The organism is Bacillus sp. SIMBA_074 (genome assembly GCF_046534555.1).
GTDB classification, from domain to species: domain Bacteria; phylum Bacillota; class Bacilli; order Bacillales; family Bacillaceae_G; genus Bacillus_A; species Bacillus_A mycoides.
Genome location: NZ_JAWRYM010000009.1, coordinates 1 through 167,155, shown reverse-complemented (window position 1 = coordinate 167,155; position 167,155 = coordinate 1). Strand labels below are relative to the sequence as shown.

Annotated in this window: 160 protein-coding genes, 6 pseudogenes, 1 riboswitch and 2 other annotated features; of the genes and pseudogenes, 38 read left to right on the top strand and 128 right to left on the bottom strand. The window is 34.2% G+C overall.

From position 1 onward, the window contains the following. Positions 1 to 225: 225 nt before the first annotated feature. The 4 genes from SB773_RS13045 to catA all read right to left on the bottom strand — a co-directional run bounded on the left by SB773_RS13045 (position 226) and on the right by catA (position 3,306). Entirely contained in the window at positions 226 to 738 is a 513-nt protein-coding gene (locus SB773_RS13045) for a GNAT family N-acetyltransferase (protein WP_410590281.1), read from the bottom strand. 186 nt (positions 739 to 924) lie between these two features. After that, on the bottom strand, positions 925 to 1,869 hold the full coding sequence (locus SB773_RS13040) for a GNAT family N-acetyltransferase (RefSeq protein WP_410590279.1): 945 nt from the start codon (positions 1,867 to 1,869) through the stop codon (positions 925 to 927). Between the two features lie 37 nt (positions 1,870 to 1,906). Continuing rightward, the gene (locus SB773_RS13035; protein ID WP_410590277.1) at positions 1,907 to 2,431 is read right to left on the bottom strand and encodes a GNAT family N-acetyltransferase; all 525 of its coding nucleotides are present in this window, start codon (positions 2,429 to 2,431) and stop codon (positions 1,907 to 1,909) included. A gap of 224 nt (positions 2,432 to 2,655) precedes the next feature. Further along, positions 2,656 to 3,306, bottom strand: a complete 651-nt coding sequence (gene catA / locus SB773_RS13030; protein WP_002085665.1) for a type A chloramphenicol O-acetyltransferase — start codon at positions 3,304 to 3,306, stop codon at positions 2,656 to 2,658. A 201-nt stretch (positions 3,307 to 3,507) separates the two neighbouring features. Between catA and SB773_RS13025 the strand changes: the two genes are divergently transcribed. Continuing rightward, a complete protein-coding gene (locus SB773_RS13025) occupies positions 3,508 to 3,690 on the top strand; it encodes a DUF4021 domain-containing protein (protein ID WP_002012828.1) in 183 nt (60 codons plus the stop codon). Between the two features lie 48 nt (positions 3,691 to 3,738). Here SB773_RS13025 and SB773_RS13020 read toward each other — a convergent pair whose 3' ends face one another. Then, a complete protein-coding gene (locus tag SB773_RS13020; protein WP_410590274.1) occupies positions 3,739 to 5,970 on the bottom strand; it encodes an MMPL family transporter in 2,232 nt (743 codons plus the stop codon). Positions 5,971 to 6,092: 122 nt separating this feature from the next. Between SB773_RS13020 and SB773_RS13015 the strand changes: the two genes are divergently transcribed. Further along, positions 6,093 to 6,716 carry a TetR/AcrR family transcriptional regulator gene (locus SB773_RS13015; RefSeq protein ID WP_410590272.1) on the top strand — a complete coding sequence of 208 codons (624 nt, stop codon included), beginning with the start codon at positions 6,093 to 6,095 and terminating at the stop codon, positions 6,714 to 6,716. 126 nt (positions 6,717 to 6,842) lie between these two features. On the opposite strand, the gene SB773_RS13010 is transcribed toward SB773_RS13015, so the two are convergent. Next, positions 6,843 to 7,496 carry an MBL fold metallo-hydrolase gene (locus SB773_RS13010; protein ID WP_002031870.1) on the bottom strand — a complete coding sequence of 218 codons (654 nt, stop codon included), beginning with the start codon at positions 7,494 to 7,496 and terminating at the stop codon, positions 6,843 to 6,845. An 82-nt stretch (positions 7,497 to 7,578) separates the two neighbouring features. Continuing rightward, the gene (locus SB773_RS13005; protein WP_113734476.1) at positions 7,579 to 7,986 is read right to left on the bottom strand and encodes a GNAT family N-acetyltransferase; all 408 of its coding nucleotides are present in this window, start codon (positions 7,984 to 7,986) and stop codon (positions 7,579 to 7,581) included. 672 nt (positions 7,987 to 8,658) lie between these two features. Here SB773_RS13005 and SB773_RS13000 point away from each other — a divergent pair. Together SB773_RS13000 and SB773_RS12995 are read left to right on the top strand one after the other, a co-directional pair. Continuing rightward, positions 8,659 to 9,099, top strand: a complete 441-nt coding sequence (locus tag SB773_RS13000) for a MarR family winged helix-turn-helix transcriptional regulator (protein ID WP_410590269.1) — start codon at positions 8,659 to 8,661, stop codon at positions 9,097 to 9,099. Positions 9,100 to 9,144: 45 nt separating this feature from the next. Continuing rightward, positions 9,145 to 9,966 (top strand): class I SAM-dependent methyltransferase, encoded by an 822-nt coding sequence (locus SB773_RS12995; protein WP_410590267.1) that lies wholly within the window; start codon positions 9,145 to 9,147, stop codon positions 9,964 to 9,966. A 376-nt stretch (positions 9,967 to 10,342) separates the two neighbouring features. Here the strand turns inward: SB773_RS12995 and SB773_RS12990 are convergent, their stop codons facing one another. The 5 genes and pseudogenes from SB773_RS12990 to SB773_RS12970 all read right to left on the bottom strand — a co-directional run bounded on the left by SB773_RS12990 (position 10,343) and on the right by SB773_RS12970 (position 13,293). Beyond that, on the bottom strand, positions 10,343 to 10,846 hold the full coding sequence (locus tag SB773_RS12990; RefSeq protein WP_107887506.1) for a GNAT family N-acetyltransferase: 504 nt from the start codon (positions 10,844 to 10,846) through the stop codon (positions 10,343 to 10,345). 154 nt (positions 10,847 to 11,000) lie between these two features. Continuing rightward, the gene (locus SB773_RS12985) at positions 11,001 to 11,471 is read right to left on the bottom strand and encodes a DMT family transporter (protein ID WP_410590265.1); all 471 of its coding nucleotides are present in this window, start codon (positions 11,469 to 11,471) and stop codon (positions 11,001 to 11,003) included. 19 nt (positions 11,472 to 11,490) lie between these two features. Then, a complete protein-coding gene (locus SB773_RS12980; RefSeq protein ID WP_410590263.1) occupies positions 11,491 to 12,183 on the bottom strand; it encodes a Crp/Fnr family transcriptional regulator in 693 nt (230 codons plus the stop codon). Positions 12,184 to 12,201: 18 nt separating this feature from the next. After that, positions 12,202 to 12,626, bottom strand: a pseudogene (locus tag SB773_RS12975) (DMT family transporter). Positions 12,627 to 12,807: 181 nt separating this feature from the next. Next, positions 12,808 to 13,293, bottom strand: a complete 486-nt coding sequence (locus tag SB773_RS12970; RefSeq protein WP_107887503.1) for a DUF2798 domain-containing protein — start codon at positions 13,291 to 13,293, stop codon at positions 12,808 to 12,810. A 229-nt stretch (positions 13,294 to 13,522) separates the two neighbouring features. Here SB773_RS12970 and SB773_RS12965 point away from each other — a divergent pair, with 229 nt between their 5' ends. Next, a complete protein-coding gene (locus SB773_RS12965; protein WP_088045569.1) occupies positions 13,523 to 14,125 on the top strand; it encodes a DUF2441 domain-containing protein in 603 nt (200 codons plus the stop codon). Between the two features lie 33 nt (positions 14,126 to 14,158). Then, on the top strand, positions 14,159 to 15,100 hold the full coding sequence (locus tag SB773_RS12960) for a nucleoside hydrolase (RefSeq protein ID WP_410590260.1): 942 nt from the start codon (positions 14,159 to 14,161) through the stop codon (positions 15,098 to 15,100). Between the two features lie 188 nt (positions 15,101 to 15,288). On the opposite strand, the gene SB773_RS12955 is transcribed toward SB773_RS12960, so the two are convergent. After that, on the bottom strand, positions 15,289 to 16,155 hold the full coding sequence (locus SB773_RS12955; protein ID WP_410590258.1) for an MBL fold metallo-hydrolase: 867 nt from the start codon (positions 16,153 to 16,155) through the stop codon (positions 15,289 to 15,291). Between the two features lie 391 nt (positions 16,156 to 16,546). Then, positions 16,547 to 17,860, bottom strand: a complete 1,314-nt coding sequence (locus SB773_RS12950; RefSeq protein ID WP_060751751.1) for a hemolysin family protein — start codon at positions 17,858 to 17,860, stop codon at positions 16,547 to 16,549. Positions 17,861 to 18,333: 473 nt separating this feature from the next. On the opposite strand from SB773_RS12950, the pseudogene SB773_RS12945 reads away from it, so the two are divergent. Further along, positions 18,334 to 18,435: pseudogene (locus tag SB773_RS12945) on the top strand (ArsR/SmtB family transcription factor); the annotation flags it as partial. An 11-nt stretch (positions 18,436 to 18,446) separates the two neighbouring features. Here the strand turns inward: SB773_RS12945 and SB773_RS12940 are convergent. Both SB773_RS12940 and SB773_RS12935 read right to left on the bottom strand, forming a co-directional pair. Beyond that, positions 18,447 to 19,145: a DUF7003 family protein gene (locus SB773_RS12940; protein ID WP_410590255.1), complete on the bottom strand. Its 699-nt coding sequence runs from the start codon at positions 19,143 to 19,145 to the stop codon at positions 18,447 to 18,449. Positions 19,146 to 19,571: 426 nt separating this feature from the next. Beyond that, a complete protein-coding gene (locus SB773_RS12935) occupies positions 19,572 to 20,342 on the bottom strand; it encodes a class I SAM-dependent methyltransferase (RefSeq protein WP_410590253.1) in 771 nt (256 codons plus the stop codon). A 140-nt stretch (positions 20,343 to 20,482) separates the two neighbouring features. Here SB773_RS12935 and SB773_RS12930 point away from each other — a divergent pair, with 140 nt between their 5' ends. Beyond that, positions 20,483 to 21,220: a ZIP family metal transporter gene (locus SB773_RS12930; protein ID WP_088032930.1), complete on the top strand. Its 738-nt coding sequence runs from the start codon at positions 20,483 to 20,485 to the stop codon at positions 21,218 to 21,220. Positions 21,221 to 21,302: 82 nt separating this feature from the next. After that, a complete protein-coding gene (locus SB773_RS12925; RefSeq protein ID WP_410590251.1) occupies positions 21,303 to 23,003 on the top strand; it encodes a pyruvate oxidase in 1,701 nt (566 codons plus the stop codon). 44 nt (positions 23,004 to 23,047) lie between these two features. Here the strand turns inward: SB773_RS12925 and SB773_RS12920 are convergent, their stop codons facing one another. From SB773_RS12920 to SB773_RS12900, 5 genes are all read right to left on the bottom strand, one after another. Beyond that, positions 23,048 to 24,052, bottom strand: a complete 1,005-nt coding sequence (locus SB773_RS12920; protein WP_410590249.1) for an ABC transporter permease — start codon at positions 24,050 to 24,052, stop codon at positions 23,048 to 23,050. A 1-nt stretch (position 24,053) separates the two neighbouring features. After that, on the bottom strand, positions 24,054 to 24,920 hold the full coding sequence (locus SB773_RS12915) for an ABC transporter permease subunit (RefSeq protein ID WP_410590247.1): 867 nt from the start codon (positions 24,918 to 24,920) through the stop codon (positions 24,054 to 24,056). Between the two features lie 223 nt (positions 24,921 to 25,143). Further along, positions 25,144 to 26,175, bottom strand: coding sequence for an alpha/beta hydrolase (locus SB773_RS12910; RefSeq protein ID WP_410590245.1), 1,032 nt, complete (start codon positions 26,173 to 26,175; stop codon positions 25,144 to 25,146). Positions 26,176 to 26,447: 272 nt separating this feature from the next. Then, entirely contained in the window at positions 26,448 to 28,331 is a 1,884-nt protein-coding gene (locus SB773_RS12905; RefSeq protein ID WP_289403840.1) for an ABC transporter permease, read from the bottom strand. A 13-nt stretch (positions 28,332 to 28,344) separates the two neighbouring features. Next, a complete protein-coding gene (locus SB773_RS12900; RefSeq protein WP_131247210.1) occupies positions 28,345 to 29,112 on the bottom strand; it encodes an ABC transporter ATP-binding protein in 768 nt (255 codons plus the stop codon). Between the two features lie 388 nt (positions 29,113 to 29,500). Here SB773_RS12900 and SB773_RS12895 point away from each other — a divergent pair, with 388 nt between their 5' ends. Together SB773_RS12895 and SB773_RS12890 are read left to right on the top strand one after the other, a co-directional pair. Continuing rightward, positions 29,501 to 29,983, top strand: a complete 483-nt coding sequence (locus SB773_RS12895) for a DUF2975 domain-containing protein (protein WP_016102056.1) — start codon at positions 29,501 to 29,503, stop codon at positions 29,981 to 29,983. Positions 29,984 to 29,993: 10 nt separating this feature from the next. Beyond that, positions 29,994 to 30,212, top strand: a complete 219-nt coding sequence (locus SB773_RS12890) for a helix-turn-helix domain-containing protein (RefSeq protein ID WP_060751745.1) — start codon at positions 29,994 to 29,996, stop codon at positions 30,210 to 30,212. A gap of 171 nt (positions 30,213 to 30,383) precedes the next feature. Here SB773_RS12890 and thrS read toward each other — a convergent pair whose 3' ends face one another. The 6 genes from thrS to SB773_RS12855 all read right to left on the bottom strand — a co-directional run bounded on the left by thrS (position 30,384) and on the right by SB773_RS12855 (position 36,456). Continuing rightward, positions 30,384 to 32,303: a threonine--tRNA ligase gene (gene thrS / locus SB773_RS12885; RefSeq protein WP_410590241.1), complete on the bottom strand. Its 1,920-nt coding sequence runs from the start codon at positions 32,301 to 32,303 to the stop codon at positions 30,384 to 30,386. Positions 32,304 to 32,347: 44 nt separating this feature from the next. Beyond that, positions 32,348 to 32,570: a binding site (T-box leader), on the bottom strand. A 37-nt stretch (positions 32,571 to 32,607) separates the two neighbouring features. Beyond that, positions 32,608 to 32,831, bottom strand: a binding site (T-box leader). A 121-nt stretch (positions 32,832 to 32,952) separates the two neighbouring features. Continuing rightward, positions 32,953 to 33,660, bottom strand: coding sequence for a pseudouridine synthase (locus SB773_RS12880; RefSeq protein WP_002085707.1), 708 nt, complete (start codon positions 33,658 to 33,660; stop codon positions 32,953 to 32,955). Between the two features lie 444 nt (positions 33,661 to 34,104). Then, complete coding sequence (locus tag SB773_RS12870; RefSeq protein ID WP_131247216.1) at positions 34,105 to 34,470, bottom strand: VOC family protein; 366 nt, start codon at positions 34,468 to 34,470, stop codon at positions 34,105 to 34,107. Between the two features lie 99 nt (positions 34,471 to 34,569). Beyond that, entirely contained in the window at positions 34,570 to 35,199 is a 630-nt protein-coding gene (locus SB773_RS12865) for a YdbC family protein (protein WP_002127296.1), read from the bottom strand. 12 nt (positions 35,200 to 35,211) lie between these two features. Beyond that, positions 35,212 to 35,481, bottom strand: a complete 270-nt coding sequence (locus SB773_RS12860; RefSeq protein ID WP_078176586.1) for a PhzF family phenazine biosynthesis protein — start codon at positions 35,479 to 35,481, stop codon at positions 35,212 to 35,214. Positions 35,482 to 35,637: 156 nt separating this feature from the next. Continuing rightward, positions 35,638 to 36,456 (bottom strand): hypothetical protein, encoded by an 819-nt coding sequence (locus tag SB773_RS12855; protein ID WP_002085716.1) that lies wholly within the window; start codon positions 36,454 to 36,456, stop codon positions 35,638 to 35,640. 434 nt (positions 36,457 to 36,890) lie between these two features. Next, positions 36,891 to 37,010, top strand: a riboswitch (glycine riboswitch). Between the two features lie 107 nt (positions 37,011 to 37,117). Between SB773_RS12855 and SB773_RS12850 the strand changes: the two genes are divergently transcribed. After that, positions 37,118 to 38,485: an alanine/glycine:cation symporter family protein gene (locus tag SB773_RS12850; protein WP_002012784.1), complete on the top strand. Its 1,368-nt coding sequence runs from the start codon at positions 37,118 to 37,120 to the stop codon at positions 38,483 to 38,485. A gap of 49 nt (positions 38,486 to 38,534) precedes the next feature. Here SB773_RS12850 and SB773_RS12845 read toward each other — a convergent pair whose 3' ends face one another. Together SB773_RS12845 and SB773_RS12840 are read right to left on the bottom strand one after the other, a co-directional pair. Continuing rightward, the gene (locus tag SB773_RS12845) at positions 38,535 to 39,065 is read right to left on the bottom strand and encodes a DinB family protein (RefSeq protein ID WP_002085719.1); all 531 of its coding nucleotides are present in this window, start codon (positions 39,063 to 39,065) and stop codon (positions 38,535 to 38,537) included. 14 nt (positions 39,066 to 39,079) lie between these two features. Further along, positions 39,080 to 39,847, bottom strand: coding sequence for a DUF3891 family protein (locus tag SB773_RS12840; protein WP_193664641.1), 768 nt, complete (start codon positions 39,845 to 39,847; stop codon positions 39,080 to 39,082). Between the two features lie 204 nt (positions 39,848 to 40,051). Here SB773_RS12840 and SB773_RS12835 point away from each other — a divergent pair, with 204 nt between their 5' ends. Next, on the top strand, positions 40,052 to 40,324 hold the full coding sequence (locus tag SB773_RS12835) for an HU family DNA-binding protein (RefSeq protein WP_002012780.1): 273 nt from the start codon (positions 40,052 to 40,054) through the stop codon (positions 40,322 to 40,324). 50 nt (positions 40,325 to 40,374) lie between these two features. Here the strand turns inward: SB773_RS12835 and SB773_RS12830 are convergent, their stop codons facing one another. The 10 genes from SB773_RS12830 to SB773_RS12785 form a co-directional block, all read right to left on the bottom strand. Further along, a complete protein-coding gene (locus SB773_RS12830; protein WP_410590236.1) occupies positions 40,375 to 40,917 on the bottom strand; it encodes a cold-shock protein in 543 nt (180 codons plus the stop codon). A gap of 36 nt (positions 40,918 to 40,953) precedes the next feature. Next, complete coding sequence (sfp, locus tag SB773_RS12825; RefSeq protein WP_410590234.1) at positions 40,954 to 41,703, bottom strand: 4'-phosphopantetheinyl transferase Sfp; 750 nt, start codon at positions 41,701 to 41,703, stop codon at positions 40,954 to 40,956. 64 nt (positions 41,704 to 41,767) lie between these two features. Then, entirely contained in the window at positions 41,768 to 43,210 is a 1,443-nt protein-coding gene (locus tag SB773_RS12820; RefSeq protein ID WP_410590232.1) for an MDR family MFS transporter, read from the bottom strand. Next, a complete protein-coding gene (locus SB773_RS12815) occupies positions 43,210 to 43,434 on the bottom strand; it encodes an MbtH family protein (RefSeq protein ID WP_000184075.1) in 225 nt (74 codons plus the stop codon). Before SB773_RS12815 ends, SB773_RS12820 begins: the two co-directional genes overlap by 1 nt. Continuing rightward, on the bottom strand, positions 43,431 to 50,591 hold the full coding sequence (locus SB773_RS12810; protein ID WP_410590229.1) for an amino acid adenylation domain-containing protein: 7,161 nt from the start codon (positions 50,589 to 50,591) through the stop codon (positions 43,431 to 43,433). The genes SB773_RS12815 and SB773_RS12810 overlap by 4 nt, the downstream gene beginning before the upstream one ends. A 33-nt stretch (positions 50,592 to 50,624) precedes the next feature. After that, positions 50,625 to 51,518, bottom strand: a complete 894-nt coding sequence (locus SB773_RS12805; protein WP_002012770.1) for an isochorismatase family protein — start codon at positions 51,516 to 51,518, stop codon at positions 50,625 to 50,627. Positions 51,519 to 51,542: 24 nt separating this feature from the next. Beyond that, entirely contained in the window at positions 51,543 to 53,159 is a 1,617-nt protein-coding gene (locus SB773_RS12800) for a (2,3-dihydroxybenzoyl)adenylate synthase (protein WP_060751736.1), read from the bottom strand. 12 nt (positions 53,160 to 53,171) lie between these two features. Further along, positions 53,172 to 54,371 carry an isochorismate synthase DhbC gene (gene dhbC / locus SB773_RS12795; protein ID WP_016094091.1) on the bottom strand — a complete coding sequence of 400 codons (1,200 nt, stop codon included), beginning with the start codon at positions 54,369 to 54,371 and terminating at the stop codon, positions 53,172 to 53,174. Between the two features lie 26 nt (positions 54,372 to 54,397). After that, positions 54,398 to 55,183 carry a 2,3-dihydro-2,3-dihydroxybenzoate dehydrogenase gene (gene dhbA / locus SB773_RS12790; protein WP_002012767.1) on the bottom strand — a complete coding sequence of 262 codons (786 nt, stop codon included), beginning with the start codon at positions 55,181 to 55,183 and terminating at the stop codon, positions 54,398 to 54,400. 629 nt (positions 55,184 to 55,812) lie between these two features. Beyond that, positions 55,813 to 57,015: an L-lactate MFS transporter gene (locus SB773_RS12785; RefSeq protein WP_002085734.1), complete on the bottom strand. Its 1,203-nt coding sequence runs from the start codon at positions 57,013 to 57,015 to the stop codon at positions 55,813 to 55,815. Positions 57,016 to 57,695: 680 nt separating this feature from the next. Between SB773_RS12785 and SB773_RS12780 the strand changes: the two genes are divergently transcribed. Next, positions 57,696 to 57,881 (top strand): YkvS family protein, encoded by a 186-nt coding sequence (locus SB773_RS12780; protein ID WP_002012762.1) that lies wholly within the window; start codon positions 57,696 to 57,698, stop codon positions 57,879 to 57,881. A gap of 63 nt (positions 57,882 to 57,944) precedes the next feature. On the opposite strand, the gene SB773_RS12775 is transcribed toward SB773_RS12780, so the two are convergent. Together SB773_RS12775 and alr are read right to left on the bottom strand one after the other, a co-directional pair. After that, a complete protein-coding gene (locus tag SB773_RS12775; protein ID WP_002012759.1) occupies positions 57,945 to 58,244 on the bottom strand; it encodes an ArsR/SmtB family transcription factor in 300 nt (99 codons plus the stop codon). 220 nt (positions 58,245 to 58,464) lie between these two features. Beyond that, positions 58,465 to 59,661 (bottom strand): alanine racemase, encoded by a 1,197-nt coding sequence (alr, locus tag SB773_RS12770; RefSeq protein ID WP_410590225.1) that lies wholly within the window; start codon positions 59,659 to 59,661, stop codon positions 58,465 to 58,467. Positions 59,662 to 60,144: 483 nt separating this feature from the next. Between alr and SB773_RS12765 the strand changes: the two genes are divergently transcribed. Continuing rightward, positions 60,145 to 60,282, top strand: coding sequence for a hypothetical protein (locus SB773_RS12765; RefSeq protein WP_410590223.1), 138 nt, complete (start codon positions 60,145 to 60,147; stop codon positions 60,280 to 60,282). A 125-nt stretch (positions 60,283 to 60,407) separates the two neighbouring features. Here the strand turns inward: SB773_RS12765 and SB773_RS12760 are convergent, their stop codons facing one another. Continuing rightward, a complete protein-coding gene (locus tag SB773_RS12760; RefSeq protein WP_410590221.1) occupies positions 60,408 to 61,775 on the bottom strand; it encodes a lytic polysaccharide monooxygenase in 1,368 nt (455 codons plus the stop codon). Positions 61,776 to 62,118: 343 nt separating this feature from the next. Here SB773_RS12760 and SB773_RS12755 point away from each other — a divergent pair, with 343 nt between their 5' ends. Continuing rightward, complete coding sequence (locus tag SB773_RS12755; protein ID WP_193665821.1) at positions 62,119 to 62,292, top strand: hypothetical protein; 174 nt, start codon at positions 62,119 to 62,121, stop codon at positions 62,290 to 62,292. Between the two features lie 126 nt (positions 62,293 to 62,418). Here SB773_RS12755 and SB773_RS12750 read toward each other — a convergent pair whose 3' ends face one another. The 4 genes from SB773_RS12750 to SB773_RS12735 form a co-directional block, all read right to left on the bottom strand. Continuing rightward, the gene (locus SB773_RS12750) at positions 62,419 to 65,508 is read right to left on the bottom strand and encodes an AAA family ATPase (RefSeq protein ID WP_410590219.1); all 3,090 of its coding nucleotides are present in this window, start codon (positions 65,506 to 65,508) and stop codon (positions 62,419 to 62,421) included. Continuing rightward, positions 65,505 to 66,662, bottom strand: coding sequence for an exonuclease SbcCD subunit D (locus tag SB773_RS12745; RefSeq protein WP_410590217.1), 1,158 nt, complete (start codon positions 66,660 to 66,662; stop codon positions 65,505 to 65,507). Before SB773_RS12745 ends, SB773_RS12750 begins: the two co-directional genes overlap by 4 nt. A 15-nt stretch (positions 66,663 to 66,677) precedes the next feature. Beyond that, positions 66,678 to 66,917, bottom strand: coding sequence for a DUF2584 family protein (locus tag SB773_RS12740; RefSeq protein WP_002085739.1), 240 nt, complete (start codon positions 66,915 to 66,917; stop codon positions 66,678 to 66,680). Positions 66,918 to 67,101: 184 nt separating this feature from the next. Then, entirely contained in the window at positions 67,102 to 67,359 is a 258-nt protein-coding gene (locus tag SB773_RS12735; protein WP_002012747.1) for a hypothetical protein, read from the bottom strand. A 350-nt stretch (positions 67,360 to 67,709) separates the two neighbouring features. On the opposite strand from SB773_RS12735, the gene SB773_RS12730 reads away from it, so the two are divergent. Continuing rightward, positions 67,710 to 68,762 carry an enoyl-CoA hydratase/isomerase family protein gene (locus SB773_RS12730; RefSeq protein WP_410590214.1) on the top strand — a complete coding sequence of 351 codons (1,053 nt, stop codon included), beginning with the start codon at positions 67,710 to 67,712 and terminating at the stop codon, positions 68,760 to 68,762. Between the two features lie 159 nt (positions 68,763 to 68,921). Next, entirely contained in the window at positions 68,922 to 69,554 is a 633-nt protein-coding gene (locus tag SB773_RS12725) for a LysE family translocator (protein ID WP_085960726.1), read from the top strand. Positions 69,555 to 69,660: 106 nt separating this feature from the next. On the opposite strand, the gene SB773_RS12720 is transcribed toward SB773_RS12725, so the two are convergent. From SB773_RS12720 to SB773_RS12685, 8 genes and pseudogenes are all read right to left on the bottom strand, one after another. After that, positions 69,661 to 71,121 carry a CoA-acylating methylmalonate-semialdehyde dehydrogenase gene (locus SB773_RS12720; RefSeq protein ID WP_098634974.1) on the bottom strand — a complete coding sequence of 487 codons (1,461 nt, stop codon included), beginning with the start codon at positions 71,119 to 71,121 and terminating at the stop codon, positions 69,661 to 69,663. Between the two features lie 39 nt (positions 71,122 to 71,160). Beyond that, on the bottom strand, positions 71,161 to 72,051 hold the full coding sequence (locus tag SB773_RS12715) for an NAD(P)-dependent oxidoreductase (protein ID WP_002012741.1): 891 nt from the start codon (positions 72,049 to 72,051) through the stop codon (positions 71,161 to 71,163). 16 nt (positions 72,052 to 72,067) lie between these two features. Then, positions 72,068 to 73,777 (bottom strand): acyl-CoA dehydrogenase family protein, encoded by a 1,710-nt coding sequence (locus SB773_RS12710; protein WP_044439787.1) that lies wholly within the window; start codon positions 73,775 to 73,777, stop codon positions 72,068 to 72,070. Between the two features lie 155 nt (positions 73,778 to 73,932). Then, entirely contained in the window at positions 73,933 to 74,841 is a 909-nt protein-coding gene (gene prpB, locus SB773_RS12705) for a methylisocitrate lyase (protein ID WP_410590211.1), read from the bottom strand. A gap of 18 nt (positions 74,842 to 74,859) precedes the next feature. Beyond that, positions 74,860 to 76,296, bottom strand: coding sequence for a 2-methylcitrate dehydratase (gene prpD / locus SB773_RS12700; RefSeq protein ID WP_002085755.1), 1,437 nt, complete (start codon positions 76,294 to 76,296; stop codon positions 74,860 to 74,862). 98 nt (positions 76,297 to 76,394) lie between these two features. Beyond that, entirely contained in the window at positions 76,395 to 77,516 is a 1,122-nt protein-coding gene (gene mmgD, locus SB773_RS12695) for a citrate synthase (RefSeq protein WP_410590208.1), read from the bottom strand. 415 nt (positions 77,517 to 77,931) lie between these two features. Next, positions 77,932 to 78,203: pseudogene (locus SB773_RS12690) on the bottom strand (HesB/YadR/YfhF family protein). A 15-nt stretch (positions 78,204 to 78,218) separates the two neighbouring features. Next, positions 78,219 to 79,364, bottom strand: coding sequence for an MFS transporter (locus tag SB773_RS12685; protein WP_016094095.1), 1,146 nt, complete (start codon positions 79,362 to 79,364; stop codon positions 78,219 to 78,221). Between the two features lie 235 nt (positions 79,365 to 79,599). Here SB773_RS12685 and SB773_RS12680 point away from each other — a divergent pair, with 235 nt between their 5' ends. Next, positions 79,600 to 79,878, top strand: a complete 279-nt coding sequence (locus SB773_RS12680; RefSeq protein WP_002085760.1) for a hypothetical protein — start codon at positions 79,600 to 79,602, stop codon at positions 79,876 to 79,878. 82 nt (positions 79,879 to 79,960) lie between these two features. On the opposite strand, the gene SB773_RS12675 is transcribed toward SB773_RS12680, so the two are convergent. Further along, positions 79,961 to 82,462 carry a PBP1A family penicillin-binding protein gene (locus SB773_RS12675; RefSeq protein ID WP_410590205.1) on the bottom strand — a complete coding sequence of 834 codons (2,502 nt, stop codon included), beginning with the start codon at positions 82,460 to 82,462 and terminating at the stop codon, positions 79,961 to 79,963. Positions 82,463 to 82,928: 466 nt separating this feature from the next. Here SB773_RS12675 and SB773_RS12670 point away from each other — a divergent pair, with 466 nt between their 5' ends. Then, on the top strand, positions 82,929 to 83,138 hold the full coding sequence (locus SB773_RS12670) for a KTSC domain-containing protein (RefSeq protein WP_002035375.1): 210 nt from the start codon (positions 82,929 to 82,931) through the stop codon (positions 83,136 to 83,138). Between the two features lie 67 nt (positions 83,139 to 83,205). Here the strand turns inward: SB773_RS12670 and SB773_RS12665 are convergent, their stop codons facing one another. From SB773_RS12665 to SB773_RS12650, 4 genes are all read right to left on the bottom strand, one after another. Next, positions 83,206 to 83,418 (bottom strand): YqaE/Pmp3 family membrane protein, encoded by a 213-nt coding sequence (locus SB773_RS12665; protein ID WP_002085763.1) that lies wholly within the window; start codon positions 83,416 to 83,418, stop codon positions 83,206 to 83,208. A 300-nt stretch (positions 83,419 to 83,718) separates the two neighbouring features. After that, a complete protein-coding gene (locus tag SB773_RS12660) occupies positions 83,719 to 84,378 on the bottom strand; it encodes a DUF6944 family repetitive protein (RefSeq protein WP_256485198.1) in 660 nt (219 codons plus the stop codon). Positions 84,379 to 84,536: 158 nt separating this feature from the next. Beyond that, positions 84,537 to 85,247, bottom strand: a complete 711-nt coding sequence (locus SB773_RS12655) for an SDR family oxidoreductase (RefSeq protein ID WP_002085764.1) — start codon at positions 85,245 to 85,247, stop codon at positions 84,537 to 84,539. 325 nt (positions 85,248 to 85,572) lie between these two features. Beyond that, positions 85,573 to 85,911 carry a hypothetical protein gene (locus SB773_RS12650; RefSeq protein WP_002127270.1) on the bottom strand — a complete coding sequence of 113 codons (339 nt, stop codon included), beginning with the start codon at positions 85,909 to 85,911 and terminating at the stop codon, positions 85,573 to 85,575. A 212-nt stretch (positions 85,912 to 86,123) separates the two neighbouring features. On the opposite strand from SB773_RS12650, the gene gerPF reads away from it, so the two are divergent. Then, positions 86,124 to 86,339, top strand: coding sequence for a spore germination protein GerPF (gene gerPF, locus SB773_RS12645; RefSeq protein ID WP_001141569.1), 216 nt, complete (start codon positions 86,124 to 86,126; stop codon positions 86,337 to 86,339). A gap of 285 nt (positions 86,340 to 86,624) precedes the next feature. On the opposite strand, the gene SB773_RS12640 is transcribed toward gerPF, so the two are convergent. From SB773_RS12640 to SB773_RS12625, 4 genes are all read right to left on the bottom strand, one after another. After that, positions 86,625 to 86,960 (bottom strand): YolD-like family protein, encoded by a 336-nt coding sequence (locus SB773_RS12640; RefSeq protein WP_002085766.1) that lies wholly within the window; start codon positions 86,958 to 86,960, stop codon positions 86,625 to 86,627. Positions 86,961 to 87,667: 707 nt separating this feature from the next. Then, a complete protein-coding gene (locus SB773_RS12635) occupies positions 87,668 to 87,889 on the bottom strand; it encodes a hypothetical protein (RefSeq protein ID WP_002031836.1) in 222 nt (73 codons plus the stop codon). A gap of 575 nt (positions 87,890 to 88,464) precedes the next feature. Next, positions 88,465 to 89,316 (bottom strand): peptidylprolyl isomerase PrsA, encoded by an 852-nt coding sequence (locus SB773_RS12630; protein WP_002031835.1) that lies wholly within the window; start codon positions 89,314 to 89,316, stop codon positions 88,465 to 88,467. 144 nt (positions 89,317 to 89,460) lie between these two features. Next, positions 89,461 to 90,456: a glycoside hydrolase family 25 protein gene (locus tag SB773_RS12625; RefSeq protein WP_002136170.1), complete on the bottom strand. Its 996-nt coding sequence runs from the start codon at positions 90,454 to 90,456 to the stop codon at positions 89,461 to 89,463. Positions 90,457 to 91,021: 565 nt separating this feature from the next. Between SB773_RS12625 and SB773_RS12620 the strand changes: the two genes are divergently transcribed. Further along, complete coding sequence (locus tag SB773_RS12620; protein WP_131246627.1) at positions 91,022 to 91,216, top strand: hypothetical protein; 195 nt, start codon at positions 91,022 to 91,024, stop codon at positions 91,214 to 91,216. A gap of 352 nt (positions 91,217 to 91,568) precedes the next feature. Here the strand turns inward: SB773_RS12620 and SB773_RS12615 are convergent, their stop codons facing one another. Then, complete coding sequence (locus SB773_RS12615) at positions 91,569 to 92,072, bottom strand: MepB family protein (protein ID WP_002012628.1); 504 nt, start codon at positions 92,070 to 92,072, stop codon at positions 91,569 to 91,571. Positions 92,073 to 92,292: 220 nt separating this feature from the next. On the opposite strand from SB773_RS12615, the gene SB773_RS12610 reads away from it, so the two are divergent. Beyond that, positions 92,293 to 92,505 carry a hypothetical protein gene (locus SB773_RS12610; protein WP_002012629.1) on the top strand — a complete coding sequence of 71 codons (213 nt, stop codon included), beginning with the start codon at positions 92,293 to 92,295 and terminating at the stop codon, positions 92,503 to 92,505. A gap of 92 nt (positions 92,506 to 92,597) precedes the next feature. On the opposite strand, the gene SB773_RS12605 is transcribed toward SB773_RS12610, so the two are convergent. The 4 genes and pseudogenes from SB773_RS12605 to SB773_RS12590 form a co-directional block, all read right to left on the bottom strand. Next, a complete protein-coding gene (locus tag SB773_RS12605) occupies positions 92,598 to 93,155 on the bottom strand; it encodes a C1q-like domain-containing protein (protein ID WP_410590198.1) in 558 nt (185 codons plus the stop codon). 137 nt (positions 93,156 to 93,292) lie between these two features. Then, complete coding sequence (locus tag SB773_RS12600) at positions 93,293 to 93,868, bottom strand: C1q-like domain-containing protein (RefSeq protein WP_002012631.1); 576 nt, start codon at positions 93,866 to 93,868, stop codon at positions 93,293 to 93,295. A gap of 821 nt (positions 93,869 to 94,689) precedes the next feature. After that, positions 94,690 to 94,875, bottom strand: a pseudogene (locus SB773_RS12595) (hypothetical protein); the annotation flags it as partial. Between the two features lie 516 nt (positions 94,876 to 95,391). After that, on the bottom strand, positions 95,392 to 95,613 hold the full coding sequence (locus tag SB773_RS12590) for a hypothetical protein (protein WP_002141667.1): 222 nt from the start codon (positions 95,611 to 95,613) through the stop codon (positions 95,392 to 95,394). A gap of 76 nt (positions 95,614 to 95,689) precedes the next feature. Between SB773_RS12590 and SB773_RS12585 the strand changes: the two genes are divergently transcribed. After that, entirely contained in the window at positions 95,690 to 96,298 is a 609-nt protein-coding gene (locus SB773_RS12585; RefSeq protein WP_002012636.1) for a hypothetical protein, read from the top strand. 6 nt (positions 96,299 to 96,304) lie between these two features. On the opposite strand, the gene SB773_RS12580 is transcribed toward SB773_RS12585, so the two are convergent. Continuing rightward, positions 96,305 to 96,460, bottom strand: coding sequence for a hypothetical protein (locus tag SB773_RS12580; protein ID WP_410590195.1), 156 nt, complete (start codon positions 96,458 to 96,460; stop codon positions 96,305 to 96,307). Between the two features lie 380 nt (positions 96,461 to 96,840). Here SB773_RS12580 and SB773_RS12575 point away from each other — a divergent pair, with 380 nt between their 5' ends. The 3 genes from SB773_RS12575 to SB773_RS12565 all read left to right on the top strand — a co-directional run bounded on the left by SB773_RS12575 (position 96,841) and on the right by SB773_RS12565 (position 98,882). Further along, a complete protein-coding gene (locus tag SB773_RS12575; protein WP_410590193.1) occupies positions 96,841 to 97,038 on the top strand; it encodes a site-specific integrase in 198 nt (65 codons plus the stop codon). Between the two features lie 73 nt (positions 97,039 to 97,111). Next, positions 97,112 to 97,426, top strand: a complete 315-nt coding sequence (locus SB773_RS12570) for a thioredoxin family protein (RefSeq protein ID WP_001206934.1) — start codon at positions 97,112 to 97,114, stop codon at positions 97,424 to 97,426. Positions 97,427 to 98,000: 574 nt separating this feature from the next. Then, on the top strand, positions 98,001 to 98,882 hold the full coding sequence (locus tag SB773_RS12565) for a cation diffusion facilitator family transporter (RefSeq protein ID WP_002085782.1): 882 nt from the start codon (positions 98,001 to 98,003) through the stop codon (positions 98,880 to 98,882). On the opposite strand, the gene SB773_RS12560 is transcribed toward SB773_RS12565, so the two are convergent. The 5 genes from SB773_RS12560 to SB773_RS12540 all read right to left on the bottom strand — a co-directional run bounded on the left by SB773_RS12560 (position 98,872) and on the right by SB773_RS12540 (position 101,615). Next, complete coding sequence (locus tag SB773_RS12560) at positions 98,872 to 99,507, bottom strand: phosphatase PAP2 family protein (protein WP_002127255.1); 636 nt, start codon at positions 99,505 to 99,507, stop codon at positions 98,872 to 98,874. The genes SB773_RS12565 and SB773_RS12560 overlap by 11 nt on opposite strands. Before the next feature lie 77 nt (positions 99,508 to 99,584). Continuing rightward, positions 99,585 to 100,340 carry a sporulation protein gene (locus tag SB773_RS12555; protein WP_044441857.1) on the bottom strand — a complete coding sequence of 252 codons (756 nt, stop codon included), beginning with the start codon at positions 100,338 to 100,340 and terminating at the stop codon, positions 99,585 to 99,587. After that, the gene (locus SB773_RS12550) at positions 100,322 to 101,143 is read right to left on the bottom strand and encodes a serine/threonine protein kinase (protein ID WP_410590190.1); all 822 of its coding nucleotides are present in this window, start codon (positions 101,141 to 101,143) and stop codon (positions 100,322 to 100,324) included. Before SB773_RS12550 ends, SB773_RS12555 begins: the two co-directional genes overlap by 19 nt. Beyond that, on the bottom strand, positions 101,143 to 101,325 hold the full coding sequence (locus SB773_RS12545) for a hypothetical protein (protein ID WP_000473368.1): 183 nt from the start codon (positions 101,323 to 101,325) through the stop codon (positions 101,143 to 101,145). Before SB773_RS12545 ends, SB773_RS12550 begins: the two co-directional genes overlap by 1 nt. A 110-nt stretch (positions 101,326 to 101,435) precedes the next feature. After that, positions 101,436 to 101,615: a YozD family protein gene (locus SB773_RS12540; RefSeq protein ID WP_002012644.1), complete on the bottom strand. Its 180-nt coding sequence runs from the start codon at positions 101,613 to 101,615 to the stop codon at positions 101,436 to 101,438. A gap of 149 nt (positions 101,616 to 101,764) precedes the next feature. Between SB773_RS12540 and SB773_RS12535 the strand changes: the two genes are divergently transcribed. Beyond that, entirely contained in the window at positions 101,765 to 101,920 is a 156-nt protein-coding gene (locus SB773_RS12535; protein ID WP_002018281.1) for a DUF3930 family protein, read from the top strand. Positions 101,921 to 101,924: 4 nt separating this feature from the next. Here SB773_RS12535 and SB773_RS12530 read toward each other — a convergent pair whose 3' ends face one another. From SB773_RS12530 to SB773_RS12485, 10 genes are all read right to left on the bottom strand, one after another. After that, complete coding sequence (locus tag SB773_RS12530) at positions 101,925 to 102,587, bottom strand: hypothetical protein (RefSeq protein ID WP_044441863.1); 663 nt, start codon at positions 102,585 to 102,587, stop codon at positions 101,925 to 101,927. A gap of 273 nt (positions 102,588 to 102,860) precedes the next feature. Then, the gene (locus tag SB773_RS12525; RefSeq protein WP_002085796.1) at positions 102,861 to 103,076 is read right to left on the bottom strand and encodes a YozE family protein; all 216 of its coding nucleotides are present in this window, start codon (positions 103,074 to 103,076) and stop codon (positions 102,861 to 102,863) included. A gap of 72 nt (positions 103,077 to 103,148) precedes the next feature. Continuing rightward, a complete protein-coding gene (locus tag SB773_RS12520; protein WP_002085797.1) occupies positions 103,149 to 103,421 on the bottom strand; it encodes a YokU family protein in 273 nt (90 codons plus the stop codon). Next, positions 103,418 to 104,836, bottom strand: coding sequence for a lysine 2,3-aminomutase (gene kamA, locus SB773_RS12515; RefSeq protein ID WP_002012651.1), 1,419 nt, complete (start codon positions 104,834 to 104,836; stop codon positions 103,418 to 103,420). The genes SB773_RS12520 and kamA overlap by 4 nt, the downstream gene beginning before the upstream one ends. A gap of 210 nt (positions 104,837 to 105,046) precedes the next feature. Continuing rightward, a complete protein-coding gene (rocR, locus tag SB773_RS12510) occupies positions 105,047 to 106,432 on the bottom strand; it encodes an arginine utilization transcriptional regulator RocR (RefSeq protein WP_002012652.1) in 1,386 nt (461 codons plus the stop codon). Positions 106,433 to 106,610: 178 nt separating this feature from the next. After that, positions 106,611 to 107,510 carry a putative beta-lysine N-acetyltransferase gene (gene ablB / locus SB773_RS12505; protein WP_241875538.1) on the bottom strand — a complete coding sequence of 300 codons (900 nt, stop codon included), beginning with the start codon at positions 107,508 to 107,510 and terminating at the stop codon, positions 106,611 to 106,613. Further along, positions 107,507 to 108,775, bottom strand: coding sequence for a peptidase (locus SB773_RS12500; protein ID WP_410590185.1), 1,269 nt, complete (start codon positions 108,773 to 108,775; stop codon positions 107,507 to 107,509). The genes ablB and SB773_RS12500 overlap by 4 nt, the downstream gene beginning before the upstream one ends. 15 nt (positions 108,776 to 108,790) lie before the next feature. Continuing rightward, entirely contained in the window at positions 108,791 to 109,453 is a 663-nt protein-coding gene (locus SB773_RS12495) for a CoA transferase subunit B (protein ID WP_410590183.1), read from the bottom strand. Then, complete coding sequence (gene atoD, locus SB773_RS12490) at positions 109,438 to 110,136, bottom strand: acetate CoA-transferase subunit alpha (RefSeq protein WP_002085805.1); 699 nt, start codon at positions 110,134 to 110,136, stop codon at positions 109,438 to 109,440. Before atoD ends, SB773_RS12495 begins: the two co-directional genes overlap by 16 nt. Further along, on the bottom strand, positions 110,133 to 111,443 hold the full coding sequence (locus tag SB773_RS12485; RefSeq protein WP_033708325.1) for an aspartate aminotransferase family protein: 1,311 nt from the start codon (positions 111,441 to 111,443) through the stop codon (positions 110,133 to 110,135). The genes atoD and SB773_RS12485 overlap by 4 nt, the downstream gene beginning before the upstream one ends. Positions 111,444 to 112,244: 801 nt before the next feature. Between SB773_RS12485 and SB773_RS12480 the strand changes: the two genes are divergently transcribed. After that, complete coding sequence (locus tag SB773_RS12480; protein ID WP_410590180.1) at positions 112,245 to 112,994, top strand: DUF4397 domain-containing protein; 750 nt, start codon at positions 112,245 to 112,247, stop codon at positions 112,992 to 112,994. 33 nt (positions 112,995 to 113,027) lie between these two features. Here SB773_RS12480 and SB773_RS12475 read toward each other — a convergent pair whose 3' ends face one another. After that, positions 113,028 to 114,161, bottom strand: a complete 1,134-nt coding sequence (locus tag SB773_RS12475) for a BA2291 family sporulation histidine kinase (RefSeq protein WP_002031784.1) — start codon at positions 114,159 to 114,161, stop codon at positions 113,028 to 113,030. 240 nt (positions 114,162 to 114,401) lie between these two features. On the opposite strand from SB773_RS12475, the gene SB773_RS12470 reads away from it, so the two are divergent. Then, positions 114,402 to 114,794, top strand: coding sequence for a YueI family protein (locus SB773_RS12470; RefSeq protein ID WP_002085811.1), 393 nt, complete (start codon positions 114,402 to 114,404; stop codon positions 114,792 to 114,794). Positions 114,795 to 114,914: 120 nt separating this feature from the next. Here the strand turns inward: SB773_RS12470 and SB773_RS12465 are convergent, their stop codons facing one another. Further along, positions 114,915 to 116,339, bottom strand: a complete 1,425-nt coding sequence (locus tag SB773_RS12465; protein WP_410590177.1) for an aldehyde dehydrogenase family protein — start codon at positions 116,337 to 116,339, stop codon at positions 114,915 to 114,917. 143 nt (positions 116,340 to 116,482) lie between these two features. Next, complete coding sequence (locus SB773_RS12460; RefSeq protein WP_410590175.1) at positions 116,483 to 117,838, bottom strand: hemolysin family protein; 1,356 nt, start codon at positions 117,836 to 117,838, stop codon at positions 116,483 to 116,485. A gap of 363 nt (positions 117,839 to 118,201) precedes the next feature. On the opposite strand from SB773_RS12460, the gene racA reads away from it, so the two are divergent. After that, entirely contained in the window at positions 118,202 to 118,744 is a 543-nt protein-coding gene (gene racA, locus SB773_RS12455; protein WP_002012665.1) for a chromosome-anchoring protein RacA, read from the top strand. A 101-nt stretch (positions 118,745 to 118,845) separates the two neighbouring features. On the opposite strand, the gene SB773_RS12450 is transcribed toward racA, so the two are convergent. From SB773_RS12450 to gntK, 13 genes are all read right to left on the bottom strand, one after another. Then, positions 118,846 to 119,442, bottom strand: a complete 597-nt coding sequence (locus SB773_RS12450; RefSeq protein ID WP_002085820.1) for a hypothetical protein — start codon at positions 119,440 to 119,442, stop codon at positions 118,846 to 118,848. A 317-nt stretch (positions 119,443 to 119,759) separates the two neighbouring features. Next, entirely contained in the window at positions 119,760 to 121,610 is a 1,851-nt protein-coding gene (locus tag SB773_RS12445; protein ID WP_002165879.1) for a hypothetical protein, read from the bottom strand. Next, on the bottom strand, positions 121,600 to 123,417 hold the full coding sequence (locus SB773_RS12440) for an AAA family ATPase (RefSeq protein WP_410590172.1): 1,818 nt from the start codon (positions 123,415 to 123,417) through the stop codon (positions 121,600 to 121,602). Before SB773_RS12440 ends, SB773_RS12445 begins: the two co-directional genes overlap by 11 nt. Before the next feature lie 107 nt (positions 123,418 to 123,524). Continuing rightward, positions 123,525 to 123,785 carry a hypothetical protein gene (locus SB773_RS12435; RefSeq protein ID WP_002085825.1) on the bottom strand — a complete coding sequence of 87 codons (261 nt, stop codon included), beginning with the start codon at positions 123,783 to 123,785 and terminating at the stop codon, positions 123,525 to 123,527. A 76-nt stretch (positions 123,786 to 123,861) separates the two neighbouring features. Then, complete coding sequence (locus SB773_RS12430) at positions 123,862 to 125,289, bottom strand: basic amino acid/polyamine antiporter (RefSeq protein ID WP_002085826.1); 1,428 nt, start codon at positions 125,287 to 125,289, stop codon at positions 123,862 to 123,864. Positions 125,290 to 125,502: 213 nt separating this feature from the next. Then, positions 125,503 to 127,014: an ABC transporter permease/substrate-binding protein gene (locus SB773_RS12425; RefSeq protein ID WP_002085827.1), complete on the bottom strand. Its 1,512-nt coding sequence runs from the start codon at positions 127,012 to 127,014 to the stop codon at positions 125,503 to 125,505. Positions 127,015 to 127,017: 3 nt separating this feature from the next. Further along, positions 127,018 to 127,965 (bottom strand): ABC transporter ATP-binding protein, encoded by a 948-nt coding sequence (locus SB773_RS12420; RefSeq protein ID WP_410590169.1) that lies wholly within the window; start codon positions 127,963 to 127,965, stop codon positions 127,018 to 127,020. Between the two features lie 102 nt (positions 127,966 to 128,067). Next, positions 128,068 to 128,625, bottom strand: a complete 558-nt coding sequence (locus tag SB773_RS12415) for a YdcF family protein (RefSeq protein WP_002165881.1) — start codon at positions 128,623 to 128,625, stop codon at positions 128,068 to 128,070. 63 nt (positions 128,626 to 128,688) lie between these two features. Beyond that, on the bottom strand, positions 128,689 to 129,918 hold the full coding sequence (locus SB773_RS12410; protein ID WP_016102081.1) for an MFS transporter: 1,230 nt from the start codon (positions 129,916 to 129,918) through the stop codon (positions 128,689 to 128,691). A 1-nt stretch (position 129,919) separates the two neighbouring features. Then, entirely contained in the window at positions 129,920 to 130,456 is a 537-nt protein-coding gene (locus SB773_RS12405) for an NADPH-dependent FMN reductase (protein ID WP_002031805.1), read from the bottom strand. 145 nt (positions 130,457 to 130,601) lie between these two features. Then, on the bottom strand, positions 130,602 to 131,498 hold the full coding sequence (gene gnd, locus SB773_RS12400; protein ID WP_410590166.1) for a phosphogluconate dehydrogenase (NAD(+)-dependent, decarboxylating): 897 nt from the start codon (positions 131,496 to 131,498) through the stop codon (positions 130,602 to 130,604). An 18-nt stretch (positions 131,499 to 131,516) separates the two neighbouring features. Continuing rightward, positions 131,517 to 132,866, bottom strand: coding sequence for a GntP family permease (locus SB773_RS12395; protein WP_410590164.1), 1,350 nt, complete (start codon positions 132,864 to 132,866; stop codon positions 131,517 to 131,519). A gap of 14 nt (positions 132,867 to 132,880) precedes the next feature. Further along, positions 132,881 to 134,419 carry a gluconokinase gene (gene gntK / locus SB773_RS12390; RefSeq protein WP_410590162.1) on the bottom strand — a complete coding sequence of 513 codons (1,539 nt, stop codon included), beginning with the start codon at positions 134,417 to 134,419 and terminating at the stop codon, positions 132,881 to 132,883. A 394-nt stretch (positions 134,420 to 134,813) separates the two neighbouring features. Here gntK and SB773_RS12385 point away from each other — a divergent pair, with 394 nt between their 5' ends. Together SB773_RS12385 and SB773_RS12380 are read left to right on the top strand one after the other, a co-directional pair. After that, positions 134,814 to 135,716, top strand: a complete 903-nt coding sequence (locus tag SB773_RS12385) for an ABC transporter permease subunit (protein WP_410590160.1) — start codon at positions 134,814 to 134,816, stop codon at positions 135,714 to 135,716. After that, on the top strand, positions 135,713 to 136,732 hold the full coding sequence (locus tag SB773_RS12380; RefSeq protein WP_241875537.1) for an ABC transporter permease: 1,020 nt from the start codon (positions 135,713 to 135,715) through the stop codon (positions 136,730 to 136,732). The genes SB773_RS12385 and SB773_RS12380 overlap by 4 nt, the downstream gene beginning before the upstream one ends. 152 nt (positions 136,733 to 136,884) lie before the next feature. Here SB773_RS12380 and adhP read toward each other — a convergent pair whose 3' ends face one another. The 5 genes from adhP to SB773_RS12355 all read right to left on the bottom strand — a co-directional run bounded on the left by adhP (position 136,885) and on the right by SB773_RS12355 (position 142,271). Beyond that, positions 136,885 to 137,922 (bottom strand): alcohol dehydrogenase AdhP, encoded by a 1,038-nt coding sequence (adhP, locus tag SB773_RS12375; protein WP_410590158.1) that lies wholly within the window; start codon positions 137,920 to 137,922, stop codon positions 136,885 to 136,887. A gap of 380 nt (positions 137,923 to 138,302) precedes the next feature. Next, positions 138,303 to 139,157 carry a MurR/RpiR family transcriptional regulator gene (locus SB773_RS12370; RefSeq protein ID WP_002012688.1) on the bottom strand — a complete coding sequence of 285 codons (855 nt, stop codon included), beginning with the start codon at positions 139,155 to 139,157 and terminating at the stop codon, positions 138,303 to 138,305. Positions 139,158 to 139,441: 284 nt separating this feature from the next. Continuing rightward, positions 139,442 to 140,077 carry a response regulator gene (locus SB773_RS12365; RefSeq protein WP_410590156.1) on the bottom strand — a complete coding sequence of 212 codons (636 nt, stop codon included), beginning with the start codon at positions 140,075 to 140,077 and terminating at the stop codon, positions 139,442 to 139,444. 14 nt (positions 140,078 to 140,091) lie between these two features. After that, positions 140,092 to 141,210, bottom strand: coding sequence for a GAF domain-containing sensor histidine kinase (locus tag SB773_RS12360; protein WP_002031724.1), 1,119 nt, complete (start codon positions 141,208 to 141,210; stop codon positions 140,092 to 140,094). A 167-nt stretch (positions 141,211 to 141,377) separates the two neighbouring features. Further along, a complete protein-coding gene (locus SB773_RS12355) occupies positions 141,378 to 142,271 on the bottom strand; it encodes a mechanosensitive ion channel family protein (protein WP_044441895.1) in 894 nt (297 codons plus the stop codon). 362 nt (positions 142,272 to 142,633) lie between these two features. Here SB773_RS12355 and SB773_RS12350 point away from each other — a divergent pair, with 362 nt between their 5' ends. Further along, a complete protein-coding gene (locus tag SB773_RS12350) occupies positions 142,634 to 143,083 on the top strand; it encodes an NUDIX hydrolase (RefSeq protein WP_410590154.1) in 450 nt (149 codons plus the stop codon). Between the two features lie 33 nt (positions 143,084 to 143,116). Here SB773_RS12350 and SB773_RS12345 read toward each other — a convergent pair whose 3' ends face one another. The 10 genes from SB773_RS12345 to asnB all read right to left on the bottom strand — a co-directional run bounded on the left by SB773_RS12345 (position 143,117) and on the right by asnB (position 151,740). Then, positions 143,117 to 143,665: a cysteine hydrolase family protein gene (locus tag SB773_RS12345; protein WP_060750311.1), complete on the bottom strand. Its 549-nt coding sequence runs from the start codon at positions 143,663 to 143,665 to the stop codon at positions 143,117 to 143,119. Between the two features lie 235 nt (positions 143,666 to 143,900). Continuing rightward, positions 143,901 to 144,083: a hypothetical protein gene (locus SB773_RS12340; RefSeq protein ID WP_012260876.1), complete on the bottom strand. Its 183-nt coding sequence runs from the start codon at positions 144,081 to 144,083 to the stop codon at positions 143,901 to 143,903. Between the two features lie 147 nt (positions 144,084 to 144,230). Continuing rightward, the gene (locus SB773_RS12335) at positions 144,231 to 144,719 is read right to left on the bottom strand and encodes a putative periplasmic lipoprotein (RefSeq protein WP_002065200.1); all 489 of its coding nucleotides are present in this window, start codon (positions 144,717 to 144,719) and stop codon (positions 144,231 to 144,233) included. 260 nt (positions 144,720 to 144,979) lie between these two features. Next, entirely contained in the window at positions 144,980 to 145,627 is a 648-nt protein-coding gene (locus SB773_RS12330; protein ID WP_060750310.1) for a nitroreductase family protein, read from the bottom strand. Between the two features lie 98 nt (positions 145,628 to 145,725). Next, positions 145,726 to 146,601 carry a D-amino-acid transaminase gene (gene dat, locus SB773_RS12325; protein WP_060750309.1) on the bottom strand — a complete coding sequence of 292 codons (876 nt, stop codon included), beginning with the start codon at positions 146,599 to 146,601 and terminating at the stop codon, positions 145,726 to 145,728. Between the two features lie 131 nt (positions 146,602 to 146,732). After that, positions 146,733 to 147,695 carry an ABC transporter substrate-binding protein gene (locus tag SB773_RS12320; RefSeq protein ID WP_002127211.1) on the bottom strand — a complete coding sequence of 321 codons (963 nt, stop codon included), beginning with the start codon at positions 147,693 to 147,695 and terminating at the stop codon, positions 146,733 to 146,735. 218 nt (positions 147,696 to 147,913) lie between these two features. Continuing rightward, complete coding sequence (locus tag SB773_RS12315) at positions 147,914 to 148,900, bottom strand: N-acetylmuramoyl-L-alanine amidase (protein ID WP_410590150.1); 987 nt, start codon at positions 148,898 to 148,900, stop codon at positions 147,914 to 147,916. A gap of 106 nt (positions 148,901 to 149,006) precedes the next feature. Next, entirely contained in the window at positions 149,007 to 149,342 is a 336-nt protein-coding gene (locus SB773_RS12310; RefSeq protein ID WP_081085969.1) for a hypothetical protein, read from the bottom strand. Positions 149,343 to 149,387: 45 nt separating this feature from the next. Further along, entirely contained in the window at positions 149,388 to 149,747 is a 360-nt protein-coding gene (locus SB773_RS12305) for a GNAT family N-acetyltransferase (RefSeq protein ID WP_410590148.1), read from the bottom strand. A gap of 91 nt (positions 149,748 to 149,838) precedes the next feature. After that, the gene (asnB, locus tag SB773_RS12300; protein WP_002012706.1) at positions 149,839 to 151,740 is read right to left on the bottom strand and encodes an asparagine synthase (glutamine-hydrolyzing); all 1,902 of its coding nucleotides are present in this window, start codon (positions 151,738 to 151,740) and stop codon (positions 149,839 to 149,841) included. Positions 151,741 to 151,957: 217 nt separating this feature from the next. Here asnB and SB773_RS12295 point away from each other — a divergent pair, with 217 nt between their 5' ends. Continuing rightward, the gene (locus SB773_RS12295) at positions 151,958 to 152,425 is read left to right on the top strand and encodes an Hsp20/alpha crystallin family protein (protein WP_002012708.1); all 468 of its coding nucleotides are present in this window, start codon (positions 151,958 to 151,960) and stop codon (positions 152,423 to 152,425) included. A gap of 36 nt (positions 152,426 to 152,461) precedes the next feature. Here SB773_RS12295 and SB773_RS12290 read toward each other — a convergent pair whose 3' ends face one another. Continuing rightward, positions 152,462 to 153,049: an SCO family protein gene (locus SB773_RS12290; RefSeq protein WP_002141632.1), complete on the bottom strand. Its 588-nt coding sequence runs from the start codon at positions 153,047 to 153,049 to the stop codon at positions 152,462 to 152,464. A gap of 335 nt (positions 153,050 to 153,384) precedes the next feature. On the opposite strand from SB773_RS12290, the gene SB773_RS12285 reads away from it, so the two are divergent. Then, positions 153,385 to 154,359 carry an MBL fold metallo-hydrolase gene (locus tag SB773_RS12285; protein ID WP_060750307.1) on the top strand — a complete coding sequence of 325 codons (975 nt, stop codon included), beginning with the start codon at positions 153,385 to 153,387 and terminating at the stop codon, positions 154,357 to 154,359. 182 nt (positions 154,360 to 154,541) lie between these two features. Here the strand turns inward: SB773_RS12285 and SB773_RS12280 are convergent, their stop codons facing one another. The 4 genes from SB773_RS12280 to SB773_RS12265 form a co-directional block, all read right to left on the bottom strand. Continuing rightward, complete coding sequence (locus tag SB773_RS12280) at positions 154,542 to 155,384, bottom strand: DegV family protein (RefSeq protein WP_060750483.1); 843 nt, start codon at positions 155,382 to 155,384, stop codon at positions 154,542 to 154,544. A gap of 153 nt (positions 155,385 to 155,537) precedes the next feature. After that, positions 155,538 to 155,789 carry a DUF2535 family protein gene (locus SB773_RS12275; protein ID WP_002012715.1) on the bottom strand — a complete coding sequence of 84 codons (252 nt, stop codon included), beginning with the start codon at positions 155,787 to 155,789 and terminating at the stop codon, positions 155,538 to 155,540. A gap of 328 nt (positions 155,790 to 156,117) precedes the next feature. Beyond that, positions 156,118 to 156,861: a twin-arginine translocase subunit TatC gene (gene tatC / locus SB773_RS12270; protein WP_012260868.1), complete on the bottom strand. Its 744-nt coding sequence runs from the start codon at positions 156,859 to 156,861 to the stop codon at positions 156,118 to 156,120. A gap of 53 nt (positions 156,862 to 156,914) precedes the next feature. Further along, positions 156,915 to 157,094, bottom strand: coding sequence for a twin-arginine translocase TatA/TatE family subunit (locus SB773_RS12265; protein WP_002012719.1), 180 nt, complete (start codon positions 157,092 to 157,094; stop codon positions 156,915 to 156,917). A gap of 213 nt (positions 157,095 to 157,307) precedes the next feature. Here SB773_RS12265 and trhA point away from each other — a divergent pair, with 213 nt between their 5' ends. Beyond that, positions 157,308 to 157,964 (top strand): PAQR family membrane homeostasis protein TrhA, encoded by a 657-nt coding sequence (gene trhA, locus SB773_RS12260; protein WP_410590142.1) that lies wholly within the window; start codon positions 157,308 to 157,310, stop codon positions 157,962 to 157,964. Between the two features lie 37 nt (positions 157,965 to 158,001). On the opposite strand, the gene SB773_RS12255 is transcribed toward trhA, so the two are convergent. The 5 genes from SB773_RS12255 to SB773_RS12235 all read right to left on the bottom strand — a co-directional run bounded on the left by SB773_RS12255 (position 158,002) and on the right by SB773_RS12235 (position 163,314). After that, positions 158,002 to 158,721: a lysophospholipid acyltransferase family protein gene (locus tag SB773_RS12255; RefSeq protein WP_060750306.1), complete on the bottom strand. Its 720-nt coding sequence runs from the start codon at positions 158,719 to 158,721 to the stop codon at positions 158,002 to 158,004. Between the two features lie 111 nt (positions 158,722 to 158,832). Next, complete coding sequence (locus SB773_RS12250; protein WP_410590139.1) at positions 158,833 to 159,468, bottom strand: FMN-dependent NADH-azoreductase; 636 nt, start codon at positions 159,466 to 159,468, stop codon at positions 158,833 to 158,835. 239 nt (positions 159,469 to 159,707) lie between these two features. After that, on the bottom strand, positions 159,708 to 161,693 hold the full coding sequence (pbpC, locus tag SB773_RS12245) for a penicillin-binding protein 3 (RefSeq protein WP_410590137.1): 1,986 nt from the start codon (positions 161,691 to 161,693) through the stop codon (positions 159,708 to 159,710). Positions 161,694 to 161,849: 156 nt separating this feature from the next. Further along, positions 161,850 to 162,338, bottom strand: coding sequence for a dihydrofolate reductase (locus tag SB773_RS12240; protein WP_410590135.1), 489 nt, complete (start codon positions 162,336 to 162,338; stop codon positions 161,850 to 161,852). A gap of 19 nt (positions 162,339 to 162,357) precedes the next feature. Further along, positions 162,358 to 163,314: a thymidylate synthase gene (locus SB773_RS12235; RefSeq protein WP_410590133.1), complete on the bottom strand. Its 957-nt coding sequence runs from the start codon at positions 163,312 to 163,314 to the stop codon at positions 162,358 to 162,360. Between the two features lie 198 nt (positions 163,315 to 163,512). Between SB773_RS12235 and SB773_RS12230 the strand changes: the two genes are divergently transcribed. Next, complete coding sequence (locus SB773_RS12230) at positions 163,513 to 164,970, top strand: serine hydrolase (RefSeq protein ID WP_410590131.1); 1,458 nt, start codon at positions 163,513 to 163,515, stop codon at positions 164,968 to 164,970. A gap of 48 nt (positions 164,971 to 165,018) precedes the next feature. Here SB773_RS12230 and SB773_RS12225 read toward each other — a convergent pair. The 3 genes and pseudogenes from SB773_RS12225 to SB773_RS12215 form a co-directional block, all read right to left on the bottom strand. Further along, positions 165,019 to 165,951, bottom strand: a pseudogene (locus SB773_RS12225) (aminoglycoside phosphotransferase family protein). Positions 165,952 to 165,962: 11 nt separating this feature from the next. Continuing rightward, positions 165,963 to 166,347 (bottom strand): annotated as a pseudogene (locus SB773_RS12220) (VOC family protein). Position 166,348: 1 nt separating this feature from the next. Further along, complete coding sequence (locus SB773_RS12215) at positions 166,349 to 166,984, bottom strand: HAD family hydrolase (RefSeq protein WP_081085972.1); 636 nt, start codon at positions 166,982 to 166,984, stop codon at positions 166,349 to 166,351. Positions 166,985 to 167,155 lie beyond the last annotated feature (171 nt).

The window sequence follows — 167,155 nt, the reverse complement described above, 5'->3', positions numbered from 1 at the left end:
TCTCCGATTCCAATTTTCTCTCATTATACAAGAAATACCCTATAGAATAGACTTTTTTTCAGTGTCTATTCTATAGGGTACATTTTATTATATATCATGCTTTTTATTATGTATTATTTTCTCTTAACTTCACAATAAGTCTACAACTTTGTTTTGAATTGTATAATTTTATTTTGAATTGTACTACTTTCTTTTAACGTGTACAACTTTCTTTTAAGTTCTCACCTATTTATTATGTACAATCAAACCATTTGGTCTAAAACGACTCATCATGATTTCGTTAACAAAATTCCCATGAGCCTTCAAATTCCCAACCTTTACACCCTCTTCGATAAATCCAAATTTTTCATATAATACTTTGGCTCTAGGATTCGTTTCTAATACACCAAGTTCCACTCGTTCTAACATTAGCCAATTATCAGCTAAATCAAGCATTTTTGTAAGAAGTGCTTTTCCAATTCCTTTATTGTGATACTCACTATCTACTCCGATGAATAAATCACCCAAGTGAGATCTTCGCCCTGGACTTTGGGTTAAACCGACAAATCCAACAACTTCTCCATCATATTCTGCTACAAATTCAAATTGATTCTGTGCTAAATTTCGAATTCTATTCTCCATTGCATCTACACGCATACTAGGTAAGAAAACCATATAAGGTAAAACATCATCTTGTATGCATATACGATGAATTGCTCTAGCATCTTGTATTTCTACTGCTCTAACGTTAATCTCCATCTTTCTCCCCTCCATTCAAATATTCATATTCTAATATCTCATATTAAAATCCTGCCAACCCTTATTTCTTTGTGTTATTTTTATATAATTATTTCGATATAATATTCGCTTTTTGAACATCATCTCTTATATTCCCTCTCGTTCAAAATGAAAAAATCACTTAGAATATGCTAAGTGATTTTTTATTTAATTTTTCACCCTATTATACAACTCAAGCAGTTCTTCTACTGAAATACCATTTATTTTCATACCGGTAATATCACAATTTTCTATTTCAATATTTTTCAGATTACTACTACGTATTGTAGTACTTTCCAAATCACATCTATCAAATGAAATAGGATCTTTATCCTCTCCAAGGCTTGTATCTCTAAATTGAACTCCACCTAAAGTCACAAAATTAAATTTACTGCCAGAAATATTTAAATCTGCATATGAGGAATTTCTAAAATTAATATTTCTAAAGGTTGATTGACTTATATTACAATTACTCATATTCATATGCATTATATTACTACCAACAAATGCACTATTTTTTAAATTTACTTGATAATATTCTGTATTAACCAAATTACAGTTTTCGTATTGACCATTTTTCATATCTTTATTTTTAATTAGGTTCTCTCCAACTGCATCTACATTTTTTCTTTTTACATAGCAATACTCATCTTCAGATTTAAAAATTATTTCATAGCCCATTTTTTTATAAAAATGATGATTACTAATTTGTCTACTAGATGTTTCAAGATCCCAAATCCTTATGTTCGGAAATTTTTCTTCTATTAACTTAATAACCCGCGATCCAATTCCTTTTCCTTGAAGAAAAGGCTCTACAAAAATACGATCAGTTCTTCCGTACGATTTACCAGAGATCGTAACTATAATTCCCCCGATTACTTTTTCATCCATTATCACTTTGTAAGTATCCAATTCTTCAATTGAATATTTCATCATTTCAACTGAAGAATATCCTGGCGGTTGAATGTTATAATCAATTACATCACCTTGGCCGTATAACCATCGCTTTGCTTCTTCATCAAATGTTCTTTTCATTATTTCTGTTAACTTTTCAGCATCTAAAATTGTAGCTTTTTCTATAGATATTATTGTCATTTTTGTTTTCCCCTTCATTGTTATAAACCGATAACTTTTGTGAACGATATAGTTATTAATTTACTTTTATCTTTAATATTTTTCCCATTATTACATATGGGGCATCACTTTTACTTGGGTGAAATGGCTCTAATACATCCACCCAATCCAATCTTTTATATAAAGAACGCGCTTTTTCATTGTTTATTTGTGTTGTTAAAATACTCGTTCTATTTGAAATCCCTTCTAATAATTCATTATGTAATTTCATTCCAAGACCTTCATTTCGATATTGTGGGTGAACTGCTAACTCTACAAATTCAAAACAATCTTGTAACCATTCGTCTGCTTGTTCTAGATTTAACGCTTCTCTCATTAATTGATTATAGTACTGCCCTTCTAATGAGCGATAACCATAAGTAAAACCAACTACCTCATTTTCATCATTTATTGCTACTATACCTTTAAAATCTGCATATTCTATATGTCTTTTTATTCTCTCAATCATTTCAGTAAAAATTGTTTTCTCAAATGCTTTACAATACAATTTTGCCATATTATTAATTAGGATTTCATCTTTTTCAATACGTATGAATTTCACTTTACCTTCCCCCTATTAAAACATTTGAACCCTTAAATAATTATAAAATAAAGAAATTTAGAACTAATCACTCTATTCACTATTAAACTACAAATCAACCTATATTTTCCACTGTTACTTAGTATGAATGAATAAAAAGAAGAGAACATGTAATATACATATGTTCTCTTCTTTTTATTTTAACGCTTATTCATTTTCAATTTTATATAATTAATAATTAGATATTACTTAAGCCACTCGTTACAAGTATTAGCTAGCTCCTGTAAATCCTCTATAAATCGACTCGCATGATATCCATCACAAACCGCATGATGTACTTGCAATGAAACAGGTAGCATAACCCTGCTTCCATCATTGAAATATTTCCCACAAGTAATAATTGGTAATAAAAAATCACCATCATTATTAATATTTAAATTAAATCCTGTAAAACTAGTCCAGGGTATACCAGAAATCGGAAAAATATTTGGCGGAATATTTTCTTTCGTAAAGAAACCATGAACATTAGCATAACATCTCATATCCTCTTCATAGTTTTTATAGAAAATGTGGAAATCGCTAGAATAATCCGTCCATATACTTGAAAAAGATTTATCATCTTTATGAAAGATTGTATAACTAGGTATCATTTCCTCCCAATACCCTAAAACTCCTTCATCATTAAAACATGTTCGAAATTCTGTATGTTTATTTATCACTCTAGAAATTACATAAATAAAAGTCGGATAAAATTTAATTTCCTTTTGATGTATTTCCTCTAGCATCATCGTAATATCAACATTCGCTGTCATACTAAACGAACACTTTAATTTTAAATAATGTTCAAAATACTGCTCTCTATTCCAATTTTCTCTGTCAATTACATGAAACTTCATTTTAATAGCCTCCTAAAATTTTATTTTTATTTTAGAAGGCTAACTTTCTTGTTTTCACCACACTTGTTCACTCCTTACAGTTTAAATTTAATACTAAGCTTTTTATTTAACTATATAACATCTGCAGAAATTCGTTCACATATTTCTGGAAATCCATCCACATACTATTAATAAATCAAATGACGTTTGGAGGATTCAAACATGAATGACAAAAATGTAAATAAAAAAGAAAATGTTATCGAAAACACTACATCTATTCAAAATAATAATACTGCAAATCTTAACATCGAAGAGCAAGCAATGAACGGCTTATATGGAATGCCCGAAACAACCATTGAAGATGCTGATCACGTTGTAACTGATGATTTGACTTCAAAAAATTAATGAACTACATAGAAAAGAGCCAAGGAAAATATCCTTGGCTCTTCTCTATTATATATCCAATTTTTGTACTTCTTCTCTCTTTTTAGAAAGTTTCCCTGGCCAAAAAGCAAAGCGGCCTAAAACAACTGTAATCGCAGGTACAAGCAGTGGTCTTACAATAAATGTATCTAGCAATACACCGATTGCTGTCACAATACCGAATTGAACAAGAACTTGAATTGGCAATGTACCTAATACTGCAAATGTTCCTGCTAAAATTAAACCTGCGGATGTAATTACACTACCTGTTTGTATAACACCATTTTTTACTGCATCCAAGTGATTTTGTTTCTTTCTGTTTTTCCATATTTCTGAAACCATAAAGATATTATAATCTTCACCTAAAGCAACTAAAAATACGAATGCATATAACGGGATTGCCCCTTGTATCGCCGGAGTTCCCATTCCGAAATGAAGTAATATCCACCCCGCTCCTAATGCAGAGAAGAATGATAAAACGACAGTTACAATTAAGTAAATCATCGCAACGATAGAACGTAAGTAAACGAGTAAAAGTAAAGCTATGATACCAATCATAACAGGAATGATAACCGATTCATCACGTTCAGTAATTTGTTTTGTATCATATAATGAAGCTGTTTCTCCTCCAATCCACAATTGATTTTCAGCATTACTAATCCCAGCATCTTTCAATACTTTTTCTACACTACTTTCCAATTTAGGGATTTGATCTAATGCTTCAATAGAGTAAGGATTTTCCGCTAAAGAAACTTCATACATTTGTATTTGATTATTTTCTTTTCCCTTCATTGGCTCTTTCACTTTATTAACAAAAGATAATTTCTCTATTTCTTGTTTAATAGGTAAATCTTTCCCCTTTGAATCAACTACAATCTTTACTGGCGCTAATTCTCCAGCTGAAAAATGATCCGTAATTAATGTAAATCCTTCGCGTGATGGCATATCTTTCGGGAATGATTCTAATAAGTCGTACGTGTATTGAATACGCGGTACAAATGAAGCCAAGCCTCCTAATAAAAATACGGTTAGCATAATAATTGTCCACGGTTTACGTACAACAATATCCCCAAGTTTTTTACTAAAGAACCCTTTAGTATTTTTTACTTTTACTACTTTCTTTTTCTTTCTTGCAAACTCTTCATTCATTTCAGCTGTTCTCGGTATGAACGGGAAAAATGCAACTCTATCGAAAATTAATAATAATGCTGGAAGAATCGTTAAAGCAGCGATTCCCATAATGAAAACAGCCACACTAAATGGAACTGCGAATCGATGAAAAGCTCCATAATGAGCAAGTAATAACGTTCCTAACCCTAATACTACAGTAAGTGCACTCATTATAATTGCTCCACCTGATGCTTTTATCGCAAGTTGCAATGCTTTATACTTACTTTCTTCTTCTAGCAAGTACTCTTTATATCTTGAAATAAGAAATAAACAATAGTCCGTTCCTGCTCCAAACAGTAAGACAGTCATAATCGATATAGCCTGTGCATCTACTTTAATCCATCCATTGTCTGCTAAAAAGCCCAGTGTCGGACTGATAATTCCGTATGCAAAACCAACAACGAGTAAAGGTAAAATTGCTAAAATTGGTGAACGGTACAGTAAAATTAATAAAACCAATACTAGTAGTACAGTAGCAACTAATAATTTCACATCAGCTTGACTAAATAAACTTACCGCATCCGTTTGAATACCTACAGGTCCAGATAATCGAACATGTAAACCAGAGTCGGTAATTTTTTGTTTGAACGGATCTTCATCCACTTTACTATTCACTATTTTTCGTAACTCTTCTAAATTACCTTTTAATATATCCGTTCCAGCAGATTTATTAAAAAATATTGGTGTGACAAATGATGTACCATCTTTGGATGCACTTTTTGATAATACTTGCTCTGGAATTGTATCAAATGGTGGTAACAATGATTGTTCTTTTAAAGGGTCCGTTTTTAACTCTTTATAAACGTCCTGTATTAATTTGTAGTCTTTTGACTCTAATCCACCATCCCGATGCCATACAACTAACAACGGGTTTCCTGCATTATTAGGAAATTCTTTTTTCATAAGTGCTTCAGCTTGCTGTGACATAGCTGTTTCAGGTAAATTTTTCGGATTCGGTTCTTTCGTACTGTTTACTTGTGGTAACGTAAATGAAAGTACTAATGTAATAAGAATCCATACCGATAAAGTTATCCATTGCGTATTCTTCCCTGCTACAAGCCTCCCTAACATATGTAACGGGTGCTTTTTCATAAAACCCCACCTTCCTTTTTCCCTCCAATATTAATTATATATACTGGTCGGTTAATTAATCAAGAATGATTAAAAAATTATGTTATAATTATCTCAATAATAAATGTCAGGAGCGAATGTATTTGGATCAAAAACAACGTCCTCTCGGAAGGCCTCGTCAAAATAAAAATACAAAGTCTACAAAAGAAATCATTTTAGAAGTTGCAACTAGGTTATTTCTCACTCAAAATTATCAAGTTGTTTCAATGGATGAGGTCGCGAAAGAATGTGGGGTTACAAAAGCAACTGTCTACTATTACTATTCAACAAAAGCTGATCTATTTACCGCTACTATGATTCAAATGATGGTGCGCATAAGAGAAAATATGGATCAAATACTCTCTACGAATAAAACTTTGGAAGAAAGATTATTGAACTTTGCTACAGTATACTTACACGCAACGATGGATATTGATATGAATAATTTTATGAAAGATGCAAAACTTTCTTTATCTGAAGAGCAATTAAAGGAATTAAAAAATGCCGAGAATAACATGTATGAAGTGTTGGGAAAAGCGCTAGATAACTCAATTCTCCTTGGAGAAATTCCTAAAGGAAATCCTAAATTTGCTGCCCATGCTTTCGTCGCTTTATTATCAATCGGGAATTTTAAAGATGAGAATCACAATCCTACTCTTGCAAATATAGATGAATTAGCAAAAGAAATCGTTTCGTTTTATTGGAATGGATTAAGTCATCAAAATTAAATTGATTATATTTAATAAAGAGCACATTTGAAATTCCTTCAAACATGCTCTTTATTAATTTAAGGGTTTTATTTATATACTAGCAATTAAATTATACTTTAGCACTGATTAACAAAAAATTCTTATCTATAGCTCTTGAATTTGTGCATTTATATTCCCCTTACTTAATCCACCATGGTAACAAACTACAGAATCAATTTCTAGATTTAAATACTTCTTCAAAGAATTTTGCGCTTCTTTTATATCCAAAGTAGTTGGGGCATGAATTCCCCCTAAAATTCCGTTTACACTATACATTGAATCCCCAGCGATAAGAGTTTTACTTTGTCTCAAATATAAACTAATATGACCAGGAGTGTGCCCTGGGGTATGAATAATAAGAATACCACCGCAATATGGAAGTTCTTGGCCTTCAACCAAAGTATCATCCACTTTTCCTTTTGGTGGATTCTGTACTTGTGCATCCTTCAACAAAGGTAACTCCCCCTCGATATATGGCTTATCTAGATCGTGAGCATAGACTTTTATATTACTTCCACAGTTTTGTAATAGTTCAGGAAGGCTACCTATATGATCTATATCTTGATGCGTCAAAATCACGGCTTTTAGTTTATCAAACGATACTCCAACCTTACCCATTTCTATTCGTATATCTTCAATTTGTCCAGGAAATCCAGTATCTATTAAAACTGCCATTTCATCATCCCATAAAAGAATTGGGTGAATAATATACTCTTGAAATTCAAGATGTAACATCTCTACCCCTTTAGCAATCTCCATAACATTATTCTCCTTTATAACGAAATTTTTGAAATCTAAAAATTGGCCTGATAAACAAGTAATTCTAAATTAAAAAGCCCCGCTATCGTTTAATATGTTTCGTCATACCAATCGAAAATTCCTCAAATCCAATTGATTCATAGTAAGATTTTAAATCTTCAACACACATAAGTTGTGGAATAACTCGTTTTTGTTCACAGTGCCGGATTAATCGTTCCACTATTTCCTTTCCAATGCCCATAGACTGATACTCTGGCATTACACATACACCGCAAATAATGCCCGTTATTACACCATCTGATATTACTCGTCCCATCCCAATTAATTGTTGCTCTTTAAAAGCATATATCACATACCAACTTTGTTTACACATTTGCTCTAACTCATTAACCGATAATTCAAGAGAATTCCATCCTAAAGATTCATACATAGTTAATAATTCATTGAAATCTTTAGGGGGTTCAATCGTGTAATTTAAAATAGTTTTCATGTAAATACTCCCTATCATCCTTTTTGTTTTATTCCAAAAAAATTTTGACCGTCGTTAAACTGACTAGAACAATACTTCAATAAGAAAAAATGAAACTCCTTCTCTTTAAAAACATAAGGAACTTAATAAGATTGGTACCATATATATTTCTCTATTTAATATTTGTTTAATATATCAACTAATGGTTAGTATAAAATATATACATTTCAACCATCACCAAATACTGAATCTAAATTACAATTATAAGAAAAAGAAGGTATCTCATCTTTGTGAGATACCTTCTTTTATATCAATCTATCATTATATTATCAACCGAAAATCATACAGCTACATACGATAAGAACAAACAAAACTAATAAACTATTTGAGAAATAACCCATAGAATACTACCCCTTTATTTCATTATGTAAAAGATTTTACCATAAAATTATTTACAGCATAATATCTGAAAAAGACATTAGCTTCATTAGTTTTTTATATATAAAGTAATATTTTATAATATTTCTATTCTCCTCTCATAAAAAAACTTTAACTTTTCCTCTACTGTATCTCTCACGACTTAAATAACGTCGTATTAGTAAATAAATAATTACTAATATCAATGTTATTATTTGTTTTTAAGTGAAAATAGTAATAAAATAATTACTAAATTGATAAAGGACACGAAAAATAATGACTAATAAAGAATTAATAAACGAATACATGAATTTATTATTAAATATGTCAGGTACTTTCAAATTATTATCAGATAAATCCACTGAATTTACACATTTAGAGCAACACATAGTTGAGTATATTGCCCAGCAAAAAGTCGCTGTAAATTTAAAAATGATTGCTAGTTATTTAAACATACCTAAACAACAATTAAGTGTAACCGTTCGTAATTTAGAGCAAAACGGATACATTGTAAAAAAACAAGATACAGTAGATAAACGAGCTGTTTTAATTTCCTTAACAGATAAAGCTGAAAAAGTACATTATGAAAGATGGAAACAAATTTATAATAATTTCACTAGTAATCTTGAAAAACTCAGTGAAGAAGATCAACGTGATTTAACTTATGGACTGTATAAATCAAATAAAATGCTATCAAAAATGCTAAATAACGACTAATCATATATATATGATATTTTTTTATTATTAAATGGAGGACGTTTCATGGTTAAAGAAATAGATTTACAATCAGTTCAAGGCACTATGCTTATTCCACTATGGGGACGAGCATATGGTAGTGAGAAAAACAAGGATATTTTAGATGATACGGAAGCTATTCGGATTATTAAAGAATGCGACTTTGATTTCTCTAAAATAGCAGATACATTTGGCGAATATGGATGTATCACTTACATTACCCGTGCAAGAAAAATAGACGATACTATTAAACAATTTATTAGAAAACATCCGAATGCTACTATAGTAAATATCGGTTCTGGACTAGACACTACTTTTTCAAGAATTGATAACGGTACTATACAGTGGTATAACCTTGATTTGCCTGATGCGATCGCTTTCCGCAAAACATTAATTGAAGATACACCACGAAATATAAGCATTGCCAAACCATTTTTTGACACTTCTTGGTTCAACGATATAAAATATGATCCAAAAGACGGTATTCTTTTTATATCAGCAGGTGTGTTTTATTACTTTAAAGAAGAAGAACTGAAGGAGATATTTGTCGCTATGGCAAAACGTTTTCCTGGAGGAGAGTTATATTTTGATGCCGAATCAAAGTTCGCACTGACACTTTCGAATGCTACTGTAAAAAAATCTGGTAATAACGGCGCTATGATGTATTTTTACGTAAATAATCCAAAGACAATAGAAAAGTGGTCTTCTAACATAAAAATATTAAGCTGCTCCCCTTTCTTTAAACATATACCTACAAATAAAGATTGGGATGGAAGTACACGAATTATGATGCGAATTGTAAATTTAATAAAGATGTTAAAGTTCGTTCATATACGGTTTGAAAAATGATAAATCTATAGCTTATATATTAATCATATATAAAAGAAGACCTCGATTTTATTAAATTCATATAATAATCTATAGGATAGTTAGTCCATTATGAGGGCTAATTATCCTTTTTTATTTACATAATGAATGAAATAAGTAAACAATAAATATTTAGTTTAATCAGTATAATAAAGATATATAACTTGAAACGTTCGATTGGTTTTTGGGGGAGGGCATAGCCTCGGTGCGAAGGCAACACTCCGCTTTCGAGGACATGCTTCAGTTATAGTTTGTCACTATTTGAATTATAAATCAGTTATTTTATCTTTATCTGGATTCTTGCCCGAACTAATGACCCCTTCTCCTTTTCAATAGTTTCGAGTTAGGTCCGGGATTTCTAAAGGTCGCGTACGTTCCAAACAATCTCACCGCGCTCGTCCCACGTACTGTGATGCCTCTTAAATCCTATCTTTTCTAACACCCGGAAGGACGCAACATTCCAAGCGCCTACAGTCGACCAAAGTCTGTGGCGCCCCGTAGCAATCGCAGCGTCCAGCACAACAGATGCTGCCTCAGTCGCATAGCCTTTGCCATGAGCACTGCGAAACAACTCGTATGCGATCTCCGGCTCTTCAAGTGTGGAACGACCGATAATCAAGCCACAGTATCCGATGAAATCACCTTCGTCTCGTCGGCGAATAGTGAGAAGGGAAATGCCATTTTCGCCTGCTCTCTTACGCATCTCGATAAGCTTGCTACGAACGGCGTCAAGGGGTGGCATATCCACACCACGTTCGCCAATTAATTTTCTCATCCAGACTGAATCGGATTCCTCCCACATACTCAGATCAAGTCGTTCAGTTTTCAGCTGGAACTCCATAGCTTTAAATAAAGCTGTCATAGTGGAAACCTCCTAGTTATGTCACTGTACTCATAATATAATGTACACCATCTTCCAACATGTACTGAATCATTTATTTTCTCTCCTTATCGCTCATTTACTACCACCTAAATGTATATGTTCTAATTATTAACACCTTTTTCCTTTAAATTCTTTAGGCCCTATCCTCATTTATAGTAATAGATTTCTTATTCGAAAAAAGATTTTTAAAAATTCCTACCCCTACAATTAATAGACCTATACCAATTAATTTATTTATTTGTATAGGTACTCTCTCCATTCCAAACAATCCAAATGTATCAACACATAATGCAACAACTAATTGAGTAATAAGGCTAATGAGCACCGTATAAGCTGGACCTAAACTCTTTATTGCACCCATTATACAAATAATTAATCCGATACCAAACAATCCACTTATATAAAATAAATAATTTGCAGTATAAAAGTTAACGCTTATACTTTTCTCTGTAATGATATGAAATAAAACAGAACTTATGAGACCTATTCCAAGAACACATGCAGTTGTTAACCACTGTCCTACAATTTCATTCACTTTCGTATTAAAAACAGATTGTAAGCTAATTAATATTCCAGCTAATATAGCTAAACTAAATCCAATCATAACCCTTCTCTCCCTTTCATTACTCATATATATTATCTTTAGCAACTTCCTTCATTCTAGAAAAATCTTTAATTACAATAACTCCATTATTTTTTTCAATTAATTTTTCACTATAAAATTTTTGTAAAACTCGAATTACATGCCTATAACTTACACCTATAAAATCTGTAATACTTGATACAGAAGTTGAATCTAAATCCTCTTTATACATATTCCCATTACTATCCGTTGAAATCGAAAGTAAATAACTAGCTACACGTACTTCTACCGGATAAAGTAAATTTAGAGCTGTAAAACGAGTCGATATTTTTAACGTGTTCGCAATGTTTTCAAGCAAGAACTTCATAAATATAGGATCATGTAATAACTTATTTCTAATAACTGTATTAGAAATGGAGATTGCTACAACATCTGAACAAGCTTCAACAACATTATGTGCTTTGCTATTTTGTATTAATTCAATATCACCAACAATTGCTAATGGATTGATAAAGCGAAGGATTAGTTTCTTTCCTTCTGGTGTAATCGTGTAAACTTTTACTTTTCCTTTAATAACAAAATATAAACGATGAATTTCATCATCTTTATCGCAAATAAGCTTGCCTTTTTCAAAATGATTTACTTGAAAATTTTCAGTACTTATTCCTGAAAAAATTCCAAGTATATTATAAGCTTTCAAATATTGAATAATTAAGTCTGATTTATTATCCACTTACAGTCCCTTCTTTCCTTACATATTAAACACAAAAATACCTAAAATCATTACTATTGTCCCCACAATATGGTATCTCTCCATTTGTATCTTTTTTATATGAAATAATCCTTTCATTTCAATAACAGTAGCTGTTAATAATTGAGCAACCATAAGTGTTCCAGCTGTTAATGTAACTCCCATTGAATATATCGCCATTGTTTCCGCACAAATAATCAACCACCAAGTGCGCCAGCTGCTAAATATACTTTTTTTACACCCTTCAAATCCGTTACTTTCTCTTCTTTCTTTAACAAAAATATAGTTGTTGCAATAAGAAACCCAATTAAATGCATCATAATACTCGTCGACCATATACCGATATCTGAACTAAGTTTCGCATTAAACGTACCTTGAAGTGTAATGAATACTCCTCCAAAAACTGAAAGTAAAATACCTTTCAAAAAAATCATCTCCTAATCTTCTATCTATGATTTAATTAAAAGCTACAATACTACAACGACAAAAGGACAAATGTCACATCAATATGAAAATAATTTGTAATGTACACGAAAAAACACACCTCAAAATATGTGAGATGTGTTTAAAACATTTCATCCATATATAATATTTTAGTAATTAAAACTACGCTACATTAACAGCTTTATTCTTCAAAACAAACTTTCCAAATAAGAAACGTACAAGAGGTCCCATTATTATTAATTGAAGTGGGTACGCCATAATGAAATTTTTAATGAAAATCGAGAAATACATTGAAGCGAATGAGTCACCATGTAACCCATTATGTAAATACATCATAGCCATTCCGTAAAATGACATAAAGAATACCATTCCGATTACCATTGTTGTTGCCATCGCAATAATCATGTTTACTTTTTTTGATTTATCAAATGGTAATGCAAATACAATCTTTTTCGCACACGGTCCAACGATACATATTTCAATTAATAGCGCAATAATAAATCCAATTATTAGTTCTAATGCGATCTCCTTAATATGAATTGGCCCTCCTGCTCCATTCATTAATAAATTGTAAAACGTCATAACGATAACCATCCCGAGGCACATCATCATACCAAATTGGAGGTTTTCCTTTCTTGTTGTTGGCAATTTTCATCATCCCTTCTCTTTGAGTCTTTATCATTATATCGATATTGGAAACTCCTTCGTAAGTGAACATTTTGTGAACATTTTTAAAGCGTTTACGTGCATTTCTTCCACTCTTCACTCCAATCCTCCCACTCTATAACTTTTTACTTACAAAGGTTTTATATATTTTGATGTTGAATTATTAAATTTAATATTGAATTATATGATAATTACTACTAGGAGGATAACCATGAATAAAGCAGAATTTTACGCATATCACATCGTTACAAGGAAAACAATGAGTATCGGAAAAATCATTCACTTTGACAAAAATCAAACTAATACCCTCTATCACTTCTTTTTTGAAAGAGAACAATTAAATTCTAATGATGAAGACTCCATTCAAATTTTAAAAAGGCATTATATCAATGAAGAATTACATATAAATAATGAAAATGCTAAAGTAGTTCTGAATTATATAGATCAAACAATTAGAGCAGTTAGAGAAACGATTGTGGAAATGGTTAGGCTGCAAGAATTTCCTGAATACCCGTCAAGGTTGTCTTGCTTATATGCTGCCAAAAGCTATGAAGATGCTTTGAAATGGAAAGCTTTATTTGATTCTTATAATCGAGATGTTTTACAGATTGTTAAACTACGAGTGATCGGTAGTTCTTTTGAAGGTGACGGAAATCTTTTACCGAAAGAAGATGGTATTCCTTTCGCTCAAAAAATGGAACAAGCTAGAGAGTATTGGAAAGGAAACGTTAGAAATGAACTTCCTGAGTTACTGATTAATGGGAGAATTGAAGTTGTGGAAATTATTGATGATTTTTCATCAATTAAAATTTAATTCCTGGTTAAATATTAAAGAATGGAGATTAAAATGATGAAAAAAGTGTACTTCAATCATGATGGTGGTGTAGATGATTTAATATCACTATTTTTACTACTCCAGATGGAAAATGTAGAACTTACAGGTGTTTCAGTTATTCCTGCAGATTGTTATTTAGAACCAGCAATGTCTGCCAGTCGTAAAATTATAGATCGCTTCGGCAAAAATAATATTGAGGTAGCAGCGTCCAACTCTCGTGGAAAAAACCCATTTCCAAAAGAATGGCGGATGCATGCATTTTATGTAGATGCTTTACCAATTTTAAATGAGTTTGGGAAAGTTGTTACACCTGCATCAAAAAAAACTGCACATCATCATTTAATAGAGACTCTCCTAAAAACTGAGGAGAAAACTACTTTGTTATTTACCGGCCCTCTTACCGACCTTGCCCGCGCATTATATGAAGCACCTGTAATCGAAGAAAAAATTGAACGTCTCGTTTGGATGGGCGGCACATTTCTTACTGCAGGAAATGTTCATGAACCTGAACACGATGGAACAGCCGAATGGAATTCATTTTGGGATCCCGAGGCAGTAGCTCGTGTATGGGCAGCAAAAATAAAAGTTGATTTAGTTACGCTAGAAAGCACAAATCAGGTTCCGCTGACATTAGACGTACGCAAACGCTGGGCAAAAGACCGTAAATTTATTGGTGTCGATTTCCTTGGTCAATGTTATGCGATGGTCCCCCCTCTCGTTCACTTTTCAACTAACTCTACCTACTATTTGTGGGATGTATTAACCGCTGCGTTTGTTGGGAAAGCTGATCTTGCAAAGGTACAAGTGATTAAAAGTATTGTTCATACATACGGACCTAGTCAAGGACGTACAGTGGCAACTGATGATGGGCGACCTATAAATGTCGTTTATGATGTAAAACGTGATGTATTTTTCAACTATATAACTGAATTAGCAAAGAAAGCTTCTACTTGAAATTCTATCTATACGAAAAATAAATAAAGTCGTATAACTTCAGATGATGAGCCTGCAAAAAAAATTCAAATTGGTTGCGACTTAATATTTACTTATTAAAAGGAGTATTGAATTAACTTTCAATACTCTTTTTGTGCAATTATATTATATTTGATCAAAATAAGCGTTAATTTGATTAGAGTTGTATTTTACAGATTAACCATTTCATAACCATTTACAAAATACGCTATTGTTTCTAGCTCATCTTCATTTAATTCTCTATCTAGCTCTTGCTTATACGCTACCTTTATCTTCTCTTCATCGCCTTTATGAGTTTCCGTATAAGTTCCTACTGTTTTTAGCAAATGAATTTCTTGTAAAAACTCATCCCTATTTATAGCTGTCCCATGGGAAAGAATATATGTCTCAGCATCAAATGCCTCTAACTCTTCTACTAATTTAAACGTTCGCTTCGTCGTATAGTTCCACTTAGAAGAAAAAATATTTGCATAAATACAATCTCCTAAAAACAATACCTTTTCTTCTTTAATATAAATGACAACAGAGTCATGTGAATGGTCTCCGCCCACATGCTTTAACACACATGTCACATCACCAAGGTCTAATTCAAGTTGCTTCTGAAAGGTTAAGGTCGGCGGAATAATTTGAATATTTCTTGGTTGTTCACTGAACTCTTTTTTTATACAGTCCGCACAAAATTCAATTTCTGTGCCTTCTTTTACTCGTGTGTCCAACGCGTCATCTGTCCATTTATAAGAAACTAGTTTCTCCATCTCTCTTTTCGTTTCAGAATGCGCAATAGATAATGCACCTTGTAGTACAGGTAATCCAAAAATATGATCCCAGTGCCAATGCGTTAATGCTACAAAATCAGGATTTGAGATATTTTGCTCTTTTAGCATTTCTAAAAACAATTGTGCATGTGCTTCTGAATTACCTGCATCTATCATCAAAGTCTTTTCTTTTCCAACTACCATTCCTAAGATAGGTCTATCAGTCTCGGAAACAGGTGTCATATACCAAAATGAGTTTCCTATTTTTTTAATTTGCTGCATAACTATTGCCTCCATTTTATGAATGTGTAACAATTTCCAGCCGAGAAAATTCTTTATTTTGTATTTTGATTACTATTAAATAACAATGTCAGAAATGAAATCATTCTACATTTTTTATTATCTAGTGAAATACAAATACTAATTTTAACAAGGGAATCCTTTCTCAACATTTGTTACTTTTAATCTATTTTACGCTACGAATTTACATTTAAATTATATTACAATTTGTATAAATGAGATACATTTTACAATATCGAAGGGGTGTTGAACCTGGAATGCAAAGGAAACAATCATTCCCTATTTCGGTAATGTGTTAACAGGTAAAGAGTTGATCAATCAATGAATTTAATGAGGATGGCTACCATGTTATCAGCTGAATAAAAAGCAGCAACTATACAGTTGCTGCTTCCAACATTTCTTTTTGTATTTCAACACGTTTGATTTGGTGAGGGTCTTTAGAAAGAATTTTAAATACATATCCTTCGCTATTTACTGTTTGCCCTTCTTGGATATCATAATTCTGCATCAGAATCCAACCACCAATCGTGTCAACATCACTATCATTCATATGTAATCCTAGTAAATCATTTAATTCGCTAATTAATACTTTACCTTCTACGACAATATGTCCTTCATTCATTTGCTGGATGGGCGGACGCTCATCTTCATCGTATTCATCACGTATTTCTCCTACAATCTCTTCCAGTATATCCTCAATGGTTACAATACCAGCCGTACCACCGTATTCATCATATAACACAGCCAACGGAATACGTTTCTTTTGCATTTGTAGTAAAAGATTATGTATTGGTATGGTCTCAATTACTTCAATTACTGGACGCGTATACGATTGAATAGAACTGAATTCTTTTGTTTCCTTATTCATATAACGAATAAAGAAGTCTTTCACATTCACCATGCCAATGATTTCATCTTTATCTTCCCCAAATACTGGGTAACGTGTATACTTTTCATCACGGATTATTTTCATATGGTCTGCTAAAGAATTATCTACATGTAGCCCTATAATTTCTGTACGAGGGACCATGATTTCTTTCGCAATACGATTATCAAATTCAAAAATATTATTTACATATTTGTATTCAGCTTGATTAATTTCTCCACGTTCATAACTTTCAGAAAGAATCAATCGTAATTCTTCTTCTGTATGTGCTACATCATGCTCTGATGCAGGTTTTAAGCCGAACATTCCTGTTATCATCCTTGCAGAGCCATTTAACAAGCGAATAAACGGATACATGATTTTGTAGAACCAGATAAGCGGAGCCGAAAGTAATAAAGTAACCTTCTCAGCCTTTTGAATCGCGAATGTTTTTGGTGCTAATTCACCAACTACAACATGTAAGTACGTCATAATAGTAAAAGCAATTCCTAAAGATAATACACCTGCAATGGAAGGATTGATGTTCCACTTATCAAATAAAGGATGTAAAAGTCTCTCAATCGTTGGTTCACCTAGTGCCCCGAGTCCCATTGCTGTAACTGTAATCCCTAATTGACAAGCTGACAAATACTCATCCAAGTTTGATGTCACTTTCTTAGCTGCCAGCGCACCTTTCTTTCCTTCTAATACAAATTGATCAATCTTTGATCCTCTTACTTTTACAATAGCAAACTCAATTGCTACGAAAAATGCAGTACATGCGATTAAAACTACTACCATGATTAAATTAAATATGTCCAACTAATTCCCTTAGCTTCCTTGAAACTAAAGGATTCACCTCCTGATATATTTTCTCTTTCCAGACCTACTTCATACACATTGACATGAGATTGTATAAAATCTACATTCTCAAAATGATGAGGGGTACTCTGAGAAAATCGAGGTCATTTAGCCACCTATCCGAGTCAACATCTGAGTCCAATACATTTCCACCGCCTTGATTAAATTATCTATATGTTAGCATGAGAAATAAATCCCAGTCAACGTTTACATTTTGTATACCCTGAAATTCAAACAAAAAGCTTCTCTTTCCTGTTACATAAAACCTCTTAATGTGTGCATCAAACACTATAACATTTCCTTCGCTTCCACTAACTATATTATTTTTTTGTTCATTATTTACATTCCTTCTCACATTAAAAATAAAGCGAAGAAACATTTATCAATCTTTTTTAAAAATATTTTGACACACATATTAGTAATAACTAATACGATTGTTCAACTCAAATGATTTAGATGTGAAAGCGAAGTTCATACATGGCTTTACCGATAAAATAATGTTACAAATGCTTCAATGTATCATAGGTGGGGAAAAACAGTTTCTTATTTAAATGTCATCCTCTTCTTGTTTTTCAAAATCACTCCATGTCCACTTGGTCCAATCATTATTTACTTTCCCTACAGTTATCAAATTCACATTATTTAATTCAATCGCTTTGGCTAAACTTTGAAAGAATATGCTCTCACTCGGTTTTTGATCATCACTTATATCAGGATGTTCCCATTCTTCTGTTTGATAAAATAGATTTGGTTTAAATTCTGCATTGGTTTCATCTAATATGTCCGAGGGATTTACCCAGAATTTCTCCTTATATTTAGAAGTTAAAAAACGAATAAGTTTGGTAGGATGAAATGAATCAGTTTCAATTCCTAAACGCTTATACTCTTCTACAGTTGGTGTTAAAGTGATACGTTCTCCTTTCAAAAGTAACTCCATATGAAAAGGATCTACAAGGAAATGATCTTCATCATCGTACCAATATTCTTCATTTACAAGCGTTAAGATTTCATCGAAACATGAAAAGAATCCTTGCTGTCTCATGCTATTACTATACACATAGAAGTTATTCGATATCTCAAGGTTTGCATCAACGCCCACAATCTCAAATACAATGAGCCACTTGTCTTCCTCTCGAAAAACAGATATTCTGGATTGTGCTAAGTCAAAATTATAGTTATCAAGTACTGGAAAATCAAACTCCTCCGCGTACCTATCTAGTGTTTCAAGTGTTTTTTCTGCTTTCATAACATTACTCTCCATAAAGTTAGTATAGTAAATTTTTATTACATTCGTTTTTCTTTATTTAACTCATAAACATTATCTAAATACCAGGACATTTTTTTATGTCCCTCTAAACTGGCAACCATCCAGTTTTGTTTATTTGTATATTATATAAAACTCTAATGGCTCAGTAAACAACATTTGATTATGACCTTACCCTTCATTTTCTTTATACACAGTCCCCACCATAGCACTCCACTGCAGCTCCTCTTATTCTTCCTTACAATTAAAACAAAGACACATAGTCTATTGTTAATGTGAATACAGTTTGATCATTTTTTCTAATAACTTACTATATAACAATCGGACGCATTTCTATATAAACGCGTCCGATTGTTATATTCTTAGGAACACTTCTTTATGTCACTTATCAAATAATAATCAACATCCCTATCTTTTCTTCTGGCAAACTACCACCATAGAATAACAATCCTCCTGCAACTCATTCCCCTCCCAATCATTGTATACCTGTAACAATTCAAACCCATTCGCTACAAGTAATCTTTCTAATTCTTGCGGATACGTATACCGAAGATCTATTGTTGTTTTCAGTTCCTCTACTAGCGTATCCTCCTCATAAAACCTTCTTGTTGTTATGTAGTGCTGTATTTGTTGAATTGAATCATAATTCATCTCAGTATATAAATCACATCTTCTTCCCTTTTCATCTGTAATAGTTGTCCAATATTCTTCTGTAGATAGTTGTATTAATTCTTCCTTTGACGGAAAACGTGTATCAAATATGAATATACCATTATCAGTTATTACATTATGAATCGATGCTAATAATTGATTTTGATGTGTATTAGTAAGAAAATGTTGGAATCCATGTCCTACCATAAATGCTAACGGAATTGTTTCTTCGACGCTCAATTGCAAGCAGTCTTGCTGTAACCACTTTATATTCTTTAAACTCGCAGATTTACTCTTCGCTTCAGCAAGCATTCCTTCATGTATATCTATACCAATCATTTGATACCCTTTTTCGATAAAAGGAATAGTGACTCTCCCTGTTCCACATGCAATATCTAAAATCCATTCATTTTGTATATTTAATTTTTGCGCCCATGATAGTAAAAACGGAAAATCTGAAAAACTTTTATTTTCTATATCATATCGTTTTGGATTTTCATATTCAGATAAGTTCCATTTTGTTTGCACTTACATTCCCATTTCATTTTAATATATAATTTATAATGAATTTACAGTTTTTTCTCTATAATTAGTCATAATAATTTGGACTAATCTCCTTCCCCCATTAGTAAGCTGAAAACAAGGGGATAGAATTGGAGTGTGATGATATGGAACGTTTATGGATTCCTATAATCGTTACGTTTTTTTCGTTCGGTGGATTACTATTAGGAGGTGCTGTTGGAGTAGCAACACGCCAACTAATTGAAGAAAAGATGCATCGCTTATACGCATTATGTGGTGGGATTTTGCTTGGGCTTTTATCACTTGAAATTATTCCTGAAACATTTTCAAGCTATGAAATAATTGGGCCTATGCTCGGTATAGCTATCGGTATTTTAGTTATGAGCTTATTAGATAACTATTGTCATCATCCGATTATACATAAGAAAGATCAACAAGCATGGCAAACCTTCCTTTTTCTTTCTTTTGCTATATTCATTCATAATATGCCGAGTGGGTTTGCGTTAGGTACAGCTTTTATAAATCATAATGACTCTGCCATTCCTTTCTTACTTGCGATTGTCATTCACCATATTCCAGAAGGGTTAGCTTTAATTATTCCATTTCTTTTTACAAAACATAAATACATTTCATTTTTATTAACAACTTTATTACTTTCTCTTATCCTAGGGACCGGTACTGTTTTTGGCATTATGATGGACGGGAAAGCTCTCCATTTACAAGGACTTATTATGGGAAGCGCAATTGGTTCTCTTGGCTATGTCACAATTCACGAAATGCTTTGGAAAGCAAAAAAACAGCTACCTTTCCTTCCGTTTCTATCGTGGTCTATTAGTGGATTTTTACTAATAACAGCCTTCACTTTATTCACTGGACATCATTAAAACAAATAAGTTATATCATTTGTATATTTTCCCTTTTTCTCCAAAACATAATAGTATCTACCTATTATAAGGAGGAACGATTATGTTTGGAAAAACAGCCGGTGAAGCATTAGTGGATCTTTTAATTGACTGGGGTGTAGAACACATATATGGTATGCCTGGAGATTCCATTAATTCTATTATTGAAGCTTTAAGAAAAAAACAAGAGAAAATTAAATTTATTCAAGTTCGCCATGAAGAAGCTGGTGCGTTAGCAGCGGCAGCCTATGCGAAATTAACAGGAAAACTTGGTGTTTGTATGGCTATTGCAGGACCTGGAGCGATTCATTTATTAAATGGTTTATACGATGCAAAACTCGATCAAGCTCCTGTACTAGCAATTTCAGGACAAGTAGAAAGCGATTTACTCGGAACGGATTTTTTCCAAGAAGTAAACTTAGAAAGAATGTTTGATGATGTTGCGGTTTATAACCAACGAATAATGTCAGCTGAACAGTTACCTGCTGTAGTGAATCAAGCGATTCGAATGGCATATACAAAAAAAGGTGTCTCTGTTCTTACAATTCCAGATGATGTTCCAAAATTTGAAGTGAAAAATGGTGCGCGCATTACAAACTCTTCCTTTACATTACCAGAAATATTTCCGCAAGAAGAAGATTTAGCTGTAGCGAAACTCGCACTTAATGAAGCGAAAAAACCTGTTATTTTAGCCGGGAAAGGAGCTAAACATGCGAGAGAGTCTTTACTTGCATTTGCAGAACATATCGGTGCTCCAATCGTACTTACATTACCAGCTAAAGGGATTGTTCCTGATGAACACCCTCTTTGTATCGGTGGATTAGGATTAATCGGGACGAAACCTTCTTATGAAGCAATGAAGCATGCAGATACTTTAATTATGGTCGGTACTTCTTATCCGTTCACTGGTTTCTTACCCGAAAAAGCAAAAACACTTCATATTGATACAGACCCTGCACAAATCGGGAAACGTTATACGACAGATATCGGCTTAGCTGGTGATGCTGATAAAACATTAAAATGGTTAATTGAAAATGTAGAAAAACACGAGGATCATTCCTTCTTAGAGCATCATCAAGAAATGATGAAAAAGTGGGAAGAAAAATTACACACTCAAGAAGAAGATTCTTCTACTCCAATTAAACCACAACGAGTTATGCATGCACTGCAGAAAGTAGCAGAAGATGACGCAATTCTTTCAGTCGATGTCGGAAATGTAACAGTATGGACTGCAAGGCACTTCCGTATGACAAACCAGAAATTTATCATTTCTAGTTGGCTTGCAACACTTGGCTGTGGTTTACCTGGTGCACTTGCTGGACAAATTGCTTTCCCGGATAAACAAGTGTTTGCAGTTTGTGGTGACGGCGGATTTGGAATGACAATGAATGATTTCGTAACAGCTGTTAAATATAAACTGCCAATCGTTGTTGTTGTATTAAACAATAATAAAATTGCTATGATTAAATTTGAACAAGAAGTTATGGGAAATATCGAATTCGGTACAGACTTAACGAATCCTGATTTCGCAAAATACGCAGAGGCGTGCGGTGGTATTGGATACCGCGTCGAACAGTTAGATGACTTACTTCCTGCCTTTGAAAATGCGGTAAAACAAAGTAAACCATGCATTATTGATGTAGTTGTAGATGTAAATGAAGCACCAATGCCAGCAAAAATCACATTTGGTCAAGCAGCTGGTTATACGAAACATATGATAAAAGAATTATTTGAAGAAGGTAAGATTGATTTACCACCACTTTAAACAAAAAAGATAGCTGAAAACAATTTGTCTTCAGCTATCTTTTTTTATTTTTGCACCTCACTATGAAATGAAAAATCATTCATGGTAGGCTGTATTTGTTTCTCTACTTTCACTTCTTCCTTCTTCCGATTCGCTCTTCTAACATTTCCTAGCTTAATCGCATCTTGCATACTATTACTAATCAGATTTCCTGACAAAATTGTCATACTATAAAAAGAAATCGAAATGAGTACAATCCATGTATGAGTAGTTAAGTGACGGAAGTTTTGACCAATTAACCCTGTCCATTCTTTTGTTACACTATCTGCATCTATACCGCCAAAAATTATTGTTCCGCCAAAAAATAATTCCAACAAACCAAGATGCAAGAGGAGTAATAAAGTACTTACAAATTGCTGGGCTACTAATAAAAGAAATGATGGTAACATATGCGGCCATACATGGCGTTTCAACCTCTGCCACTTACTTCCGCCGAGCACAGTGGCCGCCAACATAACTTCTTCATTCTTAATACGTTTTACTTCTTGCGCCACATACAACATAACAGTCGGTACAGCAAGGCACGCAAGAACTATAATTTGAAACGCAACCCGTAAATGAAACGGAGCAGCAGCCTCTCCACTTTCGAACATTAAAACTGCATTTAACATAAAATAGGAAATCATAATCATTGGTACAATACTAAACGGATCAAAAAAAGATGAGATAACTGGAAATGAGCGTTTACTGTACATACCAAGTAATAAACCAATAGCTCCTCCAATTACTACACGTAAAACTGCGATAACGATACTTGCACCAACTGTCCATTTCGCTCCTTCTATTATTAACTGGAACAGGTCACGGCCTTTCTCATCAGTTCCAAACCAAAATTTACTCGACGGTGAAAACGGAGCAGCCTCTAATTCTCCTTTTTCGTTATACATCATCGTTAGTTCACGAATATTCCCATCGAAAAACAGCGTATTTCCAATACTAACAATCATTAGTACACTCAAAAAAGTAACACCTAGCCAAAATCTCACATCTCTTTTTACAACTTGCCACATGTTACACACTTCCCTTTATAACATTTTGTAAAAGCGTATGTAATAAACGAAATAGTATAAAAAGCGGTACGTATAATAAAACTAAACTCACTGTAAATATTTCTAATTTTGAATTTTCTTTCACGAAAACGAACATACCGTACGTATTAAACAGCCATTCAATAATATATAAGTTTGATAGCATAAATAAAATATTCGTTTTTGCATAATAGACTGTTGTTAACAGGACATTTCTTGAAATATGGTGCGTCAAAATATGTCTTAAACTTAGCCCTTTAATCTTAGCAAATATACTATAATCTTTCTCTAATTCTTCTCTGAAACGTAATAGTAGTAACTTAATAAATAATAATGTTGTAGGTAAAGTAAGGCATATTATTGGTAACAGGCGAGCCCTTTCCTCTCCAAGTCCTGCAAATTTCACTGGCATAAAACCTGTCTTTTGAAAGATTATTACTACTAGAAGTTGAGATAATAAAATTAATAAAATGTCCGGAATACTTTCAAGTGCGACGAAAATCCCATTCCACATACGTTGCTTTGATTGAGAGCGCTGTAATACCCACACAACGATAAGATACGCAGTGAGTAAAGATAGTATAAATGCCGAAATAAATACAAACATTGTCTCTACATAATGAATCCATATTTGTGGAAATAACTTTCTTGAATTCCGAAATCCATACGTAATTTCACCTGGTTGAAGTAACTTCTCTCCAAGAAACACAACTGTGTTCCAAAAACCGATTAGATCAATTTGTAATCCCTTAAATAAACGCGGTAGTGCCCCTAAAAATAGAATACAAATAAGCGCCGCAAATAATTGTAAACATGTAACCCCACACCACTTACCAATTCGAATGAACATAACTATTACCCCTTCTGTTTAAATGAATATTCAGAAATTAAAACTATGTATAGTACCTATACCTTTTAATAAAATAACTCCTCTCTCGACAAAACATATCGATTCTCGTCATTTCTCTGAAGTTGTATTATATCTTTCGACTATTATCCAATATTTTCCTTCTCGCTCGATTATATACTATAAAAAAGCACTTATTTTTAAAATAAGTGCTTTTTATTTAATTTCATTTTACGAATGTATCACACAACCACTCATAAAACTTTTCCTTCTCTTCAAATTGAGGGTAATGTGCTGAGTTTTCAAAAGCTATAAATTCTTTTTGATTCGCCTCAATTCTATCAAAATACTGTTTTGCTGCATGAAATGAAGTATTATAGTCATATTTACCCATAAGAAAATAAAGCGGTAGATTCAGCTTAGTTACTTTAGTAGATAATGGATTCTTTAAATCTTTTTCTAATAAGACAGTTTGAGAATGTGATAATCCAACGTTATAACGAATTACGTCTAACAAGTTATATTCATTACTAAATAGCATCCTCATGTTATCACCATCTGGATTTTCAATGAGTCTTGATGTTCCACCATATTTCGCAACATAATTTCGCGGAGTGTATGTATCGCCATTTTTAATTTTTTCGGTTAACCCTTTTAAATAGGAAACCTCATCTTTATTCCCCGCATTTTGTGCCTGTTCAATAACATAGTTTAAGCTATCCATTTCACTTTCTACTGTATCACTCATCTGCCCTATTCCAACATATGCATCATATTTTTCAGGGGCTTTATTGGCAGCTTGCATTCCAATATATGTACCGTAAGAATGACCAACCAATATTACTTTTTCTTTGCCAAGACGTTTTGAAATATAATCTGTCATAGCTAATAAATCTTCTACAAGTAGGTCTGATGATAGATTCGAATAGTCTTCAAAGAAATGATACGATTTCCCGCTTGCCCTTTGATCGTAATTAACAACTGTGAATTTCTCTTCCAATAAGTCTTGATATTTTTGAGCATATGGTATTTCTGAAGAACCTGGTCCACCATGGATAAAGAGAATAACTGGATTCTTCTTATCTTTTCCGCGTATCATAATTTCATGACCACTTCCATTTATCTCTACTTGCTCTAATGTACTTATACTGTTTTTCCCCTTTATTTGCGAGGTCCATGTAGGAAATACTAACGCCATAATTATTAATAGTATAATAGTGACTGCAATACGTTTTACTAATTTTTTTATCTTCTTCATAAGACGTTTCCTTTCTTATAAATTTGTAAAAATAACAATTTAGTTCTGTAAAACTACCTCAAAAAAATATGAATGTACAACAATTGTACTTTCCAATTTCATCTCAATCTTTTTTACATTATTAATATCCCATATACTTCTTAACTTTCCGCTATATAAACTCTTAATATTTTCTTAATTTTCAATACATTATTCGTAGAAAGACTTGATCACAATGTATTACAAATATAGAAAAGAGTCCTTGTTGTCAAAACAAGGACTCTTTTCTCAAACTATTTCGCTACTTCCTCTTTCGGCATTACCATACCTTTATAAAGTTGAACAGTAATCCAATAATAAATGAAATAAATTACTATGAAGATTCCTATTGGCATCCACACTTTTACAAATGGGTCAACTAATATGAAACTGAATAAGTTAAGCCCTACTAAAACGTGGGAGATTCCAATAATTGCTGGGAAGATAAATAAATATGAAATCTCTTTATATATACTTTTTGTTAACATACTACGTCTCACACCAATTTTTCGTAGCATTTCATAACGGCGTACATCACGAGAAGCTCCTGTTAATATTTTGAACATAAGAGAACTTGCCATCATTGCTAAAAACGCAATTCCAAGGAAAAATCCCATAAACATTGTTCCACTCATGAAACTGTTCATAAATTGATAAATTGTCATTTTCGTAAATAAGTCTACTTTTGTACCTGTTGTTTTTTCAATTTGTTCTTTTTGTCTCTTGTCTATTTCAATTAACAACGATTTATATTTTTTCATATCATCTACTTTTGCTAATGTTACAGTATGTTCTGTTCCTTGAATTCCTTTATAATGCTCTTCATCTGCAATTCTTACAGGTTTTCCGTTAAATTGATTATGTGTAATTTGTATCTCTCTTACAACCGCATCTTCCCAATCTTTTGGCATACGAGGAAGCTTATTCGCTACTTCAGGAGCTTCCAAAGCAGAATAGACAGGTTCAGTTAAAGGTGTAGCCACACGTTTACGAGCAGGTTCTTTTAAAGTCTTTGTATCAAAATGATCTGAAATAAGTGGTGGTTTTTCAGTTAAGTCGTTACGTAAATAATAAACCGCTTCTCCATCTACTTTATACTTATACTTGCTTTCTTCAACAATTTCCATTTCTTTTAATGCCGCTTTATCTTGTTCATTTGGATCATGAATTACGACATCATATACACGTGAGAAGTCTGTCATAATGCCTACATTCTTTTGAAACGCCATACCTGCTGTCATTGCACCTGCACCTAATGCAATTAACATCGCTACAGTGCCTAGTACCCTCGATAAACTAGTTACTCGAAAACGTAACTGTGCATAAGTAAAACTATTTAATCCCGTTTCATTTCGTTTTTTATTTCCCTTAATTTTCATTACAAAAAGTGGGAGCAACGAGCTAAAAATGAAATACGTTCCTACTGTCGTAACAATTGTCGCTATTATAAATCCTAGTTCAGCAAACATTTTTATATTCACCATAAAATAGTATCCTGTACTTACTAGCAATACACCTAGTACTGTCATAATAACAGTGCGAGTCTTACTTTTCTTCACCTCATCTTGCGTTTCATCTTCACGTATTAACTCTAATTCTGTTTTACGTAATAATCGGAAACTATTCATTAAACCAGTAATGAAAAATAATATTAAGAAGAAAATAGATGTAACTAATATAGCTGGTGTGTACACAGATGCGTAATTACCTTTTGCTGAAATTTCCATTCCATTCATTAAAAAATTTCCTGCTACACTAGCAAGTACTATTCCTACTAAAATACCGATAATAATACTGACAATCCCCATACCAAAAGTCTCAATAAATAATAATTGCGCTACTTTTTTCTTTTTCGCTCCAAGCATCATGTACATACCGAGTTCTTTTCTTCTTAGTGTAAGTAAAAAAGAATTGGCATATATAATATAAAATACAGTTATGAAAGAAAGTAATATTGCACCGACCCAGAAGACAAGTCTGATACTACTAATGAGACTATTATCTTTTGTAAATTCACTATTCATCGCCATCGTTTGAAACATGTAAAAAATACTAATACTAATGACTAGACCAATAAGTAAAACCATATAATCCTTTAACATTTTTTTCATACTATGACGTGATAATTTGAATAACATAGTCTCGCCCCCCTTACTTCGACTCAGTTGCTGAGCCCATTTGGGCAAGCACACCTAAAATATCTTGATAGAAATTTTCTCGTGTTCCTCGACGTTTTAACTCTTTATAAAGAAGTCCATCCTGTATAAATAAAATACGTTCACAATAGCTCGCACTAAATGCATCGTGTGTTACCATCAAAATACTTACATTGTGATTTTCATGTAAATCTTGCATCGCTTCTAATAAACTTTTTGCATTTTTACTATCAAGTGCTCCTGTCGGTTCATCTGCTAATACGATTGCCGGATTATGTACTAAAGCTCGTGCTGCCGCTGTTCTTTGTTTTTGTCCACCAGAAACAGCAGTCGGATATTTTGTTAAAATTTCAGTGATCCCTAATTTCGTCGCAACCCCATTTACTTTTCCAGTAATCTCACTTGACGGTACGCCTTGCAAGGAAAGTGGTAAAGCGATATTTTCATAAATTGATAAATTTTCTAGTAGATTAAAGTCTTGAAAAATAAATCCTAGTTTTTGAGAACGAAAATCTGATAATGCATTCCCCTTCATAGAAGTAATATTTGTGCCAGCTATTGTTACACTACCACCTGTCGCTTGATCAAGTGTACTAATCACATTTAATAATGTCGTTTTACCAGATCCAGAAGGACCCATAATCCCTACAAACTCTCCTTCTTTAATACTTAATGAAACACCCCTTAATGCTTTTGACTGATTCTCATTTCTTTTCCCATACGTTTTTTCTACACTTTCTACAGTAACTACATTTGTTGACATCTCTTTCACTCCATCCCTTTTGTATAGTATAAATTTCCCATATATTTCTTATATTTTTCTCATAAAAATTCTTAAGAATTTTTAAATTTTCCAAATGCAGATTGAGATACATAAGAAATACAAACGATTTCTCTGCTTAATATTCTCACTTTTCTAAAATCCTTTCATTCGATTTCCCTTACATTTACCTTACATTTTTGTAAGGTTAAAAAAACAAACCACTTCATAAGAGCATTTCTTTGGAATGAGAAATGCTTTTTATTGTTATCAAAATTTAAAAGATATTTCAATAAAAATAATAACACGATAAAAAACAATACATTTTTATTGCAAAACGATAAATCGCATGATAAAATCATGTTGTTATTACATAAGTGAGGTGCTTTTTATGAAACAAGTTACGACACTCTTTTTAAAGCTAGCTATTACTTTTATAGGATTCCCAGTTCTTGCATTGTGCATATTTTTGGTGCCTAAGATTGGGAATTTTGCTGGAGAATTGTATCCAGATATTGCTTATATGAAATCTCTCGTTTTAATCGATATGTACGCGGCAGTGATACCTTTTTACTTTGCTCTGTATCAAGCTTTTAAACTTTTAAGCTATATTGATAAGAACCAAGCGTTCTCGGAATTATCGGTAAAGGCTTTAAAGAATATAAAATACTGTGCCATCACGATCAGTACCTTGTACTTGCTAGGTATGCCACTCTACTATCTCATGGCAAAAAAAATTGATCCTCCAAGTTTCATACCAATCGGATTGACCATCATTTTCGCCTCTATGGTGATCGCCGTTTTTGCTGCTGTTCTCCAAAGGCTTTTACAAGAAGCTATTAATATAAAATCAGAAAATGATTTAACGGTCTGAGGTGGAGAATATGACAATTATTATTAATATTGATGTGATGTTAGCAAAACGAAAAATGAGCGTAACGGAGCTTTCGGAGAGGGTTGGGATTACGATGGCGAATCTTTCCATTCTGAAAAATGGGAAAGCAAAAGCGGCTCGTTTTTCAACATTGGAAGCGATATGTAAGACTTTAGATTGTCAACCAGGTGATATTTTGGAGTACAAAAGCGACGAATACACTCAATAAAAACAAATAACAACTTTCTTCAACCAATGGGATTAGATTGTGAAATTAAGATGAAGGGATAGGGATAGCAATTAAGCTATCCCTTCTCTGCGTTTATTATTGTTATTTAATATATCTTTAATTACTTTAACTTCAGTATTACATATTAATGGTGTGTTTTATTATCAATCTCTATTTCCTATTTTTAATTTCCTCTTTCATACTTTCCACAAACGCATCTAGTTCAACAACTTCTGACTTCTCTTCACCATATTTCCGTACATTTACAGCTTCGCTTTCCATTTCCTTATCCCCAATAACAAGAACATACGGAACTTTTTGCATTTGCGCTTCTCTAATTTTATATCCTAACTTTTCATCTCGCATATCTCGTTCGACACGAATTCCGGCTTGTGCTAATTTATCTGCAATCCTATTTGCATATTTTTCATGCACTGCATTTGAAACTGGAATTACTTTCACTTGAACCGGTGCCACCCACGCTGGGAACGCGCCTCCAAAGTGTTCAATTAATATCGCTAAAAAGCGATCTAAAGATCCTAATACAGCGCGGTGGATTACAACCGGTCTTCTTTTTTCATTATTTTCATCTATATAATTTAAATCAAATTTTTCTGGCATTTGGAAATCAAGTTGGACTGTTCCGCACTGATGACTTCTATTTAAAGCATCTTTAATATGGAAATCAATTTTCGGACCGTAAAATGCACCGTCACCTTCATTTAATCTATATTTATAATTTAATGACTGTAATACATTTTCTAATGCCAATTCTGCTTGCTCCCATAATTTATCATCACCCATTGAATCTTCTGGACGAGTAGAAAGCTCTACTTCATACTCGAAACCAAAAGTTTTATACACATAGTCAATTTGCGCCAACACTGATTTGATTTCATCTTCAATTTGTTCTGGTGTTACAAATAAATGAGCATCATCTTGGCAGAAAGTACGAACTCTTAATAATCCGTTTAAAGCGCCACTAAATTCATGTCGATGCACTTGACCGAACTCACACATACGAATCGGTAATTCACGATAAGAATGTAATTTATTTTTAAACATAAGCATATGGCCTGGGCAATTCATCGGTTTTAACGCAAAACTTTTATGATCTACTTCTGAGAAATACATATTGTCTTTGTAATGTCCCCAGTGTCCTGACTTCTCCCATAATTCTTGATTCATCATAAATGGAGTACGCACTTCTTGATAATTGTACTCATTTTGAATTTCTCTTAAAAATGCTTCTAATTCATTGCGAATAATCTGTCCTTTTGGCAAGTAAAAGGGCATTCCCGGAGCCTCTTCCGAAAACATAAACAATTCAAGTTCACTACCTAATTTCCGATGATTTCTCTTTGCGGCCTCCTCAACAAAATGTAAATACTCTTCTAATTTTTGTTGAGAAGAGAAAGCAACACCATATATACGCTGAAGCACTTGATTGTTACTATCGCCTCGCCAATATGCACCAGAAACATGAGTTAATTGAAATGCTTTCAAATAACCAGTAGATGGCAAATGTGGTCCTCTACATAAATCTACAAATTCACCTTGTTTATACAGTGTTACACTTTCCCCATTAGGAATTGCTTCTAAAAGCTCTAATTTCAAACTATCATTCATTTCTTGAAACAATTCTTTTGCTTCTTCTCGAGAAACCTCAACTCGCTCTATCTTTACATTTTCATTTATAATATTTTTCATTTCTTTTTCTATTTTCGGTAAATCTTCTACGTTTACACTACTTTGAAGATCCATGTCATAATAGAATCCATTTTCAATGACTGGCCCTACACCAAGGTTTACATCACCATAAATTCTTTTTACAGCTTGCGCTAATATATGTGCCGCAGAGTGTCTTGCAATTTTTACCCCTTCATCTGAATCCATAGTAATGATTTCAACTTTCGCACTTTCTTCAATGTTTCGTCGTAAATCAAAAGACTTATCATTAACTTTTCCTGCGACTGCTTTCTTTTTCAAGCTACTACTAATTGCCCCAGCAATTTCTTCTAAAGTAATGCCTTTCACAAATTCTTTAACGCTACCATCTGGAAATTTAATTTCGATCATCTGTTCTTTCATTTTTCATCTCTCCATTTCATAATAAAAAGCACACTCATCCCTAAAATAGGGACGAGTGTGCTTTTACCCGTGGTTCCACCCAGATTCCCATCGCAAATATACAATGGCTTCTTTTACGGTAACGTCGTTTACACGGCACTAGATACTTGATTTCCCCAGTGCAGCTCTAAGGTGGTAAGTTATTTTACTGCGTTAGGAAGTTCTCAGCTTTTCTTCCTTCTCTGTATAACCGTTTAAAATAACTCGTGTCCTTTTCTTCGCTTATTATGAAATAAAATATAAAAAAGCATATTCATCCCTAGTAAATAGGGACGAATATGCTTATATTCGTGGTTCCACCCAGATTCCCATCACAAAAAACATAATGGCTTCTTTTGCGATAACGTCGCTTACACGGCACTAGATACTTGATTTCCCCAGTGCAGCTCTAAGGTGGTAAGTTATTTTACTGCGTTAGGAAGTTCTCAGCTTTCCTTCCTTCTCTGTATAACCGTTTAAAATAACTCGTGTCCTTTTCTTTGCTTTTGTAACAATTACATTTATTGTTATTTAATATATCCTATTCATTTTATTTTTACAAGTGTTAAAAATATATTTTTTATTCAAAAAAAAGAAACCAAAAACATTTTTTGGTCTCCCCTTCTCTTTTTTACCAATCTTGTGGTTCGTAATTTAAGTCTGAAAATAGGCGTTTTTTCTCTTTTTTCGATAAATCTCTCCACTGTCCGACTGGTAAATTATTCAACTCAATATTCATAATTCTCGTACGTTTTAACGTGTATACTTGATAACCCAAAGCTTCACACATACGGCGAATTTGACGATTTAGCCCCTGTGTTAAAATAATTTGGAACTCATATTTTGATAACTGTGTTACTTCACAAGGAAGTGTTTTTGTATCTAAAATTTTAACACCTGCTGCCATTTTTTCTAAAAACTCCGGTGTAATCGGCTTATCTACTGAAACGATATATTCTTTCTCATGTTTGTTTTCAGCACGTAAAATCTCATTAACGATATCGCCATCATTCGTTAACAAAATTAAACCGTCTGAGTCTTTGTCGAGACGTCCGATGTGATTAATTCGTAAAGGATGATTCACTAAATCGATAATATTACCTTTTACTGCTTTTTCACTTGTACATGTAATACCTACTGGTTTATTTAAAGCGATATACACATGGTCTCGAGCAATACGAAGTTGCTCTCCATTTACTCGTACGTCATCACCTGGATTTACTTGGTCACCAATTTTTGCAACCTTACCGTTAATAATTACTTTTCTCTCGTTAATTAACTTATCTGCTCCACGTCGAGACGCTTTTCCAGCTTCACTAATAAATTTATTGATACGCAAGTTAGGCACATCCTTTTCATAAAAAATTTCAAGCTCACACTGCTTCTACCGTACAATACAAAAGGGTAAGCCTCCTATTATAACTTAAATATATTAACATGAAAGGGTATATGACGTCTTCACTTAATTACATGTTTACACGAAAATAATTGGTCCTCTTTTCCTTTTCACCTCAAACTGTTTAGCAGTCAATAGATTAACCCTTGAATATAACATCATTTATTTACTTTTTTCATAGATAATATACCGATATAAGTTTGATTAATCATGCCTAAATAACTCACAATATGTGAAAAATAAAAAAGAACCCTTTTGAAAATAATCAAAATGGATCCTTCTTCCACTAAACGAATACTAGTTTTTATACAAAAGTGTTCAATAATTATAATCTTTGATAGAAAACATCGTTCAACAAACAAAATAATCTCGAACTCCCCTAATTTTTTACGCTTCACTATTTTCTTCACATACTCCAAAAAGAAGCCCTTGATTATCTATACAATAAGCAAAGTAACCCATATTAGGAATAGCAGTTTTATGTACAACTACTTGTCCACCATTTTCAATAACTTTATTTATGTACTCATCAACTGAAGGTACTTCAATCGAATTAGTTGTCCTAGTAGCACCATCAGGTGATTTCATTAATCCACCATCGATACCAGGTCTATCACTCTCACCTGTAATTATGAACCAATAGTCATGTGGCCCAGGCATTTTTTCAAACTTCCATCCAAAACTATTTGTATAAAATTGAATAGCTTCTTCAGGGTTTGGGACTTGCAATTCAAATCTTAAAACTCTGCTCATTTAAATATCTCCCCTCTTATTCTTGTACAAAGTAATTGCACAAGGACTAATGTTCTGTATTGAATTTTTCGAAACTAGCTACTTTAATAAGTTCTAACTTTATTTAGAAGCGGCAACAGACCATTCTTCCTTCCGAATAACTCTCTTCCCATTTATATTTTCAACATACTCATTTACATTTGCTGACTGATATAACTCTGGGAAAATTTCTTTCATATAGAGTTCGTGCGCTATTTCATCTTGCCAATACGTTAATACTATGTAACGATTTTCAGTCTTTAAAGACTTCCCAACAACTCCACCTAACATTCCTTTTGCATTTTCCATTCCTTTATTCCAAATTGTTTCTTGCGTATGTAAAAAATACTTTTCTTTTCCTTCTTTCACATCGCAAATTGCAACTCTTACAAATGACCCTTGTGCAGTTACGTCTTTCAAAGGAGTTTCTGTTATATCATACAACGTTTGAAACATTTCAATATTACAGGAAATATATGTGCCTTCTTGATTACTATTTAAAAAAATTGTATCATGAGCATCATTCATGAATGATTGATATGCATTTCTATCTTCCCATAAAGTATATACACACGCTTCCCCTTCATTCCACCCACCAAATTGTCCATAGAATCCGTCTAAATACTGTAAATCACGCCATTTTTCTTGCGCATCAGAAAACAATTCCCTTTTCTCTTCTTCCACCTTGCAAAATATTGTTTTTAATAGCATTTCTAATCCCCCTTATGATACGGTCCATTTCCCACTTGCAATACTTTCTATTTTTCCACCAATGCAAACATTAATTTTACTCTCAATCACCTCTGCTTGTATGTGTATTAGAGAATGGCGATTTATCTCATACCCTTGTTCAACATGCATATTTATCTTTTCCGTTCCAAGATAACGATATTTTATAAGATACGCCGCTAAACATCCATTTGAGCTTCCTGTTGCCATATCCTCTGTGATTCCATAATAATCTGCAAAATCACGGACATTAAGATCATTGATTCCCTAACTATAAAATTCCTAATTTTCCATAAATAACGCAAGTTGATTACCTGAATACTTGCCTTGCGAGAATACATCCACAATGTAAAAATCCCAATATCTCTCCTCTCTTCTATTCTTCAATACAATCTGTTTACATAATGAAATTATAGTTTATTAAATTTGTATATTTTTCAAAGAATCCTCTGCTTTTTCTATCAACCAATCACCAAACGTATCTAAAAATGATAAGATTTCTTCTATATCTTTTATCGGTTCAATTACATATTGTAGTGCTTTCCTCATATTTTTTTCTTGTTCGGGAAAATGCTTACTAAATAACTCATATGCTGGATATAAGTCCCTGGAATACAGCCCTTCTCTATCAATTGTTAATGCTAGACCTGCCCTGACTACAATCTTCATGATCCAACGACAACAATCCTCTATATCATCTACGTCCTTATTATGAATTAACTCTTCGTGTGTTTGTTCAATTTGTTTCCGCAAATGAATGAGATGTTCATACACTATCTCCTGACTTACTTTATATTTAGGTAAATATAATTTTACGTCTTCACCTAATATACATACACTATGTGTCTGAATCATAAATCCTATAAAAGAAAAATCCTCTGAGTTTATTACTTCTTTTTCACTATAAAAACTTAACTCCACTCCTGATATACAATTAAACTGCTGTGTAATTTGGACTTCTAGCTCCTTTCTCCAGCTTAAGTCAATTACTTGAGGATTCTTTCGAACTAATATAATCATATCTACATCTGCAACCCCTTCTATCCCAATCCCTCTTGGAATAGAACCCCTTATATAAACACTGTGCAAATCATCCCGCAAAAATTGACAACAAGTATCCTTTATTTCTTGTATTACCTCCAAAAACACAGGCTGAATTTTATTAAAATGTGCATCGTTTATAATAAATCCTTCATCATCCACAGGACAAAAACGCCCTATTTTTTTTATTCTTGGCAATTTATCAACTCATTTCCCTATAAAATATTAGTTTATTCCACACATACAACAATTATAATTCAAATAATTCAGAATTGAAAATCTGAAAGTAAGACATAAATAATCCTACATTGTTACGTCCTATCTCTTTTATCACCATTCATTTTTCGAATATATAATAAGTAATCTCTCCTGAGATCATAAAATAGAAGATAAATTAGGAATACCAAAAAATAAGTTTATTTACTATTTCAAAATAAAAAATGATTGCATTTCACTAATTGTATATCTATAATGTTTTTATTGATTCTATACAGAATCAATGCGTTTAAGTTTTTAATTTTATAATTCGGATGAACCATTCAGGAGAAGGTCTATTGATCTACCGACGGGGCAAAAAGTTGCTGAACCAACTTTGAAACTCTCAGGTCTTGTTTACAAGTAGAACTGCATGGGGACGAATCTCTGGAGAGACTCCCTCTCGCTTAATATAGCGCGGAGGAAAACGAGCACCGAAGGAGCAAATCCGCTAATCTAGCGGATAATCTCTCAGGTAAAAGGACAGAGACAAGCGAAAGAAAATGCCGATTTGTATCGGTTTATTTTTCTATCCCTTGTTTCTCCAGAGACCATTTCATTTCCTTGAAGTGGTTTTTCTTTTTTCTAAAAAAGGAGAATACAGATGGAGACAGTAAGTAAAGTATTAGAACAAATTAATCAGTATGTGTGGGGGTTACCAACTTTGTTGCTACTCGTTGGAACTGGTATCATTCTCACAGTGCGCTTAAAAGGTTTACAGTTTAGTAAACTAATATACGCTCACAAGCTAGCTTTTAAAAAATCAGAGGATACATCATCTTCTGGAGATATTAGTCACTTCCAAGCACTGATGACAGCTATGGCTGCAACGATTGGTATGGGAAATATAGCAGGTGTCGCAACTGCTGTGACAATCGGTGGACCTGGCGCAATCTTTTGGATGTGGATTACTGCTTTATTTGGAATGGCAACAAAGTATGCCGAAGCAATCCTTGCGGTGAAATACCGTGTTAGTAATGAAAATGGTGAATACTCCGGTGGACCAATGTATTATTTAGAACGTGGTTTAGGGAAAAAATGGCTGGCTGTTTTATTCGCTATATTCGGCACAGCTGCTTCTTTCGGTATCGGTAATATGGTTCAATCTAATTCAGTTGCAGAGGCAATGCGAATCAATTTTTCTTTCCCTCCTGCATTAACTGGTATACTCATGTCATTCTTAATCGCTATCGTTATTTTGGGCGGTGTAAAAAAGATTGGTAGAGTTACTGGATATATCGTTCCTATTAAAGCATTCTTTTATATAATCGCTGGCCTTATTATTATTTTCTATCACTTTGATCAAATTCCAGAAGCATTTTCACTTATTTTTTCTGGTGCATTTCAAGGTACTGCAGCCGCTGGTGGTTTTATCGGAGCAACAGTTGCATCTGCAATTCAAATAGGAATGGCACGTGGTGTATTTGCTAACGAGGCTGGTTTAGGGAGTGCTCCTATTGCTGCGGCTGCTGCCAAAACAGATTCACCTGCAAAACAAGCTTTAGTTTCTATGACTGGTACTTTTCTAGATACATTTATTGTATGTACAATTACGGGGCTAGTATTAATTACTACAGGCGCATGGAAATCAGGTAAAACTGGTGTTGAAGCTACAACATTAGCATTCCAATCCGTATTCGGTACTGCTGGTAGTATGATTCTCGGTATCGCCATTATATTATTCGCCTACTCTACTATTTTAGGTTGGTCGTATTACGGAGAGAAGTGTGTAGCTTATTTATTCGGACAAGGTGCTGTACGATATTATAAAGCAATCTTTATCGTTATGATTGCAATAGGTGCTAATTTAAAGCTAGGTGTCGTATGGACATTTGCCGATATTGCAAATGGACTTATGGCGATTCCAAACTTAATTGGTCTAATCGGATTAAGTGGTATTGTTGTCGCTGAAACGAATCGCTTTTTACAAGCAGAGAAATTGAAAGAAAGTCATAAAAAACAGGCAAGTTAATCACTAAAAAAAGGAATGGCTCATTTATAATAAGCCATTCCTTTTTTCTCTATTTCAATTCCTTTCCCTCCTGAACCATATGTAAATAAAGTACAAAATCCATCATTGTAGATGAATAACCAAGTTGACGGATCATTGCTGTTATATTCCCTCTATGATATGTACCATGATTTACGACGTGTTGCACTAACTCTAAAATGGAAGTGTCTAATGCACCTGCATATGGGTTCTCAATAACAAATACAGTATTTACGTCTTGTATTCTACTTAAAAATTCTTTATATTGATTTGCCATGTTTTCAAACATTTTTTCTAATTCATGTAACGATTTAGTTTCGATTTGTTTTCGTAATTTTTCTCGGTCTTGTATTACTTCACTCATACTTTTACCATGCAATATGTGTAACCACACTTGATCTGTAATATAAATATGTACAAAAGTATCCTTAATTGATGGGAATACACTCTGTATCTGTTCATTAAAAATTGTCTCATAGTTTGGTAACTCTTTTAGTCGGTTGAATAATCGTGTATTAGCCCAAGCATGGTAATCAAACTGTTTTAACATGTAATCTTTCAATCTAAATCTCCTCCTTATTGTATGAAACGAATGTTTTGCTTCTTCATTTCCGCTTCTCTATCAGCTTTTACAATCCCTTTTTCTTTAACTTCATGTTTATTTATAGTTTTATATTTTACATATGTATAAAATTCCGTTTTAAATGGAAACGATGTAATTTGAATTGTTTCTTCATCCACCCATTCAGCTTGAATAGGCTTCTCCCCCTTACTATTAAACATTTCTGTTCCTTCAAAACCCTCTTTAAATAAATCAATTTCATCTTTCTTTTTTACACCAGGTTTATTCATACATACATATAAAGAAAGTTCATCACAAAACTTTAATAATCTATAATGTTTATCAAACATCGCATATTGTTCTTTTGTTAACGTTTTCAAAATTCTTTTTTGTCGTTCCAATTCATTTTTATAAAAAGACATCATCTCTTCATCTTCCTCATTTAATGAAAATGATAAAAAGTGCTTACTACAAAGTAGCGCCCCGTATGGATTTGACTCTTCAATTGCATTCAAACCAATCGTATAAAAAACAAAGCGTAATGAACTTGGACAATCCATAAATGTATATGGAATATTTTTAGTATCATTCAAAATTGGTACTTTATCAAGCTCTATCCATCCTCTATCATGCTCATATATAGCATCAATTGTCTCTTTTAAGTATATTTTATCTTCAAAAAAATCTTCTATTATATGTCTTGCAATTTCACCAGCTAAAAAACCATGATCATGTTGACGAATTAATATACTTTCTTTCTCATTCTTTTCACGAAAAATCATCCGTATATTCCCCCTCATCCTCATATTACAGCTTGTTGTATGCATCAATTCTTAATTAATCCCTAAATATTAGCAGGGATTCAGTTTCTTTCAACGAAATTAACATAAATATACAGCATTCTTTCTAATCACAAAGTTAGCTTTATCTTTACTAACCATTATACTAAAACATTCATTCTAAAAAATTTTTTATGAGGTGAAAACATGAACAAAACAGAATTAGTTAAAAATGTAGCACAATCAGCTGATATTTCTCAAAAGGATGCTTCTGCAGCTGTACAATCCGTATTTGACACAATTGCTAATGCATTACAATCTGGCGATAAAGTGCAACTAATCGGCTTTGGAACTTTTGAAGTGCGTGAAAGATCTGCTCGTACAGGGCGTAATCCGCAAACTGGAGAAGAAATTCAGATTGCTGCTGGTAAAGTTCCAGCATTTAAAGCAGGAAAAGAATTAAAAGAAGCTGTTAAATAAACAAGAAACCAGCCATTTTATAGGCTGGTTTCTTGTTTATTGTTTAGTTCTTATTTAAGCAGTTCCTTTATATTCTCTGCATGATACACTTCACAAATATAAAATACACATTTGCAGTTATTTACAATTTGATATTTTCTAGTTGGATAAACATTCGCCGCAACAGAACATCCATCAAACAATTCGATAATATTTCCAGATGGCTGATATCCTTCATATAATACGTTTCTTCTTACTTCCATCTTTTCTATAAGGTTTTCAACAGGAATATTTCCACTCTCTAATTCACTCTTTATTGTATCCGGTAAAAACGAAGTGTCTGCAAAAATTAGATTTTCAGATAACACCTTACCTTTATAACTAACATTAGATACGCGATAAAGAAATGTTCCGTTTTTATCAAAGAAATTCTTTGCTTCTTTCGGAATGTATTGTCTATCAAGCGCTTCCTGTTCAAGTACATCAAACTGAACTGTATCTTTTAGAAGTTTTTCTAAAGCTAGAATAGATGACGTATTTCTAGAAAACAACATATCTTTAATTGCCTGTACATTATAAGTTAATTCAGTTTTTCTATTTTCTGCTACTAACATGAGGAACACCTCTTCTATAAGAAATTTTATTAAAAATTAACGATGATTTAATAGCAATCCCGCGTCTAACTGCGTAATTTCAGTTACTTCTTTACTAAATATTGCAATGGAAGCCATATAATCTAAACTAGGTCTTACATCTTCCATCATTGTATTTTCTGCTAACTCTTGTTTTTCTTTAAAAATCAACAATTTTGGAGGGTCATTTGGAGCTGATACTGTAATTTCTACTGGTGGAATCAATAGTCCTTCACCTGTCGCTTTCAGCACTGCTTCTTTTCGAGTCCAATATGTTAAAAATCCTTCTAGTCGCTGCTCATCAGGTAATTTCATAACTTGTGCTATTTCAATGTCTGTTAATACGCCCTCTGCCATTTTCATAACATCTATATTTAGATTCATTTGCTCAACATCAACACCCACAGGTGCAGATTTAGTAAATGCAACAACAACCCACTCACCCGAATGTGAGACTGATATTTGCGGCATCCCTTCTGGTAATTGAGGTCTACCGTGTTGTAACTTACATACTGGGCACATCCGATCAATTGGTACTTGAACTGGCGACATAGAAAGTACCTTTCCAAGTACTAATCTACTAATTACACAACCTATTATAAAACGCGCACGGTCTGCCGAATGATGATATGAATTTGCTTTCTCTCGCTCTACATCATTTAGGAAATTGTAATGCCATGATTGTAAATCTGAAATTCTTGCCCACCATATTTGACAACTATTCTCATTAAGGGTTGGTACAGAATCTACAACTTTACTCTCTATCATGTAAACTCTCTCCTTTTAAATGCCAATATTACTTTATTTCAAAAGAGTATTAGCATGCTGCAACTCATTCATTTACAACTTCTTTCTCTTTTTGTAATACAGATAACGGCTTTTTATTCTTCTTTGACATTACCTCTTTATCAGAAATACGTAAAGAAAATAGTAATGCTATGAGTAAAAATATTGCTGATCCAATTAATGCTGCTTGATATGGTAAGAAATCTGACTGTACATTATTCTGTACGTTATTACTTCCAAAACCAGATAGTATACTAGCTAAAACAGCAACTCCTATTGCAGATCCTAGTCGGTTTTGTACATTGAATATAGTAGTTGCTCTACCCATAGAAGGTGGCGTGATATTGTTAAAAGCAGAAAATTGAACAGCACCGACAGACTGCCCTAAGAAAATACCTATACCAAACAATAACGCTCGTATTTGCCATGGATTCGTATCATGATTTACAAAACTTAATAAAATAAATATAACCGCGGTACTTATTAATCCAATAGAGATTACTTTTCGAGCCCCTAATTTCTTATACGTCCATGGTACAATTTGCGAAGAAATCATTAATCCAATCGCCTCTGGGAATGTCGTAAGACCTGATTCCAGCGCAGAAACTCCGATTACATTTTGATACATAAGCGGAAAAACAAATAGCATTCCAAGTAAACCAGCAGATGAAAACAAGGATATGAGACTCATTTTTCTAAAAACGGGTTCTTTTAATAAGCGTAAATCTAACATCGGTTGCTTTACTTTCAATTCTACAATTATAAACAGTGAAATGAATACAATCCCAGCTATCCCAGTACTTATTATTTCTGGAGAAACCCAACCTTTTGACGGCCCTTGACTGAGTGCATAGATGAGCATCGCAAAACCTGGTGCTGAAAGAACAAAACCGAGAGAATCAAAACGACCAGCTGATTTTTCAATATGCTCTGCTAAAAATAGAAGTCCAAATAGCAACGCAATGATACCAAACGGCAGATTAATATAAAATGCCCAGCGCCAAGACATTTGATCTACAAAGAAACCACCAATAATTGGTCCGATCGCTGGTGCTACAGCAATTGGAAGTACAATAAATCGAGAAATTTTTGGTCTTTCCTCTGGTGAAAATGTTCGGAATAACATCGCCATCCCGACTGGTGTTAAAAGCCCGCCACCAGCACCTTGAATGATACGAAAAATGTTTAATGAAGTAATATCATTCGCAATTCCACATAATGCAGATGCAATTGTAAAAACGAAAAGGGCAGTTAAAAATACTTTTTTCGTACCAAAACGATCGCCTAACCAACCAGAAATCGGAAGAAAAACAGCTAAGCTAACTAAATACCCAACATTTACTGTCCCCATTGCAGATGGGGGTACTTGCAGTTCTTTGCTTATCATTTGCAGTGCTACATTCACAATCGTTGCATCCATCGCAGCCATAAACATCGCTGTTATATAAACGATGCTTACAACTACTTTTGGATTTATTTTTACTTTCATTATTGTTTTCCTACTAATATTTTTTCGCTAATTTGATTTTTTTTCGGCTCTAAATCATTCCAGTTAACTTCAACGTATTCTAAGCAAACTTGTCTGCTAGCTTCTTCATGTACGACATTCCATCCAATTGGTACATCGAGAAAGGCAGGCCAGAGAGAATACTGGCCCTCCTCATTCATTAATACTTTATATGTGTAATTATCATTTTCAAATGGATTCGTCATACTTTACTTACCCCTTTCTTATTCTGCAAATATTTCGCTAGCACTTGTCCAATTTCTGTAAGTGGACCTGGCTGACATAAATCTTTATGTCTACAATCAATGTCATGCTGCACGATTTCCCCGTCTAAATAATTTAGCCACGTATTTGGAGAAATAGGATTAAACCAGTCTGGTATAACAGTAGATCTAAAGAATAAAATATCCCCGTTATAAACTTTTGGCACGTATTTCCCTAACAACCCTACTGAATTTACATATGTTTCTTTCAAGTTTAAAATAGTCTCTTCCTCAAGACTTGCTAATGCACTTCCATCTTTGCGAAGTATTGCAACCGCACTTTCCATAGTAAGTGGTTTACCATCCATGTTATCTGGATCATATCCACCTAAAGCAAGTAATGCGATTAACGCTTCTTCTTCAGTAGGTGCTTCCGTATTCGGTAAGAAGTGACCAGGATACGAATCCAGCATAACGAGTAATTCTACTTCTTCCCCTTCATTTTGAAGTTGCGCCGCCATAGCATGAACAACATTTCCTCCAAGCGACCATCCGAGTAAACGATATGGTCCGTGAGGCTGTATTCCACGAACGTGTTTTAAATAATCCGCCGCCATCTCCTCTAAGCTTTTTGGAAGTTCTTCATTTTCAGCGATACCACGTGCTTGTACACCATAGATTGGATAATCTGTTCCTAAAGATTTCATAAGTCCTGCATAGCACCAACTTAATCCACCTGCTGGATGTACACAAAATAGTGGTAATTGATCTCCGCTTGCTCGTAATGGAAGCAACACATCAAGTGCACTTTGACCATTCCCCATTTCAAGTCTTTCAGCAAGCCCTGCAACAGTAGGTGCTGCAAATAAAGTTCCGATATTTAGTTCAACTCCAAGTGCCTCTTTAATGCGACTCATCAGCTGCACTGCAAGAAGTGAATGACCACCAAGATCAAAGAATCCATCATCAATTCCAATTTGAGACACACTTAAAACTTCTGTAAACAAGTCACATAACATTTCTTCTTGCGGTGTTCTCGGTCCGCGGCTAGAAGATGATGCAATAAATTCTGGAGCTGGCAATGCCTTTCTATCTAATTTACCGTTTGGAGTTAAAGGTAACTCATTTACTACTACAAAAGCGTATGGAACCATATAATCTGGCAAACTACCTCCAACATACTGACGCATTTCATTCGTATCGATCGTTTCATTATTTGATGCGACGATATAAGAAACTAATCGTTTATCCCCTGGTTGATCTTCCCGTACAATAACAGCTACTTGTTCAACTTTAGGATGTTTCATTATTACCGCTTCTATTTCCCCTAACTCAATTCGGAATCCACGAATTTTAATTTGATGATCTGCACGTCCTATATAATCTAACGTCCCATCTTGACGCCAGCGCGCTAGGTCTCCTGTACGATACATTCTTGTACCTGGCTTACCAAATGGATCTGCGATAAAACGTTCAGCAGTTAATCCTGCTCTTCCTAAATATCCACGAGCGAGCCCTGCACCTGCAACATATATTTCTCCAACTACTCCAGGTGGCATCGGTTGTAAATAGTTATCTAATACGTATACTTTAAGATCCGGTATACTGCACCCGATTAAACTATTTGCTCGTAAAGATACGATACTTTCATCTAATTCAATATAACTAACATGTACCGTCGTCTCCGTTATTCCGTACATATTAATAAGCTTCGGTGCGTTATAAGGATGGCGACTATACCAATCTTCTAATCGACTTAGTTCAAGTGCTTCTCCGCCAAAAACAACATATCGTAAAGATAATTTTTGACCAACCTCTTCATTTTCACGATCTGCTTGCATCAATTGATAGAACGCTGATGGAGTTTGGTTTAAAACAGTAACCTTTTCCTTAACAAGAAGCTGTAAAAATTCTTTCGGCGAGCGACTTACAGTATGTGGTACTACAACTAAACGCCCTCCATATAATAAAGGCCCCCAAATTTCCCAAACCGAGAAATCAAAAGCGTATGAATGAAACATCGTCCACACATCGTCTGCGTCAAATTGGAACCAATGATCAGTTGCTCCTAAAAGTCTTACTACATTTTGATGAGGTATCATAACCCCTTTCGGTCTACCTGTTGAGCCTGACGTATAAATAACGTAAGCAATATGTGAAGGAGATAACGGCTTCATGCGCTCCATTTCATCTATATTGTCTTCACTATATTTCTCAATTTCTTCTATTACGTTCACATCATCAACTAAAACCTTTAGTGCCTCATCACATTCAATTTCCACATCTGAATTTGTTAAAACACATGATGGTTTCGCATCGTGTAGCATAAATGAGATACGATCTGACGGATAATCCGGATCTAACGGAAGGTATCCCGCACCAGCTTTAAGAACAGCAAGTAAGCTTACAACCATATTTAAAGATCTCGGCATCGCTAAAGCAACAAGTTGATCAGGACCGATTCCTTTCGCTATTAACAAACGAGCTATTTTATTCGCTTTTCTATTTAACTCTTCATAAGTTAGCTTTTCATCTTCAAAGACGACAGCAATAGAATTTTGATTTACATGAGCCTGCTTTTCAAATAATTGTGGCAATGTCATTTCAGGTACAATTTGAAAACCACCATTCCACTTTTCTAAAACTGTATTTCGCTCTGCTAAAGTTAATATTTCTAATCTACCAATTGATTGATCCGGATGTTTCTCTGCATCATCTAATAATAGAATGAATCGTTCTATTAGTTTTTGAACCGTTTCACGTTTATATAAATCGGTACTAAACTCTAACAATCCATGTAAGCCGTTTGGAGTACCATCAACTCTGTTACTCTCGCTAATTTCAAATGTTAAATCAAATTTTGCAGAACCAACACTTTGAATTTCAAGGCTCGCTTCTAAATCCGGTACATTAAACGTTGCTTCTGGCGTATTTTGGAAAGCTAACATAACTTGAAACAGCGGATGACTATTTCGAGTTCGTACTGGGTTTAACACTTCAACAAGTCGTTCAAATGGAACATCTTGATTTTCATAAGCTGCAAGGTTTACCTGTTTCACTCTATTTAATAATTCTTTAAAACTTGGATCTCCTGATGTATTTGTGCGTAACACTAATGTATTTACAAATAAACCAACTATATCCGTGAGTACATCGTCGTTTCTTCCAGCAATCGGACTACCTAATGGTATATCAGTTCCAGCACCTAATCTTGTAAATAAGGCACTTAGTCCTGCTTGCAACACCATAAACAAACTAACTCCATTTTTACGAGCGAGCTCCACTAACCTACTATGCATACCTTCATCTAAATGAAAATGAATTGTTTCCCCGCGATAACTAGTTTCAATTGGGCGCTGGTAATCTGTAGGTAACTCCATTTGATCTGGTAAACCTTTTAACTCTTCTTTCCAAAAATCTAATTGTGTTGAAATAATACTGTCTGGTTTTGTTTCATCACCTAATAGCTGTTGTTGCCATAGTGAATAATCTGCGTATTGAACTGGAAGGGTTTCTAGTTGAACACTATCACCTTGACATCGTGCTTTATAAGCCGCTGTAAAGTCTCTCGTTAACGCTTGTAATGACCATCCATCTCCTACAATATGATGCAAAAGAATTAGTAAAACATGTTCGTTTTCACTCACTTTAAAAAGTTGCAAACGAATTGCTGGTTCGATATCAAGATTAAAGCTATATCTTACAGCTTCAGACAGTGTACTTTCTAATTCATCCTTACATGTATTTGTTATAATCATTTTTAAATTCAATTTATCCATTTCTAGAATTCTTTGATATGAACTGCCAAGTGAATTCGGGAAAATCGTTCTAAGTGTTTCATGTTTCTCAACTACATCATAAAAGGCACCTTGCAGTGCTTCCTCATTCAATTTTCCAGACATACGAATGACTAACGGAATATTATAAGTAGGACTTGGACCTTCTAAACAATTTAAGAACCATAACCTGCGCTGTGCAAATGAAAGTGGAACTTCATTTGGCCTACTTACTTTCTTAATAGCTGGTCTTGCGCTTTTTGCACGATCCAACTGGTTCGCTAATTCAGCAACAGTTGGTGATTCAAATAGCTTTCCGATTCCTAATTCTACACTTAACGTTTCACGAATTCTTGCCATTAAACGAGATGCAAGAAGCGAATGGCCACCCATTTCAAAGAAATTATCATCTATACTAATTCGCGAAACACTAAGTACTTCTGCAAATAAATCACATAGTATTTCTTCTTTCGGATTTCTAGCAACTCTCTCATTGTTCATTCCATTAAAATCAGGAGCAGGTAATTTCTTTCTATCAACCTTACCATTTGGTGTTAATGGTAATTCTTCTAGCACAACAAATGCTGATGGTACCATATAATTCGCTAAACTTTCTGAAACATAAGAGCGAATTTCTGAAAGATGAATCATTTCCTTCTCTTCGGCAACGATATACGCAATGATTCGTTTATCATTTGGACGATCTTCTCGTACCATTACCACTGCTTGTTGTATATTTTCATGTCGTTGTAATACCGTTTCAATTTCAGCTAATTCAATTCGGAAACCGCGAATTTTAATTTGATGATCTGCGCGATTAATGTACTCTAACACACCATCCTTACGCCATTTCACAAGATCACCTGTGCGGTACATACGTGTTCCAGCTTTTCCATAAGGGTTTGCAACAAACCGTTCAGCCGTTAACGCTGGTTTTCCTAAATATCCGTTCGCAAGTCCTTCTCCTGCAATATATAATTCACCGATAACTCCAGGTGGAACAGGCTGTAACCCTGCATCCAAAACGTACACTTCTGTATTCCAAATTGGTCTTCCAATAGGAGGTATACCATTTTCACTGTCATCAATATTTATGAAAGTAGACCAAATAGTCGTTTCAGTTGGTCCATATAAGTTAGTTATAGAGCAACCTAATTCTTTTAATTTATTTGCTAAATGTGCCGGAAGAGCTTCACCGCCAACGAGTACGTTTAGCCTTTGTAACCTCTCTGGATATTCAGTTATTAACGCCTGCCAGAGCGTCGGTGTAGCTTGCATAATTGTCGCTCTTTCTTCTTGTAACAATGTCGTTAACGCAGAAGGCTCTTGGATTACCTCTTTTTGTGCAATTGTTAAACTTGCACCACTAATAAGAGGTAAATAAATTTCTAGAGCAGAAATATCAAACGCAAACGTTGTAACTGCTAATAAATGATCGTTTTCATTTAATGAAAACATATCTTTCATAGCTAATAAGAAGTTACTTAAACCTTTCATAGGAACAATTACACCTTTTGGATTTCCAGTTGATCCTGAAGTGTAAATTGTATAAGCTTGGTTTAAAAGTGATTCATCATTTTTAAATGATATATTCATATGAGAATATGTTTTTAACGCTATTTTCGTTTCTTCGCTATCTAATATGATTTTTTTAATATCATTTTCTATAACTAAAGTAGATGAAACAGATGAATGTGTTATGATACAAACCGGATTTGCATCATTTACTATATAATGAATTCGCTCGGCTGGGTATTCTGGATCTATCGGTAAATACGCTGCACCAGCCTTTAGAACTGCTAGCATACTAACTACCATTTCTATTGATCTTGGAAATACTAAGGCTACAAACTGATTTACTTCTATTCCTTCTTCTAATAAATAGTGTGCTAGTTCATTCGCTCGTTCATTTAGCTCTTTATACGTAAGTTTTATCCCGTTACAAGTAACTGCTATTTTATTTGGATTTTTTTGTACTTGTTTTTCAAATAATATAGGTAGATTAATTAGCTCTTCAGCTTTCTTCGTTTCATTCCATTCCAATAAAACTTTATGATTTTCTTCAGGAAGAGTAATGTTTATTTTTCCAATCGGCTCGTCTTTATGATAATTATTTATCATAAATTCTAATAGATTCATAAATCTTTCTTTATGCAATGCTAGTTCCGTATCGCTATATACTTCCGGATTCGCATCAAAATGAATCATTAACTCATTTTCATCGAAGCGCTTATATACATTAATCGATAAGTCATCGACAGGTCCTGCTGATAAATTATGTGTAATACCACGATTTCCAGCAAAGTTAAGCCCGTAATCAAAAGGCATAACATTCACTAACGGCCCAAACAACCTTTGATTTTCACCTAGTAACTTTAAGTCTCTTCTTAATTCCTCATGACGATATTTATGATGACGACGTACGTCTCGAATTTCTTTAGAAACTTGCTGTATTAATTCTGCAAAAGTTATATTTGGAGTTAACTTTAGACGAAGTGGAACTAAATTCATTACCATGCTAGGTGTATGAATAGATACAGAACCAAGACGCCCCATCATCGGTAAACCTAAAACAATATCATTTGCACCTGTTAATTTATGCATATAAATACTTGTTACAGCTACAACAAATTCGGGCCAACTCGTTAACGAAATATTAATATCTTCTAGTAAAGTTTTCGTACTAGCATTTGATAGATAAGCAGTTTCTCGTAAAAATCCATTTGATGTTCTCGGTGCTCGTTCTGCTAAACTTATAACTTCCGGTTCATCTGCAAACTTTTCTAGCCAAAAAGTACGATCTTCCTGAATTTGTTTAGATTCACGATACTCATTATCTTCTTGTACAATTTTTGCAAGAGAACCAAATGGCTTTTCATTCTTATTTGTTTCTTCTATAAGTGAGGTATACTCATTCGCTACCTTTTGGCTAAGAAGTGAAAATCCATAGCCATCCATCACAATGTGATGGATGCGCTGATACCAAAAGAAACGATTATTTTCAACTTGAATAAGTGCTTCAGTAAATAATTTATCTTCTTTTAAATCTATCGGTACAGATAAATCATTTTTCATCCATACTTTAGCAGCTTCTTCAGGATTTCCCTCTTTACGAACGTCAATAAAATGCATATGAAACGTTGACGATTCCTCAATAACTTGCCATGGGCCAATTTCATCCTCTTCGAAACGAACATGAAGTGCTTCTGCTTCTTTTACCACTTTACGTACAGCTAACTCGAAAATTTCATGATTAATATTTCCGTTTATTTCTATATATTCCCCAGTATTATAAATCGGATTAAGCGGATCTAATTGTTGCGCAAACCACATACCAAACTGCGCAGATGATAACGAATGACGAATCTTTTGACTGTTAGGCATTCTTTACTACCCCTTTATTATGTAGTCTATTTGTTACAGCACTTGTGCTGCTTGTGAAGATAGTAAACGGTACCAATCATCAACAGTTGGACGTTCTGCTAAATCTGCAAAAGTGATTTCTTTCCCTTCGCGGCGCCACTTCTCTACTAAACTCATAATTCTGACCGAATCAAGTCCTCTATTTAATAAGTCTTCATCAACTTCAATACTCTCTACTGGCTCACGGAGTAGTTGTGCAACTAGTTCATGTACTTTCTGTAAAGTGATTCCTTCACTCTCATCGCTTTTTACACTTTGTAAATCTTTTAATAGTAAGTTTGTTGATGTCGTTACTGCACATCTATTTGATGCATACTGCAATGCTTGTTTATGATGCTCTAGTGAAAAATCAGCAACTGCATCTGCTACAAAAAATGGCTCTATACCATCCATAAATGCTTCACAAGCTGTTAAAAGGCAGCCAATATGCGCATAAATACCGCAAATAATAAGTTGATCTCTTCCCTGCTCATTTAAAATTTCTAATAGATTCGTCTTTTTAAATGCACTATATCTCCATTTGGTTAGGAATATATCATCCTCATCTGGAGTAAGCTCATCGACAATTTTCTTTTTATCTGGTCCAGCAGGAATACCGTCACCCCAAAAGTCTTGTAATAACCCTCGTTGTTCTAACGTTTGTCCACCAGGTTGTGCTGTATAAACAACTGGTATACCAAGTTCCTTGCATCTTTCTCTTATCACCTTAATATTTGAAATTAGTTCTACTTTTGGCGATTCTTTATCGCTATATGCATCAAGAAAATATTCTTGCATGTCATGGATTAGAAGAACCGCACGTTTCGGATCTGGCGTCCAATTCACTTTATTTTTTGGTAGTTCTGATTCAATTGGCATTTTATATACTGAAATAGATGGGATAGCCATCTAATCACTTCCTTCCGATTTTTATTATTGTTTTACTGTAATAAGTTTTTCAGCAATGACTTTACGTAATTCTTTTTTGCTTACTTTTCCAACACCTGTTTGTGGGAATGATTCAATAAATTCAATTCGATCTGGAATCTTATAAGCTGCTATACCACGTTCTCTTAAGAACATTTTTAATTCGTTTGCAGTTAGGACTTGTCCACGAGCGATAACAAAAGCACAAGTGCGTTCTCCTAAATAATCGTCAGGCATAGATACAATTGCTACATCATGTACTGCATCATGTGCTAATAGATGATTTTCAACCTCTTCCGCAGCAACCTTCTCACCGCCACGATTAATTTGATCTTTATCTCTTCCTTCTACAATGATGTAACCTTGTTCATTTACTTTCACAAGATCTCCTGTACGATAAAATCCATCCTTTGTAAATGATCGTGCATTATGCTCTTCCGCTTTATAATAACCACGAATTGTATATGGCCCTCTTGTTAATAAACTTCCTACTTCACCGGGTTTTACATCGTTATCATTTTCATCAACAACCCTTACTTCATCGAATGTAGACATCGGTCTACCTTGCGTATGAATAATGATTTCTTCAGGATCATTTAATCTTGTGTAATTTACTAACCCTTCTGCCATACCGAACACTTGCTGTAACGTACATCCGAATGTAGGGCGAATACGCTTCGCAACTTCGGCACTAAATTTCGCACCTCCTACTTGAATAACTTGCAGGCTCGATAAATCGTCGTTACGGGAAGATGCTGCATCAAGCCAAATCATTGCTAATGGTGGAACGAGCGCTGTAATCGTAACTTTTTCTTTTTCTATAAGAGCAAATGCCTCATCTGGACTACCTCCAGTTGCCAATACTACTTTTCCACCCGCATAAAAAGTTCCAAATGTCCCTGGAGAACTCATCGGGTAATTGTGTGCTACTGGAAGAACTGCCATATAGACACTTTCTGCATTTAAATTACAAATGTCAGCGCTAACACGTAAACTATAAATATAGTCATCATGTGTTCTAGGAATTAATTTAGAAAGTCCTGTCGTCCCTCCTGATAATTGGAGAAACGCAACATCACTTGGCTGAACTTCTGGTAATGGAACGGGATTCATGTAAAGTTCATTTATACTCACAAACTCTTCTTCTTCCCCTACTACGATTACATGTTGTAAAGTAGGCACTTTTTCTTTTACTTCTCTTGCTAGTTTTCGGTAATCAAAGCCGAGAGCCTTGTCTGAAATAACGTAAGCACTCGCCTCACCAAACTCACAAAAATAACTAATTTCACTGCTTCGATGTGAAGGTAGTGCAAAAACAGGAAGCGCTCCAATTCGAAATAGTGCAAAGCATATTTCGAAAAACTCTATAATGTTAGGTAACTGGATTACAACTCGATCCTCTTTCTTTATTCCTAAATTCAGTAAACCTGAAGCTAAGCGATCTACCTGTTTATCAAGTTCACTATATGTTATTTGTGAATTACCACTTACAATCGCAATTTGATCTCCATGTTTTTCAGCGCGTTCTTTTAACATCGAACCAAATGTTTCTCCAAGCCAACACCCTTCTTCTCGATAGCGATTGGCAAATTCTTTTGGCCATTCCGTATAACCTATTAACATTCTTTCTTCCCCCTATTTTTCATTCAGCGAATTATCTCTTAACCCTAAAGCCTTCAACATTGTTTGGAACTTAGCTGATGTTTCTGCTAACTCATCTTCTGGCTTTGATTCAGCAACAACTCCAGCACCTGCATATAAGCGAAGTGTATTCTCTTGCACTTCAGCACAACGAATTGTAACAATCCATTCGCCATCTCCATTTAAATCGCTCCACCCTAACATTCCTGTAAAGAATTCACGGTCAAATGGCTCAATTTTTTGAATAGCCTCTCTCGCTTCTTCCATTGGAGTTCCGCAAACTGCTGGCGTTGGATGAAGGGCAATTGCTAATTCTAAAGAAGACGTATTTGGGTCCTTTAGTTCACCTTTCACTTCCGTAGACAAATGCCACATTGCTTCACTATGAATAACTGAGGGTTTTTCTGGAACATGTAATATATGACAGTAAGGGCGAAGCGCAGCGGCAACCGATTCAACTACTACCGCATGTTCATGTAAATCTTTTGGAGAAGAAAGTAATTCTTCTGCCCTTCTTTTATCTTCTACTGGATCCTCACTTCGTGGTCTTGAGCCAGCCAACGGATTAGAAATTACTTGCATACCATGACGTGAAACAAGTAATTCAGGACTTGCTCCAATTAACGTCTTACTGTACTCGTTTTCATCTTTCGGCAAATTAACAGCAAATGTGTAGCCGTGCTTATTATGTTCCGCTAATTCACGGAGTAGTTTTTGTTGATCAATTTTCTCGGAAGACTTAACATCCAATGATCTGGATAGAACGATTTTTCTTAAATCTCCGTCCTGAATTTTTGCTATTCCTTGCTTCACACCATCCATATAAACTTCAGGAGCTGGAACCGGTGTCATTTCAAATGTCAGTTTCTCATTTCGTTTTATCTCATTTGTTGTCTCTAACTGTAAACGCTCAGTAATTCTACTATGTTCTGGTACGATAAGTTGAACTTCTTTTCTACGATCAAAAGGCAAAGCACCAACAACGATAGGATTCGGATTTCCGGCTTGTTTTGCATTACTTAATACCGCTTGTACAAGTTCTGGAAAGCTTTCAATTTCATGATGTTTTACTGTAGTAAACTCTCCTTCTGTCAATATCGTTCGAGTTGGTGAAGCGAAAAAGAACGAAGATTCAGTTTTATAATCTTCTAATAATTTTTCTGACAGTTCCTTTACGGCTATAAGTTCATTCATAGTATTAAAACCTCCTGAATTTTTTATTAAACTCCTAATGTAGCTCCGCCATCGACACATAAATTGTGCATTGTAATATGACTCGCTTTATCAGAAGCTAAAAACAATACTGCTTCAGCAATTTCTGAAGGTTGTGCAATTTTTTGTAACGGAATACCGAGTCTATATGTATTTTGAGAACCAGCAATTATATTTTCAGCTCCATTCTCATCGGCCCATAGTAATCTTTGCATTTCAGTTTCAGTAGAACCAGGAGAAACTAAGTTGCAGCGAATATTGTATGCTGCAAGCTCTAATCCTAAACACTTCATAAACATTGTCGTTGCGGCTTTTGATGCAGCATACGCAGCCATTTCCATTCTCGGAGTATTTGCCGCATTTGAACCAACTGTAACAATTGCCCCTGACCTTCTTTGCATCATATGTTTACTTACTGCTCGAGACATATAGAAAACTCCTGTAGAATTTACAGAGAAGGTTTTATTCCAATCTTCATCACTTAAAGAGTGAATTGGTCCCATACGTAATACCCCTGCAACATTTATTAATATATCTATTGGTGCTATATCATTTTCAATACCGTTTACCATATCTTCAACAGCGGTACTATCACTCACATCTAAATGAAATGTTTTCATACGTGTTTCATTTAATTCATTTTCATTTAAGAGTACGTTTAACCCCTCTTCATTTTGATCAACCGCAATAACTGTAGCTCCTCTTTCTAAAAACATTTTGGCAACAACACTGCCTATACCTTGAGCTGCACCTGTTACTAAAACCGTTTTCCCATCAAATTCCCCTAAGTTCATTTTCTCTATCCTCTCATTTGAAAATTGATCTAATTAAACAAATAGTGATAATGATAACGATTATCACTATCAATGTAAAAAATAATACACTTACTAAACTAATTGGTCAAGTGTACTTTTCATCAAAATATTATTCATTGATAATGTTTTTCATTTAATATTCTTACATCAAAATGATAATCTTTCTCAATAAACTTGTCAACCTATTTTTATTTTTCAGATAAAATATTTTAGTACTTCTCAATACAATTACATCTAAAAGCATTAATAAGTACTTACATTAAAAAATTTAATTCGTACTCCTCTTTTTAAAATTGAAGAAGATAAACTGTAGTTACCTTCATTTACAAAGCCTTACCAAAAACTCAAGTATATATTTTCTCAACATTTTTCTGAAAATATCGAGAAAGTATATCTTGCAATTACCGATGCATGTCGTGTTTATAATTTAAGATTTAATAAGTATTTCGAATATAATATATCAATTTATGATATTCCAATATAATCCAAACGGATACTTTACTCATTTTTTTGCCTCTATAAAATTCCACATGTTGTAATTCATAAAAAAGCACCCTATTAAATAGGGTGCTTTTTAGTAAACATAGTGTTAAAGAAGATTTATATACTTACGCTACACTGCGATACTCTTCTTCTTTTTCTTTTTTCTGCTTAGGCACTTGGATTAAAAGTGCGATAATAAATGATACGACACATAATACGCCGATCACCATGAAAGTTGGTTTGAATCCACCTAGAACTGCACCGATAAAGGAACCAGCGAGCGCTCCAAATCCAAATCCTTGATACACAATTCCGTAGTTCTTACTATGGTTTTTCATACCGTAGAAATCACCAACGATAGCTGGGAAAATAGTTATATTTCCACCAAAGCAAAACGCTACACTTGCTACACATACGAAGTAGATACCATAATTTAAATCTACGAAACTTAAAACCAAGACTGAAGCTGCCATAACAACAAATGTCCCAGTAACGATTTTTAAACGGCCGATTTTATCTGATAACGGTCCTAAAATAATACGACCTAATGTATTGAAGATTGCAACCATAGCCACCGCATTAGCTGCTGTCGCTGCGCTAAGCCCTACAAGTTGAACACCAATGTCTTTTACCATACCAATTAAATATAAGCCACTCATACATGATGTAAATAACATAATAAATAATAAGTATACTTGTTTTGTGCCTAACATTTCTTTCGTTGTATATTCCTGAGTTTTTGTTTCATGAACTGCTCCTTGATCTGCAGCTTGATGGATTAAACAAGCGCCAAGGACAATCATAGCTGTAACAATTAAACCCCAGTATATAAACGCTTGTGATACACCAACTGATTCAATTAACTGTGCGTTAATATATTTAAAAATTAAGCTACCCGAACCATATGCAGAGACAGAAATACCAGCAATTAAACCTTTACGCTTTGGAAACCACTTTATTAAATTGGATAATGAAGTGATATATGCTGTACCATCTGCATAACCTACAACAACCCCTGCTAGTACATAAAGCAATATTAATGAGGAAGCTTGTGAACTAAGTATTAATCCAATTCCTAATGCTAGTCCAGCTATCATAATAAGTTTACGAAGTCCCCATTTTTCTTGCAATTTACTCGCAAACAAAGTTGAAAACGCTAAAGACAGGCTAGTAATTGAGAAAGTTATAGCAACAGCGTTAAGACTCCAACCGTATTTACTCACTAAGGGCTGATTGAATAAACTCCATGTATATATCGTACCAAGCCCCATTTGTACTATGACTGTTCCAAGGACAACAAGCCATGGATTAACCGATGATTTTTTCATACCATCTCTCCTCCTCTTTCTATTTCAATGCTATTCGCTAAATATGCTTTTTTTATTTTTATTTTCGCCACCTCATTCGACTTAACAACTTCATTGTATAGGATGTTTCCGCTTATGTAAGCACTTACAAGATGGAGCGTCAAAAATATGGAATCAGTTACAGAAAACGAAGGGTGAAATACAAAAAACTACTTGTTAAATACGTAGCAGCTTTTACAATGTTTTGCATCAATACGAATTACGGAGCTTTCACATCCTCTTTTACCAAAAAAATTATCGAATTATCCATGGCTGGACTTCAATATTTTGCTTATCCTATTCTTATTTAACTCTTCAACGTTTATAACATGTTGCGTCTGTATTTCTTGATACAAATCATTTAATAGTCTTGTAATCTGGCTTCTCATTACAATGCTTGTAATCAAAAATTCCATCTTTTATACATTTTAACTTCCATATATCTTTTTTTTTTTACGAAACATACAGAATTACAACGTTTTTTCACAATTTTATACATAAAAAATAGAAAATATATAATTCATTTACATAATTTTGCACTTTAATTTTTACTAAACAACAAATATTTTATTGATAAATAAAACTAAACATTCACTAATATATCTATACGTGGTTTAATATATATAATAAACAAACATTTCTGACTTTTATAAGGAGGTACTATGAAAGCAAACGTAGGCGATACTATACTATTTCAACGAAATAACTTAAAGATCACAGCATCTGTACTAAAACTATACACTGAATCGGTCTTAGTTGAAGTCACAGATGTAAGCGGTGGTACTTTTGAATTTGACCGAACAATTGTAAATCATAAAAACTATAAAATTTTAAATGCAAATAAATAAAACAATACAATACAAAATAGCCCCTGCTTAACAGCGGAGGCTATTTTGTATAATAACAATTCATTAATTTACATATCCTAAAACACTAACAATCTTGCTTGCTTTTAAATTATTAATATAATAATAAATTTCTAACCCTCTTCTCTCAGCTCTTAGCACTTTACCTTTCATTTTTGATAAATGCTGCGAAACAGTCGATTGAGGAATATTCAATATTTCTGTTAATTGTGTTACATTACAAGTTTTGCGTGCACTTAATTCATTTACAATTTGTAATCGTATTGGATGCGCCATTATTTTTAAAATATCCACATCTTCTTCAGTTACTAAACTTTTTTTTATCTCGCTCGTATATGTTGTCATAAGACATTCCCCTTTTATTTGAATTCCTTTTTATTAAAATCTGCTTCTAAATAAAATATTATCTCTAAATATACAATTAAGACCCTTATATAGAAATAATAGGATTTTGATTATTTAAAAACAGCAATACTATACAATTTCATCTATTTGGTACATATACATAATACAATTTCAATTTGTGCTGTATGTGAAGTTAGCATAAATTTATGATGAAGATTCTTCATTCATTTATACATAAACTGATAGGACTTCTTCGTAGTTCATTTATTATTTCGATTGGCTTATTGTCTTTTATATAGATGCGAGGTATCCTTCTACTTAACATACAAGTAATCTCATAATTAATTGTACTTAATGTATCTGCAACGCAATCTACACTTATTGATTCCTCGCCTTGATTACCATAAAAGACCACCTCATCCCCAACATGTATTGGCATGATTTTTGTTACGTCCAACATTAACTGGTCCATACAAATACGTCCTATAATAGGAACTTTCACATCCTTTATTAATACAAACCCTTTATTCGAGAGTCGCCTGCTGACACCATCCGCATATCCAACCGGTATCGTCGCAATCCATTCTTCTCCTGTCGCTGTGTATGTTGCTCCATAGCTAACCCCATTTCCTTTTTTTACTTTTTTGATATGCGCAACTTTTGATTTAAATGTCAGGATAGGCTGTAACGAAATAGCTTCTTGATTGACATCTGCAGATGGATAGAGACCGTATAACGCGATTCCAAGGCGGACCATATTTCCTTTTGTTTCTCTCATATCAATTGTAGCAGCACTATTATTGGCATGAATCCATGGAATAACAATTTGTAACTCTTCTGCTTTGCTTACGGCTTTTTGGAATACCTCTTGTTGCATGAGAGTATATGCTTTATCCCTTTCATCTGCACAAGCGAAGTGCGTGTACATTCCTTCAACCTGAATATATTTTGTACACTTTAATGTTTGTAAAAACAATGTGACTTCATTAAGTTGTAAACCGATTCGGCTCATTCCAGTGTCAATTTTAATATGGATGTACGCATTCTTTTCCATTTGTGAAGCAACCTCTTCTATAGCATGCAAATCCTCAATTGTATATACTGTCATGCTTAAATCATACGTAATTGCATCTACTATCGCTTCATACGGTGTGTATCCAAAGATTAATATTGGTACAGTTATACCAGCTTCTCTAAGTTCAATTCCTTCATCTACAAACGCAACTGCCAAGTGACTTGTGCCTGCCTCTATTACCGCCTTCGCAATCGGAACTGCCCCGTGTCCATAGGCATTCGCTTTTACAACTGTCATAATCGCTGTACCAAATGGAATAGCTTGTTTGTACTGTTGGAAATTACGTTGCAGTGCATTTAAATCAACTTCAATAATAGTATGTCTACCGTAGTTAACGTTCATAATTTATTTACCTCCTATATTAAGCTATCAAAAATGCTCTTCCTGAAGAGCCAAGTTCATGAATCCATAAAAGTCATTAGTATTCAAACGAAAATCCGTCGGTTATTATTTTTTTAGTATTCCTTCAGTTATTTTTACCTCGTAACCTTCCGTGAGCTAAAATCGTTAAAAATCACATTCACTCTCACCCTCATATTTTTACATATCTTTACCTATCCAAAAAGGTACACACATTATGTATTTTTACAGTCTAGTGGTATGGTGGAGAGGTATAGAGATAACTCTTTGTAATACAATTGCTTTACGAAGTAATACTATATGAGTAATAAATATATCTACTGTATAAAAATATTCATAAGATGACGTCATGTCCTACAACTATATAATTTAACTATTCATTTTCACGGTAATTCCAATGTATATCAAGCATTTAAATATAGTGATATTTAGTTTACGAATTGATAATTAGGAGGCTGTTGTAAAGTGAATTACAAAAAGGGTATTTTAGTTGGTCTTATATGTATATTTGTATATTCATTAAGTGGTTGTAATTTTATTGATGGGTTTAAAAGTGGATTTGCTTCTAAAACGGAAAAGGTAGAAAACCAGGAGAAAAAATAAATCCGTACAAAAAAGACGACATTTTATATGTCGTCTTTTTTGTTTCAACTTTAAAGTGAACTCTCATTATTACCTTATTGCATCAAAGCCCGTCAGTCATTCCTTAGTTCAAAACCAGTAAAAGCTTACACTGTTTTCCATAATGATAAAGCATAAATCCAGTTTGGATCCCCATTTCCTTGATAATTTTGGACAGCTTCATACACCTTCCCTTCGTGTACGACTCTATCTCCCTTTTTATATGCCTTCTTTGAATCCCACGCTTCGTATGAAGCGCTTTCAGTTTTTGTAGTAACTGTGAATACATCGCTTTGTGCTGATTTATTTCCAGCCACATCAACAGCTTTCACCGTATATTTATATGTAGTATTAGCAAGCAAATTTTTGTCCATATGAGAAGTAGTGTTGGATATTCCAATTTTTTTCATTACGCCTGATATTTCTCTGTAGATATCGTAATGGTCTACACCGTCATTATCGTCAGACGGACTCCACATCAGATCAACGCTTGATGCTGTCGTTCCCATGCTGTGTAATCCTTTTGGCTGTGTAGGTGCTTCTGTATCAAGAGTCGCTACTGATATTTTCACTTTAACTGCCGTACTTACCTTCGATACATTTCCAGCTGCGTCAATCGCTTTTACAGTATAAGAGTATTCAGTACTTGGTTGTAATTGTTTATCAATAAAATGAGTGCCTGGTACTGTGTCAATAATCTCTCCATTGCGTAGGACCTGATAACCTTTTACCCCTACATTATCCGTAGAAGCGTTCCATGCTAGTTCTACACTATTTGCTGTAACTTTTGTTGCCTCAAGCCCATTTGGATTACTTGGTGCTTCTGTGTCTGGTTTTTCATTATTGACTAGATTTACATCAATTACATTATAGAATGCATTTGCTGTATCAGCTACATCCCATACCGCTAAAATAACATGGTATCCACTACGATCAGTAGGTACGTTAATTTTGTGATTTAAATTGTTTGAAGCTGCAGAACCATCATGTTGTACAGTTCCAATTGGCTCAAAGTCAGCTCTTGTTAGCGGTTTATTTGGATTCCAATTCTTTTTCGTAATGTAGTAATGCCATTGGCTAGTTAAGTGAGGAGCTGTATATTTCCATGTAAACGTATTCTCTCCACCAGTTATCGTATTTTTAAACCAACGATCTGCTGTTTGTTGATCTAGAATACCACCAAAATTACCACCTGCGGAAGCTATTTGTCCATCAACTGGGCCACCTTGTGGAAATCCTTTTGGAGCTTCTAAACTTTGTGGTTCATACATAACACTTCCGCAGTTCATGTTCAGTACGCCATAAGTTGGGCTACATAAAGCAGAACGACTTCCAGGTTTTTCAACAAAACCGTGCGCATATGCATTTTGAGGAATGAGAGTCGTGCCTATGATTCCAGCCGTTAATGCTACGGCTCCTAAACTTTTCTTATTCATTTTCATGTTTTGTAAGTGTTTTAAAATTCGATTATTCATGTTCGTATCCCCTTCTTGTTATACCTTGTAGTGTGATGAGGGCTTTGATGCAAAAGAATAACAATAAAGACACTTGTTTTTGGGAGTGCGTAAGAAACTCACACTTAATAATGAACGAATGTTTCATTCATTATTATTAAATATTTAACTTTACGGATATATCATGACATATAAACTACTGAAACTTGTGCAGAAGTTATGCAGAAACGTTGAACTTAATACTAACACTGGCTAAACATTAAATTCACTTAGATGCTTATACAGACAACTTCTTCATTTTTAACACATGTTAGGCATTTGTATATACTATTGCAAAACACATTCTTATTGAGGGGGAATTTATATGCCAACACCGTCACAAGAACAAGTTGAAGAAGCTCGTGAAACATATGTCAGTCGTATTATTTTACTTGGTGGTTCAGCTTTATTTTTAACAGGTGGTGTTATATCTGCAATTTCAGCCTTTAAAAGTTATAATCGTTTGGCAAATACGCCACCTTCTTCAAATGATTCATAATTCCATCGTTCATTCCTTTATATAATACAAATGCCGCCTCTACTATGGAGACGGCTTTATATAAAAACATTGTACCGATTTGGTACAATGTTCAAAGTAATGATAGATACTTTCAATTTGACAAGCTTATTTCACAACAAACCTCGTCTGACTACATCCATCCTTCTGCTTCGTTACTTCTAATACAGCTGGCATTGCGTTTTTCAGTTCTTGAACGTGTGAAATTACGCCGATAAAGCGACCTGATTTTTGCAAGTCGATTAGGGCGTCAACTGCTTTCGTTAATGACTCTTCATCTAATGAGCCGAATCCTTCATCGATAAACATCGTTTCGATGGAAATACCACCCTCATACGCTTGAATTACATCTGCCATTCCAAGTGCTAAGCAAAGTGATGCGTTAAATTTCTCACCGCCAGATAATGTTTTTACATCTCGGGTTTGACCTGTATATGCATCATATACATCTAATCCTAATCCACTTTGTCGATTCCTCTTTTCAACTCGTTCGCTTCGTTTTAAATAAAATTGTCCATTTGATAATTTACGTAGTCGTTCGTTCGCAATTTGAACAATTTGTTCTAAATACTCAATTAAGATGTAACGTTCAAAGGATATACGACTATCGTTATCCCCTTTCATTACTTCATATAAATCAACAAGTTCTTGGAATGCTTTTTCTTCCTCATGAATTTGTTCATCAATTCGTTTAATATTTTCATGTAAATCCGTAATATATGATACGGCGTTTTGAGCACGTTGTCGTTTTTCTTTAATAATATCAAGGCTAATTTCCAATTCTTTCACTTGCTCATCTAATGAAGAAATGTCCATATACTCTTTATCTTTTAAGTCTGCTTTTAATTCTTCAATTTGTTTTGTAAGTACTTCTAGAGATGAGTAATAACTTTGGATTTCTTGTTGTAACTTATCCATCTCAGCATCATTTAATTTGGATTCTTTATATGTTAATTGATCTGTAAATCCGCTTTGTTCTAGCTCTTTCATAAAGCGTGTGAACGTCTCTTCTTTCTTCTCTTTGGCACTATTAAATTGATTAGAAGCATTATCATGTTCTGCTTTAATACGTATATTTTCATTTTGCCAATGTTGATACGCCTCTTGTACTTTCTCCCATTCATCTTCCATTAACTTAAGTTCTTGCAGAGCTTGGTCAAACTGTACTTTCCAAGCTTGTACCGTTTGCAAGCTTTCCGGAATATTTTGCTTATCATGTTCATATGACGTACGAAGCTGCATACACTCCATTTCAGTATGGTGCTGCACAGTTTCTACTTCACGCTTTTGTTTCTGGAGTTCTTCTACTTTTTCTTCTACACTTTTTATATTCACAGCAATTTGCTTACGCGTTTCTTCACTTGCTTTTAACGCATTAACTTCTGCTGCTAATTGCTTTCCTTTTTGAACGAGCGCACTATATGTTTCTACTAATTCTTCTGAGCGATAGCCTCGCTTTAGCACTTCTTCTATCACTTGTTCATATTGAACTCGATAGAAATTCCACTTTTCTTCTAATTGAACATGTAATTTTTCCGCAATATTTTTCTTTTCTCTTAACTCATTTAACTCTTTTTCATCAATTGCATTGCTTTGCTCTGTAGCTTTTTTCGGGTGGTCCATACTACCACATACTGGACAAGATTCACCATCATGTAAATGAAGAGCTAATATACCAGCTTGTTCACTTAACCAGCGGCGTTCCATATTTTCATATGTACTAACTGCCTGTTGCATCTTATGAAACGCACTTTCTTTTTCTAGCTCGTATTTTTGTTTTTCTTGCCATACATCATATGCCTGCTTTAATACTTTTGCATCTTCTCGCATATTCGTTAGTTCTTCTACTTTAGCTACATATTGTTCAAGCGCTGCTTCTAATTGCTGTAATTCGCCAGACATTCTTTGTTTTTCATTTTTATGCGCTTCTAGTTGTTCATCTAACTTTTGCATACCTTCTTTTAATTTTCCTATTTGAATTTCAGCATTTTGCAAATTTAACTTTTTCTCAGCTAATGATGCAATAATTGGCTGTAACTCTTCTAGTCTTTGAACTTGTTTTTTAGCATTTTCTCGCTCGGATGCCTTATTCTTTAATGCTTCATATTTCTCCTGAGCAAGTGCAAAACTGTTCATTATATGCTCTTTTTTTGCGATTATCTGTTTTAACAAACTTTCAGACTGCTGTTCATATTGTATCGCTTCCTCATACCATTGCTCAAATGGTAATAATCGCTTCGCCTGTTCCGCATGTTTAAAAGATTTTTCTTTCATTTCGATTACGGCACGGTTTTCTTGTAAAATACTGTACTTCTCATTCTTTTGTTCTAAATCTTTGAATTTCTCATTTACAGCTTTTGCTGCATGAAAACGTGCCTCTGCTTCTTTTAATTGTTTCGTTTTGTCATTTTGTTCTAAGTGTAATTGCTCAACCTCTGCATTGTACCAAACTGTTTCTTGTTCTAATGCCTCTACTACTTGATGTGTATTTACATGCTCTTGCTCCACTAATGTCTCTAATAATGCTCCATCACGTATTGGTAATTTAAATACATTACGGAAATATAGCTCACGTTCTTTTTGTTTTTCTTGTAAGACGTCTTTCCATTGTTTACGCTTTTGATCTAATATCTCACGCATTAATTTATAACGATCTGTTTTAAAAATGCGGCGTAGTATTTCTTCTTTATTTTCCGTTTCAGATGTTAATAATTTTCGGAACTCTCCTTGCGGTAACATGACAATTTGGCTAAATTGATGTTTACTTAATCCAATTAAATCTTCAACTTTTTTATTTACATCCGTTACATGAAAACGATCGACACATGGAACTTTTTCCTCATCAATTACTTCATATAATTCGACTGCATGTCCTGTAATTGTTTTATTTCCTTGTTTTTTATGGCCCAGTTGTCGTTTAATTTCATAACTTTTTCCTTTTAATTGAAAAGTTAATTCCACACTTGTATAAACATCATCATCAGCAAATTGGCTACGAAGCATGTTTGTATCACTGCGCTCTTCTCCACTAGCCTCTCCATATAATACATAACAAATCGCATCAAAAATCGTTGTCTTTCCAGCTCCTGTATTTCCAGAAATAGCGAAAATACGATGCTCACCAAGATCTTTAAAATCGATTACTTCTTTCTGTTTATATGGACCAAACGCGGTCATTATAAGCTGAATCGGTCTCATCCTCGCTCACCTTCCCGTTCTTGCACTGTTTGCAAAACATCTAAAAATAGACGTTCTTTCTCTTCTGATAAATCTAGCCCTTTCATTTCTTTATAAAATGCTTTTAAAAGAGATAAATCATCCGTTTTATGTCTTGAAACAGTTACTTCATTTTCATCTGTGAACTCTCGTCTTTGAATAGATCTTTCAACATGCATTGCATTTGGGTATACAGAACGTATTTTTTCCATTGGCTGCAAGACAGGATTTTCATCTAATAATTTCACAAATACATAATCTTCACTCACTGGATGAAGCAATAAATCGTCTATTTTCGCTTCTACTGTACGCATTTTACGACGTGGTGTAAGTAAACGTTTTTCAATTGTTGTTTCACCTTTTTCATCCAGTTCCACAATATAATATCCTTTTTTATGCTTTTCTTCAGAAATAGAATATGCAAGTGGTGAACCTGAATAACGAATTGTCTCATTACGTACAAAATGCGCTTGATGTAAATGGCCAAGCGCCGTGTAATGAAACTTATCAAAATAATGGCTATTTACATATTCAGCACCACCAATTGAAAGTGGTCGTTCCGCATCACTCGTATTTTCCTCTGCCTCTCCTGAAGAAGTTACAAATGCATGTCCTACAAATATGTGTCTCGCTTCTTTATCCATCGTTTCAGAGAGTTCGTTCATAAAAATACGCATCGCATCATCATGAGAACGAACATCTTCATTTTTCAATACATGTCTAACAATACTTGGATCTGCATACGGAACGAGATGGAAATGAACCTCTCCGTATTCATCATTTAAAACAACAGGATTGTATGGAAACTGGAATTGTCCAACAATATGTAATCCTTGTTTTTTCATTAAATTACTACCAAAATGTATGCGGTCCGGACTATCGTGGTTTCCTGCAACTGCGATTATTGGTGTTTGTAAATCAATAACTATCTTTTGTAATACATCATTTAATAAGTCTACTGCTTCTGTAGGTGGAATTGCTCGGTCATATAAATCTCCTGCAATAATTACAGCATCCGGTTTTTCCTCTTCAACAGCTTGTACAAACTGATCTAACACAATTTTTTGATCTTCAGTCATATATACACCATGAACAAGCTTACCTAAATGCCAATCCGCTGTATGAAAAAACTTCATATTACCCTTCTCCTTTTAGTTTACTGATTGTAGTGAAACAAGCTGATAGTTTAGTGTAGTTTTTCCGTTCTCCCATTCTAACTTTTGGACAATTGCACTACCGATTCTTTCTTCGTTTGATTTATATAAAGGCAATATTTCTTGAATAGTAAATAGATGATAACCATCTAAAATTAATTGAAATAAATTATCTTCTATATGTAATCTTACTTCTTTTTCATTTGAAATAATTTTTGTATGCATCTCAAATTTCATGCTAGATACAACCCCTTTTTTCTAATCTCTACATTTTAATAGTATAGTGGTCATGCAAGATTGACAAGTAAATACACCGCGATGTACATACTTTTTTAATTATAAATATTTTATGTTTTTTTATATGAAATACGGTATGTGAAATTATTAATCTACAAAAATAAAAATGCCCTTTCAGGCATCCTTATTTTTGTAAGTACTCTTTCATAACGTAGTACAATACAGTTATTAATACAATCGCTACAAAAAACGCAAATACGGCCACAACATACCCATCTTTATTTAATAAAAAGCATATGGAAATAGATATTATAAAAATCGGAAACACGAGACGTACCTTAGCCTTCACTTCTTCTGTCGTATCTGTATGATGAAAATACTGTGTAATTCCTACCATAAGAGATGACAAAATAATAACCGACAATAGTAAAGGTCCTGGCATTCCGATCTCTCCTTTCTCTATTTCTAATTATATACAAACCCCGCGCTCTTTAAAAGTTAGATAATTCAGCCTTTTAACTTTTTCTACATCCACTCTTTAATTTACGCCACGTATACTAACTCAATATAAGTTATACATATAATAGCGCCTTCAACACGACATTTTCAAATAATAGCACTTACAGTAATGTTGTAATATTCCTCTTCATTCTCTGAAATCCTGCAAATATAACTCGTCAAAATATGCGATAAATACTAACACTAAGCACCTAATTTAGACAAAAATTATAGAGGACATTTCAGCATGTATCAAGAAATAAGAATAGAAAGATAAGTAAGGGAGGATTTATAATGACTGAACACGTTTTATTTTCTGTTAGCGAAAACGGCGTTGCATCTATTACTTTAAACCGTCCAAAAGCACTTAATTCTTTATCCTATGACATGTTACAACCAATTGGGCAAAAACTTAAAGAATGGGAGCAAGATGAGCGTATTGAACTCATCGTTTTAAAAGGAGCTGGGACGAAAGGTTTTTGTGCAGGTGGTGATATTAAAACGCTATACGAAGCACGTTCTAACGAAGTTGCATTACAACATGCAGAGCAGTTTTTTGAAGAAGAATATGAAATTGATACATTTATTTATCAATACAAAAAACCAATTATCGCTTGTTTAGATGGAATTGTAATGGGCGGTGGTGTCGGTCTGACAAATGGAGCGACGTATCGAATTGTAACAGAGCGTACGAAGTGGGCAATGCCTGAAATGAACATCGGTTTCTTCCCTGATGTCGGTGCTGCTTATTTCTTAAATAAAGCGCCTGGATATACTGGTCGATATGTTGCTTTAACGGCATCTATTTTAAAAGCTCCTGATGTATTATATATTAACGCTGCTGATTACTTTATGACATCAGATTCATTACCAAATTTCCTTACCGCACTTGAAAATGTAAATTGGAAAAAAGAAGATGTACATACTCATTTAAAAGAAGTTATTCGTACATTTGCAACTGCTCCAAACTTAGATGGCAATCTTTCTTCTTCAGTAGAAGAAATTAATTCGCATTTTGCATTCGATACAATTGAGGGAATCATTCAATCGTTAGAGAAAGATCAAAGTCCATTTGCCCAAACAACGAAAGAAAAGCTATTATCCAAATCCCCTGTTTCATTAAAGGTAACATTAAAACAGTTTATTGATGGCCAAGAAAAGTCAGTTGAAGAATGTTTCGCGACAGATCTTATACTCGCTAAAAACTTCATGCGACATGAAGATTTCTTTGAAGGAGTACGCTCCGTTGTAGTTGATAAAGACCAAAATCCAAATTATAAATATAAACAATTAAGTGATGTTTCAGAAGAAAATGTAAATCGATTCTTTAACTTACTTAACGCTTAAACAAAGAGGCCATATATTGTAGCACACTCTCAGCTACTCTATATGGCCTCTTCTTTTTAGTTAAATAATTTTAAATATAATTTAATTTTATTTAACTAAAATGTATGTTAAACTAACGTTAATCGAATTTTCTAAAAACAACAAAGGAAGGCGGATAACATTATGGAAAATTTTTTTCTGTTTATTATTATGTCTATATGTCTTATTATTCTACCCGGTCCTGATACAGCAATGGCTACGAAAAACACATTGATTGCCGGCAAAATCGGCGGCGTAAAAACTGTTTTTGGTACTTGTGTTGCGCTTTTAATTCACACTTTAGCTGCTGTAATTGGTCTTTCAGCACTTATTGTAAAGTCTGCTCTTTTATTTTCTATTTTTAAATATGTTGGTGCTGTATATTTAGTCTATATTGGTATTAAAGCCCTTTTAGCAGTAAGAAACACAGAAGACTTAAATACAAATGACGTTCCAATAAATAATGACAATAAACATACTTCTTGCTTTCGCCAAGGGTTTCTTACAAACTTACTAAACCCTAAGATTGCAGTCTTCTTTTTAACTTTTTTACCACAGTTTTTAAATCCAAATCATAATACATTTATACAACTTCTCGTTATGGGACTTACTTATCTCATTTTAACCGTCATTTGGTTTGCTTTTTATATATTTTTAATTGATAAAATTAGTGCTTTTATGAAAAAACCGAAGACACAGCGTTATATTCAAGGGATTACAGGAATCGTCTTAATTGGGTTTGGTATTAAATTAGCCTTTGAAAGAAATAGTTAACACAATACAAACGAAAATACACTACTCCATTATGAGTAGTGTATTTTCGTTTGTATTATTTTTATAATGAGTGGGAATGCACCCCACTCATTATCATTTCACTTTATTAAAACCAGCGCTCAGTTACAACTTTTTTACGTGTATAAAATTGAACGCCATCCGTACCATTTGTACCAAGATCTCCAAAGAATGAAGCTTTGTTTCCTGCAAATGCGAAGAATGCCATTGGTGCTGGAACATTAACGTTTACACCAATCATACCAGCATCAATATTGTCTCGGAATGTTTGTGCATGTTTTCCATTTGATGTATAAATAACAGCACCATTCGCAAATTTCGATTGATTTGTCAGCTTAATACCTTCTTCTAAATCTTTTACTCTTACAATACTTAATACTGGAGCGAAAATTTCATCTTGCCAAATTTTCATTTCTTGATTTACACCATCAAAGATTGTTGCACCAACAAAGTAACCTTCTCCAACTTCTTCATTGATTTTACGGCCATCTACTAGTAAAGTTGCTCCATCTGTTACACCACTATTAATATAGCCTAAAACACGTTCTTTATGAGATTCACGGATTAATGGTCCAACATAATTATCTTCGTTGAAACCGTCACCTACTTTTAACTTCTTCGTTTCCGCTACTAATACATCAATGAATTCATCAGCAATTTCATCAACTACTGCTACTACTGAACATGCCATGCAGCGCTCTCCACTACTTGCAAACGCAGATCCAATTACACCTTGTACTGTTTTTTCAAGATTGCAATCTGGCATTACAATCGCATGGTTTTTCGCACCTGCTAACGCTTGTACACGTTTACCATTTTTTGTACCAGTTTCATATACGTAGCGTGCCACTGGCTCAGAGCCAACAAACGAAACTGCTTGAATATCTTTATTTTCTAAAATACTATTTACAACATCTTTTCCGCCTTGTACTAAATTTAATACCCCTTTTGGAAAACCAGCTTCATAGAATAACTCTACAAGTCGCTCAGCTAAAAGTGGCGTTCTTTCAGATGTTTTTAATACGAATGTATTACCGCAAGCAATTGCAAGTGGGAACATCCATAATGGAATCATCATCGGGAAGTTAAACGGTGTAATACCAGCAACAACTCCGATTGGGTAGCGCCAAATCGATCCATCAATTCCACTAGCAATATTCGGAAGAGCTTGTCCCATCATTAAATTTGGTGCTGATGTTGCAAGTTCTACCGCTTCAATACCACGCTGTACTTCACCAGTTGCATCCGTTAGCGTTTTACCGTTTTCTAGCGTAATGATTTTTGCAAGCTCATCTTTATTTTCTTGTAACAGTTGTAGATATTTGTATAGTTGTCTTGAACGATTTGGAACTGGCACTTTAGACCATGTTTTGTATGCCGCTTTTGCCGCTTCAACAGCTTTTTCAACATCTTCTTTTGGAGAAAGTGGAACGTAAGCGATGATTTTTCCAGTTGCCGGATTCGGAACCGCTTCTACTTCCGTACCAGTAGATTCTACCCATTCGCCATTTATATGATTTTTCACTCGTTTAATTTCAGTTGTAATCATTATATTCTCTCCTTTTTTATCATGGTTTTTATAAGTGCACTATTTTTGATTAGAAATTAATTGTTCGCTAACTTTCTTATATAAAGCAGCCATATCGTTTTCACCATATCCTGCCTCACTCGCTTCTTCATATACGTTTAATAGCATCTCACTTACTGGTAAGTGAAGTTCACTTTCTTTAGCTAACTCTATCGCAAATCCTAAATCTTTCTTTAATAAATTTACAGTAAAGCCTGGCTCATAATTTTCTGATGCAATGAAACTTTTATAATTACGCTCATAAATTCTACTTTGACCGTAACTTACATTTAAAATATCAAACATTTTATCTAAATCCATATTGTTCTTTTTCGCTAATGTTAAAGCTTCACTCACACCAGCTGTATAAAAACCAATTAATAGATTATTAATTAATTTAACAGTTGTACCACTATCAATCTGCTCACTAACATGGAAAACATTCGCTCCAAGTACTTCCATGACAGATTCAGTTTTCTCATATACTTCTTTCGATCCACCAACCATAAACGTTAATGTACGGTTTTCTGCACCAATTACCCCACCGCTAACAGGTGCTGCTAAAAAGTCTACTTTCTTTTCCTTCGCCGATTCCTCTAATTGTTTGTTTAATTGTGGAGATACTGTACTTGTATCAATTAAAGCTACATTCGAGTGGCTATTTTCAAATAATCCTTCTTCCCCAAAATATACCGCTTCCACAGCACGAGGTGAAGGCAAACTTGTAAAAATCACATCGCATGTCTCTGCTAGTTTTGAGATTGATAGGCCGATAATTCCTCCTTCTTTTTCAAAGGAAGCTTCCGCCTCTTTATTCAAGTCCACTCCATATACTGTGTAGCTAGATTTAACTAAATTTTTAGACATTGGAAGACCCATGTTACCTAAACCGATAAAACCAATCTTTTTCATATCGCTTTCCTCCTATTTACACAATATATTTCCCGCGATTTATAATAACTTTCGCAATATCTCTCTTTTTCGTAAATAAGTTTGAGTATAAAGGCACTAATAATTGACGGATTTCAGCTAATATTTCTTGTCTATTTTGTTCTTCTGTGACAGCTGCTGAAAGAATGGAAATCGCAGCTTCTTCTACTTTACGATATCCTTCTTCACAAATAACACCTGTTATCATTTGCTTCGTACGCTCTTTTTCCTCACCATTTTTACTAACTGCTTTCCTCGTACGTAAAAATGCTGATTCCATGACGTACACGTCCGTCAACATATTTGATAATACGCGTGAATATTCTTGCTCTTGCTCAATTTTTAAACCTGGAGTTTTAGAGAGCGTTTTCAAAGATTGTTTCAACAATTTTTTCGCTAATAAAATGTAACGATGGTTTCTTTCTACATTTGCTACATCAATTTCTACTTCAGCATCTTCTATTTGCTCGATTTGCTTCATTAACATTTTTGCAACTGTTAATCTATTAATTTCATTCGTTCCTTCAAAAATACGACTAATCCTAGCATCACGATATAATCGTTCTACTTCGTATTCTTGCATATAACCGTAACCACCATGAATTTGTACAGCTTCATCTACGATATAAGCAAGTGTTTCAGAAGCGTTTACTTTATTCAGTGCACATTCAATTGCAAATTGGGACATTTTTTTCATAAGATCTTCATCACTCTCATGAATTGCTTCATCAATTACACCCGCTGTACGGTAAGCTGCACTTTCTGCTCCATATGTAGAAATAATCATATTGGCAATTTTCTCTTGAATCATCGTAAAATCTACTAATTCCGTTTGGAACTGTTTTCGCTCTTTTCCATATTGAACTGATAAACCGATTGCTTGTTTTGCTGTTCCAATATTTCCAAAAGCAAGTTTTAGTCTAGCGAAGTTAAGAATATTAAGAGCTACGTGATGCCCTTTCCCAACTTCCCCTAAAATATTTTCAGCAGGGATGACAACATCTTCTAAAATAAGCGTCGCCGTTGAAGAACCTTTAATCCCCATCTTCTTTTCTTCTAATCCTATTGATACACCTTCACATGTTCTTTCGACAATAAACGCTGTCATTCCTTTATTTGTCTTCGCAAAAACAACGTATACATCTGCCATATGAGCATTTGTAATCCACTGCTTCTCACCATTCAACTTCCAAGCAGTACCATCTTCATTCAATACTGCACTCGTTTTTGCACTTAATGCATCAGAACCAGCATTTGGCTCAGTTAAAGCATAAGCACCAATCCATTCTCCTGATGCGATTTTCGGCAAATACTTTTCTTTTTGTTCTTTCGTTCCGTAATATATGTAAGGCAACGTACCAACACCTGCGTGTATATTAAAAGAGACGCTAAAAGCACCAGCGTAACCCATTTTTTCTGCTACAAGACCTGAGACAGCCTTTCCTAACTCGAACCCGCCATAATCTTCTGGTACCTCAATGCCTAATAATCCAAGTTCCCCAGCTTTCTCAAATAATTGACGAGAAACTTTATAGTTATGTTGTTCAATGTTCTCAATTTGCGGGACAATTTCTTGTTTAACGAATTGTTCTGTCGTTTTTGCAATTAAATCTTCATCCCCTGAAAAATCTTCAGGTGTAAAGAAAGTATTGTTCACATCTTTATTGAGTGAAAAAAATTCATCCCATGGTAACTTCGTTTTCTCCATCTGAATCCCCCTATCATTTCGGCCTTCGTTGATCTTTGCATATGCTCGTCTACGATGAGTGGAATATCTTATTATTGAAAACAGAAGGCGATGATTTTTCACATCAAGCAGTTCGTTTTGCCAAAGATGTATTTTCATCGCCTAAATCCTTCTACCTATTGATCTTCAGATAATACTGTTTTTGCAATTCCAGTATCTAACTCTTCAAAGTCATGATATGAAATTGTTTCATATAATTCACTTCTCGTTTGCATATTAGAAAGTGCATCTTTTTGAGAACCTGTTTCCTTAATTAGCGTAAACACATTCTCATATGCTTTTGCAGCAACACGAAGTGAAGTTACAGGATAAATTACCATTTGGAAGCCCATATTCACAAATTCCTCTGCACTATAATATGGTGTTTTTCCGAACTCAGTCATATTTGCTAGTAAAGGTGCATTCACTTTGCTAGTAAATAAACGGAATTCTTCTTCCGATTGAAGCGCTTCTGGGAATATTGCATCTGCCCCTGCTTTTACATATGCATTCGCTCTTTCAATCGCTGCATCTAATCCTTCCACGCCGCGAGCATCTGTGCGTGCTACAATATATAAACTTGGCGCAACTTCTTTAATCGCTTTAATTTTTTGAACTAATTCTTCTGTAGTAACAAGTTTCTTACCATTTAAATGTCCACATTTCTTTGGTAATTGTTGATCTTCAATCTGAACAGCCGCAACTTTCGCTTCCACCATTTCTACAGCTGTCCTCGCTACGTTTAGTACTCCACCAAATCCTGTATCAATATCAACAAGAACTGGTAAATCTGTAGCTCTAACTAGATCCCTTGCTCTCTCTGCTACTTCAGTAGACGTCACAATTCCTAAATCTGGTAGTCCTTTACTTGCAGTGTAAGCAGCTCCCGATAAATATAGAGCTGAAAAACCTGTATTTTTCGCAACAAGAGCCGCCATTGCATCATGAGCACCCGGAATTTGCAAAATTTCATTTGCTTCTACTAAAGCTCGGAAGCGATTCGTAAGCTCCTCTTGTGTCGACTGTTTATTCACAACCCAAGCCATTCTAAATTCCCCCTATTATTAAATTAAGAATAGATCTACAAATTCGTTTACATTCATATTTTCTAGTTTTTCTTCATTTAGACAAGCTTCATGGATTTTTTCTTGTTGCTTACTAGAATAATGACCTGCCATATTTGCAGTGAATTTTCGAACAACTTTTGGAATTGCTTCGTCTCTACGGAAACGGTGGCCAAGTGGGTATTCACATTCCACATTTTCTGTTACAGTACCATCTTTAAAATGAACTTGAACAGCATTGGCGATTGAGCGCTTGTTCGGGTCAAGGTAATCTAAACTGTACTGTTTATTTTCAACAACAACCATCTTATTACGTAATTCATCTACACGTGGATCATTCGCTACTACATCCTCATAATCATCCGCAACGATATCTCCTTTTAATAAACCTATTGCCGTAATGTATTGTAGGCAGTGATCGCGATCAGCTGGGTTATTTAATGGACCTTCTTTATCGATAATACGAATTGCTGACTCATGAGTTGTAATTGTAATACGATCAATTTCATCTAATCTTTCTTTAAGTTCCGGATGTAATTTCACTGCACATTCTGCAGCTGTTTGTGCATGGAATTCTGCTGGGAATGACACTTTGAATAATACATTTTCCATTACATAAGATTCTAGCGGTCTTGCTAATTTTAATTCTTGCTTGTTAAATAACACATCTTGGAATCCCCATCCTGGTGCAGATAATGCCGTTGGGTAACCCATTTCACCTTTTAATGCAGTCATTGCAAGATGAACACCGCGACTCGTCGCATCACCTGCTGCCCATGATTTACGTGAACCTGTATTTGGAGCATGACGATATGTACGAAGACTAGAATTATCAATCCACGCATGTGATAATGCATTAAAGATTTCCTCACGCGTTCCGCCAAGCATTTTTGCAACTACTGCAGTCGTCGCTACTTTTACGTATAATACGTGATCAAGACCAACACGGTTTAAACTGTTTTCTAAAGCAAGTACACCTTGAATTTCATGTGCTTTAATCATCATTTCTAGTACTTCACGTACTTTTAATGGTTCTTTTCCTTCTGAAATACGAACGCGGCTAATATAATCTGCAACTGCTAAAATTCCGCCTAAGTTATCAGATGGATGTCCCCACTCTGCTGCAAGCCAAGTATCGTTATAGTCTAACCAACGGATCATACATCCGATATTAAATGCGCCTTTTACTGGATCTAGCACATAAGATGTTCCTGGTACACGTGTACCATTTGGCACGATTGTTCCTGGTACAACTGGTCCTAATAATTTCGTACACTCTGGGTATTGTAGTGCTAAAATTCCACATCCAAGTGTATCAAGTAATACGTAGCGAGCCGTACTGAATGCCTCTGCACTTGTAACCTCTTTATTTAATACATAGTCCGTAATTTCTTCTAATAATGCATCTTTTTGTTTAATTTCATTTGTTTTAATCATGCTATTCTTCCCTTTCTGTCGAAAATTCGTTATTATTAATGATGGGTGTCGGTCAAACACCCATCTGGCGGGCGGCGCTAACAACTCCCCAGTTGTTTTTATTTACTAAATGCATGTCGCTCGCCAATATAATTTACACGTGGACGGAACAAACGATTGTTCGCATGTTGCTCAATTACGTGTGCACATAGCCCTACTGTTCTAGAACTAAAGAAGATTGGTGTGTAAAGTTGAATTGGAATACCAAGCATCCAATATACTGGAGCAGCATAATAATCAAGATTCGGATAAATTCCTTTTTCCTTCTCCATAATTTTTTCTCCAGCTTCACACATTTCATATAGTGTATAATCGCCTTTCACATCACATAACTGCTTTAATGCTTCCTTCATCATAAGTGCTCTTGGATCCATCTTTTTCATATAAACACGGTGTCCAAAGCCCATAATTTTTTCTTTGTTATATAGTTTCTTCTGTAATAACTCTTCAAATTTCTCAACATTACCAGCTTCTAAAAGCATGTACATAACCGCTTCATTCGCACCGCCATGAAGACTTCCTTTTAAGGATGCAATTGCTCCTGTTAAAGCGCCGTATAAGTCGGATTGCGTTGAAGCAATAACGCGTGCTGTAAATGTAGAGTTTGGCATTTCATGTTCACTATATAAAACAAGGGAACAATCAAAGATTTTCTCTTCAAGTTCAGTTGGTTTCTTTCCAGTTAACATATAGAAGAAATTCGCACTATATGACAATTCTTGAAGAGGCTCAATTGGTCCCTCATTATTTAAAATATGGTAGCTATTCGCTACAATATTTGGCACTTTACTTAAAAGCTTGTATCCTCGACTTTTATTCACTTCTAACGAGCGGTTTTCGATATCACTATCGTAACCAGCTAATGCAGACACACCTGTACGTAGCCCATCCATAGGATGCGTTTCCTTAGGCAATGCCTTTAGAACATTGAATACACCTTCTGGCACTGCATATTCTTCTTTTAATTTCTTTTCAATTGTTGCTTTCTCATCCTCATTCGGTAAACGTTCTTCTAATAAAAGGTGCACAATGTCTAAATACTCTTTTGTTTTTGAGAGTTCGATTAAATCATACCCTTGAATTACAATTTCACCTTTTACTGTGTCAAGAAACGAAATTTTCGTTTCCGCTGCTACTACACCATCTAATCCCGGGGAAAATTTTTCTTCAGCTTTCATCATTATTTCCTCCAATCCTAATAGATCTTCGTGCACATAACTGTAAGCCTTTACAATAATATGAAACTACATTTCTATTTCAATGTATCAGAGTTTTTAGAAGATTTCAATTTATTTTATAATGATAAGTTTCCTATACTTTTACCGATGTAATAATACAATTTTTCAAAAATAACTTTCATCTTTTATAAAGAAAGGACAGACATCCTTTTACAATTTTTTAAAACGAAATATAACAATTATCTATATAATCCCACTAAATATACCTTTAATCCCTTTTTCTTCAACAAACATAAAAAACCGAGCTGCACTCATACACAGCTCGGTTTTTTATAATATTTATTTCATATTCCCATAAATATAATTCTTATATAAAATTTATTTATTTTTAATAAAATTATTATTTTACATAATTAAATTAAATTTCTTCCGTTTCTTTACGACAGCTTACAACTAATTCATAGTTTTGAAAGTACGAAAGATCATCAAAATCTATAAAAATAAACTACCGTCTTTCTCAACTGACACTATTTCCCGAACTGATTTCTCAGAAACAATCCCTAAAGAATATCCGGGCTGAATTGAGCTATTTCCTCCGTACCTTACAATACATCAAATAGATTCATCATGCTTTATACGCAATTCTTCCTTAAAGCATCGTCGAGCATCATGTTCAATTGAAATTTTCATCTTCGCTCTTCCTGTTTACGCAAAATCTTTTTTGCCTAATCGTTGTTTTACAAAAATGACAAATATAATTAAAGCTATTAATCCTGAAATTGCACTACCTGCGAATAAAATACGGTAACCAAACATTTGTGAAACAACTCCAAGTAAAATCGCACCTAATCCAATACCTAAATCAAAAGCGGTAAAGAATGAAGCGTTAGCAACTCCTCTTTTACTAGGATCAACAATTGTCAGCATCGCTGCTTGTAAAGCGGGCTGTGCTGAACCGAATCCAACACCATATAATGCCGCTGCAATCATTACACCTATCAAACCATTTGAAATCGTTAGTACAACTATCGCTAAAATAGTAATACATAGTGCCGGAAGTATGATAAAAACTTCTCCATACTTATCTAATAGTTTTCCTGAAATAGGTCGTACAATTGTTAAAGCAATTGCATATACAAGAAAGAATGTCCCAGGATTCACATCAATTGATGACGCGAATAACGGTAAAAATGTTGTTATTCCTCCATATGCAAATGATAAAAAGAAAACAACAACCGTTATTGATAAAACGGATTTTTCAAACAGCTGAATTTTCCCTTTTTCTTTTTGTGGCGTGAATGGCATTTTCGTTATTAACGATAATACGACTGCCATAAAGGATAAAAGAGTTGCTAACAAGAATAGACCATGAAATGAATAATTTTGTACAACCCATAATCCAATCATCGGGCCAATTGCCATCGCGATTGTCATCGCCATGCCATACCAGCCCATCCCTTCACCACGACGTGAATCTGGAATAATATCAGTTATCGCTGTTCCAACTGCTGTTGTAGAAACAGCCCACGTCACTCCGTGAATAACGCGTAAAACAGCTAAAAGGACAATAGTCGATGCTAAATTATACGAATACATCGTTATCCCAAAAAATATGAGTCCGAAAATAATAAAAGATCTTCTACCATATTGATCTAACATACCTCCAATAATCGGTCGTATTACAACTGCCGCTATTGTAAACATTCCCATCATCAGTCCAACTTGCGATTCATTTCCACCAATCTCTTTAATAAAGAGCGGGAGCGTTGGAACAAGTAAATAAAACCCCGTAAATAAAAATAACATCGCGATAGTCATTTGTATAAATGATTTCGTCCATAATCGTTCCATTAAAATCCCTCCATAAACACGTAAAATATTACAATCAACACATCAATTGTATATTTTTCATGTTCCCTTGCCCTCCGCTAATAGACGTATCTTTTCATAATAAATGGTCTACCATCAATTTAAGTTGGTCTTACGACTTTATGCCTATGTTTTAAGCAAAAAACCTATATATGTACCTTTATATGTTTTAGAAGAATATACTATTTTATTATTAAACTTAGGAGTGATCGTTTTCATGTGGGTATCACCAAGAATAACCGCCGTTGTCCCATCAGCTCCCTCAATACATGTTCCTGTCGTTCATACAGCTAGTTCTGATGTTGGTATCGAACTTCCTGCCGCTTGGCAACAATATCAATCGACTGACCAAGTCACCCCTTCATTTTGGCATCATGGTACACACCCAAGTAGTACTACTTTTTATGGCCCTAGTTATCCAATACCGCCAACTCAAATTTTTTATCATTTCCCATCAATTTACTTTCAAAATTTCTATGGTACTTTTAATATTTAAAAATAATATTACTCTTTATAATACAAAAAGCACCAAAGAAACCGTTTTTCCCGGTACCTTCGGTGCTTTTAAAATGCATTATTTATTGTCCATTATTGGAAGGAGCCTCTCCTGTGTTCCCGCCAGTAGTTGGTGGGGTTGGAGTTTCTTGGCCACCTCCAGTGGTTGGTGGATTTGGAGTTCCTTGGCCACCTCCAGTGGTTGGTGGATTTGGAGTTCCTTGGCCACCTCCAGTGGTTGGCGGATTTGGAGTTCCCTGACCCCCTCCAGTGGTTGGTGGATTTGGAGTTCCTTGGCCACCTCCAGTGGTTGGTGGATTTGGAGTTCCTTGGTCACCTCCATTAGTTGGTGGATTTGGAGTTCCTTGACCATTTCCATTGTTTTGTTCATTTTGCTTATTCTGTTCATCTTGTTTCTTTTGCTCTTCTTGCTTCTTAAGTTCATCTTGTTTCTTTTGCTCTTCTTGTTTCTTAAGTTCTTCCTGTTTCTTTAATTCCTCTTGATTTTTCTCTTCTTCAGTTTTTTGCTGTTGATCTTGTTTTGGTTGTTCCGTTGTATCCGGTACGCTAGTATTTGGAGATGAATCACGTTTTTCACCTTTTATACGCAATTCACTACCTTCTTGAATAACACTACTTGGCATTTTAAAGCGTGATTTATCTGTAGCCATCTTTCTCATCATTTCTTTAAAGATCAACTGTGCAATTTTCGTATTTTTACTACTAATATACTCGTCTTTACCATCTTTCGTATATCCAGTCCATACTGCCATCGTATATTGCGGTGTATATCCTGCAAACCAACTATCACGAGTTGCACTTTCTGGAATTCCATATTGTGCTAGTTGTTTTGAAGAATAGTTAGTTGTACCTGTTTTACCAGCTACATCTAAAGAGGCCACATTTGCCGATGTACCAGTACCTGATGTAACTACAGAACGAAGCATATCAGTAATCATATATGCTGTAGAATCCGCCATAACTGGTTTTGGTTTTTGTCCAAAACTTTGTGACTTGCCGTCTGGATAAACTACTTTCTTAACAAAATGCGGCTTCGTATACTTACCGTCATTCCCAAATGCCGCATAAGCACCTGCAATTTCAGTTGGTGACGCTTCATTTGTACCGATCGCTGTTGATTCTGTCGGTGCTACATTAAATGTAATACCTAATTTCTCAGAGAACTCTTTCGATTTACTAATACCTACCTCTTTAGCTGTTTTAATAGCTGGGATATTACGTGACTTTGTTAGTGCTTCACGCATTGAGATTGGCCCTAAATGACTTCTATCTGCATTTCTCACTTCTTGGCCAGTTGAATACTTAAATGGAGAGTCATCGATTTGATGATACGTAGCCCATTTTAAATATTCAATAGCCGGTGCATAATCAAAGATTGGCTTCATCGTTGAACCAGCTGCACGATCTAATTCAATCGCCATATTATGTCCTTTAAATACTGCTTTATTTTCACCGCGCCCACTACCTATAGCGCGAACTTCTCCAGTTTTCGTATCCATAAATGTGAAAGCACCTTGGAACTTATCGTTTGGATAATTAATAATATTTGCATTTAAAAGCTGATCAGCAAAATCTTGCGCTTTTGGATCCAAAGTTGTATAAATTTCTAAACCGTCAGACCCAATATTAACATCTGGTATTTCTTTTTCTACTTCTTTCACAACTGCATCCATAAATGCAGTATGTGGCATCGCTTGTAGTTCAGCTGCACTCTTAATATTTTTATCCACTGGTACTTTCGATGCTTCTTCCATTTCTGCCTTTGTAATATAACCATGTCGATTCATTAATCCTAGTACAGTATTTCTTCTTTCTGTTGCCCTTTGAACATTTTCTTTTTTCGTTGGGTCATAGTTATTCGGTGCTTTTGGTAAGCCAGCTAGCATCGCAACTTCTGGTAATGTTAAATCTTTCAATTCTTTACCGTAGTAGTTTTGTGCTGCTGTTGCGATTCCATATGAACGATTACCTAAATTAATTTTATTTAAATACATCTCTAAAATTTCATGTTTTGAATACTGTTGTTCTAACTTATACGCTAAATATATTTCCTGAACTTTACGTTTTGATGTTTTTTCCATCGATAAGAAGTAGTTTTTAATAACTTGCTGCGTTATCGTACTTCCACCTTGTGAACCGTAATCTCCCTTAAGACTAACTAAAACTGCACGAGCAGTACCTTTAAAATCTACTCCGCTATGCTCATAAAAACGCGAATCTTCTGTTGCTAAAAATGCATTTTCTACCAATTTAGGGATTTGATCATACGTAACATTCGTCCGCTTTTCTTTCCCATATTCATATACCAAATTCCCGTCTTTATCATAAATTTTTGAGGATAACGGATTAACAAGTTTTGCTTTCTCAAGTTTTGGTGCATCCTTAATCATTACGAAAAAGGTAGCAACCCCTGCCACTAAACCTACAATACCAAGTAGTAAACAACTGATTAAAAATTTACGAAAAAACGATGTTTTACCTTTTGGTTTTGTTTTTTTAGAAGCTGGCTGTTTTTTCTTTTGAACTTGTCTTCGCTCCTCTCGAGAACGATAATTTTCTGACATGTTACTTTCTCCTGCCTTTCAATTCTCCCGTTGATTTACTTGAAAATATTGAGGTCACTTTCCCAAATACATTTAATCAAGAAAGTATATTGACCTGGAGCATTCAATATTTTCCCAATTCACAGATTATACATTTTAGAATACTTCTTATACAAACTATTTTCACTTCTATTTTTTCTAATAATACTGCCCCTTAAAGCATAGAATGTAAGAAGTGAATTTTTAATACCTCGTATAAATAATATACCTTTTTTTCAAATGGTCAATATTTTCTTATTTATAAATCAAAGGTGAAATAAAAATAGCACAACGATATGTACTTCGTGTGAACTTCCTTATAATTACGTATAACAAACATTTAATATATTGCATATAAGTATAATACTCCTTTAATTATTAGGATTTCAACACGACAATCCCCTTCTCTACAAGAAACCATCTAAAATGAAAAATAAGGAGTTGCGTAATGATGGAGCTATCTCCCGTTATTTCAAAAAAATTAGTTGCTGTTGGCTATAATCCTTTTTCTATGATTTTACGTATTCAACTAAAGAATGGTATGTATGATTTCTTTAATGTGCCAGAAAGCATTTACACCGGTTTATTAAACGCACACTCTAAAAGTTATTATCATAATACTTATATTAAAAATTCTTACCGCTATACTAAAATTTAAACTTGATTGACATACAAAAAAGAAAGGCGAATCAAATCCCCTTTCTTTTTTGTATGTCAATCGCAATTTACCTTCTATTTCTTTTATTAATTTCATCATACGCTTGAACTTGTTTCTTAAGTCGCCTGTCGGCTTTTTTATCATGTACGACAAGAACTGCGTGTATCGCTCCTGGAACCCAAAAAATTAAGGTTAAAATGAAATTAATAATCGCTTGAAACGGCTTTCCGCAAAATAAAACAGCTACCGGCGGAAGTAAAATTGCTAATAAATACATCATGTCTGAAAAACTCCTTAATGTTTATTTTTCGATTCTTCCCCATCCATCTCCTACACTATCAAACCTATGAAATCATGTTATTTCTAAAAGCGTATATAAGAACTCATCATTACAAAAATCACATATAATAGTATAACTAAATGAGAAGCCTCTCACTAACGTTAACAAGTTATTTTCAGCTGTTCATTTATATGTATATTCTACGCCTCTATGAAAAAGCCTACAAAAACAATTAACACATCCATCTTGTCCTACTTCTAAAATTGAAATACTCCAAACTTCATTGAAATGAGTATTTCATCACCTTTTCTTAGATTCCAATCGTTGTTCCTCTACTATTTCGGTTAATCCAATTGCTGAAATTACAGTACCTATTGCCTGTATCCAAATACCTATTAGCCCTATTATACGTTGATCTTCTTTATCTATATTACTGTCTTCTTTTCCCTTTTCTTCTTTTGGTATATTTTTAATACCTTCATATGCTTGTAATCCCGCACCTAAACTTTGCATTGAATTCCCTAATACGATAATCCACTGTATTCCATTTATCTCATTCAATGCTACTTCTACTCCTAAAAAAGCGCCAATTGATTGCAAACTATTTCCAGTAATTATAAGGAAATCATTTTCTTTCATTTGTTCATTGAGATTAAAATACGTTCCTATTACATTTGAAATATTACCTAAAGCTAATAACTCAATCCCCGTTTTCGCTAGCGCTTTATTTTTATTATCTATAGTTACCTCTTGCTTCTCACATTTATCTTCATCTTTCACATCATTAGTTGCTATAATTTGTAATATATATCCGAGAGCTTGTAATGAACTCCCTACAATAACGAGATCCGACTCAATCTTTCCTTCCCCTGCAAACCCTCTAGTTGTTCCAATTGCTGCTATAAGATTTCCTCCTACTTGAAACCAGGCTCCTGTCAATTCTAAATCGCGTAGGTTCATTTCCCATCACCTATATTTAAATTTTCTAGTCCATTCAAAACAAACAAATATCACCTTTAATTCATTATTCTATTTTTCATATGTAATTTTGTGCATCACATAATGTACTAATAATACAAAAGAGCACCTTTCAGGCGCTCTTTTTGACAAGGAGTTTCTCAATGAATGTATGCCGGACATGTCAATGACTCACCGTTTTTATCTATTGATATATTTAATATATAATGAATTGCTTTATGTGACCACATTTCAGGTGTAGGAGATTCTTTTACATATTGAGGTGCACATAAGTGAAGCATTGGAGTGCTAATACTGCCACCTGGATCTAGAGCAACTACTGCCATACCATTTGGCAGTTCCATTGCCATTGACTGTGTGATACCTTCAACAGCAAACTTCGAGGCACAATATGGCGCAAGTTCAGCCTCGCCTTCTCTTCCCCAACTAGAGCTCATGTTAATAATAATTCCTTCTTTCCTAGCTATCATCGCCGGGACGAACGCCCTAATGACATTTACTACCCCGTTCACATTTACACTCATTACACTTTCAAATTCTTGTGCGGTAACTTTCCATAGAGGTGCATTTTGATTAACAATCGATGCATTATTTATTAACATATCGGGAGCCCTATACTTATTAAGAATACGACTTGCCCATTTACTAACTTGGTGATGATTTGAAACATCAATTATTTGAAAATCATGTGAAGCACCGTAATATTTATTAAGCTCTTCAATTTTATTTTTGGAGCGTCCACACCCTGCTATATTCCACCCCAATTCATGAAACCTATCAACCATTGCACGTCCTAACCCTTGCGTTACTCCAGTAATAATTACAAGTTTCCCAATGTCGTTTCGCTCCAACTTCATCTCCTCCTTTCCATTAATATTACTCTTTTTATTTTTATTCAACTTCTCACTTAAGTATCAATTCATTTCATACTTTAGAAGTATTTTTGATATTACATATTACAAACAAAAAGAGTAACCATCATAGTTACTCTTTTTGTTTGTATCGTTATTATTTTTAAATTGTATCTTCTATTCCCTACATTTCTCACATCGATAAATATAGGTTACACCTTAATGAAAGTATATTTATGTTTACGGTTCGATTTATCCAAATACTTTTCAATCCACTTTTTCAACTTAACAGAGCCCACCTCTATCAATAAATTTCCACCTAGTCTTATAACATACTTTTATTTAAATTCTCAATCTCATTTTGCAACTTTTTAAATTGCTCAAAATGCATTGTTATAGATTGAATACTATTCCTTTCAACATTTTGCTTTACTAATAAAACGCCTGTATCGTGAAAAATTGCTTCAAGTTCTTTCCTTATAGATACTTTCGTAATATATGCGGTTTTAATTGCCGATAAAATTGCTATTTCATTAAACTTTAATTTTATTTCATTAGGACAAAATGCTTTTTCGATCAATGTGACATCATTACTATAAATATAAGCAACAAGTTTACTTGATTCTGCATCTGTTAAATCCACTGTTTTTATAACATTATCCATTACATTTTGCCTCCTTTAATTCCATATATATGAATTATTCAAATTTATTATTTTTAAAATTCAGCTCTTCATTAATTTTAACATACTTTTTGCTCGATTGATTAAACAAAGCTTCAAACATTTTTCTATTCCGGAATATTTGTCAAATGAACCAATTAGACTATACCTTCATATAGTAATGCAAACAATTACTTATAAAGCAGGTGAAAATTATGCCCTCAGTTGTTGGGAATTTAGTTGTACAAAATAGTAACGGATCTTTCAACTTAGGTGATTTCTACAATGTTTCTCCAAAAGAGAATACGAAAGCTTATAACGGCTCTGGCGCATCTAACGTTGGTTTCGTAGTGAACACTTTTAGTGGGGTTAGCGCGACTAATACATTTGATTCTGATCTAGCAGATCAAAACCAAGTTGGTACGGCTTAAACAGCTCTGTAATCATTTTTGTATAACATTTTAAAATTTGTCTATACTATACTCAGGCTGATACACAGCTATCATTGATTTTTTGAGTGCCAATCTTTTTCTCCCTTTCCCTGGGACTAAGCAGCTAGCTTGCAGCTAGCTGCTTTTTCATTTAGTTCTTCACCTCTTCAAAAAATTAAGTTTTTACAGGTAGCCTGACTCACAGCCGAATTTTGAGGTGTGAATCTGCCTGTCCGTAAATAGCTAGATAAATTAAAGAAGCTAAACTTCAAAATTCAGCTTCTTTTAGGTTACATCAATTATGTCCATTGCAGAAAATATATATGTTTTATAAAATGCATCTGTACATTTTACAATTTGTTGAATTGGATTTATATGAACCACTGTCATATAACTCGTAAGTATGTATCCTTCTTCAAAATATGTCACTAACATCTCTTCTTCAGACAATAATGAAGTTAATAATTTGTCTGAAATGCTGTCTTTCGCTTCATTTGTTATTAGCGGTCTTTGAACTTTTAATTTCTCTCCAATAATTTTTTTCATACTTAATAATTGTTCCGACATTACTGTAAACGGAACCCACTCTCTTCCTTTTTCCTGTATCTTTACATAATTCATTTTCTTTACTCCTCAATTTTCTATATCTATCCATTCTTGAACTACCCCACTTTCACTTCGTTTAGAAGTGGGGGATTCCTAAGTAAAGAGTTCTATCGAACTCTAATTTATTAGGCTATCTCCGCAGTCCTTGCGGTTAGAAGCCTTATCGCTTCATTCTTTATCCATCTCTTATTTATATGTAGCGTAGCTTTCCAATTCAAAACTATTTATGAATTTGTAGACATCTCCACTTCGAAAGAACATTCGTTCTAATTATACACGAACGAACGTTCTTACGGAAGTGCAACATGTAAATTTTTCAAACAAAATGCAACTTTAATATATGAAGTTTATTCATACTCATTTATTACTCCCTTTTATTAATCAAATTTCTTTGCACTTCCTATCGCATCATAGAATACGTGTAGCAACAATAAAAGCGACTCCACCTAATGTGAAGTCGCTTTTATTGAACTAATTATATTTCTAATTTTACTTTTCTATCCTAACTAACGTTCTTTCTGGAATACAAATTTCAGCTATATCTCATTAACCATCCTTCAACAAAAGCATACACTTTTATTATGAACGAACTCACAAAGCTTTAGAAACTTATGATGTAAAACAATTCATTCCTCATAAGTTTCATACATATCGACAATTACTACCATTTATCCTGCTATTTGTAGGCAGTAAGATTCACACTCATCAATTTTTCACTTTCTTTATTGAATATGCTTGGGTTGCATTATAATATGTAATTCTCTCTCTGTTTCTGTTTTTTTCGGATTCCGATAATATTCCAGTTTATATTCTAATACTTCATACTCAACCATCCCAATCTTTATCCCTTTTGTTTCTTTTAATACAGCTAATAGAACGCTTATATTTTCATTAGATGATTCAAAAATTTCCCCTCCGCCTTCTCTCTTAAAAATAACTTTCATATATTCTCCCCCAAATTAATTTAATAATCTAGTAAATATAAAAATATTCATCCTATTTTAATAAAGTGAAGGCTAATAATCAGTGGGGGTTTTGTCCATCACCCACTGATTATTAGCCTTCACCAATCGGGCTTTTACGAGCAGTAAGACTCCCACAAATAGCGGGATAAATAATTCTTATCATCATTAAGAACATCCTCTTGTACTAAATGTTCAACATGTCACTTCCTATAAAGTTAATTTATACTCCAATAAATATGATATGTACCATTCTTTAAATTATGTCCTCAATTCACTCTCCAAGAAAATATATTTAGTTTATATTTAACAAAATTAATTAACTAAAACATTATCATTTCAACATTTTGCGAATTTAATTGCTTATTCCTTTTATCTACATCCAAATTTTCCTATTGTAATTCTTAATATTTAAATGTAATATTGTATTGTCTTACTATCTATTTATAACTCACACACTAACGCGAAAAGGGAACTCTATATGAGTTCCCTTTTCTATTGAAAACAAAAAAACAGAAATATAGCATTATGCTAAATCTCTGTTTTTCTTCTAAACCTTATTTCTCATCTAAGAATTTAAATGTATCTTTAAATTCTTTATCTGTTACTTTAATATCTGCTTCTTTCAATAGATCATTGATTACTTGTTGTTTCCATTTACCTGTCGCATCTTGCAGTCTTTGTTGTTCTAAATCTTTTCGAATCGTATCTTTTACTTCATCAAATGGTTTCAATTCTTTTTTATCCGTCACTTTTATTATATGATAACCATAAGATGTTTTTATTGGCTCACTTACTTGTCCTGCATCTAATTTATATGCAGCTTCCTCAAACTCTTTCACAGTTTGACCAGGAGCAAAACCAGCGATTTCTCCGCCCTGTTCCTTTGAACCAGTATCTTCCGAATACTGTTTCGCTAAAGCAGTAAAATCTTCACCATTATTTATTTTCTCTTTTACTTCTTTCGCAGTTTTTTCATCTTTCACTAAAATGTGACTTACCTTCATTTCAGGTTTATGGTTATCTTTCACATCTTTATCTGTGACAGTCGCTCTAATCGCTTTCTCAAGTGCAATTTCTGGCTTCATTCTCTCTTTTAATTCATCTTCATTCTTTAATCCTACTTGCTCTAAAGCCACTTTAAACTTGTCACCCATTTGTTCCTTCGCTGCTTCTACTTGTTTTTTAGCTTCTTCATCTGAAACTTTATATTTATCTAGCAATGCCTTATTTAACATCATTTGAGATAAAGTACTTTTTCCATATGTTTGCCTTAATTCTTTACTTAACTCTTTCTCTGTCACGTTTCCTACTTTTGATGTTGCAACATTTTCTGAGGAACCACACGCAGACAATGTGAGCGCCACACATGCAATAATAGTTCCCATAAATAGCTTTTTCTTTTTCAATTCAAATACCTCACTTTGATAAATGTATATTAGGAACTATACAGCGCTATTGTGAAATCAATGTGTTTTCTGCAAGTATTTCTCTTCATGCCAGAGACAAGCTTTATTAAATAAAAAAGCCGGCATAAAGCCGACTTTTTAACATCATTTAATCTGCACATGTTCTTCTTTGATCCATTTGTTCCCACCTATATCTATATATCCATCTTGACGATTCCAAATACGATAAGGGACCTTCCCATCGACCGCACCTGTATCATTCCCGTTTGGCCCATCGTACGTTCTAATTTCATATCCAGGTGTGTACTTTGAATATGCATAAAACCATTGTACATTAAAATGTTCTAACTTAGCCCACTGTTGTTCACCACCTAAACAAATCATATCTTTTTCGCCACCTCCCCAATAACCCTTATAGATTAAATATGGGATTTTTTTCGTAAGTCTTCCTATAAATTGCGGATTCGCAGGATTTTCATATAAATTAATTCCGTATCCATCATCATATTTTGAAACTGCAATACCAATTCCATTTGGTTGCTTACTGTCTCCAATACTAGATTGATTTGTTTGATTTGAACCTATAAACCAAGAAAGATTTTTATTCCCAATTAATTGATTCAAATCACATTTTCCAATACCAGGAACATTTCCTGAATCAGTATATTGCCAAATATCACAAGGATATGCTGGTTTATTCCCTCCATAACGAGGAATCCAAATAAAATCAGCATCAATATTGCGAGCTCCAAATGATACATACGTGTGATGTCCTACATATAAACCAATTTTTTTTGCACCTAATCGGCGTAATTCATCAATAAATGCTTGAGTCCCGCCTTGCATATCTACCATTGTTTGAACTTCTACATCTGCCACCCAAAATTTAGCGTTTTTATCGCCACGATTCCAAAAATCTTGCGCTTCTTTTTTTGCATCTGAAATAGATATAAAACGGCAAAATGCATAATTCCCAAATGGGATACTACGTTTCTTCATTTCTTTCACATAACCTTGATACATAAAATCGACCGTATTCGAACCATCTTGAACTCTAGCAATAACTAAATCTAGCTGAGAAGCTGCAATATCCCAATTAATATTTCCATTCCATTTCGAAATATCTACAATATAACCCATTACTAATCAACTCCTTTTTATTATCCTATTCAAAGCTTGTTTTATTGCTAGACCCATACGCCTAATAGCAAGCTTCTATAAGACAAATAAATATATTTTCATCATTTTTTAAAACCAAATAATTTCTTTTTATCCATAATAAATAAGTCCTTCTTTTTTTCATTTGTAAACGATAAACTTGCGTTTATTTCATACTAAGTATTGGGATAAAACTATAAATAATGTACATACTACATATAAGCAATTTTTGCTTATACTCATGAATGACCTCCAAGATTTTTCAATCTCCCTGTAAAAAGGCAGCTAAAAAAGCTGCCTTTTTACAATTTATTATATAAAGACAAGTTAATTAACGCTTATTCCCTCATATTAGTCTGTTCTTAAGCTTTTTATAAACATGATATATATTTTTTCACAACACTATTTTGATACGTAATAGAAATTACATCAACTCATACAGTATATGTAATAATCAACTACAATAAAAATTACATATTATATTAATATGTCTTCCTAATTAAAAGGAAATAAACATATAACCTCTGTTATGTAAGGAGTTTATTTAATGAAAAAAATCCCTATCGTATTCAAAGTTCCACCGAATTCAAAGCTAAAAGTTACATTCTATGGTCCTTGTAACGAAGTAATTTCAAATGTATCTTTAATTAATCAACTACTCACCCCTACCTGCCAAACTGTATCTCAATATCCAGACTTCAAGAAATATATAACTGAAGTCCGATCATTATCAAATTGTTAATCGTATAATTTTATGATTTATCATTTCGAACAGTACGATAACAAAATAATAAAAAGAGCCGCATCTTTCAAAAGAAACGGCTCTTTTTCATTTCACAAAACATGACTTCATAAAAAAACTAAAATAACTCATTAATTGATATTCTGTTGATATTTTGTTGATATTTTACACATATTAATGAAATGCGCATATATTATCGTATGGAGATTCTCCACTCATAAAACCTATCTTTTTTTGAGCATACTTTATTTGTATGCTCCTTTTTTATTCTTTACTTAACGGCTTACCCTGTTAATATTTCCAAATATCATCTGAACGAACATTGAATATTTCAATTTTTTCTTATTATGTGCTATGAATATAAGTTTAATAATTTATCTGTAGCTACATTTTCAGTATCACTTAAATCGACAAAATAATGAAGTTGCCACAATTGACTCTTCTTAGCTTGATTACTAATAGGTTTATCCCAAATAGGGTAAACCCTCATAGCCATTTTCCCTTTTTGATTTTGAGTTTTTAATATTTTTTCTTTTAGAAGAATCTCTTTTGGAAAAATAAATTGTCCTAGTTTATTATCCGCTATACAAGTGATAACTAAAAGGTTAGGAGCTGAATCATAAGAAAATGCCTGATTGCTCATAGAGGCATTCTTCTCCCAAAAAGAAACAAATTGTCCAATCTTATTAGGCGTAATTTTTGATACCCTAAATCGGATGCTTCTATTATTTAGCTGGAATACCCCTCCTGCATATTCTGAATTTTGCTTTTCTTCTTTTCGTTTAGTAATTAATAGATTATTAGGTTTGTAAATCATTTCATCTAGTTTTTCAATTATATTACTAAAATTTGTCATGTAAACGCACCTTTTTTATTTTCCAGTATACCAAGAACATTCGTTCTTGTATATTAAACTTAAACAAATGTTGGCTTTGAATAGTCTTTCAAAGATTATTTTATCTACTCCATCCATAACTTCAAATTTACTTTTATAGTATTTATTACATTACTCTTCCAATTCCTTGTATTCTTCATTATTTCATTAATATATTAATAAAAAACGAGGTACATATTACATGAATCCATCCAAAATTGACTTCGGCTCCATAGAGCAACCTTTATTCCTATTAATTTTATATCTTATCGCAATTCTTTTAACACTCGGCATTACATTTAGTATATGTCATTCCCTTTTACTAAATTTAAATGCACCGAGATGGGTAGCAAAACTGTTAGCTATCGTATTAACTCTAGGTGTTGCTTATCAAGTATTTATGAACTTATTTTAATATATTACCAATTTAATACCTTTAACTAAAAGGCCCTACCATAAGGTAGAGCCTTTTTAAAAAAAATAGTCCATAAATCACAAACATGTCTTTTATTTTATTGGAGATGGGAATCTTGCAGCTTCAAAATGCGTACTAATAAATCCTGGATCATTTTGTATAATCAGTCCATCTACATCACTCTCAGCAAAAATTTCAACTACATCTCCTGCATGTAATTGAAGTATTGTTGAAACAGCTACGACATTTGCAAAATTGGGTGGACCAAAAAAGTCATTATCTATCGCTATAGCTGGATTATCATTTACCCGAATTTCTACACGCGCTCTATAATTCGTATTACTATCATTAGGTGCAAAGCTGATTGTACCAATAATAGAATAAACCCCTCTAGTCTTCGGAATAAAATCTGATGTTACTGGATTATATTCATTCGCTAAATCAAACTGTTCATTTTGGAATAATACTTTAACAAAAGTATTTGCAGTGACATTTTGATTTACTGTACTAACCGCTCTAAAAGCAGATGCCCTTACAAGTTTATCTTTCTCATTATCACAACACTTATCGTAATAATCTTTACTCTTCTTACAACAAGTATGCTTTGTCTTTTTATAGCCATTGCAATGCTTACAATAATAATAAGACATATTTATATCCCCTTTCTAAATCTATTGTTGTATACTATGCAAAATAAATTTAAAAAGTTTGGACGAGCTATTGCTATTATGAAATTAAAAAACTCCATCGAAAAGCAGAGTTAATAAAATTTTTTCCTTTTTAATATTTATACAATTGGAGATGGGAATCTTGCAGCCTCAAAATGAGAACCGTCTTCTGTACTACTAATAACCCCATCTATACTACTTTGTGCAAAAATCTCGACAATATCACCTGCATGTAATTGAAGTATTGTTGAAACACTTACGACATTACCGAAATTTATTGGACCAAAAAAGTCGTTATCTATAGCAATTGCCGCATTTCCATTCACTCGAACTTCTACACGCGCTCTATAATTTAAATTTGTATCGTTCGGAAAGAAACCAATCGTCCCAATTACGGAATAAACTCCTCTAGTCTTCGGAGTAAAATCTGATGTTGCTGGGTTATATTCGTTCGCTAAATCAAATTGTTCATTTTGAAATAATACTTTAACAAAAGTATTAGCTGGAAGGTTTTGATTAACTGTATTTACAGCTCTAAAAGCAGATGCTCTTACAAGGTTATTCTCCTTATGATCGCAAGAACAGTCATCACATCTTTTACCGCACTTATTATAATAATCACTTCTTTTTTTACAGCAATCATGATTTTTCTTTTGGTAACTCTCACAATTCTTACAGTAGTAATAACAAGACATATATAGTGCTCCTTTCTAATCTACTAATGCATAATATGTATGCTAGACTTGGAAAGTTTGGACAGGTTATTGCGATTACAAAAATAAAAAATGCTCCACCATAAGGCAGAGCGAGGAGAAAGTATAACTTTTAAAAACAAAGCACTCATGTAATATTCTGGTTAAATCAGTAATACAAATTATCTAGTTTCATCAACTCGGATTTTCAGAAAAAACTCCTCTGTACGATTTTATTATTATTGAATAGATTATATTGTTCAGTGAGATATGCAATATTTCATATTTTATTATTTCAATATTCCTTTATTATCGTTGAGTTGTAAACATTCTCTTAAAAACACTTTAAAATCAACACTTACTCTATAGCAAATACTTTTTCATCCTTCAGAATTACCTGTAAGCATTATATTCAAATATTATTATTGTAAATTATTGACCTGTACAAACGTATAATTTTTGTGTATTCTATGGACAAGAAGTAAGGTAAGAGTTACTCTTTGCCATTTTAGGAAAGGCCCTGTTGGAGACAACAGGGCCTTTTTTCATAAACTAAATCGGTAAGATCCCCTAACTAGTAAGCTTTCTTTACCTAAACATCATGCATTTCTTTTTGCATACACCGCTACTCTTCTTCGACTGTTTCGTTTACAATCATCAGACACTATTTAACAGTACATAGTCCATTTATCCAGCACTTTCAAAACAGCTTGTACACCGTTAAAATACTTCATGCACTACAAATAAATTATCCGTTCTTGTACAGGATGAGTATAAATTTTGGAATGTCCTGATATTAAATTACTTACAAGGTTTCATACCACTTATACTTTTGGAGACGGGAATCTTGCAGCTTCAAAATGCGTACTATCTTCTACATTACTAATAACTCCAGCTACGCTACTTTGTGCAAAAATCTCGACTAAATCCCCTGCACTCAATTGAATTATGGATGAAACAGCTACAACATTAGCAAAGTTTATTGGACCAAAAAAATCATTATCTATTTCATAGACACCATTTATCAAACACTCCATGTTTCTTCACCCCTTGAATATTTTTTAAATAAAAATACATACTATTTTCAAGCCGTCGTATCCACGGCTAGTACTTCTTTCTTTTGTTACAGTAGTAAGCAGGCAGGTTCTTCACCTATCTGCTTTCTCTGTATATTTTTTTAGATATCGAAAATACTACCTACAAGCTGTTTGAACTAGCAGCTTCACTCTTCTTGTAATGGGAAAGCAATTTATCACAATTAGCTAACTCATTCAACTCACAGGCAGACAACCAAAATTGTTGTCTGCTTTTTGTATGGAATTTTTCATTTTGCATATACTACTTTTGAGCCTGTTTACCAACGCAAGCCATTTTGGTGTTTTGAATTCCGAATAAGCTTTTATGTTGCATAGATTATTACATCTTTGACAACACTGGTTAAAAGCGCGTTTTCTGGTTATTCGTAGTTCTAGTCCAGAATAATTTTCCTCCTATAAAGGACAGCAGGTACGACTGCTCGTCCTTTTTTATTGCCCCAAATACTTTTGTAACAATTCCAACGCTTCATTAATGCTCCCATTTAAATCATCAAGTTCAGCATCTTCTGGACACTCCTGCAAAATCACTACCGCTCGACTTATGACATCTTGTAACTTTTCGATATCGATAGAAGTTGTAATAATTCCCTCTTGTTCTTGCGGATCAGCTTTGCCGTAGCCATTGTGCATGGATATCGTGTTTTCTAGCATCTAGCTCACCTCCTTAAAAAATGCAGGATTTTCCTTTCCATTATCGAATTAGTAATGTTTGAAAAGGGGGTGTAATATGGCAGAAATTAAAGTAGGACTTACACAATTTTTAGACTTCACACTGAAAAGTAGTGCAGCTAAAACAAACTTTGTAAAAAATCTAAAATCTCAACCGGAATACCAACCAGCTTTTGATTACTGGAAACAATTACGAGACACTGTTATTAAATTTCATCAAAACGAACTACCTTTTGAATGTTTCGAAACATTAGTGCAAACGGTTGATCAGAAGAAAAAGCAAAACTACATTGATGTCATAAAACAGTACAAAAAATTTATTAAAAACAAAGACGTCTCTTGGTTCGATCCAGGTAAATCACATTGGATATCAGATGATTTAATCGTCCGCTCATCACCTGAACTCGGTTTGCTCATTAATGATGAGCCGCATCTTATCAAACTGTTTTTCAAAGGAAAAAAAGAGCGAATTGATAAATACAACATCAACTCAACGCTAACATTATTAAACGAATCGACATTTTCAAATGAACATAACGATGTGAATTATACGGTTCTTAACATCCAAAAGAACAGAATGTATACGAATAACTCTATTAATAATGATCATTTAATAGCGCTTGAATCAGAAGCTAACCAGCTTTGTTATATATGGAATAAGATGTAAAGAGTACTATTCATCTCTTTCATTACCTTTTCCATGCATAATTTGGACACAATTTTCACAGATCCTATCAGTTTCGTTTAATTGAAGCTCACCTTCTTGTTCCTCACGAACAATGCAGGGTGGGCGTTTTTTCGAAAATAGTTTCTTTAACCATTTCCGCATCCTAACTCACCTCCTCCGAAAGAGTGATATAATAAGCTCTCTCCACTAAATCAGCGTTAACACCCTAGCTTTTTAACCGATGAAGAAGATCTTCGTTTTTTAGAACATGCAAAAGAAAACCGTTATTATATCGCTTATCTTCTTGCTATTACATGTGGAATGCGTAAAGGTGAAATCTTAGGTCTACAATGGAAAGAGATTGCTGATTTTACCTGACATTACTTTAATGGCACTAAATGACCATCTGCAAAAAATCTCTGAGGAAAAAGAGCGATATGATGAAAGCTATAATGATTACGATTTGGTCTGCCGTTTCAGAAGTTTGACACAGCTCTGGAAAAAGCTTATAAAGAAAAGTGAGGTTCCTGATATTCGGTTCCATGTTCTGTGTTCTGAGACATACTCGTGTAACAATTATATTAAAACAAAGTATACATCCGAAGATTGTAAGTGAACGATTAGGACATAAAAGAGTAGGTATCACATCGAAAACCTACTCACATGTTGTACCAGGACTTCAGGAAACTGCGGTGGATCAATTTGCAAACGAATTATTCGGAAAGAAAAACTTTTGTTAGAAGTTTTCGTTTCTAGGCAAAAACACCGCCTAAATAACCCCAAATATTATAAGTGAAAAAGGAGCAACAAAACATGAGAGAAATCAAGTCTGACAAGGAATTCAAAGACATCATCGCAAGCGAGGAGCCAGTAGTTGTTAAGTTCTTTACTACATGGTGCCCAGATTGCGTGCGTATGGACAACTTTATCGGAGATGTAATGGAAGAGTTCAATAAATTTGAATGGTATTCTATTAATAAAGATGAGTTCCCAAGTATTGCTGAAGAGTATCAAGTAATGGGTATTCCAAGCCTACTTGTATATCAAAATGGCGAAAAGTTAGGTCACTTACATAGTGCAAATGCAAAAACGGAAGAGCAAGTTACTGAGTTTTTAGAAGCATACTAAAAAACGAAAAACCTCTGAAAAATCATCAGAGGTTTTTTTCGTTTTCAAATTGTTCTTTACCTTTGTCTCTTTCTGGAAAGTGAATATTATAATGCTTTCTCCTCTTCTTATTGAAGAATTTTGTTATCATTTCTTATATATTACTCACATGAGGAATTACAAAGAGTCATTTTGCGAAAAATATATATGAAAAAAATTTTGAGAATCATTATTCTCGCCCTCTTTCCATTTGCCATAATCATCATTAATTGTTTAATAAAGTGAAACTTTAATCAGTGGGGTTTTTGTTCATCCCCCACTGATTATTAGTTGAACCAATCGGGCGTTTACGGGCAGTTGATCTCCCACCTAACTTCTTTGCTCCAACTGAATTTTGAGGTGGGGGTCTTACTGCCCGTTAATGCGGGATAAATTTCCACTTTGTACTTTTCAACATATTTTTCCTTAACGAAACTTTGTTATCCCCTTCTTAAAAAGCTATAAAACGTCAACAATGTTTGTATAGACCCACACGAGTTTCGTTTGATACTCTATGTATAGAAAGAAATTCCTTGTAGAAAGGCGAGTGATTAAAATGGATTCTCTTTCTCATAAAGAAGCTGATAAAGGTGCTATTGTCAGCATTATAGCCTACATATTTTTATCCTCTATGAAAATCATCATCAGTTATATTACCCTCTCTAGCGCATTACGTGCTGACGGTTTGAATAACTTAACGGATATTGGTGCTTCTTTAGCAATATTAATTGGCCTGAAAATTTCTCGTAAGCCTCGTGATCCAGATCATCCATATGGGCATTCGCGTGCAGAACAAATCGCATCACTTGTTGCTTCCTTTATTATGGCAACGGTCGGATTAGAAGTTGTTATTAGTGCAATTCAATCGTTTTTCAATCCGAAACAAGCAGCACCTAATGTACTTGCTGCATGGGTAGCTTTATTTTCTGCTGTCGTTATGTACGGTGTATACAAGTATACGAAAAAGATTGCAATGCGAACAAAAAGTAAATCATTGGAGGCTGCTGCAAAAGATAATTTATCAGATGCTCTTGTAAGTATTGGTACAGTAGTAGGTATAGTCGGAGCACAGTTCCAAATGCCTATTTTGGATCCTATTGCTGCTTTACTTGTCGGTCTTATTATTTGTAAGACCGCGTGGGAAATTTTCGTAGAAGCTTCTCATATGCTAACGGATGGAATTGATCCTGAAAAAATGGATGAATACGCTGATGCTATAGGGCATATTTCAGGTGTAGAACATATTGTAGATATTCGTGCTCGTATGTATGGGAACCAAACGTATGTGGATATTACAATTGAAGTAGATGCTCGAATGGATGTTAGCGAAAGCCATTGTATTACTGACAATATTGAAGATATGCTTCGAAAAAAATTCGGAATTTACCATGCTCATATTCATGTGGAGCCCATGCAAAAAGAACCTATTATGACATAGGTTCTTTTTTAATGAACGCCTTATGAAATATAATACATAAAACGAGCCAGCTACCGCCCGCTGCCCATCCGGCTAATATGTCAGATGGATAGTGCACGCCAAGATAAATTCGGCTAACTGAAATAGATAATACAACGAAGCTTGCTATAAAAATAATCAGCAACTTTTTATGCAATGAAATACGATCTTCTGTAATTGTGACGTATGCAATAAATCCTAAAAAAGCAGTAGCATTCATCGTATGACCGCTCGGAAAGCTATATCCAGTTGCTGTAACAAGCTGCGTCACATCAGGTCGTGCTCGTTCATACCATAGTTTGAGCATACTGTTCAAATAACGTGATCCGTAATAATTAATTGTTAGAAGTAATGCACTTAATATTTTTTTTCTAAGAAGAAAATACATTACAAGTATAATGAGTAACGGGAAATATATTCTTTTTGAACCGATAAAGGACACCCAAGTAAAATAGGTTGTCAAATACTCGTTTCGGAAACTTTGAATAAAGTGTGCGACTACATTATCAAATTTTTCAATACAAGCGGTATGATACGAAAGTGATAGTGCGACAAAACAAATGAGTAGTGTACAACTTAACAAGTATAAATGTCGGTATCGTTTCACATACATAACCTCACTATGCAAAAAAATGGAGCGGTTGTTTTAGTTTTCCTCTCCATTTCTTTTTTATGCATAGTTTATTAAAAAATATTATTGTTAATTTTTTGCTGCATCGTTGGAATATCTTCGTTTGTTACTGTAAAGCGAATAACCTTCTCATCAAGATCAAGCGCTTCTGCGAATAAACCAGCCAATCCACGTGATTTTCTATCTACTTCCATAATAATTTCTAATCGGTCGTGGGCACTTGGCAAAATTAATAATTCTAATTCATCTAATTTCCCATAATACTCTCCGGAGACTGGAATAAACTCAAATTCTTGCGCGAATGGAACTTGCTTACGTAATCGATACGGTAATTCTTCGCATTCTACATGACGCGCTTTAAAACCTAATTGATTTACACTATTTAATACACTGTTCAATAGTGCATTCGGCAACACTTGAATATAGTCACGGTCACTTGGATCAATACTACGTTTAATATCAAGGCCTGTATGAACCCAAACCGTTTTCATTCCAAGTGTTAGTGGTACTTCAATTGGCATTAAAAACGAAAATGGAATTTCCACTTTTTCATTTGGCTCTACAGAAAATGGATCTGTTAAACGAACTCGCTCCAAATCATACGTTGCCGTTACTTTTTTATCATCCACTTCTCTTACATATGACGTCGACAATGTTAAGTAAATGCTTTCAATTTCTTGGTTAACTGAACCTCCAGTTATATGAACCTTCCCTACTATCTCTTCTCCAACTATATACTCATCTTTTTCAAGAACGGTATCTACTTTTGCACTACCAATACCAACGCTTGCTAAAAACTTTTGAAACATGAAGTCTCCATCCTTTCTAAAGCGTAAGCTACATCTTCTTTCAAATCTTGTACATTTTCATAGTATGGCGCTTTCATTTGTAACATTCGCATTAGCATGTCGCGATTATATTCTTCCAACGCTAACTCTTCATACCAAGGTTTTTCCTTTTTTTCAGTCGATTCATAACTAGCATACAATAAAAATAATACGAAATGACCGAGCGCATAAAAATCGCTACGAAAGTGAACTTCTCGCATCAAAGCTTGTTCACCTTCATAAGTTATAGCACGCTCATCACCCTCACCTTTCAATTTAGCCAATCCAAAATCAATAATACTAATCTGATTTTCTTTCATTAATATGTTTGGAATACGTAAATCTCGGTGAATGATACCTTTACTATGAAAATACGAAACAATTCCTAGTACTTCATATAAAATCCCAAAAACTTCACGTTCATCATATACTTGGCCATCTAAGAAAATACAATCTTCGAAATTTTTTCCCGGCATATACTCCATCACCAAAAAGTTCCTTTTCTCCCATATGAAATGATCATGTAGGTTAGGAATTGACGCATGATTTAATGTTTGTAAAATCACTTTCTCTTGCTCAAATGATTTTCTACCAGACTCATATCTTTGTTTACTTTGCCTTAATTGTTTTAAGACTTTATATTTATTTATTTGCAAATCATTAACGATATATGTAACCCCATAACTGCCCATTCCAATTACTGATTCAATCTTATAACGCTCTGCAACGATTGTATTTTTTCGCAGTGGTCTATCAAATAAAGCTAGTATACGACGCCATTTCATCAGCTACTTGAAAAGAAGCTACGGCTTTTACGTTTTCTTTTATAATGCTGATGCCCATAACCAGATGAACGTCGTTTATAGTCGCTACTTGAATAAGAGCGCCCTCTATGACGATAATCACTACTTGAATACGAACGATGTTTTTTCTTTCCTAATAAAGAATCAATAATTTTTTTGAACATCCCTTCACCTCTTGTATAAAATTTTCTTTTAATTATACCAACAATTCTTGTCTATATTTGTGACAAGTTTGTAAAGAGTAAAAAACGACGAGTTAAGCCCGCCGTTACTTTCAATCTTCCTCTTCATCAAAAACTTCATCAATCATGCATTTCTCTAATAAATACTCAAATGTAATATCTGCCAGGTCCTCAATTTCTTCTCTTTTTGGAACGTACCCTCTTTCAATTAGTCGCTCATAAAAAAACTCCGCAATCTCTTCCGTGTCAATTACGACTTCAATTTCCTTCATGAGCATCACTCCTTTATTTCTGTTTTATGAAAAAATCTCAAAATTATGTATATGAGATTAGAAAAATAGTTTTTCTTTTTTTATAAGTCATATCATGTAGGTAAAGGGCATACGATGTTAGTACAAGCTATCCAAAGGGGGAAATAATAATGGAATACCAATACGAAGTAGAGCAAACAAAAGAAGAGTTCATGCATGAAGATCAATGGGCAGACTCTCTTATTAAATGGCTTTTTATTTTTTTAATAATTGTAGGCATACCTTATACTGCATATGTTGTTGTTCAATTTATTCTCTCTTTCTAGTTAACTATTTTTTCTCTGTCAATTTAACTAAATAATTTTGAACAACATCCATAACAATTTTATATTCTTCATCTTTAAATGTATCGAATAATAAATGATAATCATTATAAATATCTAATAACCCATCAATAATTTCTTGGCGATTCGTCTTTACACTTACTTTTTTCGAATTGTTAATTGACTGCAATTTTCCTAAATCTAATTTATTCATACCAGCTTTATCTTGTTTCATTTTCTTCAAAATTGCATTTGCCGTTTGTGCATTGGCAAGTAATGTTAAATCTGATTCATCAGCTTCTAACCATTCACCATCAGTAATTCGTGACAATTCATATATAGTATCTTCCCATGCATCATTTTTATATCTCCATACTTCTGTACGAAAACCAACAATACGAAAAACATCTTTATCATATCCAGTTACTTGCACGAGATCACCAAACGTAAAGTTATAATTTAATTCAATCCACTCTGTGTCGCCCTTTTTCATTTCTTGCTCTGTAACATGCTGCAAAGTTTGTTCTACATAAAATCCATCGTGATTATTTACTTCGTATACGTAAACTCCATCTAAAACTTTCATATTTGTAACTTTCCCAACGGTTCCATATAGCGTAATCACGACTATGTCCCCTACGTTATATTTAGGTTGTTTTTTCCTTGCCATCAATATCTCTCCTTTTTTAAACGTCGTGATTTTGATAACAGTATATGCAACCTACATAAAAACGCTTATCACAGAAGCTTATATTCATAAATTTTTTCAATAAAAAAGTAGAATTTGTATATAACTTAAAAAAGCTAGTATTTAAACTAGCTTTCACTTTTCATTTATGTTCTAACAGCAAGACGTATTGTAAATAAAAAAGCATAATGAATACTTCACTTCTTTCAAGGTAATGTATTCATTATGCTTTCATTTTCCTAAAACTTCATATCGTTATCTCTCTTGTATATATAAATCCCATGCATCATCAAATATAGACATACTTTCTAGCATTCCACTTAACTCTAAGTATGAACTAATTACATCATAGTCTTCAGATTGCTTCGGAAAACTTAAATCATCATACATCGCCTCTGCTAAATCTGATATTTCATTTTTAAATAAAGCTGCACGGTGCTTCATCATATAATGGTAAAATGTCTTTTTCAAAAATATTCCCTACCTTTCTAACTTGGGTACATTATACAAGGCAAAAAAGAAAAAAACCAGCATAAAAGCTGGTTAGAAGTCGAAATAATTCCTTTTTAATAAACGTGGTCTTCCCATCAACTCTTCGTATGTTAGTTGTTTTGGCAAATCTTTCGTATAAATTAAAAACAACTGATCTTCAATTTCTTTTACAGTATGGTCTGCTTGATAGTCCATTCCACATGAGGAACAAGTAATACATGGTGTCTCTTGGATTTCAATGGCTTTCGTACCATCTGGTAATTCCCAATATACAGTATTCAAGCTTTCTTTCGCTTCTGTACTGTCACACCACATACAATTCATACTACGTCACCCTCATTTTTTTTGTCATCATCTAACTTTGCTATTTGTGCTTGATATTTTTTATCTTTTAATTGATCACGCTTATCACGTTTATCTTTTAAAGAAGCATGCGTTTCATTGACTTCATAATCTTTGCGGCGATTCATACGTTGTAAATCATCTGGAACAAGATTAAATTTCTTATCACTCATCAATCCTGCAACGCCGATATCAGAACGTTTCTCTTCATAAGTCGGATAAATTTCTTTAAAGTAGCCTTCTGCTCTTCCTGGGATATAGTTTTCTGGTTCTGGATACGTTGTAATAACCCCTTCAAAGTTACGAAGAACAACTTTATCCGCACTTTGTGAAATTAAATAGTTTGGCTGAAGCGCAATTTTACCGCCTCCACCCGGTGCATCGACAACGAAAGTTGGTACTGCATAACCAGACGTATGTCCACGTAAGCCTTCAATAATTTCAAGACCTTTCGAAACTGGTGCACGGAAATGACCGATACCTTCTGATAAATCACATTGATAAATGTAATATGGACGAACACGAATTTTCACTAAATCATGCATAAGTTTTTTCATAATTGGAACGCTGTCATTAATTCCAGCTAAAATTACAGCTTGGTTTCCAATTGGAACACCTGCATTTGCAAGCATTTCACATGCTAGTTTCGATTCTTCTGTAATCTCAATAGAAGTGTTAAAATGCGTATTTAACCATACTGGATGGTATTTTTTAATTATGTTACACAGGTTTTCTGTAATACGCTGTGGGAATACAACTGGTGCTCTCGTTCCGATACGAATAATCTCAACATGCGGGATTGCTCGTAAATTCTTTAATACATATTCTAAAATTTTATCATTAATTAGAAGTCCATCACCGCCAGAAATTAAAACGTCACGTACTTGTGGTGTTTCACTAATATAAGCAATCGCATCATCTAATTGCTTTTTCGGTACGCCCATTCCAATTTGTCCACTAAAACGACGACGTGTACAGTAACGACAATACATAGAACATTGATTCGTTACTAAAAATAGTACACGGTCTGGATAACGATGAGTTAATCCTGGGACTGGTGAATCTTCATCTTCATGAAGAGGATCTTCTAAATCATATTTTGTTTTATATAACTCTTCCGAAATCGGTACTGATTGCATCCGAATCGGACAGCGTGGGTCATCAGGATTCATTAGCCAAGCATAGTACGGTGTAATGTTTAACGGGATCGTTTTCGTTGAAATTTTAACGCCTTCTTCTTCGTCAGGTGTTAAGTTAATTACTTTCTTTAAATCATCTAAAGTTTTGATCGTATTCGTTAATTGCCAAACCCAATCATTCCATTGTTCTTCTGTAACATCTTTCCATAATTCAATATCCTTCCAGTGACGATTTGGTTTGTATACATCATGTAACATTGCTATTCCCCCTTTTTATACGCTCATCCTTTATATAAGCAATAATTATGCCAACTTCATATTCTTGATAAGTAAATGTGAGAAATACCCTATTATATAAGAGAATAAATATTTTTAAGTGCTGTACTAAAACGATATTTACTATCATATTCATTACTTGTTATATATGTAAACGCTCTTTTATTGGTGCAAACACACAAAAACCGCCGATTATTCGGCGGTTTTGTCGTACTTGCTCAGTTTATATTGAAGCGTTTGACGCGGAATACCTAACATTTTTGCTGCTTGCAAAATATTCCCTTCCGTTTCAATTAACGCTTGATCTATTAATTCCTTTTCCATTTGATGAAGAGCTTCCCTAAGCGGTAATATACTTTTCTTCTTCGGAAGTTTCTCTTTCCGAAATGTTCGTGGCAAGCAATTTGCTGTTAACGAATTCCCTTCTGTAATAATGACAGCATGTTCAATCGTATGCTTTAACTCACGAACATTTCCAGGCCATTGATAAGCTTGTAATCTTTCTTTCGCTTCCTTATCAATTTGAAGTACACCTTTTTTATAACTTTTATTATATTCTTTCAAAAAGTAAGACGCTAATAACAGTACATCCTCAGTTCTTTCGCGAAGCGGCGGGATATATAATGAAAACACATTTAATCGATAGTATAAATCAGTGCGAATTTTATTTTCTCTTAAACATACTTCTGGAGGCTGATTCATTGCAGTAATAACGCGAACATCTACTTTTCTCGTCTTATTATCACCAATGCGACGAATAACTCCATCTTCTAATACACGTAGCATTTTTGCTTGTAAATCAAGCGGCATTGAATTCAGTTCATCTAAAAATAATGTCCCTCCATCTACAAGTTCAAATAATCCTGCTCGTTCGATTGCCCCTGTATAACTACCTTTTGTCGTGCCAAACAGCAAACTTTCTAATAGCGACTCTGGCAAAGCTGCACAGTTTTGTGCAATAAACGGCTTATTTTTTCGTTTAGAAGCTTCATGAATCGCTTGCACAAATAGCTCTTTCCCCGTTCCAGTTTCACCATATATTAAAACATTCGCATCGGTTGGCGCTACTTTTTGTGCTAACTCTTTCGTCTGTTTAAAGCGGGAATCATCAGTTACAATTGTCTCGAATGCAACATGCTTTTTCACCGTTTTTTTGCTAGTCGATCGTTTTATTTTCGATTGTAGATCTACAATCGTATCAGTAAGCTTTTGAATAGTAGAATAATCTTTCGCAATTTCTACAGCACCAGCAATATTTCCATCTATTAAAATAGGTAACGTTGTATTGACCGTACAAACATCTTCCCCATTTAAATTTTGGTAATGTTGAACTTGGTGTACGATTGGTTTTTTTGTATCTAATACTTTCATCAACGTACTTGTTTCTCTGGATAATGACGGGAATGCTTCTAATAAATGCTTTCCTAGCACATTTTCAATTTTAGATCCATCATGTTTTGCAGCAACTGTATTATAAAATATTGTAATCCCATTTTCATCTACTGCATGTATGGCCTCATCTATACTGCCCAAAATCGCTTCAATGACTTCCTGTGTCGAAACTGCTAGCAATGTCATCCCCCCTTTTGCCGAAAATCCAGCAAATTCAACGCCGAATTTCCGGCACCCTCTGTGCGATTATAAGCATGACGATTCCGTTCTATTATTTTGATGAAATGTATATATATTTTTATTGCTTATTTATGGTTAAGTGAAACTTTAATCAGTGGGGCTTTATTATTAACCCGACTCCCACCTAACTTCTTTGCTTTACAGCCGAATTTTGAGGCGGGAGTCTTACTGCTTTCGAATAGCTGGATAAATCTTTCACCCATATATTCATATCTTCCAACTTATCAAAAATGTAGCAATTATTCGCAAGCCTTCCCGTATATGTATAGCCTAATTGATGAAAGGCTGCATTCATACCGAAAGATAGCGAGCGAGCAATTGTATAAGAACAAAAAATAGATTTTTCTTGGAGCTCTTCCTCCAATTTAATTAACAGACTTTTCATAAAACCATGTTTTCGATATTCAGGTAATGTAGCACAATTCGTTAATTCTGCATTACCTTCTTTCACGTTCATTTCAGCAGATGCTGTACTAATAATTTTCCCCTCGAATTCATAAACATAGTAAATTGTATCGTCTTCCTTCATCGTCTGCTTTACATAATTCCCATCAGTTAAAGGTGTCGGATAAACTTCAAATACTTTTCCAAAGACAATTGCTAATTCTTCCGCATCCTCTTCTGTCGCTTTTCTTAACACAAATTCCTCTGGGACTATTTTTTCTTTCACTTCTTTTTCTTTTACACCACTTAAAATAGTATCTTCCTCAGTCCAATGAATACTATTTCGTCTTTCATCATTATGATATTTCACGAAGAAGTGCGCATCGTGCCCTTGAAAATAATGAGGTATCGTTGCTTCCAGTAAGAAACCGAAAGAGAGCCATGTTGAAACATGCTCTCCCTTTCCTTTAATAATACATTTAGTGAAAGAATGTTTCTTTGCTAATTCATCGATTGTTTGTATGATGCTTTCAACATTTCCTGTATAGTGATCAACTCTAATACGTTTATTAAAATAATCTAAAACCCCTTCTACTGTATAATGCTTTGTCTGTTCACTAAAAGATTCATAGTATTTCATTTTTTCACCTCACACCAATCTAGTAATGTACATGCAATTATTTTTGCGGCAGCAATCATTTTATCAACTTCTATATATTCGTTTGGATAGTGTGCTACTTTCGTCTCTCCTGGACCAAATACTATCGTGGGTACGTTAGCTATTTGTGTGAACAAACCTCCATCTGTTCCCCATGGCGAAGCTTCTATAATCGGCTCGTTCCCTTCGATTTCAACAAAGTTATGTTGAAGCGTTGTAATAAGTGGATCATTTTCTTCTAGTTCACCAGGAACCCATCTAGCCCCAAACCATTCTACTTCTACAGGATTTTTTACAAACCAACTATCCACATCTTTTAATTCACCAATCCAGCCCTCAAACTCTTCTTTTGCTGCCTCTATAGTCTCATTCGGCGCAATACCACATCTTCCTTCTAAAATTAATGAATCGGGAACAGAACTTGGCCAGCTTCCCCCTTCAATTTTCCCAACGTTAATTGGAATTGGAATCGGAATCCCCTTAAATAACGGATCTGTAATTCGACCATTTCTCTTCTCTTCTAATTTTCTCAAATGCTCTACAACAAACATACTTTTTTCAATTGCACTTACTCCTTCATAACGTGTACCACCGTGTGCTGCTTTTCCTTTTATATGTAGACGAAACCACATTGATCCTTGTTGTTTCGGAAAAAACTTCATATTCGTCGGCTCAGGAATAATAACGCCATCTGCCTTATATCCTCGTAAAATAGCGGCTAATGTTCCTGCCCCACCGCTCTCTTCTTCTATTACACTTTGAAAATGTATATGACCTTTTAGTTCAATACCAGATTCAATAATCGCTTCCATCGCAAGCATAAGTGAGACATTGCCGCCTTTCATATCTGTTGTTCCACGTCCATATATGCGGTTTCCTATTTTCTCTCCACTATATGGATGATGGTCCCACTGATTTACATCCCCTTCTGGCACGACATCAATATGCCCGTTTAAAATCATAGATTTCCCTTCGCCACTTCCTTTTAAAGTCGCTACAATATTCGGGCTATCTGTAAAACTTGTACGAGGTGATACGAAATAAGGGTGATCTTTCATTTCATTAAAAGCAGGCTCCCAAATATCAAGATCTAGACCTAACTCACGCAACTTTTCAATAACAATTGCCTGCGCACCACTTTCATCACCAGATACGCTCTTTTCTTGAATTAATCGTGTTAAAAATTTTACACTCTCTTCTTCATGACCCTCAATATAATCACAAACTTGTTTTTTTAATTGCTCCATATATTACAACTCCCCTCATTCAATTACTAGTAAATTTGAGCTTATATGAAAATCAGCTGTCGCATGTCGTTTTACATCTTCTACAGTATATGGACTCATTAATTCTTGTAAGACAAGTCCTCTTTGGGTCACTTCCATGACAGCCATGTCTGTAATAATTAAATCTACACATTTTTTCGAAGTTAATGGCAATGTACATTCCGAAACAATCTTTGCATTTCCGTATTTATCAACATGATTCATCACAACAACGACCCGCTTCGCTTTTTGCGCTAAATCCATCGCTCCTCCAATACCTGGAACGCGTTTTCCTGGTACAATCCAGTTCGCTAAATCACCATTTTCACTTACTTGTAACGAACCAAGTATCGTAACATCAAGTAATCCTTTTCGAATCATGCCAAACGCCATGCAGCTATCAAAATAACTTGCTCCTGTAATAAGAGATGTTGGTAAACCAGCTGCGTTACATAAATTCTCATCTTCATTCCCTTTACTTGGCGTTGGTCCCATACCAACAATACCGTTTTCCGCATGAAACATAACATTCATATCTTCTGGCAAATGATTCGGTACAAGCGATGGAATTCCAATACCTAAATTTACAAGCATACCATTCTGAATTTCTTTCGCTGCACGTCTTGCAATCTTATCTCTTACTTCTACGCCCATACCCATTTCCAATTCACTCCTTCCGATGGCACGATATAATTTACAAATACACCTGGGACGACAATTTCTTCTGGATCTAAACTTCCAAGTGGAACAATTTCTTCTGCTTCTACAATCGTTATGTCACCAGCCATAGCTACGTGTGGATTCATATTACGAGCGCTTTTATCAAATACAAGATTGCCAAACGGATCCGCTTTTTTCGCATATACAATTGCGACTTCAGCCGTTAAAGCTGTTTCAACTAAATATGTCTTTCCATTCATTTCAACTGTACGCTTTCCTTCTTCTACAATCGTATCAACACCAACGTCAACTAAAATACCACCAAGCCCTACACCACCAGCACGAATACGCTCTGCGAGTGTTCCTTGCGGAGAGAATTCAATTTGCAATCTTCCTTCATTTAATTGTCTTCCCGCATTTGGATTTGACCCAATATGAGAAGTAACTAAAGATTTAACCCTTTCATTCGTAACAAGACGACCGATTCCTACATCAGGAAATCCAGTATCATTTCCTATTAAATTTAAATTTGTAATGCCTTTATCTAAAACAGCTTGAATTAAAGATGGAGGGGATCCGATTCCTCCAAATCCCCCAAACATTAATGTCATATCATCATGGAACAAAGAAATTACTTCCTCTATTTCTTTTAATTTACCGAATGTATTTGTAATAGTTGTCATGCGATACTATGCCCTCCTTTTTGCATCATCTCTTCCACGCTCTTTACAAAAATTGAAAGTAATTCATCTAACTCGGAATATGTAGTTGTCATTGGTGGTGCAACAAGCAGTGCACTATCCTCTTTTCCTGCTTGCCCTGAAACAGCTTGGTATAAGAGCAGTCCATTTTTAGCAGCAACTGAAATAAGCTCCGACGCTTTTGTAAACGGTTGCAATTCTATTCCAATTAGCAATCCTTTTCCACGCACATCGGCAATGATTGTCGATTGTTGCTGAACTTTCTGCAAACCTTTTAATAAATACTCTCCCTTTTCTGCTGTTTTTTCAGGTAAATTATGTTTCTCCATATATTCAATAACAGCTAAAGCCGTTGCTGCAGACAATGGATTTGCACTAAGCGTATGCCCGCTCATTACAGAACGTGATCCACGTAAAATTGGCTCCATAACACGGTCACTTACAACTGTTGCTGCCATTGGTGTATAACCCGCTCCTAGCCCCTTACCAAGGGTCATAATATCCGGTTCTACACCCCAGTGCTCCATCGCAAACCATGCACCAGTACGACCAAGTCCAGTCATTACTTCATCCGCAATAAATAATATATCGTAATGACTACAAATATCTTTAATTACTTTATAGTATTCTTTCGGCGGGACAACCGCTCCTCCAGCAGCTCCGATAATCGGTTCAGCAATAAAAGCTGCAATATGTTCTGCACCAATTCGATCAATCGCTCTTTCTAGTTCAGTCGCACAAGAAAGTTGACATGTTGGATATACCTTTTGTACAGGACATCTAAAACAGTATGGAGCAGGAATAGTCGGATAATCTTCCAAAATAGAAACGAAACGTTGTCTGCGCAGTGGATGCCCAGACATAGATAAAGCTCCCATTGTAATCCCGTGATAGCTCATCCACCGTGACAAAATTTTATGTTTCCCTTGAATGCCACGCTCCTGAAAATGCTGAATTGCGATTTTCATAGCTGTTTCATTTGCTTCCGTACCACTATTCACAAAAAAGCTCCAGTTCAAATCTCCTACACATAAATCACTTAACTTCTTCGCTAATTTTTCAGCTGGTTCACTCGTAAACTGTGATCTATAAACGAAAGCGATCTCCTCTGCTTGTTTTTTAATAACTTCTGCTATCTCTGCTACGCCATGTCCAATACCTGCCGTAATCGCTCCAGACGAACCATCAAAATATTTATTTCCGTTTTGATCATACAAATACACACCTTTTCCATGTGAAATCATCGGATACGGCTGACCAACAAGTGGTTTAATTAAGTAATCGCGCATAGCGCTCCCCCATTTCTCCAATTTGTATATGTATATGAAGAAAATTGACGTTTCTTTCATAAAAAAGAATCCTCTGCAAAAGCAGTGAATTTATCAAAAAACTATTATAAAATATACAAATGACTGCTAAATATTATTTTAAAAACAGAAAATTCAGAACTTAAAATGAAGACCAACCTTACCTTTACGCTTAAATACCCCTTCCTGATTTAAGATAACAGCAAATTGAATATTTTTTTAATATAATATCAACTTCCCTCAATTGCTGACATTGTGTAAACTTCGACGGAACTCCCGTTATTCTCCTTCCTATTATCCTACTTTATATTGCATATTTTCAAACAAAATTCGACATTTTACTTCGCCTCATTTATCTTAACTATTTCTTAACAAATAGTACCACCTGTTTAGAACAATAAAAAAAGAACCGATTAACCACATTAATCAGTTCGGCACGACGCTCTTTTATCGGTATTACCTTATCCAACGCATCACTAAAATTAATAGAAATACTCATAATACAAATCCATAATTCGTCCCACAGCCTATAGCACCAAATCCTCCATAACTTCATTCCCAATAACTATGGGGATATCCCCATCCCAATGGTTCCACTCCTTCCTTCAAAGTCAAACTACCTTTCCTTTATAATTTATGTAGGACAATTATCGATTTGTATGTGTGTTTGCCTATAAATAAAAAAATCCCCATTTTAACTTTTCCTTCTAGAAAGGCAAGTTTTTTGCATAACCTCTTTCTAGCTTCGCATATATTTGTAATGATGATAAAGGAGGAATGTTCATGACTCAATCCGAAATTGAAAAATACGGCCAAGAAGCTGCACGTTACGAACAGCTCGCTCGTTACTATCAATATAGCAATCCTAAAAGATATGTAGAACTCTATATGAAATACTATGATGCAATTACAAAACTTGTACAAGCATATGAAAAGAGAGATTCACAAGAAGCGACTTTACCGTCACATATGAGAATCTTCCACACAGCTCCCCATACACCAGCAGTTGATATTATAGTAAACGGACAAAAGGTTATTAAAAATATTTCTTTTAAACAATTCAGTCCGTATTTATCATTAGTGCAAGGTAAATACCGTATTGATATTGTCCCTGTCGGAAACGAAACTCCAATATTTTCAGCATTAGTACCAATAATGGGAAATCACACTTATACCCTTGCAGCGGTCAATAGCGATAATCATCTCCAATTACAACCCATTCTTGATAATACTCATTTACCATCTGGTCAAGCAAAAATACGGTTTGCACATTTTTCACCAGACACTCCAGTTGTAAATGTAAATTTAAAAGATGGGGATCATTTATTTGAAAATGTACTCTTTAAGCAAATAACAGATTTTTTACAAGTTAGCCCTGGTACAGCAGATATTGAAGTTTCACTTGCTGATACAAAAAAAGTACTATTAACCATTCCAAAATTCAACGTTGAACCAAATACAATTTACACAATTTCAATAGTTGGTTATTCAACTGAGGATCCAAAATTAGAGACCGTTATACTTACAAATTAAAACAGTCTACACCATTCGCATGGTGTAGACTGTTTACTTTTGAAACGTAATTTGAAATTCTGTCCAATCGTTATCCGAACGACACAATATGGATCCTTTATGTTTTTCTACAATTTGTTTACATACAAATAGTCCAATACCAGTTCCTAGCTTTTTAGTAGTTACAAATGGCTCAAAAATGGTCTCTACATTGTCTGCTGGAATCATAGGTCCATTATTTTTTATAACAATGCGAACAGCCTGATCCTCTTCAAATACATCAATGATAATTTTCCGCTCTTCTTTCACCGATTCAAGAGCATCAATCGAATTCATTAAAATATTTAAAACTACTTGCTTCACTTCACTCCGGTAACCAACGAGTGGAATAGGATACGGCAAATTCTTTTCAATCAAAACATTTGCATTAACTAAACTTGGATATAAGAATTGTATAATATCTTGAAATAAGTCATTTACCAAAAAACGTTCAGATTCATTCCACATTTCTTTTTTCGATACAAGTAAAAATTGCGAAATCCTAAAATTTAATTGATCTAATTCATGTGAAATAATATCTAAATACGATAGATTAGGGTGATCTGTCTTCAATAACTTTACAAATCCCATAATCGAAGTTAGCGGATTACGAAATTCATGTACAAAACTAGCCGACATTTGCCCTAGAATCGTAAGCCTTTCTTTATGTGTTTCATTTATATATTGCTGTTTTTCTTCTAAATTCCTCGATATAATTTCTGAGTATTTTAAAACGGTATAATAAATTAATTTGTCAAAACAAGTATGTATTTTGGCCATAATCGGTTTCAGTTCACGAGCGCTTACATCCAATTCGCACATTGCTTCAAAAAGTTCATTTCTTCCCACATTTGCATTGTAAACAAAATCTCCAATATTCGCATCTGCCCCTGCACGCTCAATGGCAATTTTCTCACATAATGGCTGAAGATAATTAATGTCTTTATCTTCCATAATAAGTTCGATAATTAACTCTAATAAATTCGCTCCATTTTGAACTACCTCTTGTTTAAATGGATCTTTTTCGGAAATTATCATTTTGTTTTTCCAGTTCTCTACGAATTGGTGCCTGTTGTTTTTCAAGTGCGAACAAAATACTTCTTTAATATCCTTATCGATTGGAAAAACCTCCATTCCCTCCATTTCCATACGACGAATACCCTTTATATTTTGAATATTAACACAAAAAATACATTTCGTTAATAGATTGTTGTCACATTTTGTTAATTTCTGTTGATAAAATTTATTTTTCCTTTCTTATTTAAATAAGTTTTATTCATATATCCCTTTTCTCTTCTCATTTTTTTAATTATTTTCCTGTTCAAAACTACTTTTTTTTGCATCCTTTTTAATTCTTGCGTACAATAAGAAGTGAAAGGTGTGAAAAATATGGTAAATAAAAATGTGGAAGACTATCTCCAAGAAGGCATATATGGCCAAAAGCAAAACAAACCAGAAGAACGTAATATGTACTTAACTACATTACGTGAGCGTGTAGAAATCGCTTTAACAATCGGTCAAGTAATGCAAAGTAATGTGTATACAGAAGTAACGGGTAACATACGTTCTTCTCAATCATTACAACTATTCCTAAATGGAAGCATTGCTTACCCACATTTATCAAAATACATTAAATTAGCAACTGAAAAAAATATTCCTTTTACAATTGTTCAAAATAAAGGTACTGAAACACCAATCGGTTTAGTACTCTCTCATAGCACTGCTGTAGATAAAGAACATATTTATGTCGAAGATGATATTTTCAAACAAGAAATGAAGTAAAAGGTACACTTGATTAAATGAAATCGTTCCGAGAAACGTAAAACAAACAATAAAAAACGAGTATGGAATCGTAAACATTTCCTGCTCGTTTTTTATTGCGGTGTTTAAGCTCGAGCTACTTTATTTTTTAATACACACTAATTTCATTTCTGTCATTTCTTCTATTGCATATTTAATCCCTTCACGGCCTGTGCCACTCTCTTTCACACCGCCATAAGGCATATGATCTACTCTGAACGTTGGAATATCATTAATCATGACACCACCGACTTCTAATTCATCAATTGCACGCATTGCTTTACATAGATTGTTTGTAAATACACCTGCTTGTAATCCATAACGTGAATTATTTACTTGTTCTAAAGCCTCATCAAATTCTTTAAATGTATTTACAGTCATAAGTGGACCAAATACTTCTTGGCACTGAACAGATACATAATCTGGAACATTTGTTAATACAGTTGGTTCAAAAATCCTTGCATCACGTTTGTTACCACCGTATACAACATTAGCTCCTTCCTTAACTGCCTCTTCCACCCATGAATTTATACGTTCTACATCTTTTTTTGAAATAAGTGCTGATACATCTGTTTCTTCATGAAGCGGGTCTCCTACTACAACGTTTTCCATTGCTTTCGTTAATTTTGTAATAAACTCTTCCATTTTGCGTTCATGCACAAAAACACGTTGTACTGAAATACAAACTTGTCCATTATTCACAAACGCGCCCCATTTTACACGTTCAATTATTTCGTCTGTCAATTCAACATCTTCATCAATAATTACTGCAGCGTTCGATCCTAATTCTAACGTCACTCGTTTCAATCCGGCTTTTTCCTTAATTCCAATACCTACTTTCGGACTTCCTGTAAAAGTAATACTAGCAACGTTCTCATCTTTTACTAATGCCTCACCTACAACAGATCCAGGTCCAGAAATTATATTGAAAGCTCCCTTTGGTAAACCCGCTTCTTCAAATAATTCTACCAATGCATACGAAGAAAGTGGCGTTTGGTCGGCAGGCTTTAGCACAATAGTATTTCCAGCCGCAATTGCTGGGCCTACCTTGTGTGCTACTAAATTAAGTGGAAAATTAAACGGTGTAATAGCACCAATAACCCCGATTGGTTGTCGAATTGTATACGCTATACGGCCACCTGCTCCTGGTGTAGCATCTAATGGTAACGTCTCACCATATATTCGCTTCGCTTCTTCAGCTGCAAACTTATATGTTTGAACAGTGCGATCTACTTCTCCACGTGCAGCACGAATTGGTTTTGCAGCTTCTTTTGCGATAATCTCTGCAAACTCTTCTCTTCTCTCATCCATTTTTTGTGCAACCTTTTCTAATATAGTTGCACGGTCGTATGCGGATAATTTTTTCATTTCTTTCATTGCATTTTTGGCCGAAACTATTGCTTCCTTAACGTCATCTTCTGTACCTTGCGCAATCTCCGCTAATGTTTCTTCAGAATATGGTGCATACAATGGTTTATACGTCTCTACTGATTTCCATACCCCATTTATATATAAATGTTTTTTCATAGTGGTTCTCCTTCCGAATATACGTATACAATAATACATTTCATTTATTTCACCTGGTGAAAGGTCTGACTTGTGTAATTGTATCATAGCCCTAATACATCAAAAAACATTTTGCTCAAAAAAACTCTGCTACAAAGCAGAGTTTACGAACTAATTTGTTCTTGGAGCGAAATCTTTTTTTCATCTCCTACAATAACAATCGATTCTGAAGGTTTCGTTACTTCTAATCTCTTAATATAGTGTCCATCTAATTTTTTCACGCAAAATTTATAATTTTCAATCTCAATGGTATCACCCTCGGAAATCTCAATATTTTTTGTTAGGATCCAACCGCCAATCGTATCGACATCATCGTCGTCAATAGTCAAACCTAATAATGCGTTTACTTCACTAACAAGTACTTTTCCCTCTAAAATCGTTTTCGTCTCACTAACTTGTTGGATTTCCGGTTGTTCATCAGTATCGAACTCATCTTGAATATCCCCTACAATTTCTTCTAAAATATCTTCAACGGTTACAAGACCTGATGTACCACCATATTCATCAATTAATATAGCGATATGTGTTCTTTCTCTTTGCATTTTTAAAAATAGATCATGAATCGGGATAGATTCAATAACTAAAATAATTGGCCTAATATATTGCTCCACTGTCTTTTCACTAACAACTCGGTGCTTCACAAAATCTGTAAATATATCTTTAAAATTCACAAAGCCTATTACATGGTCCTTATCACCATCAACAACCGGATACCTCGTATATTTTTCATGGGACATTTTTTGTAAAGCCTCTTCAGCAGGCATTTCTTTATTTAAAATATTCATCTCTGTTCGTGGTACCATTATTTCTTTCGCAATACGATCATCAAATTCAAATATTTTATTCACATACTTATATTCAGATTGATTAATCTCACCATTTTTATAACTTTCTGAAACTAACAACCGCAATTCTTCTTCTGAATGCACTTCCTCATGCCCTTTTGGTGGTTTCAACCCAAGAAACTTTGTAATTAACCGAGCTGATCCATTTAAAATCCAAATGAATGGGAATGCAATACGATAAAACAAAATGAGTGGCTTAGCAACAAAGAAACTCACTTGTTCTGCTTTTTGAATCGCAAATGTTTTTGGAGCTAACTCTCCTACTACCACATGGAAAAATGTGATAAACAAAAATACTAAAATTATAGCTAAAATGTCTGCGAGTTGAGTAGGGACGTTCCAATTTGCAAACAACACATCAAACATGTGCTTTAGCGCAGGTTTACCAGACCACCCAATCCCAAGAGCTGTAACAGTTATTCCTAATTGACAAGCTGATAAATATTCGTCTAAGTTTGTAATGATTGTTTTGACAGATATTGCACGATTATTTCCTTTTGCAATTAAATAGTCAATTCGTGAACTCCTCACTTTAACAATTGCAAATTCTGCTGCAACGAAAAATGCCGTTAAGGCAATTAAAACAATCACTATACTTATACTATATATGTCCAAATACTTTTCCTTACTTACAGTGTAAGCAAGGAAGCCACCTCCTACTTAAATTTATTCAAGTGAAGTAAGCATTCTTATACTCTAATAAAATTCTACATTAGTAACCACCTTTTTATATATTATATGCATACATAAAAAAGATATTTATAATTATGATAATCTAATTAGCTTATTATCGTCAAACCATAATAAGCCCAATTTTCCGATAACTAAAAATGATTTATATAAATAGTATGTGCTAAACAGCTGAACTTCGTGAAAAAACACTTTCTTTGCCGATTCCACACTTCTTTTGTCACACCTGAAGGGAACTTGCTACATAACTAGAAATCATTCAACAGGATATATATAGGAGGGATTATTTTGGAATATAAAACACCATTTATCGCAAAGAAATTAGGTGTTAGCCCAAAGGCTGTTGTCCGGATTGCACAACAATTAAATCTTACGATTAAAAAAAATAAATATGGTCATTTTATTTTCACACAAGGTGATTTAGATCTAATGTTAGAATACCATCGCTCTCAAATGGACCAGCCTCAAAACTCTCAAACTACTCAAAAACCATCTTCAAATGATGTAGAAAAATTAAAAACTCAAGTAAACACAATTGTTCAAAACACATCATCGAATGATTTTGAGCAATTAACAGCTCAATTTACCACAATTACGAGAAGACTAGATCGAATGGAAGAACAAATGCAAGATAAAGCAAATGATGTCGTTACATACCAACTTTTACAACATCGCCGCGAAATAGAGGAAATGTTAGAACGAATTCAAAAACTAGAAGCTGCCCTAAAAAAAGAAGAACCAATATACATTACTCCTGATGCAAAACCAACATATGAAAGAGAAAAGAAACCGAAGCGTCGTAAAATGATTTTTAGTATATTTGGACTATAATATTTTAGACCCTTATTCTGAGAATAAGGGTCTACTTTTTGTATGAAAACAGATGCCCGTAATAAGTAACTCTTCTTCATACTATACATATTCATATATTTTCATTTTGTTAACATAATATTTTTACTGTATTCTGCAATAAGTGCCTGCGCATGAGCATTCCCTTGAATAATATCACGGAATTCTTTCAAAGAATACAGATGTGTAGCCCCTTTTCGAGCATGAATTCGCACTGGTACACCTTGTAAAGTATCATGAAACTGGAATGGACTATCTATCGGTTCGATTGGAAAACCGAGTGTAAGTAAATACATATACATTCTTTTTGTAACTGCTGCAATATACCATTCCGCTTTCGTCTCTAACGCATGCATAAATAAAATAGCTGCTAGCCTTTTGAAATGTCCTCTCCCCCGAGACGTTTTCGCAATACTTAACTTTCCTATTTCATACACATTTTTCAAATCTTTCACTAAATCATTTTTAGAAAACGGATAGAAAAACTCAGAATTTGATTGTTCAGGTACTGTAAACTTAATACATTCTACTGTACCAATATGATGTTCATCTTCTATTAATAAAAATCGTGATGGATTTAAATTACGTTCTACAAACATTAAGTTTCTTTCTTCACAAAAATCTCCCCACAGTTGCTCGAACCAAAAATGCTCTTCCTTTGTTTGAACACGCTGGAACATATTTAACCGCCTTTCCCATCGCCGCTCTGTTTTTGATAACGCTTTCACCTACTATCATATAAGAACAAATCTTCGTATGCAACTAAAAATATTTGTGTCTTATTATATTCTGCAAAATGAATTAAATTCCTATTTATTACTCATTCATACACATGTAAAAACTCTTAATTCCCCATACTGTTACAAACATAAAAAGATCCAATTACTCTAATAAAAAAGTGATAATCACTATCAAGTTCGAACCGTATAATGTGTCTTTCCGTACTGCATATAATTCTTCTTAACCTAAAGAAATCCTTCATTAAAAAGGATTTCTTTTACATTTTATTACTTTTTAACCATTTCTCGAAAATTTGAATCATCCCATGCTTCCCAGCCAACTTCTCTTCTCCTTGTTTCGTTTTATATGGATATAGTTGTAAAAACACTCCACATCCAGATTCAATTTTTTTACTATGCATATGGCTACCTGGATATACACAAATCACTTCATAAATCGCTCTTCGCTTAAAAATTCGTTTACCATTCTGTTCTTCTACATACTTAATAGACCAGTATTTATACATTTGCTCCGTTGCTTTCGTATTACCGACAGGCTGAAAAATATTGTACATAGGGCTGTATTTCACTTCGATAATAATAGAAGATTTATATACATACTTCTCTTCTTCCTTTACATAACAATCTAAACGAATATCCGGCTTCTTTGTGTCCTCTCCGTTATAAAAATTACTTCCTTTGCTTAGTGCAATAAGAGGGTGTGTTTCAATTAAATCATTAAACGCGACGTGCACTTTTATATCATCTCGATGTAAAATCACTGTCGTTCCATCTTGTAATCCGTCTAAATAAAAATGTTCTTGTATTTGTTCACGAATAGGATTCTTATCTTCAAATCCGATTTGTTCTAATATAGAAATAACGATAAAAAAAGCGTAATACTCATACACTAAAAACGTTGGTTTATATACGAATAATAAAGATGGGGGTTGCTCCGTATGTTGCGGTAACAATTCTAAATGGTGGATTAATTGTTGATGCGGTATAGATAAAGTGTTCGAATTAATGGTAGCTGTTTCAGAAACTTCCCTCCAAAATGGAGAATATAATAAATTTCGAAAGTATTGCACACTTTCATATACGATATGAGCTAATATTTTATATTCTTGTATTTTCACAGAACTTTTCCGTAAATCTGCTTCTTTCAGTAAATGTAGATTTCTATATTTTTGTTTTTCCCTATCCGTCACGGATCCATTTCGTTCAATCGTTTTCATAATTGTTTTAACAGCTTGAAATTCATCTGACTTTTTCTTCTTTTCTCCTTCTAGTATTTCAATAGTTTTACGTACAAAAATTTCTGCTTCAAGTAAATAATAATAGAATTGCATCGTTTTAAATTTAAGAAATGCATTTTCAATACTATTTTTTTGCTCCTTAAATTTACGGTTGTAATATTTCGCATAAAGCTTTCTTTCTGTCATAATGGCAGTTTTTCTCGTTGTCTTCCGCGCTTTCGTTTCCCATTCATATTCGTGTACAAATTCCGCATTCGATTCTACTTTTTTAAAAATTTGTTTTATTCTTTTCATTTTTTGTGGCAACTTTCTTAACAATACCAAATAAGAAGAATCTTCAATATCGCTAAGTGCTGAGAAAGTTTTCTTGTAATAACCTCTATCTAAAATTAACTCGTTTAAAATTGACTTCACATAATCTTGAATCATTTCAAATTGGTCATCAAAAAAGTTTTTAGGAACCACTTGAAACGCACCATAATAAGTTTTATCTTCTATACGCACTTCAAAATGGTATAAGCCACAGCGCCACGGATAAAAAAATTCAGTTTTTCCATGTTCATACACTAATACTCTTTGTTTTTTTTCATTTAATTCATATTGTGACTCTTTTATATTCTTTTGTCCCTCATATACTTTATTCCATATGAATGTAATATCCATTGGATTTTGATAATGGAAATGTAATTTCAGTGGTTTTAATTCCTGTACTTTATAAATACATTGAACTAATGCTGTAGTAGACGTACAAAGCCGGTTTAAAAGGATAAAATCGCCTTTCCCCTCAGTACCAATAATTAGCTTCAATACAAACGGGAGCGTTTCTTTCGTATCGACGATTGCTGTTTCATAACGCTCCTCATTTTGCATAGCCATACAGCTCCAGTTCTCTACGCTTTTGTCTTATATAAGCTAAAGAATGTTCAAATGTAGATACACGATTTGCAAGCGGAGACTGTAAAAGTGGTATCAATGTCGCTCCCCTTTTTGCTTCTTCAGAAAGTAGAGGGCCCACTGTCATTTCTGTCCCCCTTAATTTCGTTAATACACGCTGCTTTATTTGCAAATCAAAACCTTCTTCCCTGCTAATCATATAGGACTGATTATTTTGGAACGGTATATTTTGCAAATACGTAGCGATTGCGCTTGCACATCGGAAAGAAATTCCTTTTGATATATCGTGTGATGATAATACATCATGTAACTTATCCAATAACTCTAATTCCTCTTCAGTATACACTTCGATCATCTCTTTATTTCTAAACCAATTGAGTCGAAATTCTCCCGTTGTTACTTTCAGCGGGGGTTGCTGAACAACTTTCTCATGTTCTATACTCATCTCGCAAAACGGAATTTTTTGTAATGTAATCAAATTTGTTCGATCTAATAATCGATCGGAAAGCTCTTTCGTCGTTTCATCAAAATTTACAGTGCCTACGAAAATAATATTCTCACCAATTTCCACTGAAGGTGGAATTTGATTTTCTATTTCTTGTACTTTCTCATACAAACTCAAAATACGATTTTTCTTTTCAAGTTGAAGAACGGATAGAAACGGAGTAAACCAATGCTCAATATGTGACATGTTCATTTCATCGAACACAATTATATACAATTGATTTGGATTTTCTTTAGCCTTTAACAATGTCCGAACTAACTTCGTTTCACTTTCAATAAAATTACCATTCGGATGAAGGTAACCGAGAATATCATGTGGTTCTTGATACGATGGTGAAATCGGAATCCAAATTAATTCTTCCCCATAACGTAAACCAAGTGATTCTGCATAAGCTTGCACAAAGCGTGATTTCCCAACACCTGGTATACCACCAACAATTGTTAACATATTGGTTTTAATACTAATGTGAAAATTATATATATCTGTATCATCCAAATATAACCCTTTATTACGAACCATACTTTGTACATACTGCAAAAAAGAGGATTCACGCTCATCCCATTCCCAGTCATCCTTTTGCATTTTAATATCTTCTACTTCAACTAACTTACCTTCTTCAGCAATTCGTTTATTTAGTTGGTCATACACATTTTCACTTACAAAATATAAATGATCATCTACTACTATTTCTACATGTTTCATCCAATCGTTTATTTCAATATATTTGCATTCTTTTCTTTGCTCAAAATATGAAATTGAACTTATCGATGATTTTAACGATAAATTTCCATATAGCCTTCCTTCATGCCACAATAATTCTGGAGGCTCAAAGTCTTTTGGTAATTTAGGCATAAGAAATGATAAATAACCGTTGCTTAACTTCCGTTCCAAAGACGCTCTCTTTTTATAATTTGAGACCTTTGGTGAAGGAATCAATTTATATGAAGATGCTATTTCCCGAGGCTCTTCTGTGCATATTAATTCCAGAAATAAATTTCCACGATCATAATAAAGACGAAACATAACCAGTTGCTTTTCTAATTTATGCTTCTTTAAATCAGTAAAGATTTTTTCATTCTTTTTATTACTGCATAATCCTTCAAACAAATATTTTCCAGTCGGAAATAACTCTTGTAAAGTTAAAGGTATTGAAGAAAGACATTGTACAAAGAAATTTTCTCCATTCTTCTCTCCCTCAGCTTTTGCAAACTTCCCAATAAACCTCATATAATACATTCGCTTTATAAAACTTGGATGAAGAGCTTTATGTAATTTCAACGTAGTCACCTTCTTTTTTTCATACTATTCTTATTGTATGAACTACAATCTAAAACTAGAAATAAAAAACCTGACGTCATCCGTCAGGTTCAAAATTAAAACGTATATTAATGAGAAGGAAATGCTTTTTTTTCTTGTAAAATGGCATTATGAGCGATTTTCATTTTAGCAAGTACGTACCGTAATCGATCTTCGGCATTTTCATCTTTATTTTGCTGCAAACTCGCCAAATTCTCTACAGAACTCGCTAAATTTTCAATCACGCCTCGAAGTTCAGGATGATGATTAAAAAAAGATTCTTGTACTAATACTTTCCTTAAATCACTAGCTAAATCCATAATTCTAGACAACTGTTCTTTTTCTTCCATTTTCATCCCTCCTGAATATCTTATGTATTAAATATTCTCTAGACAAGGAAAAAAGCCCTTTAAATTAAAAGGACTTTTACATTTTTATTGTTCCTGTCAGTAACATATAAAGTGACGTAATAGCTGCAATAACAATTGCCCACATCACATATCGCTCTTTGCCTGCAAAACAACGATTCCCTTTTTCTTTTCTTGCAAACATATACACGAGAATCCCAATACCATATACGATTGAAACAAGCAATAAATTCTTTAAACCAGCTGCATAAATTAACCATACAGAGTATAGGGAAGCAATTAATGCTAACAATCCATTTTTTACTCTCGCAACTTTCAGCTCTTTCGTGATGACTAATTTCAATTGAAATAGCGCTGATAATAAGTACGGCAGTAATATAGATGTTGACGCAATAAAATACATAATTTGATATGTCGATTGTGAAAACAGAACGATTATAAATATAGTTTGGGCAACGATATTTGAAATCCACAATGCCATATGCGGCGTTTGTTTCTTATTTGTTTTCGTAAAGACTTTCGGAAACACGCCGTCTTTTCCTGCTACGTGAGAAATTTCAGAAACAAGTAAAAACCAGCCAATTAATGTACCTACAAGTGACGCAACTAATCCAATATTAATTGCCATTGCACCCCATGGCCCAACAACATGTTCTAATACATGTCCCATTGAAGGAGTCTCTAATACTGAAAGTTCTTTTCTTGTCATGGCTCCCATTGACAGAACAGAAATTAAAATATAAATAGACATTACTAAAATAAGTCCAAGTACTGTCGCTTTTCCAACGTCTCTACTATTTTTAGCTCTTCCTGATAATACAACTGCTCCTTCAACCCCAATGAACACCCAAAGGGTTACAAGCATTGTATTTTTCACTTGACCTAGTACAGAGGAAACTGAGATAGTTCCTTCGCCCCAGAAGTCATGTGTAAATGTATCCCAGCGAAACGCTGTTACCATCACGACAATAAATAATAAGATCGGAACTAATTTCCCAATCGTTGCGATAACATTCATAATGGAAGCTTCACGAATTCCAAATAAAATTAGAAAATGCAATGTCCATAATAAAAGTGATGCACCTACGATTGACGCAACATTATTTCCGCCTTTAAAAATTGGGAAGAAGTAACCTAATGTACTAAACAGTAACATAATTGTTGCAACATTTCCTAAAATCCCTGCTAGCCAGTATCCCCAAGCACTGTTAAAACCAATATATTCACCGAATCCAGCTCGTGCATAACTATAAATTCCGCCCTCAAGCTCCGGTTTTTGTCTTGCTAACGTTTGATATACGAGCGCAAGTGGAATCATTCCCATTGCTGTAATACACCAACCAATTATCGTTGCACCACTATTTGCTCCTACTGCTAAATCATGCGGTAGACTAAAAACACCGCCACCAACCATCGTTCCAACTACTAATGCGATTAACGGAAAAAATCCTAACTTCTTTTCTATTTGTACCACCCCATCTGTCATTCTAGGTGTTATGTTCGTTCAACTATTAAAGTCACCTTTTTCTCTAATAGACGTTTCTCTTATATTTTTTCAGGAAAACATTACTTATTCTAAAAGAAAATGAAGAAAAATGGAATACTTTTTTGAAAAAATGTATAAGTATGCACAAAAAAACCGTTCATTTTGTAATGAACGGTCATTTCATACATATAAAATTGTATATTTATTGTAAAATTAACGAAGTAACTTCTCTTTTTGTAAAAATTGTTTTGCGACTTCTTCGCTACTTTTCCCATTCACATTTACTTCATAATTCATTTTTCTCATTTCTTCATCTGTAATCTTTCCAGATAATTTATTTAATACTTTTTCGAGTTCAGGATATTTCTGTAACGTCTCTTTTCTTAATAATGGTGCTCCTTGATAAGGCGGGAATAGTCCTTTATCATCTTTTAGCACTTTAAGCCCATATTGCTCCAATTCACTATCTGTTGAATATGCATCGATTACGTTAACATCTCCCGATTGTATTGCACTATAGCGCAGTTTCGGTTCCATCGTTTTAACATTTGAAAACTTATAGTTATATAATTTTTGCATTCCTTTATAACCATCTTCACGATCAGCAAATTCTAATGTAAATCCTACTTTAGCTTCCTGTGCAATTTTTCCTAAATCAGAAATTGTATTTATGTTATTTTGATCTGCTATTTTTTTCGGCATGGCTAGTGCGTATGTATTGTTATACTCCATTGGCTTTAACATAACCATATTATATTTCTTTTCCATTCCAATACGAGCTTGTTCATATACTTCATCACGATTTGTACTTTTCGGTTCTTCTTTCACGAAAGTAGATAAAGCTGTACCTGAAAATTCTGGGTATATATCTACTTCACCTGATTTTAACGCTTCGAATACAAATGCTGTTTTTCCAAGGCCTGGCTTTAATTCCACTTGTAAATCTGTATCCTGTTCAATAAGTTGCTTGTACATTTGAATTAATATTTCTGGTTCAGATCCAAGTTTACCAGCAATAACTATGTCTTTCTTTTCGGTATTCCAAAGAAATGGAGCAGCTATCATTACTACAACTATACATATCGTCAATATAACGCGCTTAGAAGAGCGTTTCGGGCTCTCAAGTATGCGAAGTACTATATCAAAGAATAAAGCGAGTAACGCAGCTGGTACGGCCCCTAAAATGATAAGCGCATGGTCATTTCGATCTATGCCTAATAATATGAGCTTACCGAGCCCACCAGCACCTATTAAAGCAGCTAATGTAGCCGTTCCAACAATTAATACCATCGCTGTACGAATACCAGCCATAATAATTGGCAATGCGAGCGGAAGCTCTACCTTCCATAATCTTTTCCAGCTATTCATCCCCATAGCTCTCGCCGCTTCTATAAGTGATTCATCTAATTCCCGTATTCCTGTATATGTATTTCGTAAAATAGGTAATAGTGCATACACAACTAATGCGATTATAGCTGGCAGTTTTCCAATTCCTACTAACGGAATTAATAGTCCAAGTAAAGCAAGTGAGGGCACTGTCTGCATAACAGCAGAAGTCCCTATAATAAATTCAGCCATTCGTTCTTTTCTCGTTAATATAATGCCGAGCGGCACTGCAATAATTACTGCAAAAAATAGTGAAATAAGCGATATTTGTAAATGCTCACTTAATGCACTTAGCAATTCTACTTTTCGTTCTTGGAACGTTTGAATAAAATCAGTCACTGTTTAGCCTCTTTCCTTCATTTGTTCAACAATGTAATTGACAATATGACGACTTGTTAACGCTCCAACATATTGACCATGCTCTTCAACCGGCACTGACTCTTCAGTTTGTAAGCGGACTAGTGCTTCTTGTAATGACGAATGTAAAGATAAAGCATTCCCTTCAACTCGTATACCCTCGTCTAGCGGCAATACCTCTTCTATACCCTTCCCCTCATACCAAGGTCGTCCACGATTTCCAATGAACTCCTCTACAAACTCATTTTTCGGGTTATGTATAATTCCTTCTGGTGTATCTAATTGAACAACTTTTCCTTCTTTCATTACACAAATACGATCACCAAGTGATAAAGCCTCTTGCATATCGTGCGTTACGAACACGATTGTTTTTTGAATCTTTTTTTGCAATTGTACGATATCCTTCTGAAGCTGCTCCCTACTTAACGGATCTAACGCACTAAATGGTTCGTCCATAAGTACAATTTTCGGGTTTGCGGCTAATGCCCGTACGACACCAACACGTTGTTTCTGCCCTCCCGACAATTCATCCGGCATACGATCACGATATACATCTGGATCGAGCCCAACCATCTGTAGCAAGTCATCGACACGTGCTTTTATTTCCTTTTTGGTCCATTTTCTCATTTCAGGGACAACTGCAATATTTTCAGCAATTGTCATATGTGGAAACAGCGCAATCTGCTGCAACACGTACCCTATATTCCAACGTAGTTCGTTTATATTATATTGTTGAATATCTTTTCCCTCGATTAAAATTGATCCTTCCGTCGTTTCAATTAGACGGTTAATCATCTTCATTGTCGTTGTTTTCCCGCAACCACTCGGACCAATGAGAACAAAAAATTCTCCTTTTTTAATTTCTAAATGCAATGAATCCACTGCTTTTGTGCCATCTTCATACGCTTTTGACACATGATTAAATTGAATCACAGACATAACTCCTTTCATGTTGTTTCCTTTATTTTGATGGAATATAGCATTCATTTCAAATGATACGCTTTATTATACAAAAAAAGAGCTCTCATTTGAGCTCTAACGGTCGAACAATATTGTTTTCATAATTGCAGCATATTCACGCACATACGCTTTTTTCTTAGAGCGTCTCGGTGTTTCAGCAGCCAAAGCTTCCATCTTTATCCCTAAACGCTTTGCAATTATTTTCGTTCGATATAAATGATACGTATTACTTACAACTACCGCATGCTTTACATCATATAAATCCATACTAAACTTTAAATTTTCATACGTATTTGTAGAGCAGTCTTCAATTAAAATACGATTCTCATCTATACCATGTACCATTAAATAGTTTCTCATACTGTGAGCTTCCGGTATATCTTCATCTTCCCCTTGACCACCTGAAACAATTACTTTCACCTCAGGGTGAGCATGTAAATATTCCAACGCTATATCCAAACGATTTTGAAGAGATAAAGACGGTCTATCTCCAAATAACTTTGCACCTAATATAAGAACGTATGGAGAGTGATTACTCAATGTTTCACGAGCAACTTTATTCATTCGAAACGTCATATAAATGATGTATAGCGGAGGTAGTAATAAGATTATAAGCAATATCCATTTGTTCATAAATAAGTTAACACTCCCTTTCTTTTTATTATATAGAAAAAGAAAAGGAGGCAGAAGTATTTTTTAAACAATTGATTTATTAGACACATTCGCTTCCGTTTTACGTTTTGAAATTACATAATAAAAAGCAATCCCTAATGATAGGATCAATATACAGCTCAGTACATAAAACGGGATCATTACCCCTGCTTTAGATACGCCTGCCGTAAACAACATTAATAATACAATTCGAATTCCTGTGCCAATTAATCGAAATAAGCTGTCCACACGTCCCATTACTTCGTTTGGGATTTCTTCCATCATCAATACATTTCTCGCCACTCGTGTTCCAGCATTTCCAATCGCATGGAAAATCGCTAGTCCATATAATAACATAATGGAAGGCTCAATAATCATTGCGGTAATTGAAATTACATAAATAACCATCGTCATAACGATTGAAATTTCTATTTTGACATATTTCATCATGATTGGAATACTTATTCCTGCAAGAACCGCTCCGACACCGTACATCATACCTTCAATTGCGTATACAGAGGCACTAGCTTTGAGTATATCTGAAATATATACTGGGATTAAATAATTTGCCATCATGACACCGATAAACGGCATATAAGTCGCTAGTAAAAACCAAAATAACTTAGGGCGCTTTTTCATAAAGTGAATTCCTTCGAACAATTGCTTCTTAAATGTTGCTTTCCGTTTTACTTCTTTTTTCTTTACATACGGTATACATAAGAAAAGAAAAAATGCTCCTGCAAAAGTTAACATATCCACTAACAAGATCCATTTCAAAGAAATAATCTCAATTAAAAAGCTAGCAGCTGCGCCTGAAATAACTTGCGTTAATTGTCCTTGTATTTCCATTGTGCCACTTAAACTTTTATAATGCTCTGATTGAAATATTTCTTGGTTAAATGCAAATATTGTGGGATAGAATAATAGATAATAGAAAGAACCTGCTATATAAATAATAATGTAATGAATAGAATTGTATGATTGCCCAGCAAATCCCCAAATGGCCATCATTCCTATAATGGCTATCCCGATACCTTCGTTACATAACAATAAAGATTTTCTTGAAAAACGATCTATGCTTTGCCCAATGAATGGTGTTAGTAAAAACATGATGAGAGTTGCAACGATAGAAACATAACCAAATGTTGTCTCTCCTCCACTTTCCTTAATTAACAACCACGGAATCGTTATCATAACAATCCCGGAGCCAATAGCGGATAAACTATTGGCTCCTAGAATGTAATACAAGCGAGAATCATGATAAAGAGAGGACATATCACTCAACTCCTAATTGTTTTTTCACCTCTTTATATACGCTCATATATGCTTTTAATTCTTTAACTAAATCATGAATTAATGGTTTTGCATCTTCTCCAAGTTCACTATCTTGCACATGTAATCCATCAAGCACGACTTGTTTTGGAATTGCGTTTGCGTAAACGCCTCTAGCGACAGTGCGCATACTATTTAATGCGTTTATTCCCCCTTTACCTCCTCCAGCAACTGCTAGTAATGCGACAGGCTTATGGATGAATTCACTGCTACTTAAGTAATCTAACGAATTTTTCAGCGCTCCGCTCATCGCATTATGATATTCTGGTGTACATAGTACTACTCCATCCGCAGCTTTCACTAAAGCTTTTAATTTTTTTACTGCCTCTAATTCACGTTGTGATTCTTCTCCATTATATAAAGGCAATTCCGCTACTGCTAAATCGTATAACTCCCCTTCAAATTGCTCTGCAATATATTTTGCCACAACGCGAGTTCTTCCAAATTTTCTTGGTGTACCATTAATTACGACTAGTTTCATAACCATTTCTCCCCTTTGTTTTAAAATTCTACCTTTATATTATCAGAAATTTCCATACAAAATACAGTAAAAAGAGGTAAAAGCTTTCATAAAATAGTATGAGAAATAAAAAAAGAACTCATACTTTCGTATGAGTTTCACAAAACTAATTTTTCACAACCTCATGTCCACCGAATTGATTACGAAGAGCTGAGACAACTTTCCCATGGAATGTATCATCTTCTTGTGAACGGTAGCGCATAAATAATGACATAGCGATAACTGGTGCCGCTGCTTGTAATTCAAGCGCAGTTTCAACAGTCCATTTCCCTTCTCCTGAAGAGTTCATTACACCTTTAATGCCATCAAGTTTTGGATCATCTGCAAATGCTTTTTCAGTTAAGTCCATTAACCAACCACGGATAACTGATCCGTTCGCCCATACTTTTGCAACATCTTCATAATTGAAATCAAAATCACTTTTATCTAGTACTTCAAATCCTTCAGCGATTGCTTGCATCATTCCGTATTCAATACCGTTATGAACCATTTTTAAAAAATGCCCACTACCGACGCGGCCTGCATATGAATAACCATTTTCTACTGCTAAATCTTTAAATAAAGGTTCTAGTTGATCATAAATTTCTTTTTCTCCACCAACCATTAAGCAAGCACCGTATCTCGCTCCTTCCACACCGCCTGATGTACCGATATCTACATAATGTAAACCAAAGCTTTTCGCTTCTTCAGCACGGCGTAACGTATCTTTATAGAATGAATTTCCGCCTTCAATAACGATATCGCCTTCCTCTAATAATGGATATACATCTTTTAGTACTGACTCGACAACTTCTCCTGCAGGTACCATTACCCAAATTGTACGAGGTGCTTCTAGTTCAGCAATCATTTCTTTTAACGTATGACGGGCAGTAATCTCTAATTCCCCTGCCTTTTCAACAAGCTCATTATTTACATCGTATACAACTACTTCATGCTTGTCTTCATGTAAGTGTTCAGCTAATGGGAATCCCATTTTTCCTAATCCAATTAAACCTAGTTTCATATTAATCAATCTCCCATTCTATACAAATATATTTAATAACGAAATTAGCCCAAGTGCTACAACAGATAATATTGTCTCCATTGCAGTCCATGTTAATAATGTTTCTTTCACAGTCATTCCGAAATACTCTTTAATCATCCAAAATCCTGAATCATTTACATGCGATAAAATTAATGACCCTGCTCCTGTTGAAAGTGCCAGTAACTCTACATTTACTCCTGGTGTACTTGCTGCAATCGGTGCTACAATTCCAGCTGCTTTCATCATAGAAACAGTAGCCGATCCCGTTGCAACTCGGATAAGTGCAGCAATTCCCCAACCTAATAATATCGGTGAAATATGCGATTCTTTCGCCATCTCCGCAATTGTAGTTCCGATCCCAGAATCTAATAACACTTTATTAAATGCGCCCCCTGCACCGATAACTAACAGTATGTTTGCAATCGGCCCTAAGCAATCGTTTGTAAATTGTAAGACTTTGTCTTTAGAAAATCCTTTTGCATAGCCAAGACTAAAGAAAGAATATATCGTTGCAATTAATAATGCGACTATTGGATCTCCAATAAAGTGCAATACTTGTGCAAGTTGACTCGTTTTGCTTAACGCTACTTCCGCAATGGATGCACCAAGCATAAGAAATACTGGAAGTAAAATAGTAAACAATGTATTTCCGAAACTAGGAAGTTCCTTCTTCTTATCTCTTTCAATAAATTGCTCCGCTATTTCTAATGGTACTTCTTTATGTATACGAGCACCGATCCATTTCCCATAAAGCGGACCTGAAATTATTGCAGTTGGAAGTCCGACAATTAATGCATATAAAATTGTCTTCCCTACATCTGCTTTAAATATACCTACCGCTGCCATTGCTGCTGGATGCGGTGGAACAAGTCCGTGTACAACCGAAAGACCTGCTACTAGCGGAATTCCGATTGTAATAAGTGATACCCCTGTTTCTAACGCAATTGTAAATACTAACGGAATTAATAGTACAAATCCAACTTGGAAAAACACCGGAATCCCTACTAAAAATGCAACGAACATCATTGCCCAGTGAACACGCTTTTTCCCAAAACGTCCAATTAATGTGTTTGCAATTCGTTCAGCACCGCCAGACTCAGCCATCATTTTTCCAAGCATTGTTCCTAAAGCTAAAACAATCGCTAAAAACCCTAACGTATTACCAAGACCTAATTTAATAGAATCGATAATCCCCGGATGTTGTGGTGAAGTTCCAATTAAGGGCATCCCCATTGCTAGCCCAACTCCGATTGCTGTTAAAATTAACGCGACAAATGGATGCCATTTTACTACCGTAATTAGTAAAAGTAATATAACAACAGCCGCTAGTACGATCCCAACTACCATTTCTCCCAATCCCCCTATTGTTTACGTTGGAAAGCAGCTATACAATCAAATTCTTCTTTCAAACGATTGTAAAGTCGTTCATACATATAAAACATCTCTAAATATAAAGCCGTATTTTCTTTATTCGGTACATGGTGATGGACAATATCAATCCAATCCTTCACCTCTTCAAGAGAATCAATTTTCCCAATTGCATACAAAGCAAGTGCTGCTGCCCCAAGCGCAGATGCTTCATGACTTTCTGGAACAAGCAATTCTTTCCCCATCATGTCAGATAACATTTGTCTCCAAAATGCAGATTTCGCAAAGCCTCCTGAAACACGTATTTCAGTAAGTGGCCCTGTACAATCTCGAATGGCAAGTGCTACTGAATACACACTCATACAAACACCTTCCATAACTGCTCGTATGAAATGTTCACGTTTATGCTGAAGGTTTATCCCGAAGAATGTACCTCGAGCATTTGCATTCCAGTAGGGTGCACGTTCTCCAGATAGAAACGGTAAAAATAGTAATCCATCTGCTCCAGCTGGTACACTTTCTGCATACTTAATTAATAAATCATAAGGATCAATTCCAAGCTTTCTTGCTACCTCTTGCTCTGGGCTACCAAATTCATCACGTAACCATCTAAGTAATATTCCACCGTTATTCGTTGGTCCGCCGATCACCCAGTGCTCATCTGTTAATGCGTAACAAAAAGTTCTTCCTTTTTCATCTGTATTAACACTCGATGAAATTGTTCGAACCGCACCACTTGTCCCGATCGTAATTGCAGCTGAGCCAGGTGATATTGCACCGACACCTACATTTGCAAGAACACCATCACTTGCACCAATAACAACTGGAGTATCCTCACTAATACCCATCTTTTGTGCTAATTCCGGCTTCATTCCCGATAAAATATATGTAGTTGGTACAGGTGTTGATAATTGTTCTGGTGACATATTTAACATAGTTAAAACATCTTCATCCCAGTTTAATGTTTTTAAATTAAATAACCCTGTAGCAGATGCGATAGAATAATCAACTACATAGCGTGAAAATAATTGATAAATGACATACTCTTTAATGGAAATAAATTTATGAGCAGTTCTGAATAACTCCGTTTCTTCTTCTTTCATCCACAGTAATTTAGAAAGTGGTGACATCGGATGAATTGGTGTACCAGTTCTTCTATAAATGTCATGACCATTCATTTGTTGTAATAGTTTTTCTGATTGCTTTGTGCTTCTATTATCTGCCCAAATAATAGAGCGCGTTAACGGCGCACCGTTTTCATCTACAGCAATTAAGGCATGCATCGCTGTACTAATCCCGATAGAAGAAATATCTTCCGGTGACACATTACCCTTCCCAATGGCAACGCTTACAGTTCTATATACAGCAGCACATATTACATCAGGATCTTGCTCAGCCCATCCGACGTTCGGTTGAATAATTGGATAATCAACTGCATGTGAAGCAACGACTTTTCCTTTTTCAGTGAATACAACCGTTTTCGTACTTGTGGTACCGATGTCAATCCCGATTACTCTCCCCCTTGTTTCCATGCGAACCTTCCCTTCGTTTCTAGCAAAATACGATCTAGTAAACCGTTTACATGAATTAGTATATAAAATATTTTTTCATAAATCAAGTTACGGAAAGAAAATTTTTTTCAAATCAAAATGTACCTCTCATCTTCTAAATCATTCTCTTTATCTTTTTTAAATAACCTTTTTAATTTATCAAACATTCTTTCCCCTCCACCTAAAGATAATAATATATAAGTTCTCGTTTTCTTAGCTTGATGGACATAGGGCGTGGCTCCCTACTATCACTTTTTTACCTTGTAAATATATGTTCCATACTATAAAATCTAATAGAATTTATATTTTTCTGAAAAATCAAAACAAAATATAAACTTTATTGTATAATGTTGTAAAAAGATGTCGGAGGGATTTAATGTTATATAAAATATCTCAATTCACAATAAAACTTTCATCAATTCTTTTATCACTCTTACTATTACTAAATTTACCTTATTTATTTATCACTCAACAGGGATTCACTTTTCAACCAATTCATTTTTTTAATCAGATCGTTACTATGTTAAAACAGGTTTTCTCCCCTGAATCATTAGTAGTTATAGGATCAGACCCGAAATTTGGTCATTTCAAAAAGACACCATTATTTCCAACTGTTTTAGAACCTTACCTATATTCATTTACTGTATTATTTATAGCCTTTTTGCTTGCACTCTTTCTATCATCTAGTATGGCATTTTTTTATTTTTTAGCAAAAGATTATATAAAAAAATGGATAAACCGAATTGTGTTCATATTAGAAGCTGTCCCTGATATGATGATGATGATTTGTTTGCAAATATTTTTCATATGGGTACTTCAGAAATTCGGGGAATCTCCTGTCACCATTATTTCTTTTAATGAAAATCGAGCTTATTTACTCCCTATTTTATCTTTAGCAGTCTTACCTACATTACAAATGTTTCGGATGATGGTGTTATACATAAAAGAAGAACATGAAAAACATTACGTAGAGGTTGCATATGGAAAAGGACTTTCATCAAGTTATATACTATGCATTCATTTATTCAAAAATATATCTATCCACTTCTTTCATCATTTAAAAACGATTTTTGTTTTCTTACTTTCTAACTTATTCATTTTAGAATTTGTTTTTAATATGGGAGGCATTATTCAATTTTTATTTAAGAAGGCGTTTATTTCACCTCCAGCTGCATTTATCATACTTGTTATGATTATTTTACCGTTTTATGCCATTTTTCAAATAATCTCATTCATGATGAATAGATGGCAACAGCAATTGAAAGGAGCAGCATTATGAAATCTATTTGGAAATCAAAACGATTTTTAATCGGCTTTACTTATCTATTCATACTTGTTTCAGCTAGTTTTATTTATAGTTGGTTCTTTAAAGATAACATCCCAAAACCTCCTCAGTTACTTTACAATGACAATAACGAATTACTTGGAAAGGCCCCCTTTTCGCCATCGTTAATGCCGCCTTTTGGATCTGATCGTTTTGGAGAGTCTGTTTTCTTACAAATTATAGAGGGAGCAAAATTCACCATTTTATTAGCCGTGGCAATTAGCTTCTTTCGAATTTTATGCGGAACATGTATAGGAATCCTCTTAAGTTTATACGCTCCAAGATTCAAGAGATTTTTCCAGGCATGCTCAGAAGTTTTTTACTATATTCCTACTTTATTTATCGCATTTATACTCATCACGCCCGTTAATATTGTAATCATATCAAATGCTGATAGATTAGATCCAAATATTTCATTTGCGTTTTATCAAGTTCTCGTACTTATTTTCGTCGCTCTACCTACACTTTCTTTATATATCTCCTCAGAGGTTGATGAATTTATGAAACGAGATTACATTTTAAGTTCACAATTACTGGGTGCTAGCCGTTTTCATATTATCAAAAAACACTTACGAGTCTTATTACTTGATCGCTTATTTGTATTATTTATGGAACATATCGTCCAAACACTCATACTCGTTATCCATTTAGCGTTGCTTGATATTGTAATTGGTGGGATACAAATGCGTGAACTCTATGACGGAGTACTCAAACCTGTTTCTCTATCGAATGATTGGGCAGGCCTTATTGGATTAAATCGTTATGAAATGAATATTTCATGGTGGATTATTTTGTATACTCTCGTTTCATTCTTTATTACGATTCTATTTATTAAGCTTATGACAATCGGGATTCAAGATGCACTGAAAGCAAGAGATTCGCAAGTTGTAGCAATTCAAACCGTTCCAAATCATAAAAAATTTGTTAAAAGTAAAGATTCTTTTTCGTTTGTAGATAAAGTGAACCTTTAATCATGTCTCATCAATCAAGTATTAATTGGCATTGATATTAGTAGAATATAAAAAAGATGATCCCTATTGAATACGAGGGATCATCTTTTTTATGCCGTCTAACTTTTTTACATATCCTTTGCTAGACTCATGCTTTTTATATTTAAAATGAATTATTTACAATCACAATTATGCTGTTTAAAATCGATTACCATACGCCCTTGAATTCTACCTTGTTCCATTTCTTCGAATACATTTTGTACTTTATCTAGAGAACATGTTTGAACAACTGGCACTACTTTTCCTTCTGCGCCGAACATAAATGCCTCCTCCAGATCCTTACGAGTACCAACTAGAGAACCAACTACTTCAATTCCGTCTAATACAAGTCGTGGAATGTTTAAATCCATAGTTTCTACTGGTAAACCTACCGCAACTACTTTACCGCAAGCACGTACTGCATCAACTGCTGAGTTGAAGGCTACTTTAGAAACTGCTGTTACTACAGCAGCATAAGCACCACCAAACTCCTCTTGAACAATTTTATCAGCAGGACCTTGAGAAATCGGATTGATAGTCATATCAGCACCAACTTCTTTTGCTAAGGCTAATTTGTCGTCATTGATATCTACTGCAATTACCTTTGCACCAAATACGTTTTTAGCATATTGAATAGCTAGGTTACCTAATCCACCACAACCATAGATTACGATAGGTTGACCAGGTTTAATGTCTGATACTTTTATAGCTTTATATGTAGTTACGCCCGCACATGTGATTGATGATGCTTGAGCAGGATCTAATCCTTCTGGTACCTTCACCGCATAATCAGCTGTAACAATACATTGTTCAGCCATACCACCATCTACTGAATAACCAGCATTTTTCACTTCACGGCAGAATGTTTCTCTCCCCGTTACGCAATATTCACAACGTCCACAAGATTGGAACATCCATGCAATACTTACACGGTCACCTATCTTTAGTGAAGTAACATCATCGGCAATTTTAGTAACAATACCTACACCCTCATGACCAAGGATGCGGCCATCGGTGTTTCCAAAATCATGATTCGCAACGTGTAAATCAGTGTGGCAAACTCCACAATACTCTACATCTACTAGCGCTTCACCCGAGTGTAACGGACGTAATTCTTTTTCAATAACTTCAATATTTACTTTGCTGTTTTTATTAACTACTACTGCTTTCATATGTGATCTCCCCTTTAGTGTTTTAGAGTTTTAATGAGTTTATCTCACAACTACTGTCCTCACTATTTTGGCTAATTATTGTACCAAATTTAAGTGTTCAATCATCATTACAGGTTCATCATAACATGGAATTTCATAAGCTTATTGTAAAATATTGAACAATATTTGAATTATTACCCAATACGTATTTTGATGTATCAAGCTACTTGTTAAATTTCATATGCAAAATATCGAGGTTTAAAAAATGAATGGTCTAAAAGATGAGAGATTATTATTATAGGTAATTGGCATATTTCTATAGACACTTAGAACAAGTAGATCTAGAGGGTATATCAACAGACTACTCGCCAATATAAAAAGCTCTTCATTTGAAGAGCTTTTTATATTCGCTTCATCGAAATAGTTTCACGTATACTTTGTAAATTTTGTAGTGTTTCCTCTTGTCGCTGCAATGACAATCCCACATACAAAGTATCTAATAAACTAAGCTGCGCTAATCGTGACGAACTTGCTTCTGTACGAAATTCCGTCTCACGCGTCGAAGTATATAATGTTATATGAGCAAGTTGGCTTAATGCCGATTTTTGATAGCTCGTAATCGCAATAATTTTGGCCCCTCTTGCTTTCGCTACTTCTAACGCTTCAAGTAAACCTTTATTACTGCCCGAATGAGAAATTGCAATGACCACTGCTTCTTTTGTCAGCAAGCCAGCTCCCATAATTTGAAAATGTGAATCCGTATGAGCAATACAAGAAATACCCGTTCTCATAAACTTATGATAAGCATCCATCGCAATAATACCTGAACCACCATTTCCATAAAACTCAATTCGTTTCGCTTCATTCAGCGCACTTACTGCCTGTTCCAACGCGTTATCGTTTAACAAATGTAATGTATCTTGCAGTCCTGTAATATGTGAATGAAAAACTTTTTTAGCAACAGTGACAATATTATCTTCTACCGATACTTCCTCATGAATATTTTGCATCGGGGTATGTACAATCTCACGAGCTAATGTAATTTTCAAGTCTTGGAACCCTTGAAAACCTAAGTGTTTGCATAAGCGGAATATCGTTGCTTCGGAACTATTCGTAACTTCCGCTAATTCCGTAATCGATTTATGTACAACATCTTGTGGATGTTTCAAAATATGTTCGGCAATACTTCGTAATTTCGGTGATAAACCATTTAACGAAGCCTGAATCTTTCCAATCCCACTTTTTGTACCAGGCATAGCGTATCTTCCCCTTCCATAGTAGCTTTATCCCGTATTAACGGGCAGTAAGACTCCCACCTCAAAATTCGATGAATGCAAGGGAGTTAGGTGGGAGATCAACTGCCCGTAAAAACCCGATTGGTTCAACTAATAATCAGTGGGGATGGCCCCCACTGATTAAAGTTTCACTTTATTGTACCTAATTATTGAAAGAAGAAAAACCTTTATTCGGCATCTCTATACATTTTAATTTCTCATATGTATTCTTCCGTAGCATATGACACAATTATTCATACTTATTTCTAGTTTTCCCCATGCTTTACTGCGTATAAGGCAGCTTGTGTACGATCATCTACTTCCAATTTAGCCAATACGTTAGAAACGTGTGTTTTCACAGTTTGTTCTGTAATATGAAGTTCTGCTGCAATCTCCTTATTGCTTCTTCCTTTCGCAATTTCACGAAGTACTTCTTGCTCCCTTTTTGTTAACATAGAAAAAGGATTCTCTTTTTCTTTCTTGACTGCTGATCGTCCTAATAGTGCTGGTGTTACTTTCGGGTGAAAATTTGCATTTCCTTGATATACCGCAACGATTGACGCAACGAGTTGATCTGGCTGCACTTCTTTTAATTGATAACCATCTGCCCCAGCTTCTAATGCTGGTAAAACGTAATCTTGTTCTGAAAAACTACTGAGCATAAGAATTTTTATTGTCTCATCGTATTGTTTTATACGTTTTGTCGCTTCAATACCATCCATTTTCGGCATTGATAAATCCATTAATACTACATCTGGCCTTTCTGCTTGGACGAATGTTAATGCTTCTTCACCATTTGCTGCTTCCCCAATAATTTCAAATTCTTCTCTCGTCTTCAAAAAGAATACGAGTCCCCTTCGAACGATATGATGATCTTCTACAATTAATAATTTAATTTTCACTGACGTTCTCCCTCTCAAACCGGTAATTGAATTTCTATCTTTGTCCCCTTTTCCGGTTCTGCTTTTATTCGGAAAATTCCCCTCATTAATTCAATTCGTTCTTTCATGCTTTTCAAGCCAAGTGCTGACTCTCTTACTTGATCCTGTATAAATCCTATTCCGTTATCTTCTATGTAAAAATGCAACTTATTATTTTCTATCCTTAAATGAACACATACTTTTTCACATGAGGCATGTTTTTTACAATTATGTAATGCCTCTTGGCTTATACGCCATAAAACTTCTTCTATTTCATCTTCAATTAAAACCATTCCATCAATTCGAACTTCCACTTGAATCCCTAACAGTTTTCCGTAATTTTGAATCGCTTCTGCTAAACCTTTCTCTAATCCTTCAGGCCTTAATTGCCAAATCAAAAGTGTCATCTCTTGTAATGCTTCCTGTGATAATTCTCCAATATAACTTAACATCTCTTGCAAGTCTCTATCCTTCGTCATATTCAGAGTCCCTTTCGCTGTTAGCATAATTGAAAATAACAATTGTTTAACAGAATCATGTAAATCACGAGCCAATCGATTTCTTTCAGCTACAACTACATATTTTCGTTCTTTCTCAACTAATTGAATACGTTGTATTGTCGTTCCAATTTGAAATGCAATCGCTTCTAATAACGCTAACTCCTCCTCTGAAAAATGTGTTTTATGAGGCGAGGCTACATTTAATAGACCAAATTTCTCTGATCCAGATCTTAGCGGGATTGTCGCATGATGTGTAACATCTTCTGTCTCGCCCCAATTACATTCAATCGCATCCTCTATTCGTTTACATTCAATAATATTTGTTGCTTTTTCCAATCTTCCATTCACAAAACGTTCTACACACCAACAATCGCCTTCACACATCGGCTTCTTTTCCTGCCACGTAAGAGCTGGGGGTAAGTTTTGGTCTACAAGCATACGATGCTTTCCACTTTCATCAATAAAGAATATCCACCCTGTTTGTAAATTCATAACTTGTAATAATGTATGTAACACTTTTCCTAACATTTCCTGTAAGTTTGTTGCTTCATTTAGTAACTCAGCAATTTCTTTTAATGCCTCTAAACGATGCATCTCTTTTTCATCTATGTTCATTCTCATCACCAACTACCATTATAACATTAAGAAATTTCAAAATACTACAAACAAAAAAGAACCGAATTCCTTCAGCTCTTTTTTCGGAGATATCCCATACAGTTCATTCAAATCTACTGATTTACAAATCTAAATTCTAAACCAAAACAGAAATTAGCTAGTTTTCATTAACTGTCTGATAAAGATTGTCCCACATGGATATTCTGTAAACTTTCAGTGTTAACGAACATATTCGCTGCTGGCATTTGCACTTGATTTTTATGAAAAATAGACATTAATTCAAATCTTACTTGTCTAGAAGTTTCAAAATAATCTTCCGGTTTAATCAAACCTGTAATACAAAATTCATATCCAACATATTTAAGATTAGGATTTAAGTCTGTAACTCCAACATATTTAAATGGTTCAACAGCTTCATCATCTACTCTATAAAGACCTTGATCCAATTTTTCATTACAAATAACACACACTTCTTCTAACAATTCCTTAACTCTTGTAGGATCTTCCTGATAACTTACCGTGATGCGTTCAATAACTCGCATCCATCCTTTATTAAAATTTTGTATCGTTCTAATCTCTCCGTGTGGTATGGTAAGGAGTTTTCCTGACCATTCACGAATTTGCATAAAACGAACACTAATTTCCTCAATGGTTCCTGAATTTGTTCCGTTAAAAGTAACAAAATCGCCAACACGGAACTCTTTGTCCGCTAATCTTGCAAAGCCTAATATTACATCTTTTAGCATCTGTTGTGCAGCAAAACCGATGACAACTCCCGCTATCCCTGCACCTGCAATAATACTTTTTATATCTACAAATTGACTAATTAAATATATGATAAGACTGATGATAATGATATACCTAAAAATAGATCGGATTACACTTTGAATTGTCTGCTCTACCTCTTCATCAAAAAAGCTTGATTTTCTAAAAAACCAATCGATAATGCGATTTATAACAAAAGAAATAATGATAAGAACTAAAGCAAATAGTAAAAACCTTAAAAGTAAAAATTCCCTTACATAATTAAAAAACTCTTCAGTATACGTTAATAAACTCATCCATCCACTTCCTTACTAATAAAAATTTCATACAAAGCTACTATATTTTAAATACACATTTATCATCTCAACACTTGTTTTCGAAACATCTTTTATCCTGATCTTAAATCGTACTTTCTTAACTATGTATTTGTATTCATTGTTCATCTTCAACAAAATAACCCTTTAATGAATCTTTCAACTTCAGATGTTCTTTTCTATTTACTATAACCCTTTTTAATCCTCTAAAGGGATATTACAATAGAATTTTTTATAAACGACTTTCTTTTAAGTCCGCAATACTCACCTCGTTACAAGGAATCTTTTCACATTACATCGAATATTTCATTTCATACTATTTTTACTCACGGAGGTTACAAACAATGGGATATATCGAAGAACTAAGAGAAGTTGTTGGATCAAGACCACTCAATCTAGCAGGAGTTGCTGTAGCTGTTTTTAATGAACAAGGACAAATATTACTCCAACAAAGACGAAATGGCATTTGGGGTGTTCCTGGAGGATTTGTGGAGCTTGGTGAATCCACAGAAGAAGCTGGAAGACGAGAAGTGCTTGAAGAAACAGGTATTGAAATTGGTACACTTCAGTTAGTAAGTGTATTTTCAGGTAAAGAATTTTTTGTACAATTACCGAACGGAGATGAATTTTACCCTATAACAATCGCATACCTTTGTAATGATATTACAGGCGGCTCGTTAAAAGCAGACGGTGTTGAATCATTACATGTACAATTTTTTGATTTAAATGGGCTACCAGAAAAGATTAGCCCGTTCATTAAAAAGTTAATTCAACAGCAAGTTGTCTCTATTTAAATGTGAAAAAGAGACCTTTTGAAGGCCTCTTTTTTACTTCACTTCTGCATTTAAACAAGATTTAAAATGTCCAAGTGCATATTCATGCCCTTGCGCATTAAAAGATGCTACTGCTTTTTCATAAACCACAATTTGAAACCCTTTGTTATAAGCATCTACTGCTGTATGAAGGACGCAAATATCTGTACATACACCTACAAGATGCACTTCCTCTATTCCTCTTTCTCTTAGCTTCATTTCTAGATCCGTTCCTGCAAAAGCACTGTAACGTGTTTTGTCCATATAGTATATATTCTCTGCATTTTTATATTTCTCGCATACATCTTGTAATTCACCAAATAAGTCTCTTCCATTTGTACCTGCTATATTATGAGGTGGAAACAATTTCGCTTCTGGATGATATACATCATTGTCTTCATGTTTATCGATAGCAAATACTACGTAATCACCTTTTTCAATAAATTGTTTCGTTACACTTACAAGTTCCTTCTCAATTTCTTGACCTGGTTTCCCGCATGTTAAAGCACCTTTTTCAGCTACAAAATCATATGTATAATCAATATTTATAAGAGCTCTTTTCATAACTACAATCTCTCCTTCTTCTGTTTCACAGTAAACAATAGAAAATTTGTTATTACGACATCGTATGTACTATTCGACATTTCAAATGAAATCCCTACATTTCCAACTCAATACTTACCTTAATCCGAGTTTATCATAAAGCGAAACTTTAATCATAGGGGGTATTATCCTTCACCAATCGGGCTTTTACGGGCAAGTTGATCTCCCACCTAACTTCCTCGCATGTGCCGAATTTTCAAGTGGGGTTCTTATTGTCCGTTAAGGCTTGATAAAACCGATACACAATGACAAAACATACAGCTCCAATTAACAAGTCATGAATGTGATAATTGAGCGTAACTTCAACCGCCTCTTGTAAAGTAAACCAAATGACCGAAAACATTATAATAAATAAGAAAATACGAATAACTCGTTTCAAACTTTCAATTCCTTCCTCTTACATGATAGTAAAGAATAAGTTCTTTCTATTCATTCGTACTAGAAAGTGAAACAAATTATTCTCAATGACATAATTCAATCCAAACTAAAAAGTACACTACTTTTGAGTAATGTACTTTTTTCCATATTAAGACGCAGGTTTCGTTTCAAACGTCGCTTGATTCAAGCTAATGACTTTTCCTTTTGGGTCATTGTTTTCAAACTGAGCTGCGGTAATCGTATGACTACCTGTCTCAAGCGTCTTTTCTTTTAATTGTACTGTTGTCTGTGTTGTACTAGTTACTTGATGTTTATCTGCAAATATTTGATCTACAAATACAAATGTTTCTTTATCGTTTTGAAAATTGGAAAGTTCTAATTCGACTTGCTGAATTAAAGTATCCTTTTTTATGAATACAGTTGGTATATTGCCATTTTCAGAAGTACCATCTGGAGTAGTTACTTTTACTTTCCCTTCTCCGATTGGCACTGCTCCTTCAGGAAATACGACCATATTCTCATCACTTGCATTTACAACTTGTTCTTCCTGGTTTGACTGTGCATCCTCTTTTTCCTTTGGAGTACCACAGCCTACTAATAACAATACAGACAATCCAGCGATTATGAATTTCTTCAAAATTCATTCCCCCTGTTATTTCATTATAATTTATTATACAAAAATAACTTCTTGATTTTAAATCTAGTTTTTAACACTTTCATGAACAAATATTAGCTTGCTCACGATTACTGTACCATACTTTCATTTTAAGAACATTAATTTTTTTAAAGAAATAAATAGTAATTCCAATCTATTCATCATTTTAGCCCAATTCACTAAAAAAATATCCATTCAAAATAAAAAGACATTGTCATTTCAATGTCTTTTCTACATAACATTTAGAAAATAAATGTTGTAATCTCATCAACTTCTTTTCGAGAAAGTTTCTTCGGCTTATCTTTCGGAAACCCGAGTGAAATTACCATATTAATTTGTTTTTGAGGCTCAATTTGTAAATATTGTCGCAGTTCATCTTGAGCTAATAATACAGGTCCTGTCATTGGACAAGTACCCAGTCCTCTCGCATGTGCAGCCAACATTAAGTTTTGTGCTGCTAAACAGCTACTCTTAATTCCCTCCTCTTCCCATACTGAATCAGGAACGAAGGCAATTGGATCAAATATCTTTTCACGAAACTTTGATTCATATGGTGTTGCCAAACATACGATTAATACTGGCGCCTCAGAGAAAGCTGTCGCATATGGACCGAAAGAACGTGTAAGTAATTTTCCTGCTTTCTCTTCTCCATTTTCTGATGCTTTTGCCGCAAGTTTATGTAATGCATCCCATGTCATTTGTTCAATTTCTTTAATTTTCTCTCGGTTCATAATGACCAAGAACTCCCACGTTTGTGAGTTCGTATCACTCGGTGCATAACGAGCACAATCAATAATTTCTTTTATATCACTAGTGGATACTTCTTGTTCTGTAAACTTTCTAACACTTCGTCTACCGTGAATTACTTCTTTAAAATCTTCATAATTCATATATTAAATCCCCTTTTTACAGCGTTTTCAAAACTTGTCCTATGGTTGAATTATATCATGAAAAAAAGCTGGGGGAATACCAGCTTTTTCCCTCATTATTAATTTGTCACTTTAAACAAGCTAATACTTTCTTCATATGCAGCTTGTAGTTTTTTCGTAATTGGTCCTCTTTCGCCGCTTCCAAACTTCTCATCACCAATTTGAACAACAGGGAATATTTCAAGTGGTGTCGCTGTAAAGAAACATTCGTCAGCCTCGTATACTTCTTGCAATGAGAATTCACGCTCTTCTACTTCAATATGTAAAGCTTTCGCTAATGTAATAACGTAGTGACGAGTAATGCCGTGTAGAATGAAATTATCGGCCGGATGTGTAATTAATTTATTATTTTTCACCATAAAGAAATTCGAATGACACCCTTCTGTTACAACTCCATCTCGTACTAATATCGCTTCTTGATACCCTTGCTCGTTTATTTTATTTTTAATCATGATATTAGGTAGAAGGTTTAAAGATTTTATATGACAGAACTTCCAGCGTATATCCTCTTCTACAGTAACCTTTATTCCTTGTTCCATAGTAGCGGTAGGTCTTGGAAACAAAACAATATTCGCAAAATATGTTGGCTGTAAATCTTTTTCATACACATGATTTCGAGCTTGAGCTCCACGTGATATTTGAAGATACACATTCCCATCCTCTTGAAATTGATTTCTTTCAATCATTTGATGAAGTTCTTCAACTAACTCTTCCTTTGTAAACGGCGGAACAATATTTATTTCCCTCATAGATTTAAAAAAGCGTTCCAAATGTAAGTCTAATAAATGAGGCTTCCCATCGTATAGCCTAAATACTTCATATATGCCATCACCAAATTGAAAGCCCCTCTCCTCTAATGGGACCATCGGCTGTTCTTCCTTCGTATTCACAATTCTTCCGTTAAATAAAATCCAATCTTTATGAGTAGCTTTCATTCCTTTCCACTCCTTTATTCTATGATTGGTTTTATTGTACAACTTATCCACACTTAAAAGAAGGAATTTTCTGTATTTAACCAAACAAAAAAGTACATCACCTATTTAAAGTGATGCACTCAACCAATCATTTATTTCAAAAAATATTTTTCAATATCATCTAGCATTAAGTTTGCCGCTTTAATACCGCCTGCTGTATTCCAAATTACTTCATCCACTTGGAATACTTTATTGTCTTTAGAAGCCTGCAGCTGCTTAAAGAGCGGGTCTTCTGTCCATTCTTTTGCTAACGTGGTTCCTTCGTTATTCTTATCTGCATCTTTATCAGATGTGAAGTAGAATATGTAGTCCCCATCCATATTCGGAATTTGCTCTTTTGTAATTCCTTTTATCGCAAACTCATCTTTATCTTGTAGTGGTGGTCGCTTAAATCCAATATCATTTAAAACAGCACCTGAGAATGAGTTTTTCTGATAAATACGAACGTCACCTGGTACGAAGCGAATAATAGAAACTTTAGAATTCAATTTATCTCCTAACTTCTCTTTCATTCCTTCAATACGTTTTTTATAATCTTCAAGAGCCTTTTGCCCTTCTTTTTCTTTATTTACAGCTTTTGTATAGAGTGTAAAGTTTTCTTTCCAATCCCCGCGCAATGTTTCAGCGTACACAGTTGGCGCTATTTCGTTCAATTGCTCATATATTTTTTCATGACGCATTTTATTACCGATAATTAAATCTGGCTTAAGCTTCATAACTGCCTCTAAATTAATATCACGCTCAGTACCTACAACTTTCGTATCTTTTAAATCTTTCGCTAAATGAGGATACCATTCATCACCAGCACGTGGTTTTGTAGTTCCAACTGGTGTTACTCCGACAGCTAAAAGCGCCTCCGCACCCTCATTTGTTAAAACAACTACTTTTTTAGGTGTACCATTTACTGTTGTTTCACCCATTGCATGCTTTACAGTATACGAATCTTTTGCTTTAGCCGATGTATCATTTTCTTTTTTCTCTTCTTTGCTACACCCTGCGATTATTACCATAAGTATCATAATGCAGAACATAAATATTTTTTTACTATGTACCATATGTCCTCCCTAGATGAAATCGATTATCATTAACAATTAAAGATTGATGTATATTACATACATTGTCAATGTATGTAATATACATTTTAGATTCTATCCGCTATTCAAATGTTTATTTTTAAAATAAAGTGTATAAGTATGAAAATAATAAACGTTCTTAAAATGCGTATCTACGTTATACATAAATACGCATTCGTATTACATTATAAACTCATTTCCTAATATTGATTATATTTAATATATGATGGATCATTATACACCCATTGATTTCCACCAAGGTTCAACCAACCGTTTTGATTAATATACACTAAATACGATTCAGGATTATTTAATTTACGAATAACTGAAGAAGATGTTGATGGACCACTTCTTAAGTTCACATTCGTTCCTTTTATATAAGCGACACCAATTGGACTTCCATCACTATTGCTCGTCTTTACAAAATTAATGTACGAAGGGTCATTATACACCCATTGTCCATTTCCTAAGTCTAACCATCCGTTACTTTCCTGATATACGACATACGATTCTGGGGCGTTTAGTTGACGAATAACTGAAGAAGACGTTGATGGGCCACTTCTTAAATTCACATTTTCCCCAAGTATATAGGCAATCCCCTTCGTTTGTGGTGTTGGCTCTGGGTTTGGAGGTTGTGGATTTGGAGCTACTCCAAAAATAGCTGCTATTCCGTTTGCATACGCTTGGCTTATATCTTCGATAAATTGTGGATTTTTCAATAAATTAGCATCAAACGTTGTATCAATAAAGGCAGTCTCTGTTAAAATTGCATCCATTGCAGTCTCTCTTAGTACCGCATAATTTGCTTTTTTGGCTCCTCGGTCACGAAGACCGTATTTTGTTAATACAGGATTGACTGCTACATGCATTTTTTGTTGCTTTTCATATGCGGAACTACTATTAGATAGCGCGTTGTAAATATAACTTTCAAATCCAGTTCCACCGCCACTATTAATGTGAAATGAGATAAAATAATCTGCACCAAATGAATTAGCAATATTAGCACGTTCTGATAAAGAGATAAACACATCACTATCACGTGTCATTTTAATATTGATTGGATAATTTGCAGATAAAATATCTCGCACACGTCTAGCAATTTGAAGTGTTAACTCTTTTTCCACTAACCCATTACCAACAGCACCAGAATCATATCCACCATGCCCTGCGTCTATAACAAGTTTCATATATCTTTTTCGTTCCTTTCTTAATTGTAATAAGCTTTCATTTCTACTCGTCCTATTTTATGTTAATTGTACAAGTTCCGTTACAAGTACAAATAAAAAAACCCCCTTATGTAAGGCGGTTTCTATCGCTTTGCTTTAGCCAATTTAAAATGAATATATACGATTGATAATGGATGTAACGTATGCAAAATAAAAGAAATAAAAGAAATATCCCACCGCCGCTATATAGCAACCCAAACTTCAAAAAAATGTTCAAAAGAGGTGGGAAATACGTCATGTTTTGCAATACAAATAGCATACAAAACAAAATTAAAAATACGGGAATATATTGTAATTCATATGGTCTTCTCTTCTTATACATTCTTTTCCGAATAAAAGTCTGGCATAGTTCTGCTACTATAAAACAACCTCCAACTAATACAAGACCAGAAGTTATCGTCATACGTCCACCTACCTTATATTCATATCATCACCTAATCAATATTCACTATATTTTCTTTACATATATTCCATTTTCCTCAATAAAACCAGATCCCTCTATGAAAGATTTAGCTTGTTCCGTAAACATCTCTTGCAATACTTTTATTTCTTTCACATTTCTCTGTTTCATCATTTCTTCAAATGTAAAATACGTATTTGTCCCGTATCCATAACCTTGATAATCAAAATGAATAATTAACTGTGACAAAATAGCACTCTCTTCTTGAACGCTATAACCTATTACGCCAATATATGTATCATCAACTTTTACACAATACTGAACCTTTTTCTCATCTAAGCTGTGTGAATGAAACATTTCTTTTACAGCGCTTTCATTTTCTGTATTTACTTTCTCAAACGTAATCATATGTTGTCCATCCTTTTACTATTATTGTATCAATAATAAATGCAATTTATGAAAAAAACCTTAAGATCGAATGCGACCTTAAGGTTTTTTATTAAACTAAGCTATACGCACGCTTTGTTTCTTCGTGGAACTTATTCGTATCGTATTTATGCTCAACATAAATTTGATGCCATACCATAAACGCAAGTACAGTCCAAATTTTACGGCTATAATCGCCTTTATCTGCACAATGTGCTTCCAGTAAGTTTAATACATACTGTTTTTCGATTAAATGCTCAGTTTTGCTTTCTTTAATAATATTTACAGCCCAATCGTGCATTTCATCTTTTAACCAGTGACGAATTGGTACTGGGAATCCAAGCTTTTTACGATCTAACACGTGATCCGGAACAATTCCACGAGCAGCTTCACGTAATATAGCTTTCGTTGTTCCGTTTGCAATTTTAAATTCTGTCGGAATTTTAGATGCAACGTCAAATACTTCTTTATCTAAGAACGGTACACGAAGTTCTAATGAATTTGCCATCGTCATTTTATCAGCTTTTAATAAAATATCGCCGCGTAACCATGTGAACATATCAATGTACTGCATTTTACTTACATCATCATAATCTTTAATTTCGTTATACAATGGTTTCGTGATATCCATATAGTTAACACTTTCATCGTAATACTTCATTAATTCAGCTTTCTCTTCTTCACGGAAGATTTTCGCATTTCCATAGTAACGCTCTTCGATTGGCGTACATCCACGCTCTAAGAAGCTTTTTCCTTTAAACCCTTCTTTAAGAGCACCACTTAATGCCTTTAGAACACTCTTTCCTGGGCTAGGAATGTAAGAGAACATTTTTAACGAGTTTGGCTCACGATAAATGTTATATCCACCAAATAGCTCGTCTGCACCTTCACCAGAAAGAACAACCGTTACATGTTTACGCGCTTCTTTCGCAACGAAATACAATGGTACAGCTGCTGGATCCGCTAAAGGATCATCCATATGCCAAATGATTTTTGGGAACTCATCCATAAATTCTTGCGCTGTAATGAATACGTTATGGTTTTTAACTCCTAATTTCTCAGCAGTTTCTTTCGCAACATCAACTTCACTGAAACCGCGTTGTTCGAAACCAATAGAGAATGTTAATAGATTTGGATTCATTTCTCTTGCGATAGAAGCAATAATAGATGAATCGATACCACCAGATAAGAAAGAACCTACTGGTACATCACTACGCATATGTACTTTTACAGAATCGTATAATACATCACGAATTGCTTGGATATGCTCCTCTTTCGTTGCGCTTGAAGCGTTGAAATAAGGATTCCAGTAGCGATGGATTTCCATCTCTTTACCGATTTCTTTTACGAAGTAATGACCAGGCTCAATTTTGTTAACATCAATTGTTAATGTTTCTGGCTCTGGACCATATTGGTACGTAAAGTAGTGTTGTAGTGACTTTGGGTTTACCCCTTTGTCTTCCATTACATGCATAATACTTTTCTTCTCAGATGCGAAGAATGTAGTATCACCTTGTTGTGCGATGTATAAAGGCTTAATACCGAAGTGGTCACGTGCACCGAAAAGTGTCTTTTCTTCACGATCCCAAATCATAAATGCGAACATACCACGAAGGTAGTCTACACATTTTTCTTTCATATGTGCATACAATGCAATGATAACTTCTGTATCAGATTGTGTAGCAAAAGTTGCACCTTTTTCAAGTAACATTTCACGTAGTTCTACATAATTGTAAATTTCACCATTAAAAATAATTACATATCGATCATTTTCATAAGTTAACGGCTGATGTCCTGCCTCTAAGTCAATGATACTTAAACGGCGGAAGCCAAATTGTACATGTTCATCACGAAAATATCCTTCGTCATCTGGACCGCGGTGGAAAATCATCGTGTTCATATTTTCAAATTGATGTTTTTCTGTTTCTGAAAACTCTCTAGGGTTTTCACATAAACATCCTACAAAACCACACATACTTCTTACCCTCTTTCAGTTTTCATTCTGTCTCAATACTACTATATCAACCCTATTTATACTAGCATAATCAACTGAATATGGCGACCAAAAACTATAAAAAACTCACTCCATTTCACATTTTTAACATTTTTTTATGAAAACATGAAAACTAGGCACTCACCTTTCTCCGCTTTTGTCATATGATATTGCAAATTGATTTCTAGGAGGTAATACCATGAGTGAAGAAAAAAAAGATTCTTCTCGCCCACCGGTTCGTAATTATTTAAAACAAATTGATGATTTTTTCGAACAAACACCTCTTCGTGGCGTAATTGCTGATTTAAATCATTTTTTCCAAAAAGGAAACCGTTTATTAACATTCCCAGTAGATTTATACGAAGTTGGTGACGAACTCGTCGTTACAGCCGAACTACCAGGTATACAAAAAGAACAAATTCAAATTGAAATACAAAGCGAATACTTAAAAGTCTCTGTAAAAGAAGATATACTTGAAGAGACGGAAGAAGAACAGACATCTCATAACTATTATCGCCGAGAACGTTCCATTTCAGAAGCGTCAAGAATTATTAAGTTACCATATTTAATTAATAAAAAAGCAACGAAAGCTTCTTATCAAAACGGTGTATTAGAAATTCGCGCACCGAAATTACCACAACAGCATGACATATTATCCATAGACTGAATACTAATAAAAGAAGGGTGTTAAGCACCCTTCTTTTTAATCAGCTAATCGCTTCATATCACGTATAATATCTTCGTATGGCGTATTGCTAATGCCGCTATATTTTTTCATTACTTTTCCATTTTGATCGACTAAGAAAAATGATGTACCGTGTATTACTTGCCCATTCTCTGGTTTATCTACAAGCGACTGGAAGTTATCTTTTGAAAACTTTGTAATATCCTCCAGTGAATAACCAGTTAACAAGTTCCAGTTACTTGTATCCTCTGTAAACTTTTGAATGAATGCTTTCAAATTTTCTGGTTTATCAAGTTCAGGGTCTACACTAAACGAAACAAACTGAACGTCTAATTTCTCTTCCTTAGCCATTTTCTGTAATTTCGCCATATTAGCAGTCATTGGCGGACAAACTGTTTGACAGTTTGTAAACATGAAATCAGCTACCCAAACTTTCCCTTTTAAATCTTTTGTACCAAACGGCTTTCCTTCTTGATTTGTAAATTGGAAAGTTTCTAAATCCCAGTTTAACGGTTTACGGAGTTTTGCCCCTGAACTGCTACAACCTGCAAGTACAAAGAGACAAAATACAACCATAAGACCAATTAACTTTTGATAACGCTTCATTATTAAACCTCTTTTCTCTATCCTTAATTTATGTAAGTTATGTATATCATAACAAAAGTAAACACTATGAGAAAATTGTTTACATCATTTGTTCACGAAATCGTACGAATTTACATATGTTACTTCTTTATTTCAAGCGAATTACTAGACAAAATATATTTTACTACTATTATTTCTCTAACCATTATTTGCGAAACGAAGTTCATTGTTAAATTTGTAAATAAATCCCCCTATTTTTTTACAATTACTTAAACATTAATCCATGTTAAACACTGTATTCCTTAACAACATTTCGGTACAATACAACTACAACGATTTTAAATGAGGTGATGTTCATGGCAAAGCGCTATGAAAATATGGATAATGCAAGTACAAAAAAATCAATTCGCTCCTTCTTACGTTGGCGTAAAGAGAGAAAGCAAAACAAAAAAGACTTTTCTTTTCTAGTAGAACAATCACCTGTTAAACAAAGTAAATTTCTACTAAATAACTTTGAAAAAACGACTGTCACATGGATTGGTCATTCAACTTTTCTCATTCAAACGAACGGCTTAAATATTTTAACAGATCCAGTATGGGCAAATAAATTAAAGTTAGTTCCACGACTTACTGAGCCAGGGCTCACTATAAAAGAACTACCTAAAATCGATATCGTTCTTATTTCACACGGTCATTACGATCATTTAGACTTTTCATCTCTTCGTCAACTAAATGATGATACCTTATACCTTGTTCCTATTGGGCTAAAAAAATTATTTACTCGTAAAAAATTCACCAATGTAGAAGAATACAACTGGTGGGAAAGTACAACAATTGATGAAGTCTCTTTTCACTTCGTACCTGCCCAGCACTGGACGAGAAGAACATTATTTGATATGAACACCTCTCACTGGGGAGGATGGATCATTGATAATATGACTTCTTCAGAAACCATTTATTTTTGTGGTGATAGTGGTTATTTCCAAGGATTTAAAGAGATTGGCAAACGTTTTTCAATCGATATTGCACTTATGCCAATTGGTGCCTATGAACCAGAATGGTTTATGAAAGTATCCCATGTTTCACCGGAAGAAGCTGTGCAAGCCTATCTAGATATAAACGCTACACACTTTATTCCAATGCACTACGGTACTTTTGCGCTAGCAAATGAAACGCCGAGGGAAGCTGTAACACGGCTTCGTAATAACTGGAATTTACGCATGCTACCGTGGGAACAACTTCATGTTCTCTTTTTGGGCCAAACTTTCACTTATAGCCCTACTGTTCCAGATAAAGAACTAGAAAAAATCACAGAAATCTCTCATGTATAACAGCACTACTTTTTTGAATAATTTATCATATACTATAGAAAATCGAAAAGGGTGTTTTCCATGAACGATTATTTACAGACTCGCTATATAATTAGCGGAAGCGCCTGTATTGCCCTTCTCATTTCTTACTTCATATACACATAAAAAAGCTACTTGAAAATTCATTTCAAGTAGCTTTTTTATTACTCTGCTAAATACATAAAACCAATTGCTCCTGGTCCTGTATGAGTACTGATAACTGGTGTTGTATAGAAAATCTCTGATTGAGTGAATCCATTCACTTTTTCAACAGCAGCTTTTACACTTTCTGCTAAAGGAATTGCTTTAGCATGTGGAATCGCAACAGCTTTCACTACTTTTCCAGCAGTATCTTCCTCGAATATTTTAGCCAATGTTTTTACAATCTGCCCTTGGCTACGTACTTTCGTTACCGGATTATATACGCCGCCTTCTAAACTTGCGATTGGTTTAATATTAAGTAAAGAACCAATAAGTGCTTTACCTTTACCAATGCGTCCACCTTTTACTAAGTTTTCTAATGTATCTACGACAACATATAAACGAGTATTCTTTCTTACTTCATCAATACGTTTTAAAATATCTTCTAGTGAGCATTCTTCTTTTGCCATTTTTGCAGCTTCAATTACTTGATATGCTAAAGCATGTGTAATGAATTGAGAATCAACAACTGTTACTTTCGTATCTGTCATTGATGCAGCGCTATTCGCTGTTGCGACAGTACCGCTCATTCCACCTGTCATATGAATGGAAAGTACTTCACTTCCATCTTCGCCTAGCTTGTCATACATTTCTACAAATGTACCCATAGCCGGTTGTGATGTTTTTGGTAATTCTTCTGATTTAATCATTTCTTCAATAAATTCATCCGGTTGCAAATCTACACGATCTAAGTATGTTTGTCCATTTACAGAAATAGATAATGGTAGAACATGAACATCATACTTCTCAATCACTTCTGGAGATAAATCTGCCGTTGAATCTGTTACAATTTTAATTTTTTGCATATTATATTCTTCCCTTTCCAATACGCTCTCCCTGTTATTATACTAGTATTCCCGATGCTTTCAACAATTTCGAATAAATTTCACCAAATTAATTATATTTTTATACCTAAAATGAAAAAGACAGAGCCTACCTAACTCTGTCCCTGCTGTGTATTATGCATTCTTTTCAAGAGTATTTGTCTTATATACATTTGAATAATCATTCCACTTCAAACAACTTTGTAAATATTCACGGAAAGAGTACGAGAATCTTGGGTTTTTATGTTTTTGAATTTTCGCAATAAATAATTGAAGACGAGACTGAATTAGAAACGCTAATGGATGCTGTGTTTGTAGGACAGGGATTTCAAATATTTTAATACAATTCCCTGTTGCATGAGTGAAATAAAAACTTTTCGTAATCACAATATCAATCCTCTTTTTCGTTGGATTTTTGAACTTCCTCCACTTTATTCTTTAACACGTTTTTTAGTGTAGGTTTCCTATGAATACTAAAATATCCTTAAGCTGCCCCATTTAGAAGTTAATACTTCATTTATATCCACCTAATTCGAACCCTGTCCTATATATCCTTTGAGACGGGAGTCTTATTACCCATATATAGCTTGATAACTTCAGTATAAACGTATAAAAATGAAAAGTTTGTCTAAATTTTGGAGATTCTATAATTTTTTCCTTCTATATATTGTATACAATTATAGCTAGAGTATAACAAATAAATTAAAAAGTGCCTTTATAACGAGGCACTTTTCGACTGTATTTCTTCTTCTCTTTTCTGTTTTCGTTTACTAACTATCTTTGATAAAGCGATACTGATTTCATAAATACAAATAAGCGGTACCGCTACTAAACTATGTGATAAAAAATCTGGTGGCGATATACATGATGCAATTATAATCAACACGACATAAGCATATCTTCTTATTTTCTGAAGAAATTCTGCCGTTAGAAGACCTATACTCGTTAAAAACATAACAACTACAGGTAATTCAAATATAACAGCAAACGGAACTGTTAAATTTAATACGAAATGAAAATATTTTTCCGTTGTAAACATCGTATTAAACATCTCATTACCAATTGTAGTTAGGAAATGAAATAAAAATGGCATGACGATAAAATAACCGAAAGATAGGCCTGCTATAAATAATATAGACAATACCGGTATATACATTAATGTCATTTTTTGTTCATTGGGATGTAAACCTGGTTTTACAAATAACCAAATTTGTATCGCAGCAAAAGGAATTGTACAAACGATAGCAAATACTGTAGCAATCGAGAAAAAAATCCACAACACATCACTTGGACCGAGAACAGTTAATTTCATTGGTAAATCTTTTACAAGCCAAAAATAAATATCCTTCGTAAAAGTAAATCCAATAATTAAAAATAATACAAAGGATAATACTGTATATATTACTCGTTTGCGAAGCTCAACAATATGTTCTACTACGCTCATTTCCCGATCTTCCATCTCGTTCACCACACTTTATTTATCCATTCCGAGAAAAAATTCATCAGATTCTTTTATTTATTTTTTTCCTTCTCTTGAAATGCCTCATCAGTCAATTCTTTTGTTGATTTTTTAAATTCTTTTAACGTTTCCCCTAAAGCTTTCCCAATTTCCGGTAACTTTTTTGGGCCGAATAAAATTAACACTGCTACTAAAATTAAAATTAACCCTGGAAAGCCAATATTTGAAAACATTTCCCCATCCCCTTCATAAGTAGATTCCTTGTCCTACTATTCCATAAGTTCATTTTGTCAAAAAATTTTGTAAACGTCAATGTATCCGTTGTCTTTTGTCAAAAAAATTCAAAAATAAAATCAATTATACAAATATCATTTTCTATTCCTTTTGTATATGATATGGTTAAGGAAAATATAACTTATCTCAATACAGTGAAAGGGATTAACATTATGACGCAAAAAATTACAAGAATGACCCAATTTGTAAAAGAAGAAATTGCGAATGCAATTACCCATGGTATCGGTGCCATTTTAAGCATCCCTGCCTTAATCATATTAATTATTCATGCTTCCAAACATGGTACAGCATCTGCTATTGTTGGCTTTACCGTTTATGGCGTAAGCATGTTCTTGCTATACTTATTTTCTACACTGCTGCATAGTATCCATCATCCAAAAGTAGAAAAGTTATTTACCATTTTAGATCACTCCGCCATATATTTATTAATTGCCGGCACGTATACACCATTTCTACTCATTACACTGCGTGGCCCGCTCGGTTGGACTTTACTCGCAATTATTTGGACCCTTGCGATTGGTGGCATTATTTTCAAAATCTTCTTTGTTCGTCGCTTTATTAAAACATCAACATTATGTTATATCATTATGGGTTGGCTCATCATCGTTGCCATTAAACCCCTTTATGAAAATTTAACCGGTCACGGCTTCTCGCTACTATTAATAGGCGGCATTTTGTATTCTGTCGGAGCTATATTCTTCCTTTGGGAAAAGCTTCCGTTCAATCATGCCATTTGGCATCTCTTCGTACTAGGCGGTAGTACAATGATGTTTTTCTGCGTACTGTTTTATGTCTTACCCGCAGCATAAAAAAAGTTTCAGCTTGTTTAAGCTGAAACTTTTTTTATTACTTATGTAATTGAGATGCAATAATATCTTTTGTATGCTGGGTTAACTCTTTAGCATCCATACTTGCATATTCTTCAGGTGTAATTGGCTTAGAAATTGTTAATGTTGCATGAGCTGGTTTCATACGATTTCCATTAGCCTCAAACATCTTATATGTACCATCTAAAGTTACTGGTAATATAGATACGCCAGATTTTACAGCAAGGTGAAAACTCCCTGCTTTAAACTCACCGATTTCGCCACCCTTACTTCTCGTTCCCTCTGGAAAAATCACGATAGAATGCCCGCTCTTTAACAGTTCAATTCCATCTTTAATTGCCTTAAGAGATTGACGACGATCGCTGCGGTCCATAAACACACAATTCATTAGTTCCATCCATGTTGGCACAACCGGAAACTTTTTAATTTCCGCTTTTGAAACGAATCCAACTGGCTTATTTAAGTAACCTAGTAACACAGGAATATCCATATTACTTTGATGATTACTTACAACTAGCACTGGCTTGTCTTTCGGAACATTTTCAAGTCCCTTTACTTCTACAGTCGATCCAGTTACACGCACCATTTTCTTACCAAACCAGTTTGTTGTTTTATACACAACACTATCTTTTTCTTGCGGTGACATCGCATTTGCTTTTCTTTTTATACGCCACAACCTTGGTGTAATCGCAATTACGATTAAAATTAAATAAAAGATTTTAAAAAACGTTTGAATCATACAGAACCCCCACCTATTATCATTCCGACCTTCATTATACTAGACAAACGAAGGAAAAAGAAGAAAAAATGTCCAAACAACAAGTGTTTGGACATTTTGAAGTTTTCTATATTAGAAACGTTTTGCTAATTTGCGTGCATTTGCAATTGCTGCTTCTTTAATGTCTTGTGCTTTTTCAGGATTTGCATTCATTCCTTCAACTGCAATATATTCAGTATCATTTACACCGATGAATCCTAATACTGTTTTCAAGTGATTGCGACCGAAGTCCACAGCTGCATATGCTCCTTCAGAATAAACGCCGCCTGTAGCTTGAATATGAAGTGCTTTTTTGCCTTCTAATAAGCCAACTGGACCATTTTCAGTATATTTGAATGTTTTACCTGCGATTGCTAAGTTATCTAAGTATGCTTTCACTACTGGTGGATAGCTAAAGTTCCACATTGGAGTTACGAATACATATCGATCTGCATGCATAAATGTTTCTAAGTTTGTGTTCATTGCTGCAACTTTTTGTTGTTGATTTTCACTTAAAGTTTCGAATCCTTCGCCTGCTGCAAATTTACCCCAAGCAGCGAATACATCTGCATCGATTGCTGGTACTGTAGTATTGAACAAATCAATTGTTACTACTTCGTCTTGTGGATGCTCGTTTTTATAAGCTTCGATGAACGCTTCACCTACTGCTACTCCGAAAGAACCTTCTGCTGAATTTGGATTTGCTGTAATAAATAGTACTTTTGTCATTGTATTATCTCCCTTTTTTAAATTTATCTTTAATTTGAGATTTATTATTTTATAGTAAATAACTTACCTTATGTAAGTATAATACAAAAAGTTATATGCAATGTCAATAAAAAATAGCTACTTTTTTTTCGTAAGTTAATAAGTTATATCGCTTCACCTTACTTTCGTATATAAATATTAAGATTTTATCAACATAAAAAACTACCTCCATATTATATGGAGGTAGCCTTCATCAATTATTATTTTTGAAAAACATGTTTAACTTTTTCAGCAGGAATATTACTTCCACCTCTACCTTTTACATCTTCAATCATCATTGTAATGACCATATCAGGTGAATTTAAATCAAACGCAGCGAACCAACCTAGTTCTTTTCCTTCTGCCTCTTTTGATACTTTTAATTCTGCTGTTCCTGTTTTACCAGCAAGAGTCATACCATCAATTTTAGCAATTTTCCCAGTACCATCTGGATCGTTAATCACTTTCGTTAATGCTGTTTTTAATATATCTTGATTTTCTTTAGAAATCACGTTCTCTTTCCAAGCTTTTGGTTGTTTATCTGTTTTAATAAGATACGGTGACGGAATCTTTCCATCATTTACAATCGGTGCATACGTTAAAGCTAAATGAAGAGGAGTCATTAAGACTTGTCCTTGTCCATATCCTGTATCTGCCATTTGAATATCATTTTTTATGCCATCATTTGCGATTTTAGAAGCTGGGAATCCGTATTCAATTGGTAATTTCTCATCAAATCCGAATTTTTTCGCCTCAGCCATAAATTTATCTTTTCCAATTTTCAAAGCTTCTTGTGCGAAATAAATATTATCCGAGTATTTCATTGCCTTATCAAAATCAATCGGATTTGCATCTTTTACACGTGTTACGTAATAATTGCCCCAAGAAGAATCTTTCGTCCATTTCAGTCCTTCAATTTTCAATTCTTCTTTTGGATCAATCGTTTTCGTTTCAAGACCAATTGCACCTGTAATTGGCTTAAATACAGAACCTGGTACCGATAATTGTGTAAATCGATTCGTCATCGGTTTTTTCGGGTCATTATTCCAAGCCTCGCGTTGTGCTTTTGATGTTCCTCGTGCAATTAAATTAGGATTATAAGCTGGACTACTTACAAGAGCAATTGTTTCTCCACTTTTCGGATTAATTGCCGCACTTGAACCAGCTTCTCCCTTCATTTCATTATACGTTTTTTCTTGAACAACACTATCGATAGTTAAAGTTACATTTTCTCCATCAACAGCATCTGTTTTCGCTAAATTTTTAATTTCTTTTCCTTGTGTATCTTCCATGAAGACACGGCCACCTTTTTTCCCGCGTAGCTGTTCTTCCAATACTTGCTCTAATCCAGCCTTACCAACTGGTTCATCGGCTTGATAGCCTTTCTTTTGAAGCGTTTTTAAATCTTCAGCATTTACTTTTCCGATATAACCAGTAAGATGCGCTGCTGCTTCCCCTAACGGATATGTACGAACATTTACAGGTTTTGCTGCAACACCAGGTAAATCAATATACATATTTTGCGTTGTCCCTTCAGGTAAAATTCCAATTGGTACAAGATACCCTGGTTTTACCCATTTAGCAGCTAGTTTTTGATCAATTTCTTCTACAGACATATTTAACAACTTCGCTACTGCTTCTTTCGTTTGCGGAGCAGTTTCATCTAATTTTTCTGGAACAATTCCAATCTCAGAAGCTTTCCCATTCGTCGCAAGACCTTTTCCATTACGATCGTATATTTCACCACGTTTTGGTTGTGTTGTTTGCATACGCACTTTACTATCTTTTGTCATGCCAGGGAAAATGAAATCAGGTGTCCAATCTATTTTCCAAGATTCTTTATCTCCATCTTTTTCTTTCACCATTTTTGCTTCATGACCAAAAGTGATTTTACCACCAACTGTATCCATGCTTACTTTAAAAGGAACAGGGCCTTCATCTTTTTTATCTTCTTTTACTTCCCCTGTTTCTACCTTTAAGTCTTTCACTTCAATACCAGAATAAATTTTTTCATATTTCTCAGTAAACTCTTTCTTTGAAATATCTTTTTTTGCATTTTCTGATAATTGATCGTACATATCTGCAAATTTTTGTTTATTCCATGCTTTTACATATGTATCAAACGCTTCTTGTGGTTTTTCTTCTTTACCACATCCAACTAACATGAATGTTAAGCAAAGAAAAAGAATCCCCCATATTTTTCTCAACTGATTCTCCTCCTTTTATTACATGGCGTACTTCTAACGATTTATAGCATTCTATACATGCTAACTCTCATTATAGCACTATCGAATCCCATCTATAAAGATACATCTGATAATATAAATAAAAAGATTGATGTGAATGCTCACATCAATCTTTTTTTATTGTTGCTTTTCATAAATATGATAATAGTACGTGTACGGATTTTTTTCATCCGTTAAGCCCTTCTCCACAAAAACTTCTTTCCAACCAGTCATATCCATTTCCGGGAAGAATGTATCTCCATCAAATGCATGATGAATCTTTGTTATATACAACTTCTCCACATACGGTAAGAATAAATCATAAATTTGCGCTCCTCCAAAAATAAAGATTTCTTCTTCATCTTTGCATAGCTCAAATACTTCTTCCACAGAATGAGCAACTTCACAACCTTCAACATGATAATCACCGTTACGCGTTACAATAATATTACGTCTTCCAGGCAATGGTCTACCAATTGCTTCATAGTTCTTTCTTCCCATTATAAGTGGGTGACCCATCGTCGTTTTCTTCACGTACTGTAGTTCACTCGGTATATGCCAAGGTAATTTATTATCTTTACCAATTACTCTATTCTCGTCCATTGCGACCATAAATGAAACAATCATTTTGTCATCTCCTCTACAATTACACTGCAACCGGTGCTTTAATCGCTGGGTGTGGATCATATCCTTCAATCGTTAACTCTTCCATCTCAAAATCAAACACAGATTTCACATCTGGATTTAATGTAAGTTTAGGGAATGGGCGTGGTTCACGTGCCAACTGCTTTTCTACTTGTTCAAAATGATTCGTATAAATATGTGCATCACCAATTGTATGAACAAACTCTCCTACTTCAAGACCACATTCATGTGCTATTAAATGTGTTAAAAGTGAATAGCTTGCAATGTTAAATGGAATGCCAAGGAATATGTCACCGCTTCTCTGATATAACTGACAAGAAAGCTTTCCATCTGCTACATAAAACTGGAATAGCGTATGACAAGGCGGTAAAGCCATACTAGGTACATCTTCAGGATTCCAAGCAGAAACAATTAGGCGACGTGAATCCGGCGTTTTTTTAATCATATCAATTACATCTTTTAATTGATCAAGTGTCTCACCAGCTGTCGTTTTCCAAGCACGCCATTGCTTTCCGTATACGTCTCCTAAATAACCATATTTATCTGAAAAATCATCATCTTCTAGAACATTCTTTTTAAACAATTCCATTTGCTCATCGTATTGCTTCTTAAATTCCTCATCTTGTTGAGAGCGAAGACCGAAATCTGTCATATCAGGACCATTATACTCGTCACTTTCTACCCAGCTCTTAAACGCCCATTCATTCCAAATATTATTATTATGTTGCAATAAATAACGAATATTTGTATCACCTTTCATAAACCAAAGCAGCTCACTTGCTACAAGGCGAAATGGAACTCTCTTTGTCGTTAATAAAGGAAATCCTTTACTTAGATCGAAACGCATTTGGTATCCAAATACAGATACAGTACCTGTCCCCGTACGATCTTCTTTCTTCGTACCGTGCTCCATTACATGACGGCATAAATTTAAGTATTCATATTCAGCATGTTTCATATGTAGAAAAACCTTCTTTCAATCGTATATGCAATTTATCATAACATGAAAAATAGTAAATTTAATAATCTTGATAAATAAAAATTATTTCAGTAATTCTTACAAAATTATTAACTTTCCATATTTAAAAAGGTTTTCATTTTCTATTACCGAAAGTATAGTGCGGTAGGATAAAATTTATATTTGGAGGTTAGAAGTATGTCTAAAATTGAAACTCCTGTTATGACTTCTTTACAAACAACGGTTGAAAAAATGATGAAGGATTTAAATGTTCCTGGTGCTGCTGTAGCTGTTATAAAAGACGGTGAAGTTATTATTTCCGAAGGTTTCGGCTATCGTAATATAGAGACAAAAGAGGCTGTTACACCGAGTACTCGGTTCGCAATCGGTTCCTCAACGAAAGCTTTTGGCACACTTTCATTAAGCTTATTAGCACAGCAAAAAAAGTTTAATTGGGATACTCCTGTCCAGTCTTATATACCTAACTTCTCTTTATCTGAACTACTTGCTAGCTCACAAGTTACAGGACGAGATTTAGCTTCTCATCGAACTGGTGTAAGTCGTCATGAAGCTCTTTGGTATAGCTCTTCCTTATCTCGAAAAGATCTCGTTGAAAAAATAAAACATTTACCACTTGATGCACCGTTCCGCACTTCTTTTCTATATAACAACTTAATGTATGCAACAATTAGCTACATCGTTGAAAACATTACAAATCAAACGTGGGAGCAATACGCTACAGAACATATTTTAGAACCTTTAAATATGAGGCATACAAACTTCTCTGTTACAGATTCACAAACTACAGATGATTATGCTTTACCTTACATTGAAAATGACGGTGAAATAAAAGAAGTTCCATTCCGTAACATCGATACAGTCGGCGCTGCTGGATGTATTAATTCTACAATTGAAGATATGGCAAATTGGGTACTTCTTCACTTAAACGAAGGAAAGTTTGGAGATCATGAATTAATCTCCTCTGAATTATTACAGCAAATGTATACACCACACAATTCAATTCCAGATCAACCGGTTTTATCACTTCCCGAATCTCCATTAAATAGTTACGGACTTGGTTGGTTTATTAGCGCTTATCGTGGTAATAAGGTGGTTCATCATGGCGGTAATATTGATGGATTTTCAGCGCTTGTTTCATTCATACCAACAGAAAACATAGGCCTTGTCATTTTAACGAATGCTGGAGGAACATTACTTCCTACTTATCTCGCTAATCAAATTTATGACGAACTACTTGAATTAGAATCCATTGATTGGCATAAACGTGCTGTAGAAGATACTGAAAAAATGAAGGAAATGATGAAAGAAGCAACTGAATCCATTCCTGAACAAATTAAAGGAACTACACCTTCTCACAAGTTAGAGGATTATACTGGTACTTTTGAGCATCCTGCATACGGAACATTACAAGTATACAAACGAGATGATTCGTTATTTGTACAATTTATGGAGATGGATATTCAATTAGGGCATCATCATTACGACATCTTCTCTGCAAAAGTTGACTTATTCCAAATGAAAATGAGTCTATTATTCGCTTATGAAATGAATGTGAGTGGTGAATTCCCATCCCTTCAGTTACATGTACCAGCTATGTTAAGTACTCAGCCGCTTGCATTTAAGAAAATTAAATAATTATTTTAATAATAAAAAAGTAGGTGTGAGATAACACACCTACTTTTCCTATTCTTCATTTATCATTTCACTATCAAACCAAATCGGCTTCGATAATTCAAATTTTTTATGATCTTCCAATACAATATGAAGACGTTCTAACGTATCCTCCAACATATGCGGCGCTGCTCGTAAGCACCAAACAACTGAAGAGAAAACCGTCATCCCAACGTATACCGCATATAATCTCCAAAACTCATCCGGTATTTTCCCGTTATAATATCACGTAATTTGTCCAATGGAATACGGAATACTAATGTCCCTTGCAAATAGTGCAATTTTTACGAAATCATGAAGTGGATCGCCCCAATCATAGCCATTAAAATCAATAACACCTACATATTTCCCATCCCGCACAATTATATTTTCTAAATGAAAATCATCGTGTTGAAATCGATTTGGACGATCCTTTACATACATTTCATTTTCATCTATAAACTTAATAATTTTATCATCATTTTTAATTTTAATTCCGCATGTTTTATACGCTTCTAAATATTTGCTATGTTTTCTCATCGCCCTTTCATACCAAGGCAGTAAATCCTTTGGAGCTTCATATGTATGCATTTTTGCTAAATCTTTTCCTGCCTCTATACCTATATCATATTGTTCTTTTGGCGTATATGTCGGCAACAACTTCTTCGCATCTTCTCCTTCTATATACGAAAAAATACTGTAGCATAAACCGTCTTCTTCCAACAAACCTATTTCAATTGGCTTTTGTGCTTGCACACTACGTTTTTGCATTTCATTTAAAATTTGAAACTCTATTTTCTTTCTTTCAAACTCTTTTATATCGCCTGTCCGTAACAAATACTTTTCATCTTCAATAGTCGTAATGATATATTTTTTATCAGGAGAGAAACCTTTAGAGATTTCTTCAATATTTGCTGCATCTTTTACTATTTGTATATTGTTTTGCCGTGCTGTAATTGTCTTCATGTTTATTCCCCTTACATTTCTACATTTGGTGTATACGCTACTTCTATAATAAATCCATTCGGATCGTAAAAATCAATCGTATAGTATCCGTCCGAATAATGACTCATTTCTATCGGACCACGTATTACCTTCACTTTTGTACTAGCAAGAAAATCTGCTACTTCATCAACTACTTCTCTACGAATAGCTTGGTAACAAATATGTCTAGGTCCTAAAGTCCTTACGATCTCCTCATCTACTTCTTTAAAATATATTTCACTTCTCCCGTACTATATGATACTTCATTTAGCTTTCTCCATCCAATTATGAAAACAACTTATCGTAAAAAGAAATGGACTCATCTAAACTCGCTACCCAAAATTCAATATGATGAATACCTGCTCGAAGTGTATTCATATTAAGAATACGCCCCTTGTACTACTTGCACAATTTCCATTGGTGTATTGACCATATAATCTGGCGCATCTTTTTTCACTGTTTCAATGACATCATACCCCCAAGATACCCAAATCACATTCACCCCAGCCTTTTTACACGCTGCTACGTCTCGCTGTTCATCACCAACGTATAACATATCTTTCTCTGTTATCTTTTTCGATTTTAAAAACCTTTTAATCATTTTATCTTTACCGAATAAGTTTTTAGAACAATATACTTCTTGAATATTTTCTATGCCATTATTGTGTAAAAATGCCCTAATATGCTCTTCTGAGTTCGATGATATGACCGCAATCCCGTAGCCTTTTCTATGTAATTCATCTAATACATCCTTCATCCCATGAAATAAAACAAGATCTTTTATAGCGGGTTGATATAATTTATAAAACTCTAATGCTAATATAGGTAGTTTATAAAGTGGTACATCAAGCTTTTTACATCTCTCCGACATAGTTAATTTTCGTAAAGGCTCAATTTCTTCCTCACTAACTGTCTTATACCCATGCTTTTCAGCAAGTTGATTATAAATCAGTACAAATATATTTTGTGAATCTACTAATGTGCCGTCAAAGTCAAAAACAATGTATTTTTGCATCCCCATACTCCCTTTTTTCTTTTTTCCTAAACCTATGTTATTCAACAGCATAAATGTCTTATCCTTTCATACACATAAAAAAAGAACAAGATTTTGAACTGCACCCCAATTGTTAGACACAGTCTAACAATTGGAGGTGCAGTTTTTCTATGGCTAAATTTACAGCTGATA

Coding starts and splice junctions, on each gene's coding strand:
- SB773_RS12575 (WP_410590193.1), top strand. CDS start 96,841: ATGTTCTGTGTTCTGAGACATACTCGTGTAACAATTATATTAAAACAA.
- SB773_RS12955 (WP_410590258.1), bottom strand. CDS start 16,155: ATGCAGCAAATTAAAAAAATAGGAAACTCATTTTGGTATATGACACCT.
- SB773_RS12760 (WP_410590221.1), bottom strand. CDS start 61,775: ATGAATAATCGAATTTTAAAACACTTACAAAACATGAAAATGAATAAG.
- atoD (WP_002085805.1), bottom strand. CDS start 110,136: ATGACAACTATTACAAATACATTCGGTAAATTAAAAGAAATAGAGGAA.
- SB773_RS12550 (WP_410590190.1), bottom strand. CDS start 101,143: ATGAAATGGCGTCGTATACTAGCTTTATTTGATAGACCACTGCGAAAA.
- SB773_RS12585 (WP_002012636.1), top strand. CDS start 95,690: ATGGCAGAAATTAAAGTAGGACTTACACAATTTTTAGACTTCACACTG.
- SB773_RS12545 (WP_000473368.1), bottom strand. CDS start 101,325: ATGTTCAAAAAAATTATTGATTCTTTATTAGGAAAGAAAAAACATCGT.
- gnd (WP_410590166.1), bottom strand. CDS start 131,498: ATGAAACTAGGTTTAATTGGATTAGGAAAAATGGGATTCCCATTAGCT.
- SB773_RS12305 (WP_410590148.1), bottom strand. CDS start 149,747: ATGATTACGTTTGAGAAAGTAAATACAGAAAATGAAAGCGCTGTAAAA.
- SB773_RS12405 (WP_002031805.1), bottom strand. CDS start 130,456: ATGAAACTAGTCGTAATTAATGGTACACCAAGAAAATTTGGAAGAACT.
- SB773_RS12925 (WP_410590251.1), top strand. CDS start 21,303: ATGTTTGGAAAAACAGCCGGTGAAGCATTAGTGGATCTTTTAATTGAC.
- SB773_RS12355 (WP_044441895.1), bottom strand. CDS start 142,271: ATGAGTTTATTAACGTATACTGAAGAGTTTTTTAATTATGTAAGGGAA.
- SB773_RS12815 (WP_000184075.1), bottom strand. CDS start 43,434: ATGACGAATCCATTTGAAAATGATAATTACACATATAAAGTATTAATG.
- SB773_RS13040 (WP_410590279.1), bottom strand. CDS start 1,869: ATGAAGGGGAAAACAAAAATGACAATAATATCTATAGAAAAAGCTACA.
- SB773_RS12830 (WP_410590236.1), bottom strand. CDS start 40,917: ATGTTAGTAGCAGAAAATAGAAAAACTGAATTAACTTATAATGTACAG.
- SB773_RS12900 (WP_131247210.1), bottom strand. CDS start 29,112: ATGTCAACAAATGTAGTTACTGTAGAAAGTGTAGAAAAAACGTATGGG.
- SB773_RS12345 (WP_060750311.1), bottom strand. CDS start 143,665: ATGAAAAGAGCTCTTATAAATATTGATTATACATATGATTTTGTAGCT.
- SB773_RS12330 (WP_060750310.1), bottom strand. CDS start 145,627: ATGAATTATGAAGATTTTAAAGAAGTAATTCACGGTAGACGAAGTGTT.
- asnB (WP_002012706.1), bottom strand. CDS start 151,740: ATGTGTGGTTTTGTAGGATGTTTATGTGAAAACCCTAGAGAGTTTTCA.
- SB773_RS12370 (WP_002012688.1), bottom strand. CDS start 139,157: ATGCCTGGTACAAAAAGTGGGATTGGAAAGATTCAGGCTTCGTTAAAT.
- SB773_RS12735 (WP_002012747.1), bottom strand. CDS start 67,359: ATGCCAGGACCTTTACTATTGTCGGTTATTATTTTGTCATCTCTTATG.
- SB773_RS12810 (WP_410590229.1), bottom strand. CDS start 50,591: ATGCCTAACAGTCAAAAGATTCGTCATTCGTTATCATCTGCGCAGTTT.
- SB773_RS12660 (WP_256485198.1), bottom strand. CDS start 84,378: ATGAACCTACGCGATTTAGAATTGACAGGAGCCTGGTTTCAAGTAGGA.
- SB773_RS12255 (WP_060750306.1), bottom strand. CDS start 158,721: ATGATTCAAACGTTTTTTAAAATCTTTTATTTAATTTTAATCGTAATT.
- SB773_RS12295 (WP_002012708.1), top strand. CDS start 151,958: ATGAGTGAAGAAAAAAAAGATTCTTCTCGCCCACCGGTTCGTAATTAT.
- SB773_RS13020 (WP_410590274.1), bottom strand. CDS start 5,970: ATGAAAAAGCACCCGTTACATATGTTAGGGAGGCTTGTAGCAGGGAAG.
- SB773_RS12710 (WP_044439787.1), bottom strand. CDS start 73,777: ATGGAGAAAACGAAGTTACCATGGGATGAATTTTTTTCACTCAATAAA.
- mmgD (WP_410590208.1), bottom strand. CDS start 77,516: ATGATGAAAGCTGAAGAAAAATTTTCCCCGGGATTAGATGGTGTAGTA.
- tatC (WP_012260868.1), bottom strand. CDS start 156,861: ATGGAAGATCGGGAAATGAGCGTAGTAGAACATATTGTTGAGCTTCGC.
- SB773_RS12350 (WP_410590154.1), top strand. CDS start 142,634: ATGGGATATATCGAAGAACTAAGAGAAGTTGTTGGATCAAGACCACTC.
- SB773_RS12675 (WP_410590205.1), bottom strand. CDS start 82,462: ATGTCAGAAAATTATCGTTCTCGAGAGGAGCGAAGACAAGTTCAAAAG.
- SB773_RS12495 (WP_410590183.1), bottom strand. CDS start 109,453: ATGGGTATGGGCGTAGAAGTAAGAGATAAGATTGCAAGACGTGCAGCG.
- SB773_RS12285 (WP_060750307.1), top strand. CDS start 153,385: ATGGCAAAGCGCTATGAAAATATGGATAATGCAAGTACAAAAAAATCA.
- SB773_RS12360 (WP_002031724.1), bottom strand. CDS start 141,210: ATGAACATAGATGAAAAAGAGATGCATCGTTTAGAGGCATTAAAAGAA.
- SB773_RS12745 (WP_410590217.1), bottom strand. CDS start 66,662: ATGAAGTTTTTTCATACAGCGGATTGGCATTTAGGTAAGCTTGTTCAT.
- SB773_RS12385 (WP_410590160.1), top strand. CDS start 134,814: ATGTTATATAAAATATCTCAATTCACAATAAAACTTTCATCAATTCTT.
- SB773_RS12730 (WP_410590214.1), top strand. CDS start 67,710: ATGACTGAACACGTTTTATTTTCTGTTAGCGAAAACGGCGTTGCATCT.
- SB773_RS12565 (WP_002085782.1), top strand. CDS start 98,001: ATGGATTCTCTTTCTCATAAAGAAGCTGATAAAGGTGCTATTGTCAGC.
- SB773_RS12605 (WP_410590198.1), bottom strand. CDS start 93,155: ATGTCTTATTATTATTGTAAGCATTGCAATGGCTATAAAAAGACAAAG.
- SB773_RS13025 (WP_002012828.1), top strand. CDS start 3,508: ATGAATGACAAAAATGTAAATAAAAAAGAAAATGTTATCGAAAACACT.
- SB773_RS12415 (WP_002165881.1), bottom strand. CDS start 128,625: ATGAACAAATGGATATTGCTTATAATCTTATTACTACCTCCGCTATAC.
- SB773_RS12685 (WP_016094095.1), bottom strand. CDS start 79,364: ATGGAACGATTATGGACGAAATCATTTATACAAATGACTATCGCGATG.
- ablB (WP_241875538.1), bottom strand. CDS start 107,510: ATGAAATACTATGAATCTTTTAGTGAACAGACAAAGCATTATACAGTA.
- SB773_RS12500 (WP_410590185.1), bottom strand. CDS start 108,775: ATGGAGCAATTAAAAAAACAAGTTTGTGATTATATTGAGGGTCATGAA.
- SB773_RS12670 (WP_002035375.1), top strand. CDS start 82,929: ATGATGGAGCTATCTCCCGTTATTTCAAAAAAATTAGTTGCTGTTGGC.
- SB773_RS12785 (WP_002085734.1), bottom strand. CDS start 57,015: ATGAAAAAATCATCGGTTAATCCATGGCTTGTTGTCCTTGGAACAGTC.
- SB773_RS12910 (WP_410590245.1), bottom strand. CDS start 26,175: ATGAAGAAGATAAAAAAATTAGTAAAACGTATTGCAGTCACTATTATA.
- SB773_RS12610 (WP_002012629.1), top strand. CDS start 92,293: ATGAATCCATCCAAAATTGACTTCGGCTCCATAGAGCAACCTTTATTC.
- SB773_RS13010 (WP_002031870.1), bottom strand. CDS start 7,496: ATGGAGATTGCTAAAGGGGTAGAGATGTTACATCTTGAATTTCAAGAG.
- SB773_RS12445 (WP_002165879.1), bottom strand. CDS start 121,610: ATGCAAAATGAGGAGCGTTATGAAACAGCAATCGTCGATACGAAAGAA.
- SB773_RS12680 (WP_002085760.1), top strand. CDS start 79,600: ATGTGGGTATCACCAAGAATAACCGCCGTTGTCCCATCAGCTCCCTCA.
- adhP (WP_410590158.1), bottom strand. CDS start 137,922: ATGAAAGCAGTAGTAGTTAATAAAAACAGCAAAGTAAATATTGAAGTT.
- dhbC (WP_016094091.1), bottom strand. CDS start 54,371: ATGAATGAACTTATAGCCGTAAAGGAACTGTCAGAAAAATTATTAGAA.
- SB773_RS12895 (WP_016102056.1), top strand. CDS start 29,501: ATGAAACAAGTTACGACACTCTTTTTAAAGCTAGCTATTACTTTTATA.
- SB773_RS12870 (WP_131247216.1), bottom strand. CDS start 34,470: ATGAGCAGAGTTTTAAGATTTGAATTGCAAGTCCCAAACCCTGAAGAA.
- SB773_RS12965 (WP_088045569.1), top strand. CDS start 13,523: ATGAATAAAGCAGAATTTTACGCATATCACATCGTTACAAGGAAAACA.
- SB773_RS12430 (WP_002085826.1), bottom strand. CDS start 125,289: ATGACAGATGGGGTGGTACAAATAGAAAAGAAGTTAGGATTTTTTCCG.
- gerPF (WP_001141569.1), top strand. CDS start 86,124: ATGCCCTCAGTTGTTGGGAATTTAGTTGTACAAAATAGTAACGGATCT.
- SB773_RS12480 (WP_410590180.1), top strand. CDS start 112,245: ATGACTCAATCCGAAATTGAAAAATACGGCCAAGAAGCTGCACGTTAC.
- SB773_RS12570 (WP_001206934.1), top strand. CDS start 97,112: ATGAGAGAAATCAAGTCTGACAAGGAATTCAAAGACATCATCGCAAGC.
- SB773_RS12920 (WP_410590249.1), bottom strand. CDS start 24,052: ATGTGGCAAGTTGTAAAAAGAGATGTGAGATTTTGGCTAGGTGTTACT.
- SB773_RS12635 (WP_002031836.1), bottom strand. CDS start 87,889: ATGAAAGTTATTTTTAAGAGAGAAGGCGGAGGGGAAATTTTTGAATCA.
- SB773_RS12995 (WP_410590267.1), top strand. CDS start 9,145: ATGGTTAAAGAAATAGATTTACAATCAGTTCAAGGCACTATGCTTATT.
- SB773_RS12320 (WP_002127211.1), bottom strand. CDS start 147,695: ATGGTACATAGTAAAAAAATATTTATGTTCTGCATTATGATACTTATG.
- SB773_RS12535 (WP_002018281.1), top strand. CDS start 101,765: ATGGAATACCAATACGAAGTAGAGCAAACAAAAGAAGAGTTCATGCAT.
- SB773_RS12580 (WP_410590195.1), bottom strand. CDS start 96,460: ATGCGGAAATGGTTAAAGAAACTATTTTCGAAAAAACGCCCACCCTGC.
- SB773_RS12915 (WP_410590247.1), bottom strand. CDS start 24,920: ATGTTCATTCGAATTGGTAAGTGGTGTGGGGTTACATGTTTACAATTA.
- SB773_RS12600 (WP_002012631.1), bottom strand. CDS start 93,868: ATGTCTTGTTATTACTACTGTAAGAATTGTGAGAGTTACCAAAAGAAA.
- SB773_RS12590 (WP_002141667.1), bottom strand. CDS start 95,613: ATGCTAGAAAACACGATATCCATGCACAATGGCTACGGCAAAGCTGAT.
- SB773_RS12620 (WP_131246627.1), top strand. CDS start 91,022: ATGAAAAAAATCCCTATCGTATTCAAAGTTCCACCGAATTCAAAGCTA.
- SB773_RS12800 (WP_060751736.1), bottom strand. CDS start 53,159: ATGTTAATAGGTTATACGGAATGGCCAAAAGAATTTGCCAATCGCTAT.
- SB773_RS12650 (WP_002127270.1), bottom strand. CDS start 85,911: ATGGATAATGTTATAAAAACAGTGGATTTAACAGATGCAGAATCAAGT.
- SB773_RS12905 (WP_289403840.1), bottom strand. CDS start 28,331: ATGTTATTCAAATTATCACGTCATAGTATGAAAAAAATGTTAAAGGAT.
- SB773_RS12475 (WP_002031784.1), bottom strand. CDS start 114,161: ATGGAAATGGAGGGAATGGAGGTTTTTCCAATCGATAAGGATATTAAA.
- SB773_RS12410 (WP_016102081.1), bottom strand. CDS start 129,918: ATGTCCTCTCTTTATCATGATTCTCGCTTGTATTACATTCTAGGAGCC.
- SB773_RS12530 (WP_044441863.1), bottom strand. CDS start 102,587: ATGGCAAGGAAAAAACAACCTAAATATAACGTAGGGGACATAGTCGTG.
- SB773_RS12750 (WP_410590219.1), bottom strand. CDS start 65,508: ATGAGACCGATTCAGCTTATAATGACCGCGTTTGGTCCATATAAACAG.
- SB773_RS12520 (WP_002085797.1), bottom strand. CDS start 103,421: ATGAATTGTATGTGGTGTGACAGTACAGAAGCGAAAGAAAGCTTGAAT.
- prpD (WP_002085755.1), bottom strand. CDS start 76,296: ATGATTAAAACAAATGAAATTAAACAAAAAGATGCATTATTAGAAGAA.
- SB773_RS12290 (WP_002141632.1), bottom strand. CDS start 153,049: ATGAAGCGTTATCAAAAGTTAATTGGTCTTATGGTTGTATTTTGTCTC.
- SB773_RS13000 (WP_410590269.1), top strand. CDS start 8,659: ATGACTAATAAAGAATTAATAAACGAATACATGAATTTATTATTAAAT.
- trhA (WP_410590142.1), top strand. CDS start 157,308: ATGACGCAAAAAATTACAAGAATGACCCAATTTGTAAAAGAAGAAATT.
- SB773_RS12380 (WP_241875537.1), top strand. CDS start 135,713: ATGAAATCTATTTGGAAATCAAAACGATTTTTAATCGGCTTTACTTAT.
- SB773_RS12890 (WP_060751745.1), top strand. CDS start 29,994: ATGACAATTATTATTAATATTGATGTGATGTTAGCAAAACGAAAAATG.
- SB773_RS12265 (WP_002012719.1), bottom strand. CDS start 157,094: ATGTTTTCAAATATTGGCTTTCCAGGGTTAATTTTAATTTTAGTAGCA.
- SB773_RS12465 (WP_410590177.1), bottom strand. CDS start 116,339: ATGAAAAAACATTTATATATAAATGGGGTATGGAAATCAGTAGAGACG.
- SB773_RS12960 (WP_410590260.1), top strand. CDS start 14,159: ATGATGAAAAAAGTGTACTTCAATCATGATGGTGGTGTAGATGATTTA.
- SB773_RS12315 (WP_410590150.1), bottom strand. CDS start 148,900: ATGAAACTTGTTATAGACGCAGGGCATGGTGGATATGATTCTGGTGCT.
- prpB (WP_410590211.1), bottom strand. CDS start 74,841: ATGGCTTGGGTTGTGAATAAACAGTCGACACAAGAGGAGCTTACGAAT.
- SB773_RS12435 (WP_002085825.1), bottom strand. CDS start 123,785: ATGGAAGAAAAAGAACAGTTGTCTAGAATTATGGATTTAGCTAGTGAT.
- SB773_RS12625 (WP_002136170.1), bottom strand. CDS start 90,456: ATGGGTTATATTGTAGATATTTCGAAATGGAATGGAAATATTAATTGG.
- SB773_RS13005 (WP_113734476.1), bottom strand. CDS start 7,986: ATGAAAACTATTTTAAATTACACGATTGAACCCCCTAAAGATTTCAAT.
- SB773_RS12780 (WP_002012762.1), top strand. CDS start 57,696: ATGAAAGCAAACGTAGGCGATACTATACTATTTCAACGAAATAACTTA.
- SB773_RS12715 (WP_002012741.1), bottom strand. CDS start 72,051: ATGAAAAAGATTGGTTTTATCGGTTTAGGTAACATGGGTCTTCCAATG.
- SB773_RS12820 (WP_410590232.1), bottom strand. CDS start 43,210: ATGAAAGTAAAAATAAATCCAAAAGTAGTTGTAAGCATCGTTTATATA.
- SB773_RS12215 (WP_081085972.1), bottom strand. CDS start 166,984: ATGCAAAAATACATTGTTTTTGACTTTGACGGCACATTAGTAGATTCA.
- SB773_RS13045 (WP_410590281.1), bottom strand. CDS start 738: ATGGAGATTAACGTTAGAGCAGTAGAAATACAAGATGCTAGAGCAATT.
- SB773_RS12985 (WP_410590265.1), bottom strand. CDS start 11,471: ATGATTGGATTTAGTTTAGCTATATTAGCTGGAATATTAATTAGCTTA.
- SB773_RS12740 (WP_002085739.1), bottom strand. CDS start 66,917: ATGAAATTTGAGATGCATACAAAAATTATTTCAAATGAAAAAGAAGTA.
- SB773_RS12865 (WP_002127296.1), bottom strand. CDS start 35,199: ATGCTATTAAAAACAATATTTTGCAAGGTGGAAGAAGAGAAAAGGGAA.
- kamA (WP_002012651.1), bottom strand. CDS start 104,836: ATGTTACATGATGTATACAAACCAAATCGTCACTGGAAGGATATTGAA.
- SB773_RS12240 (WP_410590135.1), bottom strand. CDS start 162,338: ATGATTGTTTCATTTATGGTCGCAATGGACGAGAATAGAGTAATTGGT.
- SB773_RS12310 (WP_081085969.1), bottom strand. CDS start 149,342: ATGACGATAACTTCTGGTCTTGTATTAGTTGGAGGTTGTTTTATAGTA.
- SB773_RS12555 (WP_044441857.1), bottom strand. CDS start 100,340: ATGTTTCAAAAGTTTTTAGCAAGCGTTGGTATTGGTAGTGCAAAAGTA.
- SB773_RS12280 (WP_060750483.1), bottom strand. CDS start 155,384: ATGCAAAAAATTAAAATTGTAACAGATTCAACGGCAGATTTATCTCCA.
- SB773_RS12485 (WP_033708325.1), bottom strand. CDS start 111,443: ATGCGCGATTACTTAATTAAACCACTTGTTGGTCAGCCGTATCCGATG.
- SB773_RS12720 (WP_098634974.1), bottom strand. CDS start 71,121: ATGATTACAACTGAAATTAAACGAGTGAAAAATCATATAAATGGCGAA.
- SB773_RS12640 (WP_002085766.1), bottom strand. CDS start 86,960: ATGAATTATGTAAAGATACAGGAAAAAGGAAGAGAGTGGGTTCCGTTT.
- SB773_RS12615 (WP_002012628.1), bottom strand. CDS start 92,072: ATGACAAATTTTAGTAATATAATTGAAAAACTAGATGAAATGATTTAC.
- SB773_RS12230 (WP_410590131.1), top strand. CDS start 163,513: ATGTCTAAAATTGAAACTCCTGTTATGACTTCTTTACAAACAACGGTT.
- gntK (WP_410590162.1), bottom strand. CDS start 134,419: ATGGAAACAAGGGGGAGAGTAATCGGGATTGACATCGGTACCACAAGT.
- SB773_RS12940 (WP_410590255.1), bottom strand. CDS start 19,145: ATGAAAGCAGAAAAAACACTTGAAACACTAGATAGGTACGCGGAGGAG.
- dhbA (WP_002012767.1), bottom strand. CDS start 55,183: ATGAACTTAGGGGAATTTGATGGGAAAACGGTTTTAGTAACAGGTGCA.
- SB773_RS12250 (WP_410590139.1), bottom strand. CDS start 159,468: ATGACAAAAGTACTATTTATTACAGCAAATCCAAATTCAGCAGAAGGT.
- SB773_RS12850 (WP_002012784.1), top strand. CDS start 37,118: ATGGAGACAGTAAGTAAAGTATTAGAACAAATTAATCAGTATGTGTGG.
- SB773_RS12805 (WP_002012770.1), bottom strand. CDS start 51,518: ATGGCTATCCCATCTATTTCAGTATATAAAATGCCAATTGAATCAGAA.
- SB773_RS12665 (WP_002085763.1), bottom strand. CDS start 83,418: ATGATGTATTTATTAGCAATTTTACTTCCGCCGGTAGCTGTTTTATTT.
- sfp (WP_410590234.1), bottom strand. CDS start 41,703: ATGATAGAGAGTAAAGTTGTAGATTCTGTACCAACCCTTAATGAGAAT.
- SB773_RS12235 (WP_410590133.1), bottom strand. CDS start 163,314: ATGAAACATGCTGAATATGAATACTTAAATTTATGCCGTCATGTAATG.
- dat (WP_060750309.1), bottom strand. CDS start 146,601: ATGAAAGCTACTCATAAAGATTGGATTTTATTTAACGGAAGAATTGTG.
- thrS (WP_410590241.1), bottom strand. CDS start 32,303: ATGAAAGAACAGATGATCGAAATTAAATTTCCAGATGGTAGCGTTAAA.
- SB773_RS12470 (WP_002085811.1), top strand. CDS start 114,402: ATGGTAAATAAAAATGTGGAAGACTATCTCCAAGAAGGCATATATGGC.
- SB773_RS12990 (WP_107887506.1), bottom strand. CDS start 10,846: ATGACAGCTTTATTTAAAGCTATGGAGTTCCAGCTGAAAACTGAACGA.
- alr (WP_410590225.1), bottom strand. CDS start 59,661: ATGAACGTTAACTACGGTAGACATACTATTATTGAAGTTGATTTAAAT.
- SB773_RS12835 (WP_002012780.1), top strand. CDS start 40,052: ATGAACAAAACAGAATTAGTTAAAAATGTAGCACAATCAGCTGATATT.
- catA (WP_002085665.1), bottom strand. CDS start 3,306: ATGAAGTTTCATGTAATTGACAGAGAAAATTGGAATAGAGAGCAGTAT.
- SB773_RS12930 (WP_088032930.1), top strand. CDS start 20,483: ATGGAACGTTTATGGATTCCTATAATCGTTACGTTTTTTTCGTTCGGT.
- SB773_RS12755 (WP_193665821.1), top strand. CDS start 62,119: ATGCCAACACCGTCACAAGAACAAGTTGAAGAAGCTCGTGAAACATAT.
- rocR (WP_002012652.1), bottom strand. CDS start 106,432: ATGACATTGCTAGCAGTTTCGACACAGGAAGTCATTGAAGCGATTTTG.
- SB773_RS12395 (WP_410590164.1), bottom strand. CDS start 132,866: ATGGTAGTTGGGATCGTACTAGCGGCTGTTGTTATATTACTTTTACTA.
- SB773_RS12540 (WP_002012644.1), bottom strand. CDS start 101,615: ATGAAGGAAATTGAAGTCGTAATTGACACGGAAGAGATTGCGGAGTTT.
- SB773_RS12450 (WP_002085820.1), bottom strand. CDS start 119,442: ATGTTCCAGCGTGTTCAAACAAAGGAAGAGCATTTTTGGTTCGAGCAA.
- SB773_RS12840 (WP_193664641.1), bottom strand. CDS start 39,847: ATGATTTTTCGTGAAAAGAATGAGAAAGAAAGTATATTAATTCGTCAA.
- SB773_RS12775 (WP_002012759.1), bottom strand. CDS start 58,244: ATGACAACATATACGAGCGAGATAAAAAAAAGTTTAGTAACTGAAGAA.